The 229,339-nt window shown below is 72.2% G+C and carries 195 protein-coding genes, 6 pseudogenes and 2 riboswitches (2 of these 203 running past the window's edge); of the genes and pseudogenes, 100 read left to right on the forward strand and 101 right to left on the reverse strand.

Features of this window, described 5'->3' with window-relative positions:
* Positions 1-46, forward strand: partial view of a hypothetical protein gene (locus tag EKH77_RS08015; RefSeq protein WP_126913720.1) — the 3' end only. It extends 143 nt beyond the left edge of the window; 46 of the gene's 189 nt are visible here — the last part of the coding sequence; its start codon lies off the left edge, out of view; its stop codon occupies positions 44-46.
* A gap of 49 nt (positions 47-95) precedes the next feature.
* On the opposite strand, the gene EKH77_RS08020 is transcribed toward EKH77_RS08015, so the two are convergent.
* Positions 96-683 (reverse strand): dienelactone hydrolase family protein, encoded by a 588-nt coding sequence (locus EKH77_RS08020; RefSeq protein WP_126913721.1) that lies wholly within the window; start codon positions 681-683, stop codon positions 96-98.
* 81 nt (positions 684-764) lie between these two features.
* On the opposite strand from EKH77_RS08020, the gene EKH77_RS08025 reads away from it, so the two are divergent.
* The gene (locus tag EKH77_RS08025) at positions 765-1,868 is read left to right on the forward strand and encodes a mechanosensitive ion channel family protein (RefSeq protein WP_126913722.1); all 1,104 of its coding nucleotides are present in this window, start codon (positions 765-767) and stop codon (positions 1,866-1,868) included.
* 34 nt (positions 1,869-1,902) lie between these two features.
* On the opposite strand, the gene EKH77_RS08030 is transcribed toward EKH77_RS08025, so the two are convergent.
* From EKH77_RS08030 to EKH77_RS08045, 4 genes are all read right to left on the reverse strand, one after another.
* On the reverse strand, positions 1,903-3,495 hold the full coding sequence (locus EKH77_RS08030; protein ID WP_126913723.1) for a Na+/H+ antiporter: 1,593 nt from the start codon (positions 3,493-3,495) through the stop codon (positions 1,903-1,905).
* Positions 3,496-3,602: 107 nt separating this feature from the next.
* Positions 3,603-4,544, reverse strand: a complete 942-nt coding sequence (locus EKH77_RS08035; RefSeq protein WP_126913724.1) for an RluA family pseudouridine synthase — start codon at positions 4,542-4,544, stop codon at positions 3,603-3,605.
* 68 nt (positions 4,545-4,612) lie between these two features.
* Complete coding sequence (lspA, locus tag EKH77_RS08040) at positions 4,613-5,179, reverse strand: signal peptidase II (protein ID WP_126913725.1); 567 nt, start codon at positions 5,177-5,179, stop codon at positions 4,613-4,615.
* Positions 5,180-5,243: 64 nt separating this feature from the next.
* Positions 5,244-6,758, reverse strand: a complete 1,515-nt coding sequence (locus EKH77_RS08045; protein ID WP_126913726.1) for a TraR/DksA family transcriptional regulator — start codon at positions 6,756-6,758, stop codon at positions 5,244-5,246.
* 443 nt (positions 6,759-7,201) lie between these two features.
* On the opposite strand from EKH77_RS08045, the gene ileS reads away from it, so the two are divergent.
* The gene (gene ileS, locus EKH77_RS08050; RefSeq protein WP_126913727.1) at positions 7,202-10,339 is read left to right on the forward strand and encodes an isoleucine--tRNA ligase; all 3,138 of its coding nucleotides are present in this window, start codon (positions 7,202-7,204) and stop codon (positions 10,337-10,339) included.
* A 218-nt stretch (positions 10,340-10,557) separates the two neighbouring features.
* Here ileS and EKH77_RS08055 read toward each other — a convergent pair whose 3' ends face one another.
* The 16 genes from EKH77_RS08055 to rsmH all read right to left on the reverse strand — a co-directional run bounded on the left by EKH77_RS08055 (position 10,558) and on the right by rsmH (position 28,685).
* Positions 10,558-11,790: a DivIVA domain-containing protein gene (locus EKH77_RS08055; protein ID WP_126913728.1), complete on the reverse strand. Its 1,233-nt coding sequence runs from the start codon at positions 11,788-11,790 to the stop codon at positions 10,558-10,560.
* 61 nt (positions 11,791-11,851) lie between these two features.
* Positions 11,852-12,136: a YggT family protein gene (locus tag EKH77_RS08060; RefSeq protein WP_086567466.1), complete on the reverse strand. Its 285-nt coding sequence runs from the start codon at positions 12,134-12,136 to the stop codon at positions 11,852-11,854.
* Positions 12,137-12,207: 71 nt separating this feature from the next.
* Complete coding sequence (locus EKH77_RS08065) at positions 12,208-12,822, reverse strand: cell division protein SepF (RefSeq protein WP_126913729.1); 615 nt, start codon at positions 12,820-12,822, stop codon at positions 12,208-12,210.
* A 121-nt stretch (positions 12,823-12,943) separates the two neighbouring features.
* Positions 12,944-13,669, reverse strand: coding sequence for a YggS family pyridoxal phosphate-dependent enzyme (locus EKH77_RS08070; RefSeq protein ID WP_126913730.1), 726 nt, complete (start codon positions 13,667-13,669; stop codon positions 12,944-12,946).
* Entirely contained in the window at positions 13,666-14,430 is a 765-nt protein-coding gene (gene pgeF, locus EKH77_RS08075; protein ID WP_417923192.1) for a peptidoglycan editing factor PgeF, read from the reverse strand. The genes EKH77_RS08070 and pgeF overlap by 4 nt, the downstream gene beginning before the upstream one ends.
* 119 nt (positions 14,431-14,549) lie before the next feature.
* A complete protein-coding gene (gene ftsZ / locus EKH77_RS08080; RefSeq protein WP_126913732.1) occupies positions 14,550-15,791 on the reverse strand; it encodes a cell division protein FtsZ in 1,242 nt (413 codons plus the stop codon).
* A 240-nt stretch (positions 15,792-16,031) separates the two neighbouring features.
* Positions 16,032-16,928, reverse strand: a complete 897-nt coding sequence (locus EKH77_RS08085; protein ID WP_126913733.1) for a cell division protein FtsQ/DivIB — start codon at positions 16,926-16,928, stop codon at positions 16,032-16,034.
* A 29-nt stretch (positions 16,929-16,957) separates the two neighbouring features.
* Positions 16,958-18,052 (reverse strand): undecaprenyldiphospho-muramoylpentapeptide beta-N-acetylglucosaminyltransferase, encoded by a 1,095-nt coding sequence (gene murG / locus EKH77_RS08090; protein ID WP_126913734.1) that lies wholly within the window; start codon positions 18,050-18,052, stop codon positions 16,958-16,960.
* 6 nt (positions 18,053-18,058) lie between these two features.
* On the reverse strand, positions 18,059-19,444 hold the full coding sequence (gene ftsW, locus EKH77_RS08095; protein ID WP_206279827.1) for a putative lipid II flippase FtsW: 1,386 nt from the start codon (positions 19,442-19,444) through the stop codon (positions 18,059-18,061).
* Between the two features lie 112 nt (positions 19,445-19,556).
* Positions 19,557-20,999, reverse strand: coding sequence for a UDP-N-acetylmuramoyl-L-alanine--D-glutamate ligase (gene murD / locus EKH77_RS08100; protein WP_126913735.1), 1,443 nt, complete (start codon positions 20,997-20,999; stop codon positions 19,557-19,559).
* A complete protein-coding gene (mraY, locus tag EKH77_RS08105; protein WP_126913736.1) occupies positions 20,981-22,045 on the reverse strand; it encodes a phospho-N-acetylmuramoyl-pentapeptide-transferase in 1,065 nt (354 codons plus the stop codon). Before mraY ends, murD begins: the two co-directional genes overlap by 19 nt.
* Complete coding sequence (locus EKH77_RS08110) at positions 22,045-23,466, reverse strand: UDP-N-acetylmuramoyl-tripeptide--D-alanyl-D-alanine ligase (protein ID WP_126913737.1); 1,422 nt, start codon at positions 23,464-23,466, stop codon at positions 22,045-22,047. The genes mraY and EKH77_RS08110 overlap by 1 nt, the downstream gene beginning before the upstream one ends.
* 65 nt (positions 23,467-23,531) lie before the next feature.
* On the reverse strand, positions 23,532-25,226 hold the full coding sequence (locus EKH77_RS08115) for a UDP-N-acetylmuramoyl-L-alanyl-D-glutamate--2,6-diaminopimelate ligase (RefSeq protein WP_126913738.1): 1,695 nt from the start codon (positions 25,224-25,226) through the stop codon (positions 23,532-23,534).
* 15 nt (positions 25,227-25,241) lie between these two features.
* A complete protein-coding gene (locus EKH77_RS08120) occupies positions 25,242-27,140 on the reverse strand; it encodes a peptidoglycan D,D-transpeptidase FtsI family protein (protein WP_126913739.1) in 1,899 nt (632 codons plus the stop codon).
* A 7-nt stretch (positions 27,141-27,147) separates the two neighbouring features.
* Positions 27,148-27,729, reverse strand: a complete 582-nt coding sequence (locus EKH77_RS08125) for an FtsB family cell division protein (protein ID WP_126913740.1) — start codon at positions 27,727-27,729, stop codon at positions 27,148-27,150.
* On the reverse strand, positions 27,726-28,685 hold the full coding sequence (rsmH, locus tag EKH77_RS08130) for a 16S rRNA (cytosine(1402)-N(4))-methyltransferase RsmH (RefSeq protein ID WP_126913741.1): 960 nt from the start codon (positions 28,683-28,685) through the stop codon (positions 27,726-27,728). The genes EKH77_RS08125 and rsmH overlap by 4 nt, the downstream gene beginning before the upstream one ends.
* 409 nt (positions 28,686-29,094) lie before the next feature.
* On the opposite strand from rsmH, the gene EKH77_RS08135 reads away from it, so the two are divergent.
* The 4 genes from EKH77_RS08135 (at position 29,095) to EKH77_RS08150 (ending at position 34,860) form a co-directional block, all read left to right on the forward strand.
* Complete coding sequence (locus EKH77_RS08135) at positions 29,095-29,658, forward strand: beta-class carbonic anhydrase (RefSeq protein ID WP_126913742.1); 564 nt, start codon at positions 29,095-29,097, stop codon at positions 29,656-29,658.
* Positions 29,659-29,861: 203 nt separating this feature from the next.
* A complete protein-coding gene (locus EKH77_RS08140) occupies positions 29,862-30,908 on the forward strand; it encodes an AAA family ATPase (RefSeq protein ID WP_126913743.1) in 1,047 nt (348 codons plus the stop codon).
* On the forward strand, positions 30,908-32,452 hold the full coding sequence (locus tag EKH77_RS08145) for a DUF58 domain-containing protein (RefSeq protein WP_126913744.1): 1,545 nt from the start codon (positions 30,908-30,910) through the stop codon (positions 32,450-32,452). The genes EKH77_RS08140 and EKH77_RS08145 overlap by 1 nt, the downstream gene beginning before the upstream one ends.
* Positions 32,449-34,860, forward strand: a complete 2,412-nt coding sequence (locus EKH77_RS08150) for a transglutaminase TgpA family protein (protein ID WP_126913745.1) — start codon at positions 32,449-32,451, stop codon at positions 34,858-34,860. Before EKH77_RS08145 ends, EKH77_RS08150 begins: the two co-directional genes overlap by 4 nt.
* A gap of 53 nt (positions 34,861-34,913) precedes the next feature.
* Here EKH77_RS08150 and EKH77_RS08155 read toward each other — a convergent pair whose 3' ends face one another.
* Both EKH77_RS08155 and EKH77_RS08160 read right to left on the reverse strand, forming a co-directional pair.
* Positions 34,914-35,324: a DUF3040 domain-containing protein gene (locus tag EKH77_RS08155; RefSeq protein ID WP_126913746.1), complete on the reverse strand. Its 411-nt coding sequence runs from the start codon at positions 35,322-35,324 to the stop codon at positions 34,914-34,916.
* Positions 35,325-35,594: 270 nt separating this feature from the next.
* Positions 35,595-36,350, reverse strand: coding sequence for a methyltransferase (locus tag EKH77_RS08160; protein WP_126913747.1), 756 nt, complete (start codon positions 36,348-36,350; stop codon positions 35,595-35,597).
* Positions 36,351-36,578: 228 nt separating this feature from the next.
* Here EKH77_RS08160 and EKH77_RS08165 point away from each other — a divergent pair, with 228 nt between their 5' ends.
* The 5 genes and pseudogenes from EKH77_RS08165 (at position 36,579) to EKH77_RS08185 (ending at position 42,694) form a co-directional block, all read left to right on the forward strand.
* Positions 36,579-37,340 (forward strand): ATP-binding cassette domain-containing protein, encoded by a 762-nt coding sequence (locus tag EKH77_RS08165; protein ID WP_126913748.1) that lies wholly within the window; start codon positions 36,579-36,581, stop codon positions 37,338-37,340.
* Positions 37,312-39,476, forward strand: a pseudogene (locus tag EKH77_RS08170) (YhgE/Pip family protein). Before EKH77_RS08165 ends, EKH77_RS08170 begins: the two are co-directional and overlap by 29 nt.
* Before the next feature lie 35 nt (positions 39,477-39,511).
* Complete coding sequence (locus EKH77_RS08175) at positions 39,512-40,126, forward strand: TetR/AcrR family transcriptional regulator (protein ID WP_126913749.1); 615 nt, start codon at positions 39,512-39,514, stop codon at positions 40,124-40,126.
* A 285-nt stretch (positions 40,127-40,411) separates the two neighbouring features.
* Positions 40,412-41,011, forward strand: a complete 600-nt coding sequence (locus EKH77_RS08180) for a DUF4126 domain-containing protein (RefSeq protein ID WP_126913750.1) — start codon at positions 40,412-40,414, stop codon at positions 41,009-41,011.
* Positions 41,012-41,185: 174 nt separating this feature from the next.
* Positions 41,186-42,694 (forward strand): phytoene desaturase family protein, encoded by a 1,509-nt coding sequence (locus EKH77_RS08185; protein WP_126913751.1) that lies wholly within the window; start codon positions 41,186-41,188, stop codon positions 42,692-42,694.
* Positions 42,695-42,776: 82 nt separating this feature from the next.
* On the opposite strand, the gene EKH77_RS08190 is transcribed toward EKH77_RS08185, so the two are convergent.
* The 5 genes from EKH77_RS08190 to EKH77_RS08210 all read right to left on the reverse strand — a co-directional run bounded on the left by EKH77_RS08190 (position 42,777) and on the right by EKH77_RS08210 (position 47,345).
* A complete protein-coding gene (locus tag EKH77_RS08190) occupies positions 42,777-43,769 on the reverse strand; it encodes a hypothetical protein (RefSeq protein ID WP_126913752.1) in 993 nt (330 codons plus the stop codon).
* A 40-nt stretch (positions 43,770-43,809) separates the two neighbouring features.
* On the reverse strand, positions 43,810-44,727 hold the full coding sequence (metF, locus tag EKH77_RS08195) for a methylenetetrahydrofolate reductase [NAD(P)H] (RefSeq protein WP_126913753.1): 918 nt from the start codon (positions 44,725-44,727) through the stop codon (positions 43,810-43,812).
* A 138-nt stretch (positions 44,728-44,865) separates the two neighbouring features.
* A complete protein-coding gene (thiE, locus tag EKH77_RS08200) occupies positions 44,866-45,519 on the reverse strand; it encodes a thiamine phosphate synthase (protein WP_126913754.1) in 654 nt (217 codons plus the stop codon).
* 123 nt (positions 45,520-45,642) lie between these two features.
* Positions 45,643-46,008: an Rv2175c family DNA-binding protein gene (locus EKH77_RS08205; protein ID WP_126913755.1), complete on the reverse strand. Its 366-nt coding sequence runs from the start codon at positions 46,006-46,008 to the stop codon at positions 45,643-45,645.
* Positions 46,009-46,118: 110 nt separating this feature from the next.
* Positions 46,119-47,345 carry an NAD(P)/FAD-dependent oxidoreductase gene (locus EKH77_RS08210; protein ID WP_240667265.1) on the reverse strand — a complete coding sequence of 409 codons (1,227 nt, stop codon included), beginning with the start codon at positions 47,343-47,345 and terminating at the stop codon, positions 46,119-46,121.
* A 153-nt stretch (positions 47,346-47,498) separates the two neighbouring features.
* A riboswitch (TPP riboswitch) is annotated at positions 47,499-47,611 on the forward strand.
* Positions 47,612-47,716: 105 nt separating this feature from the next.
* Between EKH77_RS08210 and thiO the strand changes: the two genes are divergently transcribed.
* From thiO to EKH77_RS08235, 5 genes are all read left to right on the forward strand, one after another.
* Entirely contained in the window at positions 47,717-48,865 is a 1,149-nt protein-coding gene (gene thiO, locus EKH77_RS08215; protein ID WP_240667266.1) for a glycine oxidase ThiO, read from the forward strand.
* The gene (thiS, locus tag EKH77_RS08220) at positions 48,862-49,071 is read left to right on the forward strand and encodes a sulfur carrier protein ThiS (protein ID WP_126913758.1); all 210 of its coding nucleotides are present in this window, start codon (positions 48,862-48,864) and stop codon (positions 49,069-49,071) included. Before thiO ends, thiS begins: the two co-directional genes overlap by 4 nt.
* A gap of 9 nt (positions 49,072-49,080) precedes the next feature.
* A complete protein-coding gene (locus EKH77_RS08225) occupies positions 49,081-49,878 on the forward strand; it encodes a thiazole synthase (RefSeq protein ID WP_126913759.1) in 798 nt (265 codons plus the stop codon).
* 184 nt (positions 49,879-50,062) lie between these two features.
* Positions 50,063-52,024 carry a Stk1 family PASTA domain-containing Ser/Thr kinase gene (gene pknB, locus EKH77_RS08230; protein ID WP_126913760.1) on the forward strand — a complete coding sequence of 654 codons (1,962 nt, stop codon included), beginning with the start codon at positions 50,063-50,065 and terminating at the stop codon, positions 52,022-52,024.
* Positions 52,025-52,029: 5 nt separating this feature from the next.
* Complete coding sequence (locus EKH77_RS08235; protein WP_126913761.1) at positions 52,030-52,920, forward strand: deoxyribonuclease IV; 891 nt, start codon at positions 52,030-52,032, stop codon at positions 52,918-52,920.
* 8 nt (positions 52,921-52,928) lie between these two features.
* Here EKH77_RS08235 and EKH77_RS08240 read toward each other — a convergent pair whose 3' ends face one another.
* Positions 52,929-53,561 (reverse strand): sulfite oxidase-like oxidoreductase, encoded by a 633-nt coding sequence (locus tag EKH77_RS08240; protein WP_126913762.1) that lies wholly within the window; start codon positions 53,559-53,561, stop codon positions 52,929-52,931.
* Positions 53,562-53,736: 175 nt separating this feature from the next.
* Here EKH77_RS08240 and bfr point away from each other — a divergent pair, with 175 nt between their 5' ends.
* On the forward strand, positions 53,737-54,225 hold the full coding sequence (gene bfr, locus EKH77_RS08245) for a bacterioferritin (RefSeq protein WP_126913763.1): 489 nt from the start codon (positions 53,737-53,739) through the stop codon (positions 54,223-54,225).
* On the opposite strand, the gene EKH77_RS08250 is transcribed toward bfr, so the two are convergent.
* Both EKH77_RS08250 and EKH77_RS08255 read right to left on the reverse strand, forming a co-directional pair.
* Entirely contained in the window at positions 54,222-54,482 is a 261-nt protein-coding gene (locus EKH77_RS08250; RefSeq protein ID WP_126913764.1) for a (2Fe-2S)-binding protein, read from the reverse strand. The genes bfr and EKH77_RS08250 overlap by 4 nt on opposite strands.
* 153 nt (positions 54,483-54,635) lie before the next feature.
* Positions 54,636-55,985, reverse strand: coding sequence for a class II 3-deoxy-7-phosphoheptulonate synthase (locus EKH77_RS08255; protein ID WP_126913765.1), 1,350 nt, complete (start codon positions 55,983-55,985; stop codon positions 54,636-54,638).
* A gap of 288 nt (positions 55,986-56,273) precedes the next feature.
* On the opposite strand from EKH77_RS08255, the gene EKH77_RS08260 reads away from it, so the two are divergent.
* Positions 56,274-58,175 carry an anthranilate synthase family protein gene (locus EKH77_RS08260; RefSeq protein ID WP_126913766.1) on the forward strand — a complete coding sequence of 634 codons (1,902 nt, stop codon included), beginning with the start codon at positions 56,274-56,276 and terminating at the stop codon, positions 58,173-58,175.
* A 130-nt stretch (positions 58,176-58,305) separates the two neighbouring features.
* Here EKH77_RS08260 and EKH77_RS08265 read toward each other — a convergent pair whose 3' ends face one another.
* The 4 genes and pseudogenes from EKH77_RS08265 to EKH77_RS08280 all read right to left on the reverse strand — a co-directional run bounded on the left by EKH77_RS08265 (position 58,306) and on the right by EKH77_RS08280 (position 62,094).
* The gene (locus tag EKH77_RS08265) at positions 58,306-59,340 is read right to left on the reverse strand and encodes a 6-phosphofructokinase (RefSeq protein WP_126913767.1); all 1,035 of its coding nucleotides are present in this window, start codon (positions 59,338-59,340) and stop codon (positions 58,306-58,308) included.
* Between the two features lie 56 nt (positions 59,341-59,396).
* Positions 59,397-60,067 (reverse strand): annotated as a pseudogene (locus tag EKH77_RS08270) (response regulator).
* The gene (macS, locus tag EKH77_RS08275) at positions 60,064-61,293 is read right to left on the reverse strand and encodes a MacS family sensor histidine kinase (RefSeq protein ID WP_240667267.1); all 1,230 of its coding nucleotides are present in this window, start codon (positions 61,291-61,293) and stop codon (positions 60,064-60,066) included. The pseudogene EKH77_RS08270 and the gene macS overlap by 4 nt, the downstream one beginning before the upstream one ends.
* Before the next feature lie 27 nt (positions 61,294-61,320).
* Positions 61,321-62,094: a lysophospholipid acyltransferase family protein gene (locus EKH77_RS08280; RefSeq protein WP_126917951.1), complete on the reverse strand. Its 774-nt coding sequence runs from the start codon at positions 62,092-62,094 to the stop codon at positions 61,321-61,323.
* A 139-nt stretch (positions 62,095-62,233) separates the two neighbouring features.
* Here EKH77_RS08280 and EKH77_RS08285 point away from each other — a divergent pair, with 139 nt between their 5' ends.
* Together EKH77_RS08285 and EKH77_RS33705 are read left to right on the forward strand one after the other, a co-directional pair.
* Complete coding sequence (locus tag EKH77_RS08285; RefSeq protein ID WP_126913768.1) at positions 62,234-63,004, forward strand: alpha/beta hydrolase; 771 nt, start codon at positions 62,234-62,236, stop codon at positions 63,002-63,004.
* 315 nt (positions 63,005-63,319) lie between these two features.
* Positions 63,320-63,580, forward strand: coding sequence for a hypothetical protein (locus tag EKH77_RS33705; protein WP_240667268.1), 261 nt, complete (start codon positions 63,320-63,322; stop codon positions 63,578-63,580).
* Positions 63,581-63,711: 131 nt separating this feature from the next.
* Here the strand turns inward: EKH77_RS33705 and EKH77_RS08295 are convergent, their stop codons facing one another.
* The 6 genes from EKH77_RS08295 to EKH77_RS08320 all read right to left on the reverse strand — a co-directional run bounded on the left by EKH77_RS08295 (position 63,712) and on the right by EKH77_RS08320 (position 68,610).
* Complete coding sequence (locus EKH77_RS08295; RefSeq protein ID WP_126917952.1) at positions 63,712-64,458, reverse strand: endonuclease/exonuclease/phosphatase family protein; 747 nt, start codon at positions 64,456-64,458, stop codon at positions 63,712-63,714.
* Between the two features lie 33 nt (positions 64,459-64,491).
* Positions 64,492-65,433: an ROK family glucokinase gene (locus EKH77_RS08300; protein ID WP_126913769.1), complete on the reverse strand. Its 942-nt coding sequence runs from the start codon at positions 65,431-65,433 to the stop codon at positions 64,492-64,494.
* A gap of 57 nt (positions 65,434-65,490) precedes the next feature.
* Positions 65,491-65,970 (reverse strand): DUF5304 domain-containing protein, encoded by a 480-nt coding sequence (locus EKH77_RS08305; RefSeq protein ID WP_126913770.1) that lies wholly within the window; start codon positions 65,968-65,970, stop codon positions 65,491-65,493.
* A 71-nt stretch (positions 65,971-66,041) separates the two neighbouring features.
* Positions 66,042-67,274 (reverse strand): ArsA family ATPase, encoded by a 1,233-nt coding sequence (locus tag EKH77_RS08310; protein WP_126913771.1) that lies wholly within the window; start codon positions 67,272-67,274, stop codon positions 66,042-66,044.
* Between the two features lie 40 nt (positions 67,275-67,314).
* Complete coding sequence (locus EKH77_RS08315) at positions 67,315-67,764, reverse strand: SRPBCC family protein (protein ID WP_126913772.1); 450 nt, start codon at positions 67,762-67,764, stop codon at positions 67,315-67,317.
* A gap of 84 nt (positions 67,765-67,848) precedes the next feature.
* The gene (locus tag EKH77_RS08320) at positions 67,849-68,610 is read right to left on the reverse strand and encodes a metallophosphoesterase family protein (RefSeq protein ID WP_126913773.1); all 762 of its coding nucleotides are present in this window, start codon (positions 68,608-68,610) and stop codon (positions 67,849-67,851) included.
* Between the two features lie 278 nt (positions 68,611-68,888).
* On the opposite strand from EKH77_RS08320, the gene EKH77_RS08325 reads away from it, so the two are divergent.
* Positions 68,889-70,685 carry an AMP-dependent synthetase/ligase gene (locus EKH77_RS08325; protein WP_126913774.1) on the forward strand — a complete coding sequence of 599 codons (1,797 nt, stop codon included), beginning with the start codon at positions 68,889-68,891 and terminating at the stop codon, positions 70,683-70,685.
* Between the two features lie 59 nt (positions 70,686-70,744).
* Here EKH77_RS08325 and EKH77_RS08330 read toward each other — a convergent pair whose 3' ends face one another.
* Positions 70,745-71,887, reverse strand: coding sequence for a glycosyltransferase family 4 protein (locus tag EKH77_RS08330; RefSeq protein ID WP_126913775.1), 1,143 nt, complete (start codon positions 71,885-71,887; stop codon positions 70,745-70,747).
* A gap of 123 nt (positions 71,888-72,010) precedes the next feature.
* On the opposite strand from EKH77_RS08330, the gene EKH77_RS08335 reads away from it, so the two are divergent.
* On the forward strand, positions 72,011-73,252 hold the full coding sequence (locus tag EKH77_RS08335; RefSeq protein ID WP_126913776.1) for a glycosyltransferase family 87 protein: 1,242 nt from the start codon (positions 72,011-72,013) through the stop codon (positions 73,250-73,252).
* A gap of 94 nt (positions 73,253-73,346) precedes the next feature.
* Here the strand turns inward: EKH77_RS08335 and EKH77_RS08340 are convergent, their stop codons facing one another.
* The 5 genes from EKH77_RS08340 to EKH77_RS08360 form a co-directional block, all read right to left on the reverse strand.
* Positions 73,347-74,525: a hypothetical protein gene (locus EKH77_RS08340; RefSeq protein WP_430980978.1), complete on the reverse strand. Its 1,179-nt coding sequence runs from the start codon at positions 74,523-74,525 to the stop codon at positions 73,347-73,349.
* 34 nt (positions 74,526-74,559) lie between these two features.
* Positions 74,560-75,639 (reverse strand): C40 family peptidase, encoded by a 1,080-nt coding sequence (locus EKH77_RS08345; RefSeq protein WP_126913777.1) that lies wholly within the window; start codon positions 75,637-75,639, stop codon positions 74,560-74,562.
* A 241-nt stretch (positions 75,640-75,880) separates the two neighbouring features.
* Complete coding sequence (locus EKH77_RS08350; RefSeq protein WP_126913778.1) at positions 75,881-76,957, reverse strand: C40 family peptidase; 1,077 nt, start codon at positions 76,955-76,957, stop codon at positions 75,881-75,883.
* Between the two features lie 218 nt (positions 76,958-77,175).
* Entirely contained in the window at positions 77,176-78,549 is a 1,374-nt protein-coding gene (locus tag EKH77_RS08355; protein ID WP_397612733.1) for an NYN domain-containing protein, read from the reverse strand.
* Positions 78,550-78,568: 19 nt separating this feature from the next.
* Positions 78,569-78,811 carry a hypothetical protein gene (locus EKH77_RS08360; protein ID WP_126913779.1) on the reverse strand — a complete coding sequence of 81 codons (243 nt, stop codon included), beginning with the start codon at positions 78,809-78,811 and terminating at the stop codon, positions 78,569-78,571.
* 146 nt (positions 78,812-78,957) lie between these two features.
* Here EKH77_RS08360 and EKH77_RS08365 point away from each other — a divergent pair, with 146 nt between their 5' ends.
* On the forward strand, positions 78,958-79,677 hold the full coding sequence (locus EKH77_RS08365; RefSeq protein WP_126913780.1) for a rhomboid family intramembrane serine protease: 720 nt from the start codon (positions 78,958-78,960) through the stop codon (positions 79,675-79,677).
* The gene (locus tag EKH77_RS08370) at positions 79,674-79,955 is read left to right on the forward strand and encodes an Lrp/AsnC ligand binding domain-containing protein (protein ID WP_126913781.1); all 282 of its coding nucleotides are present in this window, start codon (positions 79,674-79,676) and stop codon (positions 79,953-79,955) included. The genes EKH77_RS08365 and EKH77_RS08370 overlap by 4 nt, the downstream gene beginning before the upstream one ends.
* Positions 79,956-80,013: 58 nt before the next feature.
* Here the strand turns inward: EKH77_RS08370 and EKH77_RS08375 are convergent, their stop codons facing one another.
* From EKH77_RS08375 to ctaE, 6 genes are all read right to left on the reverse strand, one after another.
* Entirely contained in the window at positions 80,014-81,372 is a 1,359-nt protein-coding gene (locus EKH77_RS08375) for an aminotransferase class V-fold PLP-dependent enzyme (RefSeq protein ID WP_126913782.1), read from the reverse strand.
* A 120-nt stretch (positions 81,373-81,492) separates the two neighbouring features.
* Positions 81,493-81,607, reverse strand: a riboswitch (SAM riboswitch).
* Between the two features lie 77 nt (positions 81,608-81,684).
* Positions 81,685-82,746, reverse strand: a complete 1,062-nt coding sequence (gene trpD / locus EKH77_RS08380) for an anthranilate phosphoribosyltransferase (RefSeq protein ID WP_126913783.1) — start codon at positions 82,744-82,746, stop codon at positions 81,685-81,687.
* 149 nt (positions 82,747-82,895) lie between these two features.
* Positions 82,896-84,524 (reverse strand): cytochrome bc1 complex cytochrome b subunit, encoded by a 1,629-nt coding sequence (gene qcrB, locus EKH77_RS08385; protein ID WP_126913784.1) that lies wholly within the window; start codon positions 84,522-84,524, stop codon positions 82,896-82,898.
* Complete coding sequence (qcrA, locus tag EKH77_RS08390; RefSeq protein WP_126913785.1) at positions 84,521-85,573, reverse strand: cytochrome bc1 complex Rieske iron-sulfur subunit; 1,053 nt, start codon at positions 85,571-85,573, stop codon at positions 84,521-84,523. The genes qcrB and qcrA overlap by 4 nt, the downstream gene beginning before the upstream one ends.
* Entirely contained in the window at positions 85,570-86,379 is an 810-nt protein-coding gene (gene qcrC / locus EKH77_RS08395) for a cytochrome bc1 complex diheme cytochrome c subunit (protein WP_126913786.1), read from the reverse strand. Before qcrC ends, qcrA begins: the two co-directional genes overlap by 4 nt.
* A gap of 67 nt (positions 86,380-86,446) precedes the next feature.
* The gene (ctaE, locus tag EKH77_RS08400) at positions 86,447-87,067 is read right to left on the reverse strand and encodes an aa3-type cytochrome oxidase subunit III (protein ID WP_126913787.1); all 621 of its coding nucleotides are present in this window, start codon (positions 87,065-87,067) and stop codon (positions 86,447-86,449) included.
* A gap of 216 nt (positions 87,068-87,283) precedes the next feature.
* On the opposite strand from ctaE, the gene EKH77_RS08405 reads away from it, so the two are divergent.
* The gene (locus EKH77_RS08405; RefSeq protein ID WP_126913788.1) at positions 87,284-87,685 is read left to right on the forward strand and encodes a hypothetical protein; all 402 of its coding nucleotides are present in this window, start codon (positions 87,284-87,286) and stop codon (positions 87,683-87,685) included.
* 19 nt (positions 87,686-87,704) lie between these two features.
* Here the strand turns inward: EKH77_RS08405 and EKH77_RS08410 are convergent, their stop codons facing one another.
* The 4 genes from EKH77_RS08410 to ctaC form a co-directional block, all read right to left on the reverse strand.
* A complete protein-coding gene (locus EKH77_RS08410) occupies positions 87,705-88,955 on the reverse strand; it encodes a L,D-transpeptidase (RefSeq protein WP_126913789.1) in 1,251 nt (416 codons plus the stop codon).
* A gap of 136 nt (positions 88,956-89,091) precedes the next feature.
* Positions 89,092-89,490 carry a cytochrome c oxidase subunit 4 gene (locus EKH77_RS08415; protein ID WP_126913790.1) on the reverse strand — a complete coding sequence of 133 codons (399 nt, stop codon included), beginning with the start codon at positions 89,488-89,490 and terminating at the stop codon, positions 89,092-89,094.
* A complete protein-coding gene (ctaD, locus tag EKH77_RS08420) occupies positions 89,487-91,214 on the reverse strand; it encodes an aa3-type cytochrome oxidase subunit I (protein WP_126913791.1) in 1,728 nt (575 codons plus the stop codon). The genes EKH77_RS08415 and ctaD overlap by 4 nt, the downstream gene beginning before the upstream one ends.
* Complete coding sequence (ctaC, locus tag EKH77_RS08425) at positions 91,211-92,182, reverse strand: aa3-type cytochrome oxidase subunit II (protein WP_126913792.1); 972 nt, start codon at positions 92,180-92,182, stop codon at positions 91,211-91,213. Before ctaC ends, ctaD begins: the two co-directional genes overlap by 4 nt.
* 362 nt (positions 92,183-92,544) lie before the next feature.
* Between ctaC and EKH77_RS08430 the strand changes: the two genes are divergently transcribed.
* Positions 92,545-93,930, forward strand: a complete 1,386-nt coding sequence (locus EKH77_RS08430; RefSeq protein ID WP_126913793.1) for a cysteine desulfurase/sulfurtransferase TusA family protein — start codon at positions 92,545-92,547, stop codon at positions 93,928-93,930.
* Positions 93,931-94,056: 126 nt separating this feature from the next.
* On the opposite strand, the gene EKH77_RS08435 is transcribed toward EKH77_RS08430, so the two are convergent.
* On the reverse strand, positions 94,057-95,031 hold the full coding sequence (locus EKH77_RS08435; protein ID WP_126913794.1) for a carbohydrate kinase family protein: 975 nt from the start codon (positions 95,029-95,031) through the stop codon (positions 94,057-94,059).
* A 181-nt stretch (positions 95,032-95,212) separates the two neighbouring features.
* Between EKH77_RS08435 and EKH77_RS08440 the strand changes: the two genes are divergently transcribed.
* Positions 95,213-95,440, forward strand: coding sequence for a hypothetical protein (locus EKH77_RS08440; RefSeq protein WP_126913795.1), 228 nt, complete (start codon positions 95,213-95,215; stop codon positions 95,438-95,440).
* Positions 95,441-95,569: 129 nt separating this feature from the next.
* Positions 95,570-97,108: a hypothetical protein gene (locus EKH77_RS08445; protein WP_126913796.1), complete on the forward strand. Its 1,539-nt coding sequence runs from the start codon at positions 95,570-95,572 to the stop codon at positions 97,106-97,108.
* 63 nt (positions 97,109-97,171) lie between these two features.
* Here the strand turns inward: EKH77_RS08445 and erpA are convergent, their stop codons facing one another.
* Entirely contained in the window at positions 97,172-97,528 is a 357-nt protein-coding gene (erpA, locus tag EKH77_RS08450; protein ID WP_121798529.1) for an iron-sulfur cluster insertion protein ErpA, read from the reverse strand.
* Positions 97,529-97,807: 279 nt separating this feature from the next.
* On the opposite strand from erpA, the gene nadA reads away from it, so the two are divergent.
* Entirely contained in the window at positions 97,808-98,986 is a 1,179-nt protein-coding gene (nadA, locus tag EKH77_RS08455) for a quinolinate synthase NadA (protein ID WP_126913797.1), read from the forward strand.
* 70 nt (positions 98,987-99,056) lie between these two features.
* On the opposite strand, the gene EKH77_RS08460 is transcribed toward nadA, so the two are convergent.
* Positions 99,057-100,259 carry a bifunctional adenosylcobinamide kinase/adenosylcobinamide-phosphate guanylyltransferase gene (locus EKH77_RS08460; RefSeq protein WP_164737764.1) on the reverse strand — a complete coding sequence of 401 codons (1,203 nt, stop codon included), beginning with the start codon at positions 100,257-100,259 and terminating at the stop codon, positions 99,057-99,059.
* Between the two features lie 109 nt (positions 100,260-100,368).
* Between EKH77_RS08460 and EKH77_RS08465 the strand changes: the two genes are divergently transcribed.
* Positions 100,369-100,584, forward strand: coding sequence for a hypothetical protein (locus EKH77_RS08465; protein WP_126913798.1), 216 nt, complete (start codon positions 100,369-100,371; stop codon positions 100,582-100,584).
* Between the two features lie 38 nt (positions 100,585-100,622).
* On the opposite strand, the gene EKH77_RS08470 is transcribed toward EKH77_RS08465, so the two are convergent.
* Together EKH77_RS08470 and EKH77_RS08475 are read right to left on the reverse strand one after the other, a co-directional pair.
* Entirely contained in the window at positions 100,623-101,345 is a 723-nt protein-coding gene (locus EKH77_RS08470; protein WP_240667269.1) for a methyltransferase domain-containing protein, read from the reverse strand.
* Positions 101,346-101,404: 59 nt separating this feature from the next.
* Positions 101,405-101,998 (reverse strand): DUF3043 domain-containing protein, encoded by a 594-nt coding sequence (locus EKH77_RS08475; RefSeq protein WP_240667270.1) that lies wholly within the window; start codon positions 101,996-101,998, stop codon positions 101,405-101,407.
* A 277-nt stretch (positions 101,999-102,275) separates the two neighbouring features.
* Between EKH77_RS08475 and EKH77_RS08480 the strand changes: the two genes are divergently transcribed.
* The 7 genes from EKH77_RS08480 (at position 102,276) to EKH77_RS33335 (ending at position 109,314) form a co-directional block, all read left to right on the forward strand.
* A complete protein-coding gene (locus EKH77_RS08480) occupies positions 102,276-103,070 on the forward strand; it encodes a PspA/IM30 family protein (RefSeq protein ID WP_126913799.1) in 795 nt (264 codons plus the stop codon).
* Positions 103,071-103,124: 54 nt separating this feature from the next.
* A complete protein-coding gene (gene pspAA, locus EKH77_RS08485; protein ID WP_126913800.1) occupies positions 103,125-103,403 on the forward strand; it encodes a PspA-associated protein PspAA in 279 nt (92 codons plus the stop codon).
* A gap of 147 nt (positions 103,404-103,550) precedes the next feature.
* Positions 103,551-104,861 (forward strand): sensor histidine kinase, encoded by a 1,311-nt coding sequence (locus EKH77_RS08490; protein WP_126913801.1) that lies wholly within the window; start codon positions 103,551-103,553, stop codon positions 104,859-104,861.
* Positions 104,858-105,544 (forward strand): response regulator, encoded by a 687-nt coding sequence (locus EKH77_RS08495; protein WP_126913802.1) that lies wholly within the window; start codon positions 104,858-104,860, stop codon positions 105,542-105,544. Before EKH77_RS08490 ends, EKH77_RS08495 begins: the two co-directional genes overlap by 4 nt.
* 113 nt (positions 105,545-105,657) lie before the next feature.
* Entirely contained in the window at positions 105,658-106,704 is a 1,047-nt protein-coding gene (gene cobT, locus EKH77_RS08500) for a nicotinate-nucleotide--dimethylbenzimidazole phosphoribosyltransferase (RefSeq protein ID WP_126913803.1), read from the forward strand.
* A gap of 79 nt (positions 106,705-106,783) precedes the next feature.
* The gene (locus EKH77_RS08505) at positions 106,784-108,559 is read left to right on the forward strand and encodes a phosphatidylglycerol lysyltransferase domain-containing protein (RefSeq protein ID WP_126913804.1); all 1,776 of its coding nucleotides are present in this window, start codon (positions 106,784-106,786) and stop codon (positions 108,557-108,559) included.
* On the forward strand, positions 108,556-109,314 hold the full coding sequence (locus EKH77_RS33335; RefSeq protein WP_240667271.1) for a hypothetical protein: 759 nt from the start codon (positions 108,556-108,558) through the stop codon (positions 109,312-109,314). The genes EKH77_RS08505 and EKH77_RS33335 overlap by 4 nt, the downstream gene beginning before the upstream one ends.
* On the opposite strand, the gene EKH77_RS08515 is transcribed toward EKH77_RS33335, so the two are convergent.
* Positions 109,274-110,011, reverse strand: coding sequence for a hypothetical protein (locus EKH77_RS08515; RefSeq protein ID WP_126913805.1), 738 nt, complete (start codon positions 110,009-110,011; stop codon positions 109,274-109,276). The genes EKH77_RS33335 and EKH77_RS08515 overlap by 41 nt on opposite strands.
* Before the next feature lie 94 nt (positions 110,012-110,105).
* On the opposite strand from EKH77_RS08515, the gene EKH77_RS08520 reads away from it, so the two are divergent.
* The 6 genes from EKH77_RS08520 to EKH77_RS08545 all read left to right on the forward strand — a co-directional run bounded on the left by EKH77_RS08520 (position 110,106) and on the right by EKH77_RS08545 (position 118,013).
* Entirely contained in the window at positions 110,106-110,909 is an 804-nt protein-coding gene (locus EKH77_RS08520) for an adenosylcobinamide-GDP ribazoletransferase (protein WP_126913806.1), read from the forward strand.
* 133 nt (positions 110,910-111,042) lie between these two features.
* The gene (locus EKH77_RS08525; protein WP_126913807.1) at positions 111,043-112,575 is read left to right on the forward strand and encodes a leucyl aminopeptidase; all 1,533 of its coding nucleotides are present in this window, start codon (positions 111,043-111,045) and stop codon (positions 112,573-112,575) included.
* A 322-nt stretch (positions 112,576-112,897) separates the two neighbouring features.
* The gene (lpdA, locus tag EKH77_RS08530) at positions 112,898-114,286 is read left to right on the forward strand and encodes a dihydrolipoyl dehydrogenase (RefSeq protein ID WP_126913808.1); all 1,389 of its coding nucleotides are present in this window, start codon (positions 112,898-112,900) and stop codon (positions 114,284-114,286) included.
* 49 nt (positions 114,287-114,335) lie between these two features.
* Positions 114,336-116,105: a 2-oxoglutarate dehydrogenase, E2 component, dihydrolipoamide succinyltransferase gene (gene sucB / locus EKH77_RS08535; RefSeq protein WP_126913809.1), complete on the forward strand. Its 1,770-nt coding sequence runs from the start codon at positions 114,336-114,338 to the stop codon at positions 116,103-116,105.
* A 137-nt stretch (positions 116,106-116,242) separates the two neighbouring features.
* A complete protein-coding gene (locus EKH77_RS08540) occupies positions 116,243-116,866 on the forward strand; it encodes a GntR family transcriptional regulator (RefSeq protein ID WP_126913810.1) in 624 nt (207 codons plus the stop codon).
* 199 nt (positions 116,867-117,065) lie between these two features.
* Entirely contained in the window at positions 117,066-118,013 is a 948-nt protein-coding gene (locus tag EKH77_RS08545; RefSeq protein ID WP_126913811.1) for a helix-turn-helix transcriptional regulator, read from the forward strand.
* A gap of 333 nt (positions 118,014-118,346) precedes the next feature.
* On the opposite strand, the gene EKH77_RS08550 is transcribed toward EKH77_RS08545, so the two are convergent.
* Positions 118,347-119,276 (reverse strand): SDR family oxidoreductase, encoded by a 930-nt coding sequence (locus tag EKH77_RS08550; protein WP_240667272.1) that lies wholly within the window; start codon positions 119,274-119,276, stop codon positions 118,347-118,349.
* A gap of 193 nt (positions 119,277-119,469) precedes the next feature.
* Between EKH77_RS08550 and EKH77_RS08555 the strand changes: the two genes are divergently transcribed.
* From EKH77_RS08555 to EKH77_RS08565, 3 genes are all read left to right on the forward strand, one after another.
* Entirely contained in the window at positions 119,470-119,988 is a 519-nt protein-coding gene (locus tag EKH77_RS08555) for a DUF4240 domain-containing protein (protein ID WP_164737765.1), read from the forward strand.
* Positions 119,989-119,990: 2 nt separating this feature from the next.
* Positions 119,991-120,884 carry a TIGR01777 family oxidoreductase gene (locus EKH77_RS08560; RefSeq protein WP_126913814.1) on the forward strand — a complete coding sequence of 298 codons (894 nt, stop codon included), beginning with the start codon at positions 119,991-119,993 and terminating at the stop codon, positions 120,882-120,884.
* Positions 120,885-121,060: 176 nt separating this feature from the next.
* Positions 121,061-122,383, forward strand: coding sequence for an NAD(P)/FAD-dependent oxidoreductase (locus EKH77_RS08565; protein WP_126913815.1), 1,323 nt, complete (start codon positions 121,061-121,063; stop codon positions 122,381-122,383).
* A gap of 279 nt (positions 122,384-122,662) precedes the next feature.
* On the opposite strand, the gene EKH77_RS08570 is transcribed toward EKH77_RS08565, so the two are convergent.
* Positions 122,663-124,117, reverse strand: a complete 1,455-nt coding sequence (locus EKH77_RS08570) for a regulator (protein WP_126913816.1) — start codon at positions 124,115-124,117, stop codon at positions 122,663-122,665.
* A gap of 324 nt (positions 124,118-124,441) precedes the next feature.
* Here EKH77_RS08570 and lipB point away from each other — a divergent pair, with 324 nt between their 5' ends.
* The 4 genes from lipB (at position 124,442) to EKH77_RS08590 (ending at position 127,534) form a co-directional block, all read left to right on the forward strand.
* Positions 124,442-125,242: a lipoyl(octanoyl) transferase LipB gene (gene lipB / locus EKH77_RS08575; RefSeq protein ID WP_126913817.1), complete on the forward strand. Its 801-nt coding sequence runs from the start codon at positions 124,442-124,444 to the stop codon at positions 125,240-125,242.
* 127 nt (positions 125,243-125,369) lie between these two features.
* Positions 125,370-126,335 carry a lipoyl synthase gene (gene lipA, locus EKH77_RS08580; RefSeq protein WP_126913818.1) on the forward strand — a complete coding sequence of 322 codons (966 nt, stop codon included), beginning with the start codon at positions 125,370-125,372 and terminating at the stop codon, positions 126,333-126,335.
* A gap of 241 nt (positions 126,336-126,576) precedes the next feature.
* Positions 126,577-126,837: an SCO2195 family GlnR-regulated protein gene (locus EKH77_RS08585; RefSeq protein WP_240667273.1), complete on the forward strand. Its 261-nt coding sequence runs from the start codon at positions 126,577-126,579 to the stop codon at positions 126,835-126,837.
* Between the two features lie 10 nt (positions 126,838-126,847).
* Positions 126,848-127,534 carry a DUF4191 domain-containing protein gene (locus EKH77_RS08590; RefSeq protein ID WP_126913819.1) on the forward strand — a complete coding sequence of 229 codons (687 nt, stop codon included), beginning with the start codon at positions 126,848-126,850 and terminating at the stop codon, positions 127,532-127,534.
* A gap of 78 nt (positions 127,535-127,612) precedes the next feature.
* On the opposite strand, the gene EKH77_RS08595 is transcribed toward EKH77_RS08590, so the two are convergent.
* Positions 127,613-128,080, reverse strand: coding sequence for an RDD family protein (locus EKH77_RS08595; protein WP_126913820.1), 468 nt, complete (start codon positions 128,078-128,080; stop codon positions 127,613-127,615).
* A gap of 242 nt (positions 128,081-128,322) precedes the next feature.
* On the opposite strand from EKH77_RS08595, the gene glnA (EKH77_RS08600) reads away from it, so the two are divergent.
* The 3 genes from glnA (EKH77_RS08600) (at position 128,323) to EKH77_RS08610 (ending at position 131,095) form a co-directional block, all read left to right on the forward strand.
* Positions 128,323-129,732 (forward strand): type I glutamate--ammonia ligase, encoded by a 1,410-nt coding sequence (gene glnA / locus EKH77_RS08600; protein WP_126913821.1) that lies wholly within the window; start codon positions 128,323-128,325, stop codon positions 129,730-129,732.
* Between the two features lie 170 nt (positions 129,733-129,902).
* On the forward strand, positions 129,903-130,694 hold the full coding sequence (locus EKH77_RS08605; protein ID WP_126913822.1) for an SDR family oxidoreductase: 792 nt from the start codon (positions 129,903-129,905) through the stop codon (positions 130,692-130,694).
* Between the two features lie 26 nt (positions 130,695-130,720).
* Positions 130,721-131,095, forward strand: coding sequence for an arsenate reductase family protein (locus tag EKH77_RS08610; protein WP_126913823.1), 375 nt, complete (start codon positions 130,721-130,723; stop codon positions 131,093-131,095).
* Positions 131,096-131,126: 31 nt separating this feature from the next.
* Here the strand turns inward: EKH77_RS08610 and EKH77_RS08615 are convergent, their stop codons facing one another.
* Positions 131,127-131,885: an ArsR/SmtB family transcription factor gene (locus EKH77_RS08615; RefSeq protein WP_206279828.1), complete on the reverse strand. Its 759-nt coding sequence runs from the start codon at positions 131,883-131,885 to the stop codon at positions 131,127-131,129.
* Between the two features lie 64 nt (positions 131,886-131,949).
* On the opposite strand from EKH77_RS08615, the gene EKH77_RS08620 reads away from it, so the two are divergent.
* From EKH77_RS08620 to EKH77_RS08665, 10 genes are all read left to right on the forward strand, one after another.
* Positions 131,950-133,392 (forward strand): DHA2 family efflux MFS transporter permease subunit, encoded by a 1,443-nt coding sequence (locus tag EKH77_RS08620; protein WP_240667274.1) that lies wholly within the window; start codon positions 131,950-131,952, stop codon positions 133,390-133,392.
* 94 nt (positions 133,393-133,486) lie between these two features.
* Positions 133,487-134,461 carry a sphingomyelin phosphodiesterase gene (gene sph, locus EKH77_RS08625; RefSeq protein ID WP_126913825.1) on the forward strand — a complete coding sequence of 325 codons (975 nt, stop codon included), beginning with the start codon at positions 133,487-133,489 and terminating at the stop codon, positions 134,459-134,461.
* A 319-nt stretch (positions 134,462-134,780) separates the two neighbouring features.
* Entirely contained in the window at positions 134,781-135,386 is a 606-nt protein-coding gene (locus tag EKH77_RS08630) for a winged helix-turn-helix domain-containing protein (protein WP_126913826.1), read from the forward strand.
* A gap of 142 nt (positions 135,387-135,528) precedes the next feature.
* The gene (locus tag EKH77_RS08635) at positions 135,529-136,788 is read left to right on the forward strand and encodes a sensor histidine kinase (protein WP_126913827.1); all 1,260 of its coding nucleotides are present in this window, start codon (positions 135,529-135,531) and stop codon (positions 136,786-136,788) included.
* A gap of 35 nt (positions 136,789-136,823) precedes the next feature.
* A complete protein-coding gene (locus EKH77_RS08640; RefSeq protein ID WP_126913828.1) occupies positions 136,824-137,297 on the forward strand; it encodes a cupin domain-containing protein in 474 nt (157 codons plus the stop codon).
* Positions 137,288-137,935 carry a response regulator transcription factor gene (locus EKH77_RS08645; protein WP_126913829.1) on the forward strand — a complete coding sequence of 216 codons (648 nt, stop codon included), beginning with the start codon at positions 137,288-137,290 and terminating at the stop codon, positions 137,933-137,935. Before EKH77_RS08640 ends, EKH77_RS08645 begins: the two co-directional genes overlap by 10 nt.
* Positions 137,936-137,939: 4 nt before the next feature.
* Positions 137,940-138,560, forward strand: coding sequence for a rhomboid-like protein (locus EKH77_RS08650; RefSeq protein WP_240667275.1), 621 nt, complete (start codon positions 137,940-137,942; stop codon positions 138,558-138,560).
* 51 nt (positions 138,561-138,611) lie between these two features.
* Positions 138,612-139,418, forward strand: a complete 807-nt coding sequence (locus EKH77_RS08655; RefSeq protein ID WP_126913830.1) for a tyrosine-protein phosphatase — start codon at positions 138,612-138,614, stop codon at positions 139,416-139,418.
* 146 nt (positions 139,419-139,564) lie between these two features.
* The gene (locus tag EKH77_RS08660; protein WP_126917961.1) at positions 139,565-141,493 is read left to right on the forward strand and encodes a hypothetical protein; all 1,929 of its coding nucleotides are present in this window, start codon (positions 139,565-139,567) and stop codon (positions 141,491-141,493) included.
* 55 nt (positions 141,494-141,548) lie between these two features.
* Positions 141,549-142,265, forward strand: a complete 717-nt coding sequence (locus tag EKH77_RS08665) for a TetR/AcrR family transcriptional regulator (protein WP_126913831.1) — start codon at positions 141,549-141,551, stop codon at positions 142,263-142,265.
* On the opposite strand, the pseudogene pulA reads toward EKH77_RS08665, so the two are convergent.
* From pulA to EKH77_RS08700, 7 genes and pseudogenes are all read right to left on the reverse strand, one after another.
* Positions 142,252-144,726 (reverse strand): annotated as a pseudogene (gene pulA / locus EKH77_RS08670) (pullulanase-type alpha-1,6-glucosidase); the annotation flags it as partial. The gene EKH77_RS08665 and the pseudogene pulA sit on opposite strands and share 14 nt — an antisense overlap.
* Before the next feature lie 227 nt (positions 144,727-144,953).
* Positions 144,954-145,949 (reverse strand): phosphatase PAP2 family protein, encoded by a 996-nt coding sequence (locus tag EKH77_RS08675; RefSeq protein WP_126913833.1) that lies wholly within the window; start codon positions 145,947-145,949, stop codon positions 144,954-144,956.
* Between the two features lie 117 nt (positions 145,950-146,066).
* Entirely contained in the window at positions 146,067-147,092 is a 1,026-nt protein-coding gene (locus EKH77_RS08680; RefSeq protein WP_240667276.1) for a LacI family DNA-binding transcriptional regulator, read from the reverse strand.
* Positions 147,093-147,117: 25 nt separating this feature from the next.
* Positions 147,118-148,788: a glycoside hydrolase family 13 protein gene (locus EKH77_RS08685; RefSeq protein WP_126913835.1), complete on the reverse strand. Its 1,671-nt coding sequence runs from the start codon at positions 148,786-148,788 to the stop codon at positions 147,118-147,120.
* Between the two features lie 85 nt (positions 148,789-148,873).
* Positions 148,874-149,749, reverse strand: a complete 876-nt coding sequence (locus EKH77_RS08690) for a sugar ABC transporter permease (protein ID WP_126913836.1) — start codon at positions 149,747-149,749, stop codon at positions 148,874-148,876.
* The gene (locus tag EKH77_RS08695; RefSeq protein WP_126913837.1) at positions 149,746-150,690 is read right to left on the reverse strand and encodes a carbohydrate ABC transporter permease; all 945 of its coding nucleotides are present in this window, start codon (positions 150,688-150,690) and stop codon (positions 149,746-149,748) included. Before EKH77_RS08695 ends, EKH77_RS08690 begins: the two co-directional genes overlap by 4 nt.
* Before the next feature lie 8 nt (positions 150,691-150,698).
* Positions 150,699-152,000 (reverse strand): extracellular solute-binding protein, encoded by a 1,302-nt coding sequence (locus tag EKH77_RS08700; protein ID WP_126913838.1) that lies wholly within the window; start codon positions 151,998-152,000, stop codon positions 150,699-150,701.
* A 345-nt stretch (positions 152,001-152,345) separates the two neighbouring features.
* Here EKH77_RS08700 and EKH77_RS08705 point away from each other — a divergent pair.
* From EKH77_RS08705 to EKH77_RS08715, 3 genes and pseudogenes are all read left to right on the forward strand, one after another.
* A pseudogene (locus tag EKH77_RS08705) lies at positions 152,346-153,713 on the forward strand (alpha-amylase); the annotation flags it as partial.
* A 279-nt stretch (positions 153,714-153,992) separates the two neighbouring features.
* On the forward strand, positions 153,993-154,499 hold the full coding sequence (locus tag EKH77_RS08710; RefSeq protein WP_126913839.1) for a DUF6624 domain-containing protein: 507 nt from the start codon (positions 153,993-153,995) through the stop codon (positions 154,497-154,499).
* Between the two features lie 79 nt (positions 154,500-154,578).
* Positions 154,579-154,770, forward strand: a complete 192-nt coding sequence (locus EKH77_RS08715) for a hypothetical protein (protein WP_126913840.1) — start codon at positions 154,579-154,581, stop codon at positions 154,768-154,770.
* Positions 154,771-154,813: 43 nt separating this feature from the next.
* Here EKH77_RS08715 and EKH77_RS08720 read toward each other — a convergent pair whose 3' ends face one another.
* Complete coding sequence (locus EKH77_RS08720; RefSeq protein ID WP_126913841.1) at positions 154,814-157,915, reverse strand: bifunctional [glutamine synthetase] adenylyltransferase/[glutamine synthetase]-adenylyl-L-tyrosine phosphorylase; 3,102 nt, start codon at positions 157,913-157,915, stop codon at positions 154,814-154,816.
* 76 nt (positions 157,916-157,991) lie between these two features.
* Positions 157,992-159,353, reverse strand: coding sequence for a type I glutamate--ammonia ligase (glnA, locus tag EKH77_RS08725; protein WP_126913842.1), 1,362 nt, complete (start codon positions 159,351-159,353; stop codon positions 157,992-157,994).
* A 220-nt stretch (positions 159,354-159,573) separates the two neighbouring features.
* On the opposite strand from glnA (EKH77_RS08725), the gene EKH77_RS08730 reads away from it, so the two are divergent.
* The gene (locus EKH77_RS08730; protein WP_126913843.1) at positions 159,574-160,155 is read left to right on the forward strand and encodes a Uma2 family endonuclease; all 582 of its coding nucleotides are present in this window, start codon (positions 159,574-159,576) and stop codon (positions 160,153-160,155) included.
* A gap of 23 nt (positions 160,156-160,178) precedes the next feature.
* Here the strand turns inward: EKH77_RS08730 and EKH77_RS08735 are convergent, their stop codons facing one another.
* Both EKH77_RS08735 and EKH77_RS08740 read right to left on the reverse strand, forming a co-directional pair.
* Entirely contained in the window at positions 160,179-161,084 is a 906-nt protein-coding gene (locus EKH77_RS08735; protein ID WP_206279829.1) for an alpha/beta fold hydrolase, read from the reverse strand.
* Between the two features lie 69 nt (positions 161,085-161,153).
* A complete protein-coding gene (locus EKH77_RS08740; RefSeq protein ID WP_126913844.1) occupies positions 161,154-162,644 on the reverse strand; it encodes an APC family permease in 1,491 nt (496 codons plus the stop codon).
* A 170-nt stretch (positions 162,645-162,814) separates the two neighbouring features.
* On the opposite strand from EKH77_RS08740, the gene EKH77_RS08745 reads away from it, so the two are divergent.
* Together EKH77_RS08745 and EKH77_RS08750 are read left to right on the forward strand one after the other, a co-directional pair.
* The gene (locus EKH77_RS08745; protein WP_126913845.1) at positions 162,815-163,312 is read left to right on the forward strand and encodes a hypothetical protein; all 498 of its coding nucleotides are present in this window, start codon (positions 162,815-162,817) and stop codon (positions 163,310-163,312) included.
* 87 nt (positions 163,313-163,399) lie between these two features.
* Positions 163,400-165,010, forward strand: a complete 1,611-nt coding sequence (locus tag EKH77_RS08750) for a multicopper oxidase family protein (protein WP_126913846.1) — start codon at positions 163,400-163,402, stop codon at positions 165,008-165,010.
* 48 nt (positions 165,011-165,058) lie between these two features.
* Here EKH77_RS08750 and EKH77_RS33710 read toward each other — a convergent pair whose 3' ends face one another.
* A complete protein-coding gene (locus EKH77_RS33710; protein ID WP_240667278.1) occupies positions 165,059-165,799 on the reverse strand; it encodes a DUF4234 domain-containing protein in 741 nt (246 codons plus the stop codon).
* A 182-nt stretch (positions 165,800-165,981) separates the two neighbouring features.
* Here EKH77_RS33710 and EKH77_RS08765 point away from each other — a divergent pair, with 182 nt between their 5' ends.
* Complete coding sequence (locus tag EKH77_RS08765) at positions 165,982-167,733, forward strand: NAD+ synthase (RefSeq protein ID WP_126913849.1); 1,752 nt, start codon at positions 165,982-165,984, stop codon at positions 167,731-167,733.
* Positions 167,734-167,803: 70 nt separating this feature from the next.
* Here the strand turns inward: EKH77_RS08765 and EKH77_RS08770 are convergent, their stop codons facing one another.
* From EKH77_RS08770 to EKH77_RS08780, 3 genes are all read right to left on the reverse strand, one after another.
* Entirely contained in the window at positions 167,804-167,995 is a 192-nt protein-coding gene (locus EKH77_RS08770) for a hypothetical protein (RefSeq protein ID WP_126913850.1), read from the reverse strand.
* Positions 167,995-168,423, reverse strand: a complete 429-nt coding sequence (locus EKH77_RS08775) for an ATP-binding protein (RefSeq protein ID WP_126913851.1) — start codon at positions 168,421-168,423, stop codon at positions 167,995-167,997. Before EKH77_RS08775 ends, EKH77_RS08770 begins: the two co-directional genes overlap by 1 nt.
* Before the next feature lie 93 nt (positions 168,424-168,516).
* On the reverse strand, positions 168,517-169,731 hold the full coding sequence (locus EKH77_RS08780; RefSeq protein ID WP_206279830.1) for a helix-turn-helix domain-containing protein: 1,215 nt from the start codon (positions 169,729-169,731) through the stop codon (positions 168,517-168,519).
* 89 nt (positions 169,732-169,820) lie between these two features.
* On the opposite strand from EKH77_RS08780, the gene EKH77_RS08785 reads away from it, so the two are divergent.
* Positions 169,821-170,303, forward strand: coding sequence for an NUDIX domain-containing protein (locus EKH77_RS08785; RefSeq protein WP_240667280.1), 483 nt, complete (start codon positions 169,821-169,823; stop codon positions 170,301-170,303).
* A gap of 21 nt (positions 170,304-170,324) precedes the next feature.
* Here EKH77_RS08785 and EKH77_RS08790 read toward each other — a convergent pair whose 3' ends face one another.
* The 5 genes from EKH77_RS08790 to EKH77_RS08810 form a co-directional block, all read right to left on the reverse strand.
* Positions 170,325-170,537 (reverse strand): DUF2277 domain-containing protein, encoded by a 213-nt coding sequence (locus EKH77_RS08790; RefSeq protein ID WP_126913853.1) that lies wholly within the window; start codon positions 170,535-170,537, stop codon positions 170,325-170,327.
* Positions 170,485-171,714 carry an MFS transporter gene (locus EKH77_RS08795; RefSeq protein WP_126913854.1) on the reverse strand — a complete coding sequence of 410 codons (1,230 nt, stop codon included), beginning with the start codon at positions 171,712-171,714 and terminating at the stop codon, positions 170,485-170,487. The genes EKH77_RS08790 and EKH77_RS08795 overlap by 53 nt, the downstream gene beginning before the upstream one ends.
* Before the next feature lie 114 nt (positions 171,715-171,828).
* On the reverse strand, positions 171,829-172,863 hold the full coding sequence (locus tag EKH77_RS08800; RefSeq protein WP_126913855.1) for an endonuclease/exonuclease/phosphatase family protein: 1,035 nt from the start codon (positions 172,861-172,863) through the stop codon (positions 171,829-171,831).
* Positions 172,864-173,075: 212 nt separating this feature from the next.
* Positions 173,076-173,741, reverse strand: a complete 666-nt coding sequence (locus EKH77_RS08805; protein ID WP_240667281.1) for a TetR/AcrR family transcriptional regulator C-terminal ligand-binding domain-containing protein — start codon at positions 173,739-173,741, stop codon at positions 173,076-173,078.
* Positions 173,742-173,782: 41 nt separating this feature from the next.
* Positions 173,783-175,423: an MFS transporter gene (locus EKH77_RS08810; RefSeq protein ID WP_126913856.1), complete on the reverse strand. Its 1,641-nt coding sequence runs from the start codon at positions 175,421-175,423 to the stop codon at positions 173,783-173,785.
* Between the two features lie 219 nt (positions 175,424-175,642).
* On the opposite strand from EKH77_RS08810, the gene panB reads away from it, so the two are divergent.
* The 3 genes and pseudogenes from panB (at position 175,643) to EKH77_RS08825 (ending at position 178,516) form a co-directional block, all read left to right on the forward strand.
* On the forward strand, positions 175,643-176,512 hold the full coding sequence (gene panB, locus EKH77_RS08815; protein WP_126913857.1) for a 3-methyl-2-oxobutanoate hydroxymethyltransferase: 870 nt from the start codon (positions 175,643-175,645) through the stop codon (positions 176,510-176,512).
* 232 nt (positions 176,513-176,744) lie between these two features.
* Positions 176,745-177,695: pseudogene (locus EKH77_RS08820) on the forward strand (ATP-binding cassette domain-containing protein); the annotation flags it as partial.
* Positions 177,692-178,516 carry an ABC transporter permease gene (locus tag EKH77_RS08825; RefSeq protein WP_126913859.1) on the forward strand — a complete coding sequence of 275 codons (825 nt, stop codon included), beginning with the start codon at positions 177,692-177,694 and terminating at the stop codon, positions 178,514-178,516. The pseudogene EKH77_RS08820 and the gene EKH77_RS08825, both read left to right, overlap by 4 nt.
* A 20-nt stretch (positions 178,517-178,536) precedes the next feature.
* Here the strand turns inward: EKH77_RS08825 and EKH77_RS08830 are convergent.
* A pseudogene (locus EKH77_RS08830) lies at positions 178,537-182,003 on the reverse strand (AfsR/SARP family transcriptional regulator).
* 154 nt (positions 182,004-182,157) lie between these two features.
* Between EKH77_RS08830 and EKH77_RS08835 the strand changes: the two are divergent.
* Positions 182,158-182,967 carry a site-2 protease family protein gene (locus EKH77_RS08835; RefSeq protein ID WP_126913860.1) on the forward strand — a complete coding sequence of 270 codons (810 nt, stop codon included), beginning with the start codon at positions 182,158-182,160 and terminating at the stop codon, positions 182,965-182,967.
* A gap of 22 nt (positions 182,968-182,989) precedes the next feature.
* On the opposite strand, the gene EKH77_RS08840 is transcribed toward EKH77_RS08835, so the two are convergent.
* Together EKH77_RS08840 and npdG are read right to left on the reverse strand one after the other, a co-directional pair.
* Complete coding sequence (locus EKH77_RS08840) at positions 182,990-183,181, reverse strand: hypothetical protein (RefSeq protein ID WP_126913861.1); 192 nt, start codon at positions 183,179-183,181, stop codon at positions 182,990-182,992.
* 122 nt (positions 183,182-183,303) lie between these two features.
* The gene (gene npdG, locus EKH77_RS08845; RefSeq protein ID WP_126913862.1) at positions 183,304-184,008 is read right to left on the reverse strand and encodes an NADPH-dependent F420 reductase; all 705 of its coding nucleotides are present in this window, start codon (positions 184,006-184,008) and stop codon (positions 183,304-183,306) included.
* A 99-nt stretch (positions 184,009-184,107) separates the two neighbouring features.
* On the opposite strand from npdG, the gene EKH77_RS08850 reads away from it, so the two are divergent.
* The gene (locus tag EKH77_RS08850) at positions 184,108-184,734 is read left to right on the forward strand and encodes a hypothetical protein (RefSeq protein WP_126913863.1); all 627 of its coding nucleotides are present in this window, start codon (positions 184,108-184,110) and stop codon (positions 184,732-184,734) included.
* 93 nt (positions 184,735-184,827) lie between these two features.
* Positions 184,828-186,189: an MFS transporter gene (locus tag EKH77_RS08855; protein WP_397612699.1), complete on the forward strand. Its 1,362-nt coding sequence runs from the start codon at positions 184,828-184,830 to the stop codon at positions 186,187-186,189.
* Between the two features lie 163 nt (positions 186,190-186,352).
* Here EKH77_RS08855 and EKH77_RS08860 read toward each other — a convergent pair whose 3' ends face one another.
* Positions 186,353-186,562: a hypothetical protein gene (locus EKH77_RS08860; protein WP_126913864.1), complete on the reverse strand. Its 210-nt coding sequence runs from the start codon at positions 186,560-186,562 to the stop codon at positions 186,353-186,355.
* 45 nt (positions 186,563-186,607) lie between these two features.
* Here EKH77_RS08860 and map point away from each other — a divergent pair, with 45 nt between their 5' ends.
* Together map and EKH77_RS08870 are read left to right on the forward strand one after the other, a co-directional pair.
* Positions 186,608-187,465, forward strand: a complete 858-nt coding sequence (gene map / locus EKH77_RS08865) for a type I methionyl aminopeptidase (protein ID WP_126913865.1) — start codon at positions 186,608-186,610, stop codon at positions 187,463-187,465.
* Between the two features lie 155 nt (positions 187,466-187,620).
* Positions 187,621-188,283: a heme oxygenase (biliverdin-producing) gene (locus EKH77_RS08870; protein WP_240667282.1), complete on the forward strand. Its 663-nt coding sequence runs from the start codon at positions 187,621-187,623 to the stop codon at positions 188,281-188,283.
* Positions 188,284-188,418: 135 nt separating this feature from the next.
* On the opposite strand, the gene EKH77_RS08875 is transcribed toward EKH77_RS08870, so the two are convergent.
* Both EKH77_RS08875 and EKH77_RS08880 read right to left on the reverse strand, forming a co-directional pair.
* Entirely contained in the window at positions 188,419-189,984 is a 1,566-nt protein-coding gene (locus tag EKH77_RS08875) for an HtaA domain-containing protein (RefSeq protein ID WP_126913867.1), read from the reverse strand.
* Between the two features lie 55 nt (positions 189,985-190,039).
* Positions 190,040-191,512 carry an HtaA domain-containing protein gene (locus tag EKH77_RS08880; RefSeq protein ID WP_126913868.1) on the reverse strand — a complete coding sequence of 491 codons (1,473 nt, stop codon included), beginning with the start codon at positions 191,510-191,512 and terminating at the stop codon, positions 190,040-190,042.
* 136 nt (positions 191,513-191,648) lie between these two features.
* Here EKH77_RS08880 and EKH77_RS08885 point away from each other — a divergent pair, with 136 nt between their 5' ends.
* The 7 genes from EKH77_RS08885 (at position 191,649) to EKH77_RS08915 (ending at position 199,599) form a co-directional block, all read left to right on the forward strand.
* On the forward strand, positions 191,649-192,665 hold the full coding sequence (locus EKH77_RS08885) for a heme/hemin ABC transporter substrate-binding protein (RefSeq protein WP_430980979.1): 1,017 nt from the start codon (positions 191,649-191,651) through the stop codon (positions 192,663-192,665).
* 1 nt (position 192,666) lies between these two features.
* The gene (locus EKH77_RS08890; protein ID WP_126913869.1) at positions 192,667-193,743 is read left to right on the forward strand and encodes a FecCD family ABC transporter permease; all 1,077 of its coding nucleotides are present in this window, start codon (positions 192,667-192,669) and stop codon (positions 193,741-193,743) included.
* A gap of 121 nt (positions 193,744-193,864) precedes the next feature.
* The gene (locus tag EKH77_RS08895) at positions 193,865-194,737 is read left to right on the forward strand and encodes a heme ABC transporter ATP-binding protein (RefSeq protein WP_126913870.1); all 873 of its coding nucleotides are present in this window, start codon (positions 193,865-193,867) and stop codon (positions 194,735-194,737) included.
* 138 nt (positions 194,738-194,875) lie between these two features.
* Positions 194,876-196,009, forward strand: a complete 1,134-nt coding sequence (efeO, locus tag EKH77_RS08900) for an iron uptake system protein EfeO (protein ID WP_126913871.1) — start codon at positions 194,876-194,878, stop codon at positions 196,007-196,009.
* A 15-nt stretch (positions 196,010-196,024) separates the two neighbouring features.
* Complete coding sequence (gene efeB, locus EKH77_RS08905; protein WP_240667283.1) at positions 196,025-197,578, forward strand: iron uptake transporter deferrochelatase/peroxidase subunit; 1,554 nt, start codon at positions 196,025-196,027, stop codon at positions 197,576-197,578.
* A gap of 31 nt (positions 197,579-197,609) precedes the next feature.
* Positions 197,610-198,608, forward strand: a complete 999-nt coding sequence (efeU, locus tag EKH77_RS08910) for an iron uptake transporter permease EfeU (protein ID WP_126913872.1) — start codon at positions 197,610-197,612, stop codon at positions 198,606-198,608.
* Positions 198,592-199,599: a hypothetical protein gene (locus tag EKH77_RS08915; RefSeq protein ID WP_206279832.1), complete on the forward strand. Its 1,008-nt coding sequence runs from the start codon at positions 198,592-198,594 to the stop codon at positions 199,597-199,599. Before efeU ends, EKH77_RS08915 begins: the two co-directional genes overlap by 17 nt.
* On the opposite strand, the gene EKH77_RS08920 is transcribed toward EKH77_RS08915, so the two are convergent.
* On the reverse strand, positions 199,575-200,312 hold the full coding sequence (locus EKH77_RS08920; protein WP_126913873.1) for a bifunctional DNA primase/polymerase: 738 nt from the start codon (positions 200,310-200,312) through the stop codon (positions 199,575-199,577). The genes EKH77_RS08915 and EKH77_RS08920 overlap by 25 nt on opposite strands.
* Positions 200,313-200,556: 244 nt before the next feature.
* Between EKH77_RS08920 and EKH77_RS08925 the strand changes: the two genes are divergently transcribed.
* Complete coding sequence (locus EKH77_RS08925) at positions 200,557-200,742, forward strand: DUF6243 family protein (RefSeq protein ID WP_126913874.1); 186 nt, start codon at positions 200,557-200,559, stop codon at positions 200,740-200,742.
* A 31-nt stretch (positions 200,743-200,773) separates the two neighbouring features.
* Positions 200,774-201,676, forward strand: a complete 903-nt coding sequence (ddaH, locus tag EKH77_RS08930) for a dimethylargininase (protein WP_430980980.1) — start codon at positions 200,774-200,776, stop codon at positions 201,674-201,676.
* Between the two features lie 4 nt (positions 201,677-201,680).
* On the opposite strand, the gene EKH77_RS08935 is transcribed toward ddaH, so the two are convergent.
* The 3 genes from EKH77_RS08935 to EKH77_RS08945 form a co-directional block, all read right to left on the reverse strand.
* Positions 201,681-202,244, reverse strand: a complete 564-nt coding sequence (locus tag EKH77_RS08935; RefSeq protein ID WP_126913876.1) for a Uma2 family endonuclease — start codon at positions 202,242-202,244, stop codon at positions 201,681-201,683.
* A 110-nt stretch (positions 202,245-202,354) separates the two neighbouring features.
* Positions 202,355-203,392: a small ribosomal subunit Rsm22 family protein gene (locus EKH77_RS08940; RefSeq protein ID WP_126913877.1), complete on the reverse strand. Its 1,038-nt coding sequence runs from the start codon at positions 203,390-203,392 to the stop codon at positions 202,355-202,357.
* Positions 203,393-203,402: 10 nt separating this feature from the next.
* Positions 203,403-204,704, reverse strand: a complete 1,302-nt coding sequence (locus EKH77_RS08945) for a multidrug effflux MFS transporter (RefSeq protein WP_126913878.1) — start codon at positions 204,702-204,704, stop codon at positions 203,403-203,405.
* 136 nt (positions 204,705-204,840) lie between these two features.
* Between EKH77_RS08945 and EKH77_RS08950 the strand changes: the two genes are divergently transcribed.
* Both EKH77_RS08950 and EKH77_RS08955 read left to right on the forward strand, forming a co-directional pair.
* Positions 204,841-205,713 carry a PhzF family phenazine biosynthesis protein gene (locus tag EKH77_RS08950; protein ID WP_126913879.1) on the forward strand — a complete coding sequence of 291 codons (873 nt, stop codon included), beginning with the start codon at positions 204,841-204,843 and terminating at the stop codon, positions 205,711-205,713.
* A 170-nt stretch (positions 205,714-205,883) separates the two neighbouring features.
* Positions 205,884-206,459: a hypothetical protein gene (locus EKH77_RS08955; RefSeq protein WP_126913880.1), complete on the forward strand. Its 576-nt coding sequence runs from the start codon at positions 205,884-205,886 to the stop codon at positions 206,457-206,459.
* A 130-nt stretch (positions 206,460-206,589) separates the two neighbouring features.
* On the opposite strand, the gene EKH77_RS08960 is transcribed toward EKH77_RS08955, so the two are convergent.
* The gene (locus tag EKH77_RS08960; protein ID WP_126913881.1) at positions 206,590-206,991 is read right to left on the reverse strand and encodes an SCO4402 family protein; all 402 of its coding nucleotides are present in this window, start codon (positions 206,989-206,991) and stop codon (positions 206,590-206,592) included.
* Entirely contained in the window at positions 206,967-210,569 is a 3,603-nt protein-coding gene (locus EKH77_RS08965; protein WP_430981027.1) for a colicin E3/pyocin S6 family cytotoxin, read from the reverse strand. Before EKH77_RS08965 ends, EKH77_RS08960 begins: the two co-directional genes overlap by 25 nt.
* A gap of 367 nt (positions 210,570-210,936) precedes the next feature.
* Here EKH77_RS08965 and EKH77_RS08970 point away from each other — a divergent pair, with 367 nt between their 5' ends.
* The 9 genes from EKH77_RS08970 to EKH77_RS09010 all read left to right on the forward strand — a co-directional run bounded on the left by EKH77_RS08970 (position 210,937) and on the right by EKH77_RS09010 (position 225,438).
* Positions 210,937-211,431, forward strand: a complete 495-nt coding sequence (locus EKH77_RS08970) for a hypothetical protein (protein WP_126913883.1) — start codon at positions 210,937-210,939, stop codon at positions 211,429-211,431.
* A gap of 176 nt (positions 211,432-211,607) precedes the next feature.
* Positions 211,608-213,122 (forward strand): S1 family peptidase, encoded by a 1,515-nt coding sequence (locus EKH77_RS08975; protein ID WP_164737767.1) that lies wholly within the window; start codon positions 211,608-211,610, stop codon positions 213,120-213,122.
* A gap of 74 nt (positions 213,123-213,196) precedes the next feature.
* Positions 213,197-214,705 (forward strand): FG-GAP-like repeat-containing protein, encoded by a 1,509-nt coding sequence (locus tag EKH77_RS08980; protein WP_126913885.1) that lies wholly within the window; start codon positions 213,197-213,199, stop codon positions 214,703-214,705.
* 391 nt (positions 214,706-215,096) lie between these two features.
* Complete coding sequence (locus EKH77_RS08985) at positions 215,097-217,001, forward strand: FG-GAP-like repeat-containing protein (RefSeq protein WP_126913886.1); 1,905 nt, start codon at positions 215,097-215,099, stop codon at positions 216,999-217,001.
* 293 nt (positions 217,002-217,294) lie between these two features.
* Positions 217,295-219,301 carry an FG-GAP-like repeat-containing protein gene (locus EKH77_RS08990; RefSeq protein ID WP_240667715.1) on the forward strand — a complete coding sequence of 669 codons (2,007 nt, stop codon included), beginning with the start codon at positions 217,295-217,297 and terminating at the stop codon, positions 219,299-219,301.
* A 251-nt stretch (positions 219,302-219,552) separates the two neighbouring features.
* The gene (locus tag EKH77_RS08995; RefSeq protein WP_189451877.1) at positions 219,553-220,041 is read left to right on the forward strand and encodes a hypothetical protein; all 489 of its coding nucleotides are present in this window, start codon (positions 219,553-219,555) and stop codon (positions 220,039-220,041) included.
* A gap of 105 nt (positions 220,042-220,146) precedes the next feature.
* Positions 220,147-221,754, forward strand: a complete 1,608-nt coding sequence (locus EKH77_RS09000; protein WP_126913888.1) for a S1 family peptidase — start codon at positions 220,147-220,149, stop codon at positions 221,752-221,754.
* A gap of 53 nt (positions 221,755-221,807) precedes the next feature.
* Positions 221,808-223,367 carry an FG-GAP-like repeat-containing protein gene (locus tag EKH77_RS09005; protein WP_240667284.1) on the forward strand — a complete coding sequence of 520 codons (1,560 nt, stop codon included), beginning with the start codon at positions 221,808-221,810 and terminating at the stop codon, positions 223,365-223,367.
* A gap of 85 nt (positions 223,368-223,452) precedes the next feature.
* Entirely contained in the window at positions 223,453-225,438 is a 1,986-nt protein-coding gene (locus EKH77_RS09010; protein ID WP_164737769.1) for an FG-GAP-like repeat-containing protein, read from the forward strand.
* 57 nt (positions 225,439-225,495) lie between these two features.
* Here EKH77_RS09010 and EKH77_RS09015 read toward each other — a convergent pair whose 3' ends face one another.
* Positions 225,496-227,535 (reverse strand): PIG-L family deacetylase, encoded by a 2,040-nt coding sequence (locus tag EKH77_RS09015; RefSeq protein WP_126913891.1) that lies wholly within the window; start codon positions 227,533-227,535, stop codon positions 225,496-225,498.
* 11 nt (positions 227,536-227,546) lie between these two features.
* On the reverse strand, positions 227,547-229,339 hold the 3' portion of the coding sequence (locus EKH77_RS09020; protein WP_126913892.1) for a stealth conserved region 3 domain-containing protein. Its footprint extends 1,084 nt past the window's final position; only the last 1,793 of its 2,877 coding nucleotides appear in the window; the start codon falls outside the window, past its right edge — the gene reads right to left on this strand; the stop codon is at positions 227,547-227,549.

Raw genomic sequence — 229,339 nt, forward strand, 5'->3', positions numbered from 1 at the left:
CGCCGTGGACACCATCAAGGCCCAGGCCGGGATCGGCCTCGTCTGAGCCGTACCGCGAACGGCCCCCACCCACGGCGGGGGCCATTCGCGGGCGACTACGCCGCGACCTCCTCCAGGAACGCCAGGGCGACCGCCCACGTCCGCTCCGCCGCCTCCGCGTCGTAGTCGTCCAGCTCCGGGTCCGTGAAGAGGTGGCCGGCGCCGGCGTAGCGGTGGACCTCCACGTCCGCGCCCGCGCGGCCCATGCGCAGGTACCACGCGTTCAGCCAGTCGTGCGGCTCGAACGGATCCGGGTCCGCGACGTGGAGCTGGACCGGCAGGTCGTTCACGGAGGCGTCCTCCGGGAGGTCCGACGTGCCGTGGAGGAGCAGCAGGCCGCGGGCCTTCTCGTCGGCCATGGCCAGGTTCTGGGCGATGGAGCCGCCGAGCGAGAAACCCGCGTAGACCAGGCCGCGGTCCGACAACGGCGCCACCGCCGTCACCGCGCGCCGCAGGAGTTCCTCGCGGCCGATCTCGTCCTTGATGGCCATGCCGTCCTCGACGGTCTCCGCCGTGCGCCCCTCGTACAGGTCGGGCACGTGCACCTCGTGCCCGGCGGCCCGCAGACGGTCGGCGGCGGCGTGGACGGCCGGCCGCAGGCCGTATGCGGAATGGAATAGAACAATCGTGGTAGGGGACGTCACTGGAGGTCACTTCCTTACGGCATGAAACACGTGCCCCCATCGTGCCAGCCAGTTACGTTCGAAGGAGCGGAGGTGCTGCCCATGGAGCACATACTGCGTCCCCTCGCGGTTCTCGGCGGGGCCGTCCTGATCACCTTCATCGCGGGGTGGGCGGCCGACCAGGCCGTGCGCCGCGTGGGGGCGCTGCATCCCGAGACGCCGTTGTGGGGGCTGCTGGAGCGGTGCCGGATGCCGGTGCGGCTGGTGCTGTGCACCGCGCTGCTGCGCGCCGGCTATCCCTCGGCGGAGTTGCCGAAGGGGTCCCGGGGCGCGGTCGGACAGGCACTGACGCTGATCTTGATCGCGGCGTGCGCCTGGCTGGCGGTGCGGGTGGCGACGGCCGTCGTGGAGTCCGGCTACGCGCGCTACGCCGCGGGCGCGCAGGACCCCGCCCGGGTGCGCCGGGTGCGGACGCAGGTGACGCTGATCCAGCGGGTCGTCACGGCGGCCGTGTCCGTCGTGGCGGTGGCGTCGATGCTGCTGACGTTCCCCGCGATGCGGGCGGCGGGGGCGTCCCTGCTGGCCTCGGCCGGCGTGATCGGCATCGTCGCGGGCGTAGCCGCCCAGTCGACGCTGGGCAATATCTTCGCCGGGCTCCAGATCGCCTTCGGCGACATGGTGCGCATCGGGGACGCGGTCGTGGTCGACGGGCAGTGGGGCACCGTCGAGGAGATCACCCTCACCTATCTGGTGGTGACCACCTGGGACGAGCGGCGTATCACCATGCCGGTGTCGTACTTCACCAGCAGGCCGTTCGAGAACTGGTCGCGGAGCAATCCCCGGATGACCGGCACCGTCTTCCTCCATCTGGACCACACGGCCCCCATCGACCTGATCCGCGAGCGGCTGCACGAGGTGCTCAAGGAGTGCCCGGAGTGGGACGGGCGCGGCTGGAGCCTGGTCGTCACCGACACCACGCCCTCCACCATCCAGGTGCGGGCGCTGGTCACGGCCAAGGACCCCGACGACATCTGGACGCTGCGCTGCGTGGTCCGCGAGGCCCTGGTCGCCTGGCTGCGCCGGGAGCACCCGTACGCGCTGCCGCGGATCAACACCGCTCCCGCGCCGGGGCTGGAGGAGGCGCCGGATCGTCGGCAGGCCCCGCCCACCTCGGGGGACATCGGGCCGGGGCCGGGGACGACGTAGCCGGGGCCGGGGACGACGTAGAAGACCGGCGGGCTCACGCCCCGCGCAGGCTGCGCATGTCGAGCTGCCGCAGCACCCGGTCCACCACCTCCGGGTCCATCCACGGCTCGCTGCGCGCGTCGAGGACCGCGTGCCGGGCGGCCGAGAGCAGCTCGGCGTGGATGGTCTGGATGGTGCGCAGCCGCTGGACGCGCTGGGTGTGGGCCTCGCGCCGTTCGTCGTCGACCATCTCGGGGCTGATGCGGGCGCCGATGTCGTAGGCGCGCCGGTGGAGCATCTCGACCAGGTCCTCGGGGAGCTCCTCCTGACGTTCGATCTCCAGCAGCCGGTGCTTGGCGGCCTTGGCGGCGCGGATGGCCAGCTGGCGCTCCAGCTCGTGGGTCCAGTCGGAGTCGGCGCGCACGCCGAGCAGCCTGACGAGCCGGGGCAGGGTCAGGCCCTGGACGACGAGGGTGGAGATGATGACGGCGAAGGCGATGAAGAGGATCTCGCCGCGGGCGGGGAAGGGCGACTTGTCGTCCGTGGTCAGCGGGATGGCCAGGGCGAGCGCCACGGAGGCCACGCCCCGCATCCCGGACCACCACATGATGATGGTCTCCCGCCAGCTGGTGAGGATCTCCTCGTCGATGTCGCGGCCCTTGTGGAGCCGCTTGGCCAGCCAGGCGGCGGGCAGCAGCCACGCCAGGCGGACGCCCACCACGACGGCGATGACGACGCCGCCGATGCCGAGCATCTCGCCCCAGCGGCCGGACGCGGTGCTGAGGGCGTTGTGCAGTTCGAGGCCGACGAGGCCGAAGGCGACGCCGGTGACGAGGGTGTCGACGATCTCCCAGAAGGTGTGCCCGGCCAGCCGCCCCAGGACGTCGTCGGCGTCGCTCGCGAACTCGGCGAGGAACAGCGCGGTGGTCAGCACCGCGAGCACCCCGGAGCCCTTGAACTCCTCGGCGAGGACGTAGGAGACGAACGGCACCAGCAGGGTGAGCCCGATCTGGAGCGTGGGGTCGCCGAGGACGTCCATCAGCCGCTTGGCGATCCAGCCGAGGGCCAGGCCGACGCCCACGGCCACGACGGCGGAGAACACCAGCTCACCGGCCGCCCTCGGCAGCGAGAAGCTGCCGCTGACGGCGGCCGCGACGGCCACGTGGTAGAGCACGATGGCGGTGACGTCGTTGAAGAGCCCCTCGCCCTCCAGGATGGAGACGAGGCGGCGGGGCAGCCCCAGGGAGCCCGCGACGGCGGTGGCGGCCACGGGGTCGGGCGGGGCGACGAGCGCGCCCAGCGCCACGGCGGCGGCCAGCGAGATCCCGGGCACGATCGCGTTGGCGACGGCCGCGACGGCGGCGGTGGTGACGAAGACCAGCGCGACGGCGAGCAGGAAGATCGGCCGCCGGTTGGCGGCGAACTGCCGCCAGGAGGTGCGCTGGGCGGAGGCGTAGAGCAGGGGCGGCAGGACCAGCGGGAGGATGAACTCCGGCGCGATGTTCACGTTCGGCACGAACGGCAGCAGCGCCAGGACGATCCCGCCGAGCGTCATCAGCACCGGCGACGGCAGCCCGAGCCGGTCGCCCAGCGGCACGGTGACCAGCGCTCCCAGCAGCAGGACGAACAGCAGGGCGAGCTGGTCCACGGATTCCCTCCGGGCGGGTCGGTGCGGGTGTGACTGCCGGGGCCGTTACCCCAGCCTGCCTCACCCGCCCCGGGCCCGCCCTCCGGGCTGTTCCCTGATCCCGGCGGCTACGCGCTCTCGGCGCGCACCGTCTCCAGGGCGTACCGCAGATCCTCCGGGTACTCGCTCTCGAACTCGACCCAGCGGCCGTCCGAGGGGTGCTCGAAGCCGAGGCGCACGGCGTGCAGCCACTGGCGGGTGAGCTTCAGCCGCTTGGCGAGGGTGGGGTCGGCGCCGTAGGTCATGTCGCCGACGCAGGGGTGCCGGTGGGCGGACATGTGGACGCGGATCTGGTGGGTGCGGCCCGTCTCCAGCTTGATGTCGAGCAGGCTGGCGGCCCGGAACGCCTCGATGAGGTCGTAGTGGGTCACGGACGCCTTGCCGTCGGCGATGACGGCCCACTTGTAGTCGTGGTTGGGGTGGCGGCCGATGGGGGCGTCGATGGTGCCGCTCATCGGGTCCGGGTGGCCCTGGACCAGCGCGTGGTAGCGCTTGTCGGTGATCCGCTCGCGGAACTGGTGCTTGAGGTGGGAGTAGGCGCGCTCGGACTTGGCGACGACCATCAGGCCCGAGGTGCCGACGTCCAGGCGGTGGACGATGCCCTGGCGCTCGGCGGCGCCCGAGGTGGAGATGCGGTAGCCCGCGGCGGCGAGGCCGCCGATCACGGTGGGGCCCGTCCAGCCGGGGCTGGGGTGCGCGGCCACGCCCACCGGCTTGACGATCACGACAATGTCGTCGTCGTCATGGATGATCTCCATGCCCTCGACGGGCTCGGCGACGATCCGCACCGGCGCGGGCGGCGCGGGCATCTCGACCTCGAGCCAGGCGCCGCCGGTCACCCGGTCGGACTTCCCGGCCGCGGCCCCGTCGAGCTGGACCTTGCCCGCGGCCGCGAGCTCGGCGGCCTTGGTGCGGGAGAAACCGAACATGCGGACGATCGCGGCGTCGACGCGCTCGCCCTCAAGGCCGTCGGGAACGGGGAGGGCGCGGATCTCGGGAATGGTGCTCACCCGTCGAGTATGACGGACGGACGCGGCAACCCCGCCCCGGGCCTCGGCCCGGGGCCCCCGGCCCGGGCTCAGTCCTCGTGGACGGTGCCGTCCGGGTCCAGGCCCCGGAAGGAGAGGATCACGATCAGGAAGCCGCCGCAGACGATCGCGGAGTCGGCGAGGTTGAAGACCGCGAAGTGGGCGGGCGCGATGAAGTCCACCACGCCGCCCTGGAAGCCGCCGGGCGAGCGGAACAGCCGGTCGGTGAGGTTGCCGAAGGCGCCGCCCAGCAGCAGGCCGAGCGCGATCGCCCACGGCATGCTGTGGAGCTTGCGGGCGATCCGGGCGATCGCCACGATCACGGCGGCGGCGATGACCGTGAAGACGATCGTCATCGCCTCGCCGATGCCGAAGGCCGCGCCCCGGTTGCGGATCACCTCGAACTGGAGCCAGCTGCCGAACACCCGGATGGGGTCGTGGTGCTCCAGCTGGGCGACCACGAGGAGCTTGCTGCCCAGGTCGAGGAGGTACGCGAAGGCGGCCACGGCCAGCAGCGTCCCGATGCGCCGCGGGCCCTTGGGCGCGCTCCCTTCACCGGCCGTCGCCGTCGCCCCGGTGGGCTCGGTGGGCCGTCCGGCCTGTTCCGCCTCAGTCACGTGAGTCCCTGGATGTCGTCCCTGCTGGCTGAGGACGAGGGTACGGCACGTGGTGCGGGGCCGGTCAGCGACGTTCCTGCCGCTGCTTGCACTCCACGCACAGCGTGGCCCGGGGAAACGCCTGCATACGGGCCTTGCCGATCGCTTTGCCGCAGTTGTCGCAGAGGCCGTACGTACCGGCGTCCAGGCGCTCCAGCGCCCGCTCGGTCTGCGTCAGCATCTCCCGGGCGTTGGCGGCGAGGGCCAGTTCGTGCTCCCGGGTGATGTTCTTGGTCCCGGTGTCCGCCTGGTCGTCGCCGGCGCCGTCGCCCGAGTCGCGCATCAGGCCGCTGATCGCGGCCCGGGCGGCCTCGATCTCCGCGCGCAGCCGCATCACCTCGCCCATCAGCTCGGTACGGGCCTCGGCCACCTCCGCCGGCGACCAGGGCTCCTCCCCCGGCCGCACGGCGAGCTCGCCGGGTGCGGCGGTGCCCGTGCCCGTGCCCGTGCGGGCTCCCGGCACCTTCTTCGCGGCCTGCCCCATGGTCTTCTTCGCAGCCACCGTCCTGGCTCCCGTCTCCTCAGCGGACACCGCCGTCGCCGCCGGTGCGAGCTCATCGGCGGCGGCCGCGCCCTGCCGGGCCCGGCCGCCTTTCTTCGCTGGTGCGGTGACCCCGGCGGCTCCGCCCTTCCGGGCCGCCGCGGCCGTGGCCACCGTGGCAGTCTTCCCCGCCGCGACGCTTTCTCCCGCACGTCCCGGCTTTTTGGCCGGGGCGCCCCCCTTGGCGGCCCCGCCGCCGGGCCCGGCGGCCTTACGGGGCGGGGTGGCCCGCTCGGGGGCGGCCGCCGCCGGCGTGGCTTTCGCGCCGGGGGTGCGTGTCTTGGCGGGGGCCACCTTGGCGGCGGAGGCGCGCCCCTTCGCCGGAGCGGCCGCCCTCTTCCCGGCCTTCTTGGCCGGGGCGGCCTCACTGCCGGAAGGCGCCTCGGCCGCCGGTGCGGCTTTCGCACCGGAGGTGCGCGCCTTGGCGGCCTTCGCGGCCTTCGCGGCCTTCTTGGCCGGGGCGGTCCCGCCTGCGGGGGTGGCCTCACGGGCCGAGGCACCACTCTTGGCAGCGGCCGCCTTCACCGCGGAGGCGCGTCCCTTCGCTGAGGACGCTGCCTTCTTGGCCGGGGCGGCCTTCCCCTCCCCGGTGGGGGCTGCCTTCTTGGCCGAGGTCGCCTTCTTGCTGGGCGCGGATGCCCCAGGGGCGGCCTCGGCCGGTGCCGCCTTCGTGGCGGGGGCCGCCTTCGAAGCCCGCGCGGTCTTTTTCGCGGGGGCGGCCTTCGCGACCGCCCCCGCCGGTGCCGCCTTCGCGGCCCTCCTCGCGGCAGCGGTCTTCGCAGGCGCCGCAGCGCCCTCGGCCGACGCGGCCTTCGCCGTTTTCGCCGTCTTCTTCGCGGGCGCGGCCTTCCGCGCCTTGGCGGCCTTCCCCTCCGCGGGCGCGGCGTTCGCCTTCCGGCCCGACGACGCGGCCGGCTTCCCGGCCCGCTTCGCGGCCGGCGCCGTCTCTCCCGCAAGCGCAGGCGCAGCCGACTTCGTCGACGTCGACTTCTCCGCCATGGCCGCGATCCCTTCACATTTTATGATCTTGGGCGCAAATCGTGCGGGAACGATAAATCGCCCGGGCCCCCTCGGCAACGGGGCTCGCCGGTCTCCGCCCCCGTGCCCCGCCTCCGGCCCCGTAATCGGTCGGCCGTCGCGCCGTCCGCCCCGTACACTGGGCGCAGCGAAAGGCGTGGAAGGGACCAGTAGCGCCGCACGCAGCCATCAGCGATCCGGGGACGGTGCGAGCCCGGGGGTGTGCGCGGGGTGAAGATCAGCCCGGAGCCGCCGGAAGAACGCCCCCGGATCGACGAGGGCCAGTAGAACCGGCGTCGCGACCCTAATGAGGGGGCCGGAGGCGCGCGAAGCGTCTGCGGCCAAGGAGGGTGGTACCGCGGGAGCGCGCTGCGCGTCTCGTCCCTCCGACGGACAGTGCGACGACGTTCCGCCGGAGGAAGCCGATGACGCAGTACCGCCAGGTACCCGCACAGGTCGATCTGCCCGCCCTCGAGCACGCGGTGCTCGACTTCTGGCGCGAGCACAAGACCTTCGCCCGCACCCTCGAGCAGTCCGAGGGCCGCCCCGAGTGGGTGTTCTACGAGGGCCCGCCCACCGCCAACGGCATGCCGGGCGCCCACCACATCGAAGCCCGCGTCTTCAAGGACGTCTTCCCCCGCTTCCGCACCATGCAGGGCTACCACGTGGCCCGCAAGGCCGGCTGGGACTGCCACGGCCTGCCGGTCGAGCTCGCCGTCGAGAAGGAGCTCGGCTTCTCCGGCAAGCAGGACATCGAGGCGTACGGCATCGCCGAGTTCAACGCCAAGTGCCGCGAGTCCGTGACCCGTCACACCGACGCCTTCGCCGACCTCACCACCCGCATGGGCTACTGGGTCGACCTGGACGACGCCTACCGCACCATGGACCCGGACTACGTCCAGTCCGTCTGGTGGTCGCTGAAGGAGATCTTCGACAAGGGCCTGCTGGTCCAGGACCACCGCGTCGCCCCCTGGTGCCCCCGCTGCGGCACCGGCCTGTCCGACCACGAGCTCGCGCAGGGCTACGAGACGGTCGTCGACCCCTCCGTCTTCGTCCGCTTCCCGCTGACCTCCGGCCCGCTCGCCGGCGAGGCCTCGCTGCTGGTGTGGACGACCACCCCGTGGACGCTGGTCTCCAACACCGCGGCCGCCGCGCACCCCGACGTCACCTACGTCGTGGCCACCGACGGCACCGAGAAGCTGGTCGTCGCCGAGCCGCTGCTGGAGAAGGCCCTCGGCGAGGGCTGGACGGCCACCGGCCAGTCCTTCACCGGCCGTGAGATGGAGCGCTGGGCCTACCGTCGCCCGTTCGACCTGGTCGAGTTCCCCGAGGCCGCCCACTTCGTCGTCAACGCCGAGTACGTCACCACCGAGGACGGCACCGGTCTGGTCCACCAGGCCCCTGCCTTCGGTGAGGACGACCTCAAGACCTGCCGCGCCTACGGCCTCCCGGTCGTCAACCCGGTCCGCCCCGACGGCACGTTCGAGGAGAGCCTCGGCCTCGTCGGCGGCGAGTTCTTCAAGAAGGCCGACGAGAAGCTCGTCGCCGACCTCACCGAGCGCGGCCTGCTCTTCCGGCACGTCGCCTACGAGCACAGCTACCCCCACTGCTGGCGCTGCCACACCGCACTCCTCTACTACGCGCAGCCGTCCTGGTACATCCGCACCACCGCCGTCAAGGACCGGCTTCTCCAGGAGAACGAGAAGACCAACTGGTTCCCCGACTCGGTCAAGCACGGCCGCTTCGGCGACTGGCTGAACAACAACATCGACTGGGCGCTCTCCCGCAACCGCTACTGGGGCACCCCGCTGCCCATCTGGCGCTGCGAGGAGAACCACCTCACCTGCGTCGGCTCGCTGGCCGAGCTCTCCGAGCTGACCGGCACCGACCAGAGCGGCCTCGACCCGCACCGTCCGTACATCGACGACGTGACCTTCGGCTGCACGGCCGAGGGGTGCTCGCACACCGCCGTCCGCGTGCCGGAGGTCATCGACGCCTGGTACGACTCGGGCTCCATGCCGTTCGCCCAGTGGGGCTACCCCTACAAGAACAAGGAGCTCTTCGAGCAGCGCTACCCGGCGCAGTTCATCTCCGAGGCCATCGACCAGACGCGTGGCTGGTTCTACACGCTGATGGCGGTCGGCACGCTCGTCTTCGACAAGTCGTCGTACGAGAACGTGGTCTGCCTGGGCCACATCCTCGCCGAGGACGGCCGGAAGATGTCCAAGCACCTGGGCAACATCCTCCAGCCCATCCCGCTGATGGACCAGCACGGCGCCGACGCCGTCCGCTGGTTCATGGCGGCCGGCGGCTCCCCGTGGGCCGCGCGTCGCGTGGGCCACGGCACGATCCAGGAGGTGGTGCGCAAGACGCTCCTCACCTACTGGAACACCGTCGCCTTCCAGGCCCTGTACGCCCGGACGTCCGGCTGGGCGCCCAGCGCGTCGGACCCGGCGGCGGCCGACCGCCCGCTGATCGACCGTTGGCTGCTCGGCGAGCTCAACACGCTCGTCGACCAGGTCACCCAGGCCCTGGAGGCCTACGACACCCAGCGCGCCGGCAAGCTGCTCTCCGCCTTCGTCGACGACCTCTCCAACTGGTACGTCCGCCGCTCCCGCCGCCGCTTCTGGCAGGGCGACGCGGCCGCGCTGCGCACGCTGCACGAGGTCATCGAGACCGTCACGCGGCTGATGGCCCCTCTCACTCCGTTCATCACCGAGCGGGTGTGGCAGGACCTGGTCGTCCCGGTCGACCCGCAGGCCCCGGAGTCGGTGCACCTCGCCACGTGGCCCGTCGCGGACGCCTCCCTCATGGACCCGGCGCTGTCGCAGCAGATGCTGCTGGTCCGCCGCCTGGTCGAGCTGGGTCGTGCCACGCGCGCCGAGTCCGGTGTCAAGACGCGCCAGCCGCTGTCCCGCGCGCTGGTCGCGGCGGCCGGTTTCGAGACGCTGGGCGAGGAGCTGCGCGCCCAGATCGCCGAGGAGCTGAACGTCTCCTCGCTCGCCTCCCTCTCGGAGGTCGGCGGTTCGCTCGTCGACACCACGGCCAAGGCGAACTTCCGCGCGCTGGGCAAGCGTTTCGGCAAGGGCGTCCAGGCGGTGGCGAAGGCGGTCGCGGCCGCCGACGCGGCGGCGCTGTCGCTGGCCCTGCGCGAGGGGACGGCCTCGGTCGTCGTCGACGGTGAGACCGTCGCCCTCGCTCCGGACGAGGTCATCATCACCGAGACCCCCCGCGAGGGCTGGTCCGTGGCCTCCGACTCGGGCGCGACCGTCGCGCTCGACCTGGAGATCACGCCCGAGCTGCGACGCGCGGGCCTGGCCCGCGACGCGATCCGGCTGATCCAGGAGGCGCGCAAGAACAGCGGCCTGGACGTGGCGGACCGCATCGCGCTGCGGTGGGTCTCCACGGACGAGGAGGTCGTCACGGCGCTGGGCGAGCACGCCGGTCTCATCGCGGACGAGGTCCTCGCCACGGACTTCTCGTCCGGCGACGCGGATGGCTCTTACGGTGAGCCCTTCACCGACGAGGGGCTCGGACTGACGTTCCGCCTCCGTAAGGCGTAAGCAGACGGGTGAACAGAACCCCCCGGCGCTACCGCGCCGGGGGTTCTGTTCACCCGCCCGCCCGATTGCCCGGACCGTCATGAGTACGGACGGGCTGACCGTGCCGGGCAATCGGGCGGGCGGGTGGGCGAAACCCGCGCCGAAGGCGCGGAAAAACGGGCCGGGGCCCCTGGAATTCCAGGGGCCCCGGCCCGTATAAGCCGCTCGCAGAGCAACCGTCAGTTGTCGTCCTCATCGATGAGGAACCCACGCATCGGCGAAGGCGCCTGCATCGGCTGCTGCCCCTGCGGCCGCACCGGAGCCATCGGCTGCGTCATGGCCGGCGACATCTGCTGCTGACCGCCGTACGACGGGGCACCCGCGGAGGGAGCGCCCATCGACTGGTTGCCGCCCATGCTGTGACCGCCCATGCCCGCGCCGGCCGAGGCCATCGACCCGCTCATCGAGGGGGCCGGCGGCAGCGACGCGGCGGCCGGGGTGCGCGGCGGGGCCAGCGAGTCGTCCGCCTGGTTCTCCAGCTGACGCAGCTGGCTCTCCAGGTAGGACTTCAGGCGCGTGCGGTACTCGCGCTCGAAGCCGCGCAGGTCCTCGACCTTGCGCTCCAGCGTGGCGCGGGCGGACTCCAGGGAGCCCATCGCGACACGGTGCTTCTCCTGCGCGTCCCGCTCCAGGGCGTCCGCCTTGGCACGGGCGTCCCGCTCCAGACCCTCGGCGCGGCTGCGCGCCTCGCCGACGATCTTGTTGGCCTCGGAACGGGCCTCCGCGATCGCCTGGTCGGCCGTCTGCTGCGCGAGCGAGAGAACACGGGCCGCGCTGTCGCCACCCGGACCCTGGCCCGGCTGCGGCAGCTGCGGTGCGCCCATGGGGGCGTTCTGCGCCATGGGGTTCTGGCCCATCGGACCGTTCTGGCCCATGGGGTTCTGCCCCATCGGTCCGTTCTGTCCCATGGGTCCGCCCATCGGGCCACCCATCGGGCCGTTCTGGCCCATCGGTCCATTCTGACCCATGGGGCCGTTCTGCCCCATCGGACCGTTCTGTCCCATCGGGCCGTTCTGTCCCATCGGGCCGGGACCGTGCGGACCCTGGGGACCGTGGCCGTGACCGCCCGGACCGGCCGGCAGCTGCGGGGCACCGCCCGGAAGCTGCGGCGGGCCGCCCATCTGCTGCTGGTTCGGCGGTACCGGCTGCGGGCCCGATATGGCGGCGGGCACCGGAGCGCCGGGTCGCTGGTCCTGGGGCTCGGGCTTGCGCATGTTCTGCTGCTGGTTCTGCGCGGCGGCACGCGTCGCGGCGGCCAGCTTGGCGCGCAGGTCCTCGTTCTCCCGGAGCAGGCGGGTCAGTTCCGCCTCCACCTCGTCGAGAAAGGCGTCGACCTCGTCCTCGTCATAGCCTTCTCGGAGGCGGACGGTCGTGAACTGCTTGTTCCGCACGTCCTCGGGGCTCAGCGGCATCTCTTCTTCACCTCAACGTAGTCGTCGGCAATCGGCAAGACCGTATCGTTCACAGCCGCGTTCACAGCCGGCTCACGACGGTGATCAGGATGTAGACGATGATCATCAGTACGAAGAAGGACAGGTCGAGCGCTACGCCCCCGAGACGCAGCGGCGGGATGACCCGCCGCAGAAGCTTGAGTGGCGGATCGGTGACAGTGTAGGTGGCCTCCAGGAGGACCACCATCGCCTTACCGGGTTGCCACGAGCGGGCGAACTGGAAGACGTAGTCCATCACCAGCCGGAAGATCAGCACGATCAGGAAGCAGTACAGCGCGATGTAGATCACCTGCTGTGCGATGCCCATCTCGCGCTTCCCTCTCCCCTTGCTCGTACTCGACCTGACCGGTCGTTGTCCGGATTGCCCGGTGTTGCGTCTCAGCTCTGGTTGAAGAACCCACCCTCTGCGATGCGGGCCTTGTCCTCCGCCGTGACATCGACGTTAGCAGGCGACAGCAGGAACACCTTCTGTGTCACCCGCTCGATGCTGCCGTGGAGTCCGAAGACCAGACCGGCCGCGAAGTCGACAAGTCGCTTCGCGTCGGTGTCGTCCATCTCGGTGAGATTCATGATCACCGGAGTGCCCTCGCGGAAGTGTTCCCCGATGGTACGGGCCTCGTTGTAGGTCCGGGGGTGCAATGTCGTGATGCGGTAGGGCTCCCGCTCGGACACAACCTTGGGCATGATCACCGGTGCGTTCTTCTCCAGAGAGTGGCGTTCGGGTGTGATGGACGACACGGGGGCGATTCGGGCGGGTCGTCCCGGTTCCGCTACGAGCGGAGCCGGTTCACGCTGTGCGGGCGGCTGGGCGACTCGAACCGGTTCGTCCGATTGCGTCTGTTGTGCCGTGTGCGCCTGGTGTTGCTGCTGCCGGCGCCGGTCCGGCTCCGGCTCGGGTTCGAACTCGTCATCGGGGTCGAACCCCGGGCCGTCGTACCCATCGTCCTCCACGAGGCCGAGGTAGACCGCCATCTTGCGCATCGCGCCGGCCATTCTCCGCATCCTCCGCTCTGTGGTGGATCGGCTCCGTCAACGGCGCCCGGATCCACGTGGTCCGCCCGCCTTTTGGCGGGAATGACCATATTTTCTGCTGTGGTCCGACTTCCTGGCGACGTTACCCGAGCCGGGGTCGGACTCCGAGTACCGCTGAGCCGACACGTACATGTGTCGCACCGGCCGCAACGGCGTCCTCGAGATCCGCGCTCATCCCTGCTGACACCATGTTCGCAGTCGGATGAGCCGCGCGCAGGTGCGTTGAGATTTCCATCAGCCGCTCGAAGGCGGCCCGCGGTCTGCCCGCGAAGGGGCCGGAGAGCGGAGCGACCGTCATCAAACCCGCCGGTCGCAGCCCTTCCGCCGCGGCGATCTCGTCGGCCAGGGCCGCCACGCCGTCGGGCGCGACACCTCCCCGCGCCCCGCGCTCCCCCGACTCCGCGTCGAGCGCCACCTGGATCAGGCAGTCGAGCTCGGTCTCCCGCCCGGTCCGGGCGGCCGCCTGGGACAGGGAGGTGACCAGTCGGTCCCGGTCAATGGAGTGCACCAGACCGGCGTAATTCACCACCGACCGGACCTTGTTTGTCTGCAACTGTCCGACGAAGTGCCAGGTAAGGGGCAGATCCGAGCACTCCGCCGCCTTGGGGGCGGCGTCCTGGTCGCGGTTCTCCCCTACATGACGGACCCCCAGCTCCGCGAGGAGACGGACGTCGCTCGCGGGGTAGGTCTTGGTGACCACGATGAGGGTCACCTCCTCGCGCGGCCGGCCCGCCGAGGCACAGGCGGTGGAGATACGTTCCTCCACCCGAGCGAGACTGTGGGCCAACTGGTCCTTGCGGTCCGTCACGACTGCTCCTCCAGCCATACGTAGGAGGCCAGCCGACCCGTGGTCCGCTCGCGCCGGTAGGAGAAGTGGTCGGCGGACTCCATCGTGCAGATGTCCGATCTGCCCACGGAGGTGACGCCCATTCGGCCGAGCTGGGCGGCGACCCCGTTCGCCACGTCCACCGCGGGGGTGCCCCGCCGGGTGGTGGCCCAGGACTCCGGCGCCGCCTCGGCGACCTCGGCGCGCATCGCCTCGGGCACCTCGTAGCAGCCGCCGCAGACCGAGGGTCCGATGTGGCCGACGATCCGGTCCGGCTCGGCGCCGAGCCGGAGCATCTCCGTCACCACCGCCGGGACCACTCCGGCGACGAGCCCGGGGCGCCCGGCGTGGGCGGCGCCCGTGATCCCGGCGACCGGGTCGGCGAGGAGCACCGGGACGCAGTCGGCGGTGAGCACCGCGAGGGCCAGGCCCCGACGGGTGGTCACCACCGCGTCCACCGCCGGGGTTTCCCCCTTTTGCCACGGTCCGTCCACGACGGCGACGTCCTTGCCGTGCACCTGGTTCATCCAGACGACGCCGGCCGGGTCGAGGCCGAGGGCCTCGGCGGCCCGCGCCCGGTTGGTCCGCACGGCGGCCGGGTCGTCACCGACCGCTCCGCCGAGGTTGAGCTCCGCATACGGAGCGGCGCTCACCCCGCCCCACCTGTCGGTGGAGGCGAAGTGCGCGCCGCTCGCGTGTGCCACGTGTTCTACGGGGGGCACTGTGTGCTGTTGCCCTATCACTCGCTGCCGTTCAGTGGTTCTTCGGTGTCACTTCGGGCTGGTCCGGATTCAGGGCCGGTCGCCGGTGGACCGGTTCGCCCGAGGCGGTGCCGCCTCGGGCGAGCTCCCGTGAAGTGCGGTCACTTCAGGAAGTCGGGGACGTCCAGTTCCTCGGCCGTCGAGTCCTGGTACGGCCGGGCCGGCGGCACCTGCGGGGAGCTGACCGGCGGCGGGGGGACCTCGGCGACCGGCGACGGCTCGGCCGGCGCGGGCTCCTCGGTGCGCGGGGTCACGCTGCCGAGGCCGCCGAAGGACGGGCGGGACGGCTCGGGCGCGGTGGCCGGCCGGCCGGCGCCGACCGGGCTCTCCTCGCGGCCGGAGCCGTAGGAGGACGAGCCGCCGAGCACCTTGTCGCGGCTGCCCTTGGCCGGCGGCTGACCGCCGTCGAAGCCGGCCGCGATGACGGTGACCCGGACCTCGTCGCCCAGGGCGTCGTCGATGACGGCACCGAAGATGATGTTGGCCTCGGGGTGGGCGGCCTCGCTGACCAGCTGGGCCGCCTCGTTGATCTCGAAGAGACCGAGGTCGGAACCACCGGAGATGGAGAGCAGCACACCGCGGGCGCCGTCGATGGACGCCTCCAGCAGCGGCGAGGAGATCGCCATCTCGGCGGCGGCCACGGCGCGGTCGTCGCCGCGGGCCGAGCCGATGCCCATGAGGGCCGAGCCCGCCTCGGACATCACCGACTTGACGTCGGCGAAGTCCAGGTTGATCAGGCCGGGGGTGGTGATCAGGTCGGTGATGCCCTGGACACCGGAGAGCAGGACCTGGTCGGCCGACTTGAACGCGTCGAGCACGCTCACCTGGCGGTCCGAGATGGACAGCAGCCGGTCGTTGGGGATGACGATGAGCGTGTCCACCTCGTCGCGGAGGCTGGCGATGCCGTCCTCGGCCTGGTTCGCCCGGCGCCGGCCCTCGAAGGTGAACGGTCGGGTGACCACACCGATCGTCAGGGCGCCCAGCGAGCGGGCGATGTTGGCCACGACGGGCGCGCCGCCGGTGCCGGTGCCGCCGCCCTCGCCGGCGGTGACGAAGACCATGTCGGCCCCCTTGAGGACCTCCTCGATCTCCTCGCGGTGGTCCTCGGCCGCCTTGCGGCCGACATCGGGGTTCGCGCCGGCACCGAGGCCACGCGTGAGTTCCCGGCCGACGTCGAGCTTGACGTCGGCGTCGCTCATCAGCAGGGCCTGTGCATCGGTGTTGATCGCGATGAACTCGACGCCCTTGAGACCGACCTCGATCATCCGGTTGATGGCGTTCACGCCACCGCCGCCGATACCGACGACCTTGATGACTGCGAGGTAGTTCTGCGGTGCTGCCACGTCGAAGGCCTCTCGCCTCGAGTTACGTATGCCTGGGGGCGGTTCTCAATGCCGACCCGAACCCTAACGTTGAAGTTTAGGGTTACCGGTGCCACTGTTCCCTGGGTTCTCCGAAACAGGACACTAAGTCGACAAGCGGCGCGGCTTCAACGAACACGCCGAACCTCCCGTTTTTCTTTTCACCCTATGTGATCACCCATAGCCGTAGCCAACCAGGGTGCTGGCCAGCCGGGATCGACGTCAACTCCCGGACACCGCGGGCGCCGCCGGGGCGCTCACATCGAAGTGTTTCGCGCCCCCCGCCGCCTTGAGGAGCGCAACGAGCGTACGGGCCTTCGCCTCGCCCCGCTCACCACTGCCCCAGGCGATCGTCCGATCATCCGTCAGCTCGACGGTGATGGAGTCGTAGGAGCGCACCCGGATGGCGCGGGTGTCCCGGCGCACCTCGGCGGGCAGGTCGGCGGCGACGCGGGCGGCCTCGCGCTCCAGCCGTTCGACGCCGAACCGGCGGTTGCCGGGCGAGCCGGAGTCCTCCACCACGAGCCGGGGCACCCCGGCCACGGCTTGATCGACTGTGGCGAACCGCACTCCGCTGCCGTCGATTTCAATAAACTTCCCGCCCTTTTCGAGCAGGACCTTGGGGCGGCGTTCGGTCACTTTCAGACCGATCGTGTGCGGCCAGGAACGTACGACGTCCACCGACTCGATCCGCTTCAGCCGGGTCAGCAGCCGTTCCTCGATGGCGTCGGCGTCCACGGAGGCCAGGGGGTCGCCCAGCGGCACCCGGGCCGCCTCGCTCACCTGTGCGGCCGTCAGCACCGTGGTGCCGCTGACCTCCACGCGGGTGACGCGCAGCCAGCCGGAGCCGTAGAGCACCCAGATGGCGGCGGCGCCGGACAGCAGGCTGACGACCGCCCAGAGGAGCGGTCCGCGCGCGCCGGGGCGGAGGCGGGCCCGGGGGCCGCCCGGGCCGCCCCGGCGGGGCGCGCGGCCCCGCCGGGGCGTGCCGGAGGACGGGGACCGGGACGGCTTGGGCCGCCTGGTCTGTCCGGCGGACCCGGAAGACCTCGCGGTCCCGGAGGACTTGGACTTGCCGTTCTTGGCCGCCCCACGCCGGGCGGTCGTCGGTCCGGCCACGCTCCCCAGCCTCCTGCTCCTACGGGCCGTCAGCCCGCTCTGTGTGCGGCGATCGCCTCGTACACCATGCCGACCAGCAGCTCGTCGGCGTCGCGCCGGCCGAACTCGGCGGCGGCCCGGGACATGTCGTACAGCCGGTGCGGATCGGACAGCACCGGAAGGACGTTGGACGTCACCCACTCGGGGGTGAGCTCGGCGTCGTCGACCAGCAGGCCGCCGCCCGCCTTGACGAGCGGCTGGGCGTTGAGCCGCTGCTCGCCGTTGCCGATGGGCAGCGGGACGTAGGCCGCCGGGAGGCCGACGGCGGACAGCTCCGCGACGGTCATCGCGCCCGCGCGGCAGAGCATCATGTCGGCCGCGGCGTACGCGAGGTCCATCCGGTCTACATACGATACCGGGACATAGGGCGGCATTCCGGGCATGTTGTCGACGCGCGGCAGTTCGTTCTTCGGACCGACCGCGTGGAGCACCTGGATGCCCGCGCGCTGGAGGAACGGCACGACGGTCTGGACGACCTCGTTCAGCCGGCGGGCGCCCTGCGAGCCGCCGGAGACCAGCAGCGTGGGCAGGTTGGGGTCGAGCCCGAAGGCGGCCCGGGCCTCGGGGCGGACGGCCGCCCGGTCCAGGGTCGCGATGGTGCGGCGCAGCGGGATGCCCACGTAGCGGGCGTTGCGCAGCTTGCTGTCCGGGGTGGACACCGCGACGCCGGCGGCGTAGCGCGAGCCGATCTTGTTGGCCAGGCCGGGGCGGGCGTTGGCCTCGTGGACGATGATCGGCACACCGCGCCGCTTGGCGGCCAGGTAGCCGGGCAGCGCCACGTAGCCGCCGAAGCCGACCACGCAGTCGGCCTTGGTGCGCTCCAGGATCTGCTCGGCGGCCTTGATGGTGCCGCGCAGCCGCCCGGGGACGGTGATCAGCTCCGGGGTGGGCTTGCGGGGCAGCGGTACGGCGGGGATCAGCCCCAGCTCGTAGCCCCGCTCGGGCACCAGGCGGGTCTCCAGGCCCCGCTCCGTGCCGAGCGCTGTGATCCCCACGGTCGGGTCCTGCCTGCGCAGGGCGTCCGCGAGGGCGAGCGCGGGCTCGATGTGTCCGGCGGTTCCTCCGCCGGCGAGTACGACATGCACCGAAATTCACCGCTCTCCGGACGGTCGCTTCTTGACGCGCCGTCTCATCGTCTTCCATCTCACCCCAGGCTGCCGCATGGCCAGCGCCGCCCGCGCACCGGGTTCGTCGCGTGCGAAGGCGATGAGCAGTCCGATGGCGAACATGGTCGGCAGCAGGGCCGACCCCCCGTAGGAGAACAGCGGGAGCGGGACACCGGCGATCGGCAGCAGACCGAGCACCGCACCGATGTTGACCACGGCCTGGGCCGTGATCCAGGTGGTCACACCTCCCGCGGCGTACCTCACGAAGGGGTCCTCCGTGCGTCCGGCCACGCGGATACCCGCATAGCCTAGAGCCGCGAACAGGGCGAGTACCGACAGCGTCCCCGCCAGACCCAGCTCCTCGCCGGTGATCGCGAAGATGAAGTCGGTGTGGGGCTCGGGTAGTTCACCCCATTTTTCCACACTCGCCCCGAGTCCGGCACCGAACCAGCCGCCGTTGGCCAGCGCGTAGATGCCGTGGACGGCCTGCCAGCACTGGTCGTGGTCGCCCGGGTCCGTGGCCCCGATGCACTCCAGCCGGGACATCCGGTTCGCACTGGTCTTGATGAAGAGTACGGCGAGGGCGGCGGTGATACCGAACACCCCGGAGAAGAGCCGGGTGGGGGCGCCCGCCACCCACAGCAGGCCGAGCAGCACGGCGGTGAGGACCACGGTGGTGCCCATGTCGCCGCCGAGCATGATCAGGCCCAGCAGCAGGAAGGTGACCGGGACCAGCGGCACCAGCAGGTGCTTCCACTGGGTGAGGAGCTTCTTGGAGTGCTTGCGGGCCAGCAGGTCGGCGCCCCACAGCACGAGCGCGAGCTTGGCGAACTCGCTGGGCTGCATCTGGAAAGGACCGCCGAGCGCGATCCAGTTGGTGTTGCCGTTGATGGTCTCGCCGATGCCGGGCACCTGGACGAGGCAGAGCAGGAAGACCGAGACGGCCAGCAGCGGGTAGGCCAGGGCGCGCAGCAGCCGGACCGGGGTACGGGCGGCCGCGAGCAGCAGGACGGTGCCGATGGCGGCGGCCAGCAGCTGCTTGCGGAAGAAGTAGCTGGGGGCGAGGCCGTTCTGGAGGGCCTTGATCTGGGAGGCGGAGTAGACCATCACCAGACCGAGCACGATGATCAGCAGGGATCCGCCGAGCACCAGGTAGTACGCGGTCAGCGGCCGGTCCCAGGCGCGCCTGGCGCGGGCGTGGAGGCCCCGCAGGCCGCCGCCCCGGCCGCCGGGGGGCCGCCGGGGCGCGGGAGCGCGCCCGGACCCGCCACGGGCCGGCGGGCGGGGCGCCCGTACGGACCGGGAGCCCGCCGCGGGCCCGCGCAGGGCCCGCCACACGCCGGCCGGCGTCAGCATGTCGTCCGCGTGCATCCGGGTCGCCCCTTCGCTGGTCTCCCGCGGCGTCCGGCCGTGTCGCCGGGGCCGGATCGCCGCGCTCGTCGGTTCCTGGCGGGCGCGGCGCCCGGCCGCGGGGACCGGCGGGCTACGCGTCCGTGCCGCGGCCGGCGGTCAGGGCCCGCACCGCCTCGGCGAAGGCCTCGCCGCGCTCGTTGTAGTTGGTGAACATGTCCATCGACGCACAGGCCGGGGCCATGAGGACGGTGTCCCCCGGGCCGGCGAGCCGCGCCGCCTCGCGAACCGCCTCGGCCATCGCCCCAGTGTCGGTCCGGTCGAGGTCCACCACCGGCACATCCGGGGCGTGTCGCGCCAGGGCTTCCCTGATCAGCGCCCGGTCGGCCCCGATCAGGACGGCTCCTCGCAGCCGCTTCGCGGCGGAGGCGACCAGGTCGTCGAAGGTGGCGCCCTTGGCGAGGCCGCCGGCGATCCACACGATCGACTCGTACGCCGCGAGGGACGCCTGGGCGGCGTGGGTGTTGGTGGCCTTGGAGTCGTCCACGTAGGCGACGCCGTCGACGTCGGCGACGTGGGCGATGCGGTGGGCGTCGGGCCGGAAGGCGCGCAGGCCGTCGCGGACGGCCCGGGCGTCGACGCCGAAGGCGCGGGCCAGGGCGGCGGCGGCCAGGGCGTTGGCGATGTTGTGCGGCGCCGGCGGGTGGACGTCGGAGACCTCGGCGAGCTCCTGGGCCTGCTGCTGGCGGTTCTCCACGAAGGCGCGGTCGACGAGCAGGCCCTCGACGACGCCGAGCATGGAGGGGCCGGGGGCGCCGAGGGTGAAGCCGATGGCGCGGCAGCCCTCCTCGACGTCGGCCTGCTCCACCAGGCGCTCGGTGCGCGGGTCCTCGACGTTGTAGACGCAGGCGATCGTGTTGCCCTCGTAGATCCGGCCCTTGTCGGCGGCGTAGGCGCGCATGGAGCCGTGCCAGTCGAGGTGGTCGGGGGCGAGGTTGAGCACGGCCGCGGAGTGGGCGCGCAGCGAGGGCGCCCAGTGCAGCTGGTAGCTGGAGAGCTCGACGGCGAGCACGTCGTGGGGCTCGTCGCCGAGCACCACGTCGATGATCGGGGTGCCGATGTTGCCCACGGCGGCCGTGCGGAGCCCGGCGGCCTTCAGGATGGAGGCCAGCATCTGCACGGTGGTGGTCTTGCCGTTGGTGCCGGTGATCGCCAGCCAGGGCGCGGCGTCGGGGCCGCGCAGCCGCCAGGCGATCTCGACGTCGCCGACGACGTCCACGCCCGCCTCGGCGGCGGCCGCGAAGAGCGGGCTGTCGGGCCGCCAGCCGGGTGAGGTGACGACGAGGTCGGTGCCCTCGGGCAGGGTGGCCGCGTCGCCCAGGCGGACGGTGATCCCGGCGGTCTCCAGGGAGGCGGCGCGCTCGCGCAGGGCCTCGCTGTCGCCGCCGTCGACGACGGTCACGCTCGCGCCGAGGCCGGCCAGGGCGCGGGCGGCGCTGACGCCGCTCACACCGAGGCCGGCGACGGTGACGCGCTTGCCGCTGAACTCCGCGGTACTCACTTGATGGCCAACCATCCGGCGTAGAAGATTCCGAGTCCGACGGCCACGCACAGGCCCTGGATGATCCAGAAGCGGACCACCACAAGGACCTCGCTCCACCCCTTGAGCTCGAAGTGGTGCTGGAGCGGGGCCATCCGGAAGACGCGCTTCCCGGTGAGGCGGAACGAGCCGACCTGGATCACCACGGACATGGTGATGAGGACGAACAGACCGCCGAGGAGGGCGAGCAGCAGCTCCGTGCGGGAGCAGATCGCCAGGCCCGCGAGGGCGCCGCCGAGGGCGAGCGAGCCGGTGTCGCCCATGAAGATCTTGGCGGGCGAGGTGTTCCACCACAGGAAGCCGAAGCAGGAGCCCATCAGGGCCGAGGCGACCACGGCGAGGTCGAGCGGGTCGCGCACCTCGTAACAGGCGGCGCCGGCGGTGAGCGAGTTGCCGCACCACTGGCCGTGCTGCCAGGTGCCGATGAAGACGTAGGCGCCGAAGACCATCACGGAGGCGCCGGTGGCCAGGCCGTCGAGTCCGTCGGTGAGGTTCACGCCGTTCGACATCGCGAGGATCATGAACAGTGCCCAGATCACGAAGATCACGGGGCCGACGGACCAGCCGAAGTCCTGGGTGAAGGACAGCCGCGTGGACGCCGGGGTCTGGCCCCGGGTGTCGGCGAACTGCAGCGCGAGGACGGCGAAGGCGATGCCGACGATCAGCTGGCCGGCCATCTTCGCCTTGGCGCGCAGACCGAGGCTGCGCTGCTTGACGATCTTGATGTAGTCGTCGAGGAAGCCGACCAGGCCCATGCCGGCGGTCAGGAAGAGCACCAGCAGGCCCGAGGTCGTCGGCGAGTGACTGGTGATCACCTTGGTGACGGCATACGCGATCAGCGTGGCCAGGATGAAGGCGATGCCACCCATGGTGGGCGTGCCCTTCTTCCCGGCGTGGCCGCGCGGGCCGTCGTCGCGGATGAACTGGCCGTAGCCCTTGCGGGCGAGGAACTTGATCAGCAGCGGGGTGCCGATGAGGGTCAGGAACAGACCGATGACACCCGCGAAGAGGATCTGGTTCATCAGCCGGCGACCTCGCCGTCGACCGCGAGCAGCGCCTCGGCCACCCGCTCCAGCCCCGCCGACCGGGACGCCTTCAACAGCACGACGTCTCCCGGGCGCAGCTCACTGCGCAACAGGTCGACGGCCGCCTGCGCGTCGGACACGTGCACCGACTCCTCACCCCACGAACCCTCGTTATAGGCGCCCATCTGCAACCAGGCCGCTTCCCTGCCCCCGACTGCCACGAGCTTGCCGACATTGAGCCGGACGACCAGCCGTCCGACCGCGTCGTGCTCGGCGAGTGACTCCTCGCCCAGCTCGGCCATCCGACCGAGTACTGCCCACGTCCGTCCACCCCTAGCCCGGGCGGCTTCGCCCATCGCGGCCAGCGCGCGCAGCGCCGCTCGCATGGATTCGGGGTTCGCGTTGTAGGCGTCGTTGACGATCGTCACGCCGTCCGCGCGCTCGGTGACCTCCATGCGCCAGCGGGAGAGCTGACCGGCCCCGGAGAGCGCGGCGGCGACCTCCGCTACGGGCATGCCCAGCTCATGGGCGACGGCGGCCGCGGCGAGCGCGTTCGACACGTGGTGCTCACCGTACAGCCGCATGGTCACGTCGGCGCACCCGGTGGGTGTGTGAAGCGTGAAGGAGGGCCGGCCGAAGTCGTCGAGCCGGACGTTCTCGGCGCGCACGTCCGCGTCCGGGGCCTCGCCGAAGAGGACCACCCGGGCCTTGGTGCGGGCGTTCATGGCGCGGACGAGGGGGTCGTCGGCGTTGAGCACGGCGACGCCGCCCTCCGCGGCGGCGGGCAGCACCTCGACCAGCTCGCCCTTGGCCTCGGCGATCGCCTCGCGGCCGCCGAACTCGCCGATGTGGGCGGTGCCGACGTTGAGGACGAGGCCGACGCGCGGCGGGGTGAGCCCGGCGAGGTAGCGGATGTGGCCGATGCCGCGGGCGCCCATCTCCAGCACGAGGTGACGGGTGTCCTCGCCGGCCATCAGGGCCGTGACCGGCAGGCCGATCTCGTTGTTGAAGTTGCCGGGCGTCCAGACGGTGGGGCCGAGGCGCTCCAGCAGCTGGGCGATCAGGTCCTTGGTGCTGGTCTTGCCGGCCGAGCCGGTGAGGGCGACGACGGTGGTGCCGAGCCGCTCCACGACGGCGCGGGCGAGGGTGCCCAGCGCCTCGACGACGTCGGGGACGACGATCGCGGGTACGCCGACGGGCCGGGCGGCCAGTACGGCGGCCGCGCCGGAGGCGATGGCGCGCTCGGCGTAGTCGTGGCCGTCGACGCGGTCGCCGGGCAGCGCGGCGAAGAGGCTGCCGGGCCGCACCTCACGGGAGTCGATCACGACCGGGCCGGTGGCGATGAGCCCCGGGTCCGGTATGTCGTGCTGCTGTCCGCCGACGATCGCGGCGACCTCGGCGAGGGACAGTGCGATCACCGGAGGTCACCTCCTGCCGTTCGGAGGAGCTGCCGGGGGGAGGGTTGTGCGCGCATGGCGGTTGGTCATCCCTGGTCGTTCCGGTGCGTGGTGGCCGCGTCACGGTGCTCGATGGCCTCGCGCAGCACCTGGCGGTCGTCGAAGGGGCGTACCACTCCGGCGATGTCCTGGCCCTGTTCGTGGCCCTTGCCCAGGACCAGGACGGTGTCGCCGGGCTCGGCGCGGGCGACGGCGGCGGCGATGGCGGCGGCGCGGTCCTCCATCAGGAGGACGGTGCCGCGCTCGGCGGCGGGCACCTCGGCGGCGCCCGCGAGCATGGTGGCGAGGATCGCGAGGGGATCCTCGGAGCGGGGGTTGTCGGAGGTCAGTACGGCCGTGTCGGCGAGGCGGGCCAGCGCGCGGCCCATGGGGGCGCGCTTGGTGGTGTCGCGGTCGCCGCCGCAGCCGAGGACGGCGTGGACCCGGCCGCTGCCGACCGCGCGCAGGGCGCGGAGAACCGATTCGACGGCGTCCGTCTTGTGGGCGTAGTCGACGACGGCCAGGTAGGGCTGGCCGGCGTCCACGCGCTCCAGCCGGCCGGGGACGCCGGGGACGGCCGCGACGCTGTCGGCGGCCGCCTGCGGCTCGGCGCCCGCGGCGACGAGCGCGACGATCGCGGCCAGGGCGTTGGCGACGTTGAACGGGCCGGCGAGCGGCGCCCGGGCCGTCACGGAGACGCCCTCGGGGCCGAGCACGGTGAACGTGGAGTCGAACGGGCCGATCTCGACGTCGGCGGCGCGCCAGTCGGCGTCCGCGCGGCCCTCGGCGGAGAAGGTGATCACCGGGACCTCGGACTCGCCCGCGGCGAGGCGGCGGCCGTACTCGTCGTCGGCGTTGACCACGCCGAGGCGGCTGCGCTCCTTGGTGAACAGCTCCGCCTTGGCGGCGAAGTAGTCCTCCATGCCCGAGTGGAACTCCATGTGCTCGGGGCTGAGGTTGTTGAAGACGGCGACGTCGAAGACGCAGCCGTCGACGCGGCCCAGGCGCAGGGCGTGGCTGGAGACCTCCATGGCGACCGAGCGGACGTCGCGCTCGCGCATCACCGCGAACAGCGCCTGGAGGTCGGTGGCCTCGGGGGTGGTGCGCTCCGACTTGACCCGCTCGTCGCCGATCCGGGACTCCACGGTGCCGATCAGGCCGGTGGGGCCGCCCATGGCGCGCAGGCCGCCCTCGATCAGGTAGGCGGTGGTGGTCTTGCCGGAGGTGCCGGTGATGCCGACGGTCAGCAGCTCGCGGGCGGGCTCGCCGTAGATCGTGGCGGCCAGGGCGCCCATCCGCTCGCGCGGGGCGGCGACGGTCAGCACGGGCAGGCCGGTGGCGCCAGCGCGCTCGGCGCCCGCCGGGTCGGTCAGCACGGCGGCGGCACCGAGGCCCGCGGCCTGCGCGGCGAAGTCCGCGCCGTGGAAGCGGGCGCCGGGCAGGGCGGCGTAGACGTCGCCCGGGCGGACGGCGCGCGAGTCGTGGGTGATCCCGGTGACCGCGACGTCCGCCGCGCCCTCGGGGGCGGCGATGCCCAGCTGAGCGGCCAGCTCCGCGAGGGGCACGGGACGGACCCGGGTGGGGCGGGGCGCTCCCGGGGACACGGCGGGCGCGTCCTGGGAGGTCGTGTGGGACTGATCAGCGTGGGGCACGGCGGTGAGCGTACCGGGCGTACCCGCCTCGTCGCGAAGCGAGGGGCGTCGCCGACCATGGTTCCCCGGGTCGGGAGTGATCGTCGTCACGGCCGGCCCGGCTCGCTAGTAGCTCACCGGCAGCCGCGGCGGCCGGGTGCCGGACGGGGGCACCTGGAGGGTCTTCAGCGAGAACTCCATGACCTGCTTGAAGACCGGTCCGCAGACCTGGCCGCCGAAGTAGCTGCCCTTGGTGGGGTTCTGGATGGCGCAGTAGACGGTGATCCGGGGCTGGTCGGCGGGGGCGAAGCCGGCGAAGGAGGCGGTGTAGCCGTGGTAGCGGCCGGTGGTGGGGTCCACCCGGTTGGACGTGCCGGTCTTGCCCGCGACCCGGTAGCCGGGGATCTTGGCCTTGGTGCCGGTGCCCTCCTGGTCGTCGATGACCGACTCCAGCATCTCCGACAGCTGCCGGGCGGTCTTCTCGCTGATCACGCGGGTGCGCGGGGCGGTGTCGGCGGGGGTGAAGCGGCCGTCGGGCCCCTTGGTGCCGCGCACCAGGGAGGGCTGTACGCGCTCGCCGCCGGCCGCGATGGTGGAGTAGACGGAGGCGGCCTGGACGGCGTTGAGGGAGAGGCCCTGGCCGAAGGGGATGGTGTAGGCCCGCGAGGACTTCCACTCCCCCGGCCGGGCCAGCAGGCCGGGCGTCTCCCCGGGGAAGCCGAGGCCCGTGGGGCGGCCGATGCCGAACTTGCGGAGGTAGGTGTAGAGGACCTCGTTGGCCTCCTCGCGGGTCTTGCCCAGCTGCTCGCTGGCGAGGATCGTGCCGATGTTGCTGGACTTGGCGAGCACCCCGTTGAGGGTCAGGTGCCAGGTGGGGTGGTCCACGTCGTCGGCGAAGGCGCGGTCGGCGCGCGGCAGCCGGTTGGGGACCTCCACATGGGTGTCGGGCGTGGCGACGCCCTCCTCCAGCACGGCGGCCATCGTCATGATCTTGCTGACGCTGCCGGGTTCGTAGGCGTCCTGGAGGGCGGCGTTGCCCAGCGCGGAGCGGTCGGCGTGCTCCAGGTCGTTGGGGTTGTAGCCGGGGGCGTTGGCCATGGCCAGGATCTGGCCGGTGCGGGTGTCCTGGACGACGACGTAGCCCCGGTCCGCGCCGGACTCGCGCACCTGTTTGGCGACGGCGTTCTGGGCGGCCCACTGGATGTCGCGGTCGATGGTCAGCTCCACGTCGGAGCCGGGCACGGCGGCCTGTTCCTTCAGGTCGCCGGTGGGCACCTGCCGGCCGCCGGACTGGGCGTAGACGCGCTTGCCGTTCTTGCCGGCGAGGGTCGTATCCAGCAGGGCCTCCAGGCCGCCGCTGCCCCGGCCGTCGCCGTTGACGAAGCCGAGCAGGCCGGCGGCCAGGTCGCCGTTGGGGTAGACGCGCTTGCTGTGCGACTCGCGGTTCACCCCGGCCAGGACGTTGGCGCCCTCCTTGCGGCGGGCCTTCTCCGCCTGCGCCTTCTTCAGCTCCGAGATCTTCTTCCAGACCTGCGGGGTCTGCCGGCGGGCCAGCACCACGTACTTGGACTTGGGGTTGGCGGTGAGCTTCTGCTCCAGCACGTCCGCGTCCTCGCCGAGGACGGGGGCCAGCAGCTTCGCGGCCCGCGCGGCCGCGCCCTCGGTCCTGATCCGGTCGGGGGTGAGCAGGTCGGGGGCGGCGGTGATGTCGTAGGCGTCGACGGTGGTGGCCAGGTCCACGCCGGTGCGGTCGGTGATGGCGCCGCGCTCGGCGGCCAGCATCACCGGGATGTAGCGGTTGACGTTGGCGCGGGCCGCGTAGGCGCTGGCGTCGACGGCCTGCACCTGGAGCAGCCGGACCGTGAAGACCAGCAGGACGAGCGTGAGGCCCACGCCGATCGCCCGCAGCCGGGGCCGGGGGTTGCCCAGCCGCAGGGAGCGGTCACCGGGGCGGGGGCGCGCCGGCCGGGCGACGGGGCGCGCGGGCCCGGGAACCGGGCGGCGGGGCTGCCTGGGCGCCGTCACGACTCACCTACCTGACCTGTTGGGGGTTCCCGCCCACCGGGGCCGGGGGGAGGGCCGGTTGGGGACGGGCCGGCACCGGGGCCTGCGCGGCCGGGGACGACGGCGCGTCCCCGCCGCGGAGCACGACGGGCGGCGGCCCGGGCGGGGCCGGGGCGACGAGGGGGTCGGGGGCCAGCGGGGGCAGGCCCCGGGGCTCGGGGGGCGCGAAGGCCGCCGGGTCGGCGGGGTTGGCGGTGGTCGCCGGGGCGGGGGCGCCCTTGACCGTGCCGTCGGGCAGCAGGAAGGCGGGGCTGCCGCCGGGGATCATGCCCAGCTCCCGGGCGCGGCGCTCCAGCGCGTCCGGGGCGGCGAGCTGGTCGACCTCCTGCTGGAGCGCCTGCTGCTCGTCGGTCAGCTCGGTGGTGGTGCGCTGGAGCCGGCTGAGCTCGAAGGAGCCCTGGTTCAGGGAGGAGTTCAGCAGCAGCAGCGAGATGAGGCCGGAACCGAGGAGCACCACGACCAGCAGGACGAACGGCGTGCGCTTCGCCCCGGCGGGTCCGGCGGGCAGCAGCCGCACCAGGCGGCCGCCCCGGCGTCCGGCCGGGCTCACCGGATGTCCTCGCGGATGCGCTCGGCGCCGCGCAGCCGGGCGGGGGCGGCCCGCCGGTTCTCGGCGATCTCCTCCTCCGTGGGCAGCTCCGCGCCGCGCGTCAGCAGCTTCAGGCGCGGCTGGTACTGCTCGGGCACCACCGGCAGGCCGGGCGGCGCGGTGCTCGTGGCGCCGGCGGCGAAGACGCCCTTGACGATGCGGTCCTCCAGCGACTGGTAGGACAGCACCGCGATCCGGCCACCGACGGCCAGGGACGCGACGGCGGCCGGGATGGCCGCCTCCACGCTGGCCAGCTCGGCGTTGACCTCGATGCGCAGCGCCTGGAAGGTGCGCTTGGCGGGGTTGCCGCCGGTGCGCTTGGCGGCCTGCGGAAGGGCGTCGCGGATCAGCTCGACGAGGCGGGCGCTGTTGCTGAAGGGCTCCTTCGCCCGCTCGCGGACGATGGCCGAGACGATGCGTTTGGCCTGCTTCTCCTCGCCGTACTGGCGCAGGATGCGCACCAGCTCGCCCGGCGGGTAGGTGTTGAGGACCTCGGCGGCGCTCATGCCCGTCGTCTGGTCCATGCGCATGTCCAGCGGGGCGTCCTGCGCGTAGGCGAAGCCGCGGTCGGCCTCGTCGAGCTGCATGGAGGAGACGCCGAGGTCGAAGAGGACGCCCTGGACCTTGGGGATGCCCAGGCGCTCCAGCACCTCGGGCAGCTCGTGGTAGACCGCGCGCACCAGCGTGGCGCGGTCGCCGTAGGGGGCGAGCCGCTCGCCGGCGAGCGCGAGCGCCGTGGGGTCGCGGTCGAGGGCGACGAGCCGGGCGTCGGGGAAGGTCTTGAGCAACGCCTCGCTGTGCCCGCCGGCGCCGAGGGTGCAGTCGACCACGACGGCTCCGGGCGCGGTCAGCGCGGGGGCGAGCATGTCCAGGCAGCGCTGGAGCATGACGGGGACGTGTCGCGCGTTGCTGCTCATGCGCCCTTCTGAGATACGGGGAGGCGCGGCGCGGCGTACCGCCGGGTCCCCGCCCGCTCGAAGGGGAACGGACGTTCCGGCGCCGGGGAAGTGACGCCGGGCGACCGGGAGCGGGAGGAGGCCGAGGGGTACGTACGCACCGTGCCACGTGGTGGTTCTTCGGTTCCGGGGAGCGTTCCGGGGAGCGTCACGCCTCCCACTTCGCGCCACTTTAGTCCACTCGCCCCCGCGGTCAATCAACCGGCCGGTGCGTGCGCGTCCCACCGCCCGCCCGGCGGGATCCCCGGCGGGACGAGGGGGTCCGGCGGGGCACCGGGGCGGGCCCGGTGAGCGTCCGGTTACCGGGCGCTGCCCTGGTCAGGGACGGTCGCGCGTGCGCCGGAGCCGGTCACCGGCTACGTTCATCCCTATGCCGATATCCGCGTCACCGTCGCACACGCCCGGCTCCGGCCAGGGCCGTACGGGCACCTCGGAGCCCACTGTCACCGACCGGCTGGTACAGGCCAACGCCCGGTACGCGGCCGCGTTCGCCGACCCGGGCATGGACGCCCGGCCCGTGCTGAAGGTCGCCGTGGTCGCGTGCATGGACGCCCGTCTCGACCTGCACGCAGCCCTGGGCCTGGAGCTGGGCGACTGCCACACCATCCGCAACGCGGGTGGCGTCGTCACCGACGACATCATCCGTTCCCTCACCATCAGCCAGCGCGCCCTGGGCACCCGCTCGGTCGTGCTGATCCACCACACCGGCTGCGGTCTGCTGGACCTCACCGAGGACTTCCGGCACGACATCGAGGCCGAGGTCGGCCAGCGGCCGGCGTGGGCCGTGGAGGCGTTCAAGGACCTCGACCAGGACGTCCGCCAGTCCATGCAGCGGGTGCGGACCTCCCCGTTCCTGCCCCACCGCGACGACGTGCGGGGCTTCGTCTTCGATGTGACGACCGGCCTGCTGCGCGAGATCGACCCGCGCCCCTGACCGCAAGCCCTGTGGACGACCGGTGCGGCGCGCGCCGCACCAGTTGTCCACAGGCGGTGACGCCACGCCGTGCGGGCGGCCAGAATGCGTAGGGACGCCCGGCCGCCACGCGGCCCCGGGTGCCGCAGCGGGGTGGGCCGGGCCACGCGCCGCCGGAGTTTCCGGCGGGCCTTCCGGCCCTGTGAAGGGCCGAGGAGGGCCGGGTGACGACGTATGACGAGCGAGCCAGCCACGGGGGTCCGCCCGCTCCGGCGGAGCCGGGCGGAGCGGCGGGGCCGGCCGCCGCGCTGACCGCCACCGCGGAGCGGGTGCGCCGCTCGGTGGAGAGCGTGATCGAGGGCAAGCCGGAGGTCGTGCGGCTGGCGCTGACCGTGCTGCTCGCCGAGGGGCACCTGCTGATCGAGGACGTGCCGGGCGTGGGCAAGACGATGCTCGCCAAGGCGCTGGCCCGGTCCGTCGACTGCTCGGTGCGGCGCATCCAGTTCACCCCGGACCTGCTGCCCTCCGACATCACCGGCGTGAGCGTCTACGACCAGCAGCGCCGCGACTTCGAGTTCAAGCCCGGCGCGATCTTCGCGCAGATCGTCATCGGCGACGAGATCAACCGCGCCTCGCCCAAGACCCAGTCGGCGCTGCTGGAGTCGATGGAGGAGCGCCAGGTCACCATCGACGGGCACACCTATGAGCTGCCCAGCCCCTTCATGGTCGTGGCCACGCAGAACCCGGTCGAGATGGAGGGCACGTACCCGCTGCCCGAGGCCCAGCGCGACCGCTTCATGGCCCGGGTGTCCATCGGCTACCCGGGGCCGGAGGCCGAGCTGCGGATGCTGGCCTCGCACGGCGCGCTCTCCCCGCTGGACGATCTCCAGCCCGTCGCCCACGCCCACGAGATCGGCAAGCTGATCGAGGCGGTGCGCGCGGTGCACGTCGCCGAGCCCGTGCTGCGCTACGCGGTGGACGTGGTCGGCGCCACCCGGCAGCACCCCGAGCTCAGACTCGGCGCGTCGCCGCGCGCGACGCTGCATCTGCTGCGGGCGGCGAAGGCCGCGGCGGCGCTGGCCGGGCGGGAGTTCGCCCTGCCCGACGACGTCCGGGCGCTGGCGGTGCCGGTGCTCGCCCACCGGCTGCTGCCCACGGCGCAGGCCCAGCTCGGCCGGCGCACCGCCGAGCAGATCGTCGTGGACATCCTGCGGCGCACCCCGCTGCCCGACCTGTTCGGCCGGCAGCCGCCGGGCGCGCGGGGGCTGTGATGCCCGCCCCGGGCGGCCCGCCCGGCAGCGGGGAGGCACACGACGGGGAGGACCGCGGCGGGCTGTGGGCGGCGTTCGGCGGGCTGACCACGAGGGGCCGCTCCTTCCTGGCGGCGGGCGTCGCCGCGACGGCCTGCGCCTATGTGCTGGGCCAGGAGGATCTGCTGCGGGTGGGGCTGCTGCTGGCCGTGCTGCCCGTGGTGTGCGTGGTGGTGCTCCACCTCACCCGGCACCGGGTCACCGGCAGCCGGCGGCTCACGCCCGCGCGCGTGCCCGCCTCCGCCGAGGCCCGGGTGAGCCTGCGCGTCGACAACGTCTCGCGGCTCCCCACCGGCCTGCTGATGCTCCAGGACCGGGTGCCCTATGTCCTGGGCCCGCGCCCGCGCTTCGTCCTGGACCGGATGGAGCCGGGCGGGCGGCGCGAGGTCTCCTACCGGGTCCGCGCCGATCTGCGCGGCCGCTACCCCCTGGGCCCGCTCCAGCTGCGGCTGACGGACCCGTTCGGGATGTGCGAGCTGACCCGGGGCTTCAGCGCCTACGACACCCTGACCGTCGTGCCGCGCGTCGACCGGCTGCCCCCGGTGCGGCTCGGCGGCGAGGCGGCGGGCCACGGCGACGGCCGCTACCGCGTCCTCGCCCTGGCCGGGGAGGACGATGTCATTCCGCGCGGCTACCGGCACGGCGACGATCTCCGCCGGGTCCACTGGCGCTCCACCGCCCGCTACGGCGAGCTGATGGTCCGCCGCGAGGAGCGGCCCCGGCGCGCCCACTGCACGGTGCTGCTGGATACCCGGGCCGTCGCCTACGAGGGCGCGGGGCCCGGCTCGCCGTTCGAGTGGGCCGTCTCGGGGGCGGCCTCGGTGGCGTCGCACCTGATGGAGCGCGGTTTCACCGTCCGGCTGCTGACCGACACGGGCAGCGCGCTGCCGGGCCACGACGCGGCCTCCGGCGGTTACGCGAGCTCCTCACCGGACCCGTCCGGCGCCGCCGGCCTGATGCTGGACGCCCTCGCCGTCATCGACCACTCCGAGGGCACCGGCCTGTCCCCCGCCCACGACGCGCTGCTCGGTACCGGCGGCGAGGGCCTGCTGGTGGCGTTCCTCGGCGACCTGGACGAGTCACAGGCGGCCCTGGCCGCCCGGATGCGCCCCCGTGGCGGCACCGCGGTCGCCTTCGTCCTGCCCACGGCCACCTGGTCGGGCGCCCCCGAGGGCGACCCGGCCCACCACGAGGCCGACGAACGCCTGCGCGTCCTGCGCGACGCGGGCTGGACGGCCCTGCCCGTCGCCCCCGGCACGGCACTGCCCGACCTGTGGCGGCTGGCGGGGGCACCGGGCCCTGCGGGCGGCCCGTACGGCGCGGGCCCGTACGGCGTGCCGGGCGCCGCCCTGGCCGATGGGTACGGCGCGGGCGGGTACGACACGGCGACGGCCCCGGGGGCGGCGGCCGACGGCACGGCGGCCGACCCGGCGCGGGCGGCCGCGGCAGGCGGCGGGGCGACGGGCAGCGGTGCCCCCGGCGGCGGGGCGGGGGGCCGGGCGTGAGCGGGCGGTCGCGGCTGGCGGTGTGCGGGGTGCTGGCCACTCTGGGGGCGGCCTGCGCGATGCTGCCGCTGGTCGAGCGGACCGTCTGGATCCTCCAGGCCGCGCTGCTGCTGTGCGTCCAGACGGCGGTCGGCGTGGCGGCCCGCCGCGTGCCGCTGGCCCGGTGGCTGACGGTCGCGGCGCAGGCCCTCGTCGTCCTGCTGCTGCTCACGCTCGTCTTCGCCCGCGGACGGGCCGTCGGCGGGATACTGCCGGGCCCCGACACCTTCCAGGAGTTCGGCCGGCTGCTGCAGGACGGCGTGGACGACGTCGGGCGGTACGCCATCCCGGCGCCCGCGACGACGTCCATCCGGCTGCTGCTGATCGGCGGCGTACTGCTGGTCGGGCTGGTGGTGGACGCCCTGGCGGTCACCTTCCGCGGCGCCGCCCCGGCGGGCCTGCCCCTGCTGGCGCTCTACTCGGTCGGCGCCGGGCTGTCCAAGGGCAGCGCGGACTGGCTGTGGTTCCTCATGGCGGCCGCGGGCTATCTGCTGCTGCTCCTGGCCGAGGGCCGGGACCGGCTCGCGCGCTGGGGCAGGGTGTTCGGCGGCGGGGCCGCCGGCGCCCCGCCCGGCGTCGCCGCGAGCCTCGCGGCGGGCGGCGGCCCGGCCCTGGCCCCGGTGCGCACCGGGCGGCGCATCGGGGCGCTCGCGCTGGGGCTCGCCCTGGCGCTCCCGGTCGCGCTGCCCTCGATCGGCGGCGGGCTGCTGGCCGCGCGCGGCGAGGGCCCCGGCTCCGACGGCGGCACCATCTCCGCCGTCAACCCGCTGGTGTCGCTCCAGAACAGCCTCAACCAGCCGGAGAACCGGGAGCTGCTGCGCTACCGCACCTCCGCGCCGTCCGTCCAGGATCTGTACCTGCGCATCGTCGCCCTCGACCGGTTCGACGGCGCGTCATGGCGGGCCTCCGAGCGGCGCATCACCGATGTGCCCGACCCGCTGCCCACCCCCGCCGGCCTGACCACCGGGGTCCGTACGGCCCGCGTCGGGGTCTCCGTCGCGGCCTCCGACGGCTACGGCCAGAACTATCTGCCCCTGCCCTATCCGGCCGAGCGGGTACGGGTCCCGGGCCAGTGGCGGTACGAGCCGGAGGGCCGGGCGCTGGTCGGCGACCACGGCCAGACCACGCGGGGCGTGCGCTATCAGGTGGCGGGGCTGCTCGTGGAGCCGACGGCCGCTCAGCTCGCGGCCGCGCCCGCGCCCCCGGAGCAACTGCTGCGCGAGTACACGCGGGTGCCGTCCGTGATGCCCAAGGTCGTGGCGGACACGGCCCGGAGGGTGACCGCGGGGGCGGCCGACTCCTACCAGCAGGCGGTGAAGCTGCAGGATTGGTTCGCCGCGAGCGGGGGTTTCCGCTATGACACGGAGGTGCGTTCGGGCAGCGGCCCCGACGCCATAGCGCGCTTCCTGGAGGAGAAGCAGGGCTTCTGCGTCCACTTCTCCTTCGCCATGGCGGCCATGGCGAGGACGCTGGGCATCCCCGCGCGCGTGGCGGTCGGCTTCACCCCGGGCACCCCGCAGCCGGACGGCACGGTGTCGGTCGGCACCAAGGACGCCCACGCCTGGCCCGAGCTGTACTTCGAGGGCGCCGGGTGGACGCGGTTCGAGCCCACGCCGAGCCGGGGCACCCCGCCCGAGTACACGGTCGCGCAGGCTCCTTCCGCCCCCGACCCGGGCGTCCCGGCCCCCGAGCCCGGCCGGAGCAGGGCGCCGCAGCCGGCGCCCTCGGCGGACGGCGGCTGCCCGCCCGAGCTGAAGAAGGTCGACGGCTGCGGCGGCGTCGTGCGGCTGGAGGTGGGCAACGCCTCCGGCGGTACGTCGCCGCTCACCCTGGCCGTCGTGATCGTGGCCGCGCTGGCCGCCCTCCTGCTGCCCGCGCTGCCCCACCTGTGGCGGAGACGGGCCCGTGCCCGGCGGCTCGACGGCCGCGCCGGGCCGCGCCCGCTGGCCGCCTGGCGCGAGCTGACCGACTCCGCGTGGGACTACGGCATCCCGCCGGACGACTCCCTGACCCCCAGGATGGCGGCGGCCCGCATCGTCCGGGACGCGCGGCTGGCCGGACCGCACGCGGAGGCCGTGGGGCGGCTGGCGACGGCGGTCGAGCACATGCTGTACGCGCCGTCGCCGCCCGCCGACGGGACGACCGGCGCCGGCGCCGACGTCGAGGCCGCCCGGGCGGGCCTGCGGGCCTCGGCGGGGCGCCGGGCGCGAGTGCGGGCCGTGGTGGCGCCCCGGTCGGCGGTGCGGGTGGTGTGGGCGTGCGCCGGGTTCTGGGCGGGTGTCCGGTCGGCGGCAAGGGCGCGCCTGCGGCGCCTGGTTTCCCGGGCCCGTAAGACGGCCCGTAAGGCCCCAGGAACCTCCGGCCCGTAAAACGTGTGGGGCCAGGACGTCCGTCCTGGCCCCACACGGAAAGACAACGCGGGCTAGTGCCCCTGCTCGTCCCGTCGCCGCTGCCACCGCTGCTCGATGCGGTCCATCATGCCGCGCCGACGGCCGACCGGCCGCCGTGCCATGCCCGGACCACCGGGACCGCCGGGACCGCCGACGCGCCGGACGCCGGGCCTCGGCGCCTTGCGCCACCCCGTCACCGCGAGCACGGCGCAGCCCAGCATGACGAGGAAGCCCGCCACGCTGATCCAGATCTGCTGAGTGACCATTCCGGCCATGAGGAGCGCGATGCCCACCAGAAAACCCGCGACCGCCTGGTAGACCCGTCGCCGGGTGTACGTGCGCAGGCCGCTGCCCTCGAGCGCTGTGGCGAACTTGGGATCTTCGGCGTACAGCGCTCGCTCCATCTGCTCGAGCATGCGCTGCTCGTGCTCCGAGAGCGGCACGGAGTCCTCCTACTCGTCGGTCGCGGGGGGCGACCGGGTGCGACCCTTTCAGGATAGGCAGGGAATCGCCCCCGTGAAACCCGCCCCTCTGCGCCAATTCGGCCACCGGCCCCGGTGTGGCGATCGATGCCGTCGGGACGTACATTCCCTGCCTGCCGATCGGCCATGCCGGACGGTGTCCCCCGATCATACGGGGCGAACGAGCTGATCGGGTGGGGTCCGCCCGAGGTGGGGACGAGGCAGGGGACGAGGCGGGGACGGGGGGTGGAGTCAGTCCCGCTCGGCCAGGACGTGCAGCTGCGTGGCGATGGAGTGGAAGGCCGGCAGTTCGGCCGCGGCGGCCTCCAGCCGCAGCAGCGCGTCCAGCGCGCCGGGCTCGTGGTCGACGAGCACACCGGGCACCAAGTCGGCGAAGACGCGCACGCCGTGCACCGCGGAGACCTCCAGGCCCGCGTCGCCGACGAGGCCGGAGAGCTGCTCGGCGGAGAAGCGGCGGGTGAGCGGGTCGCCGGCGCCCCAATGGCCGGAGGGGTCGGCGAGGGCCTGGTGGGCCTCGGTGAAGTGCCCGGCGAGGGCGCGGGCGAGCACGGCGCCGCCGAGGCCGGCGGCGAGCAGGCTGAGGGTGCCGCCGGGGCGGAGGGCCGCGACGACGTTGCGGACGCTGTCGGCGGGGTCGTCGACGTACTCCAGCACGCCGTGGCAGAGCACGACGTCGAATGCGTCGCGGTCGACGACGTCGAACAGGCCGTGGGCGTCGCCCTGGACGCCGCGCACCCGCTCGGCGACCCCGGCCTCGGCGGCCCTGCGCTCCAGTGCGAACAGCGCGTTGGGGCTGGGGTCGACGACGGTGACGTGGTGACCGAGCCGGGCGAGGGGCACCGCGAACTTGCCGGAGCCGCCACCGGTGTCGAGGACGTCCAGGGCCTCCCGGCCGGCGGCCTTGACCCGGCGGTCGAGGGCGTCCTTGAGGACCTCCCAGACCACGGCGGTACGGAGGGACGCCCGGGGGCGCAGCGGGTCTGACACGGCGGGTGACTCCTCGGCGGGCGACTACGGGTGACTGACGTCGGGCGGCACCAGCCTAATGGGCCGGACCGCGCCACCCCGCACCTCTCGCCACGCGCCCTCCCGCATCGGTGCGAACCGGCCATGACCTGCGCGAACTCCCGTGTTCCGGAACGGGGTTGACGGAGGAAGGGAGCGATCCGCATAATTTTGCACTGACCGGTCAGTCCAAGGTTGCTGGGAGGTCCTGTGGACGGCACCCCGCACGGAGCCGCGATCGCGGCGGCGGGCCTCGGTGTCCGGGGGCCGCGCGGCTGGGCGTTCCGCGCGGTGGACATCGACGCGCCGCCCGGTTCGCTCGTGGCCGTCGAGGGCCCCTCCGGCTCAGGCCGCACCTGTCTCCTGCTCACTCTCACCGGTCGTATGCGGCCATCCGCCGGGCACGCCGAGATCGCGGGCCTGGCCCTGCCCCGGCGGATGGCGGCAGTCCGGCGCGTGAGCGCGCTCGCGCACGTCCCCGGCGTCGCCGAGCTCGACCCCTCCCTGACCGTCGGCGAGCACCTGCGGGAACGCGCGCTGCTCCAGCGGAGGTTCGGCGCCTCGCCCGGCGCGCTGTTCCGTCCCGAAGCGGAGAAGGCGGCGCGGGAGGCGGCCCGTACCGAGGCCGCGCTCGCGGCCGCCGGGCTGGAGGTGTCCGCGCTGCCCAAGGGCGCCGGCACGGCCGTACGGGACCTGGGGCGGCTGGAGGCGTTGCGGCTGTCGCTGGCCCTCGCGCTCGTCGGCTCGCCCCGGCTCGTCGCGGTGGACGACACCGACCTCAAGCTCACGGCCGCCGAACGCGAGCAGGCGTGGGCGCTGCTGCGCTCGCTCGCCGGGGCCGGTACGACCGTGCTCGCGGTGTGCGCGGAGGCGCCGCCGCCGGGCGACGCGCTGATCGTCAGCACCGCCCGGACCCTGTCCCAGGCCCCGAAGGGAGCGGCGGATGCGCTCGCCGAAATTGGCCGTCCTTGAGCTGAAACGATTCGGAAGGGGCCGGCTGCCGCGCGCCGCGCTCGTCGCCCTCCTCCTGCTGCCCCTGCTCTACGGCGCGTTGTACCTGTGGTCGTTCTGGGATCCCTACGGGCGGCTCGACAAGGTGCCGGTGGCGCTGGTCAACGCCGACCGGGGCACGACGGTGGACGGCGAGCGGCTGGCGGCGGGCGACTCGATCGTCAAGGGGCTGCGCGGCTCCAAGTCCTTCCAGTGGCACGAGACGAGCGCCGCCGAGGCCCGCAAGGGGGTCGAGAAGGGGACGTACTACCTGTCGTTGACCATCCCGGCCGATTTCAGCAAGCTGCTCGCCTCCAGTTCCGGCTCCGGTTCCGGCGGCTCCCCCGTGACCGGCGCGCTCCAGGTCCGGACGAACGACGCGAACAACTACATCGTCGGCCAGATCTCCCGCTCGGTCTTCTCCGAGGTCCGCGCGGCCGCCTCCCGCAGGACGTCACGGTCCTTCTACGACAAGATCTTCGTCTCCTTCTCCGGCCTCCATGGCAAGACCGAGGAGGCGGCGGGCGGCGCCGACCGGCTCGGCGAGGGCATCGGCGAGGCCCGCAAGGGCGCCGGGGACCTCAAGGACGGCCTGACCCGCGCCCGCCACGGCAGCGGCGAGCTCGAGCAGGGCGTGGACCGGCTGCACGACGGCGCCGGCACCCTGGACTCCGCCGCAAGGCAACTGGCGGGCGGCGCCGAACGGGTGGCGGACGGCACCCGGCAGCTGGCCGACAAGGTGAACGGCGTCGCCGGCAAGGAGGGCGCGTTCGTCAAGGAGCACGCGGGCGAGATAGGGGAGGCCGCCCGGGGCGTCGCCCGCGAGGCGCGCACCGTCCGCGAGCACCTGGCCGACCTGCCCTCCCCCGCCGTGACGGGACCCCTCGCCAGGGCCGCGAGGCGCGGCGCGGACGACCTGTCCGCCGCGTACGACAAGCTGTGCGCGACCGGCACCACCACCGGGACCGGCGCCACCACGACGGGCGACTACTGCCCGGCCCTGAAGAAGGCCGTGTTCGCCGCGCGGCAATCGGCCGAGGGCGCGGAAAAGCTCGACGCCCTCGTGCGGAACGAGAACGGCGAACTCGACCGGCTCCCCGGACGGCTGGACGCCCTGAGCGCCGCCGCCGAACGGCTCGCCAACGAGGCCCCGCACCTGGCGCGGGACATCGACGGCGCCGTGCGGAAGGTCAACGCCCTCAACGACGGCGCCCAGCAGGTGGCCGAGGGCGCCGGCCGCCTCGGCGCGGGCACCGGAAAGCTGCGCGACGGGCTCGGCACCGCCAGGACGGGCGCCGCCGACCTCGACGACGGCATCGGCAGGCTGCGCGAGGGCGCGGACACCCTCCAGGGCGGCATGGTCAAGCTGTCCGACGGCTCCGCCAAGCTGGCGGGCGGCCTCCACGACGGCGCGGCGAAGATCCCCGACTACGGCAAGAAGGACCGCGACGCCCGCACCGAGGTGATGGCGGACCCGGTCGCCCTGGCCGCCAAGGCGCTCCACAAGGCCCCGACTACGGCACCGGATTCGCCCCCTACTTCATCCCGCTCTCGCTCTGGGTGGGCGCGATGGTCGCCTACATGCTGATCCAGCCCCTCAACCGGCGGGCGCTGGCCGCCGGGGCCTCCGCCTGGCGGATCGCCGTGGCGGGCTGGCTGCCCGTCGTCGCCATCGGCGTCCTCCAGGCGGCCGCGCTGCTGGCCGTCCTCCACTGGGGGCTGGGCCTGCGACCGGTGCGGGCGGCGGGCACGGCGGGCTTCCTCGTCCTCGTCGTCGCGTGCTTCGCGGCCGTCGTCCAGTGGCTGAACGCCCGCTTCGGGCCCGCCGGGCGCATCCTCGTCCTCGCCCTGCTGATGCTCCAGCTGACCTCGGCGGGCGGCACCTACCCGGTGCAGACCAGCCCCGGCTTCTTCAACGCGATCCATCCCTTCCTGCCGATGAGTTACGTCGTGCAGGGGCTGCGCCACCTCATCACCGGCGGCGGGCTCGCCCCCGTCTGGCAGGCGTGCGGCGTCCTGGCGGCCTTCACGGCCGCCGCCCTGGCCCTGACGGCCGTCTCGGCGCGGGGCAAACAGGTCTGGTCCGTGGACCGGCTGCACCCGGAGCTGAGCCTGTGAGCGCGGACACGGCCGGTACGGGGAGAATCACCGTCATGGACAGCAGCGGTACACGGCGGCAGAACACCCGGCGCAAGCTCTTCGAAGCAGCGGTCACCCTCATCGCCGAACAGGGTTTCTCCTCCACCACCGTGGACGAGATCGCCGAGCGCGCCGGAGTCGCCAAGGGCACGGTCTACTACAACTTCGCCAGCAAGACCGTGCTCTTCGAGGAGCTGCTGCGGCACGGCATCGAGCTGCTGACCGACTCCCTCCAGGCCGCCGCCGACGAGACGGCCGAGCGTGGCGGCAGCCGGGTCGACGCCCTGGACGCGATGATCCGGGCCGGCCTGGACTTCATCACCCGCTACCCCTCGCTCACCCAGCTCTACGTGGCCGAGCTGTGGCGCACCAACCGGGCCTGGCAGTCGACGCTGATGCAGGTGCGGCAGAAGGCGATCGCCGTCATCGAGGCCGTCCTGACCGAAGCGGTCGCGACGGGCGAGCTGAGCACGGAGCTGGACATCCCGCTGACGGCGTCGGCGCTGTTCGGCATGGTGCTGGTGGCGGCGCTGGACTGGCAGTCGTTCCAGCCGGAACGGTCGATCGACGAGGTGCACTCGGCGCTGTCGCGACTGCTGCAGGGGCGGGTGAGCGGCGCGGGCCGCTAGCGCGCGGACGTGCGCCGGTCCGGTGCGGCCCGATCCCCCTCGGTCCGCACCGGGCCGGCGTTCCCCCGTGGTTCCCCCACGTTCCCCCCGTACCCTCCCCCGTCCGCGTCAGGGTCCGCCGTCCGCCGTTCCGCCGCCCCGTATCGGCGGTGCCGGCTCCGGCGGTCCCTTCCGCGACCACCACTCTTCCTCCCGGACGGGGTGCGCCCCATCCGCGCGCGTACTCATCTCCGTCCCTGAGTACGCGTACTCAGGGACCTCGGGACGGCGGTTACGATCATCCGCGTGTCGGTGCTTCCCTTGGTGTTCACAAGCGGCTGGGCCAGCGGTGTCAACGCCTACGCCGTGGTCCTGCTGCTCGGCCTGCTCGGCGCGACGGGGGTGAGCGACGACGTGCCCGGGGCGCTCCAGCGCCCCGACGTCCTCATCGCGGCGGGCGTGCTCTTCCTCTGCGAGGCCGTCGCCGACAAGATCCCGTACGTGGACACGGTCTGGGACGCGGTCCACACCGTCATCAGGCCCATCGCCGGAGGCGTGGTGGGCGCGCTGCTCGCCGGCCAGAACGGCTCCCTCCCCGAGCTCGCGGCGGGCGCGGTGGGCGGCTCGGCCGCGCTGCTGAGCCACCTGGTGAAGACGGGCACGCGCATGGCGGTCAACACGTCACCGGAGCCGGCGAGCAACATCGTGCTGAGCGTGGTGGAGGACCTCGGGGTCGCGGCGCTGATCGTGTTCGCGATCTTCCATCCGGTGGCGGCGGCGGTCATCGCGGCGGCGCTGTTGGCGGCGGGCATCGGCCTGGTCGTCTTCCTCTGGAAGCGGGTACGGGCGTTCCTGCGACGCCGCCGCGAACGGCGTCTCTCGCCCCAGCCCCGCCCCTTCCCGTAACCGGGGCTCCGCCCCGGACCCCGGTCCTCAAACGCCGGACGGGCTGAATTCAGCCCGTCCGGGCGGCAAATCCAGCCCCGCCGGCGTTTGAGGCGCGGGGGCTGGGGCGGAGCCCCGGGAAACGGTGAAAGGGCGGGACCGGGGCAGCCTCACCGCCCCGATAAGGTCGAAACCATGGCACAGATTGTGGTGATCGGCGCCGGCATGGGCGCGATGGCGGCCGCTGCGCGGCTGGCCGTCGCGGGCCACCGGGTGACGGTGTACGAGCGAACAGACACATACGGCGGAGGCGTCGGACGCCTCACCCGCGCCGGCTTCGCGTTCGACACCGGCCCCGCCCTCCTCCACCTCCCCGCCGTCTACCGCGACCTGTTCGTCAAGACCGGCAAGGAGTCGCTGGAGCAGAGCCTCGGGCTCGTCCAGGTCGATCCGGCGAGCCGCCATCTCTTCCCCGACGGCACGGACTTCACGCTGCCCAACGCCTCCCGGGCCGGTGTCGTCGCCGCGCTCGACGCGGCGGTGGGGGCGGGCGCGGGTGAGCGGTGGAGCGAGCTGGTCAACCGGGCGCGCGAGGTGTGGGACGCGACGCGGCGGCCGCTGCTGGAGGAGCCGCTGCGCGCGGAGCGCGCCGAGGCGCTGGGCCGCGATCCTTATCCGGCGCTGCCTCACCGCAAGGGGCTGTTCCGCCGCCCGGTGCCGGTGACGCTCGCGTCCGTCGCCGAGCGGGAGCTGACGGACCCGCGGCTGATCGCCCTGCTGGAGAGCCACGCCCTCGCCTACGGGCTCGACCCGCGCGAGGCGCCCGGGAGCGCGACGGTCCTGCCGTACCTGGAGCAGACCTTCGGCAGCTGGTACGTGACCGGCGGCCTGCGCGGCCTCGCGGACGCGCTGTACGAGCGGTGCCTGGCGCGGCGCGTGGAGTTCCGCTTCGGCTCGGACGTCGTCGGCGTCGTGGAGAAGGACGGGCGCGCGGCCGGGGTGCGGCTGGCCGACGGGAGCGTGGCCGAGGCGGACATGGTGGTGGCCGGGGTCTCCCCCGCCCGGCTGGCGGCCATCGCCCCGGGAGCGGCGGAGACCGCACAAGCGGCGCCCGTGCCCCCGGGCAGGTTCAGCGTGTTCCTGGCGCTCTCCGGCGCCCGCCCCGAGGGCACCGCGCACCGTACGGTCGTCCACGGCGGTGACCGCGCGGCCGAGCTGGAGGCGGTCTTCGGCGCCGGCGCCGCGAGCGCCTACCGCCCGACCGTGACCGTTCTCCGGCCCGACGACCCGGCCACCGTCCCCGGCGACGGGCACGAGGCCGTGACCCTGACCGCCACCGTCGCACCGCACGGCGAGCGCGCCGACTGGCGCGACGAGCGGGCCGTCGCCGCCTTCGCCGAGCGCGTGGTCGAGTCCGCGAAGGCGGCGGTCCCGGATCTGGCGGAGCGGGTGCTGTGGCGCGAGGTCCGCACCCCCGCCGACACGGAGGCGGCGACCGGGGCCGAGGGCGGCGGGGTGCCCGCGCCCGTCCTGGCCGGGGCGCGGGGGGCGTTCCTGCGGCCGGGCAATCTCACCCGGCTGCCCGGGTGCTATCTGGTGGGCGGCTTCGCCCACCCCGGCGGCGGGCTGGCGCACGCCGGGATGTCGGGGGCGATGGTCGCGGGCCTGGTCGTCTCCGGGGCCGACTGGCGCGGCTCCCAGTAGCAGCGCCCCGAAGGGGCGCGGGGAACTGCGCGACCAGCCACGACGCACCCGCGGATGACTCGCCGGACCTCCAGCGGAGCGCTCAGTAGCGGTAACGCTGGTCGTCGTACCCCTGGCCGTACGGCGGGTTCTGCTCGTGCGGGGCGTGCGGGGCCGGGGCGCCCGGGGCGGCGTCGGTGTCGCGCTGCTGCGGCACCCAGACCCCGCCGGGCGGGGTGTCCGTGTCGTACTGCTGGGGGGCGTACGCGCCCGCCGAGTAGGCGCCGACACCGTACTGCTGCTGGTGGGGGTAGGACTGCTGCTGACCGTAGGCGTCGTACGTCTCGTAGGACGGCGGACGGTTGCCGATGTACGGGTCGGAGTAGGACGCGTACTGGCCCTGGCCCTGGCCCTGCCCGTAGTCGAAGCCGCCGCCGTACTGGCCGCCCTGGGCGGGCTGGCCGCCGTACTGGCCGAAGTCGGCCGCGGCCGGAGCCTCGTGGCCCATGAGGTGGGGCTGTTCGGCGGTCGGCTGCGGGGGGACGCCCGGCATCGGGTCCGGCATTCCCGGCGCGCCCGGCCCGCCGGCGGTGATCGTCGTCAGGGCGTCGGGGCCGGAGGCGGGCAGCGTCATGTCGGAGGCGACCGGCGGCGGACCGGCGGGGGCCGATGCCGATGCCGGTGCCGGTGCCGGGACGCGCTCGCCGCCGCCCTTGCGGCGACGGGCGGCGCGGCCTGCCGCGCGGCCGCCGGCCGCCCGGGACTTCGCCGGGGCGGAACCGGCCGGTCCGCCCCGCCCCGCACCGGCACCGTCCGGCCCGTCGCCGCCCTCGGCGGCGTCGCCCCGGCGCAGGGCCCAGCCCCGGGAGAAGCCGCGCCGGAAGGAGAGCGTCACAAAGGTCTGCCCCACCCCGAAGGCGAGGGCGCCGATGACGATGACGACCACGGACGGCACGATCACGCCCGCGACCACGCCGAGGAAGCCGGTGAAGGCGAGCAGCCGCCAGCGCAACCGCGCCTTGTACTGCAGCAGCACCTCGGCGAGCAGCCAGAGCGCGACGACGCCGAACGCGATGTAGAGGACCGTCCAGCCCATCCAACGCCCCTCTCGTACGGCCGCCGTCGCCGGCCGGCCGTCAGGACCGCTGGTGCAGTCCCAGGTTCTGGTAGATCTCCAACGTGGCCGTGGAGTGGTTCAGGGTAATGAAATGCAACCCGGGAATCTCCTCGGCCATCAACCGAGCACACAGGTCCGTCGCGTACTCGATCCCGATTGAGCGTACAGCGGCCGTGTCGTCCTTGACCGCGAGGATCCGTTCAGCGAGCTCCGAGGGGAACGCCGCGTTGCTGAGCTGTGCGAACCGTTCGATCTGCCGCACGTTCGTGACGGGCATGATTTCGGGAATGATCGGGGTGTCGCAGCCGGCCGCCGCGACCCGGTCGCGCAGCCGCAGATAGTCCTCCGGGTGGAAGAACATCTGGGTGATGGCGAAGTCGGCGCCCGCCCGGCACTTGTCCACGAAGTGCCGGATGTCCGACTCCCATTCCGTGGAGCGCGGGTGCATCTCGGGGAAGGCGGCGACGCCCACGCAGAAGTCGCCGGACTCCTTGATGAGGCTGACGAGCTCGGCGGCGTACCGGACGCCCTCGGGGTGACGCACCCACTCGCCCATGGGGTCGCCGGGCGGATCGCCGCGCAGCGCGAGCATGTTGCGGATGCCCACGTCGGCGTACTGCCCGATGACGTTGCGCAGTTCGGCGACCGAGTGGTTGACGGCCGTGAGGTGGGCGACGGGGGTGAGGGTGGTGTCGGTGGCGATGCGTTCGGTGGCGCGGACCGTGCCCTCACGGGAGGAGCCGCCGGCGCCGTAGGTCACGGAGACGAACGTGGGGGCGACGGCTTCGATCCGCCGGATGGCGTCCCACAGGGTCCGCTCGCCCTTCTCCGTCCTGGGGGCCGCGAACTCGAACGAGTACGAGCGCTCTCCGGAGGCGAGCAGCTCACGGACGGTGCGCGCGTGGTCCGTCCTGGTGGAGGCAGTGCCAAGGGCCATACCGGCAAGTTAACCAGCGGCGCGCCGGGCACCCCAACCAAGAATGGTGTTATGCCCGTTTGATCCGGCGGATGTCCATGATCCGTCCCACTCCTTGGACAGCGATGGTCTGGGCGGAGACGGTCTGGGCGGAGACGGTCACACGTCGTGGGCGCGGACGCGCTTGGCGAGCTGGGCGGCGGCCTCACCGGGGTCGTCCGCCTCGGTGATCGCGCGGACCACGACCACGCGGCGCGCGCCCGCCTCCAGCACCTGCTCCAGGTTGCCCGCGTCGATGCCGCCGATGGCGAACCAGGGCCGGGCGGGCGCGAGGGAGGCCGCGTAGCGGACGAGGCCGAGGCCGGGGGCGTGGCGGCCGGGCTTGGTGGGGGTGGGCCAGCAGGGGCCGGTGCAGAAGTAGTCCACTCCGGGCTCGGCGACGGCGGCGGCCACCTCGGCCTCGGCGTGCGTCGAGCGGCCGATCAGCACCTCGTCGCCGAGGATCGCCCGGGCGGCGGGCACGGGCAGATCGCCCTGGCCCAGGTGGAGGACGTCGGAGGCGGCGGCGTGGGCGACGTCGGCGCGGTCGTTGACCGCGAAGAGCTTGCCGTGGCGGCGGGCGGCCTCGGCGAACACGGCGAGATGCTCCAGCTCCTCCCCGGCCTCCATGCCCTTGTCGCGGAGCTGGACGACGTCCACTCCGGAGGAGAGGACCGCGTCGAGGAACTCCGGCAGGTCGCCCTGGCGCTTGCGCGCGTCGGTGCACAGGTACAGCCGGGCCTCGGCGAGCCGCTCGCGCGCGGTGACGGGCATGGGTGTTTCTCCCCCGGGTGGGCGGCGTGCGGGCGCGGGGGCAGGACCTCGCGCCCGCACACCGGACGGTGGTTCTCAGGCGTTGCGGATGGTGCTGGTGGTGCGGATGGTGCTACGTACGGGTCAGACGGCGAGCGCCTGGGCGCGACGCTTCACCTCCGTGCCACGATTCTCGCGCAGCGCGTCGGCGGGGGTGCCGGGCAGGGTCTCGTCGGGGGTGAACAGCCACTCGAGCATTTCCTCGTCGCTGAAGCCGTCGTCCCGGAGCAGCGTCAGGGTGCCGGCGAGGCCCTTGACGACCTTGTCCTCGCCGATGAAGGCGGCGGGCACCATGAGCACACGGTTCTCGCCACGGCGTACGGCGATCAGCTGGCCCTCCTTGACCAGCTGCCGGACACGCGTCACCTCGATGCCCAGCATCTCCGCGATGTCGGGGAGGTTGAGCCAGGCGGGTACAAGCGCATCGATCTTCACGTCAATCTCGGTCACGGGACTAGCCTGCCATCCGGGACTGACAGCCGGTAGCCGGGTTGACCCGAGCCGGGCCCCGGCCACCCCACCGGCCCCTCGAACCACCCCCCGAACCAGCCTCAGCCCCCTCAGACCACGGCGGCCTTCAGCGGAACGGACGCGTCCGCCGCCCTGGTCCGGTCGAGGACCGCGCCCTTCTCGATGAGCTTGCGCCCCTGGGCCAGATCGCGCGGCCGCCCCACGGCCAGCAGGGCCACCAGCACGCCCGAGCGCAGCCAGCACACCGTCCAGGCCGCACTGGCCGGATCGCCGCGCCAGACCAGCTCGTCGGCGGCCGCGTGGTGCCCCGCGTACTGCACGAACCGGCCGAACTGCTCGGACCAGAAGTACGGCACCGGGTCGTAGACCGAGCCCTCCTCGGGGCCGTGGACGATGTTCTCGGCGACGGTCCGGGGGCCCTGGAGGGCGTTGTCCCAGTGGTGGACGAGCAGCCGCTCGCCGTAGCGGGCCGAGGGGAAGGAGGCGCAGTCGCCGACCGCGTAGACGTCCGGCAGGGAGGTGCGCAGGCGGTCGTCGGTGACGACGGAGCGGTCCGCCGCCAGCTCGACGCCCGAGCCCGCGAGCCAGCCCGTGGCGGGGCGCGCCCCGATGCCGACGACGACCGCGTCGGCGGGCAGCCGGGTGCCGTCGTCGAGGACGACCGCGCCGGGCTCGACGGCCGTGACCCGGGCGCCGGTCAGCAGCCGGGCGCCGCTGTGGGCGTACCAGTCGACCATGTGGGCGGCGACCTCGGCGGGCATGGCGCCCGCGAGCGGCCGGTCGGCGGCCTCGACGACCGTCACCCGGCAGCCCGCCTCGCGGGCGGCGGTGGCGAACTCGGCGCCGATCCAGCCCGCCCCGACGGCGACGATGTCCTGCTGGCGGGTGAGGACGGGGCGCAGCCGCTCGGCGTCGTCGACGGTGCGCAGGACGTGGACGCCGGGCAGGTCCCCGGCGCCGGGCAGGCCGATGGGCTCGGCGCCGGTGGCGACGACCAGGACGTCGTAGCCGAGGGGTCCCTCGTCGGTGTCCAGGACGTGCTCGGCGGCGCGCAGGCCGGTGGCCGTGAGGCCGAGCCGCAGGTCGATGCCGAGCGAGCCGAAGTCCACGGCGAAGGCGGAGCCCTCGGCCTTGCCGAGCAGCACGGACTTGGACAGGGGCGGCCGGTCGTAGGGCTGGTGGGGCTCGGCGCCCAGGAGGGTGATCTCCCCCTGCCAGCCCTGTTCGCGCAGGGCGATGGCGGTCTGCACCCCGGCCATGCCCGCGCCGACGATCACGACGCGCCGGTCACTGCTGGTGTTCGTCTCCTCGCTCACACGATCAACTGTAGGCCCGACGCCCCGGTAGGCCGGAGCACCGCGTGAGGAGACCTCTGACACAACGTCACGACGCGGCGGGGCCATATGACCCGCCGGCCGGGCCCGGCCGCCCTTCCGGGCGGTCCTCGGGCCGTACTAGGGTGGCAAGCTGCAAGCACTCGCGGGAGCCCGGGCGGACCGGGCTGAGAGGGAGGCTGGACGGCCTCCGACCGTACGAACCTGATCCGGGTCATGCCGGCGAAGGGAGGGGCTGGACGCCCATGCACGCGCATCGAACCCCTGGGGATCGAACACCGGCACATCGAACCAGGGCGCGCCCCGCGCGCCCGCACCATCTCGGCCCCGGCCCTCGGACACCCGACGTCCTGGTGGTCGGCGGCGGGCTGATCGGCCTGGTCACGGCCTGGCGCGCGGCTCAGCGGGGGCTGCGCGTGGCCGTGGCCGACCCCGCGCCCGGCGGGGGCGCGGCCCGGGTGGCCGCCGGGATGCTGGCCGCCGTCACCGAGCTCCACTACGGCGAGGAGACCCTGCTCGCCCTCAACCTGGCCTCCGCCCGGCGCTACCCCGCCTTCACGGCCGAGCTGGAGGAGGCCAGCGGCCAGGACACCGGCTACCGCGCCTGCGGGACGCTCGCGGTCGCCCTGGACGCCGACGACCGGGCCCATCTGCGGGAGCTCCACGCCCTCCAGCAGCGCTGCGGCCTGGAATCCCAGTGGCTGACCGGGCGCGAGTGCCGCCGGCTGGAGCCGATGCTCGCGCCGGGCGTGCGCGGCGGGCTCCACGCCCTCGGCGACCACCAGACCGACCCCCGGCGGCTCGCCCGGGCGCTGCTCGTGGCCTGCGAGCGCGAGGGCGTCGCCTTCCACCGCTCGGAGGCGGTACGGCTGCTGCTGACCGGCGACCGGGCCACGGGAGCGCTCCTCGCCGACGGCACCCGGCTCGCCGCCGACCGGACCGTCCTGGCCGCCGGGAGCCTCAGCGGCCGGCTGGCGGGCCTGCCCGAGGACGTCGTACCGCCGGTCCGCCCGGTCAAGGGCCAGGTCCTGCGGCTGCGCGTGCCCGAGGCGTACACGGCGGCGGGTGGACCGTTCCTCTCCCGCACCGTGCGGGCCGTGGTGCGCGGCGGGCACGTCTACCTCGTCCCGCGCGAGAACGGCGAACTGGTCGTCGGGGCGACGACCGAGGAGCTGGGCTGGGACACGACCGTGACGGCCGGGGGCGTCTACGAGCTGCTGCGCGACGCCCACGAGCTGGTGCCCGGCATCACCGAGCTGCCGCTCGTGGAGACCCTCGCCGGGCTGCGCCCCGGCTCTCCCGACAACGCCCCGCTGCTGGGCCCCACCGCCCTGCCGGGCCTGTACGCGGCCACCGGCCACCACCGCAACGGCGTGCTCCTCACCCCCGTCACCGGGGACGTGATGGCCGAGGTGCTGACCACCGGCCGGCTGCCCGAGGAGGCCCACCCGTTCTCCCCACGACGCTTCACCACCCCCGTACTCCAGGAGCAGCCCGCATGACCACGCACATCATCAGCGTCAACGGCGAGCGGCGCGCCGTCCCGGCGGGGACGACGCTCGACGGGCTCGTGGCGACGCTCACCACGGCGCGCGGCGGGGTCGCCGCCGCCGTCAACGAGGCCGTGGTCCCCCGGGGCCAGTGGCCGGCGACCGCCCTCGACGAGGGCGACCGCGTCGAGGTGCTCACCGCGGTGCAGGGAGGCTGATCAGTACAGATGGCGGACGATCTGCTCACCATCGCGGACACCCCGTTCACCTCCCGGCTGATCATGGGCACCGGTGGTGCCCCCAGCCTGGACGTCCTGGAACGCGCCCTCATCGCCTCCGGCACGGAGCTGACGACGGTCGCCATGCGGCGGCTGGACGCGACGGTACGGGGGTCCGTGCTCTCCGTCCTGGAGAAGCACGGCATCCGGGTGCTGCCGAACACGGCGGGCTGCTTCACGGCGGGCGAGGCGGTCCTCACCGCCCGGCTGGCCCGGGAGGCGCTCGGCACGGACTGGGTCAAGCTGGAGGTGATCGCCGACGAGCGCACCCTGCTGCCCGACCCGATCGAGCTCCTGGACGCGGCGGAGATCCTCGTCGACGACGGCTTCACGGTGCTGCCGTACACCAACGACGACCCTGTCCTGGCCCGGAAGCTGGAGGACGTCGGCTGCGCGGCGATCATGCCGCTGGGCGCGCCCATCGGCTCGGGCCTGGGCATCCGCAACCCCCACAACTTCCAGCTGATCACCGAGCGCGCCACCGTCCCGGTGATCCTCGACGCGGGCGCGGGCACCGCGTCGGACGCGGCGCTGGCCATGGAGCTGGGGTGCGCGGCGGTGATGCTGGCGTCGGCGGTGACGCGGGCGCAGGAGCCGGTGCTCATGGCGGAGGCGATGCGGCACGCGGTGGAAGCGGGGCGGTTGGCCCATCGCGCCGGGCGCATTCCCCGCCGCCACTTCGCGGAGGCGTCGTCCTCGATGGACGGCCTTGCGGCCCTCGACCCGGAGAGACCGGCGTTCGCCTGACGCCGGGGCTGCGCCCCGGCGGGGGTGGTCGCTGCCGGTGGGCCGGTTTGTGCCCACCCGTTCCGCCCTGCGGAACGCCTGCCCACAAACCAGCGGCGCGCCCTGTCACTGTTCGGCTTCAGAACAGCCGCCCGAGCCGCAGGCCATACAGGGTGCCGCGCCGCGCCTCGTAGACTCGTGTGCCGTGGATACGACCCTGCCGGACCCCCTTGTCGACCAGCTGCTCGACGGCCGCTACCGCGTCGAGGCGCGAGTCGCCGTGGGCGGCATGGCCACCGTCTACCGCGCCCTGGACACCCGGCTCGACCGGGTGCTCGCCCTGAAGGTGATGCACCCCTCGCTCGCCGCGGACGCCGCCTTCGTGGAACGTTTCATCCGCGAGGCCAAATCCGTGGCCCGGCTCGACCACCCCAACGTGGTGAGCGTCTTCGACCAGGGCACGGACGGCGCGTACGTCTACCTGGCGATGGAGTACGTGGCGGGCTGCACCCTCCGCGACATCCTGCGCGAGCGCGGCGCCCTCGGCCCGCGTGCCGCGCTCGACATCGCCGAGCCCGTGCTGGCCGCCCTGGGCGCGGCCCACCTCGCGGGCCTGGTGCACCGGGACATGAAGCCGGAGAACGTGCTCATCGGCGACGACGGCCGCGTCAAGGTCGCCGACTTCGGGCTCGTCCGGGCGGTGGACAACAACACCACGAGCAGCACCGGTGCCGTCCTCGGCACGGTGTCCTACCTCGCGCCCGAGCAGATCGAGCACGGCACGGCCGATCCCCGCGCGGACGTCTACGCCTGTGGCGTCGTCCTGTACGAGATGCTGACCGGCGCCAAGCCGCACAGCGGCGGCACCCCCGCGCAGGTCCTCTACCAGCACCTCCACGAGGACGTGCCGGCCCCGTCGGCCGCCGTCCCCGGGCTCGCGCCGGAGCTGGACGCCCTGGTGGCCTCGGCCACGGCCCGGGACCCGCGGCTGCGCCCGGCCGACGCGGCCGGCCTGCTGGGGCAGCTCCGCCAGGCGCGCGCGGCCCTGTCCGACGAGCAGCTGGACCTGGTCCCGCCGAGGGCGGCGACCCCCGCCCCGGCCGGTTCCGAGGACCGTACGAGCGTGATCCCCCGCCCGGCCGCGCCGCTGCCCGCGCAGGAGGACGCCCTCAACCGCACCACCCGGCTGGAGCTCCCGGCGACGCCGCCGCCCCCACCACCGGCCCCCGAACACGCGCACGCGCCCGCTCCCGGCCCGCGCCGGGGCCCCCTGGCGGGGCTGTCCCGCCGCTGGGTCCTCGCGGTCGCGGCCGCGCTGCTGGCCGTACTGGCGGGCACCGGCGTCTGGTACATCAACTCCGGCCAGTTCACCTCCGTCCCGGCGGTCCTGGACATGACGCAGGACAAGGCGACGGCCGAGCTGGACAAGGCCGGGCTCGGCGTGAAGGCGCAGCAGGCGTTCAGCGACACCGTCGAGCGCGGCCACGTCATCGCCACCGACCCCAAGCCGGGCGAGCGCATCCGCAACACCGGCAAGGTCACCATCACCGTCTCGCGCGGCCCGCAGAAGGCCGAGGTGCCCAATGTCGCCGGGCTGCCCTTCGACGAGGCGAAGAAGAAGATCGAGGGCCAGGGCCTGACGGTCGGGGACGTCACCCGGCAGTTCAGCGACGAGACCCCCAAGGACGCGGTCCTGTCCACCGACCCGAAGCCGGGCACCGAGCTGCGGCCCGACTCGGCCGTGGCCGTCGTCGTCAGCAAGGGCAAGCAGATCCCCGTGCCGAACGTGACGGGCATGCCGCAGGCGGACGCCACCGCCACGCTGCGGGACGCCGGTTTCGACGTCAAGGTCGCGGATGCCCAGGTGTACTCCGACAAGCCGCAGGGCGCGGTGGCCCAGCAGTCCCCGGGCCAGGGCGAGAAGGCCGGCCAGGGCGACACCGTCACCCTCACGATCTCCAAGGGCAAGGAGATGGTCACGGTCCCGGACGTCACCGGGAAGAGCGAGGCGGCGGCCAAGCAGATCCTGACCGCCGCGGGCTTCCAGGTGAAGGTCGACCGGCCGTTCTTCTTCCCGCAGGACTCCGTCGACAGCCAGTCCGTGCGGGGCGGCTCACAGGCGGCCAAGGGCGACACCATCGTCATCAAGCTGAAGAGCGGTTTCTGAGCGTCATGAGCGATACCCACGACCTCCTGCCCGGGCCGGCGCGCAATCCCGTCGGCGGCCATGTGCCCGTCGCCGGCGGGCTCGCCAAGGTCGGCCTGGCCTACGCGCGGGAGCTGGCCGCCGAGGCCGTCCAGGTCTTCGTCGCCAACCCGCGCGGCTGGGCGACGCCGCCCGGCGACCCCCGGCAGGACGAGGAGTTCCGGGCGGCCTGCGCCGCCGAGGGCGTGCCGGCCTACGTCCACGCCCCCTATCTGATCAATTTCGGCTCGCACACCGAGGCCACCGTCGAGAAGTCCGTGGACTCGCTGCGGCACTCACTGCGCCGGGGCCGGGAGATCGGCGCGCTCGGCGTCGTCGTCCACACCGGCTCGGCGACCGGCGGGCGGGCTCGCGCGCAGGCGCTGGCGCAGGTCCACGAGCGGCTGCTGCCGCTGCTGGAGGAGCTCACCCACGACGACGATCCCCGGCTGCTGCTGGAGCCCACGGCCGGGCAGGGCTCCTCGCTCTGCTCCCTGGTCGAGGACCTCGGCCCGTACTTCGAGGCGCTGGAGCACCACCCGAAGCTGGGCGTCTGCCTCGACACCTGCCATCTCTTCGCGGCCGGGCACGACCTCGCGGAGCCCGGCGGGATGAAGCGGACGCTCGACGAGCTGGTCGCCGTGACCGGCCCGGGGCGGCTGGGACTGATTCACGCCAACGACTCCAAGGACGTCGTCGGCGCCCACAAGGACCGCCACGAGAACATCGGTTCCGGCCACATCGGCGCCGAGCCCTTCGCCGAGCTGTTCCGGCACCCGGAGACGGCGGGCGTGCCGCTGACGATCGAGACGCCCGGAGGCAAGGAGGGCCACGCCGCCGACGTCGCCCTCCTGAAGGCACTGCGCGAGCCGGTCTGAGCGGAGCCCTAAAGTTCCGGGCCCTCGCCCGGCAGCTCCTGGTAGGAGTAGCGCTGCTCACGCCAGGGGTCGCCGACGTTGTGGTAGCCCCGCTCCTCCCAGAAGCCCCGCCGGTCCGCGGTCATGTACTCCACGCCGCGCACCCACTTGGGGCCCTTCCAGGCGTAGAGGTGCGGGACGACCAGCCGGACGGGGAAGCCGTGCTCGGCGGTGAGGAGTTCGCCGTCCTTGTGGGTGGCGAAAATGCTCTGTTCCGAGGCGAAGTCGGACAGCCGCAGATTCGAGCTGAAGCCGTACTCGGCCCACACCATCACATGCGTGACCTCGGGCGCGGGCGGCGCCAGTTCGAGGATCGTCCGGGTCGAGACCCCGCCCCACTCGGCTCCGAGCATGCTGTACTTCGTGACGCAGTGGAGGTCCGCCACCACCGTCGTGTACGGCAGCGCGGAGAACTCGTCATGCGTCCAGCAGCGCTTGTCCCCGTCGGCGGTCGAGCCGAAGACACGGAACTCCCAGCGGTCCGGCTTGAACTTCGGTACCGGGCCGTAGTGCGTCACCGGCCATCCGCGCTGGAGCCGCTGCCCGGGAGGCAGCTGAAGATGTTCCCCTTTGCGGCTTTCGGTATTTTTCGAGAGCCCCATGGCTCAATGGTGTCAGACCCGTGGGGGTGCTGATGACCGGGGGACGCCCCACGGCGGGCCCCGTCACTCCATATCCGGGCAACTCCCACTAAGTGTGCACTTACTGGACGGCTCCCCCGGGCGGTGCGAGGATGCGCGCAAACTGCTGGACACCTGCTGGGAAGGAGCCTCTGCGATGCAGGGAGACCCCGAGGTCATCGAGTTCCTCAATGAACAGCTGACGGCCGAGCTGACCGCCATCAACCAGTACTTCCTGCACGCCAAACTCCAGGAACACCACGGCTGGACCAAGATCGCCTCACATACCCGCGCCGAGTCCTTCGACGAGATGCGGCACGCGGAGACCCTGACCGACCGGATCATCTTCCTGGAGGCGCTGCCCAACTATCAGCGGCTCTTCCACGTCCGGATCGGCCAGACGATCACCGAGATGTTCCAGGCCGACCGCCAGGTCGAGGTCGAGGCCATCGACCGGCTGCGGCGCGGGGTGGAGGTCATGCGGGCCAAGGGCGACATCACCTCGGCCAACATCTTCGAGTCGATCCTCGCGGACGAGGAGGATCACATCGATTATCTCGACACCCAGCTGGAACTGATCGAGAAACTCGGTGAGCCGCTGTACATCGCCCAGTTCATCGAGCAGGAGAACGGCGGCAGCGACTAGGCGGCGACAGGCGCCACGGCCTCGGGGGCCGACACGAGCGCCGCCTCGGCGCCCAGCACGTCGACGTCCCCCTGGTCGGCCAGCTCCCGGCGCGGGCACGCGCCCCGGCCGAGGAGGGCCTGGATGCGGCGCACACAGCTGCCGCAGTCGGTGCCGGCCTTGCAGGCGGAGGCTATCTTGCGGGGCGTGCACGCCCCCTTGTCCGCGTGCTCGCGCACCTGCTGCTCCGTGATGCCGAAGCACGAGCAGACGTACACGCGGTCACCGCCTTGCCGGGGAACGAGAAGGGCCCATTACCTTATTGATCAATAAGGTAACCCTTACCTTACCCGTCCGGGTGGCCGAAAGACAACGCCGTGGGGCGCGGATCACGCAGATCCGCGCCCCACGGCGTCTCGCTATGGATCCTCTTACTGGTCGCGGTACATCTCGGCGACGAGGAACGCCAGGTCCAGGGACTGGCTGCGGTTGAGGCGGGGGTCGCACGCCGTCTCGTAGCGCTGGTGGAGGTCGTCGACGAAGATCTCGTCGCCGCCGCCCACGCACTCGGTGACGTCGTCACCGGTGAGCTCGACGTGGATGCCGCCCGGGTGGGTGCCGAGGCCCTTGTGGACCTCGAAGAAGCCCTTGACCTCGTCCAGCACGTCGTCGAAGCGGCGGGTCTTGTGGCCCGAGGCCGCCTCGAAGGTGTTGCCGTGCATCGGGTCGCAGATCCAGGCCACCTGGGCGCCGGAGGCCGTGACCTTCTCCACCAGGGTGGGGAGCTTCTCGCGGACCTTGTCCGCGCCCATCCGGGTGATGAACGTCAGCCGGCCCGGCTCGCGCTCGGGGTCGAGCCGCTCGATGAGGGTGAGCGCCTCCTCGGGCGTCGACGTCGGCCCGAGCTTCACCCCGATCGGGTTGCGGATCTTCGAGGCGAACTCGATGTGCGCCCCGTCCAGCTGCCGGGTGCGCTCACCGATCCAGACCATGTGGCCCGAGACGTCGTACAGCTGCCCGGTCCGCGAGTCCACACGGGTCAGCGCGGACTCGTAGTCCAGCACCAGCGCCTCGTGCGACGCGTAGAACTCGACGGTCTTGAACTCCTCCGGGTCCACCCCGCAGGCGTTCATGAAGTTCAGCGCGCGATCGATCTCCCGGGCCAGCTGCTCGTAGCGCTGGCCGGAGGGCGAGGACTTCACGAAGTCCTGGTTCCAGGCGTGGACCTGGCGCAGGTCGGCGTAGCCACCGGTGGTGAAGGCGCGCACCAGGTTCAGCGTGGAGGCCGAGGCCTGGTACATCCGCTTCAGCCGCTGCGGGTCCGGCGTACGGGCCTCGGCGGTGAAGGCGAAGCCGTTGACCGAGTCGCCCCGGTAGGTCGGCAGGGTCACGCCGTCGCGGGTCTCGGTCGGCTTCGAGCGCGGCTTGCTGTACTGGCCGGCGATGCGGCCGACCTTCACGACCGGCACCGAACCGGCGTACGTCAGCACCGCGCCCATCTGCAGGAGCGTCTTGAGCTTGTTGCGGATCTGGTCGGCGCCGACGGCGTCGAAGGCCTCGGCGCAGTCGCCGCCCTGCAGCAGGAACGCCTCTCCACGGGCGACGGCTCCCAGACGCTGGCGCAGCTGGTCGCACTCGCCCGCGAAGACGAGAGGCGGATAGGACTCGAGCTCGGCGATCACATCGCGCAGAGCCTCTTGGTCCGGCCAGTCAGGCTGCTGCGCCGCGGGCAGGGAGCGCCAGGTGTTGCCACCGGCGTGGATTTCAGCGTTCACGGTCACGCCCTCAACATTACGGGGTCGCGACGGCGACCCAAGGGCCGGACCGGACTCTGAGACACGGACTGAGACGGATTCACCGAAAACCGACGACATCCCCGCCGGTCGTCGGGTACTGTGCCGCCCATGTACGTGCTCTCCAACCAGCTCTGGTGGTGGACCGCTCCTTCGGCGGCCCACTGACGCGCGTACCCACCAGCGCTCTCGCGAAGGCCGCCCAGAGGGGCGGCCTTCGGCGTCTGAAGGCGCCGCGGACGGGCCGTTCCTCCCCCACCAGGAAGGAACCCGCCCATGTCCCGCGCCGCGTCCCGTACCGCCGCCCTCCTCGCCCGGCTCACCGCCGCAGGCCACCCGCCCTTCGCCCTGCTCCACCGCCGCGCCCCCGGGCACCCCGAGGGCGTCGTCGAACTGCTCACCGGCCCGGTCTCCGAGGTCGAGCACCTGACCGGCATCCCCCTCCCGGCGGGACCGCCCGCCGGCGGCGCGCCCGTGCACGACGCGCTGGCGCTCGTCCCCTTCCGCCAGATCCGCGAGCGCGGCTTCGACGTCCGCGACGACGGCACCCCGCTGCTGGTCCTGCGGCCGGAGGAGACCCACGAGCTGCCGCTGGACGAGGTCCTCGGCGCGCTCCCCACGCACGAGGTGCGGGTGGAGGGCGGGGCCTTCGACGTGGCCGACGAGGAGTACGCCGAGATCGTCCGGCGCGTGGTCGAGGACGAGATCGGCACGGGCGAGGGCGCCAATTTCGTCATCCGCCGCACCTTCGAGGGCGAGATCCACGGCTTCCAGGCCGCCGACGCGCTGGCCCTCTTCCGCCGGCTGCTCATCCGCGAGCGCGGCGCGTACTGGACGTACGTCGTGCACACCGGAGAGCGCACGCTGGTGGGCGCCAGCCCCGAGGTGCACGTGCGGATGGCGGGCGGCACGGTCGTGATGAATCCCATCAGCGGCACCTATCGCTATCCCGCCGGGGGCCCGTCCGCCGACGACCTGCTCGGCTTCCTCCACGACCGCAAGGAGGTGGAGGAGCTCTCGATGGTCGTCGACGAGGAGCTGAAGATGATGTGCACCGTCGGCGACATGGGCGGCGTCGTCGTCGGCCCCCGGCTGCGGGAGATGGCCCACCTCGCCCACACCGAGTACGAGCTGCGCGGCCGCTCCTCGCTGGACGTGCGCGACGTGCTGCGCGAGACGATGTTCGCCGCGACCGTCACCGGCTCGCCCGTGCAGAACGCCTGTCGCGTCATCGAGCGCCACGAGCCCCACGGCCGCGGCTACTACGCGGGCGCCCTCGCCCTCATCGGCCGGGACGCGGGCGGCGCCCAGACGCTGGACTCGCCCATCCTCATCCGCACCGCCGACATCGACCGGCACGGCCGGCTCCGCGTCGGCGTCGGCGCGACGCTGGTGCGCCGCTCCGACCCTCACGGCGAGGTCGCCGAGACCCACGCCAAGGCGGCGGGCGTCCTGACGGCCCTGGGCGTGCGCCGAGGACCGGTACGCCCGGCGACGGCCCCGGACGTCCGGCTCGCCGACGACCCCCGCGTACGGAGCGCGCTGGACGCGCGCCGAGCCGACCTGGCGCCTTTCTGGCTGCGCATGCACCGGGCCGACTCCGCTCCCGCGCTGAGCGGGCACGCTCTGGTCGTCGACGGCGAGGACACCTTCACGGCGATGCTCGCCCACCTTCTGCGCACCTCGGGACTGACGGTGTCGGTGCGGCGCTACGACGAGCCCGGGCTGCGGGACGCGGCGCTGGCCCACGAGGGCCCGGTGGTGCTGGGACCCGGGCCGGGCAACCCCTCGGACGCGGCCGACCCGAAGATGCGGATGCTGCGCGGGCTGGCGGGGGAACTGCTGCGGGGGCACCGGCACGGGCTGCTGGGCGTGTGCCTGGGGCACGAGCTGATCGCGGCGGAGCTGGGGCTGGAGATCGTCCGGAAGGACGTGCCGTTCCAGGGGGCGCAGGAGCGGATCGACTTCTTCGGGCGGGAGGAGACGGTGGGGTTCTACAACACGTTCACGGCACGGGGTGACGCCGAGGGCGTCGAGGTGTGCGGGGACCCCGCGACGGGGGATGTCCACGCGCTGCGGGGGCCCGGCTTCGCGGGTGTCCAATTCCACCCGGAGTCCGTCCTGACCCTGAACGGGTCGGCGATCGTCGCCGAGCTGCTGACCGCCGTCCTCGTGTAGCCCGCCGCTACCGCGGCGGGTTTCGCCCACCCGCCCGCCCGATTACCCGGAAACGTCATGACGTGAGTGGGTATCGGGCGGGCGGGTGGGGGAGGACCGCGCCGAAGGCGCGGAAACCCCCCACGGCGGGTCAGCCGAAGAACGTCTTGGCCTCCTCGTAGAGAGGCAACGGCACGGTCTTGAGCCGTGCCGTAGCCTCGCCCAACGGCACCCGCACGATGTCCGCCCCCCGAAGCGCGACCATCACCCCGAAGTCCCCGTCCCGCACGGCGGCGATCGCATGCAACCCGAACCGCGTCGCCAGCCACCGATCGAACGCACTGGGCGTGCCGCCCCGCTGCACATGCCCCAGCACGGTCGTCCGTGCCTCCTTCCCCGTGCGGGACTCGATCTCCTTCGCCAGCCACTCCCCCACCCCGGAGAGCCGGACGTGGCCGAAGGAGTCCAGGGGCGTGGCGGCGTTCTTGAGCACCAGGTCGCCGTCCTGCGGCATGGCGCCCTCCGCGACGACGACGATCGGCGCGTAGCTGGCCCGGAAGCGGGAGGCGACCCAGCCGCAGACCTCGTCGACGTCGAAGCGCACCTCGGGGACGAGGATGACGTTGGCGCCGCCCGCCAGGCCGGAGTGGAGGGCGATCCAGCCCGCGTGCCGGCCCATGACCTCGACCACGAGGACCCGCATATGGGACTCGGCGGTGGTGTGGAGGCGGTCGATGGCCTCGGTGGCGATGTTGACGGCGGTGTCGAAGCCGAAGGTGTAGTCCGTGGCGGAGAGGTCGTTGTCGATGGTCTTGGGCACGCCGACGCAGCGGACGCCGTACTCGGTACTGAGCCGCGCCGCGACGCCGAGGGTGTCCTCGCCGCCGATGGCGATCAGGGCGTCCACCCCGTGCTCGGCGAGGTTCTCCGTGATGCGGCGGACGCCGTCGGGCTCCTTGAAGGGGTTGGTCCGGGAGGATCCGAGGATCGTGCCGCCGCGCGGCAGGATGCCGCGGACCGCCGGGATGCCGAGCGGGACGGCGGAGCCGTGGAGCGGGCCGCGCCAGCCGTCCTTGAAGCCGATGAAGTCGTGACCGTGGTCCTGGACGCCCTTGCGGACGATCGCGCGGATGACCGCGTTGAGGCCGGGGCAGTCGCCGCCGCCGGTGAGCACTCCGATCCGCATGACACACCTTCCGTTCGCCGGGGGCCTCGAAGGGCCGCCCGGCCGGGAACGCGCGGTCAGGCGTCGTCGAGACCTCGCTCTATCGCGTAGCGGACGAGCTCCACGCGGTTGTGCAGCTGGAGCTTGCCCAAGGTGTTCTGCACATGGTTCTGCACCGTCCGGTGGGAAATAACCAGCCGTTCGGCGATCTGCTTGTAGGACAGTCCCTTGGCGACGAGGCGGAGGACCTCGGTCTCGCGGTCGGTGAGCCGGGGCGCGCCGGGCTCGTCGGGGGCGGCGGGGCGGGGTCGGCGGCGAGCCTGCGGTACTCGCCGAGGACCAGCCCGGCCAGGCCCGGGGTGAAGACGGGGTCGCCGACGGCCGTGCGGCGGACGGCGTCCAGCAGCTCTTCCGTACTGGCGGACTTCAGGAGGTAGCCGGTGGCGCCGGACTTGACGGCCTCCAGGACGTCGGCGTGCTCGCCGCTCGCGGAGAGCACCAGGACGCGCAGCTCGGGCCGGTCGGCGATGAGCTGCTTGCAGACGGCCGCGCCGGGCAGGCCGGGCAGGTTGAGGTCGAGGACCAGGACGTCGGGGAGGGCGGCCTGGGCCCGGCGCACGGCCTGGGGGCCGTCGCCGGCGGTGGCCACCACGTCGTACCCGGCGGCGGCCAGGTCGCGGGCGACGGCGTCGCGCCACATGGGGTGGTCGTCGACCACCATGACCTTCACGGTCTGTTCGCCACTCATTTCCCGGCCTCGCTCCCCCGTGGGACTCTCAATTCGACTTCTGTGCCCTGACCGGGCACGGACAGCAGCTCGGCGCTGCCGCCCAGGTCCCGCAGTCTGCCGCGGATCGACAGGGCGACGCCCATGCGCCCCTCCCGTTCGGCCGCCGCCAGCCGGCCCTCGGCGATGCCGGGCCCGTCGTCCCGCACGGTGACGATCACGGCGTCCGGCTCGTCCTCCAGCAGGATCCAGGCCCGCGCGCCGTCCCCGGCGTGCTCACGGACATTGTCCAGGGCGGCGCCGACGGCGGCCGCCAGCTCCGCCGCCGCGGCCGCCTCCAGAAGGACGGGCGTGCCGGGCCCGGCGTAGGAGACGGCGGCTCCCGCGTGCGGTGCGAGCAGCGCGCCCAGGTCGCAGGGCCCCTCCGGGAGGCGTGGCGGGGTGCCCGTGGACCGTACGAGCTCGGCGTCCTCGGCGAGCTGCCGTGGTGTGCCCCGCGGGGGCACCAGGCCGCCCGCGACCAGGGTGCGCAGGGCGATCTCCTGCTCGCCGGCCAGCCGGCCCAGCTCGGCCGCCTCGCCGCCGAGGGCGGCGCCACGGCGCTGCACCATGGCGAGGACCTGGAGGACGCTGTCGTGGATGTCGCGGGCGAGGCGCTCGCGCTCCCGGGTGGCCGCCTCGATCTGGAGGGCACGGGCGAGGGTGCGCTCACTGGCGCGGGCGACCTCGACGATGTAGCCGATGGCGATGCTGGAGACCCAGACCAGGAGCACGTTGTGGACGGTGTCCCGGGCCGGGTGGCCGCGCTCGACGAGATTGGCGGCGGCGACCAGCGTGGAGCCGACGGCCGCCCAGCGCCAGCCGCCCTTGATGGCCAGGCCCAGTACCGCGCCGCCCGTCCAGATGGACGGGAGGGTGGCCGCGCCTCCGTCGACGCGCTGGGCGGAGTCGACGACGGCGCTGAGCAGGACTCCGCCGAGCGCGATGCTCAGGTCGGCGATCAGGAAGGACCTGGTGCAGCGTTCGGGGGCCGAGACCTTGTTCCAGGTCAGCAGCATCCACAGGGTGAGTACGCCCATGTAGAGCGCCGCGCCGAGCGGGTGGGCGTACTCGTGGTAGTTGACGCAGAACAGGGCCAGCGCGTAGCCCAGCGTCAGGACGCGGTAGCCGGTGAGGGCGCGCCACAGCGGCAGCTCCACCGACATCCGCACGGCACGCGGGCGCCCGGTGCCGGTGCGCTGTGTCATGTGACGTGACCCCCGAGGCCCGGGCGGCTACGCCTCGGGCTTGTCCTCCGTCTTCTCCGTCTTCTCCGCCGAGTCGGCCTTGTCGAGGCCGGCGGCCTTGGCCGCCTTCTCCTCCTCGGCCTTCTGCTTCGCCTCCTCCGCGATCTGCCGCTTGGCGGCGGTCGCGTAGATGTCGACGTACTCCTGGCCGGAGAGCTTCATGATCTCGTACATGACCTCGTCGGTCACCGAGCGGAGGATGAAGCGGTCGCCGTCCATGCCGTGGTAACGGCTGAAGTCCAGCGGCTTTCCGATCCGGATGCCCGGCCGGATCATCTTCGGCAGGACCTTCCCGGGCGGCTGCACCTTCTCCGTGTCGATCATGGCGACCGGGATCACGGGCGCGCCGGTGGCCAGCGCCACCCGGGCGAGCCCACCGGGCTTGCCGCGGTAGAGACGGCCGTCCGGGGAACGGGTGCCCTCCGGGTAGATGCCGAAGAGCTCACCGCGCTCCAGCACCTCGATACCGCTCTTGATCGCGGCCTCACCGGCACCACGGGCACCGGAGCGGTCGACCGGGAGCTGGCCGACGCCCTTGAAGAACGCCGCCGTCAGCTTCCCCTTGACCCCGGGGGAGGTGAAGTATTCCTGCTTGGCGATGAACGTGACCTTGCGGTCCAGAACCGCGGGAAGGAAGAAGGAGTCCGAGAACGACAGGTGGTTGCTCGCGAGGATCGCGGGCCCCTCGGCCGGGATGTTCTCCAAGCCCTCCACCCACGGCCGGAAGGCAAGCTTCAGCGACCCGCCGATGGACAGCTTCATTGCGCCGTAGAACAACCGAGAACCTCCTGTGTGTGACGAGGAGACCTTAACCTGCCTACCCGCCGTGCGGCGCTCCGCGTAGGCTGAGGGCCAGACCCTCTCGTTGTCCGTTGTCTCGTTCCCTTGATCGGAGATCCCGGTGCCGCTCCTCCCCGGAGCCGAGCCGTTCCGCCATGACGGCGGAGAGGTCGGCGTCCTTGTGTGTCACGGCTTCACCGGTTCCCCGCAGTCCGTAAGGCCCTGGGCCAATTATCTCGCGGAGCGGGGCCTGACGGTCTCGCTTCCCCTGCTGCCCGGGCACGGCACCCGCTGGCAGGACATGGCGATCACCGGCTGGCAGGACTGGTACGCGGAGGTCGACCGTGAGCTGTGGAGGCTGCGGGAGCGGTGCTCCCGGGTCTTCGTCTGCGGGCTGTCCATGGGCGGCGCCCTGACGCTGCGCCTCGCGGCCCGCCACGGGGCGGCGGTCTCCGGCGTCGTCCTGGTCAACCCCGCCAACAAGGTGCACGGCCTGGCCGCCCGGACCCTGCCGGTGATGCGGCACCTCGTGCGGACGACCAAGGGCATCGCCAGCGACATAGCCAAGCCGGGCATCGAGGAGACCGGTTACGACCGGGTGCCGCTCCACGCGGCGCACTCCTTCCGCGGCTTCCTGCGGAAGCTCGACACCGAACTGCCGCAGGTGACGCAGCCCTTGCTGCTGATGCGCAGCCCCCAGGACCATGTGGTGCCGCCGGCCGACTCGGCGCGCATCCTGTCCCGGGTCTCCTCCCTGGACGTCACCGAGCGGCTGCTGGAGAAGAGCTACCACGTGGCCACCCTGGACCACGACGCGGAGACGATCTTCGAGGAGACCCACGCGTTCATCAGCCGGCTCGTCGGCTCCCCCGCGGCGGCGTCCCATGGCTGAGCCCGACGCGAACCGCGACCGCGACGACAGCCGCGACCCCCTGGACGAGGACCGCGCCTGGGCCGAGCTCGTCGCCGCCTACGGCGAGCAGCCCGACCCGGAGAAGGGCCGCTGGCCCGCGACCGGCGACCTGGACGAGGCGAAGGACGCCGCGCCGGAGCCGCCCCGGCCCGGGCCGGCCCCGAGGAGAAGCCCCCGCCGGCCGCGCCCGAGCGGCCGGGCGGCTCGGTCGTCTTCGCCCCGGGTATCGGCCCCCGCGACTGGACCACGCCGGAGCCGGAGCCCGGGCCCACCGACACCGGCGCCGGCGCCCCGGTGGCGGACGAGGGCCACTTCGTCCCGCCGGAGCCCCCGCCCCTGCCCACGGGCGACGTCACCTCGCGCTTCGCCTGGCTCGCGGTCCTCGGCGGCCCCTTGCTGCTGCTCATCATGGTGCTGCTGCGCCAGGAGCTGACCTGGTGGGTGACGACGCTGGGCGTCGGCGGCTTCCTGGGCGGCTTCGCCACGCTCGTCCTGCGCATGAAGGACGGCGACGAGGACGATGACGACGACCCGGGCCGCGGAGCGGTGGTCTGACACGGGGGTCCAACTCGGCCCGTCCGGCGTTTGAGGACCGGGGGCCCGGGGGCGGAGCCCCTGGAAGAAACTGGGGGCACCTCCCAGCGGTAGCTGGGGGAGAAAGGGCGGGACCGGGGCCCCTCTCCCGCCTAACCGACCGGCACTCGCAAAGCCGCCAGCACCGGCAGATGATCCGTCGCGGCGCGCAGATCGCTCTCGGCGACACCGCGCAACCCCATCGGCACCCCGCACCCCAGCACCTCGACGCCCCCGGTCGCGAAGACCGCGTCGATCCGCTGGAGCGGGTCCCCGAGCCGCGTCGTGTGCTCGCGCCCCCACGGTTCGACGGCCCATCCGTCCTGGAGTTCCCCCGCCAGCAGGCCGAACGTCCGCCCGTCGGGCCGGTCGTTGAGGTCGCCCGCCACGACGGCGTGCGACACCCCCAGCCCCGCCACCCGCTCCAGCAACAGCCGCCCCTGCGCGTACCGCTCGTCCGCGTCGATGCTCAAGTGGCAGCTGACGACGCCCAGCCGGGCCCGGCCGAAACGCAGGACGGCCGTGGCCAGCCCCCGTTGGTGGAGCCCTCGGCGCCGGGGCAGCAGCACGTCCTCCGCGTGCTCCACATGGGCGCGCAGCGAGGTGAGGATCATCGGCCCCGAGGCGGTGCCGCCACCGGTGACGTACACCAGCTCCGACTCCCGGGCGAGGCGGGCGGCCGCCTTGCGCCAGCGGAAGAAGCGCGGCGCCTCCTGAACGCAGACGACGTCGGGCGCACAGGCCCGGATGATCCGGGACAGCGCCGCGACGTCGTCACGCATGGAGCGGATGTTGTAGGAGAGCACGCGGACCACGGACGCGTCCGCTTCGGTCGAGGATTCCGGCAGGTCCGCGAGCATCGCCCCTCCGCTCAAGGAACTCTCCTCCAGGGTTCAGCCCTGACGGGCCAGGTCGGCCGCTCCCACCAGGCCGGCCTTGCCGCCCAACTGCGCGGCGAGGACCTGCGCGTGGGGGCGCCACTGTCCGCCGACGAGCCAGCGGCGGAAGGACTTGCGGATCGGGTCGAGGACGAGGTCGCCCTCGTCGGAGACGCCGCCGCCGACGATGAACGCCGAGGGGTCGAAGAGCGAGGCCAGGTCGGCCAGGCCCGCGCCGGCCCAGCGGGCGAGCTCGCGGAAGGAGTCGATGGCGACCGGGTCGCCCTGGCGGGCGGCGTCGCTGATGTGCTTGCCCTCGATGCCCTCGACGGTGCCGTCGCCGAGGCCCAGCAGGATCTCCGCGTTCTCCGGGGTGGCCTGGGCGCGCTGCTTGGCGTAGCGGACGAGCGCGCGGCCCGACGCGTACTGCTCCCAGCAGCCCTGGCTGCCGCAGCCGCAGAGCAGGCCGTCCGGCACCACACGGATGTGGCCGAACTCGGCGGCCACGCCGAAGCGGCCGCGGCGGAGCTTGTTGCCGATGATGATGCCGCCGCCGAGGCCGGTGCCGAGGGTGATGCAGATGACGTCGTCGTGGCCCTGGCCGGCGCCGAAGCGGTACTCGCCCCAGGCGGCGGCGTTGGCGTCGTTCTCGACGACGACGGGGAGGCCGACGCGCTGCTCGACCTTGTCCTTGAGCGCCTCGTGCCGCCAGTTGATGTTCGGGGCGAAGAGGACCGTGGCCCGCTTGTCGTCCACATAGCCGGCGGCGCCGATGCCGACGGCCTCGACCTCGAAGCCCTCGCTGACCGTGCGGACCGCGTCGGCGATCGCGTCGATCACGCCCTCGGGGGTGTCCGGGGTCGGCACTTTGCACGTCGCGAGGATCGAGCCCTCTTCGTCGACCACGCCGGCCGCGATCTTCGTGCCGCCGATGTCGACGCCGATGGTGAGTCCCATGTGTACCTCGGTTTTTCGCTCGAACCCCGCCAGGAGTAACCGTACCGGAGGGCGGGATCAGTCGAGGTCGATGCGCTCGCTCCCCCCGTTCTTCGCCTCGCCCTCGCGCGGCTCGCCCGACTCCGCGCGCGGCGCGGGGGGCTCGTGCGCCGGTTCGTCGCGGGTCCAGCGCGCCTCCTGTCCCGTCACGGCGGCGCGGTAGGCGGCCAGCAGTTCGGAGCCGGCGGCGGCCAGGTGGTCGAAGACCTGGGGGTTGCGCTCGATGACGGGCAGGGCGGCCGCCTTGGCCGTCTCGACGATCTCGCGCACGGCTCCCTGCGCGGCCGCGCCCGCGAGCGGCAGCCGGTCGGTGACCTTGCCGGCCACGGCCTCGACGAGTCTGCGCAGTTCCTCGGCGGCGCTGCCGGGCTGCTCGCCCGGTCCGCCGGTCGCGCGGCGGCGGGTGTTCTCGGCGGCGAGGTCCTCGGCGCAGGCCCGCTCCCAGGCGTCGGGGTCGGGCGCCTGGCCGGGGCCGGGGCGCTCGGTGGCTTCGCTCATGACGGACTCCCGCTGGCTGGATTTTCCTTCGACGTTACCCGACCGACGCCCGGCCGTTCAGGGCGTCCCGCTCAGGACGTCCGGGGCCACAGGCCGGGGTCGGGGACGAAGCGCACGCACAGCTCGCCGTCGTGCAGCCCGGCCCCCGCGACGCCGCAGCGGCGCAGCGCGGAGGGCAGGGTGAGGACGCGGCGGAACGGTCCGGCGGAGACGACGAGTTCGTCGCCCCGGCGGACGAGGCCGAGGCCCTCGCGGGTGGCGCCGGGCAGCGGGATCCGCCAGATCAGCATGCCGTCGGCGGCGAGGCGGTCCTCGACGGTCCAGGGTTCGGCGGGCGGCCGGTCCGTGGTGGGCAGGGTGGCGCGGGCGGCGAGGAGCTCCAGGTCCGCAAGGCCCTGGGGGGCGCGGCCGAGGTGGGGCAGTTCGCGCACGGTGACGCCGTCGGCGAGGAACTCGTCGCACAGCGTCTTGTGGGCGCCGCGGCGCTCGGCGGCGAGCGCGGCCAGCCAGGGGTCGGTGGAGTCCTCGGGCAGCAGCCGGTTCGCCACGAGCGAATCGATCCGGCAGCCCTGGAGGGCGAGCCCGGCGCGGGCGGCGCGGAGGGCGGCGAGGGCCTGCGGGCCTGGTTCGGCGACGAGCCGTACGGTCGTGCCGGGCGCGTCCAGGACGTCGCGGAGGGCGGTCAGCTCCCGCTGGAAGCGTTCGGCGGTCTCGTAGAGCCGCTGGGCGGGCATGGGCACGCCGGCGAGCTGGGCGAGCATGGGGCGCAGCGCGCGGGCGGCCTGGCGCTCGGGGGGCAGGAGGCGGCGCAGATAGCGGCCGAGCTGCTCGGGGAGGCCCAGCAGGGCCACGGTCTCCAGCAGGGGCGGCATGTCGACGACGAGGAGGTCCCAGCGGTCCGGCTCGGTGTGGGCGGCCCGGAGGGCGGCGAGCAGGGCCAGGGGTTCGGCGCCGGGGAGTTCGGTGAGCTCCTCGGGGTCGAGGGGGGTGGCGCCCAGGAGGTCGAAGACGGAGGTGCCGCGCTCCTGGAGTTCGCCGGCGAGGGCGCGGAAGTGGGCGGCCGGGGCCACGCGGGCGGCCCACAGGCCGGGGGCGGCGGACACGGGCGGTGCCCACGGTCCGCCCCGGCCGTCGTCGGCGCCCTCGGTGGGGAGGGTGGTGCCGAGGACGGCGTCCGGGGCGGGGCCGCGGTCGCTGGTGAGCAGGAGTGTCCGGCGTCCCGCGCGGGCGGCGGCCAGCGCGGTGGCCGCCGCGACGGTGGTGCGGCCCGCGCCGCCGGGACCGGTGACGAGGACCGTGCGCAAGGAGAGCCTTCCGGGCGGAGTATGCGTGGGGGTCAGGGCGTCAGGACGCGGCGCCGCTCTCGACGCGGGTCTTCAGGCCGTCGAGGGCGCGGTCGATGATGACCTTCTCCGCCTTGCGCTTGATCATGCCGAGCATCGGGATCTTCACGTCGACGGTGAGGGTGTAGGTCACCTTGGTGTGCTTGCCGCCCGCCTCGGGCTCCAGGCTGTACGAGCCGTCGAGCTGGCGCAGCATCTGGGACTTGTCCAGGGACCACTCGACGACGCCGGGCGAGGGCCAGCTGTAGTTGAGGGTGTGGTCGTCCTTGATGGCGCCGGCGTCCAGGACCAGGCGCACCTTGCTGGCGCGGCCCTGCTCGTCCGTCTCGAGCACCTCGGCCTGCTTGACCTCGCCCGTCCACTCCGAGTAGCGGCCGAAGTCGGCGATGACCGCCATGACCTCTGCCGGCGTCGCCTCGATCGTGATGCTCGAGCTGGTGTGTTCGGCCATCTGTGTGGCTCCTCCGTACCGGTGCGCGCCCTGGTGAATGGTCAGCTGAAAGGTCTGCCGGTGAAGGCTACCTCCCGCCGCGAGTCACCACTCCAGCACCCAGGGTGTCGCGGTGGAGGCGAAGTGGCCGACGTTGACGCATTCGGTCGCCCCGATGCGCATTCTGCGCGCCAGCGGCTGGTGGACATGGCCGAAGAGCGCGTATCGGGGGCGGGTGGCGCGGATGGTCTCCAGCAGGGCCGCGCTGCCGCGTTCGAAGCGGCGGGCGACGGTGTCGTAGCAGAGCTCGGGCACGTCGGGCGGGATGTGGGAGCAGAGCACGTCGACCTCGCCGAGGGCGGCGAGCTTGGCGGCGTAGACCTCGTCGTCGATCTCGTAGGGGGTGCGCATGGGGGAACGGAGGCCGCCGCCGACGAAGCCGAAGACGAGGCCGCCGATCTCGACGCGCTCGCCGTCGAGGACGGTGGTGCCGGGGCGGGCGAATTCCGGCCAGAGAGTGGGGATGTCCACGTTGCCGTAGGTGGCGTAGGTGGGGGTGGGGAAGGCGGCGAAGAGCTCGGCGTACTGCTTGCGCACCGCTTCCTCGACGGCCCGCTCGCGGTCGATGCCCTCCCACAGCGACCGGGAGAGGGCGCGGGCCTCCTCGAAGCGGCGGGCGGTGCGCAGCTCGACGACCCGGTCGGCGGCCTCGACGCCGAACAGTTCGGGGAAGATGCCGCGCGAGTGGTCGGCGTAGTCGAGGAAGAGGACCAGGTCGCCGAGACAGACGAGGGCGTCGGCGCCGTCTCCGGCGCGCGCCAGCCCCTCGGCGTTGCCGTGCACGTCGCTGACCACATGGACTCGCATACGGATCACCCTAGGTGTTGCGGCCGGGCCTCCGGAAGGGTCCCGACCTGCGGTTACTTCCCGGTCACCTGGCCTAGGGGCTAGGGTGCGGGGAGCGGTCCCGTGGCATGTGACGCATGGAACATCTGGGCACGACCCTCTATTCGAAATCCGTACTGGTGGGTAACGTCCGGGCAGTCCACGCTGTCCAGCACCCCCCTGCCTGATCAATGGACCGCAGCCGACGCAGCGCCCCTCGAAGACGCGGCGGCGCCGGCGCCCGACGAGGAGCAGCAGTCTTGCGCGAGTTCAGCCTTCCGGCCCTGTACGAGGTCCCCGCCGACGGCAACCTGACGGATCTCATCCGCCGGAACGCCGCACTCCACCCCGAGGTGGCCGTCATAGGGCGCAAGGTCGACGACCGCTGGGAGGACGTCACCGCCGAGGGCTTCCTGGCCGAGGTGCGAGCCGCCGCCAAGGGACTGATGGCCGCGGGGATCGAGCCGGGCGACCGGGTCGGCCTGCTGTCGCGCACCCGCTACGAGTGGACGCTGCTGGACTTCGCCATCTGGAGCGCGGGCGCGGTGACCGTGCCGGTCTACGAGACGAGCTCCCCCGAGCAGATCCAGTGGATCCTCGGCGACTCCGGCGCCGTCGCCTGCCTGGTGGAGACGCCGGCGCACGAGGCGGCGGTCGAGTCCGTGCGCGACCGGCTGCCGGACCTCGCCAACATCTGGCAGATCGAGCGCGGCGCCCTGGACCGGCTGCGGGCGGCGGGCGAGGCGCTGACGGACGAGGCGGTGGACGAGCGCAGCGCGCTGGCCACCGCGGACTCGCCCGCGACCATCGTCTACACCTCCGGCACCACGGGCCGCCCCAAGGGCTGTGTCCTCACCCACCGCAGCTTCTTCGCGGAGTGCGGCAACGTCGTCGAGCGGCTCAAGCCGCTGTTCAACACGGGCGAGTCGTCCGTGCTGCTGTTCCTGCCCGCCGCCCACGTCTTCGGCCGCCTGGTCGAGGTCGCCTCGGTGATGGCCCCGATCCGGCTGGGTCTCGTCAGCGACATCCGCAACCTCACCGACGACCTCCAGGGCTTCCGCCCCACGCTGGTGCTCGGCGTGCCGCGCGTCTTCGAGAAGGTCTACAACGGCGCCCGGGCCAAGGCGCAGGCCGACGGCAAGGGCAAGGTCTTCGACAAGGCCGCCGAGACGGCCATCGCCTACAGCCGGGCGCTGGACACCGCGGCGGGCCCCTCCTTCGGCCTGCGGCTCAAGCACAAGATCTTCGACAAGCTGGTCTACAGCAAGCTGCGCGCGGTCCTCGGCGGCCGCGCCACCCACGCGATCTCCGGCGGCGCCCCGCTGGGCGAGCGGCTGGGCCACTTCTACCGGGGCATCGGCTTCACGGTCCTGGAGGGCTACGGCCTGACGGAGACGTGCGCCGCCACCGCCTTCAACCCCTGGGACAAGCCGAGGATCGGCACGGTCGGCCAGCCCCTGCCGGGCTCGGTGGTGCGGATCGCCGACGACGGCGAGGTGCTGCTCCACGGCGAGCACCTGTTCACCGGCTACTGGAACAACGAGGCGGCCACGGCCGAGGCGCTCTCCGACGGCTGGTTCCACACCGGCGACCTCGGCACCCTCGACGAGGACGGCTTCCTGCGTATCACCGGCCGCAAGAAGGAGATCATCGTCACCGCCGGCGGCAAGAACGTCGCCCCCGCCGTGATCGAGGACCGCGTCCGGGCGCACGCGCTGATCGCCGAGTGCATGGTCGTCGGCGACGGCCGCCCGTTCGTGGGCGCGCTGGTCACCCTGGACGAGGACTTCCTGCCGCGCTGGCTGGAGCAGCACGGCAAGCCCGCCGGGCTCACGGCGGCCGAGCTGGCCGACGACCCGGAGCTGCTCGCGGATGTGCAGAAGGCGGTGGACGACGGCAACGCGGCGGTCTCCAAGGCCGAGTCGGTACGCAAGTTCCGCGTCCTGCCCGCGCAGTTCACGGAGGCCTCCGGCCATGTGACGCCGTCGCTGAAGCTCAAGCGGAACGTTGTCGCGAAGGACTTCGCGGACGAGATCGAGGCGATCTACCACGGCTGACCGGCCGTCAACGGGTAAGGGGCTCGCGCAATGGCGCAAGCCCCTTACCCGTTTGTCCGTCAGAGAAGCTCCTTGAGCCGCTCGGCGAGCAGATCCCAACGCCAGCGCTCCTCCACCCACGCCCGGCCGCGTTCGCCCATGCGGCGGCGCAGCTCCGGGTCGTTCAGCAGGGTGACGATCCGGTCGGCCGCCTCCTCGGCGGAGCCGCCGCGCACGACGTAGCCCGTCTCCCCCTCCAGCACCGCGTCCGGGGCGCCGCCCGAGTCGCCGCCGACCACCGGCAGGCCCGTCGCGGACGCCTCCAGGTAGACGATGCCGAGCCCCTCGACGTCCAGGCCGCCCCGGCGCGTACGGCAGGGCATCGCGAAGACGTCGCCGGCGCCGTAGTGGGCGGGCAGCTCCTCCCAGGGGACGGGCCCGGTGAAGCGGACCGCGTGGGCGACACCGGTCTTGGCGGCGAGCGCGCGCAGGTCGTCGGAGTAGGGGCCGCCGCCGACTATCAGCAGCACCGCGTCGGGCACGGCCGCGAGGATCCGGGGCATGGCCTCGATCAGGGTGTCCTGGCCCTTGCGGGGGACGAGCCGGGAGACGCACACCACGACCGGCCGGTCCGCGAGCCCGAGCCGCGCCCGGGTCTCGGCGCCGCCGGATGCCGGGTGGAAGGTCTTCTCGTCCACGCCGGGCGGCAGTTGCGCCATGCGGGCCGCCGCCTCGTCCGTCAGCGCGGAGGCGATCCGGGACCGCGTGTACTCCCCCAGATAGGTGATCGTGTCGACGCCTTCGCCGATTCTGCGCAGCAGTTGCCGCGAGCCCGGCAACTGGGCCCACGCCGCCTCGTGCCCATGGGTGGTGGCCACCAGCCGGCGGGCCCCGGCCCGCCGCAGCGCGGGCGCCATCAGCCCCAGCGGCGCGGCCGCCCCGAACCACACCGACGTACAGCCGTGCTCCCGCAGCAGCTCGGCCGCGCGCCGGGTCACCCGGGGCGTGGGCAGCAGCATGGTCGTCCGGTCGCGGACCACCGGGAAGGGCTGCTCGGCGTCGAAGCGGGCGGTGGCCTCGCGGCCCTCCTCGCTCCGCTTCCAGGTGGAGGCGTAGACGACGATGCTCGCCGGGTCCAGACGCAGCGCCATGTTGTGGAGGAAGGCCTGGATGCCGCCGGGGCGGGGCGGGAAGTCGTTCGTGACGATCAGGGTCTTGTCCATCGCCGCCGACAGTACCGGGTTCGAACAGGCGTCAACCGCGCCGCGTCGCCGCGCGCGCGGGCCCCCTCGACCGGCATGATTCCTCTCAGTTACCACATGCCTACGGCGGGATGAGGTGAAGTGATGGTGGCGGGCACTGGTCTGCGGCTCTCGATCGGGGTGTGGACCGTCACCCGGGCCGTTCTGATGATGTGCGTGTTCCGGGTGTGGGACATGCCCGGCTCGGACGTGTCCGTCGACATCGAGGTGATCTACCAGGGCTGGTACGGCGTGCTGCGCGGCGGCATCTTCCCGTACGACGACGTGACCTGGCAGTACCCGCCGGCCGCCGCGCTGGCCGTGCTCGCCCCCGGACTGCTGCCGTTCCTCAACTACGCGCCGGCGTTCTTCGTCCTCTGCCTCGCGGCCGACGCGGCCGTCATGGGGATGCTGCTGTACGCGGCGCGCGACGGCCGGCGCGGCCCGCTGGGCGTCTGGGTGTGGGTGACGGGCGTCCCGCTGCTCGGGCCGATCGTCTACGCCCGCTACGACGTGATGGTCACCGCCGTCGCCGTCGCCGCCCTGCTGACGGTGGGCCGCCGCACCCGGCTGGCGGGGGCTCTGACGGGCTTCGGCGCGCTGCTCAAGATCTGGCCGGTCCTGCTGGTCATCGGCACCCCGCGCGGCCGTGCCACCCGGTCCGTCTGGAGCGCGGCGCTGGTGACGGCGGGGGTGCTGGGCATGTTCTTCACGGCCGCGATGCCGGGTGCGCTGGCGTTCCTGACCTTCCAGCGCGACCGGGGCACCGAGGTGGAGTCCCTGGGCTCGCTGGTCTTCCACCTGGCCCGGCACATCGGCTGGCACGGCAAGGCACGCCTCAACTACGGCTCGGTGGAATTCCTCGGCCGGCACGTCCACGCGGTGAGCGCGCTGGCGCTGGGGCTGAGCGTGCTGGCGTTCGGCTGGCTGCTGCTGTGGCGGCTGCGGGCCCGCCGCTTCACGCCGACGACGCCGTACGACGCGGCGTTCGCGGCGGTGCTGCTCTTCACCACGACGAGCCGGGTGATCAGCCCGCAGTACATGATCTGGCTGATCGGCCTGGCGGCGGTGTGCGTCACGATGGGGACGCCCCGGCAGCGGCTGCCGATCCTGCTGGTGCTGATGGCCGCGCCGCTGACGCAGCTGGAGTTTCCCATCTGGTTCTCGCATGTGGTCGCGAGCGACAAGTTGGGGGTGGCGACGCTTACGTTGCGCAACGGGTTGCTGGTCGCGGCGACGGTGGTGGCGTGTTCGCGCCTGTGGCGCGAGACGGTGACCGAGGGCCACCTGCCTGAGGGGGAGCCGGATCCGCCGGCCGAGCGGGAATCGGCGCTGGTGCCGGGCTAATGAGCCGGGCACCAATCAGCCCGTCCGGCGTTTGAGGACCGGGGGGCCGGGGGCGGAGCCCCCGGGAAACGGGGAGGGGCGGGATTGGGGACCGTCAAAAGGCCCCGGCCACGTACGACCTCCACCTCGCCGTGAAGTCCTCGGGACCGATCCCGAGCACCCCACGGAACCCGTCCCTCCCCTCCCGGTAGAACGCCCTGAGCGCCCCCTCCCCCCACCCCTCCGCGATCATGCGGCAGGCCAGCCAGCCCCCCTCGTAGGCGCGCGCCAAGCGCCCCGCCTCGCCGGTGAAGGCGAAGTCGCCGTCCGTGGGAAGCCCCGACGGCAGGTCGCCCGCGTCGACGGACGCGGCGAGCTCCGGCGCGGCCTGCCGGGCCGTGCGGTCCGTGCCCCGGTACGCGGCCCAGTCCGCGAAGCCCTCGGAGAGCCACTTCGGCGTGGCCGCCGTCGTCACCCCCCGCGTCGCGACGTGCGTCGTCTCGTGCGTGAGCACGATCCGCCGACCGAAGTCGGCGAGCTCCCCGTACGCCTCGGGATTGACGACGACCCGGTCACCCGTGGCCACGGCCGCCATGCCCCGGTAGTTCGCGGCGGGCGTCTCCAGAAGGGCGCCCATCCGTTCCAGCGAAGCGGGCACCTCGACCACGACGTGTCGTGCCCAGCGCCCGCCCCACGCCGCCTCCACCGCCGGTACCGCCGCGTCCGCGAGGCCGGCCACCGCGCGCAGCAGGCCCTCGTCCTGGCCCACGCCCAGGACGAGGCTGCGCCCGCCCCGCACGGCCGTGACCCGGCCCTGCTCCCACAGCTGCCCCGCCGGGTGCCGGGCCTCCTGCCCGGCCACGTACCAGCGGCCGTCCTGCCGCGTCAGCGTCAGCCGGAGCGGGGCGGTGACGGGGGCCGCGTCGTGGCCGGCGAGCCGGTAGCGCAGCTCGGCCTCGGCGACGGCGCCGCGCGCGAGCCGGACCAGCCGGTACTCCCAGGAGGCCAGCGGCACGGCGGCGAGGTTGGCGAAGACCAGGCGGCGCTCGGCGCGGTAGCCGTCGGCGGCGGGGTCGATGACGGCCAGGTAGGCGGCCTCGTCCCGCTGCCGCACCGCCGCCGCCCACCGGTCGAGCAGCCGCCGCACGGACGCCTCGTCCGGCTCGGGATCCGCCGCGGACCCGCCGCGCCCGCAGCCGGCCAGCGCGACGGACAGCCCGAGCAGCCCGGCGGCGCCCAGCCCGCACACCGCCCGCCGCCCCAGCCCCCTGCTGCCACCGTCACCGTCCGTCACCCCCGCATCGTACGCACCGTGCGGGCGGCCGCCGTCAGGGACGGGTGACGGACGAGATGGGCATCATGTCGGCCCGGTCGTAGCGCACCCGCGCCCCCGGGTAGGGGGCGTGGACGACCTGGCCGTTGCCCACGTACATCCCCACGTGGCTGGCGTCGTCGCGGTAGATCACCAGGTCGCCGGGGCGGGCCTCGGAGAGCGAGACGTGCCGCCCGGCGTTGCGCTGCGCCTGCGAGGTGCGCGGCAGGCCCACCCCGGCCCGGCCGTACGCCCACTGCATCAGCCCGGAGCAGTCGAAGGCGCCGGGCCCGGTGGCGCCCCAGGCGTAGGGCGAGCCGACGGCCTGCCGGACGGCCATGGCCGCGGCGAGGCCCCGGCCGGAGCCGACGGCCGCGGAGACGTCGCCGAGGGAGGGCAGAGCGGCCGCGGCGGTCCGCAGCGGGCCGCCCGAGCGCTCCTCGGAGCGCGAGGCGCGGGCGTACTCCTCGCGGGCGGCGTCCGGCAGGGAGTTGAGCAGCCGGCGGGCGGAGGCGAGCTTGTCCTCGACCTCCTGTTTGTGCCGCTCGACCGCCCGGCGGCTGTCCTCCAGCTCGGCGAGGGTGCGGGCGGCCTCCTGGCGCTCCTGGCGCAGGGTGCGCTGGGCGGCCAGCAGGGCACGCAGCTGCCCGGCCTGACGGCCCGTGACGCGGTCGAGCGTGGCGGCCTTGTCGAGGTAGCCATCGGGGTCCGAGGAGAGGATGAGCTCGATGGCGGGGTCCACGGCGCCGTGGCGGTACTGGGCGGTGGCGATCAGCCCGAGGGCGTCGCGCATCCGGTTGACCTTCTCCTGGCCGCGCGCCACACGGTCGGCGACCTGTTCCACGCGCTCCCGCAGGGCGTCGGCACGCTCCCCCGCCGCGTTGAACTTCTCCGTGGCCTGCTCGGCCTGCTCGTAGAGCTGGTCGAGCCGCGCCTTCACCGTCCCGGGGGTCTTGGAGTCGTCGGCGGGGTCACCGGGGCGGGCGAGCGCGGGGGCCGCCGAGAAGGCGGCCGCGGCGGTGGCCATGGCGGCGGACAGGACGGTGACCCGGACACTCTGGGTGAGACCGGACTGCGAACGGCGATGGGACGCCACGGGGTGCCGCACTCCCTTCCACTGTGTGCGGACCCTGCCGCCCGGTCGACGGGCGGACGACGGCCGGGCACCGCGCGCCAGACAGTAGCGGCGCGCTCACCCCGGGTTCAAAGACCTCGCGGGCGGCAAAAACGGCGCCCCGCCGACAGACGCAGGTCATCGGCGGGGCGCGGTGTCACTTGCCGTAGTCGCGATTCGCCCGAAAGGGCGGCATGGCGCGGCGGAAGTGATGAACGTCGGATCAGCCGACGCGCACACCGAACTGGAAGGGCATGTTGCCCATCGCCTCGTAGCGCACGTAGGCGCCGGTGCGGGGCGCGTGGAAGACCTGGCCGTTGCCCGCGTAGAGGCCGACGTGGTGCTGGTCGCCGTAGAAGATGACCAGGTCGCCGGGCTTGAGCTGGCTCTGGTCGTAGATCCGGGTGCCGGCGTTGGCCTGGTCCTGGGAGATGCGCGGGAGGGAGACGCCGGCCTGGCCGTAGGCCCACTGGGTGAGGCCGGAGCAGTCCCAGGTGGACATACCGGTCGCGCCGTACTCGTAGGGCTTGCCCTCCTGGCTCTGCGCGTAGGCCAGGGCGGCGGCGGCGTGGCCGGAGCCCGCGGGGATGTTGGGGCGGGTCTCCGAGCGGTTGGCGCGGCCGCTGTCGCCCCCGCTCTTGCCGCTGTCGCCACCGGACTTGGCGCCACCGCTCTTCTGGTCCCCGCCGGTGATCTCCGCACGCTCCTTCTCGGAGAACTGGTTGAGCACCTTCTGGGCGTCGGCCAGCTTCCCCTGGACCTCGTCCTTGTGCTGCTCCACGGCCTTGCGGGTGGACTCCAGGTCCGCGAGCTTGGAGGAGGCCGCCGCGCGCTCCTGCTTGAGGACGCGCTGCTTGGCGGCCATCAGCCGGAGCGTGTCGGCCTGCTTGGCGCTCAGCTGGCTGAGCCGGGAGGCCCGGTCCAGGTAGGTGTCGGGGTCCGAGGTGAGGAGCAGCTGGAGCGTGGGGTCGATCGAGCCGGTGCGGTACTGCGAGGTGGCTATCAGGCCGAGGGCGCCGCGCATCCGGTTGAACTCGTCCTGGCCGCGCGCGACCTTGTCCTGGAGCTCACTGACCTGCTTCTCCAGCTTGTCGTGCTGCTCCTTGGCCCCGTTGTACTTCTCGGTGGCCTGCTCGGCCTCTTCGTAGAGCTTGTCGACCTGGTCCTTGGCCTCGGACTTCGACAGCTTGGTGTCGGCGTGCGCGGCCTGCGCGGACAGGGCGACGGCCATGGCCGCGGTCGCGGTCAGCACGGTGGCCCGAGTGCGGCTCGGCTTCTTGGGACGACGGTGGGACGCCACGGAGACGAGCTCCTTCTACTCTGGGCCGCCCGCCGCGCGAATTCCTGGGGCGCGGCGGGACCTTCACCGCACACCCCGAACGAGTGATTCCGCGAATGAAGGTTCGAGGCATGACCCTAGTGACCACCGTCGCCACCGTTCAAATTTTCTTGCGAAAAATCTTTGTCAGCGGTACATCCTTTACCAACCTGACACAGTCGGTAATGACCACTTGACGGTCAGGTGCGGGCAAGTCGCTTGAGCAGCAAGGCCGATGCCACCGGCCGCGCCCCCGCCTTGGCCACCCCGTCCGCCACCTCGCGGTCCGTGGAGACCACCACGACCGGCCGGCCCGGCGGCTCGGCCCGCACGAGCTGACGGATCAGCTCGTCCGCCGTCACACCCGGCTTGCTGAACAGCACCCGCACCCCGCGCGGCGGCGCCAGCAGCACCGGGGCGGCCAGCTCCGCGCCGTCGAAGACGCACGTGACCTCGGCGCCGCTCTGCGCGGCCAGCATCGCGAGCCCGCCCAGCAGCCGCAGCCGCTGCTTGTCCAGCGGCATCGTCGGATAGCCGGTCTTGGTGACGTTGTAGCCGTCGACGAGCAGATGCGTCTGAGGCAGCGCCAGCAACTGGTCCAGCAGCGCCGGATCCGTCTCCGACAGCGCCCGCGTCGCGATGTCCCGGGGCGTCATCGTGCCCGGCCGCACCGCGTCCACCGTGTCCGCCGGCGGCACCGAGACCGGCGGCAGCGCCAGCTCGCGGCGCAGCCCCTGCGCCGCGTCCAGCACGGTGTCCAGCAGCAGCCGCAGCCGGACGTCCTCCACGCTGCGACCCTCGCGCGTCGCCCGGCGGCTCGCCTCCAGGGCCGCCTCGGCCTCCGCGAGCCGGGCCTTGGCCCGGCGCGCCTCGCCCTGCGCCGCCGCCTTCTCGGCGGCGGCCTCGGCGCGCAACGCCTCCAGCTCGCCCTGGGCCTTGCGCAGCGCCGCCTCGCCGCGCCGCACATCGCTCTGCGCGCTGCGCAGCTTGCGGTGCAACGACTCGGCGTCCCGCCGGACGGCCTCCAGCTCGGCCCGGACCCGGTCGGCCTCGGCCTTCGCCTCCGCCCGCGCCGCCGCCAGCTCCTCGCGCAGCCGCGTCAGCTCGTGCCGGGCCTCCTCGTCGGCCCGCTCGGCGCTCGCCCGGGCCGCCTCCTCGCCCGCCGCCGTGACCAGCTTGACCCAGCCGGCCGGCCGCAGCACGAACGCCATGGCGGCCACGTCCTCCGGATCGGCGGCCGCCGGCGGCGAACCGGCCTCCAGGGCCTCCGCCAGCTCGGAACCGGTCTCCCGCAGCCGCGCGGAGATCCGCTGCCGGAAGGCCGAGTCGCTCTCCACGGCCGCGGCCATGGCGTTCCCCGCGAACTTGGCCCGGCGGGAGGGGGTGAACCGGGCATACTGCCGCAACTGGGCGGGCAGTTCCGCGACCGTCAGCCCGCCGAACGCCTCCGCGACGAGCCCGATGACCCGCCGCCGGATGCCTTCGGGCAGCGGACGGTCGAGCACCTCGCTGACGCCGTCGTCGGCCCCGCCGGCGTCACCGGCCGCCTCCACGCCGTCCGTGTGCTCCACCACCGCTTATCGCTCCCGTTCGTCAGGCATCGGCGCCCGGCCGGGCCACCAGCTCGATCTGGTCGACGGCGTTGCACCAGCGGCAACGCACGGACTCGATCGTCTCACTGACGATCTCGCGCTCCTCCACCGCGGGCTCCCCCGCCAGGTCGAGGTGCACGAACTCCACGGCTTTGGTCGTCCGCGTGACGTCGAAACGCGTGAGGTTGCCGCACAGGGTGCAGCGCCACCGGTTCCCGGCTGTCGGCTGGGGAACAACGCCCATCGTGTCGTCCGTCCTCGTCTGTGGTCCGCGGGGTGCTCCCCGTAACCCTACGGCCTGCCGGTTGCCGGGCGCGGGGCGTGCGGCCCGCACGGACGGCCCGGCGAGGCGCTCTGCACGGGTTGCGCCCGGTACGCCATGATCTGGCCATGATCGAAACGGCAGGGCGCCCGGGCCACCCGGACACCCCGTGGGTGACCTGGACGATCCTGGCCGTCTGCGGCGCGGTCTTCCTGATCGGCCCCGTCTCCGGCCTGAATCCGGTCTACGGCACCGGACCCGGACTGCCGGCCGCCCAGACCGACTACTTCGCGCACTGGGGGGTCGTGCCGCAGGAGCTCCTCCACGGCTCCCCCTGGGCTCTGCGCACCCCGCTCACCGCGCTCTTCGTGCACGGGAACTGGCTGCATCTGCTGGGGAACATGCTCTTCCTCTACGTCTTCGGCGCCATGACCGAGGCCCACCTGGGCCGTGCCGCGTTCCTCTGCTGCTACCTCCTCACCGGCTATCTCGCCCTCTTCGGCTACGCGGCCGTGCACGCCCACTCCGAACGCACGCTCGTGGGCGCGTCGGGAGCCATCTCCGGGGTGCTCGGCGCGTTCCTCTATCTCTTCCCCAGGGCGCGGGTCACCAGCCTCTTCCCGTTCCTGTTCTTCCTGCCGCTGCGCTTCCCCGCGTGGGCCGTACTGCTGTTCTGGTTCGCGCTCCAGTGGCTGGCGACGGGGACGGACGCGGGGCGCCCCGGGGTCGCCTATCTGGCCCACGTCGTGGGATTCGCACTCGGATTCGGCTACGCCTGGGGGCTTCGCACACCTGCGGCTAGAGTGAAGGGCGCAGCCAGGTCCACCGAAGGAGACAAACCGACGTGATCACTTCGATCGTGCTCATCAAGACCGACGTGGACCGGATTCCCGAGATCGCCGAGAACATCGCCGCCATCGAGGGCGTGAGCGAGGTCTACTCGGTCACCGGCGGGGCCGACCTGATCGCGATGGTCCGCGTGGCCCGGCACGACGACCTCGCGGACCTCATCCCGGGCCGCATCAGCAAGGTCCCGGGCGTGGCCTCGACGGAGACCCACATCGCGTTCCGCACGTACTCCCAGCACGACCTGGAAGCGGCCTTCGCGATCGGCCTCGACAACTAACCGGGCCCCGAAGGGGCGCGGGGCTGTGACACTATGCGGCTCCGCCGCGTGGGCGCGCTCAGCCCAAGCCGACCCGCGGCCGAACCGCAACGCACCGCCCACCCTCGGTGCGGTAGCTCCACCGAGCCCCCTCGGTGACGAGCTCCCGTACAGCCCGTACGAACCGCTCGACGTGCTCATCGGGCGTCCCCGCCCCAAAGCTCACCCGAATGGCATTCAGCGACCGCCCGTCGGACGGCCCGCACTCGCCGGGCGCCCCCCGATCGCCGTCCAGCAGGACGCGGACGAGCGGATGCGCGCAGAAAAGCCCATCCCGCACCCCGATCCCATACTCCGCTGAGAGCGCCGCCGCGAAGTGCGAGCTGTTCCAGCCGTCCACGACGAACGAGAGCACCCCCACACGCGGGGCGTCCGCGCCGAACAGCGACAGCACCCGCACCCCCGGGACGTCCGCCAACCCGGCCCGCACCCGCGCGATCAGCTCCCGTTCACGCTCGACCAGCCGGTCGAAGCCGGTCTCCTGGAGCGCCTTGCAGGCGGCGGCGATGGCGTAGGCCCCGATGACGTTGGGCGAACCGGCCTCGTGCCGGGCCACGGTGTCGTGCCACTCGACCTCGACGCCGCCCTCGGCGTCGCGGGCCACCCTGCGGCTGGCGCCGCCACCCGCCAGATACGGCTCGGCCTCCCGCAGCCAGTCGGCCCGCCCCGCGAGGACGCCGGCGCCGAACGGCGCGTACAGCTTGTGCCCGGAGAAGGCGACCCAGTCGACGTCCCACCCGGCGACGTCCACGGGGTGGTGCGGCGCCAACTGGGCGGCGTCCAGCACGATGCGCGCGCCGTGCGCGTGCGCGGCCGCCGCCAGCTCCCGTACCGGCCACAGCTCGCCGGTCACATTGGACGCGCCGGTCACGCAGACCAGCGCCGGGCCATACGGCTCCCGGTCGGCGAGCGCCCGCTCCAGCGTCTCGACGGCCTCCGCCGGTGAACGCGGGGCGTCGAGGTAGGTGACCTCGGCGTCCCGCCACGGCAGCAGGGCCGCGTGGTGCTCGGTCTCGAAGACGAACACCCGGCATCCGGCGGGCAGTACGGACGCCAGCAGGTTCAGCGAGTCCGTGGTGGAGCGGGTGAAGACCACCTGGTCGCCCTCGCGGCAGCCGAGGAAGCCGGCGACGGTGGCCCGGCATCCTTCGAACAGGTCGGTCGACAGCTGCGACAGGTACCCGGCGCCCCGGTGGACGCTGCCGTAGTAGGGCGCGTAGGCGGCGACGTCGTCCCACACCCGCCGCAACGCCGGTGCGCTGGCGGCGTAGTCGAGCGCGGCGTAGGTCACCTCGCCCCCGGTGACGAGCGGTACGCGGACGTCGTGACCGAGGACGGGCAGCGGCTCGACGGTAGTGACAACAGGGCATGCGGACATGGCGAATTCTCCCGGCAGGGGTGATGGATGAAGGCGTACCGGAGAAGGGGCCGGAACGGCCCTAGAGCATTCGCTGCAACACGGAAGGGTCTCCCTCGACAACCAGGATCCCTGGCGAGGGATCCGCGCTTGCCGCAGACGTCTGCCTGCGGCCTGGTCATCACCCGGGGCACCCCGCCACGGAAGGAGGGTTGCCGGACAGCAAGCCGGGGCCGAAACGCTGTCACTCGTGACCTGCGCAGCATCATGCCACAGGATCTTGAATGCGCAAGGGCGCGGTCCGCGATGCGGACCGCGCCCTTGAGGGGAGACTCAGCGGTTGCTGGCCTCCACCCACTTCTCCAGCACCCGCCGGGCCGCGCCCGAGTCGATGGACTCGGCCGCCCGCGCCATCCCGGCGCGGATCCGCTCCGTGAGGGGCTCGTCCGTCGGCGTCAGGGCGGCCAGCGCGGCGGCGGAGTTGAGCAGCACCGCGTCCCGGACCGGGCCGGTCTCCCCGGCGAGCAGCCGGCGGGCCACATCCGCGTTGTACGAGGCGTCGGCGCCCCGCAGCGCCTCGATGGGCACCAGGTCGACGCCGACGTCCCGGGGGTCGAAGGACTCCTCCCGCACCTGGCCGTCCCCCACGATCCACACCCGCGAGGTGGCCGTCGTGGTGAGCTCGTCGAGCCCGTCGTCGCCGCGGAAGACCAGCGCGGAGGAGCCGCGTTCGGCCAGCACCCCGGCCAGGATCGGCGCCATCCGGGCGTCCGCGACGCCGGTCGCCTGGGCCTTGACCCGCGCGGGGTTGGTCAGCGGGCCCAGGACGTTGAAGGTCGTGCGGATGCCCAGCTCACGGCGGGCGGGGGCCACATACCGCAGGGCGGGGTGGAACTTCACCGCGAAACAGAAGGTGATGCCGGCCTCCTCGGCCACCTCCACCACCCGGCGCGGGGTCAGCTCCAGATTGACCCCGAGCTTCTCCAGGACGTCCGAGGCGCCGCTCGCGGAGGACGCGGCGCGGTTGCCGTGCTTGACGACCTTCGCCCCGGCGCCCGCGACGACGATCGAGGACATGGTGGAGATGTTGACGGTCTTGGCGCCGTCGCCGCCGGTGCCCACGATGTCGACGCTCGGGCCGGGCACCTCGATGAGATTGGCGTGCCGGTACATCGCCCGGACCAGGCCGGAGATCTCGGCGACCGTCTCGCCCTTGGCCCGCAGGGCGACGGCGAAGCCCGCGATCTGGGCGTCGGTGGCCTCCCCGCGCATGATCCGGTCCATGGCCCAGGCCGTGTCGTCGGCGCCGAGGTCCACTCCGCCGAGCAGGGCGTCCAGGAGGCCCGGCCAGGTGTGGGCCACCGAGCGCTCGCCGCCTGTCGGGGTCACGTTCATGGTCCACACTCCTGGTGGTCGGTCCCTGGTGGGGGCCGCCCTGGGCCCCCGTTACGCGGTCCAGCCTATCCACGTCCGGGAACGGCGAAGAGCCCCGTCCAGTACTGGACGGGGCTCCTGCCGTGGCGATCAGCGATCAGCTGTGGGGATCAGTGGTGGCCGTGGCCGCTCGTGATCTCCTGGTACTCCTCCGCGGTGGCCTTGGGGATGTGGGTCCCCTCGCCGTAGAAGCCCTTCGAGAGCTTCACGCGGAGCTTCTGGCCGGCGCCGATCTTGCGCGCCACGCCGTTCTCGTCGACCTCCGGCTCCAGCTCGAGCGGCCTGGGCTGCTCGTGCGCCGTGAGGGTGTGCATCTGCTCCTGCGAGATCGGCTCGTGGATCTCCACGAACTCACCGTGCGGCAGGCGCTTGATGATGCCCGACTCGCGGCCGTGCAGCACCTTCTCCTTGTCGCGGCGCTGGAGACCCATGCAGATCCGGCGCGTGGCGATGAAGGCGAGGACCGGGCCGACGAAGAAGCCGATCCGGACGAACCAGGTGATGGCGTTGATCGACAGGTGGAAGTGGGTGGCCCACAGGTCGTTTCCACCACCGACCAGCAGCACCAGGTACCAGGTCAGCCAGGCGACACCGAACGCGGTGCGCGTCGGGGCGTTGCGCGGGCGGTCCAGCAGGTGGTGCTCACGCTTGTCGCCGGTGACCCAGGACTCGATGAACGGGTAGACGGCGATGGCGGCCAGCACCAGCGGGAAGATCATCAGCGGGATGAACACGCCCAGGACGAGCGTGTGGCCCCACAGGTTGATCTCCCAGCCCGGCATCACACGGATGAGGCCCTCGGAGAAGCCCATGTACCAGTCGGGCTGGGCGCCGGTGGACACCTGGTCCGGGCGGTACGGGCCCATGGCCCAGATCGGGTTGATCGACGCGAGGCCGGCGATGGCCGCGATCACACCGAAGACCAGGAAGAAGAAGCCTCCGGCCTTGGCCATGTAGACCGGCAGCAGCGGCATGCCGACCACGTTGTTGTTCGTCCGGCCGGGGCCGGGGAACTGGGTGTGCTTGTGGTAGAAGACCAGGATCAGGTGCGCCACCAGCAGGCCGAGCATGACGCCCGGCAGCAGCAGGACGTGGATCGAGAAGAACCGCGGCACGAAGTCCGAGCCGGGGAACTCGCCCCCGAACAGGAACATCGAGACGTAGGTGCCGACGATCGGGATGGAGAGGATCGCTCCCTCCATGAACCGGACACCGGTGCCCGAGAGCAGGTCGTCCGGCAGCGAGTAACCGGTGAAACCGGTGAACATGCCGAGGACCAGCAGCAGGAAGCCGAAGACCCAGTTGACCTCACGCGGCTTGCGGAACGCGCCGGTGAAGAAGACGCGCATCATGTGCACGAGCATGGCCGCGACGAAGATGAGCGCCGCCCAGTGGTGGATCTGCCGGATGAGCAGACCACCGCGGACGTCGAAGCTGATGTCCATGGTCGACTTGAACGCCTCGGACATCCGCATGCCCTGCATGGGGACGTACGAGCCGTGGTAGACGACCTCGTTCATGCTGGGGTGGAAGAACAGCGTCAGATACACACCCGTGAGGATGATGATCATGAAGCTGTAGAGGCAGACCTCACCCAGCATGAAGGACCAGTGGTCCGGGAAGATCTTCCGCATGTTGACCTTGGCCAGGCTGTAGATGCCCAGTCGGCCGTCGGCCCAGTCGGCGACCCGCTCGCCCGCGGGTGCCTTGCGGCGGTTGTCAGTGGTGGCAGTACTCATCCGCGCTCCCAGTACGCAGGACCGACGGGCTCGGAGAAGTCGCCCATGGCCTCAAGGTAGCCCTTGTCATTGACCTTGATCCGCAGCTGCGGAAGGGCGTGGCCGGCCGGGCCGAAGATCACTCGACCGCCGTCGGAGAGGTCGAAGGTCGACTGGTGGCACGGGCACAGCACGTGGTGCGTCTGCTGCTCGTAGAGGCTGATCGGGCAGCCGACGTGGGTGCAGATCTTGGAGTACGCGACGATGCCGTCGGCGGACCAGTCCAGGGACTTCTTGTCCTTGATGTTCTCCGGGCGGAGCCGGACGATCATCAGGGCGGCCTTGGCGATCTGCTTCTGGAAGTCGTGGTCCTCCTCCGACATGCCCTCGGGCATGGCGAAGGTGAGGGAGCCGACCTGGACGTCCTCCGGGCGCAGCGGCTGCAGCGTGTTCTGGTTGATGAGCATCTTGCCCTCGGACCAGGCGGTCTTGCGCAGCTTGGTGCCGGGCAGCGGACCGAGGTCGCGGAGCAGCATCACACCGGAGAGCGGCACCAGGGCCAGCGCGCCGAACATGGTGTTGCGCAGCAGCTTGCGGCGGCCGAAGGTCGACTCCTCGGCGCCCGCCTTGAAGTCGGCCAGCACCTTGGCCTTGACCTCCGGGGAGGCCTCGATCGGGTGCCGCTCGTCGGCGTGCTCGACGTCGGACATCAGGGTGCGGGCCCAGTGGACCGCGCCCGCGCCGATGCAGAACAGCGCCACGCCGAGGGTCAGGCCCAGCGCGAAGTTCAGGGCGCTGATGTGACCGATCGGGAAGACGTAGATGCTCTTGTCGACCGGGAGGGACACATAGGCGGCGATGAAGCCGACCGTGGCCAGCATGGACAGCAGGAACAGGAACGCGACCACGCGCTCGGAGCGCTGGGCGGCCCGCTCGTCGATGTCCTGCTTGCGGTGCTCGTGCGGCGGCAGCCCCGGGTCGGCGAACGGGTCGTCGGCGGTGGCTACGGCACCGTGCGCGTCGCCCTGCGCGGCGGGCAGGGTCTCTTCAGGAATGTCTTGGCTACTCATGACTTCTTGGCCTTAGCGGTGTGGGCCGCGACCCAGATGGCGACGGCGATCAGGGCGCCGAGACCGAAGATCCACGCGAACAGACCCTCGCTGACCGGGCCGAGCCCGCCCAGCTCGAGACCGCCCGGGCTCTTGGTCTTGTCGCTGTTGACCGTGTCGAGGTACGCGATGATGTCCTTCTTGTTCTTCTCCGACATGGTGGTGTCGGGGAAGGAAGGCATGTTCTGCGGGCCCGTCTGCATGGCCTCGTAGATGTGCTTCGGGTTGACGCCCTCGAGCGACGGGGCGTACTTGCCGTTGGAGAGCGCGCCGCCCTTGCCGGTGAAGTTGTGGCACTGGGCGCAGTTCGTGCGGAAGAGCTCGCCGCCCTTCGCGATGTCGGCGCCCTCCGGGCTGTACTGGCTCTTGGTCGGCTGGGCCGGGCCCGCGCCGAGGGAGGCGATGTACGCGGCCAGCTGGTCGATCTCGGCCTGGGAGTAGATCGCCTTCTTGCGGGGCGCCTGGGCGCCCTGCTGCTGGAGCGGCATACGGCCGGTGGCGACCTGGAAGTCGACGGCGGCGGCGCCCACGCCGACCAGGCTCGGCCCGTCGGTGGTGCCCTGACCGCCGGTGCCGTGGCAGCTTGCGCAGCCCACGGAGTAGAGCTTCTTGCCCTCCTCGATGGCGAGGGACTGGGCGCTGTCATCGGCCTTGGCCGTGTCGGCCGGCGCGAACGCGGCGTACAGCCCCCCAGTTACCGCCAGCGCGAAGAGTAGGACGACGACCGCCGCCAGCGGATGGCGTCGTCGTGCGGAGAGCTTTTTCACGGATTACCCCGGTGTCAGGATCTTCTGCGTCGATCTGGACTGTTGGTCCGGTGCGGGACAGGACCGATTACTTGATCAAGTAGATCGTGGCGAAGAGGCCGATCCACACCACGTCGACGAAGTGCCAGTAGTAGGACACGACGATGGCCGCCGTCGCCTGGTGGTGGGTGAACCTCTTGGCCGCGTACGTCCTGCCCAGGACCAGCAGGAAGGCGATGAGACCGCCCGTCACGTGCAGGCCGTGGAAGCCGGTCGTCAGGTAGAAGACCGAGCCGTACGGGTCCGAGGAGAGGGAGAGGCCCTCTTCCTTGACCAGGGCGGTGTACTCGTAGACCTGGCCGCCGATGAAGATGGCACCCATCACGAAGGTGATCACGAACCACATGCGCAGCTTCTTCACGTCACCGCGCTCGGCGGCGAAGACGCCGAGCTGGCAGGTGAGGGAGGAGAGCACCAGGATCGTGGTGTTGGTGGCCGAGAACGGAAGGTTCAGCGCGGACGCCATTTCCTTCCAGTGGTCGGGGCCGGTCACCGATCGCAGGGTGAAGTACATCGCGAAGAGGGCCGCGAAGAACATCAGCTCGGAACTCAGCCAGATGATGGTTCCGACGCTGGTGAGGTTCGGTCGATTGACCGACGGGTGCGCGTGCCCGGTATCTGTTGCTGTTGCTGTCGCCACGACCGACATTATGTCGGTCGCTTATCTCGCGCTCACCCCGGGGGGTGCCGTTCGGTGTGTCAAGACCGTATGGCCAGCTCGTATGGCCCATTGGGCCGGTCCCCCAAAGGGAGGAAGCGGCACTTCGGGCGCCTCGCGGGAGCCGTCGACCCCTCCTGCTCGGCGGTCTTCGCGGAGTAGCATCCGCGCACAACAGCCCTGCCTGCCCACGAGCATGGAGGAACGATGCGGACGACCGCCACGGTGCTGGTCTACAGCGACGACGCGAGCAAGCGGGAGCAGGTGCGGCTGGCCGCGGGGCGGCGGCCGGCCGCCGACGTGCCGGAGGTGCGCTATCTGGAGTGCGCGACCCTGCCCGCGGTCCTGCGGACCCTGAAGGAGCACCGGGTGGACGTGTGCGTCCTGGACGGCGAGACGGCGCCCGCGGGCGGCATGGGGGTGTGCAGGCAGCTGAAGGACGAGGTGTTCCGCTGCCCGCCGGTGCTGCTGCTCATCGGCCGTCCGCAGGACGCCTGGCTGGCCACCTGGAGCAGGGCCGACGCGGCTGTCACCCATCCGGTGGATCCGGTGGCCCTGGCGGGGGCGCTGGCGGGGCTGCTGAGGCAGCGGCAGTCGGTGGACGCCTGACGGGCGCGGGCGCGCGGGGCTAGATGCGGGGGCGCAGCCGGGCCGTGTCGGCCGGGCCGGTGCCCTCGCGTTTCCCGGCGGTCAGGGCGCTGCCCTCGCGCCACTGCTTCCAGGGCATGTTCCAGTCGCCGAAGCCGTTGTCGAAGGGCGTCATGGTGGCCCCGGCGCTGCCCACGACCTTGACGATGTCGCCGACGCGCACGTTGTCGAAGAACCACTTGGCGTTGGCGGTGCTCATGCCCGTGCAGCCGTGGCTGACGTTGTCCGCCCCCTGCGAGCCCTCGGACCAGGGGGCGGCGTGGACGTATTCGCCGCTCCACGTGACCCGGGTGGCCCAGTAGACGGGCAGGTCGTAGGCGTCCGAACTGCCCTCGGAGATGCCGATGCTGGTGCCGCGCATCCGTACGAAGGCTTCCTGGCCCAGGACGACCTTGACCCCGTTGCGGGTGGCGTAGCCGGGCTTGCCGGTGGTCACGGGGATGGAGCGGAGCTCCTGGCCGTTCTTGAGGACCGTCATGTAGTGGGCGCTGGCGTCGGTGACGGCCTCCACCCGGTCGCCGGTGGTGAGCCGTACGCCCTTGACGGGGCCGCCGTAGAGGCCGCTGCCGACCTTGATGCCCTCCAGGGTGGCGCGCACGTCGATGGTGGCGTGGGCGGGCCAGTACTCCTGCGGGCGGTAGTGGAGGGTCTTGTTGTCCACCCAGTACCAGGAGCCCTGGACGGCGGGTTCGGACTCCACCTTGAGGGTGCGTTCGACGACGGCGCGGGCGGCCGGGTCCTGGACGGGCTCGCTGAGCTCGGCGGTGATGGGCTGCCCGACGCCGTAGGTGCCGTTCTGCGGGCCGAACGCGACCCGGAGCACCCTGTTGGCCCGGCTGGTCTCGAAATCCATCGTCCGGCGGCCCTGGGCCCCGTCCTCGTCCTCCGTGCTGACGCGCACGGTGTAGCGCACCCCGGCGGACAGGGCGCCGGTGCTGCGCCAGCGGGAGCCGTCGGCGTCCAGGTCGCCCTTGACGCGCCGGCCGGAGGCGTCCGTGACGGTCACGTCCGTGATGCGGTCGCCGCCCTCGGCGGTCACCTCGACGGGCCTGCCGGGATCCGCCTTCTGGCCGTCCCCGGCGCCGCCGGCCAGGCCGACGTCCGTGGCGTCGTAGGGCTCGTCGGCCAGCGGGTTCGACGAGCCGCCGCACGCGGTGACCACCACCAGGGCCACGGAGGACAGCAGCAGGGTCCAGAAGGGCACCGTGCCGTGTCGGGGTGACTGACTCATGGTCACACCGTAGGAAGGATCGACGCGCGCGGCTTCCGGTGCGAGTGCACACGGGTGAACGGCGCACACGGGTGAACGACGCGACGGGCCCCGCGCACCGTGAGGTGCGCGGGGCCCGTCGTGTACTGCGCGGGAACTACTGGTTCTGGTTCTCGCCTCGGTAGAACTCGAACACCCAGCCGAAGAGGCCGATCAGGATGATCGGGGCCGAGAAGTACATGAGCCACCAGCCGAAGCAGATGCTCATGAAGGCGAGGGCGCCACCGACCGCCAGGGAGAGCGGCTGCCAGCTGTGCGGGGCGAAGAAGCCCAGCTCGCCGGCGTCGTCGGCGACGTCCGCCTCCTTGTTGTCCTGGGCACCCGCGTCCACCCGGCGCGCGGTGAACGCCAGGTAGTAGCCGACCATGATGCACAGGCCGAAGGACATGAAGAGCGCGGTCGTGCCGACCGTCTCCTTCGACCACACGCCATAGACGATCGCCATGGCGAGGATGAAGACGGAGAGCCAGATGAACATCTTGCCCTGGATCTTCACTTGCCGGCCTCCTTGCCACCCGCGAGGGCCTTCTCGCCCGCGAGGTTCTCTTCGAGCTCCAGGGCCGCGATCTCCGGGTGGTGGAGGTCGAACGCGGGGGATTCGGAGCGGATGCGCGGCAGCGTGAGGAAGTTGTGCCGCGGCGGCGGGCAGGAGGTCGCCCACTCCAGCGAGCGGCCGTAGCCCCACGGGTCGTCGACCTCGACCTTCTTGCCGTACTTGGCGGTCTTCCAGACGTTGTAGAAGAACGGCAGGATCGACAGGCCCAGCAGGAAGGAGCTGATGGTCGAGATGGTGTTCAGCGTGGTGAAGCCGTCGGAGGCGAGGTAGTCCGCGTAACGACGCGGCATGCCCTCGGCACCCAGCCAGTGCTGCACCAGGAACGTGCCGTGGAAGCCCACGAACAGCGTCCAGAAGGTGATCTTGCCCAGGCGCTCGTCCAGCATCTTGCCGGTGAACTTCGGCCACCAGAAGTGGAAGCCGGAGAACATCGCGAAGACCACGGTGCCGAAGATGACGTAGTGGAAGTGCGCGACGACGAAGTACGAGTCCGAGACGTGGAAGTCCATCGGCGGCGAGGCCAGGATGACACCGGTCAGACCACCGAAGGTGAAGGTGATCAGGAAGCCGACGGCCCACAGCATCGGGGTCTCGAAGGACAGCGAGCCCTTCCACATGGTGCCGATCCAGTTGAAGAACTTCACACCGGTCGGAACCGCGATGAGGAACGTCATGAAGGAGAAGAACGGCAGGAGTACGCCACCGGTGACATACATGTGGTGCGCCCACACGGTCACGGAAAGACCGGCGATGGAAATCGTCGCCGCGATGAGGCCCCAGTAACCGAACATCGGCTTCCGGGAGAACACCGGAATGACCTCGGAAATGATGCCGAAGAACGGCAGCGCGATGATGTACACCTCGGGGTGTCCGAAGAACCAGAAGAGGTGCTGCCAGAGCAGTGCTCCACCGTTTTCCGCACTGAATACCTGGGCCCCGAATTTACGGTCCGCCTCCAGGGCGAACAGCGCGGCGGCCAGCACCGGGAAGGCGAGCAGGACCAGCACACCGGTCAGCAGCACGTTCCAGGTGAAGATCGGCATGCGGAACATCGTCATGCCGGGCGCGCGCATGCAGATGATCGTGGTGATGAAGTTGACCGAACCGAGGATCGTGCCGAAGCCCGAGAAGGCCAGACCCATGATCCACATGTCGGCGCCGACACCCGGCGAACGGACCGCGTCCGACAGCGGGGAGTAGGCGAACCAGCCGAAGTCGGCCGCACCCTGCGGGGTGAGGAAGCCGGCCACCGCGATCAGCGAGCCGAACAGGTACAGCCAGTAGGCGAACATGTTCAGCCGCGGGAACGCCACGTCGGGCGCGCCGATCTGCAGCGGCATGATCCAGTTCGCGAATCCGGCGAACAGCGGCGTCGCGAACATCAGCAGCATGATCGTGCCGTGCATCGTGAACGCCTGGTTGAACTGCTCGTTCGACATGATCTGCGTGCCCGGACGGGCCAGCTCGGCGCGCATGAGGAGCGCCATCAGGCCGCCGATGCAGAAGAACGCGAACGACGTGACCAGATACATCGTGCCGATGGTCTTGTGGTCAGTGGTGGTGAGCCACTTGATCACCTGACTGCCGGGCTGCTTCTGGCGTACGGGCGGTGCTGCCGTGGCTGTTGCGGCGGCGGCACCCTGGGGTTCGTTGAGGATGCTCACTTGTTCTTGGTCTCCGCGTTCTTCGCGTGATCCGTCTGCGCGATGCCCGCCGGCTGGTAACCGGTCTGGCCCTTGGCCGCCAGCTCCTTCAGGTGCGCCTTGTACCGCTCGGGAGAGACGACCTTGACGTTGAAGAGCATCCGGGAGTGGTCCTGGCCGCAGAGCTCGGCACACTTGCCCAGGAAGGTGCCCTCCTTGTTGGGGGTCACCGTGAAGCTGTTGGTGTGGCCCGGAATGACGTCCTGCTTCATCAGGAACGGCACCACCCAGAAGGAGTGGATGACGTCCCGCGAAGTGAGGACGAACTCGACCGTCTCACCCTTGGGCAGCCACAGGGTCGGACCCGGGTTGCCGGTCTGCGGGTTGCGGTCGCCGGGGACGCCGACCTCGTAGACACCCTCCGCTCCCTGCGGCGCCTTCTTCAGGAACCGGTCGGGAATGGCGTTGAGCTCCTTGTTCTCACGGAGCGGCTGCGCCGGGGTGGCCGTGTTGCCGTCGACGTTCTCGATGTAGTTGAACGCCCAGCTCCACTGGAAGCCGACCACGTTCACGACGTGCTGCGGCTTGTCAGGGTTCGTCAGGAGCTTGTTCTCATCACGCGCGGTGAAGTAGAAGAGCACCGAAACGATGATGATGGGGACCACGGTGTACAGCGCCTCGATGGGCATGTTGTACCGGGTCTGCGTGGGGATCTCCACCTTCGACTTGCTGCGCCGGTGGAAGATGACGCTCCAGATAATCAGGCCCCACACCAGGACACCGACCGCGAGAGCCGCGGCCCAGGAGCCCTGCCAGAGGGAGAGGATCCGCGGCGCCTCTTCCGTGACGGGCGTTGGCATGCCGAGGCGGGGGAAGTCCTTCGATGTGCAACCGGTGGCGGTCGCCAGGACAGCGCCCGCGGCCAGCGCCTGCAGCAGCTTCCGCCGCACCGGGCGCCGCGACGAGCGGTCGGAGCCGTTGGGACTCACGTAGCGCCTTCCCGAGAGTCTCGCCCGTGCGGCCGGCTGCGGCCGTCTCGCTGGTCGGTCGCCGGCCCGCTGCGGGCAGGGGTTTGGATGTTTATGCGGACCAAACCCTACTGGACGCTATTTGGGGTCGCGCGGGGAGGGTGCCCAACGCGCCGATCCGGTCCCCGAAGGGGTGGAATCCAGGGCTCCGGAGGCCATCTGGAGGACCGTCAGGAGAGGGCGTCCGCGCAGCCCAGAGCCCTGCGGGCGGCTCCGGCGAGGGGTGGGTGGACGGCACTCCCGGTGGCCCCGGCGACGGCCCTCGCGACGGGCAGCCGAGGACGCCCCCGCGGGTGGCCCGTCCCCGGAGTTAGCGTTCATCTGTGCCCTACTTCGACGCCGCTTCCGCCGCTCCCCTCCACCCGGTCGCCCGCCAGGCGCTGCTCGCCGCCCTCGACGAGGGCTGGGCCGACCCCGCCCGCCTCTACCGCGAAGGCCGCCGCGCCCGGCTGCTGCTGGACGCCGCGCGCGAGGCCTCGGCCGAGGCCGTCGGCTGCCGGCCCGACGAGCTCGCATTCACTCCTTCGGGTACCCGCGCCCTCCACGACGGCATCGCCGGCGCGCTCGCCGGACGCCGCCGGGCCGGCCGCCATCTGGTGGTGTCGGCCGTGGAGCACTCCGCCGTCCTCCATTCGGGCGACGCGCTGGAGGCGGAGGGCGGCAGCGTCACCCGCGTTCCCGTGGACCGATCCGGCCGCGTCGACCCCGCCGGCTACGCGGCGGCCCTGCGCCCCGACACCGCGCTCGCGGCCCTCCAGTCCGCCAACCACGAGGTGGGCACCGAGCAGCCCGTCGCCGAGGTCGCCGGGGCGTGCCGGGAGGCGGGGGTGCCGCTGCTGGTGGACGCCGCGCAGTCGCTCGGCTGGGGCCCGGTGGCCCCCGGCTGGTCGCTGCTGACCGCCAGCGCCCACAAGTGGGGCGGGCCGGCCGGGGTGGGCCTGCTGGCCGTGCGCAAGGGCGTACGGTTCGCGGCACGCGGACCGGTGGACGAACGGGAGTCCGGCCGCGCCCCGGGCTTCCCCGACCTCCCGGCGGTCGTCGCCGCCGCGGCCTCGCTGCGGGCCGTGCGCGCGGAGGCGGCGGAGGAGGCCGCGCGGCTGCGGGCCCTGGTCGACCGGATCCGCGCCCGGGTGCCCGAGCTCGTCCCGGACGTGGAGATCGTCGGCGACCCGGTGCGGCGGCTGCCGCACCTGGTGACGTTCTCCTGCCTCTACGTGGACGGGGAAACGTTGCTGCACGCGCTGGACCGGGAGGGTTTCTCGGTCTCGTCGGGGTCGTCATGCACCTCCAGCACGCTGGAGCCGAGCCATGTGCTGCGGGCGATGGGGGTGCTGTCGGAGGGGAACGTGCGGGTGTCTCTGCCTCGGGGGGCTTCTTCGGAGGACGTGGAGGCGTTCCTCGGCGTCCTGCCGGGGGTGGTCGCTTCGGTGCGCGAGCGTCTTGGTGCGCCGTCCGATGCCGCGCCCTCGGCGGGCGGTACGGCCGAGGAGCTCGTCCTCGACTCGCTCGGGAAGCGGTGTCCGATTCCGGTGATCGAGCTGGCGAAGGTCATCGGGGATGTGCCCGTCGGTGGCGTCGTCACCGTGCTGTCGGACGACGAGGCCGCGCGGCTCGACATCCCCGCGTGGTGCGAGATGCGGGGGCAGGAGTACGTCGGGGAGCGGGCCGCTGAGCGCGGGGTCGCGTATCGGGTGCGGCGCCGCGCCTGACGCCGCCGCTACCGCGGCGGTGTTTCGCCCACCCGCCCGCCCGATTGCCCGGCATCGACGTTTCCGGGTGAACGGGCGGGCGGGTGGGCGAAACGGGGGTGTGGGGGGCGGAGCCCCCCACAGGGGTCAGGCCAGGTGGGCCTGGACTTCGGCCGCCGCCTCGTGGCCGTACGCCTTCGCGAACCGCTCCATGAAGTGGCCGCGCCGCAGCTCGTACTCCTGCGTGCCCAGCGTCTCGATGACGAGCGTCGCGAGCATGCAGCCCAGCTGGGCCGCGCGCTCCAGCGACAGCTCCCAGGTGACGCCCGCGAGGAAGCCCGCGCGGAAGGCGTCGCCCACGCCGGTCGGGTCGACCTTGGCCTCCTCCTGGGCGGGGGCGACCTCGATCACCGGCTCGCCGAGGCGCTCGATGCGCACGCCCTGGGCGCCCAGCGTGGTGACGCGGGTGCCGACCTTGGCCAGGATCTCCTCGCCCGTCCAGCCCGTCTTGGACTCGATGAGCGCCTTCTCGTACTCGTTGGTGAAGAGGTATGCCGCGCCGTCGATCAGCACCCGGATGTCGTCGCCGTCGAGGCGGGCGAGCTGCTGGGAGGGGTCGGCCGCGAAGGGGATGGCGCGGGCGCGGCACTCCTCGGTGTGGCGCAGCATCGCCTCGGGGTCGTCCGCGCCGATCAGGACCAGGTCCAGGCCGCCGACGCGGTCGGCGACGGGCTGGAGCTCGATCTGCCGGGCCTCGCTCATCGCGCCGGTGTAGAAGGACGCGATCTGGTTGTGGTCGGTGTCCGTGGTGCACACGAAGCGGGCGGTGTGGAGGACCTCGGAGATGTGCACGGAGGCGGTGTCGACGCCGTGGCGGTCGAGCCAGGCGCGGTAGTCCGCGAAGTCGGCGCCGGCGGCGCCCACCAGGACCGGCTTGAGACCGAGCAGACCCATGCCGAAGCAGATGTTCGGGCCCACGCCACCGCGCCGGACGTCGAGCTCGTCGACGAGGAAGGAGAGGGAGACCGTGTGCAGCTGGTCCGCCACGAGCTGATCGGCGAAACGGCCGGGGAAGGTCATCAGGTGGTCGGTGGCGATGGAGCCGGTGACAGCGATACGCACGACGGGTCTGCTCCCTGGGGGGCGGTAACTGTGGATGACATGAACGACGGCTCTCAAGCAGAGCCACACCACGCTACCGGGTTCCGGCCGGATGACCAGGTCCGCTTCCCGCCACTCGGTACGTAAATCTACCTAATAGTAGGTCTTTCATCGCGGGCTCTCCCATGCGTACGGTGCGGATATGCCGAAGACTGTGAAGGACGTCACTCCGCACGTCTCCGCACCCGACCCGGAGTCCCTGGCCGGACTGCGCGAGGACTGCGCACGGATGGCACGCGACTGGACCGTTCCCCCCGCCTCCCGGGAGACGCGGCGGGTGGGGAGGACGCCGATCTCGCTCATCCACGGGGTCTCTGTGCCCGCCCGCTCCGCCCGGCTGCTGGACGGAATGTCCGAGTACGGCGACTGAGACGGCCACCGGGGCCCTCCCGGCGAACCACTCGGTGGAACCGCTCGCTCCTGCGCTCCGTCCAAGCGCCGTCCCCCTCCCGGGGGAGGTGGCTGTACATCACTTTGAGCGGAGCGAAGGAGCGATGTGGTGAGCACCGAGGGCGGCGGTCCGGGCGGCGGCCCCGAGAATCGGCGGCGCAGGCACTCGCCGCTGGCGGTGGCGTCGGTGGCGGCGGCCGTGCTGCTGGCGGGTGGCGGAGGCGCGTACTGGGCGGCGACGGCGACGGGCGGTGCCGGCGGCACCCCACCCCGGGCGGCCGACACCGGGGGCACTCCCCCGCCGCTCGCGCTGGACGGCTACGGCCGGACGAGCGGCTCCGGCGGCCCGTCGCAGGGCATCGCGCCCGGCGAGCCGGACCCCCACGGGATGCGCTACCGGGCGGAGGGAAAGCTGCCGGACGGGCCGCGGACCGGCGCCGTGCGCGTCGCCGACCGCGAGGTGACCGCCGAGCAGGTGGCGGCGCTCGCCAAGGCCCTCGGGGTCCCGGGCACGCCCCGGCTGGTCCAGGACACCTGGACGGTCGGCGGCTCCCCCGACGCGGCGGGCCCCACGCTCCAGGTCGGCCGGAAGGGCCCGGGCGACTGGGCGTACTCGCGCTACGGCGTGCCGGGCGGGGCGCACTGCGAGCACCCGCCGGGCGCCGGCCCGAAGAAGGGCACGGACTCCCCGGGCTGCCCGTCCTTCCGGGACGGCGTCCCGTCCCTCCCCCCGGACCCGGCCGCCTCGCAGCCCGTGTCCGAGGACAAGGCGAAGAGCGTGGCGGCGCCCGTGCTCAAGGCCCTGGGCCTGGAGGGCGCGCGGACGGACGCCGGCAAGACGTACGGGGCCGTGCGGATCGTCACCGCCGACCCGGTGGTGGACTCCCTGCCCACCTACGGCTGGCAGACCAGCCTGCGGGTCGGGTCGGACGCGCAACTGGTCGGCGGCAGCGGACGGTTGCTGGTCCCGGCGAAGGGCGCGAGCTATCCGCTGCTGAGCGCGGACCGGGCGCTGGCCGAGCTCAACAAGGTCCCGGCGCCGGGCACTCCGGCCGTCGGCGGCTGCGCGACGCCGGTGCCGTACAAGGACGACGCGACGGCGCCCTGCGAGGGGAAGCCGGGCGGGAAGCCGGACGGGCCCGCGACGGTCACCGTGCGCGGCGCGGTGCCGGGGCTGTCCGCGCAGTCCGTGGGCGGGCGGCCGGCGCTGGTGCCCTCGTGGCTGTTCACGGCGGATCTGCCGGGCGGCGGCAAGGGCGACACGGTCACGATCGCCCAGCCGGCCGTGGACCCGAGGTTCATCGCCCGGCAGAGCGCTCCCCCGCCGGGCTCGCCGGGCACGACGCCGGGGTCCGGGCCGGCGAAGTCCGGGGTGATGCGCGTGGAGTCGTACACCGCGACGGACGGCGGCCGGAAGCTGGTCCTGCACTTCTGGGGCGGGGTGTGCAGCGACTACGCGGCGTCGAAGGAGGAGTCCGGGGCGGCGGTGACGGTGAAGGTCACGGGCGCGGAGAAGGAGCCGGGCCGGTACTGCGTGATGATGCTCAAGCACTTCGACACGACGGTGTCGCTGGACCGGCCGCTGGACGACCGCAAGGTCGTGGACCTGGGGTCCGGCGAGACCGTGCGGGAGCAGCAGCGGAAGTAGCGCGGCGCCGGGTACGGCGAAGGGCGGCACCCCGACTCGGGGGTGCCGCCCTTCGCGTCAGGCTTAGCTGAAGGAGTCGCCGCAGGCGCAGGAGCCGGTGGCGTTGGGGTTGTCGATCGTGAAGCCCTGCTTCTCGATGGTGTCGACGAAGTCGATGGAGGCGCCGCCCAGGTACGGGGCGCTCATGCGGTCGGTGACGACCTTCACGCCGTCGAAGTCCTTGACGACGTCACCGTCGAGCGAGCGCTCGTCGAAGAAGAGCTGGTAACGGAGACCGGAGCAGCCGCCCGGCTGAACGGCGACGCGCAGGGCGAGGTCGTCGCGGCCCTCCTGCTCCAGCAGGGTCTTGACCTTCGCGGCAGCGGCGTCGGACAGGAGAATGCCGTCGCTCACCGTGGTCTTCTCGTCCTGAACGGACATCTGCTTCACTCCCGGGTCGTTCGGTACGGGTGCGGACTGCTTGCTCTCGCCAGCAACCGCCGAGGTCCCGGATTCATTCCGGGCGTGGACTGTGATGTCCGCCTTTCATGCTCGCACACCGGTCGGCCGAACGGGAATGCGTCACATCGACGCGATGGCCATCGTCAAAGTGACGTGAAGCGGTTATGATAGATAGCGTCATATTGACGACAAGGCTCGGCGGGAAGGTCCGTACGCGCCATTCGCAGAGCCGTCCGCAGAACAGAAAGGGTGCGTGTCGTGACCACCGCCCAGCCCTTGGATGTCCAGCCCACCCCCCTCGCCCTCCTGCTGCTCGGACGCGAGTCCGACCCGCGGAGCGAGCGCGGCGTGGAGTGCCCCGGCGATCTGCCGGCGCCGTCCGACCCGGACCTGGTGGAGCGCGCCCGCGCGGCCAAGGCGAAGCTCGGGGACAAGGTCTTCGTCCTCGGCCACCACTACCAGCGCGACGAGGTCATCGAGTTCGCGGACGTCACCGGCGACTCCTTCAAGCTCGCGCGCGACGCGGCCGCCCGGCCCGACGCCGAGTACATCGTCTTCTGCGGTGTCCACTTCATGGCCGAGTCCGCGGACATCCTGACGTCCGACGCCCAGCAGGTCGTCCTGCCGGACCTGGCCGCCGGCTGCTCGATGGCCGACATGGCCACCGCCGAGCAGGTCGCCGAGTGCTGGGACGTGCTGACGGAGGCCGGCATCGCGGACGTGACCGTCCCGGTCTCGTACATGAACTCCTCCGCCGACATCAAGGCCTTCACCGGCGAGCACGGCGGCCTCATCTGCACCTCCTCCAACGCCCAGCGCGCCCTGACCTGGGCCTTCGAGCAGGGTGAGAAGGTCCTCTTCCTGCCCGACCAGCACCTGGGCCGCAACACCGCCGTCCGCGACATGGGGATGTCGCTGGAGGACTGCGTCGTCTACAACCCGCACCGCCCGAACGGCGGCCTGACCGCCGAGGAGCTGCGCGCCGCGAAGATGATCCTGTGGCGCGGGCACTGCTCGGTGCACGGCCGCTTCTCCCTGGACTCGGTCGACGACGTGCGCGAGCGCATCCCGGGTGTGAACGTCCTGGTGCACCCCGAGTGCAAGCACGAGGTCGTGGCCGCCGCCGACTACGTGGGCTCGACGGAGTACATCATCAAGACGCTGGAGGCCGCCCCGGCGGGCTCCAAGTGGGCCATCGGCACCGAGCTGAACCTCGTCCGCCGCCTGGCGAACCGTTTCGCCAGTGAGGGCAAGGAGATCGTCTTCCTCGACAAGACGGTCTGCTTCTGCTCGACCATGAACCGGATCGACCTGCCGCACCTGGTGTGGGCCCTGGAGTCCCTCGCCGAGGGCAAGGTCGTCAACCGCATCCAGGTCGACCCCGAGGTCGCGCGCTACTCGAAGCTGGCGCTGGAGCGGATGCTCGCGCTGCCGTAACCGGCCCGGGCTCCAACTCCGACGAACGGCCCCGCACCCTCCCGGTGCGGGGCCGCCGTGCTGTCGCCTGTCACCGCAGGGGCAGCGCCTGCCCCGCCACCACCAGCAGTACGTGCTCGCACTCGTCGCCGACCGCCGCGTTGAGCCGGCCGAGCTCGTCGCGGAAGCGCCGCCCCGACGCCGTCGCGGGCACCACGCCCGAGCCCACCTCGTTGCTGACGAGCACCACCGTCCGCCGGGTCGCCCGTATCGCGGCGACCAGCGCCGCCGTCCGCCCGGCCAGGGCCTCCTCGCCGCCGTTCGCCCACGTGGCGTCGTCCCACGCGCCGACGGAGTCCATGGCGTCGGTCAGCCACAGCGCCAGGCAGTCGATCAGCATCGGGGGGCCGTCGGCGGCCAGCAGCGGCACGAGGTCGCAGGTCTCGACCGTGCGCCAGGAGCCCGGCCGGCGCTCGCGGTGGTGGGCGACGCGCGCCGCCCAGTCCTGGTCGCCCTCGCGCGTGCCGCTCGTGGCCACGTAGAGGACCTCGGGGAAGGACTCCAGCCGCCGCTCGGCCTCCACGGACTTCCCCGACCGGGCGCCGCCCACGACGAGCGTCCGCCGGGGCAGGTCCGGTACTGCGTGGTAGTCGCCGACGACGAGCGTGGTGCCGTCCGGCACCGTGCGCGCCCCCGCCGCCGCCAGCCGGCGGTGGAGCTCCCGGCCGGGCGGCACGTCGTGGTCCAGGTGGACGCCGATGACGTCGGTCGTCGATCCCGCCGCCCCCGTCTCCCGCAGCCGGGCCAGCGCGTCGGGCCGCCCGAGCACGTCGAGCAGCACCATCCCGTACGGGCCGGGCCGCGTGGCCTGCGACAGCCCGGCCGGCGCGGCGCCCGGCGGCAGGTAGAGCAGCCGTTCGCCGTCCGGCGCCGTCACCTCGTACCCCGTGCCCGGCGCGTCCAGCGCCATCGCCCGGACCCGGTGCCCGCTGATCACCGACAGCTCGCGCCCGTCCGGCACCCGCACCGGCGCGGGCAGCCCGGCCGGGAACTCCACGGCGGGCCCGTCGTGCGGGTGGGAGAGCAGCACCTGCCGCACCCCGGCGATCGACCGCCCGGCGCGGGCGGCGGCGAAGGCGGGCCCGGGGGTGAGGTCGAGCAGCAGCGCGCCGTCGACGAGCAGGGACGTCGCCGCCCGCGCCTCGTCGCCCACGGCACAGGCGCAGGCGGCACAGGGACAGTCGGGGCGCGGCAGGCCCTCGGGGGCCCCGGTGCCGAGGAGAGTCAGTTCCACCCCCTGATCGTCTCGCGTCGGCGGGCCCGGCGCGATCCATCACTACTGGGCGTCACCGGTGACCGTTAGGCTGCGACCACAGAGGTTCCCGATCGCCCAGGAGGCGGACATGGCGTGGACGTGGCGGTTCGAGAAGGCCGACGGGACGGAGACGGAGCCGCCGGTGGAGCCGGAGGAGTTCACGACGCAGGGGGACGCGGAGTCCTGGGTCGGCGAGGAGTGGCGCGCCCTGCTGGACGGCGGCGTGGACCAGGTCCGCCTCTTCGAGGACGACACGGAGATCTACGCGGCGCCGATGAGTCTCCACGCGGCGGCGGAGAGCTGACGGTTCTCGGGGATCCGGGGGCGAAGCCCCCGGAAACCTCAGCCGCCCCGCACCCCGCACAGGTGCAGCAGCGCCGCCACCGCCCGGTACGGGTCCGTGCGGCCCGCGCGTTCCTCCGCGGCCAGTAGCTGGTCGAGGTCCGCGGGGGCCGTCGCCGCCAGGTCGGAGAAGACCCGCACCCCGTACCAGGCCCGCAGCGGCGCGCCGATCCCGGCCAGTGTCGCCGTCAGCGTCTCCCGGCGGTCCGCGCGGACCTCGAGGCCGAGGCGGTCGGTGTACGCGGGCGAGTCGAACGCCCGCAGCGCGGTGGCGAAGTCACCGGACAGGCCCGGCCGCATCGCCAGCGCGTCCGCGTTGCGGACGAGCAGGGAGAGCAGCCCGCCCGGGGCGAGCACCCGGGCCAGCGCCGCGAGCAGCGGGTCCGGCTCCGGTACGTACATCAGGACGCCGTGGCAGAGCACGACGTCGAAGGCGCCCGGCAGGAAGTGCGCGCCCGTGTCCCGCCCGTCGCCCTCTATCAGCCGCACCCGTTCCCGGATGCCCTCGGGCTCGCCCGCCAGCGCCGCGCGGACCCCGGCGATCATCTCGGGGTCCGACTCCAGGCCGGTGACCTCGTGGCCGGCACGGGCCAGGCGCAGCGCCTGGGTGCCCTGGCCGAGGCCGACGTCGAGGACGCGCAGCCGACGGCCGACCGGGAACCGGCCGGCTATCTGCTCGTCGATCTGGCGGGCGACCAGTTCCTGACGAACGGTGTTCCGCAACCCCCCGGGCCCGCTCGGCCACCCTTCGGTGCCGCCCCCGAAGCCCGACGCGAAGGCGCTCAGCGCTTCTCCCCGCGCTTGACCTTCGGCTTGGGCAGGCGCAGCCGGCGCATCTGCAGGGTGCGCATGAGGCCGTAGGGGACGGCTCCGCGCAGGTTCTCGTCGGGGAAGCGCTGCTTGAGGGCACGCTTGAGGGTGATGCCGGTGATCGCGGAGTTGATGACGATCAGGACGATCACCACCAGCCACGCGAGCAGCACATACGCCTGGAAGGCGCCGCGGTTGATCATGCTCAGCACGAGGATGAGCACGGCCAGCGGCAGGAAGAACTCGGCGACCGAGTAGCGCGCGTCGACGAAGTCGCGGACGTAGGAGCGCACCGGGCCCTTGTCACGGGCGGGCAGGTAGCGCTCGTCGCCGCTGGCCAGGGCCTCGCGCTGCTTGGCCATGTCCGCGCGGCGCGCCTCGCGGGCGCGCTTGGTGGCCTCCTTGCGGTTGGCCGGGGTGGCGGCCAGGGTGCGGCGCTGGGAGTTGGCCTCACTGCGCTTGGGAGTGGGGCGACCCTTGGGCGCCTGCGGGTCACGGGGCTTCTTGGGCTGGTCCGCGGTCACCTCGGGGGTCGCGGCCTGCGCTTTCGAACGGCTTCGGAACACGGGACCCAAGGGTACGGGCTTCCGGGGCCCGATCGCGGTCCGGGCGGGCACGATCCGGCAACGACCGGCGTGCGCCCCGGCTCGCGCGCCTCCCCTCCCCCGGGTTTTCCACTCCTCCTTGCGCGTGAGGCGGCGGCTTCCTGATCGTCCTGGAGGAGGAGCGCATCCGGGCCCGGACGGTGCGGTAATGGAAGTGGGGCCCGTACTGTGGGTTCTGAAAGATGTGCCGGAGCCTAAGCCCGAGCCAAGGTCGGTCAGAAGGGGGCGCGCGAGGCCCATGAGCGGTGTCATGAAGCGGATGGGGATGATCTTCCGCGCGAAGGCCAACAAGGCCCTGGACCGGGCCGAGGATCCGCGCGAGACCCTCGATTACTCGTACCAGAAGCAGCTCGAGCTGCTGCAGAAGGTGCGGCGCGGGGTGGCCGACGTGGCCACGTCCCGCAAGCGTCTGGAGCTCCAGCTCAATCAGCTCCAGAACCAGTCCGGAAAGCTGGAGGAGCAGGGCCGCAAGGCCCTGGCGCTCGGCCGGGAGGATCTGGCGCGTGAGGCGCTGACCCGTCGTGCCGCGCTGCAGCAGCAGGTCAGCGATCTGGAGACGCAGCACCAGACGCTCCAGGGCGAGGAGGAGAAGCTCACGCTCGCCTCCCAGCGCCTCCAGGCCAAGGTGGACGCCTTCCGGACGAAGAAGGAGACCATCAAGGCGACGTACACGGCCGCCCAGGCGCAGACGCGGATCGGCGAGGCGTTCTCCGGCATCTCCGAGGAGATGGGCGACGTCGGCATGGCCATCCAGCGGGCCGAGGACAAGACCGCGCAGATGCAGGCCCGCGCGGGCGCCATCGACGAGCTGCTGGCCTCCGGCGCGCTCGACGACCCGACGGGCATGGCCAAGGACGACATCACCGCCGAGCTGGACCGGCTCTCGGGCGGTTCCGACGTGGAGATCGAGCTTCAGCGGATGAAGGCCGAGCTGGCCGGCGGCACGGCCGCCAAGCCGGCCATCGAGGGCGGGGCGCCGGGGCAGGAGCGGCAGGCCCAGCCCCAGGACCGGCCGCGCTTCGACAAGAGCTGAGCGACAAGAGCCGATCCGCCCCCAACGGGAGCCGACCGAGCAAGGGAGACCGTCATGATCGTACGGATCATGGGGGAAGGCCAGGTGAAACTGGCCGACAGCCACTTCGCCGAGCTCAACAGCCTGGACGACGAGCTGCTCGCGGAGATGGAGAGCGGCGACGAGGAGGGCTTCCGGCGCACGCTGGGAGCGCTGCTCGACGCCGTGCGCCGGCTGGGCACTCCGCTGCCCGACGACGCGCTGGAGCCCTCCGAGCTGATCCTGCCCGCGCCCGACGCCTCGCTCGACGAGGTCCGGGACATGCTCAGCGACGACGGCCTGATCCCGGGCTGAGTCCGCCGACGCCCCCGCCGGGCGGCGCGCCTCCACGGCACTCCGGCATGCCTCCGCGCCCTCGTTCCCTCCGGGGACGGGGGCGCGGCCGGTCTCCGCACCCTTTCCGTATCCTCATCCTCCGCGACGGCCCCCGATGGGATCGCGATGAACTCCCTCGCCGCCACGGGCCTGGCCCGTCCGCGCCGCTGGCTGAGCGGCCACCCGCTCGCCGCCGACACCCTCCTCGCCGGCCTCGTCTTATGCCTCGTCGTCGTGGGCGCGTTCCTGGCGCCGCGCGCCGAGCGGCATCCGCCGGGCGCCGTCTTCCTGCTGCTGTCCGCCGCCGCCTGCGGCGCGCTGGCGGTACGCCGCCGGGCGCCCCGTACGGTCCTCGCGGTGACGTGCGCGCTGACGGTCGTGGCCGTCGTGCTCACCCGGGGCGACGGGCCCCCGCGCACCCAGATCGCCATGAGCGCCGCGGTCGCGCTCTACACGGTGGCCGTCCGCAGCGAGCGGCCCTCCGCGCTGCGGACCGTCGTCACGACCGTCACCGCGCTCACCGGCGTGGTGATGCTCCTGGGCGCCCCGCCTTGGTACGCGCAGGAGAATTTCGGCCTCATGGCCTGGACCGGGCTGGCCGGCGCGGCGGGGGACGCCGTCCGCAGCCGCCGGGCCTTCGTCGCGGCCATCGAGGAGCGGGCCGTACGGGCGGAGCGCACCCGTGAGGAGGAGGCCCGCCGCCGGGTGGCCGAGGAGCGGCTGCGCATCGCCCGCGAGCTCCACGACGTCGTCGCCCATCACATCGCGCTCGTCAACGTCCAGGCGGGCGTGGCCTCGCACATCATGGACAGCCGCCCCGAGCAGGCCAAGGAGGCCCTCGCGCACGTCCGGGAGGCCGGCCGCTCGGCGCTCGCCGAGCTCCGGGCGACCGTCGGCCTGCTGCGGCAGTACGGCGACCCGGCGGCCCCCACCGAGCCGGCGCCGGGCCTCGGCGACCTCGGCCGGCTCGTCGAGGGCTTCGCCCGGGTGGGCCTGTCCGTCGACGTGGCCGCCGTTCCGGCACCGCCCGGCGCGTCCGGCGGCGCCGTGGGCGCGGAGGCGGCCGCGGCCGCCGTGGGGGCGCTGCCCGGGGCCGTCGATCTGACGGCCTATCGGGTGCTCCAGGAGGCGCTGACCAATGTCCACAAGCACGCGGGCCCCGGCGCGCGGGCCGAGGTCACGCTGCGCCGCGGCCGTTACGCCCTGGAACTGACCGTGGTGGACGACGGCGGGAAGCGCCCCGAGGCCGCGGCGCCCCCGGCGGGCGGGGCGGCGGAGGCGGGCGGGCACGGGCTGCTGGGCATGCGGGAGCGGGCCGTCGCGCTCGGCGGGAGCTGCGCGGCGGGCCCGCGCGGACCGGGGACGCCGGGCTTCCGGGTGTGCGCGGTGCTGCCCCTGCCGGGCCCCGGCGAGCCCGCCCCTAGGGTGAGCGCATGAGCGATCCGATCACCGTTCTCCTGGCCGACGACCAGGCGCTGCTGCGCAGCGCGTTCCGGGTGCTCGTGGACTCCGAGCCGGGCATGCGGGTGGTGGGCGAGGCGGCGGACGGCGCCCGGGCGGTGGAGCTCGCCCGCGCCCACACGCCCGACGTGGTCCTGATGGACATCCGGATGCCGGGCACGGACGGGCTGGCCGCGACCCGGGAGATCTGCTCCGATCCGGCGCTGGCGGCCGTGCGGGTGGTGATGCTGACGACGTTCGAGGTCGACGAGTACGTGGTGGAGTCGCTGCGCGCGGGCGCGTCCGGGTTCCTCGGCAAGGGCGCGGAGCCCGACGAGCTGCTCGCGGCGATCAGGATCGCTGCGGCGGGCGAGGCCCTGCTGTCCCCCACGGCGACGAAGGGGCTGATCGCGACGTTCCTGGCGCAGGGCGTGGGCCCCGCCGGGCCCCCGGCGGAGCACGCCGAGCGGCTGGCGGCGCTGACCGGGCGCGAGCGGGAGGTGCTGACGCACGTGGCCGGAGGGCTGTCCAACGAGGAGATCGGGGGACGGCTGTCGGTCAGCCCCCTGACGGTCAAGACCCACGTCAACCGGGCGATGGCCAAGCTCGGCGCGCGCGACCGGGCGCAGCTCGTGGTCGTCGCGTACGAGTCGGGGCTGGTGCGGCCGGTGGCGGGCTGACCTGCGGCGGGGCCGGCGCCGGCGGGCCCGGCCGGGCACCGGCCAGCGACGCCTGGAATAGGGCAAGTTGGACGGCACTGGCCAACTTGCACAGGAACGGTAGTGTGTCGCGGATGAGCGGTCTGAATCTGGATGACTTCGCCACGCTGATCGAGCGCCCCGACTCCGCCGCCCGGCGCGACGCGGAGGCGCGGCGGGCGCGCCTGGGCCCCGGGCCCGGCGCGCTGGGGCGGCTGGACGAGCTGGGCGAGTGGCTGGCCGCCGCCCAGGGCACGGTGCCGGTGAAGCCGGTGGAGCGGCCCAAGGCGCTGCTGTTCGCGGGCGACCACGGCATCGCGTCCCTGGGCGTTTCGGGCGGGCCGAAGGGCGGGGCGGCCGAGCTCGTCCGGGCGACCCTCGACGGCACGAGCACCGTCGCGATCCTGGCCCGCCGCTTCGGCGTGGGCCTGCGCGTGATCGACATGGCGGTGGACTGCGACCCGGCGGAGCTGCCCGAGGAGGTCACCCGGCACCGGGTGCGGCGCGGCTCGGGCCGGATCGACACCGAGGACGCGCTGAGTGCCGAGGAGGCCGAACGGGCGTTCCGCACGGGCATGGCGCTCGCCGACGAGGAGGCCGACTCCGGCACCGACCTCGTCGTCCTGGGCGATCTGAGCGTGGGCGGCACGACGGCGGCGGGCACCCTGATCGGGGCGCTGTGCGGCACGGACGCGTCCGTGGTCACCGGCCGGGGCGGCTTCGGCATCGACGACCTGGCCTGGATGCGCAAGTGCGCCGCGATCCGGGACGCGCTGCGCCGGGCCCGCCCGGTGCTGGGCGATCAGCTGGCGCTGCTGGCCGCGACGGGCGGCGCGGACCTGGCCGCGATGACCGGGTTCCTGCTGCAGAGCGCGGTGCGCCGGACGCCGGTGATCCTCGACGGGGTGGTCTCGGCCGCGTGCGCGCTGGTGGGCCAGCGGGTGGCCTTCCGGGCGCCGGACTGGTGGCTGGCGGGTCAGGGCAGCGGCGACCCGGCGCAGACGAAGGCGCTGGAACGGATGGCACTCAACCCTCTCCTCGACCAGGGCGTCACAGTGGGCGAGGGGACAGGGGCGCTGCTCGCCCTGCCATTGGTGCAGGCGGCCGCGGCCCTGGCGGCGGAGCTTCCCGAGCGCTCCTGACGCCGGCCGTGACAGGCCGGCGGATCACGGTGAGCGCACGGAATTCCTCCGCAGACGGTGCCCCATATGCTCACTTTTCATGGGAGAAGTCCGCTTGACTCCGGATGAGGGCGTCCACAGCGACCGCGGCGCGGCCCGGCGGCGGCGAGCCGCCGGCTTCGCCGTCTGGTACCTGCGTGCCGTTACGTTCGTCAACCTGCTCGGCGCGGTCTGGGTGTCCTTCGGCGCCGACATCCGCAGGCACAACGTCGACGAGTTCTTCACGCCCTACCTGCTGACGGCAGGCTTCTCCCCGGCGGTGGTGTCGCTGTTCATGGCGATCACCATGCGCCGGCGCAAGCGGGCGGCGTGGATCCTCAACCTGGTGCTGGCCGGGCTGCTCCTGCTGGTGCTGGCGTTCGCGATGTTCTTCCCCGAGTTCCGCCGGCACCCGCTGAACTGGTTCTCCCTGATCGTCACCGCCCTGTTCACCCTCGCCCTGCTGGTGGGCCGCCGGGAGTTCTACGCCAAGGGCGACCGCTCCAACCCCAAGCTCGCGAGCGCCGTCGCGGCGGTCGGACTGCTGGTCACCTCGCTGCTGGCGGCCGGGCTGGTGACGATCACCAACGAGTCCACGGACGAGCAGCGCTCCACCTTCCTGGACCGCTGGCACTACGGCGTGATGCGGCTGATCTCCATCGCCGCCGACGACTCCCGCTACGCGGGCATCGCCACGCCCGGCTGGGTCGACGTCACCATCAACGTGATGAGCACGATCCTGCTGATCGTGGTGGTCTGGGCGGCCTTCCGCTCCCGCCGCGCCACCGACCCGCTCACCGCCGAGGACGAGTCCCGGCTGCGCGAGCTCCTCGGCCGCTGGGGCGACCGCGACTCGCTGGGCTACTTCGCGCTGCGCCGCGAGAAGAGCGCCGTGTGGTCCCCCTCCGGCAAGGCCGCCGTCACCTACCGCGTCGTCGGCGGGGTCTCGCTGGCCTCCGGCGACCCCATCGGCGACCCCGAGGCCTGGCCCGGCGCCATCGAGCCCTGGCTGGCCGAGGCCCGCGAGCACGGCTGGATCCCCGCCGTGATGGGCGCCAGCGAGGAGGGCGGCACGATCTACGCCCGGCACGGCCTGGACGCCCTCGAACTCGGCGACGAGGCGATCGTCGACACCGCCGAGTTCACCCTGGAGGGCCGGGCCATGCGCACCGTCCGCCAGGCGTACAACCGCGTCAAGCGCGCCGGATACACCGTCACCATCCGCCGCCACGAGGACATCCCCGAGGAGGAGATGGCCACGCTGCTGCGCCGCGCCGACGACTGGCGCGACGGCGCGACCGAACGCGGCTTCTCCATGGCGCTGGGCCGCCTGGGCGACCCGGACGACGGGCGCTGCGTGATGCTGGAGTGCCATGACGGCGAGGGCGAGCTGCGCGCGGTGCTGAGCTTCGTGCCCTGGGGCCCCAAGGGCCTCTCGCTCGACCTGATGCGCCGTGACCGGGACTCCGAGAACGGCCTGATGGAGTTCATGGTCATCGAGCTGCTCCAGCGGGCGAGGGAGCTCGGCGTCACCCAGGTGTCGCTGAACTTCGCCATGTTCCGGTCCGTCTTCGAACGGGGCTCCCGGCTCGGCGCCGGCCCGGTGCTGCGGATGTGGCGCTCGCTGCTGAGCTTCTTCTCCCGCTGGTGGCAGATCGAGTCGCTCTACCGAGCAAATGCGAAGTACCGGCCCATCTGGGAGCCTCGTTTCATGCTGTTCGAGAAGAGCAGTGACCTGCTGCGGATCGGTGTGGCCGCCGCCCGGGCCGAGGGCTTCCTGGAGGCGCCCGGCCTGCCCAAGTGGCTCAACCGCAAACACCTGGAGAGCCGGCGATGACCCGCGCGGCGCTGCTCCGCGCCGCGCGCACCGAATGGGGCCCGCTGTACGCGGCCGTACGGGGGACGTTCGCCCGTGAGCGGCTCGCGGCCGTGCCCATGACGCTCACGGCCGTCGCCCTCACGGCGGTCTTCCAGGTGATCCAGAACCAGCCCTGGGGCTACGAGCCCGTCCAGCGGCTCGGCTCCGTCCAGGCCCAGCTGCCCTGGTGGATCGCGCTGCTGCGCACTCCCCTGTCGCTTTTCGTGCCCGCGCTGGACCTCCCGGTGTGGGGGGCGCTGGCCCAGATCCTGATCGTCTTCGGCCTGGCCGAGGCGTGCCTGGGCAAGTGGCGCACCCTGGTCGTGGCCTACACCGCCACCCTCGCCGGGACGATGTACGCCCGGCTGGGCGTCGACCTCGGCCCCGGCTCCCCGCTGGGGCTGCCGCCGGAGGCCGCCAAGGTCATCGACACCGGCCCCTCGGCGGCCGTCGTGGGCCTCGCGATCTATGTCTCCTGGCGCTACCGGGCCTGGTTCACCTGCGGCCTGGTGGTGGCGGCCATGGCGGGCGAGGTGATCGTCAAGCCCAACCTCGCGGGCAAGGAGCACATCGCCGCCATGACGGTGGTCCTGGCGATGTGCGCCGTGGACGAGCTGCGCCGCCGCCGCAAGCCCCGCCGGGACGCCCACCGCGAGCGCGACCGGCGGCCCGACGCCCACGCCGCTAACGCGCTCAGCGATCCGGCGCGCCCGCCAGGAGGTCGTGAATCCTGATGCGCACGGCCGCCCAGCGCGCGTCGTGCCGGTAGGCGCGCACCCGGGCCCGGCGGCGGGCCCGGGGCCGCCGCCGGTAGAAGCGCCGGGCCCACGGCGAGCCCGGCCGGGCCAGCCGCACCGCGCCCACGATCGCCACCAGCGGCACCACCGCCCCGATGAGGGCCAGCCGGGGCTTGCCCTTGGCCAGGGAGACCAGCGCCAGCAGAAAGTTCGCCAGCGTGTTGGTCACCACGATGGTGCGGTTCTGCAGCTCGTCCGGCGTCAGCTCGTTCACCCCGAACGGGGAGAAACCCGCGAGCACCAGCGCCACCAGCGCCGCCGTCAGCACCACGATCTCCACGCTCTTGCGGCCCTGCTCGGTCCAGTACACGTCGTCCAGGTGGAGGATCAGCGCGAACTCGTCCAGCACCAGCCCCGCGCCCATACCGAAGAGCACCGCCGCGAGCGCCGCCCCGAAACCGTGCCGGCCCTCGGCGACCGCCGCGAACCCGCCGACCACCATCAGCACCACGCCGGGCACCACGTGATGGACGTGCAGCCCGCCCGGCCGGATGTTGCGGAACGGGCCCTTGCCCGCCCGGATCAGCCGGGTGATGACCCGGGTGACCAGGAACGTCAGCACGAACGCCCCGAGCGCCAACAACAGCGGCAGCTTGCCCGGCTCGACGATGTTGCGTGCCAGCCAGTGACCCATCGGACTCTCCGCTCGCTCCCGCACCCGCCTTGACCAGCATTTTCGCCCGCCTTCAGCAAAATACTGCCGTCGGGTGCGGGATACCCTGCCCGCGATGACCGACACGACCTCCGCCCGGGCCACCGCCGGGGACGCCCTGCGCTTCGCCTTCGGCACCCTCACCGCCCTCCCCGTGCGCCTCACCCGCTGGGACCGCGCGGCCGCGCGCGGCGGCATGCTGGCGGCACCCCTGGCCGGGCTGGCCGTCGGCGGCTGCGCCGCCGCCACGGGCCTGGCCCTCCTGTGGCTGGGCGGCGGCCCGCTGCTCGCCGCCGTCGCCGCCGTCGCCGTCCCGGCGGCGCTCACCCGCGGCCTCCACCTCGACGGGCTCGCGGACGTCGCCGACGGGCTGGGCAGCGGCAAACCCGCCCCCGACGCCCTGCGGATCATGAAGCAGTCGGACATCGGCCCGTTCGGCGTCATCACCCTGCTGCTGGCCCTCCTCGGCCAGATCGCCGCCCTCGCCCGCGCCTACGAGAGCGACCCGGCACGCGGCACCCTCGCCGCGCTCACGGCGGCCCTCGCGGCCCGCTGCGCCCTCACCCTCGCCTCCCGCGCGGGCGTACCGGCCGCCCGCCCGGAGGGCCTGGGCGCCGCCGTGGCCGGCGCCGTCCCCCGGACGGCCGCCTGCGCGACCGCCGTAGCCGTCACCGCCGCCGCTGCCGGGGCGGGCGCGCTCCTCGGCCCGTACGACGCGGCGCGCTGCGCCCTGGCCGTCCTCCTCGCCCTGGCCTCGGCCGAGGCCCTGCTGCGGCACTGCCGGCGACGGTTCGGCGGGGTCACCGGCGACGTGTTCGGGGCGCTCGCCGAGACGGCCGCGACGGCGGCCCTGCTCGTCATGGCCCTGGGCCCGGCGTGACCGCCGGGGATACGCTCTCGCGTGCCGGGCGGCCCGGGGCCGGACGGTCCGTGCACGGCACATACGATCACTGGGTGCGGCCGGCCCACCACTATCGGCCGAGAATTCAACGGAAGTAGGGACACCCACCACCGTGACTGCTCTGACTCTCAGCACTTCCAGTGCGGCGACGCTGCGCGCGGACGCCGTTGTCGTCGGTGTGGCGAAGGGCCCGAAGGGCCCCGTCGTCGCGCCCGGCGCCGAAGCCGTGGACCAGGCGTTCGACGGCAAGCTGGCCGCCGTCCTGGAGACCCTCGGCGCCTCCGGCGGCGAGGGTGAGGCCACCAAGCTGCCCGCCCCGTCCGGCCTGAAGGCCCCGGTCGTGCTGGCGGTCGGTCTCGGCGAACTGCCCGGCGAGGACGAGGGCTTCGCCGAGGAGGCGCTGCGCCGCGCGGCCGGCACCGCCGCCCGCGCGCTGGCCGGCGTCAAGAAGGCCGCCTTCGCCCTGCCCGTCGAGGACGCCGAGTCCGTCGCCGCCATCGGCGAGGGCGCGATCATGGGCGCCTACTCCTTCACGTCGTACCGGGGCACGGACGGCAAGAAGGAGGCCGCCAAGAACGACAAGAGCGCGCCGCTGGCCGAGGCCGCGATCCTGGGCGCCAAGCCCCGCGACAAGGCCTTCAAGGCCGCCGTCGAACGGGCCGCCGCCGTGGCCGCCGAGGTCAACCGCGCCCGCGACCTGATCAACATCCCGTCCAACGACCTCTTCCCCAAGAGCTTCGCGGCCGAGGCCCAGACCGCCGCCAAGGAGCACGGCCTCAAGGTCGAGGTGCTGGACGAGAAGGCGCTGCTCAAGGGCGGCTACGGTGGCATCATGGGCGTCGGCCAGGGCTCGGCCAACCCGCCCCGCCTCGTGCGCATCGCCTACACCCACCCGAAGGCGGAGAAGACCCTCGCCCTGGTCGGCAAGGGCATCACCTACGACTCGGGCGGCATCTCCCTGAAGCCGGCCGGCCACAACGAGACCATGAAGTGCGACATGAGCGGCGCCGCCGCCGTGTTCGCCGCGGTCGTGGCCGTCGCCAAGCTCGGCCTCGCGGTCAACGTGACGGGCTGGCTGGCCCTCGCGGAGAACATGCCGTCCGGCACCGCCACCCGTCCGGGCGATGTGCTGAAGATGTACAGCGGCAAGACCGTCGAGGTGCTGAACACCGACGCCGAGGGCCGCCTGGTGCTGGCCGACGCCCTGACCCGCGCCTCCGAGGAGAACCCGGACGCGATCGTGGACGTCGCCACCCTCACCGGCGCCATGGTCCTCGCCCTGGGCGACCGGACCTTCGGTGTCATGGCCAACGACGACGCCTTCCGCGCCGCGATCCACGAGATCGCCGAGGAGGTCGGCGAGCAGGCGTGGCCGATGCCGCTCCCCGCCGAGCTGCGCAAGTCCATGGACTCCTCGATCGCCGACATGGCCAACATGGGCGAGCGCATGGGCGGCGGCCTGGTGGCCGGCCTGTTCCTGAAGGAGTTCGTGGGCGAGGGCATCACCTGGGCGCACCTGGACATCGCGGGCCCGGCGTTCCACGAGAAGGCCCCCTACGGCTACACCCCGAAGGGCGGCACCGGCTCGGCCGTCCGCACCCTGGTCCGGCTGGCGGAGCGCACCGCCGACGGCGACCTCGGCTGAGGCCCCCTCGGGGGCCGAGGCGACGCGGCCCCGGGAATGTCCCGGGGCCGCGTCGTGTTTTCCCCCGGCGCTCGCGTTTTCTCCCGGCGAGTGTTCGCTCGGGGCGAAAACTCACATTTCTACGCACTGGTAACCCCCGAAGGTGACGCATCAGTCGTCACTCAGGCCCGGCCCGGCGTCCCGCCCTCCGTCAACAAGTGCGAAGATGTTGTCCCGGCAGGACAGGGCCCACCCATCACAGGGCCGAAGCAAAGCGGCCGTACGACAGCCGCCGCCCGGTCACCGACGACCGGACGGCGCACCCATGCATGGAGGACGTGACGTGGCGAACGACGCCAGCACCGTTTTCGACCTAGTGATCCTCGGAGGCGGCAGCGGTGGTTACGCCGCCGCCCTGCGTGGAGCCCAGCTGGGTCTCGACGTCGCCCTGATCGAGAAGGACAAGCTGGGCGGCACCTGCCTCCACCGCGGCTGCATCCCCACCAAGGCTCTGCTGCACGCCGGTGAGATCGCCGACCAGGCTCGCGAGGCCGAGCAGTTCGGTGTCAAGGCCTCCCTGGAGGGCATCGACATCGCGGGCGTCCACAAGTACAAGGACGACGTGATCTCGGGCCTGTACAAGGGTCTGCAGGGCCTGGTCGCCTCCCGCAAGGTCACCTACATCACCGGTGAGGGCCGCCTGTCCTCCCCCACGTCCGTCGACGTCAACGGCCAGCGCATCACCGGCCGCCACGTCCTGCTGGCCACCGGCTCCACGCCGAAGTCGCTGCCGGGCCTGACCATCGACGGCGACCGCGTCATCTCCTCGGACCACGCGCTGGTCCTGGACCGCGTCCCGAAGTCCGCGATCGTGCTGGGCGGCGGCGTCATCGGCGTCGAGTTCGCCTCCGCGTGGAAGTCCTTCGGCGCCGACGTCACCATCGTCGAGGCCCTGCCGCACCTCGTCCCGGTCGAGGACGAGAACAGCTCCAAGCTGCTGGAGCGCGCCTTCCGCAAGCGCGGCATCAACTTCGCGCTCGGCTCCCGCTTCTCCGGCGTCGAGTACACCGCCGACGGTGTGAAGGTCTCCCTGGAGAACGGCAAGACCTTCGAGGCCGAGCTGCTGCTCGTCGCCGTCGGTCGTGGCCCGGTCTCCCAGGGCCTGGGCTACGAGGAGGCCGGGGTCGCGATGGACCGCGGCTACGTCCTCGTCGACGAGTACATGCGCACCAACGTGCCGACCATCTCGGCCGTCGGTGACCTCGTCCCGACCCTCCAGCTCGCGCACGTCGGCTTCGCCGAGGGCATCCTGGTAGCGGAGCGTCTGGCCGGGCAGAACCCCGTGCCGGTCGACTACGACGGCGTGCCGCGCGTCACGTACTGCCACCCCGAGGTCGCTTCCGTCGGTATCACCGAGGCGAAGGCCAAGGAGCTGTACGGCGCCGACAAGGTCGTCACCCTGAAGTACAACCTCGCCGGCAACGGCAAGAGCAAGATCCTGAAGACCGCGGGCGAGATCAAGCTCGTCCAGGTGCGGGACGGTGCCGTGGTCGGCGTCCACATGGTCGGCGACCGCATGGGTGAGCAGGTGGGCGAAGCCCAGCTGATCTACAACTGGGAGGCGCTGCCCGCCGAGGTCGCCCAGCTCATCCACGCGCACCCGACGCAGAACGAGGCCATGGGCGAGGCCCACCTGGCTCTCGCCGGCAAGCCGCTGCACTCGCACGACTGAGTCCCGAGCGCACCACCATCCGCACTACTCGTAAGGAGCAACCGCAATCATGGCGGTTTCCGTAACCCTGCCGGCGCTCGGCGAGAGCGTGACCGAGGGCACCGTCACCCGTTGGCTCAAGGCCGAGGGTGAGCGCGTGGAGGCCGACGAGCCGCTGCTCGAGGTCTCCACCGACAAGGTCGACACCGAGATCCCGGCCCCCGCTTCCGGCATCCTCGCCTCCATCAAGGTGGCCGAGGACGAGACGGTCGAGGTCGGTTCCGAGCTGGCCGTCATCGACGACGGCACCGGCGCCCCCGCCGCTGCCCCGGCTCCGGCCGCCGCCGAGGCTCCGGCCCCGGCCGCCGAGCCCGCCCCGGCCCCCGTGGCCGAGGCCCCCGCCGCGCCGGCTCCGGCCGCCGAGGCCCCCGCCGCCGCTCCGGCCGCCGCTGCCGCCGGTACCGACGTCGTCCTGCCCGCGCTGGGCGAGTCGGTCACCGAGGGCACCGTCACCCGCTGGCTGAAGGAGGTCGGCGAGGAGGTCTCCGAGGACGAGCCGCTGCTCGAGGTCTCGACCGACAAGGTCGACACCGAGATCCCGGCCCCCACCTCGGGTGTCCTGCTCGAGATCCTCGTCGCCGAGGACGAGACCGCCGAGGTCGGCGCCAAGCTCGCCGTCATCGGCGCCGCCGGTGCCGCCGCCGCTGCCGCTCCGGCCGCTCCGGCCGCCGCCCCGGCCGCCGCTCCGGCTCCCGCCGCCGCTCCGGCCCCGGCTGCCCCGGCTGCCCCGGCCGCCGCCCCGGCTGCTCCGGCTGCCGCTCCGGCTCCGGTTGCCGCTGCTCCGGCTCCGGCCCCCGCGCCGGTCGCCCCGGCCGCTCCGGCTGCCGCTCCCGTCGCCGCCCCGGCGACGGACGGCGCCTACGTCACCCCGCTGGTCCGCAAGCTCGCCGCCGAGTCCGGCGTCGACCTGCGCTCCGTCGCGGGCACCGGCGTCGGTGGCCGCATCCGCAAGCAGGACGTCATCGCCGCCGCCAAGGCCGCGCCGGCCCCGGCCACTGTGACTGCCGCGGGCCCTGCCGCTGCCGCCTCGAAGGCCGCCCCGGCCCTCGAGGTCTCGCCGCTGCGCGGTCAGACGGTCAAGATGCCGCGCATGCGCAAGGTCATCGCCGACAACATGATGAAGGCGCTGCACGGCCAGGCTCAGCTGAGCTCCGTGATCGAGGTGGACATCACCAAGATCATGCGGATGCGCGAGAAGGCCAAGGCCGGCTTCGCCGCCCGCGAGGGCGTCAAGCTCTCCCCGATGCCGTTCTTCGTCAAGGCCGCCGTCCAGGCGCTGAAGGCCCACCCGGTCATCAACGCCCGGATCAACGAGGACGAGAGCACCATCACCTACTTCGACTCCGAGAACGTCGGCATCGCCGTCGACTCGGAGAAGGGCCTGATGACCCCGGTCATCAAGGGTGCCGGTGACCTCAACATCGCGGGTATCGCGAAGAAGACGGCCGAGCTGGCCGGCAAGGTCCGCTCCAGCAAGATCAGCCCGGACGACCTGGCCGGCGCGACCTTCACGATCAGCAACACCGGCTCGCGCGGCGCGCTGTTCGACACGGTCATCGTGCCGCCGAACCAGGTCGCGATCCTCGGCATCGGTGCCACGGTCAAGCGCCCCGTGGTCATCGAGACCGAGGAGGGCACCACCATCGGCGTCCGCGACATGACGTACGTGACGCTCTCCTACGACCACCGTCTGGTGGACGGCGCCGACGCCGCCCGCTACCTGACCGCGGTCAAGCAGATCCTGGAGGCCGCCGAGTTCGAGACCGAGATCGGTCTCTGATCCCGGTAGCCCCCACGGCTGCATGTGCCAAGGGCGCGGCCCCGGCTTCGTATCCGTACGAGCCGGGGCCGCGCCCTTCGGCATGAGCGGCCATGCCCGGATAATGGGCCCAGATCCACCGCGCCGAGGAGCCACCCATGTCACCCCCCGTCGTCCATTCGCTGCGCGAACAGATCCGCGAGCACATCCTCGAAGGGATCGTCAGCGGCCGCTGGCAGCCGGGCGAGCGGATCGTGGAGCGGCGGATCGCCGCCGAACTGCTCGTCAGCCAGACGCCCGTGCGCGAGGCGCTGCGGGAGCTGGAGTCGCTGCGGCTGATCGAATCCGCCCCCAACAAGGGCGTCCGGGTGCGCGACCTCACCGCCGCCGACCTCAAGGAGAGCTACCCCGTCCGGGCGGGCCTGGAGGCCGTCGCCGCCGAACTGGCGGCGGACGCCCTCGCCGGGGACGTCTCCGCGCTGGAGCACGAGGTGGCCGCCCTGCGGACGGCCGACCTCGCGCACGACAGCGAGGCCCAGGCGCGGCACACCGTGGCCTTCCACCGCGAGATCGTGCGGGCCTCCGGGAACTCCGTGCTGCTCCACACCTGGGAGTCCCTGGGCATCGAGGTGTGGACGACCCTGTCGATCCGCTGGCTGAGCCCGGAGCCGCGGGCCCACGCGGAGGACCACGCCGCGATCGTCCGGGCCTTCCAGGAGCGTGATCCGGGCATCGGGGAGCTGCTGAAGCGGCATGTGCTGAGCTGCGCGCCGCAGATCTGATCTTCTTCTCTGATCTTCTTTCGCACAAGGATTGATCGATCATCGATCAAAGGCGTATCGTCTCCCGCTGGAGCCGCACCGCGCCGCCCTGTCCTGTGTCGCGGTACGGCTCAGGGGTGACGACAGGACCTCGCGCGCTCAATCCGCTGCCCTGGCTGGCACGCGGGTTCCTGTCGTCGCGCCCCGGCATGATGGGCGCATGCGCGCGGCCCGTCTGATCAAGCTTGTCCTGCTCCTTCAGTCCCGCCCGTCGATGACCGGCGGTGAGCTGGCACGTGAGCTGGAGGTCTCCGAGCGCACCGTCGCCCGGGACGTCACCGCGCTCTCCGAGGCCGGGGTGCCCGTGTACGCGGACCGCGGCCGCGCCGGGGGCTACCGCCTCATCGGCGGCTACCGCACCCGGCTCACCGGCCTGGGCCGGGCCGAGGCCGAGGCCCTCTTCCTCTCCGGCGTGCCGGCCGCCCTGCGCGACATGGGGCTGGCGGACGCCGCGTCGGCCGCGCGCCTGAAGGTCGCCGCCGCGCTCGTCCCCGCGCTCAGCGACGCGCCTGTGAGCGCGGCCCAGCGCTTTCATTTGGATGCCCCCGCCTGGTGGCGCTCCGGCGAACCGCCCGAGCTGCTGCCCGCCGTCGCGGACGCCGTCTGGGACGACCGCCGGATGACGGCCCGCTACGGGCGGCGGGACGGGGAGGAGGTGGAGCGGGAGCTGGAGCCTTATGGGTTGGTCCTCAAGGCGGGGGTCTGGTATTTGGCGGCTCGCGTTGAGGATGACTTCCGGGTCTACCGGGTGGACCGCTTCACGGCCGTGGCGGTCGGGGAGGCCCGCTTTGAGCGGTCCGAGTCCTTCGACCTGCCGGCTTTCTGGGAGGAGCGGGCGGCGGAGTTCGCCCGCTCGATCCTGCGCGACCGGGTGGAGGTGCGGCTGACGGGGGAGGGTGCGCGGTTGCTGCCGCATGTGACGGACCGGAGGGCGGCGGAGGAGGCGCTGGCGGCGGGCGCCGCCACCGTGACGCTTTCGGTGGAGTCCTTGGAAGTGGCGTACGCGCAGTTGCTGGCGCTGGGGCCGGAGGTGGAGGTGCTGGGGCCTCCTCAGCTGCGGGCTCGCTTCGCGGAGGCGGCGGCGCGGATGGCGGCGCTGTACGGGTAGGTGGGTGGGTCGGGGGCGGGGTGGGGCGGACGGGCCCTTACGGGGCTGACCTCTTCGCGGTGCCTGGTATCACGGTGCTGGTTGCCCCGTATTTGGCCCTAGCGGCGAAGAGCTCCTTACGCCCCTACCAGGGCCCATCCACCCCACCCCGCCCCCTCACGTCACCCCAGCCGGGCCGGCCCCGTACCCGGGCAATCCGTGCCGGGCAATCGGGCGGGTGGGTGGGGTAGAACCCGCGCCGAAGGCGCGGGCAACCCCCACTGGGGGAACCCGGAAAGCCGCCGGAACCCCGCGCGGGGGCGCCGACGGGGGCACCCCGAAGCCAACGGCGCCCTACCGGTAATCCTCCGCGGACGCGGCCACTCCCCCGAAGACCACATCCCGAAAGTACGCGCCACAATCCGGCCGCGACCCGTCCACGTCAGTGAACCCGTACACCTTCGCCAGCTCCCCACTGGAAAGAGACCGCCCGTTCCAACGGGCACGATCCGGGTCACACGCCACCGCGGCAAGCGCCCGCCCGACGAACACCGGCGACTCCGCGATCGCGAAATGCGGCTCCTTCCCGATCGCGTCCCGCCACGTCCCCTCCGTGACGCCGAAGTGATCGAGCATCTCCTCCGACCGCAAGAACCCCGGCGTCAGGCACACCGCCGTCCCGCCGTACTCCTTCAGTTCCTGGGCGAGCCCGAAGGCCATCCGGATCGGGCCGTACTTGGCGAGGTCGAAGAAGAGATTGCCCCGGTAGGCCCGGTTGGACTCCTCCGTGCCGTCGGTGATCTCCACGAGCAGTCCCCCGGGCCGCCGGATCAGCAGCGGGACGGCGAAGTGGCTGGTGATGGCGTGGGCGTCGAGCGAGAGCCGGAGCATCCGCAGCCCGTCCGCCAGCTTGACCTCCCATACCTTCTTGTCGAACTCGAGCAGGTGGTCCCCGCCCCAGACGTCGTTGACGAGGACGTCGAGGCGCCCGTGCTCCCTGTCGATGCGCTCGACCAGCGCCCGTACCCGCTCCGGCTCCAGGTGGTCGACCGGCACGGCGATGCCCGTGCCGCCGGCCGCCGTGACGAGTTCGGCCGTCTCCTCGATGGTCTCGGGCCGGCCCACCTCGCTGCGCCGGTCGCGGGTGGTGCGCCCGGTCGCGTAGACGACGGCCCCCGCGCGCCCCAGCTCCACGGCCATGGCCCGCCCCGCGCCCCGGGTGGCCCCGGCGACCAGCGCCACCTTGCCGTCAAGGGGACGAACAACGTTCTCCGCTGCGGTCACGACAACATGTCCTCTCACTCGTTCCGTGCGACGGACATGACGTTCGCACCGATACCGGACACCTTGTGTCGGGTATCCGATGGACAAACCGCATCGCGGCATCACCCTCCCCGGTACTCGCCGATAACAACACGGCCGCATCCGAGCCCCTCCGGGTGCGTGGCCCCCCGGCAGGACCGATGCTGGAGCCGTGATGGACGAGACCGAGTTCTGGGAGCTGATGGACAGCACTCGTCAGGCCGCCGACGGGGACGCCGAGGAACAGGCCGACCTCCTGGTCGAGCGGCTGACGCAGCTCGATCCGGACGCCGTGCTGGACTTCGCCCGGCACTTCGAGGCGCGCTACAACCGCGCCTACCTCTGGGACCTGTGGGGGGCCGCCGCCGTCCTCCTCGACGGGGCGAGCGACGACGTGTTCGACTACTTCCGGTGCTGGCTGATCGGCCAGGGCAGGGAGGTCTTCGAGGGCGCGGTGCACGATCCGGACAGCCTGGCCGAGCTCCTGGACGACTTCGACGACGAGGTCGACGGGGACGGCGAGGGCCTCGGCTACGCTGCGGACGAGGCGTACGAGCAGCTGACCGGCGCGGAGACGCCGGACCTGGGCCTGCCGCCCCAGCCCCCCGAACCGGTGGGCGCCCCCTTCGACCTGGAGGACGAAGCCGTGCTGGCCGAACGCTTCCCCGCCCTCTGGGACCGCTTCCGGGAGTGACGATGCGCGTCGCGATCACCGGGTCGACCGGCCTCATCGGCTCGGCGCTGACCCGTTCGCTGGAGCAGGACGGCCATGAGGTGGTGCGGCTCGTGCGCCGCGCGCCCCGGGGACCCGGGGAGGCCGAGTGGGACCCCGGCCGGCAATTCGTCGACCCCGCGAAACTGTCCGGCTGCGAGGCCGTCGTCCACCTGGCGGGCGCCGGAGTGGCGGCGCACCGCTGGACCGCCGCGTACAAGAAGGAGATCCGCGACAGCAGGGTGCACGGCACGGGAGCGCTCGCCGAGGCGCTGGCCTCCCTCGCCACCCCGCCCCGCGTGTTCCTCTCGGGCAGCGCGATCGGCTTCTACGGCGACACGGGCGACCGCCCGGTGAACGAGGACAGCCCGCCCGGCAGCGGTTTCCTCGCCGAGGTCTGCCGGGACTGGGAGGCCGCCGCCGGCACGGCGACGGAAGCGGGCGTACGGACGGTCCTGCTGCGCACCGGGATCGTCCTCTCCCGGCACGGCGGGGCGGCGGCGAAGCTGTTCCCGCTGTTCCGGGCGGGCCTCGGCGGCCGGCTCGGCGACGGCCGCCAGTACTGGAGCTTCATCGCCCTGCGGGACCACGTCGCGGCCCTGCGGCACCTCCTGGACGCGGACGTCTCCGGCCCGGTGAACCTCACGGCGCCCCATCCGGCCACCAACCGGGAGGTGACCGAGGCGGTGGGGCGCGCGCTGAAGCGTCCGGCACTGCTGCCCGCGCCCGCTCCGGCGCTCAGGCTGGCCCTGGGCGAGATGGCCACGGAAGTGCTGGCCAGCTGCCGTGCCCTGCCCGACCGGCTGCTGGACTCCGGTTTCCGCTTCGCCTGCCCGGACGTCGAGAGCGCCGTACGCGCGGCGCTGACCGACAGCTGACGCATCCGCTCCAAGCTTCAAGAACCCCATCCGTGCGACCGCCGTGCGACCGTGCTCGCCCCGTGCGCGACTGTTATTGACCGGAATTCTCTCTACGGTCGAGGCGAACTCGCGCATTGCCGCCGCCCGTTGGGGGCATCAGGCCCCCAGCGAGCGGACCGACCCCGGGAGGGCACGTGCTCGACAGCGCACGCCACACCGCACACCACGCTGACGTCGTCATCGTGGGAGCCGGCCTGGCCGGCCTCTCCGCGGCTCAACAGCTCACCGCCGCGGGGGTGACGGTCACCGTCCTGGAGACGGCCCACCGCACCGGCGGCCGCATGACGACCGACAAGGCCGACGGGTTCCTGCTGGACCGCTCCGGCCAGCTGCTCAACACCTCCTTCCCGGAGCTGATCCGCACCCCAGGCCTGGAGGCGCTCAAGCTGCGCCCCTTCACCCCCGGGGTGCTGGTCCACGCCGACGGACGCAACCACCGCACCGGCGAACTCCGCGGCGCCAAGCGCGCCTTCACCACCGCCCGCGCCTTCGCGGCGGCCCGCGCGTCGCGGAGCGCCGGCCTCGATCAAGCGCGGCTCGGCGCGGCACTGGCCCGCCTGGCCGCGCTGCCCATCGACCGGATGCTGGCCCGGCCGGACCGTCCCACGTCGGCGACCCTCACCTCCCGGGGCCTGCCGACCCGCACGGTGGAGGGCTTCCTGCGCCCCCTCCTGACGTCCCTGCTCTCCGACCCGGACCTCACCACGTCCAGCCGCTGCGCCGACCTGGTGCTGCGCGGCTACGCGCGCGGCCGGCTCTGCCTGCCCGCCGGGGGCTCCGGCGTCATCCCCGAGCTGATGGCCGCCCAGCTCCCGCCCGGCACGGTCCGCACGGGGGTGGAGGCCGTCTCCGTCGGCACGACGTCCGTGGGCACGGCCGGGCACGGCACGTTCACCTGCCGCTCCGTCATCGTGGCGACGGGCGCGAGGGCGGCGGCCGAACTGATCCCCGGCCTCCGGCTCCCCGATTTCCACCCGGTGACGGTCCTCCACCACACGGCCGACGAACCGCCCCTGCGCGACGCCTCACTGATCCTCACCGGGACGTGCCGGGGGCCGGTGGCCCACACCACGGTCGCCAGCGAGGTGGACCCGGACCGCGCGCCCCTGGGCCGCACGCTGATCTCCTCGACGGTCCTGGGCCCGTCGGCGGCGACACCGACACCCGAGCTGGACCGCCTGGCACGCGCCCAGCTGGCCCGCGTCTACGGCACCTCCACATCGTCCTGGCACCTCCTCGCCGCCCACCACGACCCGGACGCGGTCCCGGCCATGCCGGCCCCCCACGACGTCCGCCGCCAGGTCCGGCTGCTCTCGGGGCTCTACGTCTGCGGCGACCACCGCGACACCAGCACGGTCCAGGGCGCCCTCTTCTCCGGGCGCCGCGCCGCCCAGGCGGTCCTCCGCGACCTGGGCATCCGCCCGGGCCACGGCACGCCAGCCCTACGGGCGGCGTAGCCCACCCACCCGCCCGATTACCCGGAACGAACAGGCCGGCCGCCCCGGGCTGAGGTGACGTGAGGGGGCGGGGTGGGGCGGACGGGCCCTGGTAGGGGCGTGAAGAGCTCTTCGCCGCTGGAGCGATTGCAGGGCACCCTCACCGCAATAGCAGGCACCGCGAAGAGCTCAGCCCCGTAAGGGCCCGTCCGCCCCACCCCGCCCCCGACCCACCCCGCCCCCGACCCACGGACGGACAGACGGGCAGACGGGCAGACGGGCAGACGGGCAGACGGAACGTCAGACCAGCCCGGCCACCTTCTCCCGATACCCCCGCACCGGCGCCGCATCCCGATAAGGCTCCAGCCGCCGCTCGAAGTCCCGCACATACTCCAGCGCCCGCACCGACCGCATCTCCGCCGCCGCCTGCGCCGCCTCCACCCCCAGCGCGCACGCCTGTTCCAGCTCGCCCAGCCCCAGCCGCGCCGACGCCAGCACCACCCGGCAGAACAGCCGCGACCGCGCGTACGCGGGCGACCGCAACTGCAACGACCGCTCCGCATGCTGCGCGGCCGCCCGGTACTGCTGCAGATCACGGTGACAGTGCGCGAATTCGTCCGCCAACTGCGCCTCGTCGAAGAACCGCACCCAGTACGGCACGTCGTCGCCCGCCCGCGAGCCCTCCAGGGCCCGTTCCGCCCGTGCCAGCGAGGCCGAGCACGCCCGTACCTCGCCGAGCACCCCGTGCCCCCGCGCCTCCACCGCGTGCAGCAGCGACTGCACGACGGGCGGCGCCCCGGACCCGACACCCTGCTGAGCGACCCGCGCCAGCTGCACGGCCTCGCGCCCGTGTCCGAGATAGACGGCCTGCCGGCTCATGGTCACGAGCACATAGCTCCCGTACGCCCGGTCCCCAGCCGCCTGGGCGAGCCGCAGCGCCTGAACGTAGTACCGCTGAGCAAGCCCATGAGCAGCGATGTCGTAGGAGGTCCACCCGGCCAGCCGAGTCAGATCGGCAGCGGCGGCGAACAGCCGCCGACCGGTGGTCTCCCCATAAGTGCCCCGCAGCATGGGCTCGGTCTCGTGCTCGAGGTACCGCACCAACGCCTGCCGGGCGTGCCCGCCCCCGTAGGCGTGGTCGATCGTGCGGAAGAGCTCGCCCACCGACCGCAGGGCCGCGATGTCGCCCATCGAGACCCGGCCACCGGGAGCGCGCTCCGCCGCCCGCTGGCGCGGCAGCTGCCCGCCGCGCGCCTGCAGCGGCAGGCGCGCGCCCTCACCGGAGGGCGCGGGGCTCATGCCGCGCGCCACCCGTTCGTCCGCGCGCCCGATCAGCCAGTCGCGGCTCGGCACCACGAGCCCGGCCGGGGTGAACGCGATCTTCCGTAGTTCGGTGTGGCTCCCGGAGTCCTTGCGCCAGAGGCCGCTGACGATGTCGATGGCCTCCTCCGGCGAGGCGGCGAACTCCAGCCCGGCGTACACGGGCGCGCACGCGTCCAGCCCGAGGTCCTGGGCGGACAGCCGCCGCCCGAGCCGCCGGGTGAACACCTCGGCGATCAGCGCGGGCGTGGTCCCGCGCGGCTGCTGCCCGCGCAGCCACCGCGTGACGGACGTTTTGTCGTAGCGCAGGTCGAGGCCGTGTTCGAGCCCCAGCTGATCTACGCGGCGGGCCAGGCCCGCATTGGAAAAGCCGGCCTCCGCGATGAGCGCGGCGAGTTGACGGTTGGGGATGCGCTGTGGGGGTCGTTCCGTCATCAGCCTGCCGGTCTCCCTGATCTTTTGTTCCTGGAACGGCGTGAACTTAGCGGTCTTCCTCGCCCCGAAAGCCGCCTTCGCCCCGCATTCATCCGATCGTGTGAGGACAGGCCGAATACCGGAAAGAGGCGACCAAGGCCCCCGGAGAAGATCGTCCGGACCCCGGCCGACTGATCGTCCGGACCCCGGCCGACTGCGGGCTCCGCCGGGCGCGGTCGTACAGTGGGCACGGGCGTGCGAGGCGCGACGGCACGCGGCGGGCCGCCCTCAAGACCACCAGACCGGGCCGGAACGGGTTCGGAACCGGTTCGAGGAGGAGCTGCCGTGAGTGAGCTGCGCTTTGTCCACCTGGGCTTCGGTGCGGACGCGGTCGAATACCAGCAGGCCTGGCAGAAACAGCGCGAGGTCCACGCGGCCCGCTTCGCGGACGAGATCCCCGACACCTGTCTGCTGCTGGAGCACCCGGCGGTCTACACGGCCGGACGGCGCACGGAGGACAGCGAGCGCCCCCTGGACGGCACCCCGGTCGTCGACGTCGACCGCGGCGGCAAGATCACCTGGCATGGCCCCGGCCAGCTCGTGGGCTACCCGATCCTCAAGCTGCCCCGCCCGGTGGACGTCATCGCGCACGTCCGCCGCCTGGAGGAGGCCCTGATCCGCGCCTGCGCCAAGCTCGGCCTGGAGACGACCCGGATCGAGGGCCGCAGCGGCGTCTGGGTACTGGGCGACCCCGTGGAGCAGCGCCCGGCCATCGGCGGTCTGAACCTGGACTTCGACCCCCGGCTGACGGACGAGGAGTTCGACCCCCGCCTCAACGGCCCGGAGTACGCCCCGTCCAACGCGGGCCAGCGCCGCGAGGACCGCAAGCTGGCGGCGATCGGCATCCGGATCGCCAAGGGCGTCACGATGCACGGCTTCGCGATCAACTGTGATCCCGACAACACCTGGTTCGACCGGATCGTCCCGTGCGGCATCCGGGACGCGGGAGTGACGTCCCTGTCGAACGAGCTGGGGCGCCGGGTACCGGTGGCCGAGGTGGTGCCGCTGGTGGAGAAGCACCTGCGGGAGGTCCTGGCGGAGGAGGCCCCGAGCCCCCGGGCCATGGAACCGGCCGCGGCGGGCTGACCCGAGCCCCCTCCGTGGGAATGCGCACAGGGATCCATCGGTTACCCAGGGCGCAGAATGAAGAGCACAGGAAATAACGGGCGTACCCTGGTGTCCGCCGAGGAATCGAAGTCATAGGGAGCCGGACGTGTCCGCTGTCGCACCCGACGGACGCAAGATGCTGCGCTTGGAGGTCCGGAACGCCCAGACCCCCATCGAGCGGAAGCCCGAGTGGATCAAGACCCGCGCGAAGATGGGCCCGGAGTACAAGGAACTCCATGGCCTGGTGAAGCGCGAGGGCCTGCACACGGTGTGCCAGGAGGCCGGCTGCCCCAACATCTACGAGTGCTGGGAGGACCGCGAGGCCACGTTCCTCATCGGCGGCGACCAGTGCACCCGGCGCTGTGACTTCTGCCAGATCGACACCGGCAAGCCGCAGGCGCTCGACCGCGACGAGCCCCGTCGCGTGGGCGAGTCCGTGGTCGCGATGGACCTGAACTACGCCACGATCACCGGCGTCGCCCGCGACGACCTCGAGGACGGCGGCGCCTGGCTGTACGCCGAGACCGTGCGCCAGATCCACGCGCAGACCGCGGGCCGCGAGGCGGGCCACACCAAGGTCGAGCTGCTCGCCCCGGACTTCAACGCGGTGCCGGAGCTGCTCCAGCAGGTCTTCGAGTCCCGCCCCGAGGTCTTCGCCCACAACGTGGAGACCGTCCCGCGCATCTTCAAGCGCATCCGCCCGGGCTTCCGCTACGAGCGTTCGCTCAAGGTCATCACCGACGCGCGCGACTACGGCCTGGTGACGAAGTCCAACCTGATCCTCGGCATGGGCGAGACCCGCGAGGAGATCAGCGAGGCCCTCCAGGACCTCCACGACGCGGGCTGCGATCTGATCACGATCACCCAGTACCTGCGCCCGTCGGTGCGCCACCACCCGGTGGAGCGCTGGGTGAAGCCGCAGGAGTTCGTGGAGCTCAAGGAGGAGGCCGAGGAGATCGGCTTCGCGGGTGTCATGTCGGGCCCGCTCGTCCGCTCCTCGTACCGCGCGGGTCGCCTCCACCAGCAGGCGATCGAGAAGCGCGAGGCGGCCGCCTCGACCCAGGCGGTCTGACCCGGGCGGCCCGGCCCGCCCGGCCCGCCGGCCGACCCGTTCGGCCCCTGCAGCGGACCCTGACGCGGCCCGTACCGTTCCTTGCGAAAGCAAGCGAACGGTACGGGCCGCGTCAACGTTTCATAGGTGTTTGACCAAGAGGTCATGCGTTGGTAACACCATTCGGTGACGATGGAACCACGCACAGCAGTACGACACCCTCCACGCCACCGAATCCTTCCGCTTCCGAGGGGACATCGACATGCAGGCCGCGCCCGGTAACGCAGTCTTCGCGACCGCCACACGCGCCTCCTCCGCCCTGCCGTCCACGCTCTCCGTACGGCCCCCGTCCGTCACCGGGGCCCTGCGCGCGCTGGAACGGCTGCTGATGCGCGGTGGCCAGCGCACCGCGCGGCGCAACGCGTGGACCGCCGTGCTGGAGGACCGCCGCCGCGCCAAGGACCGGCGGGAGGCCCAGCACGTGCTGGAGGCCGTGGCGGCCCCCGGCCCGCGGGCGACGTAAACTGCGCCGTATGGCGAGGAAGGAAACATCCGAGAACCCCGGGCGACTGAAGCAGATCGCCCAGACCTACAAGATGACCAAGAAGGTCGACTCGAAGGTCGGTCTTGTCGTCGCGGCTGTGGGCATTGTCACCTTCGGTGTACTCCTTGCCATCGGCTTCTGGCTCGACCACCCGGTCTACCTGGGCATCCTCGGCTTCCTGCTGGCCTTCCTCGCGATGGCGATCGTCTTCGGACGCCGCGCCGAGCGCGCTGCCTTCGGGCAGATGGAGGGCCAGCCGGGAGCCGCCGCAGCGGTCCTGGAGAACATCCGTCGCGGCGGCTGGACGACGACGCCCGCGGTCGCGATGAACCGCAGCCAGGACGTCGTCCACCGGGCCGTCGGCAAGGCGGGCATCGTGCTGGTCGGCGAGGGCAACCCGAACCGGGTGAAGGCCCTGCTGGCCGCCGAGAAGAAGCGCATGTCGCGCATCGTCGGGGACGTGCCGGTACACGACATCGTCGTGGGTGAGGGCGAGGGCCAGGTGTCGCTGAAGAAGCTGCACACCACCCTGCTCAAGCTGCCGCGCGTGCTGCCGGGCGCGAAGGTGACGGCCGTCAACGACCGTCTCCGCGCGCTGGGCGACCTGATGAGCAACATGCCGATCCCGAAGGGCCCGATCCCGGGCAAGGGCATGCGGATGCCGAAGGGCCGCTGACCGCACAGATACGACCTCATACGAACGGGGGCGGCCGGAACCGAAAGGTTCCGGCCGCCCCCGTTCACATGTACGAGATCAGATCCGGACCTGAACGGCCCGGGCGAGCCGGTCGTGCAGACCGCGCGTGTCGCGGTCCCAGATGACGGCGGGGATGACGAGCAGGAGCAGCACGCTGCGCAGCAGCACGCGCGGCAGGGGCAGCCGCGTGCCGTCCTCGGAGATGACGCGCAGCCCGAGGAGGCGCTTGCCGGGGGTGCAACCGACCGTGCCGACGGTGAGCAGGCTGAGCACGAGGAAGATCAGCAGGGCCCAGTTGCCGGCGCGCTGCTGGTTCCCCTGGGCGAGGAACGCGTAGGCGATGAGCATGCACAGCGCCCAGTCGATGACGAGGGCGCCGAACCGCCGCCCGATCGGGGCGACGGAGCCGGGCCCGCTCGCCGGCAGGCCGAGGCGCTCACCCCGGTGGCCGAATTCGATGCCCATGTCCTCCGCGGCCGCGCGGGGCCCGGAGAGCCATGATCCGATTGCTTGCCTATTGTCCACCCGTCCACGGTACTGGGCCCGCATACGTTTCCCGGGTCCCGGGTCCCGCTCCCGGACCCCTCGGAGCGGCCCGCTACCCGGCGTACCCCACAAGACCGCCACCAGACCGGTTAACCTCGGCGAAACAGATGGGTCATCCTTGAGAAATCCCGTCTCTCTAGGGTCGGCGGCAGCGCGTCCATGCGGTACACGCGCCACCGAAGCAATCCCCGACCGCGAGCGGCCGGGCTAGGAGGACTTGGATGTTCCAGAACGCCGACGAGGCCAAGAAGTTCATCTCGGATGAGGACGTCAAGTTCGTCGACGTCCGCTTCTGCGACCTGCCGGGCGTGATGCAGCACTTCACGATCCCGGCCTCGGTGTTCGACCCCGACGAGGAGCTGGCCTTCGACGGCTCCTCGATCCGCGGCTTCCAGGCCATCCACGAGTCCGACATGGCGCTGCGCGCGGACCTCTCCACGGCCCGTATGGACCCGTTCCGCCGTGACAAGACGCTGAACATCAACTTCTTCATCCACGACCCGATCACGGGTGAGCAGTACAGCCGCGACCCGCGCAACATCGCCAAGAAGGCCGAGGCCTACCTCGCCTCCACCGGCATCGCGGACACCGCGTACTTCGGCCCCGAGGCCGAGTTCTACGTCTTCGACAGCGTCCGCTTCGAGACCAGCGCGAACCAGTCCTTCTACCACATCGACTCCGAGGCGGGCGCCTGGAACACCGGTGCGCTGGAGGACAACCGCGGCTACAAGGTCCGCTACAAGGGCGGCTACTTCCCGGCCCCGCCGGTCGACCACTTCGCCGACCTGCGCGCCGAGATCTCCCTGGAGCTGGACAAGGCCGGCCTGCAGGTCGAGCGCCAGCACCACGAGGTCGGCACCGCCGGCCAGGCGGAGATCAACTACAAGTTCAACACGCTGCTCGCCGCCGCCGACGACCTGATGCTCTTCAAGTACATCGTGAAGAACGTCGCCTGGCGCAACGGCAAGACCGCGACCTTCATGCCCAAGCCGATCTTCGGTGACAACGGCTCCGGCATGCACGTCCACCAGTCCCTGTGGCAGGGCGGCGAGCCCCTCTTCTACGACGAGCAGGGCTACGCGGGCCTCTCGGACACCGCCCGCTACTACATCGGCGGCATCCTCAAGCACGCCCCGTCGCTGCTGGCCTTCACCAACCCCACGGTGAACTCCTACCACCGCCTGGTCCCCGGCTTCGAGGCCCCGGTCAACCTGGTCTACTCGCAGCGCAACCGCTCCGCCGCGATGCGCATCCCGATCACGGGCTCCAACCCGAAGGCCAAGCGCGTCGAGTTCCGCGCCCCGGACCCGTCCTCGAACCCCTACCTCGCCTTCTCGGCCCTCCTCCTGGCCGGCCTCGACGGCGTCAAGAACAAGATCGAGCCGGCCGAGCCGATCGACAAGGACCTCTACGAGCTCGCCCCCGACGAGCACGCGAACGTCCCCCAGGTCCCGACCTCCCTCCCGGCCGTCCTCGAGGCCCTGGAGCAGGACAACGAGTACCTCCAGGCCGGTGGCGTCTTCACCTCCGACCTGATCGAGACCTGGATCGACTACAAGCGCACCAACGAGATCGCCCCGATCCAGCTGCGCCCGCACCCGCACGAGTTCGAGATGTACTTCGACATCTAAGAACCGCCGCGACACAGCACAGGCCGTCGGCCGCGTCTTCCCGGAAGGGAAGGCGCGGCCGACGGCCTTTTTTCGCTCGCCTGTCACATCCCTTGTCACATTCCTTCCTCGCCGCGCGTCATGTCGGTGAAGACCACGGAAGAACCGCTCGAGCGAACGAGGAAGTAGCCATGACGACGTCCACCATCCTGGTCACCGGCGGTACAGGCACGCTCGGGCGGCTGGTCGTGCCGTTGTTGCGGGAGGCCGGTCGTGAGGTGCGGGTGCTCAGTCGGCAGGGGCGCGAGTCCGGGGGCGGGGTCACGTATGTCACCGGCGATCTGCTCAAGGACGAGGGGGTCGAGGCGGCCGTCGAGGGGGCCGGGATCGTGCTGCACCTGGCGGGTGGCGCCAAGGGGGACGACGTGGCGACCCGGAATCTGGTGCGGGCCGCGCGTGCGGCCGGGGTGAGGCACCTGGTGTACATCTCCGTCATCGGGGCGGACACGGTGCCGCTGAGCTACTTCAGGGCCAAGCTGGAGGCCGAGCGGGCGGTGGCGGAGTCCGGGCTGCCGTGGACGACGTTGCGGGCCGCCCAGTTCCACGACCTGGCCCTGAAGGTGGTGACGACGATGGGCAAGCTGCCGGTGGTCCCGGCGCCCGGCGGGGTGCGCTGGCAGCCGGTCGACGCGCGGGAGGTGGCCGCCCGGCTCGTGGAGCTGGCGCTCGGCGAGCCCGCCGGGGCGGTGCCCGACCTCGCCGGGCCGGAGGTCTACGAGCTGGCCGAGCTGAGCCGCGGCTATCTGCGGGCCGCGGGCAAGCGCCGGCCGATGCTGCCGGTCCGGGTGCCGGGCAGGCTCGGCCGCGCGTACCGGGCCGGGGAGAACCTGACCCTCGACGGGGCCGTCAGGGGCCGGCGGACGTGGGAGGGGTTCCTGGCCGAGCGGGTGGGGCGGGGCGTGGAGCGGGTGGGCGGCCGGTAGGGGCCGGTGGCTCTAATCTCGGCGGTATGGAGATCTGGATCAATCCCGCCTGTTCGAAGTGCCGTAGCGCGCTGTCGCTGCTCGACGCCGAAGGAGCCGGTTATTCCGTCCGGCGTTATCTCGAGGACGTGCCCACCGTCGAGGAGATCCGCGCTGTGCTGAAGCGGCTGGGGCTGGAGCCCTGGGACATCACGCGGACCCAGGAGGCCGAGGCCAAGGAGCTCGGCGTCAAGGACTGGCCCCGGGACGCGGCGGCGCGCGACCGGTGGACGGAGGCGCTGGCCGCGCATCCGAAGCTGATCCAGCGGCCGATCATCACCGCCGACGACGGCACGGCCGTGGTGGGACGTACCGAGGACGCCGTCCGGGAGGCGCTGAGCCGGTCCTCGGGCCGGTCCTAGCGCGGCTGGGCCCTCACGCGCGGCCAGGTCCTCACGCGGCCAGGTCGACCACCCCGAACGCGTCCGCGAGCCCCCGCGTCCCCGCCTCCGTGAGGTGGACGACGCGCGGGCTCGCCCCGTGCCGGAGCCAGCCGAGGGCGAAGAGCCGGGTCGTGAGCGCGGCGCCCAGCGCGCCGGCGAGGTGGTGCTGGTGCTCGCTCCAGTCGACGCAGTAGCGGATGGCCGGGCGGCGCCGGGGCAGGCCCGCGACGTCCACGCCGAAGGCGGTCAGGGCGGTGCGGCCGGGGTCGGTGAGCCGGTAGGCGGCGTCGTGGCCGTAGGCGGCGGGGCGGTCGCGGACGGCGGTGTCCGGGTGGTGGGTGCCGTCGTGGCCGGTGAGCAGGCCGCGGTCGAGGAGGGCGCGCATCAGGGTGACGCCGAGGTGGCCGGCCAGGTGGTCGTAGCAGGTGCGGGCGCGGTGGAGGGCGTTGGCGACGCCGCTCTCGCGCAGCGAGCGCACCGGCAGGGGCGGGGCGATGAGCGCGAGGGCCTCCAGCGCGCCGGCGACGTCGGGGCCGGTGAGGCGGTAGTAGCGGTGCCGGCCCTCGTGGACGGCCGTGATCAGGCCGCCGGACGTGAGCCGGGCGAGGTGGGCGCTGACGGTGGGGGCGCTCACGCCCGCCTCGGTGGCGAGGGCGCCCGCCGACAGGGCACGGCCGTCGCACAGCGCCTTGAGGATCCGGGCGCGGGACGGGTCCGCGATCAGGGCGGCGGCACGGGCGACATCGGGCTGGTGGTTGATCACGGTCACGCGGCCAATCTACGACGGCCACACTTCGATGAGGGACGAAGGGTTCGGGCTCGAGACTCGTCCGGTGAGAGCTTCCTTCCGTACTTCCCTTCCCCTCGTCTCCCTCAGCCTCGGCTACTTCCTGGTGATGCTGGACGTCACCGTCGTCACCGTGGCCGTGCCCGACATCGGCGCCTCGCTCCACGCCGGGCCGGCCGCCCTCCAGTGGTGCGTCGACGGCTACAGCACCGTCTTCGCGGGGCTGCTGCTCCTCGGCGGCGGGCTGGGCGACCGGTTCGGGCACCGGCGGGTGTTCCTGTGGGGGCTGGGCGTCTTCACCGCCGCGTCGGTCGCGTGCGGGCTGGCCACCACGGCGGGCGCCCTGGTGGCGGGGCGGCTGGCGCAGGGCGCGGGGGCGGCGTTCCTGGTGCCTGCCTCGCTGGCGCTGCTGCGGGCCGCCCATCCGGACCGGGCCGCGCGGGCCCGGGCGGTCACGGTGTGGGGGGCCGTCGCCTCGATCGCCTTCGGCGCGGGTCCCGTGGTGGGCGGGCTGCTGGTGGCGGGGCTGGACTGGCGGGCGGTGTTCTGGCTGAACCTGCCGGTTGGCGGGCTCACCATCCTCCTGACCATGCGTCACATTCCTGCCTACCGGGGTCTCCAGGGCCCCGAAGCCGGGCGGATGGACCCCCTCGGCCAGGTGCTGGGCGTCGTCGGCCTCGTCGCCCTGGCCGGGGCCCTCAACGAAGCCGGGACGGCCGGCTGGACCGCTCCCCCGGTGCTGGCGGCGGCCGTGACGGGCGTGCTGGCACTGGCCGCGTTCGCCGTCGTGGAGCACCGGCTGGAGCACCGGCTGGAGAACGGGAAAACGACCTCGGCCCGGCGGCCGCTGCTGCCGCCGTCCCTGTTCCGGCGGAAGGCGTTCTCCGCCACCGCCGCCATCGGCTTCCTGATCAGCTTCGGCTACTACGGCATGCTGTTCCTCTCCACCCTCTACTTCCGCCAGGAGCGCGGTTACGACGCCCTCGAGACCGGCCTGGCCCTGCTGCCCTCGGTCTGCATGGGCCTGATCGCGGCGCCCCTGCTGGGCCGGGTGACCGCGCGCACGGGCCCGTACGTGCCCATGGCCGCCGGGCTGTTCCTGGGCGCGGCGGGCTTCCTGGGCTGGCTCGTCGTCTCGCCGGGCGTGCCGTACCCCGCCCTGCTGTTCGCGCTCGCCGCCACGGGACTGGGCCAGACGACGACGGCGCTCGCCGCCACCGCCGCCGTCATCGACGCGGCTCCGGCGGACGGTACGGGCGTGGCGTCCGCGGTCTTCAACGTCGCCCGGCAGGTGGGCAGCGCGGCCGGGGTGGCCCTGTTCGGCACGGTGGCCACGGCGGCGGGCGGGTTCACCGCCGGTCTGCGGCTGTCGGCGGTGCTCGCGGCGGCCGCGTTCCTGACGGGCGGGGTGCTCGCCGCGGCTCTTCTGCTGGGGGTACGGAGGAGGAGGGACGCGGCGGCGACGGGTCTTGTCCCGCGCGTCGGCTGACGGAAACCTGCCCGCCATCGGGTGCTAACGGCAACTGATCTGATGTGCCGGGCCATTGCCGCCCAGAGGATCAACGACTGTCGAGGGAGTCGCAGTGCCGTTCACGAAGACCGCCGGATCCATCGCCCTGTCCGCCGCCGCCCTGCTCACCACCGTCCTGGCCCAACCCGCTCACGCGGCGACCGCCACGCCCCAGCTGAGAGTGCTCACCTACAACACGTTCCTCATGAGCACGAAGCTCTACCCCAACTGGGGCCAGGAGCACCGCGCCAAGGAGATAGCCGCCGCCGGTTTCTTCCAGGGCAACGACGTCGTGGTCCTCCAGGAGGCCTTCGACAACGCCGCCTCGGACGACCTGAAGGCCCGGGCAGCCGCGGGCTACCCGTACCAGACGCCCGTCGTCGGCCGGAGCAAGGACGGCTGGGACGCCACCGGCGGCTCCTACTCCACCACCACCCCGGAGGACGGCGGGGTGACCGTGCTCAGCAAGTGGCCGATCGTCCGCAAGGAGCAGGTGATCTACAAGGACGCGTGCGGTGCGGACTGGTGGTCCAACAAGGGCTTCGCCTACGTCGTCCTGAACGTGAACGGCACGAAGGTGCACCTGGTGGGGACGCACGCGCAGTCGACGGACAGCGGCTGCAAGGCGGGCGAGGCGGAGGCCGACCGCGCCAAGCAGTTCAAGCAGATCGACGCGTTCCTCGACGCGAAGAACATCCCGGCGGACGAGCAGGTGATGGTCGCGGGCGATCTGAACGTGGACTCGCGGAGCGAGGAGTACGGCTCGATGCTCGCCGACGCCGATCTGGTCCCGGCGGACGGCGGCCGTACCGGGCACCCGTACTCCTTCGACACCAAGGAGAACTCGATCGCGGCCTACCGCTACCCCACCGACCCCCGCGAGGACCTCGACTACGTCCTCCACCGCAAGGGTCACGTGCGACCGCAGGGCTGGACGAACTCCGTGATCAAGGAGAGCTCCGCGCCTTGGACGGTCTCCAGCTGGGGCAAGGAGTACACCTACACCAACCTCAGTGATCACTACCCGGTGGTCGCCTCGGCGAGCTGACCGCAGCGACGGACACCGAAGATCGTCAACGTTCCGTAGGTAACACCATTCAGGGCTCCTGTCCCGCCGCCGGCCATGCTTCAATAGGGGGCATGGCCAGCTACCAGAACTCCGCGACGGGTCGCATCGACCTCGAGCCGTTCTGGCCTTCCCGTCAGCACCACGATTTCGACCGAGTGTGTTGTCGCGCGATTCCCGCGCAGGCCCACTCCTCCCGCTGACCCGCGTCGAAGTCAGCCGCCGGCACCGTTTCCGGCCAAGCGGCCCGCGCCACGCACGTCCTCTCGACGGCTTCTCGCGCGAAAGAGCTGAGCTCTCCATGACGAACCTCCGCACCCTCACCGCGTCCCCGCAGATCCCCGCCCAGGCCGGCCGTACCGACCGCCGCCACCGGCTGCGGGCCGTGGCCCCGGACGAGGTGCCGCCCGTCGCCGAGCTGCTGCACGCCGGGGCGACCTGGCTGCCGGCGCCCCAGCACACGCTGCCCACCCTGCCGGGCCGGCCGCCGATGATCGGCTACCTGGTCCTCGTACCGGCCGAGCACGCCGAGGCCGGACAGGCGGCACTGGCGGGACAGGCGGGACAGACCACCCCCGGGTCCGCTCCCGACACCGCCCCCGCCACCGAGGGCGACGCGCTGGTGAGCATCGACCCCGAGCAGCGGACGGCGAGCGTCGCGGGCCGCCCGCTGGACCTGACCTACCTCGAGTTCGAGCTGCTGGCCCACTTCGTCGCCCACCCCCACCGGGTGCACACCCGCGACCAGTTGGTGACCACCGTGTGGGGCTACGGGCACGTGGGCGACGGCCGGACCGTCGACGTCCATGTCGCCCGGCTGCGCCGCAAGATGGGCGCCGAGTACCGCTCGTCGATCGTCACCGTCCGCCGCGTCGGCTACAAGTACGCGCCCCCGGCGGGCCTCTGACCTCCTCCTCCCCGGGGGTGGTGCCAGGTACACCCCCGGCCGTCGCCCAGCCCCCGTGACCGGGCGCGGCCGGACCCCGCAGACTTGTTCCCGCGGGCCGGATCCACGGCCCGTGGGAACGACCCGTGGGGGAGAACGAACGATGAAGGTCCGGGAAGGGCTGCTGGCCGGGGCGCGCGGATTCTGGCTGGCGGTGTCCGGGGCGGTGACGGCGACCGTGCTGTTCGCGTTCACAGCGATATCGGTCGTCCTGATCGTGCTGGGCGTGGGGCTGTTCACGACCCCGCTCATGCTGAAGGCCGTCCGGGCCCACGCCAACCAGTGCCGGGCCCAGGCCCTGGACTGGTCCGGGGTGCGCATCCCGGTGCCCTACGGGCCGCCGCCCGCGGTCAGGGGCGGGTTCGTCGGCCGGGTCGAGCTGTGCCTGGCCCTGCTCAAGGACCGCACCACCTGGCGGGACGCGCAGTGGCTGCTGGTCGAGATGACGGGCGGCGTGCTCACCGCGATCCTCCCGGCCGTGCTGCTGGTGTACGCGGTGTGGGGGCCGGTGCTGGCGTTCGGCGTGTGGAAGCCGATCGTGAACGCCGGGGGCAACGAGTGGTTCGCGTTCATCCACATCACCGGCCAGACGACGGCGAACATGGCGGCCGGCCTCGGCCTCGCCCTCGGCGTCCTGGGGCTCTTCGTCAACCCGCGTCTGCTGCGCTTCCACTTCGGGCTGGCCTCGGCCTTCCTGCGGCCCACCCGGGAGACCGAGCTGGCCCGGCGCGTCGACCGGCTCACCGAGACCCGGTACGAGGCCGTGGACAGCTCCGCCGCCGAACTGCGCCGCATCGAGCGCGACCTCCACGACGGGGCGCAGGCCCGGCTCGTCGCCATGGGTATGAACCTGGGCACCGTCGAGGCGCTGATCGAGCGCGACCCCGCCGAGGCCAAGCGGCTGCTGGCGGCCGCCCGCGCCGGCACGGCGGAGACCCTCACGGAGCTGCGCGACCTCGTCCGGGGCATCCACCCGCCCGTGCTGGCCGAGCGGGGGCTCGCGGACGCCGTGCGCGCCCTGGCGCTGCGGCTGCCGCTCGCCGTCGAGGTGGACGTGGAGCTGGCGGGCCGGGCCGCCGAACCGGTCGAGTCGGCCGCGTACTTCGCGATCAGCGAGGTCCTCACCAACGCGGCCAAGCACTCGGGCGCCGACCGGATCTGGCTGGACGTCCGGCACGTGGAGGGCACCCTGCGGATCGCGGTGACCGACAACGGGCGCGGTGGCGCCGACGCGGCGGGCGGCACGGGGCTGCGCGGCATCGAACGCCGCCTGGGCGCCTTCGACGGGGTGCTGGCCGTCAGCAGCCCGCGCGGCGGCCCGACGATGGTCACGATGGAGATTCCCTGCGCGCTCACCCGGTGAGACCGCCGGGCGGAGGCCGGTGAGAGAGTGAGCCCATGACCGAAGCCTCCGAAAGCTTCACCGAACGGTCCGAGCTCGTCACGCTCCTGGGCCTGGAACCCCACGTCGAGGGCGGCTGGTTCCGCGAGACCTGGCGGTCCCCCGGTACGACCGTGCCCGAGGGCTACCCGGGCCCGCGTCACCACGCGACCGGCATCTACTTCCTGCTCCACCCGGGTGAACGTTCCCGCTGGCACCGGGTCCGCTCGGACGAGCTGTGGCTCTGGCACCGGGGCGGCCCGCTGCGGCTGCGTCTGGGCGGTGACGGCCCGGAGCCCGACGAGGCGGGTGCCGAGGAGTTCGTCCTCGGCGCCGCCGTCGAGCGGGGCGAGCTGCCGCAGGGGCTGGTCCCCGGCGGGGTGTGGCAGGCGGCCGAGCCGGCGGGCACCGAGCCGACCCTGGTGACCTGCGTGGTCTCCCCCGGCTTCCACTACGAGGACTTCACGCTCGCGGAGGACCCGTGCGCGTAGTGCTCGCCGAGGACCTGTTCCTGCTGCGGGACGGTCTGGTCCGGCTGCTGGAGGCATACGGCTTCAAGATAGCGGCGGCGGTGGCCAGCGGCCCGGAGCTGACACGGGCGCTGGCCGAGGAGCGGCCGGACGTGGCGGTGGTGGACGTGCGGCTGCCGCCGTCCTTCACCGACGAGGGCCTCCAGTGCGCTCTGGCCGCCCGTCGCGCCACCCCGGGGCTGCCGGTTCTGGTGCTGTCGCAGCACGTGGAGCAGTTGTACGCGCGGGAGTTGCTCGCGGACGGCAGTGGTGGCGTCGGCTATCTGCTGAAGGACCGGGTCTTCGACGCGGAGCAGTTCGTCGACGCCGTACGGCGCGTGGCGGCGGGCGGCACCGCGATGGATCCGCAGGTCATCTCCCAGTTGCTGACGCGGCGTGAGAAGGACCGGCCGATGGCGAGGCTCACGCCGCGCGAGCGCGAGGTGATGGAGCTGATGGCGCAGGGCCGGTCCAACACGGCGATCGCCGAGCGGCTGACGGTGACCGAGCGGGCGATCACCAAGCACACGTCCAACATCTTCGTGAAGCTCGGGCTTCCGGTGTCCGACGACGACAACCGCCGGGTGCTGGCGGTGCTGGCCTATCTCGACCGGGGGTGAGGAAGTGTCCCGGATCCCTCGTGGGCTGCCCTGGCTGGCGCCCGCCTATGTCGGGGGCGTGCAGTTGGGCGCGTACGCCGTGCGGAGCCTGCTCACGCCGGAGGCGCGGGAGCGCCTGCTGCGCCGGTGCTCCACCAACGTCGACAACCTCGACGCGGGCCGCTGGGACACCCTGGCCGGCAGCGCCTTCCTCGTCGAGGCCCCCATGGAGCTGCCGTACGCGCTGCTCCTGCTGGCCGTGCTGGGGTACACGGAGTACGCCTACGGAGCGTGGTGGGCGGCGGGGGCGTTCGCCTTCGGGCACGTGGGCGCCTCGCTCCTCGTCTACGCGGGGCTGCGCGGCCTGCGCGCCGGGCCCCGGACGCGGTCCGCGACGGACGTGGGCGTCAGCTACGGCCTCAACGCCGTGGCGGGCGCCCTGGCCGCCGCCCTGCCGCGCGGCCCGGCCCGGACGGCCGCGTGCGCGGCGCTGCTCACGCTCGGTGTCCGCCCCTGCCTTCAGGGGCGGGGCCGGACGACCTTCACGGACGTGGGCCATCTGCTGGCGCTGACGCTGGGCCTGGGGCTGGGCCCGGCGCTGGGCGGGGGCCGCCGTCGCGGACTCGGCCGGCGTTCCTCACAATAAGAGGGCAGAAAATGCGATAAGCCGCAAAACGCGGATGAGGGAGACCGGCCCATGCCCCAGCAGTTCGATGCCTCGACGATCACGAACCTCCGCGACCTCGGCGGCATCGCGCTCGTCGGCAACTCCGCCGTCCGCCCCGGGCTGCTGCTCCGCTCCGGAGGACTCGACCGCCTCGATGTGGTGGCCGACCCCGCCGTCGCCGCCCTCGGCATCCACACGGTCGTGGACCTGCGCAGCGAGAACGAGCGCCGCGAGCGGCCCGACCGGCTGCCCGAGGGCGCCCGTCTGATCGTCGCGGACGTCTTCGCCGGGCCGGGCGCCACCCACCCGGGCGGCGGCGAGCAGGTGCCCGGCAAGCTGGAGGACGTCCTGGGCAGCCCGGCCGCCGCCGAGGAGCACCTGGGCGGCGGCAAGGCCGAAAAGGTGATGAGCGACGTCTACCGCTCCTTCGTCTCCTCCGAGTCCGCCTGCCAGGCCTTCCGGCTGCTGCTGACCACGCTCGCCGAGCCGGACTGCGGGCCGCTGCTCTTCCACTGCACGGCGGGCAAGGACCGCACGGGCTGGGCGGCGACGCTGATACTGCTGCTGCTCGGGGCGGACGAGGCGGCGGCCGAGCGGGAGTACCTGGCGGTGGAACCGGCGGTCCGGGCGGCGTTCAAACCGGTCAGCGACCGTTTCACGGCCGCCGGCGGCGACCCGGCCATCGTCGACGCCATCCTCGGCGTGCGGCCCGGCTATCTGGCGGTGGCGCTGGAGGAGATGCACCGGACGTACGGCGGCGTGACGGGGTACGTGCGCGACGGGCTCGGCATCCCGGACTCGGCGGTCGACCGGATCCGGGCCCGCTGCGTCGCGTGACGCGCCCGACCGATAACCATGACGCGCCCGACCGATAACACGGCCGAACCACCCGAAGGGCCCGCTCGGATGAGCCGCCCACTCGGGTGACGGGTGAAGTGACCATCGCATCATTCACTCGTTCTACCTACGTGCAGCAGCAAGCAATGGCCTCCCGGCCCCCCGCCCCGCCCACTGTCGACGTCGAGCAGGCCGAGGCCGCGCTCATCGAGCACTATCCGCGGCTGGTACGGCTCGCCTACCTGGTGCTGCCGCCGTCGCTGGGCCGGAACCGGCGCGTGCTGACCGCCCACGCCCTCGTCCAGCGGGCCCTGCCCCGGGGCAGGGCGGGCGCGCGGGACGAGGAGACCGTCCTGCCGGGGCCCCGGGGCACCCGGAGGTCGCCGGAGGACCCGGGATACGCCTACGTCCGCCAGCGGGTGCTGGACTCCGCGCTGGCCGCCGCGCGCCCGCGCGGCCGGTTCCGGCTGCCGCGCCCCGGGCAGTTGCCGCCGCTGCTGCCGCAGGTGTGGGGGCTGCGGCTGTTCCCGCGCTCGGGCGGCGCCGACGAGCTCGTCCTCGACCAGGCGCTCGCCGCGCTCTCCGCGCCCGGCCGCGCCGCCTATGTGCTGCGCGCGCTGGAATTGCCCGACGAGGACGACGTGGTACGGATGCTGGCCGCCGCCGGGGTACTGGAGCCGGGCGCGGCCCTGGCCGAGGCCGACGGGGTGCGGATCCCGCCCGGCAGCCGGGACGCCTCGCTGCTGGAGTCGGTGGAGTTCGACCCGTGCTCCCTCCAGGCCCGGCCCACCGACCTGATGCGCCGCCGCCAGCACACCAGGGCCGCCCTGGCCGCCGCCGCGGCCGTCGTGGTGTGCGGGACGCTGATCGCCCTGCCCGACGGCGGCTGGGGCCCCGACGGCGCGGCCGCGCCCCCGTACGCGCAGAACACGGCCGCCGGCCAGGCCCTCGACCCGGCCCGGCTGGTCACCGCCGCCCCCACCGCGTGGAAGAGCGCCGACCGCCCCGGCTTCGCCTCCTGGCCCGCGCGCGGCGGCCGCACCGGCGACAAGGAACTGCTGCGCCGGGCACTGGCCGTCTGGGCCCGGCCGGGCCCCTCCGTGCAGATCACCGCGACACCCGGCACCGCCACCGGGCCCGCCGCCGGCCCCCCGCAACTGCTGTACGCCGGCGAGGTCGACGCGGCGACGGTCGTCCTCCTCTACGACGGGCTGCGCGTCGTGCGCTACGCCGAGTCCAAGGACGGCGACACCGGCGCGGCCGCCCTGGACTTCGCCCGCGCCGACGCGGCCGACACCGCCGGCGCCGCCGCGCTCGTCGTCGGCCGCACCGACGGCAACGTCCGCTACCTGACCGCGCCCTGGATCGCCGACGCCGCCGTACGGGACCTCCTCGCCCCCGGCGCCGCCGACGAGCCGCTGCGCCGCGGCGCCGACGGCGTCACCGACTCCGTGCCCAGCCCCGCCGGCGCGGGCGACTGCCACACCTGGACGGCCCTCCGCCTCGGCGAGCACCTGGTCACCGACCTCGGCGAACTGCTCCCCACCCGGCTCACCGCGGGCTCCCCCGCCGCCCCGCACGACGCGACCGGCGCCAAGGACCGCGCGGCCTGGGCCCACACGGCCTGCCGGCTGACGACCGTGCGGGGGCAGGGCGTGCGCTCGGTGAACTCCTGGCAGTTCGCCACCCAGACGCTCCCCGGGGCCGCCGGGAGCGCGGAGTGGTTCTGCACCCGGGCCGAGACCTGGCGCGGCGCGGGCAGCCGCGTACTGGCCCAGTTCCTGGCCCCCGGCGGCCGGGCGGGCGCGCCCGCCTCGGTCGTCGGCCGCGCCGAGTCCACGCTCACCTGCGGGGCCCGCGAACCGCACGTCCTGGCGGGCGCCCTGTGGAAGTCCCCGGGCGGCACCTGGTACGCGCTGGCGGCGGGCGGTGGCGACGTCGCCTCCGTCACGGCGACGGGCGGGGCGCACGGCAGCGACCGGGGCCCTCTCCTGGCCGCGCCCACCCACCAGGGCGCCCAGGTCGAGCTGACGGCCCGTCTGGAGGACGGCGGCAAACTGGAGCAGCTGCGCTGAGCCGTCCGGCCCGGGCCGAACGGCCCCCGGTACGGGGCGGTTTAGGATGACCGCCATGACGACCGGGGTACGCCGCAGGATGGGTGTCGAGCAGCGCCGTGAGCAACTGATCGCGGTCGCCCTCGACCTGTTCGGGCACCGCCCGCCCGACACCGTCTCCGTCGACGACATCGCCACCGCGGCCGGGATCTCCCGGCCGCTCGTCTATCACTACTTCCCCTGCAAGCAGAGCCTCTACGAGGCCGCGCTGCGCCACGCCGCCGACGAGCTGACCGCACGGCTCGCCGAGCCGTGCGAGGGCCCGTCCGGCGGCCGGCTGGCGCGGGTGATGCGCCGCTTCTTCGACTTCGTGGAGACCTACGGGCCGGCCTTCGCCGCGCTGCTGCGCGGCGGCCCGGCGATGGCGGGCACCGGCCCGTCCTGCGCGATGATCGACGGGGTGCGGCAGGCCGCGTACGGCCACCTGCTGACGCACCTGGGCGTACGGGAGCCGTCCGCCCGGCTGGAGCTGCTGCTGCGGTCGTGGATCTCGCTGGCGGAGAGCACCGCGCTGCTGTGGCTGGACGGCCGCCGCGTCCCGCGCGCGGAGCTGGAGCGGCAACTGGTGCACGCCTTCGCGGCGCTCACCGCGGTGAGCGCCGCGTACGACGAGGAGACGGCGGCGGTGCTGGTCCGGGTCCTCGGGGACGAGCCGGTGGACGAGCCCTTCGTCCGGCTCACGGCCGGGATCGGAGCACCCGCCCTGCTCCCTACCGGTATTACCGTGCCCTGAAGACCGCGACCGTACGGCCGGGCACGGTGAAGGTGCCCGTTCCGGTGGCGTAGGACGCGGACTTCACGACGGGGTCCGAGCCGTGCGCCTGCACCGGGTGGAGGCGGTAACCGGTGCCCGCGAGGGCCGGGACCGTCTGGGCGCGCTCCTGCGGGGTGGCGTTGAGGACGACGACCAGATCGCCGAGGCGCATGGTGATGACGCCCGGTGTCTCGTCCCTGCCGGAGAGCGGGAAGGACAGCGCGGCCTGCACGGCCTCGGCGGTCGGCTGGCTGAAGGCCCTCTCGGTGGTGCGGACGCGCAGCAGGTCGCGGTAGGCGGCCGAGGCGGCGGCAATGGGTCCGCAGCCGGGCCGCAGGGCCGGGTCTGCCAGCAGCGGGCGGGCGTACGGCCACTTGGCGGCGTTGTCGGCGGCGGGCGGCAGGCCCCGGCCGAAGCCGTTGCCCTCGGCGCAGTTCCAGTGGATCGCGTTGAACCAGTCGCCGCTGTCGTAGGAGTTGCGGTCCAGGGACTTGGAGCGCAGCAGGTCCGTACCGGCCTGGGAGAGAGCCGGACCCTGGGAGAGGGTGGCGGCGGCCAGGGCGAGGACCTGCGTTCTGGCCCGGTCGTCAGGGGTGGTGGCCTGCGGCAGCTTGTAGGCGAGGGCGTCGTAGAGGGTCTCGTTGTCGTGGGCGTCGGCGTAGGACAGGGCGTCGCCAGGCGCGGCGGCGTATCCGGCGGGCTGGCCGTTGTAGTCGACGTCGGCGCCGCGCACGGACCGGCCGGTGGTGTCGGTGAAGCGGTACGCGGCGAGGTTGCCGGTCAGGCCGACCTTGATCAGGTCCTGGGCGTGCAGCAGCCGGGCCCGCTGTTCGGCGGGCGATCCATTGGCGGGCGAGGCGTTGGGGTCGGTGAAGAGCCCGGAGGCGAAGCCCTGGACGCGGGGGTCGTCGTCGAAGGGGCCGCCGCCGCGGATCGCGTCGCGGGAGCGGTCGGAGAAGGTGGCGATGCCGGTGCCGGCCATGTTCTTCTGCGTGGCCTGGACGAAACGGGCGTCGTTCGCGACCTCGCCGAAGTTCCAGCCCTCCCCGTAGAGGATCACGGACTTGCCGTCGACGCCGTCCCTGGCGGGCGTCAGCGTGTCGAGGGCGGCGCGCACGGCGAGGATGTTGGCCTTGGGGTGGTGTCCCATCAGGTCGAAGCGGAAGCCGTCGACCTTGTACTCCTTCGCCCAGGTGACGACCGAGTCGACGACGAGCTTGCCCATCATGGCGTGCTCGGGCGCGGTGTTGGCGCAGCACGTGGAGGTGGCGACGGAGCCGTCGTCGAGGAGCCGGTGGTAGTAGCCGGGCACGATCCGGTCGAGGACGGACCGCTCGTCCTGGCCGGAGGCGGCGGTGTGGTTGTAGACGACGTCCATGACCGTGCGCAGCCCGGCGCCCGCCAGCCCCTGCACCATCCGCCGGAACTCGACCGTACGCCGGGGCCCGTCGGGGTCGGAGGCGTAGGAGCCCTCGGGGACGGTGTAGTGCAGCGGGTCGTAGCCCCAGTTGTAGGCGTCGCGGGCGGCGGTGCGGGCGACGCACTTCTGCTGCTCTTCGGACTCGGCGGGGAAGGCGGCCAGGTCGCAGGGCGGGGTCGCCTGGTCGGCGCGCCGCTCGGGAATGGTCGCGAAGTCGAAGACGGGCAGCAGGTGGACGTAGGAGGTCCCGGCGTCGGCGAGGGACTTGAGGTGGCGCATGCCGGGCGAGGCGGGCTCGGTGAAGGCGAGGTAATCGCCGCGCGGGGAGAAGTCCCGGACGTGGAGTTCCTGTATGCGGGCGTCCCGGAAGGGGACGGGCTTGGGCTTGCGCAGGTTTGCCCAGCCTGGCGGGGCGAAGGCGGGGGCCGACAGGTCGGTGACGAGGCTGCGGGTGGAGTCGGCGGTGAGGGCGGTGGAGTACGGGTCGGTGACGTGGTTGACGACGGTCTTACCGATGGTCGGGGCGTGGACGGTGACGGCGTAGCGGTAGGGCTTGCCGGCCCAGGAACGGGGCCCGGTGGCGCTCCAGACGCCGCTGGCGGCGTCGCGGCGCATGGGGAGCGTACGGCCGTCGAGCTCGAGCGCCACGGTTTTGGCGGTGGGCGCCCAGACGGAGAGGGTGGGGCGACCGTCGCGGAAGACGGGGCCCAGGTGGGCCTTGGTGGCGGCGGGGGCGTAGAGGTCGTCCAGGACGCCGGGGATCTGGACGCCGGTGCGGACGCCGTCGTCCGTCTCGGCGGTGAGGGGGCCGCGGAGCGCGGTGCGCACCTGTTCCGGGGTGGCCTCGACGTGGAAGGCGTCGTAGGCGGCGGTGGGCCCACCTCGCTGGAGGGTGAGCGTGAACGTTCCGCGTTCATGGACGAGGCGGTGGGGGCGGGCGGGGTCGCCGAGGTTCTTGGGCCAGGCGACGGTTTGCCTGTCGAGCCACTGGACTTTCGCGTCGGGTTTTTGCGGGGCGGGCGGCTCGGCGTGGGCCGGGGCCGACCCCAGGAGGGGTAACAGGGCCGTGAGGACGACGGCCAGGGGTCTCATGGAGGGGTGCTCCTTCGGTTCGGAGGTACGAAAAGAGCCCCCGGGGGACCCGGGGACTCTGAGCAGTACATCTTGTGCCAGCGCTTCGCCCCCCTCCCCCAGGGCCTGAATGGCGAATTGCGCTGGGCTGGTGGGCAAGCGGGCGGCTCGATCCCCTAGCGCACCCGTTCCGTCGTGCGGGTGCGGCGGCCGCCCGGTGCCACCGGTTCCGGACGGGAGGGGGCCCGGCGGCGTTGCCTCGGTGCCCGGCCGGCGGCGTTGCCCGCGCCCGGACCGCCCGGTCCAGCGTCCCGCCGGTCGTCCTTGATCGCCACATGGCGGGGCAGCCGGTGCGGCAGCGCCCCGAACCACACCCGGGACAGGGTGAGGCCGAGCGCCAGGCAGAGCAGGCCGCCCACCGCGTCCAGCCAGAAGTGGTTGGCGGTCGACACGATCACCACCAGCGTCGCCACCGGGTAGAGCACGCCCAGCACCCGTACCCACACCGGCCGCGCCAGCGACGCGATGATGACGCCGCACCAGGTCGACCAGCCGATGTGCATCGAGGGCATCGCCGCGTACTGGTTGGAGACGTCCGCGAGGTTGCCCGAGGCCATCGAGCCCCAGGTGTGGTGGACGACGACCGTGTCGACGAAGCCGAGGTCCTCCATCAGCCGTGGCGGGGCGAGCGGATACAGGTAGTAGCCGAGCAGGGCCACACCCGTGGTGGCGAACAACGTCAGCCGGGCCGCCGCGTATCGCCCGGGGTGCCAGCGGTAGAGCCAGACCAGCACGCCGATGGTGAGCACGAAGTGGAGCGTCGCGTAGTAGTAGTTCATGCCCACGATCAGCCACGTCACCGAATTCACGGCCCGGTTGACCGTGTGCTCCACGGCGATGTGGAGGCTCTGCTCGGCCTGCCAGATCCAGTCGGCGTTGCGCAGCGCGGCGGCTCTCTGCTCCGGCACGGCGTTGCGGACGAGCGAGTACGTCCAGTAACTCACCGCGATCAGCAGTACCTCGAACCACAGGCGTGGGCGCCGTGGCGCACGGGGCCGCCGCAGCCGGAAGCGGTTCGCCCGCGGCCGGTCCGCGCCCGTCGCGCCACCCGCCTCGGTGGGTGGCGCGGCGGCCGTGCGGCCTTCCAGGGTCTTTGCTGTCGCTTCACCCATAGGGAAAGAGTCTGCCAGATAGCGCTCGGCGGCAGATCGGCACCCGGTCCGGTTCACGCCACCTACGCCCCGGTTCGTCCTCCTTCGGGCGGCCCGTGCCGGGCGGCTGTACGAGGGTTACGTACGCGCTCCCGGCGCCGAGGCCGTGGAACCCCTGACGACCAGTTCGGGCAGGAAGACGAACTCGCCGTACGGCGCGGGCGTCCCGCCGACCTCCTCCAGCAACGCGCGCACCGCGGCCTGACCCATCGACTGGACCGGCTGCCGGATCGTGGTCAGCGGCGGATCGGTGAACGCGATGAGCGGGGAGTCGTCGAAGCCCACCACCGAGATGTCGCGCGGGACTTCGAGACCGCGCTGCCGCGCCGCCCGGACCACCCCCAGCGCCATCATGTCGCTGGCGCACACCACCGCCGTGCACCCCCGGTCGATCAACGCGGCGGCCGCCGCCTGACCACCCTCAAGAGTGAACAGCGAATGCTGGATCAGCTCCTCGGCCTCTTCCCGGCCCATGGCGAGCCGCTCCCGCATGCTGTCCAGGAAGCCCTCGATCTTCCGCTGCACGGGAACGTATCTGCGGGGCCCGAGGGCCAGTCCTATCCGGCGGTGGCCCAGTGCGGCCAAATGGGTGACGGCCAGCTGTACGGCGGCCCGGTCGTCGGGGGAGACGAAAGGCGCCCGGACCTCCGCCGAGAAGCCGTTGATCAGCACGAACGGCACGCCCTGGGCCCGCAGCCGGGCGTAGCGCTGCATGTCCGCCGACGTGTCCGCGTGGAGCCCGGAGACATAGATGATCCCGGCGACGCCCCGGTCGACGAGCATCTCCGTGAGCTCGTCCTCCGTGGAGCCGCCCGGCGTCTGGGTCGCCAGTACCGGCGTATAGCCCTGGCGGGTCAGCGCCTGCCCTATGACCTGGGCGAACGCCGGAAAGATGGGATTGTCCAGCTCCGGGGTGATCAGTCCCACCAGGCCCGCGCTGCGCTGCCGCAGCCGCACCGGACGCTCGTAGCCGAGCACGTCGAGCGCGGCCAGCACTCCCTCGCGGGTGGAGGCGGCGACCCCCGGCTTTCCGTTGAGGACGCGGCTGACGGTTGCTTCGCTGACACCCGCCTGGGCTGCGATGTCGGAGAGCCGGGCGGTCACAGGAGGTGACTGTACCGGTCGCATGTCAGACTGCCCACCACACGCATGAATCCGAGGGGATCCGCACCGTACCGCCCGTACAGCGACCTTCCGGGATGGAAATGGCCAGGGCGGTGCTCGCCAGTACCGGGCGGCCCGGCACCGGGAGCGTCACCTCGTCGCCGCGCGTGTTGAGCGTGCACACGAAGCCCGGCCGGGAGAACGTCAGCACCCCCTCGGGGGCGTCCAGCCAGGTCATCTCCCCGTCGCCCAGCCCCGGCAGCTCCCGTCGCACGGCCAGCGCCGAGCGGTAGAGCTCCAGCGTCGAGCGGGGGTCCCCCGACTGCGCCTCCACCGACAGCTCCGCCCACGCGGCGGGCTGCGGCAGCCAGCTGCCGCCGGGCCCGAAGCCGTACGGCGCCTCCTCGCCCGACCACGGCAGCGGCACCCGGCAGCCGTCGCGCAGCCCGTCCTGGCCGTCGCCCCGGAAGAACGCCGGGTCCTGGCGCACCTCGTCGGGCAGCTCCACGACCTCCGGCAGCCCCAGCTCCTCGCCCTGGTAGACGTAGGCCGAGCCCGGCAGCGCCAGCATCAGCAGCGCCGCCGCCCGCGCCCGCCGCAGCCCCAGGCCGGTGTCGCCGGAGCCGTAGCGCGTGGGGTGCCGCACGACGTCGTGGTTGGACAGCACCCAGGTGGTGGGCGCCCCCACCGAACGCGTCGCCTCCAGCGACGCGTCGATCACCGTCCGCATCTGACCCGCGTCCCAGTCGCAGGTCAGGAACTGGAAGTTGAACGCCTGGTGGAGCTCGTCCGGCCGGACGTACAGCGCGAGCCGCTCGGACGTCGGCGCCCACGCCTCCGCCACACCGATCCGCTCGCCCGGGTAGGAGTCCAGCAGCCGCCGCCAGTCCCGGTGGATCTCGTGCACCCCGTCCTGGTCGAAGAACGGCAGCACCTGCGCGCCGATCAGCTTGGCCTGCTCGGTGCGGCCGATGTCCGGCAGCCCCGGCGCCTTGACCATGCCGTGCGCCACGTCGATGCGGAAGCCGTCCACGCCCAGGTCCAGCCAGAACCGCAGCACGGACGCGAACTCCTCGCGGACCTCCGGGTTCTCCCAGTTGAGGTCCGGCTGCTCGGACGCGAACAGGTGGAGGTACCACTCGCCAGGGGTACCGTCCGGACCGGTCGTCCGGGTCCAGGCCGGGCCGCCGAAGACGGACTCCCAGTCGTTCGGCGGGAGTTCCCCGGCCGCGCCCCGGCCCGGCCGGAAGTGGTAGCGCTCGCGGGCCGTCCCCCCCGGGCGGTCCGCGAGCGCCTCCTCGAACCAGGCGTGCCGGTCCGACGTGTGGTTGGGCACGATGTCGACGATCACCCGCAGGCCCAGCCGGTGCGCCTCCCGCACCAGGTCGTCCGCGTCCGACAGCTGCCCGAACAGCGGGTCCACGGCCCGGTAGTCCGCGACGTCGTAGCCCCCGTCCGCCTGCGGCGAGGCGTAGAACGGCGTCAGCCACAGCGCGTCCACGCCCAGCCCCGCCAGGTACGGCAGCCGCTCGCGGATCCCGCGCAGGTCGCCGATGCCGTCGCCGTCGCTGTCGGCGAACGAGCGCACGTACACCTGGTAGATGACGGCGCTGCGCCACCAGCCGTCCGCCGCCCGCGCGGTGTCGGCGTCGGCATGGGCGTCCGGGCGGACGGAGGGCGCGAGGTCCTGGGTCATGTACGTCCTATCGGTTCGTAGGGTCGCTGTCGGTACGGGGTGCGTCGTCGCGTGGGCTCACCTGGTGGCCGGCGGGCCGAGGGCGTCAGCCCTTGGTGCCGCCCGAGGTGAGCCCGGCGACCAGGTGCCGCTGGGCGAGGAAGAAGACCACGCCGGCGGGGACGGTGATGAGCACGGCCGCCGCCGTCATCAGCCCCCACTCGGCCTTCTGCTGGCCCACGAAGGTCTGCAGGCCCACGGCGAGCGTGTAGTGCTCCTCGCTGCTCATGAACTGGGAGGCGAAGGCGACCTCGCCCCAGGCCGTGATGAAGGAGTAGAACGCGGTGACGGCCAGCCCCGGCCGGGCCAGCGGCACGATCAGCCGCCAGAACGTGCCGAAGGGCGTCAGCCCGTCCACCCGGCCCGCCTCGTCGATCTCGGCGGGGATCGTGTCGAAGTAGCCCTTGAGCATCCACGCGCAGAACGGCACCGAGATCGAGCAGTAGGTGACGATCAGGCCGGCGTAGGAGTCGAGGAGCTCCAGCTGCCCGAGGAGGTTGTAGAGCGGGACGATCAGCACCGCCATCGGGAACATCTGCACGACGAGGAACGTCCACATCAGCGGCCGGTGGCCGGGGAAGCGCATCCGCGAGACCGCGTACCCCGCGCTCGCCGCGACGAGCACGCCCAGGACGGTCGCCCCGAGGGCGACGACCACGGAGTTGCCGAACCACGTCAGGAACTTCGTCTCGCCCAGCACATGGGTGTAGTTGTCGAGGCTGAAGCCCACGAGGCGGGTGGGCTCCTGCCAGCCGTCGCGGCCGCGCAGCGAGACGAAGACGACGAACAGGACGGGGAACAGCGCCACGGCCGAGGCGACGATCAGCGCGGTGTGCAGCCCGGCGGAGGCCGCCCGGGAGCGCTCGCCGCGGGGACGGACGCGCTGGGTGGTGCTTGTGGTGCTGCTTGTGGTGCTCGTCATCGCGAGGCCTCCTGTCGGGCGAGCGTCCGGCGGTAGAAGACGGCGAAGACCAGGAGGAGGGAGAGGATGAGGATCCCGTAGGTCGCCGAGCCCGCGTAGTCGCGGATGCCCTGGAAGGCGAGCCGGTAGGAGTACGTCACCAGGATCTCGCTGTCCGAGCTCGCCCCCGCGCCGATCAGCAGGTAGATCACCTGGAACATGTTGAACGTCCAGATGACGCCGAGCAGGATCACCGTCCCGCTCACCTCCCGCAGCCCCGGCAGCGTCACATGCCGGAACCGCTGCCACGGGGTGGCGCCGTCCATCTCGGCCGCCTCGTGGAGCTCGGCGGGGATCGACTGGAGGCCGCCCAGGATGGCCACCATCATGAACGGCACGCCCAGCCAGACGTTGACGGCGACCGCCGACACCTTCTGCAGGAAGCTGTCGCCGAGCCAGTCGACCGGGTCCAGGCCCAGCGTGGTCATGAAGGAGTTGAGGATGCCGTACTTCTCGTTGAACATCAGCCGCCAGGAGAACGTGGCGACGAACGCCGGCACCGCCCACGGCAGCACCAGCAGCACCCGGTACAGCGTCCGGAACCGCATCTGCCGGTTGAGCAGCAGCGCCAGCCCCAGGCCGATGGTGTAGTGGAGCACCACGCAGGACGCCGTCCACACGACCGTCCAGCCCAGCCGCGAGTAGAAGTGGCCCTCCTGGCCGGAGAGCACCTTCCAGTAGTTGTCGAGGCCGACGAACCGGTAGCTCGACGGGATGTGGTTGACGCCGATCGTCCGGCCGATGTTGGCCTCGTTGGCGTCGGTGAAGGACAGGTAGATGCCCCGTCCCAGCGGATACCCGACGAGGACCGCCAGGACGATGACGACGGGCAGCACCATCGCCCACGCGTACCAGTGCGTGCCGAAGGAGCGCTTGACCCGGGTGACGACTGTGGCAGCCATGGGGGTCTCTACTCCTCGACCCCGTAGTCCTTGAGGAGCGCGGACTGCCAGGCCTTGGCCGTGGCCGTCAGGCCCGCCTTGGGCTCCTCCTTGAGCGTAAGGATCTTGGTGTAGTGCTGGAGCCACTCGGTGAAGAGGTCGCCGCCCTGCGGGATCGGCGGGCGCGGATGGGCCTTGCTCAGCGCCTCGTAGTAGGACTTGCGCACCGGGTCGGCCAGCACGGCCTGGGTGTAGGCCGACTTGCGGGTCGGCAGCACGCCGACGGTGGTGGAGACGCTCTCCTGCTGGGCGGCCTCGGTCATGAACCGGGTGAAGAGGTAGGAGGCGTCGAAGTTCTTGGACCCGGCGTAGACGACGAGGTTGTGGCCGCCGACCGGGGCGCCCGCCGTACCGGTGGAGCCGGCCGGGATCGGGGCGATGCCCAGGTTGTCCCGGGACTTGTAGGCGTCGCCGCCGAAGATCTCCTTGGTCGCCCAGGGGCCGTCGATCAGCATCGACAGCTTGCCGTTCTTGAAGTCCGTCTTGAGGGCGTTGTAGCCGTCGGTGCCGGCGGGCTTCGGGGCGGCGCCGGACTTCACCAGGTCGACGGCGGTCTCGATGCCCTTGAGGGACGCGGCGTTCGCGATGGTGATCTTCTTCTTGGCGGCGTCGACCATGTCGCTGTTCTCGCCGTAGAGGAAGGGCAGCGAGTAGTAGCTGTCGGGGCTGAGGCCGATGCCCTCGGCGCCCGTCTTCTCCTTGACCTTCGCGGCCGCCTCCTTCACCTCCTGCCAGTTCGCCGGGGCCTTCTCGACGCCGGCCTTCTGGAAGAGCTCCTTGTTGTAGAGGAGCCCGAGGGTGTCGGTGACCTGGGGGACGCCGTAGGTCTTGCCTTGGTAAGCCGCGTTCTTCAGCGGGCCTTCGAGGAAGTCGCCGGTGTTGCCCAGAGCGGGCGTGCCGGTGAGGTCCTTGAGGTAGCCGAGCTGGGCGAAGCCCGGGGTCCAGCCCACGTCGGAGCGGAGCACGTCCGGGGCGCCCTTGCCGGTGGAGGCCGCCGTCTTGAACTTCTGCTGCGCCTGGTCGAAGGGGACGTTGACGTAATCGACCTTGATCTTCGGGTACTTGGCCTCGAAGTCCTTGACGAGCTTCTTGAAGGCCGGCGCCTCGTTGGTCGCGTCGGAGGTGTCCCACCAGGTGATGGTGCCGCTCACGGCGCCCGGGTCGTTCGCCGCCTTGGAGCCGTCACCGCCGTTGTCGCCGCCACTGCCGCACGCGGTCATGGTCAGGGCCAGCGCACCGACAACGGCGGCGACCGATATGCCTCTTCGCATATGGATGCTCCTCTTCCGGGAGGCCGCCTGAGGGGAGGGCGGCCCGAGCTGAGGAGGAAGCTAACAGGCTGCAATCTCTTGCGAAAGACCTTGCAAGAAGGGAATCCCAAGATTTCGCGGTTGTAACCATCCCGTGTCCAGAGGGTTGACCGGTTGCGGCCGGGGCTCGTACGGTCTCGACCGGCAAGCGGTTGCACTCGTGCGGGCACCTTTGCTGCAAGAACCTTCATGAACCTTCGCGGCCTTACGGGCAAGGCGGCTTGCCGCGCGGGGTCGTCGTACGCCGCACTGCCGCCCCCACCCCCCACGCCAGGAGACGCCGTGCCTCCCACCCGCATGCCCGGAATTGCCCGAAGAATCCTTACCGTCGTGGCTACCCTGCTGGCGGGAACGACCGTCGGCGCCCCACCGGCGGCGGCGAGCGCCCCGGGCGAGAAGGACGTCACGGCTGTCCTCTTCGAGTGGGATTACCCGTCGGTGGGCCGCGAGTGCGCCGCCGCCCTCGGCCCCGCCGGCTACGGATACGTCCAGGTCTCCCCGCCCCAGGAGCACGTCCAGGGCCCCCAGTGGTGGACGTCCTACCAGCCCGTCGGCTACCGGATCGCCGGCCGGCTCGGCGACCGCGCCGCCTTCACGGCGATGACGCGCGCGTGCCACGCGGCGGGCGTGAAGGTCGTCGTCGACGCCGTCGTCAACCACATGGCGGCGGGCGCGGGCGTGGGCACGGGCGGCACGTCGTATACCAAGTACGGCTACCCCGGTCTCTACAACGACACCGACTTCCACACCTGTCGCAAGCCCATCAGCGATTACACCAGCCGCGCGGACGTCCAGAACTGTGAGCTCGTCGGCCTCGCCGACCTCGACACCGGCAGCGACCACGTCCGCACCGCCATCGCCGGCTACCTCGAGGACCTGCTCTCCCTCGGCGCCGACGGCTTCCGCGTCGACGCCGCCAAGCACATCGCCGCCGCCGACCTCGCCGCGATCAAGGCGAAGCTGAGCCGGCCGGACGTCTACTGGAAGCAGGAGACGATCCACGGCGCCGGCGAGGCCGTCCAGCCCGAGGAGTACACCAGTACTGGTGACGTCCAGGAGTTCCGCTACGCCCGCGACCTCAAGCGCGTCTTCCAGCGCGAACGGCTGGCCTACCTGAAGAACTACGGCGAGGGCTGGGCCTATCTGCCGAGCGACAGGGCGTCGGTCTTCGTCGACAACCACGACACCGAGCGCAACGGCGACACCCTCTCCTACAAGGACGGCGCGAACTACACGTTGGCTCAGGTCTTCATGCTCGCCTGGCCGTACGGCTCGCCGGACGTCCACTCCGGCTACGAGTTCACCGACCGCGACGCGGGGCCGCCTCGCGGGGGCGCGGTGGGAGCGTGCTGGCAGGACGGCTGGAAGTGCCAGCACGCCTGGCCGGAGATCCGCAACATGGCGGCGTTCCGCAACGCGGTGCGGGGCACGCCGGTGACGGGGTGGTGGGACAACGGCTACCAGGCGATCGCCTTCGGGCGGGGCGACAAGGGGTACGTGGTGGTCAACCACGAGGGGTTCGCGGTGAGCCGCGCCTTCCAGACGTCGCTGCCGGGCGGGGACTACTGCGACGTCCAGAGCGGGCGTCGCGTCACGGTGGGCGCGGACGGCCGCTTCACGGCGACGGTCGCACCGAACACGGCGCTGGCGCTGCATGTGGGGGCGCGTGGTTGCGGCTGACTCCCCGGCCCCGATGAGTACGGCCGGGGCCGCATCAGCCCTCTTCCGGCAGCATGTCGGGGCGCCCTGGTGGGCTCTTCCCGCGCGTTTCGGCAAGTGGAAGACCGGTGCGTGAGCAACACGGGGCCGTAGGCCAACGCTTCGGAGGTAGATCCATTATCCCCGTCCGGGAAGGTACCTGTCACCGTTCTCCGGAATGATCTTTACGCCTGATTTGCACCTTTAGGCTTGCGGGCAACAGGCACAACCACTGATCTGATCTGGGAGTTGAAAGTGGCGCACGACGTTGCCGCGCTGACCGTGGAGCTCGCGGAAATGGCCACGGCCGATCACCAGTCCGCAGTCCGCGCGAACAGCGACGACCCCGCCGAGCAACTGGCATGGCGGCGCCTGACCGCCCGGCACGGCGACCGACTGGGCGAGATCATGGACGAGTACGGCTGGCCGACGGCAGAACTGGTCGGCGAGGAAGCCTCACGCGCAGCATGGCTGATCGCCCAGCACGCCGACCGGCAGCTCGACGTTCAGCGGCGCGCCCTCCGCCTGATGCGGCAGGCGGTGTCGGCGGGCTCGGCCAGCCCCCGCGAACTGGCCTTCCTGCGCGACCGCACGCTGGTCAACGAGGGTCGCAAGCAGGTCTACGGCACTCAGATCGCCGGCGTGAAGGACGGGGCACCGATTCCGTGGCCCTGTGAAGAGCCCGAGCGCATGAACGAACTCCGGGCAGAAGTAGGCATCGAGCCCTTCGACGAGTACGTCGCCAAATTCTCCATATCCTGACGCCCTGTTCCCAGCAGCGTGCTTGCGGATCACTGCCCGGCTCACCAGCCGCAGGCATTGATCCGCCGGACAGACCCTCGTGGACGGCGGAGACGTGCGCCCCGGCGACGAGTGCCGCAAGAAGCGCGCACCCTTCAAGCCGAAGGACTCGGGTCTTCGGTTCGGCTTCGAAGGAGCCCGCGGCTGGGCGGCCGCGCACGTCGAGCGGAACCCGTCGCACACCGCCTTCCGTGAGGCCATGGACCGGTACTGGCGGGCCACCAGGAAGTAGCGGCCACCGGCCCGCAGGTGAACCACGCGTCCGGTGGCAACGCCTACCCCCCGTAGAACAGGTCCTCCACCACCGCACGCGCCCGGCGCGTCGTCCGCCGGTAGTCGTCCAGCATCTCCCCGCCGTGCCCCGCCGGGTACCCCAGGTACCGGCCCACCGCGGCCAGTTCACGGGCCTCGCCCGGGAACGTGTCGCCGGGGCGGCCGCGCACCAGCATCACCGCGTTGCGGACGCTCGTCGCGAGCACCCACGCCTCGTCGAGGATGCGGGCCTCCTCGGCGGTGAGCAGCCGGGCGGCGCACGCGGCGGCGAGGGCGTCGCGGGTGCGGGTGGTGCGCAGGCCGGGCTCGGAGTGGCCGTGCCGCATCTGGAGCAGCTGGACGGTCCATTCGACGTCCGACAGGCCGCCGCGCCCCAGCTTGGTGTGGGTGGTGGGGTCGGCGCCGCGCGGGAGCCGTTCGGACTCCATGCGGGCCTTGAGGCGGCGGATCTCGCGGACGGCGTCCTCGCCGAGGCCCTCGGGTGGGTAGCGCAACGGGTCGATCAACTCGATGAACCGCCGGCCCAGGTCGGCGTCGCCCGCGACGGGCTCGGCGCGCAGCAGGGCCTGGCTCTCCCACACCAGCGACCAGCGGCGGTAGTAGGCGGCGTAGGAGGCGAGGGTGCGGACGATCGGCCCGGACTTGCCCTCGGGGCGCAGGTCGGCGTCGACAAGCAGCGGCGGGTCGGTGGTGGGGAGCTGGAGCAGCCGGCGCATCTCGCCGGCGACGGCGAAGGCGGCCTTGGCGGCGTCCTCGTCGGAGACGCCCTCGCGCGGCTCGTGGACGAACAGGACGTCCGCGTCGGAGCCGTAGCCCTGCTCGTGGCCGCCGAAGCGGCCCATGCCGATGACCGCGAACCGGGTGGGGAGGGTGTCGCCCCACTCGCCCCGGACGGCCGCGCGCAGGGCGCCGGCGACGGCGGCGGCGTTGAGGTCGGAGACGGCGTCGCCGACGATGCCGGCGCGGGCGGCGTGGTCGTTCCCGGCGGTCTCGGCGGCGCCACGCGAGCCGGTGCCGTGCTGGCCGGAGGCGTGGGCGCGGGCGGCGGCGTCGACGCGCCCGTAGGCGCCGATGATGTCGGCGGCCGCGGTGCGGAACAGTTCGCGGCGGCGGACGCCGCGCACCGCGACGATGGCCGCCTCGGCGTCCTCGGCGCGGTTCACGGCGGCGAGGACCTCCTGTTCCAGGGCTTCGCGGCCGCGTGGGCGCAGGCCGCCGGAGTCGCCGAGGAGGGCGACGGCCTCGGGGGCGCGCAGCAGCAGGTCGGGGGCGAGCCGGCCGGCGGACAGGACGCGGGCGAGGTTCTCGGCGGCGGCGCCCTCGTCGCGCAGCAGCCGCAGGTACCAGGGGGTTCTGCCGAGGGCGTCGGAGACCTTGTGGAAGTTGAGCAGCCCGGCGTCGGGGTCGGCGGAGTCGGCGAACCAGCCCAGGAGCACGGGCAGCAGGGTCCGCTGGATGGCGGCCTTGCGGGTGACGCCGGAGGCGAGGGCCTCGAGGTGGCGGAGGGCGGCGGCGGGGTCGGCGTAGCCGAGGGCGGCCAGGCGCTGGCCGGCGGCCTTGGGGCTGAGCCGGATCTCGCCGGGTTCGAGCTGGGCGACGGCGTCGAGGAGTGGCCGGTAGAAGAGTTTCTCGTGGAGCCGGCGGACCTCGCGGGCGTGGAGCTTCCACTGTCTGCCGAATTCGGCGACCGGTTCCTTGCCGGGGGCCCACTCGTACGTACGGGCCAGGGAGCGGCCCAGGCGGCGGAGGTCGTCCTCGCGGTCGGGCACGAGGTGGGTGCGGCGCAGCCGGTGGAGCTGGATGCGGTGTTCCATGGTGCGCAGGAAGCGGTAGGCGTCGCCCATGAGTCTGGCGTCGGCGCGGCCCACGTAGCCGCCGGTGGCGAGGGCGGCGAGCGCGTCGAGGGTGGATCCGGAGCGCAGGGTGGCGTCGCTGCGTCCGTGTACCAACTGGAGGAGCTGGACGGCGAATTCGACGTCCCGCAGGCCGCCGGGGCCGAGTTTGATCTCGCGGTCGACCTGGGCGGCGGGGATGGAGTCGACGACGCGGCGGCGCATCTCCTGGACGTCGGTGACGAAGTTGTCGCGCTCGGCGGCCTGCCAGACGAGGGGGGAGAGGGTGTCGACGTAGTCCTGGCCGAGGACGAGGTCGCCGGCGACGGGCCGGGCCTTGAGGAGGGCCTGGAACTCCCAGGTCTTGGCCCAGCGCTGGTAGTAGGCGAGGTGGCTGGACAGGGTGCGCACCAGGGGGCCGTTGCGGCCCTCGGGACGGAGGTTGGCGTCGACGGTCCAGATGGTGCCCTCGGCGGTGACGTCGGAGCAGATCCGCATCATCCGGGAGGCGAGGCGGGTGGCGGAGCGCAGGGCGTCGGCCTCGGCGGTGCCGTCGCGGGCCTCGGCGACGAAGATGACGTCGACGTCGGAGACGTAGTTGAGCTCGCGCCCGCCGCACTTGCCCATGCCGATGACGGCGAGCCGGCAGGCGGCGGCGTCGGCCGGCTGTTCCTCGGTGGCGATCGCGAGGGCGGCGCGGAGGGTGGCGGTGGCCAGGTCGGCGAGTTCGGCGGCGGCCTCGGCGACGTCGGTGCTGCCGCTGACGTCGCGGGCCGCTATGCCGAGGAGGGCGCGCCGGTAGGCGGCGCGGAGGGCGTCGGCGGGTGACAGCCCGGCCTCGCGGCCGCGGCGGGCGCCGTCGGCGAGGGCCCATTCGAACTCGGGGACGGCGGGGTGGAGGTCGGTGGCCTCGAAGCTGTCGAGGGCGTGCCAGTCGCCGGGGTGCCGGGCGAGGTGGTCGCCGAGCGCCTCGGACGTGCCGAGGACGCCCAGCAGCCGGTCGCGCAGCGGCTTGGCGGCGGCGAGGGTGTCGAGGAGGGCCTGCCGGTCGGCGTCGTCCCGGGCGGCGAGGGATTCGGCGAGCCGGACGAGCCCGCGCAGCGCGAGGTCGGGGTCGGCCGTGGCGCCGAGGGCGTCGAGCAGCACCGGGCCGGTGCCCAGGGGCCCCAGCGCGGGGGTCCCCAGGAGCCGCTCGGCGTCGGCCACGGCGGTGAACCCGCAGCGCAGCAGCCGGCTGTAGGTACTGCTCCGCCGCCCGTCGGGCACGGTCATCGCTGGCCCTCTCGCTGGTGGTCCTTGAGGGTGGGTCTTGAGGTGATCCTTGAAGTGGTTCTCGATCCGGCCGGGGTCAGAGCACCGGCAGCATCTTGCGCAGCTCGAACGCGGTCACTTCCGACCGGTACTCCTCCCATTCCTGCTTCTTGTTGCGCAGGAAGAAGTCGAAGACGTGCTCGCCCAGGGTCTCGGCGACCAGTTCGCTGCGTTCCATCAGCTCGATGGCCTCGCCGAGGTTCTGCGGCAGCGGCTCGATCCCCATGGCCCGGCGCTCGGCGTCGGACAGCGCCCACACGTCGTCATCGGCGCCCGCGGGGAGTTCGTACCCCTCCTCGATGCCCTTGAGACCCGCCGCGAGGAGGACGGCGTAGGTCAGGTAGGGGTTGGCGCCGGAGTCGATGGAGCGGACCTCGACCCGGGTGGAGCCGGTCTTGCCGGGCTTGTACATGGGCACGCGGATGAGCGCGGAGCGGTTGTTGTGGCCCCAGCAGATGTACGAGGGGGCCTCGCCGCCGGCGCCGGCGGTGCGCTGGGAGCCGCCCCAGATCCGCTTGTAGGAGTTCACCCACTGGTTGGTGACGGCGGAGATCTCGCCCGCGTGCCGGAGCAGTCCGGCGATGAAGGACTTGCCGACCTTGGACAGCTGGTACTCGGCGCCCGACTCGTGGAAGGCGTTGCGGTCGCCCTCGAAGAGGGAGAGGTGGGTGTGCATGCCGGAGCCCGGGAAGTCCGAGAACGGCTTGGGCATGAACGTCGCGTGGACGCCCTGCTCCAGCGCCACCTGCTTCATCACGATGCGGAAGGTCATGATGTTGTCGGCGGTGGAGAGCGCGTCGGCGTAGCGCAGGTCGATCTCCTGCTGGCCGGGGGCGCCCTCGTGGTGGCTGAACTCGACCGAGATGCCCATGGATTCGAGCATCGTGATGGCCTGGCGGCGGAAGTCCATGCCGACGCCGGTGGGGGTGTGGTCGAAGTAGCCGGAGGAGTCGGCGGGCACGGGGCGGGTGCCGTCGACGGGCTTGTCCTTGAGCAGGAAGAACTCGATCTCGGGGTGGGTGTAGAAGGTGAACCCGAGGTCGGAGGTCTTGGCCAGGATGCGCTTGAGGACGTAGCGCGGGTCGGCGTACGACGGGGAGCCGTCCGGCATCAGGATGTCGCAGAACATCCGGGCGGTGCCGGGGGCCTCGGCGCGCCACGGCAGGATCTGGAACGTGCCCGGATCCGGCTTGGCGATCATGTCCGATTCATACACCCGCGCGAAGCCCTCGATCGCCGAGCCGTCGAAGCCGATGCCTTCATCGAAGGCCTGCTCGAGCTCGGCGGGGGCCACGGCCACGGACTTCAGATAGCCGAGGACATCGGTGAACCACAGCCGGACGAACCGGATGTCGCGCTCTTCGAGCGTGCGGAGCACGAACTCCTGCTGCTTATCCATGGCAACCTATCCTTGCAGGTCAGACGGCTCGTTTCACCGGGTGCGGCACGGGCTGGACCTTGAGTATCACGTCCCCGGGTTACCTGTGGGTTTCCGGACGACGCCGCTTCCCCTTCGGCTTCCCGAGTGCATCGTACTTATGCCCATATGAAAAGTGCTGCTGATCGCATACCGGCACGTAGTCCGCTATCGTCCGAGACGGAGCGAGGGAGGACGCCTGATGACCGCGATTTCCGACCGGCCGCAGATGCTGCCCGAGGAGTTCGAGGAGTTCGCGCGCCTGGCCGCGCGCGCCGTGGAAGGCGTGCGCCTGGAGTTCATCAACGGGAAGCTGGGGGTCAAGCCCGTGCCGGACGGCGACCACGGCCGCATCATCCAGTGGCTGTTGCGTATCTGCATCCAGGCCCGTCCGGAGCTGTTCCTGCACGAGCAGGGGCTGAAGCTCCCCGCCTACCGCAAGGGGAATGCCCGCCCGGACGGCACTCTCGCGCCCAGCGACGCCTTCGTCGGCCAGGGTGAGTGGGCCTCCGTCGAGGGCGTGCTCATGGTCGTGGAGGTCACCTCCTACGACTCGGACACCGACCGGCGCGACCGGGCAGAGAAGCCCCGCGCCTATGCCGAGGCCGGGATCCCGGTGTATCTGCTGATCGACCGGGACACCTGCGAGGCCGTCGTGTACAGCGACCCCGACGGCGTCCGCTACGAGCAGACCCGGACCGTCCCCTTCGGCAAGCCGCTGGCCCTCCCCGACCCGGTCGGCATCGAGCTGGACACCGAGCCCCTCAAGGACTGGGTGCGCTGAGCCGAACGGGCCCGTAGGCCCCCTCAGGCCCGTATGAACGGGGTCGCCAGCACGGCTGCCGCGATGGCCTGGGGGCGGTCGTACATCAGCAGGTGGCCGGCCGGGGCCACGGCCTCGAAGCGGGCGTCGAGGCGGTCGGCGAGGGCGCGCTGGCGTTCCAGCCAGCGGCGTTCCTCGGCGGAGCCGGTGCCCGGGGAGGCGGCGAGGACGGTGACGGGGACGGGCGGCAGCCCGTGGTGGGCGCGGAGGTCCTCGAGTTCGGCGGCGACGTCGCGGTAGCGGGCGTTCTCCATGACGATGGCGCGCGCCACGCGCGCGGTGCCGTACGTCCGGCGCACCACGTCCTCGGGGGCGGGGTCGTGGCGGGTGACGGAGGCGGCGCGGACGGCGAGGCGGCGCAGGGCCGGTCCGAGGGCGCGCGGCAGTCCGGCGGCGGCGAGGGCCCGGCCGCGCACCCGGGCGGCGGCGGTGCGCAGTTCGCGGGCGGGCACGGGCCGGGCGTCCGGCACCACGCTGGCGTCGACGAGGACGAGCCCGGCCGTGCGCTCCGGGTACATCCGGGCGTAGGCCTCGGCGTGGAAGCCGGCCAGGGAGTGGCCGACGACCGTGGCCGGGCCCGGCAGCCCGAGCGCGTCGAGGACGCCCGCCATCCGGGCGGCCTCGGCGGCGACGGTGGGGGGTTCCAGCGGCGCCGCGCTGAAGCCGAGCCCGGGGCGGTCGAAGCGGACGACCGTGCGGTGCGGGGTGAGCAGGGGGACGACCGGCTCCCAGTCGAACCAGCCCATGCCGAGCCCGGCGCTGAGGACGCACACGGGCCCCGTCCCTTCACGCAGCACGTGCAGGGTCACGCCGCCGACCCGCAGCATCCGGCCCGGCGGCCGTCCCGGTGGCCGTTCCGTGCCGTGCGTGTCGCCGCCCGTAGCGCTCATCGAGTCCCCCTCGGTCCGTCCCCGCGGGCCGGCGGTCGTCGGCGGCCCGCTTCGGAGAGCACGGACAAGCTACTCGACGGGGGTGGCCTCCTGTCGCCCGGCCGTCACCCAGTGCGGCTTGCGGAGGGCGAGGAAGGCCAGCGGCACGAGGAAGCCGAGCGTCAGCAGCCCGCCGCCGACGATGAGCAGATAGCGCCACAGCGGCTGGCCGCCGAACTGCTCCGGCGGCACGAAGCCGATGAACATGGCCCCCACGGAGGCGGCGAAGCCCACGCCCGCGACGAGGCCCAGCGCCGGGACCTTGAAGCCGCGCGGCTGGTCGGGGCGGGTGCGGCGCAGCCGGAGGGCGGCGGCGAACATCAGCAGGTAGACGACGAGGTAGATCTGCGTCGTGACCACCGAGAAGATCCAGTACGCGCTGGAGACGTCGGGGATGAAGGCGTAGAGCAGGGCGATCAGCGTGGTCAGGGCGCCCTGGGCGACCATGATGTTGCGCGGGACGCCGTTCTTGTTGAGCTTCTGCAGGGCGGGCGGCAGATAGCCCTCCTGACGGGCGACCATCAGCAGGCCCTGCGAGGGCCCGGCCAGCCAGGTGAGCATGCCGCCGAGCGCCGCGGCGACGAGCAGGACGCCGACGACCTTGGTCAGCCAGCCCACGTGGAAGTGGTCGAAGAAGCCCTGGAAGGCCTGCATCACACCGGCCGTCAGGCTCAGGTCCTTGCCCGGCATCACCCAGCTGATGGCCAGCGCGGGCAGGATGAAGATCAGCAGAACGAGTCCGGTGGCGGCGAAGACCGAGCGCGGGTACTCCTTGCCGGGCTCGCGCAGCGAGGCGACGTGCACGGCGTTCATCTCCATGCCCGCGTACGACAGGAAGTTGCCGACGATCAGCACGAGGCTGGCGAGCCCGGTCCACGGCGGCAGGACGTGGCCGCCGTCCATGGGCGCGGCCGACGGGTTGCCCTGGGCGAGGAAGACCATGCCGAGGAGGACGAGCACGACGCCCGGGATCAGCGTGCCGACGACCAGCCCCACGCTGGAGAGCCCGGCCACGGCCTTCGTGCCGCGCGCGGAGATCAGTACCCCGGCCCAGTACACGACGACGATGACGAGCGCGACGTAGAGGCCGTTGTTCGCGAGGGACGGGTCGATGACGTACGCGAAGGTGCTCGCCACGTAGGCCAGCAGGCTGGGGTAGTACGCGATGGTCATCGCGAACTGGCACCAGACCGCGAGGAATCCGAGCCGCTTGCCCAGGCCCTCGGTCACCCACCGGTGGATGCCGCCGGTCCAGCCGGAGGCCAGCTCGGCCGAGACCAGGGCGGTCGGCAGCAGGAAGACGACGGCGGGGAGGAGGTAGAGGAAGACGGCGGCGAGGCCGTAGAGGGCCATGGAGGGGGCCGGGCGGAGGTTGGCCACGGAGGCCGTGGTCATCATCGCGAGCGTCGCCCACGAGATGAACTGCGTACGGGTGGCGCCGGATCCGGTGGCTTCCGCGGCTCCGGTGGCGGGGGCAGCCGTTTGGGGACGTTCGTCCCGGACCTGTTCCGTGATGGTCATGTTGGGGAGAGCGTCCTTCGGGCCGTGCATCAAGCGGTTTCGTCCCATAATCGGGCCTTCAAGCTGTCGTTCGCACATCGCGCCCTCGGCTCGCTCCGCCGCCCGCCTGGAGGGCGGATACCCCGGAGGGGTAGGGTGCGCGGAGGTCAACGGGCTTGTGGAGGCGGGCGATGCACGGACGGCGGAGGGTCGCCGCGTGGTGCGGCCGGCTGCTGCTGTTCGCCGCGCTGCTGCTCGGCATCGTGACGATGCACACACTCGGGCACCCGCGTGACCACGGACCGGCGGTCGAGGCGGGGACGCACGCGATGGCGCCCGGCGGGCACGCGATGGCGCCGGTCGACCAGGCCATGCCGGGTGCGCACGGGACCGCGCCCGCCCCGAAAGCCGCCCCGGAGAGCCGCGCTTCCGTTCCGGCAGCGTCCACCCCCCACGGCGGCGGTCACGGCGGCATGGATCCGCTGTCGGTGTGCCTCGCCGTGCTCGGCACGGGGTCGGCCACGGCCTTCCTGCTCTCCCTCGCCCTGGCCACCTTCCTCCGCTTCTTCCGCGACCGGCCCGGTACGGGCCCGGTGGCCGCCCGCGCGTGGTTCTCGCGCGCGCTGTGGCCGGTCCCGCCCCCGCCACGACAGAAGACCCTCGCCCGGTTGTCGGTGCTGCGCGTATAGGGGCGCGCGTTCCGCTGCCCGCCTCGTCGGCGGCAGCGCACGCGCTCGTCATCACGCACACCACCGACACCACAGAGGTGCACTCCCATGCGCAAAACCACCCGCCGCGCCGTGCTCGGCGCGGGGATCGCCGCTGCCGGAAGCGGACTGCTGGCCGCCTGCTCGAAGGGCACCGGCGACGGCCCCTCCCCCTCCGCCACCCCCGGCGGATTCGTCTCCCCCGACGGCCGCGAGGTGGCGGCCGCCGAGGCCCGGCGCGGCACGGGGCCGGTCCGTCAGGTGCGGCTCACCGCGACGCCCGCGCGGCTGGACCTGGGGGGCGGCCGTACGGTCGCGAGCTGGGCCTACGGCGACACGCTGCCCGGCCGGGAGGTCCGCGTCACGGCCGGTGACACCCTCGCGCTCACCCTCGCCAACCACCTGCCCGTCCCCACGTCCGTGCACTGGCACGGGCTGGCGCTGCGCAACGACATGGACGGCGTCCCGGGGCTGACGCAGCGCCCGATCGCGGCGGGGGCGTCGCACGACTACCGCTTCGCGGTCACCCACCCGGGCACGTACTGGCTGCACCCGCACTCCGGCACCCAGCAGGACCGGGGGCTGTACGCGCCGCTGATCGTGGAGGACCCGAAGGAGCCGCTGAAGTACGACAAGGAGTGGGTCGTCGTGCTCGACGACTGGGTCGACGGGGTCGACGGCAGCACTCCGGACGCGGTGCTCGCGGAGCTCGCCAAGGGCATGGAGATGGGCGGCATGGACCACGGCGGGGGCAGCAATGGCTCAGGCGGTATGAGCCACGGCGGGGGCCACGACATGTCGCACATGTCGATGACGTCCGCCGAACGGGCCTCGTCCCCCTCCCCCACCGGCCCGCCCCGGATGCTGATGGGTGCCACCAGTGACGTCCTCGGCGGTGACGCCGGCGATGTCGCCTACCCGTACTACCTGGTCAACGGGCGGACGCCGGAGAATCCGGAGACCTTCACCGCGAAGCCCGGCGACCGGGTCCGGATCCGGTTGATCAACGCGGGCGGTGACACCGCCTTCCGCGTCGCCCTCGGTGATCACCGGATGACCGTCACCCATACGGATGGTTTCCCCGTCGAGCACATACAGACGGACGCGCTCCTGCTCGGTATGGGAGAGCGCTACGACGTCCTGGTGGAGGTGAAGGACGGCGTCTTCCCGCTGACCGCGCTGGCCGAGGGCAAGAAGCGCACCGCGCTGGCCCTGCTGCGGACGGGCGGCGGTTCGGCGCCCGGGGCGGACGTACGCCCCCGGGAGCTGGAGAGCGCCCCGCTGACGGCGGACCGGCTGAAGGCCGACGGCGGGGTCGCGCTCAAGGAGCGCCGGCCGGACCGCACGATCACGCTGAAGCTGACGGGTTCGATGGCGAAGTACGACTGGGCGATCAACGGGCGGACGTACTCGCCCTCGTACCGCCAGCCGGTGGCGGCGGGCGAGCGGGTGCGGATCGCCTTCGTCAACGCCACCACGATGTGGCACCCCATGCATCTGCACGGGCACACGTTCGCGCTGCCGGGCGGCGGGGCACGCAAGGACACGGCCATCGTGCTGCCGGGCAAGCGGCTGGAGGTCGACTTCGACGCGGACAACCCGGGACTGTGGATGATCCACTGCCACAACGTCTACCACGCGGAGTCGGGGATGATGACGGTCCTCGGCTACCGCGCGTAGGGCAGGAAAAAGGGGAGGGCCCGCACCGGGCCCTCCCCTCGGTCGGACTCAGACCGCGAGCGGTACCTGGATGCCGGGCGCGGTCCCCTGGTAGTGGTCGACGATCTTGTTGAGCTCGCCCTGGTAGTACAGCGGCCACAGACCGAAGAGGAAGATGAGCAGCAGGCCGAGACCACCGCTGCAGCTGGGCTGGAGACCAGCCGCGCGCTGGGCGTCGGCGATGCGCTTGCCGGTGTTGTAGATGGACACGAACGGCGGAACGATCAGGATGCCGCCGAACATGATGGTGAGCAGGCTGCCACCCGGGCTGATCTTGCGGCGGCTGTCGAACTCCGCCATCTCCTTGTGGATCTTGTAGTACCAGACCAGGAGATAGATCCCGAAGGTGATGATCGGCAGGCCCAGCCAGACGCCGAAGACGTTGCGGCGCTTCATCGCCAGGCCGAAGTGGGCCGAGCCCTGCGGCTGCCCGTAGGGGGCCGGGGGCTGGGCAGCGGGCGGGTAGCCGTAGCCGGAGGACTGCTGACCGTAGGGCTGCGGCTGACCGCCGTAGGGCTGCGGCTGACTGCCGTAAGGCTGCGGCTGGCCGCCATAGGGCGGCTGCTCGCCGTAGGGCGACTGACCGCCGTACGCCTGCTGGCCGCCGTAGGGCGGCTGCTGCGCGCCATAAGGCTGCTGCTGCTCCCCATAAGGCTGCTGACCGCCGTACTGCGGCGGCTGCTGGCCGCCATAGGGCTGCTGTTGCGGGTAACCACCCTGATAAGGGCCGGGCGGCGGCTGCGTGCTCAACGGGTCTCCTAGGGATTAATGCTGACAAAACATCATCCAACCCACGGCAGGACACCCCATGGGCAGATCGCGCAGCTTGTCACAAGATCACATTCCGTGGCCAGATCGGTACGCTTCTCTCCCGAGTCGCCGTGGCCGCCCTCACACCACATCGCGTCAGTCAGACGATTACACTGAGGCGCGTGGCTCAACTTCGTCTCGCCCTGAACCAGATCGACTCCCGCGTCGGCGACATCGCCGGGAACGCCGAGCGGATCGTCCACTGGACCCGGCGCTCCGCCGAGCAGGGCGCCCACCTGGTGGCGTTTCCCGAGATGGCGCTGACGGGGTACCCCGTCGAGGACCTCGCCCTGCGCTCCTCCTTCGTCACGGCCAGCCGTGACGCGCTGCGCGCGCTGGCCGCCCGCCTCCAGGCCGAGGGCCTGGGCGAGCTGCCCGTGATCGTCGGCTACCTGGACCGCAGCGAGGAGGCCCGCCCGCGCCTGGGCCGCCCCGCCGGAGCCCCGCGCAACGCCGGTGCCGTGCTGCACCGGGGCGAGGCCGTGCTGACCTACGCCAAGCACCACCTGCCGAACTACGGCGTCTTCGACGAGTTCCGCTACTTCGTGCCCGGCGAGACGATGCCGGTGCTGCGCGTCCACGGCGTGGACGTGGCGCTGGCCATCTGCGAGGACCTCTGGCAGGAGGGCGGCCGCGTGCCCGCCGCGCGCTCCGCCGGGGCCGGGCTGCTGCTCTCCATCAACGCCTCCCCCTACGAGCGCGAGAAGGACGACACCCGCCTGGAGCTGGTGCGCAAGCGCGCCCAGGAGGCCGGCTGCGTCACCGCCTACCTCGCGACGACCGGCGGCCAGGACGAGCTGGTCTTCGACGGCGACTCGATCGTCGTCGGCCGCGACGGCGAGGTCATCGCCCGCGCCCCGCAGTTCGAGGAGACCTGCCTCGTCCTCGACCTGGACCTGCCGGCCGCCCCGGCGACCGTCCCCTCCGGCGTCGTCGACGACGGCCTGCGCGTCGAGCACGTGACGATCTCCGCCGACCCGCTCCCCGCCTACGAGCCGGAGTTCACCGGCGGTCTCGCCCCCCACCTGGGCGACGACGAGGAGGTCTACACGGCGCTGGTCGCGGGCCTGCGGGCGTACGCGGAGAAGAACGGCTTCCGGAGCGTCCTCATCGGCCTGTCCGGCGGCATCGACTCGGCGCTGGTCGCCGCGATCGCCTGCGACGCGGTCGGCGCGGACAACGTGTACGGCGTGGCCATGCCCTCCCGCTACTCCTCCGAGCACTCGATCGCCGACGCCGAGGAGCTCGCCCGCCGGACGGGCCTCCACTTCCGGACCGTGCCGATCGCCCCGATGTTCGACGCGTACATGGGCTCGCTCGGCCTGACCGGCCTCGCCGAGGAGAACCTCCAGTCCCGGCTGCGCGGCACGATGCTGATGGCGATCTCCAACCAGGAGGGCCACATCGTCCTGGCCCCGGGCAACAAGTCCGAGCTGGCCTGCGGCTACTCCACGCTCTACGGCGACTCGGTCGGCGCGTACGGCCCGATCAAGGACGTCTACAAGACGGGCATCTTCCGCCTCGCCAACTGGCGCAACCAGGCGGCCGCCGAGCGCGGCGAGACCCCGCCGATCCCGGAGAACTCCATCACCAAGCCCCCGAGCGCCGAGCTGCGCCCCGGCCAGGTGGACACGGACTCGCTCCCGGACTACGACGTCCTCGACCGCATCCTGGAGCTCTACGTCGACCGCGACCGGGGCCGCGCCGACATCGTCGCGGCGGGCTTCGACCCCGAGCTCGTCACCCGGATCCTGCGCCTGGTCGACACGGCGGAGTACAAGCGCCGCCAGTACCCGCCGGGCACGAAGATCTCCCCGAAGGGCTTCGGCAAGGACCGCCGCCTCCCCATCACCAACGGCTGGCGCGAGGCCTGATCGAACCCGCAGGACCTGATCAACCCCCGGACGGGCCGGCCGCGTGGCCGGCCCGTCCGGGGATCTGCCATCAACGGCCGTCCCCATACGACCAGCCGCGCCGCACCGTCACCGAGTCCTCACGGCCGACTCTCACCGGCTCGCCTTCCTTGAACACAACGATGACGTCGTGACCGCGTCGGCGGATCTCTGACACTTCCCGCCGGTCCCGGCCGTGGTCCATGAGGTCGCCATGCCGCAGCATGTAGGCCAGCAGACGCATCAGAGCCACCTCCCGCCCGGCACCGTGACCACGGCCCAGACGGACTTCCCGACACCTCGCCGGGTTCTCACGCCCCAGCGGTCCGAGAGCGCCTCGATCAGCGCCAGTCCACGCCCGCCCGCTTCGCTCTGAGGACGCGCCTCGGGGTGGCGTTCGTCGGCGTCGTCCACGGCGAGCCTCACACCGCCTGTACTCCGGCAGAACGAGGTGTCGAAGTGACCGCCCGGCACCCGGGCGTGCCTGACCGCGTTCGTGACCAGCTCCGAAAGGATCAGCACCGCCGAGTCTTCGATCCCCGTCAGCTCCCACTCCACCAGAGCCACACGCAGCTCATCACGGGCCAGGCCGACAGAACGCGGACGTATCGCCCAGCGTCGTACGCGCCGTGTCTCGATACCGCAGCTGCTCAGCGCAGCAGCACTGCTCATGGGCTCGACCGTCCTTCAGGAGCACGAGTGAGTGACGCCCGCGACGGTAGGGCCCCACACCACCGAGGACCCGGAAAAAATTTCCGGGTCCTCCTACCTCACCGCTCCGATTCTGACCGCGAGCTCGTGGACGTCCCGTTGACGGGTCTGCTTGGCCAGGCGCCGGGCGAGGTCGCGCGCGAACTCATGAGCGCGAATCTGCTCGGGCGCCTTCTTGAAGGCGCGCTTCAGATGGTCCACGGATTCCTCCGGCCGACGCGCCTCACCGTACGTTCGCGCCATGTCCAGGAGCAGCCGCGCTTGTCGTTCGACGGGAAGGCCGCTCCCGAGCCGACACATATCCGGCCGCGAAACCATCGCCAGCGCCGTGGCGATGTCCTCGGTCTCCAGTGCGGTGGCCAGCTGGTGAATCCGGACATTGGCCGGACCGAATGCGGTCCACATCTCGTTCCGGTTGCCGCCCAGCCGATCGGCGGCGGCCTGTGCTTTGTCCAGCATCTCGTCCGTCAGGCCGTCGTCCCGCATGCGGGCGGCCGCTACCGCGCCGTTGAGGAACAGAGTGCCGTAGAGGGACAGGGCGACGGGCGACGACTTCCACCAGCCCTCGACGAGGTCCTGGGCCGCGTTCAGCGTGACTCCGGCCGCTTCCTGAGCAAGACCGGCGCCCAGCTGCACGTGCGCGACGCCGCGGCGCAGCGCCAGTGTCACACCGGGGTCCCCGAGCTCACTCGCCACCATGTCCCCCTGGTCGATGGCGGTCCACGCGAGGTTCGTCTCACCGAGCTTCCGCAGGTACACCGCGGCCACGTGCAGGGCCAGGGCGAACTGCCTCAGCGCCGCCGCGTTCCGCGGGCCCCGGGCGTTGCTGTGCACCGCGAGGCGCGCGTCGGCGAGCAGGCCGGGCAGCACTTCGCCGAGCCGGGCGTACCGCGACGCCTGATAGAGCTCCCATGCGCGATCGACCTCGGCCATGACCCGTGCGAGGTGGGGCACCTCCCGCCGGTCGAACAGGTCACCGGACAGTCGGCGGGACTGCATGAGAGCAGCCCGGATCGCGGGAACGCTGCCCTTGTGATCATCCTGATCGTCGAGCAGGGTGGGAGAGCCCTGAAGATCTTCCAAGTGGACGCGCAACGCGTCGGCAAGGTCCGTCAGTATCCTGACGCTGTTCACCGGGATGCGGTCGGACTCCACCCGGTAGACCCAGTCTTCCGTCCGGTTGACCAGCTCACCGAGCTCCCGCTGGGACAGCATCCGCCGTTCTCGGTAGAGGCTCACGCGCCGGCCGAACGTGAGGTGGTCGGTCATGCCACGCATCGTCGCCCTCCCCTGGCTACGTCGCGTCGGGTGTCACACACCGCGCTGATCAACGAGGACGGGTTCCGTACGCTCGCCCCATGACCGAGATCGAGACCGATCACGAACTGCGTATGGCCCGCCCTCGGATGGCGGCAGGTGCGCTGTTCTTCAACGATCGAGGGCACGTGCTGTTGGTGCGCCCCTCGTACAAGCCCAAGTGGGAGATCCCCGGGGGCTACATCGAGGCAGGTGAGTCACCTCTGGCCGCCTGCCGGCGGGAGGTCCGGGAGGAGCTGGGCATCTCCCCGGTCATCGGCTCACTCCTTGTCGTGGACTGGGCCCCGAGCGAGGCCGAGGGGGACAAGGTCCTTTACGTCTTCGACGGCGGGGAGCTCCGGCCGGGCGAGGTGGGCGCGATCAAGCTCGCGTCCGACGAGCTGCTGGCCTCGGAGTTCCATCCGGCGGACGCGCTCGACGAGCTGCTGATCCCCCGGCTGGCGCGCCGGGTGAAGCAGGCGATCACCGCCAGAGGGCAGGCACACCCGCGGTACCTGGAGCGCGGAGAGCTGCCCCGGATGTGACGACCGCCCGGGGCCGGGCGGTCACTTCGCCCCCCGCACGACCAGCCCGGCCAGCAGCCGTTCCGTCGCTTCCGCCACCGCGTCCACGGCCTCGTCGAAGACTGCCCGGTTGTGGGCGGCGGGGGCCCGGAAGCCGGAGATCTTGCGGACGTACTGGAGGGCGGCGGCGCGGACGTCGGCCTCAGTGGGCTCGGGTGTGGCCGGCGGTCTGAGCGTCTTGATGCTGCGGCACATGCTCCAAGTGTGCCCCCGCGACCACGCGCGAGCCCTCGCCCCGGTCCAGGGAGCCCGCGAGGACCGCGATCGCCAGGCCCACCACGGCCAGGGCCGCGCCCACGAGCGTCGGCGAGGTCCAGCCCCAGCCCGCCGCGATGGCGACGCCGCCGAGCCACGCGCCGCCCGCGTTGGCGAGGTTGAAGGCCGAGTGGTTGGAGGCGGCGGCCAGGGTGGGGGCGGCCTTGGCCTTGTTCATGATGAGCATCTGCAGGGGTGTGCTGGTCAGGGAACCGGCGGCGCCGAGCAGGACGACCGTCACCGGCGCGGCCCACTTCACGTGCACGGTGAAGTCGAAGACGACGAGGACCGCCGCGAGGCCGGCCAGGGCTCCGTAGAGCGTGGGGCGCGGGGCGCGGTCGGTGAGGGGGCCGGCCGCGAGGACGCCCAGGGTCATGCCGGTGCCGAAGAGTGCCAGCACGAACGTGACCGAGGTTTCGGAGAAGCCGGTGACCTCCACCGCCATCGCGGACAGGTAGCTGTAGACGGCGAAGACGCCCGCGAAGCCGAAGACCGTGGTCAGCAGGCCCAGCAGCACCTGACGGCCGCCCAGGGCGCGCAGCTCCTTGCCCAGTCCCCCGCCCTGCTCGGGCGGCAGCTCGGGGATCAGCCGGGCGAGGGCGGCCATCGCCACGAGGCCGATCGCGGCCACGACGAGGAACGTCGCGCGCCATCCCAGGTGCTGCCCGAGGAGGGTGGCGGCCGGGACGCCGACGATGTTCGCGACCGTCAGGCCGAGGAACATCATGGAGACGGCCCGGGCCTGCCGTCCCTCGCCGACGAGACGAGCGGCGACCACGGAGCCCACGCCGAAGAACGCGCCGTGCGGCAGTCCGGCCAGGACGCGGCCCGCGACGAGCAGCCCGAAGTTGGGGGCCAGGGCCGAGGCGAGGTTGCCGACCGTGAAGACCGCCATGAGCAGGATCAGCATCCGCTTGCGCGGGATCCGCGCGCCGAGGGCGGTGAGCAGGGGGGCGCCGAAGACGACGCCGAGGGCGTAGGCGGAGACCAGGTAGCCGGCGGTGGGGACGGAGGTGCCGAGGTCGTCCGCGACGTTGGGCAGCAGGCCCATCATCACGAACTCGGTCGTTCCGATGCCGAAGGCGGAGACGGCGAGCGCCAGCAGCGCCAGGGGCATGAGAGGCCTTTCGGAGGGCGGAAGGGGGCGAAGGGTGTAGAGCAGCCTTCCAGCCTACGGGGTACGACCACGGGCCCTTACCCAGGAGGGTAAGGGCCCGCGTGCGTCCGTGCCTCAGACCTTGACGCGGGCCGCCACCGGCAGGTGGTCGCTGGGCGTCGCGGGCAGGGTCCACGCGGAGACCGGGTCCATGCCGCGCACCATGATCTGGTCGATGCGGGCCATCGGGAAGCTCGCGGGCCAGCTGAAGCCGAAGCCGTCGCCGGCCGCGCCCTGGGCCGAGCGGAGCTGGGAGGTGACGGGGGCGAGGGAGCGGTCGTTCATGGTGCCGTTGAGGTCGCCGAGGAGGACGACCTTCTTCACCGGCTCGTGGGCGATGGCCTGGCCGAGCGCCTGGGCGCTGTTGTCGCGCTGCCCGGCGGTGAAGCCGGCGTTGAACTTGACCCGCACCGAGGGCAGGTGGGCGACGTAGACGGCCACCGGGCCCTGCGGCGTCTGGACGGTGGCGCGCAGCGCGCGGGTCCAGCCCATCTTGATGTCGACCGGCCCGGCGTCCGTCAGCGGGTACTTGCTCCACACGCCGACCGTGCCCTGCACGGAGTGGTACTTGTACGTGCCCGCCATCGCCTTCTCGTAGCGCGAGGCGTCGCTGAGCTCCTCCAGGGCCACGACGTCGGCGCCGGAGGCGGCGACGGCCCGGGCGGTGCGGGCGGGGTCGGGGTTCTGGGCGTTGACGTTGTGGGTGGCGACGGTGAAGTTGCCGCCCTTGCCGGACTTGTCGGTCAGCAACCCGCCGAAGAGGTTGACCCAGGCGACGGCGGGCAGCAGCAGGGCGATCAGGGCGGTGGCCGAGCGGCGCCACAGCGCCAGGGCCAGCAGCACCGGGACGAACAGGCCCAGCCACGGCAGGAACGTCTCGGTGAGGCTGCCGAGGTTGCCGACCTTGTTCGGCAGGTCTGCGTGGATCAGCATCAGCAGGCCCAGCAGGCCAGCGAGAACGGCGAGCACGACGCCGCGCCGCCAGATGCCGGGGCCCTGCCACTGGCGGCGCCAGCGGTCCAGCCGGCTCTGGAGCGCCGGGGCCCCGGAATCGGTCCGCGCGGGGCCCGCTCCCTCAAGGCCCGTCTCCTCCATGTGCGCCTGCGGCATCGGCTGTCCTCACTGCTCCATCGCTGCTCGCCCCCGGTACCGGACGATAGGTGATCATGGCACGCGGGGCTGACCGGAACGCTCCTGGCCGGGGCGTCGGGTGGGAGGACGACCGTCCGGTCCCACCGGGTTCCGCGATGCGGGCCCGGCGCGGGATGCTGTGACAGAACGGGCACATGAGGACGTCCCAGGCCACCCGGAACCCCCCGGAATCAGGACTTCCGGCCCGGAACGGCGGGGCCGGACGACCCGGGCGAGTCACCTGGGCCGTCCGCCGGGCTGGCGCGCACACCCTCCAGGACCGCGTCGACGATCTGCTCGGCCAGCCCCTCCGGCAGCTCCTGCCAGTCGTGGAGGATCGCGCGGGAGAGCATGGGGCTGACGAAGAGGTCGGTGAGGAGGTCGACGTCGAGGTCGGCCCGGATCTCCCCCGCCGCCATGCCGCGCCGCAGCACCTCGTGGAAGGCGCGGCGCCGGGCCGCGACGACCGTGTCGTGGTACTCCTGCCAGAGCCGGGGGTGGGCGCGGACCTGCGCGACGGCCGTCCGCAGCACGGCCGAGGAGCGTTTGGCCAGGCCGCGCCGGCGCAGGAACTCCAGCAGGGCGACGAGGTCGTCGCGGGCCGGGCCCCCGGCGAGCTCGGGGGCGCTGTCGTCGAGGGAGCGCAGCACGTCGAGCATCAGCGCCTCCTTGCCCGCCCAGCGCCGGTAGACGGTGGCCTTGCCGACGCCCGCCTCGCGGGCTATCCGCTCCATGGACAGCTCGGCGACCGTCACGCCGTCCTCGAGGAGCCGCAGCACGGTCTCGATGACGGCCCGGTCGACGGCCGCGCTGCGCGGCCGCCCGCGCCGCTCCGCCGGGACGGGCACGCCACTCACTGGCCCCCCGCTCACCGGCCCGCCGCTCACGGACGCGCCGCTCACTGGCCCGCCCCCGCGCCCTCTTCCGCCTCTTCGGTCTTCTCCGCCGCGCCCGGCGGTGCCGCGCCCCCTCCGGGGCGGCCGGGCCGGCCGGCGGGCAGGAAGAGCGCGGCGACGAGCGCGCCCAGCAGGGCGACGGCGCTCGCGCCGAGGACGGTGACGTGCATGGCGTGGACGAACGCGTCGCGGGCCGGGCCGACGAGCTCGTGCCCGGCCGGGCCGAGCCGCCGGGCGGCGGTCAGCGTGGCCTCGATGGACTCGCCCGCCGCGTGCCGGGCGTCCGCGCTCAGGCCGGGTACGGCGTCGAGCCGGTCGCGGATGCCCGAGCGGTAGACGGCGGAGAGGAGCGAGCCGAGGACGGCCACCCCGAGCGCGGCGCCGAGCTGCCGGAACGTGTTGTTCACGGCGGAGCCGGAACCGGCCTTCTCCCGGGGCAGCGACTGCATGATCGAGACGGTGGCGGGCGGGCTGATGTGGGCCATCGCGGTGCCCTGGCAGAAGAAGAGCACCTCCATCAGCCAGACCGGCCCGTCCCGGTCCAGCAGGACGTAGCCCGCCATGGTGATCGCTACCGTCACCATGCCGCCGGTGCACACCGCCCGGGCCCCGAAGCGGGCGACGGCCAGCCGGGCGCGCGGTGCGAAGACCATCTGGGCGGCGGCCAGCGGCAGCATCAGCAGCCCGCTGTGCAGCGGGCTGTAGCCGCGGGCGCTCTGCAGGTAGAACACCATGAGGAACGTGACGCCCATCAAGGCGAAGAAGACCAGCGCCAGCGAGGTCACCGCGGCGGAGAAGGCCGGATTGCGGAAGTAGCGCACGTCGAGGGCGGGGTGCTCGCTGCGCCGCTCGTGCAGCACGAACAGGGTCAGTACGAGCAGCCCGGCGGCCGCCGTGCCGTAGACCTCGGGCACGGTGAAGTCGGCGAGCCGGCCGCCCGTGATGATGCCGTAGACCAGCAGGACGAGCCCGACGACCGACAGCAGCACGCCGAGCGGGTCGAGCCGGCCCGGGCGAGGGTCCTTGGAGTCGGGGACGAGGATCGTCATCGCGACGAGGGCGACCGCCACGATCGGGATGTTGATCAGGAAGACCGAGCCCCACCAGAAGCGGCTCAGCAGCAGGCCGCCGGCGATCGGCCCCATGGCGATGGCCAGCCCGACCGCGCCCGCCCAGATGCCGATGGCCTTGGGCTGCTCCTCGCGCTCGAAGACGTTCATGATGATCGCGAGGGTGGCGGGCATCACGAACGCGCCACCGAAGCCCATCACCGCCCGGTAGGCGATCAGCTCGCCGGGCGAGCCCGCCATGGAGGCGAGGGCGGAGCCGAGGCCGAACACCACCATGCCGAAGAGCAGGACCTTCTTGCGGCCCAGCCGGTCGCCCAGCAGGCCGGCCGTGAACAGTATCCCGGCGAAGACGAGCGTGTAGGCGTTGATGGCCCACTCCAGCTCGCTCTGGGTGGCGCCAAGGCCGGTGGGGGCGGGCGCGGCGATCGTCTTCATCGCCACGTTGAGGACGGAGTTGCCCAGGACGACCATGAGCAGGCTGAGCAGCAGCACGGCGAGGATCGCCCAGCGTCTGCGGTGGACGGCCTCGGGGACCCGGCGGGAGGGGGGCGGCGCGGCCCCGGGGGTTGCCATGCGCTCACCCTACGGTTATTTCGAGACGGACCCGTTCCGTATTGAGCAGTCTTTACGCCGCTGTCTTTACGCTCGTGAGCGGGGTGGAACACACCGCATGTGTCGTACAAGAAGTTTCCCGGGGGGTCACTACCGTCCCCGGGAGGCGCGTGTCAGCATGGAGGTGATCCGGGGACGCCGTCAGGGCGCCTCGAGACGACGAACACAGGAGCCACGGCAATGACGCATGCCTTGAAGACCCCCGACAGCAGCCAGAAGAGCAATAAGGCGCTGTACGGCGGTACGAGTTCCCGGCGCATCACCGTCCGTGACATCGCCGCCGCCAAGGAGCGCGGCGAGAAGTGGCCCATGCTCACCGCCTACGACGCGATGACCGCCTCCGTCTTCGACGAGGCCGGCATACCCGTCATGCTCGTCGGCGACTCCATGGGCAACTGTCACCTCGGCTACGAGTCCACGGTGCCCGTCACCATGGACGAGATGACCCTGCTGTCGGCGGCCGTCGTACGCGGCACCAAGCGCGCCCTCATCGTCGGCGACCTGCCCTTCGGCTCGTTCCAGGAGGGCCCGGTCCAGGCGCTGCGCAGCGCCACCCGGCTGGTGAAGGAGGCCGGGGTCGGCGCGGTCAAGCTGGAGGGCGGCGAGCGCTCGGCCCACCAGATCGAGCTGCTGGTCCAGGCCGGCATCCCGGTGATGGCCCACATCGGCCTCACCCCGCAGTCCGTCAACGCCTATGGCGGCTACCCGGTCCAGGGCCGCGGCGAGGAGGCGGCCCAGCAGCTGCTGCGCGACGCCAAGGCCGTCCAGGACGCGGGCGCCTTCGCGGTCGTCCTGGAGCTCGTCCCGGCGGAGCTCGCCGCCGAGGTCACCCGCATCCTCCACATCCCCACGGTCGGCATCGGCGCGGGCGTGGAGTGCGACGCGCAGGTCCTGGTGTGGACGGACATGGCCGGCATGACGCCCGGCCGCCTGCCGCGCTTCGTCAAGCAGTACGCGAAGCTCCGCGAGGCGCTCGGCGACGCGGCGAAGGCGTTCGCCGAGGACGTCGTCGGCGGGGCGTACCCGGCGGAGGAGCACTCCTTCCACTAAGGAGCCACTAAGGAGATGCCCCGCCAGGTCCACTAGGAGGTACAGGCGGCCTGTCGGCGATCTGTCGGTGGGCCGCCGACGTCGTCCACAGGCTGTCGGCCCGATGTCAGTGCCCCCTGGCACCTTGGTGGGCATGACGCGAAACGACATCCCCCGCCGCGGCGGCAACGCGGTGGAAGTGCGGGGCCTGGTCAAGCACTTCGGTGCCACCAAGGCTCTCGACGGGGTCGATCTGGACGTACGCGAGGGCACCGTCCTCGGTGTCCTCGGCCCCAACGGCGCCGGCAAGACCACGCTCGTCAGATGCCTGTCCACGCTGCTCCGGCCGGACGCCGGCAGCGCCCGGGTCGCCGGGTACGACGTGCTGACCCAGCCCCGGCAGCTGCGCCGGGTCATCGGGCTGACCGGCCAGTACGCCTCGGTCGACGAGAAGCTCTCCGGCGTGGAGAACCTCTACATGATCGGGCGGCTGCTCGATCTCTCCCGCAAGGACGCCCGCCGCCGGGCCGGGGAGATGCTGGAGCGCTTCTCGCTGACGGAGGCCGCCAAGCGCCCCGCCATGCAGTACTCGGGCGGTATGCGCCGCCGGCTCGACCTGGCCGCCTCCATGATCGGGCAGCCGTCGGTCCTCTATCTGGACGAGCCCACCACCGGTCTCGACCCGCGCACGCGGAACGAGGTGTGGACCGAGGTCCAGCGGATGGTGGCCGAGGGCGCGACCGTCCTGCTCACCACCCAGTACATGGAGGAGGCCGAGCAGCTCGCCGACGAGCTGACGGTCGTCGACCGGGGCCGAGTGATCGCGGGCGGCCGGGTCGACGAGCTCAAGGCCAAGGTCGGCGGCCGCACCCTGCAGATACGCCCGGCCGACCGCGCCGAGCTGGCGCGGATGGCCGAGGCGGTGGAGCTGGCCGGCCTGGCGGGGATCGCCGGCGCGACCGCCGACGAGGCGGAGGGCGTGGTCAACGTCCCGATCGTCAGCGACGAGCAGCTGACCGCCGTGGTCGGGCTGCTGGGCGAGCGCGGCTTCGCCATCTCGGGGATCAGCACCCATCTGCCCAGCCTGGACGAGGTGTTCCTGGCGGTGACGGGCAAGAAGGCGTCCACCGGGGCCGAGCCCACGGACGCCACCGGCGGCGACGACACCATCCGCACCGACGCACCCCAGGAGGTCGCGGCATGAGCGCGGCGACGATCGACGCGCCCGTGGCGGCGCCCACCCACGACGGCCGGATCGGCCCGCGCGCCAACCTGCGGCACATCAGCGCGCTCGCGCGCCGCAACATGCTGCAGATCAAGGCGGACCCGGAGTCGATGTTCGACGCCGTCCTGATGCCGGTCATCTTCATCCTGCTGTTCACCTATGTCTTCGGCGGCAACATCGCCGGCAAGGGCCACGAGCAGGAGTACGTGAACTACCTGGTGCCGGGCCTGATGGCGATGATGGGCATGAACATCGCCATGGCGGTCGGCACGGGCGTCAACGACGACTTCAAGAAGGGGGTGATGGACCGCTTCCGCACGATGCCGATAGCCCGGTCCTCCGTCCTCATCGCGAAGATCGTCGTCGAGGCCGGCCGGATGCTCGTCGCGACCTCGATCCTGCTGGCGATGGGCTTCGCCCTCGGCCTGACCGTCCACACCTCGGTGCTCCACCTGCTGGCGGCCGTGGCGCTCGCCATGGCCTTCGGCGCCTCACTGATGTGGATCTTCATCCTGCTGGGTCTGACCATGAAGACGGCCCAGGCCGTCCAGGGGGTCGCCATGCTCGTGCTCATGCCCCTGCAGTTCGGCAGCTCCATCTTCGCCCCCACGACGAAGATGCCCGGCTGGCTGGAGGGCTTCACCAAGTACAACCCGCTCTCCAACCTCGCCGACGCCGCCCGCAACCTGATCAACGGCGGTCCGGTGGCCCACTCGGTGTGGATGACGCTGGCCTGGGCGGCGGCGATCACGCTGGTGACCGCGCCGCTGGCGGTGTCGAAGTTCCGCCGCAAGACCTGACGGCACGTCGACGGGTCGCGTCAGACGAGGGCGGCCGCCTCCGTGGGGGAGAGACGGGCGCCCTCGGCGTACGCGTGCTCGTACGCCTCGGGGCCGAGCTCCGCGCGGGCCCGCTCCGCGGTGCGTTCCCGGATCTCCCGCTCGTGCGCGATGACGAAGTGGCCGGCCGGCCGCTGCGTCACGGCGGCGCCCAGGAGCCGGGCCGCCAGCAGCGCGCGCTCCCGGCCGCCGGTCTCCGCGTGGGCGAAGGCGGCGGTCAGCAGGTGCACCGAGGGCAGGTGCGCGGCGACCAGGTTGACCAGCGGATCGCCGTCCATCTTCGCCAGCCCCTCGCGCACCTTGGGCAGCGCCTCCTCCGGCCGGCCTTCCAGGGTGTCCAGCCAGGCGGTCAGGCCCAGGATCATGCCCTCGAAGAGGGCCAGGTGACGGTGCCCGAACTCGCCGACCATGTGGTCGAAGTGCCGCCGCGCCTCGCCGGCGCGGCCCGTGCGGGCGAGCAGGATGCCGAGCTGGATGTGGACGAAGGCGGCCGCGTCGGGATGGTCCTTCTCCAGCGCCTCCAGCGCCTCGCGGTACCGCCGCTCCCCTCCGCCGGGTCGATGGCGCCGGCCTCCAGGAGCACGTCGGTCAGCCGGGAGCTCAGGTGCGGCACTTCCCCTCCGGAGCCGACGGCGCGCACCCGCTCGATCGCGGCACGGTAGTCCTCGGCGGCGCGGTGGAAGCGGCCCTCCCGCTGGTGGGCCTCCGCCCGGCTGGACAGCGCCTCGGCGATCCCCCAGTCGTCACCGAGCCGGGAGAAGATCTCCAGGCTCTCGTCGGCGTCCCGGGTGCCCTGAAGGGCCCGTTCGGGCTGCTCGTTGAGCAGCTTGGCCCGCAGCTGGAGGGTGTTGGCGAGCTCCCACGTGTACCCGAGCTCACGGCAGCTCTCCACGGCCCGGTCCGCGACCGCGCACAGATTGTCGACCGAGCCGGTCAGCAACAGCGCGAAGAACCACATCATCCCGGGCACCCGGCAGTTCTGCGGCTGCCCCTCGCCGTACGCGGTGATGATGCCCCGCAGCCGCCGCTGCGTCTCCGGTGTGGCCATCACCCGCATGTCCGACTCGTTGTTGGCCAGCGACAGCAGCCTTACCCCGCGCCGCGCCTCCAGCAGGACCTCCCCCACCATCGGCGGAGGCTCGGCGGTGCAGGACTCGAACAGCGGCTGAGCGAGCGGGACGGGCTCGGCGAACGGGTCCGGGCCCAGCCCGGCCGCCACGTCGGCCCAGTGCCGGGCGTCGGCCCGGTGGTCGCGCAACTGCCAGAACCAGCCCAGGGACAGCACCAGGCACAGCGTCTCCTGCTCGTCGCCCATGGCGACGGCGTGGCGCAGGGCGGTGCGCAGGTTGTCGTGCTCCAGCTCCAGCCGGTCCAGCCAGGCGCGCTGCCCCGGGCCGCGCAGCGCCGGGTCGGCGGTACGGGCGAGTTCCCGGAAGGCCACCAGGTGCCGGTGCTGGGCGTCCGCCCGTTCACCGGCCTCCTCCAGCCGCTCGGCGGAGTACTCCCCGACGGTCTCCAGCAACCGGTAGCGCATCTCGCCGTCCGCCGTGGGAACGGCCACCACCAGCGATTTGTCGACCAGCGAGCCGAGCAGCGCCGCCACGTCCGGGGCCGTGACGGCGGTGCCGTCCGCGCATACCTCCTCGGCCTGGTCCAGGCCGCAGCCGCCGGAGAACACGGACAGCCGGCGCAGCACCGCGCGCTCGGGGTCGTCCAGCAGGTCCCACGACCAGTCGACGACCGCGCGCAGGGTCTGCTGGCGGGGCAGGACGGTACGGCTGCCCGAGGTCAGCAGCCGGAAGCGGTCGTCAAGCCGGTCGGCGAGCATGCGCGGCGTGAGCATGCGCAACCGGGCGGCGGCCAGTTCGATGGCGAGCGGCAGGCCGTCCAGGCGGCGGCAGATCTCGGCGCAGGCCTCGGGGTCGTCCTCCACCCGGAAGCCGGGCCGGGCGGCCGCGCCCCGGTCGGCGAGCAGCCGCAGCGCGACCGGGTCGGGCAGCGGCTCCACGGGACGCACCAGCTCGCCGGGGACGGCGAGCGGTTCGCGGCTCGTGGCGAGCACGGTGACGCCGGGGCACTGGGCGAGGAGCGTCTCGGCGAGCCGGGCGGCGGCGTCGATCACGTGCTCGCAGTTGTCGAGGACGAGCAGCATCCGGCGCCGCTCGCAGTGCTCGGCGACGCGTGCCAGCGGGTCGAGGGCGGTGGCGTCGGTGGCCGCCCGCAGCCCCTCGGCGGTGGTGCCGCGCACGACGGTCTCGCGGGCGCCGAGGGCGGTGAGGACCGCCTCGGGCACGGTGGCCGGGTCGTCGACGGGCGCGAGCTCGGCGAGCCACACGCCGTCGGGCCACGGCCCGGCCGCGGTCTCGGCGGCCTCCTGCGACAGCCGGGTCTTCCCGGCGCCACCGGGGCCGAGGAGGGTGACCAGGCGGTGCCGCGTCAGATCCTCCCGGATGCGGTCGATGTCGTCCTCGCGACCGACGAAGGAGGTGAGGCGGGCGCGGAGGTTGCCACGATGCGCTTTGTCCGGCACCGCCGGGCTCGCCGCCCCTTCCCGGACCCGGGCCTCCGGGGGGCCGGGGGCGTGCCCCCGGGAAACGGGAAGGGGCGGGACCGGGGCACCCTCCCCGCCGCCACGGCGATCGGCCACGACGCTCGTGACCGGCGGTGCCGAACCGGCCTCGGCCGACCCCGAAGGCTCCGACCCCGAAAGCAGCTCCGCGTGGAGCGCACGCAGCTCGGGCCCCGGTTCCGTCCCTAGGCGATCGGCCAGGTGCCGGCGCACGGCCTCGTACGCGGCGAGCGCCTCCGCCGGCCGCCCCGCCGCGCGCAGCGCGCGCAGGCGGAGGGCGTGGAGGGGCTCGTCGAGCGGGTACTCGGCGCACAGCTCGGCCAGGGCGGGCAGGGCCCCGGCCGCGTCGCCCAGGGCCACCGTCGCGGCCAGCCGGGCACGGCGGGCGGCGAGGCGGCGGGCCTCGGGCCGGGCGGCGGCCGGGCCGGCGGCGCCGGGCAGGTCGGCGAGGGCCGGGCCGCGCCAGAGGGCGAGGGCGTCGTCGAGGAGGACCGCCGCCTTCGCGGGGTCGCCGTCGGCGAGCGCCCGTTCCCCCTCGTCGGCGAGGCGCTCGAAGCGGTGGAGGTCGACGTCGTCGGGCTCGGCGCACAGCCGGTAGCCGCCGGGTGCGGAGGCCACCGCCTCCCGGCCGACGACCCGGCGCAGCCGTCCGACGAGCGCCTGGAGGGCGCCCGTCGCGTCGGCGGGTGGCTCGCCGTCCCAGACGGCGTCGACCAGCGCGGGCACGCTCTGGATCCGGCCGGGGCGGAGGGCCAGCGCTGCCAGGAGCGCGCGCAGCCGGGAGCCGCCGAGGGCCAGGGGCCGGCCGTCGTCGGAGTGGGCCGAGGTGGTGCCAAGGATGCCGTAACGCACCGGCCCATTGTCCCGTGTCCGGTACATGATCGAGCCGTCGGCCACTACGCGTGGCCCGGGCCCACCGAGTACGGTCACCCGGTACGTTCGTACGCCCGGACAATTCCCGGGTTCAGACGGGTTCAGTTCCCGGGTTCAGACGGGTTCGGACGGGTTCACACGAGTTCAGGAGAGCACAGGCATGGCAACGCAAGCGACCCGTGGCGAAGGGCGAGTGAGCCCTGTCTTCCTCGCCCTCGTCGCCATCATGGCGGTCTCCATATGGGCGGTGTGGACGGACTACTCGGCGTCGCCGGGCTTCGCGGTCTTCCTCTTCGTCGTCTCGGCCTGGATCGTCTCGCTGTGCCTCCACGAGTACGCGCACGCCCGCACGGCCCTCCACGGCGGTGACATCACGATCGGGGCGAAGGGCTATCTCACCCTCAACCCGCTCAAGTACACCCACGCGCTGCTGAGCATCGTGCTGCCGGTGGTCTTCGTGATCATGGGTGGGATCGGTCTGCCGGGCGGTGCCGTCTTCATCGAGCGCCACCGCATCCGGGGCCGCTGGAAGCACAGCCTGATCTCCGCCGCCGGCCCGCTGACGAACCTCGTCTTCGCGGTCGTGGTCACCGCCCCGTTCTGGCTGCACGCGCTGGACGGCGTCCCGGACAACTTCCGCTACGCCCTGGCGTTCCTGGCCCTGCTGGAGGTCACCGCCACGATCCTGAACCTGCTGCCGGTGCCGGGCCTGGACGGCTACGGGATCATCGAGCCGTGGCTGTCGCCGAAGGTGCGCCGGCAGGTGGAGCCGTTCGCGCCGTTCGGGCTGCTCGCGGTCTTCGGCTTCCTGTGGATCCCCGAGGTCAACCACGCGTTCTTCGACATGGTCGACGCGGTCCTGCGGACGCTGGGCATCACGGAGTGGGACACCTACTGGGGCCAGGAGCTGTTCCGCTTCTGGCAGGGGACGCCGGAGATCCCGCCGCTGAACGCGCTCGACCTGGGCTGATCAGCGGCTTGCGCCGGGCGCGTCAGCGCCCGGCGGCGGCCGCGGCGGCCTTGTCGTTCTTCGCCTTGCGCACGTAGTACCAGGCGATGTTGGACGAGACGCCCAGCAGCAGGATCCACACGACGCCGAGCCAGCTGCCCCGCGCGAACGAGACGACGGCCGCGGCGACGGCGAGGACGCAGACGGCGAGGGCGTAGAGGGCGAGGCGGGGCATGGGGGCGGCTCCTACTCCGGGTCCGGGGCGCATGTGCGTACGATCCCGGTCATTGTCCCCCATGCCCGCCGGCCGCCGGACGCCGGTGACACCGGACGCCGGACGCCCGGTGACACCGGCTGTCAGACGTCGGTGACGCGCAGGCCCGCGTGCGCCTTGTAGCGGCGGTTGGCGGAGATCAGGTTGGCGACGAGCGACTCGACCTGGTGGGCGTTGCGCAGCCGGCCCGCGTAGACGCCGCGCATCCCGGGGATGCGGCCGGCGAGGGCCTGCACGACGTCGGTGTCGGCCCGCTTCTCACCCAGCACCATCACATCGGTGTCGATCTCCGCGACCTCGGGGTCGGAGAGCAGCACGGCGGACAGGTGGTGGAAGGCGGCGGTCACCCGCGACTCCGGCAGCAGCGCGGCGGCCTGCTGGGCGGCGCTGCCCTCCTCCGGCTTGAGCGCGTAGGCGCCCTGCTTGTCGAAGCCGAGCGGGTTCACACAGTCGACGACGAGCTTGCCGGCGAGCTCCTCGCGCAGCGCCTCGAGGGTCTTGGCGTGGCCGTCCCACGGCACCGCGACGATCACGATGTCGCTGCGCCGCGCGCACTCGGCGTTGTCGAGCCCCTCGATCCCCAGGCCCAGCTCCTCCGCCGCCGCCCGGGCGCGCTCGGCCGCGCGGGAGCCGATGATCACCTGCTGGCCGGCCTTGGCCAGCCGGTAGGCGAGACCGCGCCCCTGGTCACCGGTGCCGCCGAGGACACCGACCACCAGGCCGGACACATCGGGAAGGTCCCAAGGGTCCTTCGCGGGCACCTTCTTGGCGTCTTCAGAAGTAGTCATGACAGCGATACTGTCACGCCCGCCTCCCGCCGCGGCCGAACGGGTGAGCCATTTGCCAACTCCGCTTTTCGGTGAGGCGGTTGGGGCAGGATGCGGCGCATGGACGCCGTACGGGTCGCGCTGCTGCGCGAGGCACTGGCCGGGACCGAGTGGCTGCGCGACACCCGCCGCTTCGCGGGGACGCTGCGCGGCTCGGTCGGGGCGCACGGCGGCGGACTGCTGCTGGTGGGGACGGCCCACTACGAGCCCTGGCACCTGGCCGCGCACCTGGACGACGAGGCCGCCTGGTCCGGTCTGCCGGAGCTGTCCCCCACCCTCGTCCGGCACCGGCCGCCGCCCGGCGCGCCGGCACACCTGTCGGTGGGCCTGGGCAGGCTGGAGGCGGCGGGGCGCGGGGAGACGCTGCTGGTGGTGGCGGAGGGGAGCGCCGGCGAGGGGCTGCTGGAACGGGTGCACGACGCCCGGCGCGGCGGGGCGACGGTACTGGCCCTGGACGGGACGGCCGACAGCGGTCCGGAGCCCGTGGCACACCGGGACCTGTGCTCGCTCGCCCATGACGCGCTGACCGTGCCGGACTCGGCGGGCCTGGACCTCGACACGGTGCAGCACCTGGTCAGCGCGGCCGCCGGGGAGAACGGGCCGCTCCCGGGCGCGCGGGGGCGGCGCTTCCGCGACCGGCTGTCGCGGCTGGTGGACCAGCTGTCGGCGCCGCCGCACCGGTGGTGAGCGGGGCGCGCGCGGGCGGCGGGCCCCGCGTCCCCGGCGGCGGGCGGTAAAACGGTTTGCTCCGGGCGCGCGCGGTCCGGACCATGGTGCCCCGTGACCGAGCACCATCCCCCTCCCTCCTCAGACCCCTCCGATACGTCATCCGACGCCTCCCCCGGCCGGATACGCGCGCTTCTGCCCGACCTCACCCCCTGGCACTCCTCCCGGGACTTCCGCCGCATGTGGCTGGCGGGCCTCGTCACGGTCTTCGGCAGCTTCCTGACCTTCATCGCGCTGCCGCTCCAGCTCAAGGAGCTCACCGGCTCGGCCCTCGCGGTGGGCGCGGTCGGCGCGGTCGAGCTCGTGCCCCTGATCGTCTTCGGCCTCTACGGCGGCGCGCTCGCCGACGCCATGGACCGCCGCAAGCTGATCCTGTGGACGGAGGCGGGGCTCGCCGTCCTGAGCGCGATGCTGCTCCTCAACACGCTGTTGCCGCATCCCATGATCTGGCCGCTGTACGTGGTGGCCGCGCTGGTCAGCGCGCTCACGGGACTTCAGCGGCCGGCGCTCCAGGCGATCGTCCCCCGGATCGTGGCGCACGAGCAGTTGCCCGCCGCGATCGCGCTGAACTCGATGCGCTGGCAGCTCGGGGCCATCGTCGGCCCCTCCCTGGCGGGCATCGTCATCGCCTTCGCCGGGCTGCCGCTGGCCTACGGGCTGGACGTGGCCACCTTCGTCGTCTCCCTGGTGCTGACCGCCGGGCTCTCCCCCTCCCCCGCCTCGCACGACGCCGAGAAGCCGTCGCTGCGCGGCATCGTGGAGGGCGCGCGCTACGCGTGGGGCCGCAAGGAGCTGCTCGGCACGTACGCGGTGGACCTGGCGGCGATGTTCTTCGCGATGCCCACCGCGATCTTCCCGTTCCTGGCGGACGAGCTCCACGCCCCCTGGGCGCTGGGCCTGATGTACGCGGCGGGCGCGGTCGGCTCCCTGACCGTCAGCCTGACCAGCGGCTGGGTCTCCCGCGTCCACCGGCACGGCCGGATGGTCGTCCTCGCGGCGGCGGGCTGGGGCGCGGCCATGGCGGTGGCGGGGTGGCTGGACAACATCTGGACGGTGCTGTTCTTCCTGGCCGTCGCGGGCGGCTGCGACACGGTGAGCGGTCTGTTCCGCTCGGCGATCTGGGACCAGACCATCCCGGACGAGCTGCGCGGCCGCCTCGCGGGCATCGAGCTGCTGTCCTACTCGGTCGGCCCGCAGCTCGGCCAGGTCCGCGCGGGCGGCATGGCGACGCTGACGGGCGTCCGCACGTCCGTCTGGGCGGGCGGCCTGGCGTGCGTGGCGGCGGTGGGCCTGCTGGCGGTGTCCCTGCCGAAGCTGATGGCCTACGACCAGAGGACGGATCCGCACGCGGAGGCGATGCGGCGGCGCAAGGCGGCGGAGGCGGCCGGCCCGGGCGCGGTGGCGGAGGCGGCCTGAGGCCGTCCGGCACCGCCGGACTCCCCGGCGGGGGTTGCCCGCCGTCGCGGCGGGAGGGCGCCCCGGTCCCGCCCTTCCACCGTTTCCCGGGGGCAAGCCCCCAGGCCCCCGGAGGGGCGAGGGGCTTCGCCCCCGCCCGGGAGGCGGGAACGTGGGCGAGGGGCTACCCCTCGTCCTTCCAGCGCGGATCCTCCCGCCACTCCTCGTCCCGCTGGCGCGCCGTCTCCATCGCGTGGGACGCCTCCTCGCGCGAGCCGTACGGGCCCATGCGGTCCGCCGCCCGGCACTCCGGGCCCTCCTCGACCGTGCCGTGCTTGAGGCAGTAGTACCACTCGCCCGGTTTCCCGGCCGCGCGCCGCTTGAACAGTGCCATCAGCTCTCCTCCAGCGTGTGTTCCATCGCAACTACACTCGCAGACATGTCTGGCCAGTCGCTTCTTGTCCCGGGGAGACTCTCCCCCACCCGCCCCGTTCCCGCCTCGATCCCGCGCCCCGAGTACGTGGGGAAGCCGGCGCCGACCCCGTACGACGGCCCCGAGGTCCAGGACGCCGAGACGATCGAGAAGATGCGGATCGCGGGCGGCATCGCCGCGCGGGCGATGGAGGAGGCGGCCAAGCACATCGCCCCCGGCGTCACCACCGACGAGCTGGACCGCGTCGCGCACGAGTACATGTGCGACCACGGCGCCTACCCGTCCACGCTCGGCTACCGCGCCTTCCCCAAGTCGCTGTGCGCCTCGATCAACGAGGTCATCTGCCACGGCATCCCCGACTCGACCGTGCTGCGCGACGGCGACATCGTCAATCTCGACGTGACGGCCTACATCGGCGGTGTGCACGGCGACAACAACGCCACCTACCTCTGCGGCGACGTGGACGAGGAGTCGCGCCTCCTCGTCGAGCGCACGCGCGAGGCGCTCAACCGGGCGATCAAGGCCGTCAAGCCGGGCCGCCGGATCAACATCATCGGCCGTGTCATCGAGTCGTACGCCAAGCGCTTCGGCTACGGCGTCGTGCGCGACTTCACCGGGCACGGCATCAACTCGTCCTTCCACTCCGGCCTGATCGTCCCCCACTACGACAGCCCCCACCACGACACGCTCATCCAGCCGGGCATGACCTTCACGATCGAGCCGATGCTGACGCTGGGCACGCACGAGTACGACATGTGGGAGGACGGCTGGACGGTCGTCACCAAGGACCGGAAGCGGACGGCCCAGTTCGAGCACACGCTCGTTGTGACGGAATCGGGTGCGGAGATCCTGACCTTGCCGTAACGTGGCAGCGGGATTTTACCGACAGCATGTCGGGAAGCAATTGACTTAGGTAAGCCTAAGTAGGGAGGATGGGCGGTGGCAGCGCGCGCTCCGGCGCACCCGTTACCGCCTGTTTTCTCCCTGCTTCTTCCGCCCTCGGTCACCGGAGGTCCACCTTGGACGCCCCCGCCACGACTCCGTTCTCCACGCTCATCCGTACCGCCTCGCACGAGCAGCACACGGAAGCGGAGAACTCGTCGTTCATGAGCGACATGCTGGGCGGCCGCCTCGGGGTGGCCGCCTACCGCCGCTACACGGAGCAGCTCTGGTTCGTGTACCAGGCCCTGGAGTCCGCCTCCGGCGTCCTCGCCGACGATCCCGTGGTCGGTCCGTTCATACGGCCCGAGCTGACGCGCTCCGCCGAGCTGGAGCGCGATCTGGCCCACCTCGGCGGCCCCGGCTGGCGCACGGGCATCACGCCCCTGCCCGCGACGGCGGCGTACGCGGCCCGGATCGAGGAGTGCGTCCGCGACTGGCCCGCCGGCTATGTCGCCCACCACTACACGCGCTACCTGGGCGACCTGTCCGGCGGCCAGATCATCCGCGGCACGGCCGAGAAGACGTGGGGCTTCGCCCGCAAGGGCGACGGCGTCCGCTTCTACGTCTTCGAGGGCATCCCCAACCCGGCCGCCTTCAAGCGCGAGTACCGCGAGCTGCTCGACGCCCTGCCGCTGGACGACCTGGAGAAGCAGCGCGTCATCGACGAGTGCAAGCGCGCGTTCGCACTCAACACGGCGGTCTTCAGGGAATTGGGCGAGGAATTCCCGCTGAGCGCGTAGAGCCGCGTTGTGGGCAGGCGTTCCGCAGGGCGGAACGGGTGGGCACAACCCCACCACCGGCCCGCACAGGCAAACGAAACCCGCGCCCCCGGTGACCGTAACCGGGGGCGCGAGCCGTTTCAGCGCGAAGGGGCGTCAGCCCTTCGCAAGCGCCGACCGCCGCCGCGTCGCGTAAACCGCCGCCCCACCCGCCAGCGCGAGCGCCCCCGCCCCGCCGAGCAGCGCCCCGGTGGGCACACCGGCACCCGTCGCCGCGAGCGAAGCCTCCTCGCCGGTGACACCACCACCGCCGCCGGTGGGCGTACCAGCCGCGACAGAGGCCGCCGCCTTACCACCGGCAGCCGGAAGCGCGGCGTCCTTGCCGACCGTGACGGCAAGGCTCACCGGGTCAAGCGCGGTCCCCTCCTTGTACATGGCGCGGCCCTCGTACGAGAAGACGCCCGCGCCCTCGGCGGTCAGCGTCGCCGGTACGGCGGACAGGGTGACCACCCCGTCCCGCGCCTTGAGGGCGTTCGCGTCGAGCTTCAGCTTGGCGAGCGTGACCGTGCCCTTGGCGGCCACGTCCGCGCTGAGCGTGGCGTCGCCGGAACCGGACGCCTTGACCTTGAAGTTGCTGAACCGCAGGTCCAGCTGTCCCTCGTGGCCCGTGAAGCGGACCTCTCCCTTGAAGGCGACGTCGAGCGTGTTCGCGGCCGCGTCGTACGTGCCGACGGCCTTGGTGAAGCGGTAGCCGTCGGCGAGCTTCACGGCGTCGCCGAAGACCTCGGCCTTGCCCTGGGCGAACCCGCCGGTGACGTAGTCGCGGAAGGACTTCTTCAGACCCCAGTCGAGCCTGCCGTCGTTGACGGCGCCGCCGCCCTTCTTCTCCCCGCCGCCTTCCGCCGGCTTGGCATCCGGCTTCTGCGCGTCAGGCTGCTTCGCGTCCGGCTTCTGCGCGTCAGGCTGCTTCGCGTCCGGCTTCTGCGCGTCAGGCTTCTTCGCGTCAGGCTTCTTCGCGTCGGCATCCGGCTTCTTCGCGTCAGCGTCAGGCTTCGGGTCCGGCTGGGGCTGCGGCCGGGCAGCCGTCACCGCCGTCGTCGTGAACGTCGCCTTGTCGAGCTCGGCGCCCTGCTTGTACATGGAACGGCCCTGGTACGAGAAGACCTTCGCGCCCTCGGCCGTCAGCGTCGCGGGTATCGCGTCGAACGTGACCTTGCCGCCCGCACCCATGGTGCGCTTCGCCGCCGCCAGGTCCAGCGCGGCGATCGGCACGTCGTCCTGGGTCGCGCCGTCCTTCGTGACGTCGGCGGTGATGCGGCCGGTCTTGCCGCCCGCGTCGCCCGCGAGCTTCAGGCCGGCGAAGGTGATGTCCAGTTCGCCGTCGTGGCCGGTGAAGCGCACGCCGCCCTTGAAGGTGCTGCTGACCGCGTGCGTGGACATGTCGTACGTGCCCGCGCCGTCGGCGAAGGCGAAGGAACCGTCCCCGGCGCGCTGCGCGCCGTCGGTGACCTTGATGGCGCCGTTGGCGAAGCCGCCCTCGACGTAGTCGCGGAAGGACTTCTTCAGGCCCCAGCCCAGCGTGCCGTCCTTCAGCGTCATCGGCGGCGGCCCGTCCACCGCGTGGGCGGCCGGGGCGGTCAGGGCGGTGGCGCCCAGGGCCGCGGCGGCCGTGGCGACGGCGGCCGCGAGGGCGAGGGGGCGTCGGCGTGCGGCGACGGTCATGGTCTGTTGTCTCCTCGGTCGGGGGTGCTGATGGGTTCGGGGGAGGGGAGAAGTTCTACTGAGTCGCGCGGCTCGTCGCCCGGCGCCGGCGGGTCACCAGGAAGGTGGCGACCGCCGCCGCCACGACCACGGCGGCGGCCGCCGCGACGGGCACCACGGGGAAGGAAGCGGAGCCGGACGCCGACGAGGAAGCGGCGGACTTCGTACGCGGCTCGGCCGGGGACGGGGACGGAGCGGCACTCGCCCCGCTGCCGAGGTCCGGCAGCGGCGGCAGCGCGGCCTTGGCGTCCAGCGGCACGGCCAGGGAGACCGGATCCATGCCCGTGCCCTCCTGGTACATCCCGCCGAAGGCCTTCGCCCCCTCGGCCGTGAGCTTCGCCGGGGCCTCGGCGACGGCGGCGAGCCCGTCCTTCTCCTCGATCCGGGAGGCGTCGAAGGTGACGAGCGGTACGCCCTTGGCGACCGCACGGCCGCCACCGGTCACGTCCGCCGACAGCGTGCCCCGGCCGTCCTTCACCGCGACCCTGACCCCGCCGAGGGTGAGGTCGAGGTGCCTGCCGGTGAATCGGAGGGTGCCGGCGAACGCGGCGTCCAGAGAACCCGCGTCGTACGCGCCCTTGCCGTGCGGGAAGCGGAAGAGCGCGCCGCCGTCCTGGGCGCCGTCGGCGAGCTTCCAGGAGCCCTGGGCGATGGACCCCGTGACGTACTCGCGGAACGTGCGCCGCACGCCCCAGTCGACGACCGCCTCCGTGAACCCGCCCTTGGACGTCCGCTCTTCCTCCGGTGCCGTGGACGGGCTCGCGCTCGCGCTCGGTGACGCCGCCCGGTCGGCGGACGCCAGGACGTCGGCGGAGAGGGTGACGGGGTCGAGGGCCGTGCCCTGGGTGTAGTAGCCGGCGAAGGCCTTGGCGCCCTGCTCGGTGAGGGTGGCCGGGACGTCGGCGAGGCCGACGTGGGTGCCGCCGCCGCGCAGGTCGACGCCGGAGACGTCGAGGGCGGCGAGCGGCACCTGGGTGGCGGTCGTGACCTCGCCCGTGCCCTTGGCCTTGCTCGTCATGTCGGCGTAGAGGGTTCCGGCGCCGCCCGCGACGCGGACGGTGGGGCGGCTGATGGTCAGGTCCAGCTCGTGGGAACCGTCCGGCTTGCGGTGCCCGGTGAAGTGCACGCCGCCGGAGAAGGCCGCCTCGAAGGCGCCGCTTCCGGGTGCGTGGGAGCCCTTGGCGGAGTGGAAGCGGAACCGGCTGCCGCCGATCGTCGCCGCCCCGCCTTGGAGCTCCCAACCGCCTTGCGCGATGGGCCCGGTGACATAGCTCTGGAAGGAGGACTTGATCCCCCAGTCGAGCCGGCCACCGGACACCTCCCGGGGCGCCTCGCGCGTTCCGGACGCGTCGCGCCCGGCGCGCCCGTCCGCCGCGCGGGCGGCCGGGACGAGCGCGGTCGCGGCCACCGGCAGTGCCGTCAGCAGGGCCGTCAGCAGTGCCACTAGGAGCGCGACGACGGGCGCGCGGGCAGGTCTGGACGGCAGCATCGAGGAACCCCTCTCGAGCAATGGCTAATAAGGTAAGGCTAACCTAAGCTACAGCTCGGCGGGTGGACAGCCCATCCGGAGGAATCCGCACCGGAAAGGCGGGAACGTGTTTCAACGGCACTCGGCAGGAGCCCTGTTGCGCGTCCCACGCCTCGTCGGCAGGCTCGTCGGCGCCCTCGCGGGCCTGCTCGCCCTGGCCGTCGTCCTCACCGGCTGCGGCACGGCGGGCGGGGATTCCGGAAAGCCGTCGGGGGCATCGGGAGCGCCCTCGACCGCCGACCGCGTCGAACCGCTCACGCCGGCGCCGACGCCCCGACTGCCCGTCAGCGTGCGCTCCGCCGACGGCCGGGACGTCACCATCGGCGGCGCCGACCGGATCGTTCCGCTGTCCGGCTCGCTCTCCGAGATCGTCTTCAGCCTCGGCCTCGGCGACCGGGTCGTGGCCCGGGACATCACCGCCACCTTCGAACAGGCCCGCCGACTGCCCGTCGTGACGCGCGCGCACGACGTCTCGGCGGAGAGCGTGCTCTCGCTGCGGCCCACGCTCGTCCTCGCCGAGACCACCACCGGCCCGGCCGAGGCCATCGGCCAGATCCGCGCGGCGGGCGTCCCCCTCGTCGTCCTCGACCCGGCGAAGAAGCTCGGCGACGTCGGCACCCGGATCGACAAGGTGGCGGCCGCGCTCGGCGTCCCCGCCGCGGGCGCGGAACTCCGCGAGCGCGCGGAGAGCCGTATCGAGGCGGTGAGGCAAGGCGTTCCCCACGGGAAGAAGCCGCGCGTCGCCTTCCTCTACCTGCGCGGCTCGGCGTCCGTCTACCTCCTCGGCGGCGCGGGCTCGGGGGCCGACTCGCTCATCGAGGCGGCGGGCGGCGTCGACGCGGGCGTGGACTCGGGCCTGAAGAAGGACTTCACGCCCATCACCAGCGAAGCCCTCGCCAAGGCCGCGCCCGATGTGATCCTCGTGATGAGCAAGGGCCTGGACTCGGTCGGCGGCGTGGACGGGCTGCTCAGGATCCCGGGCGTCGGCCAGACCCCGGCCGGGCTCGACCGCCGGATCGCCTCCGTCGACGACGGCGTCCTGCTGAACTTCGGCCCGCGCACCGACGCCGTCCTCAAGTCCCTCGTCGAGCAGATCCACAAGGGCGGGGCGTGACATGACCGCTACCACCGCCGCCACGGCCAAGGAAACCGTGCCGCGCGTTCGTACTGCCACCCCCGTACTGCTGGGCGGGGCGATGGCCGTCGCCCTCGCCGTCCTCTGCGTCCTCTCCGCTGGACTCGGCGCCTACGACATCCCCGTCGGCGACGTGCTGGGCTCGATCCTGCACCGCGCCGGGCTCGGGGGCGCGGCCCTCGACCGCGTGGGCGAGAGCGTGCTGTGGAACGTCCGGCTGCCGCGCGTGGCGCTGGCGCTGCTGGTCGGGGCGTCGCTGGGGTGCGCGGGGGCGCTGACGCAGGGCGTGTTCGGCAATCCGCTCGCCGAGCCCGGAGTCATCGGGATCTCGTCGGGCGCGGCCGTGGGCGCGGTCGCCTCCATCTCGCTGGGCCTGAGCCTCTTCGGCACGTGGACGGTGACGGTCTGCGCGTTCGTGGGCGGGCTGGTGACGGTGGTGCTGGTGTACGCGCTGTCGCGGTCGGGTGGGCGTACGGAGGTGGTGACGCTCATCCTCACCGGCATCGCGGTGAACGCGTTCGCGGGCGCGCTCATCGGGCTGTGCGTCTTCGTCGCGGACAACGCGCAGATCACGCAGATCACCTTCTGGCAGCTCGGCTCCCTCGCCCAGGCGACCTGGCCCAAGGTGCTCGCCGTCCTGCCGTGCGCTCTGGCGGGGCTGGCGATCGCGCCCTGGTACGCCCGGAAGCTGGACCTGCTGGCGCTGGGCGAACGCCCGGCGCGGCACCTGGGCGTGGACGTCGAACGGCTGCGGATGGTGCTGGTGCTGGTGGTCGCGCTGCTGACGGCGGCGGCGGTGGCCGTCGCGGGCATCATCACGTTCGTCGGGCTGCTGGTGCCGCATCTGCTGCGCATGGCGGCGGGCCCGGGGCACCGCTTCCTCGTGCCGGGCAGCGCGCTGGGCGGCGCGCTCGTCCTGGTCGCGGCGGACCTCGCGGCCCGCACGGCCGCCCAGCCGGCGGAGCTGCCCCTGGGCGTCCTGACAGCGCTGTTCGGCAGCCCGTTCTTCTTCTGGCTGCTACGGAAGTCCCGACGGAGTCAGGGGGGTTGGGCGTGAGCGTCCGCGCACGAGATCGACGTCAGCCCCTGGGGGTGTCCGGCCGGGGGTCCGGGGGTTGCCCCCCGGGAAAGCACAGCTGGCTGCTACGGAAGTCCCGACGGAGTCAGGGGGGCTGGGCGTGACGCACGCACTCTTCCGGACGCCACTCTTCCGGACGTTCCGCCGCCGCGCCCGGCGGCTCCCCTCCCCCGCCCCCCTCGGCACCGTACGGGCCGAGGTCCGTGCCCTGCGGGTGCGGCTCGGCGGCCGTACCGTGCTGGCCGAGGTCGATCTGCGCGTCGCCGCCGGCGAAGTCGTCGCCCTCGTCGGCCCGAACGGCGCCGGCAAGTCCACGCTGCTCGCCGCGCTCGCCCAGGACCTGCCCGCCGAGTCCGGCGAGGTGCGGATCGACGGCCGTCCGTCGGACGAATGGAGCGCCGGCGAACTCGCCCTGCGCAGGGCCGTGCTGCCGCAGTCGGCTCAGCTCTCGTTCCCGTTCGCCGTCGAGGAGGTCGTCCGGATGGGCCGGGCCCCCTGGGCCGGTACGCCCGCCGAGGACGAGGACGATTCGGCCGTCCGGGAGGCGATGGCCGCCGCCGAGGTGGCCGGATTCGCCTCCCGGCCGTTCGCCGAGCTGTCAGGCGGCGAACGGGCCCGGGTAGCGCTGGCCCGGGTGCTCGCGCAGCGCACCCCGCTGCTGCTGCTCGACGAGCCGACGGCCGCGCTGGACCTGCGCCACCAGGAGCTGGTGCTGCGGGTGTGCCGGGAGCGCGCGGCCGCCGGGGCCGCGGTGGTCGTCGTCCTCCACGACCTCGGGCTCGCGGGCGCCCACGCGGACCGCGTGGCCGTGCTCCACGAGGGCCGGATCGCGGCGGACGGCCCGCCCGGCCGGGTCTACGCGCCCGAATTGCTGAGCCGTGTCTATTCGCAGCCGGTCGAAGTAATTGATCATCCACGCACGGGAGAACCTTTGGTGTTGCCGAGGCGGGATGGCCGAGATTTTGCCTCGTGAGAGCAGAATCACGCACCCAGTGGGGAACAGGGTAGGCAAGCCTCAGATAAGTTAGGGCGGCCTTATTCGGCCATGCGCTTTCGGCCATGACCGAGCCATGGCCGATATCCGCCCTCTCCGAGCAAGCCTGGAGCCCACATGCGAGTCCTCCGCTCCTCCACCGTCACCGCCATCGCGGCGGTCGCGGCCCTGACCGCCGTGTCCGGCTGTGCCGAGAAGTCCGACGGGAAGAGCTCGGACGGCGCCGTCAATGTGGCGGCCTCCGACGACAAGTGCGAGGTCTCCAAGACCACGTTCCCGGCCGGGCACGTCAAGATCAATGTGGAGAACAAGGGCTCCAAGGTCACCGAGGTTTATGTCTACGCCCCCGATGACCGGATTGTCACCGAGCGCGAGAACATAGGCCCGGGCACCAAGGCGGAGATCACGGCGACGATAAAGGCGGGTTCGTACGAAATCGCCTGCAAGCCCGGCATGAAGGGCGACGGCATCCGCCAGAAGATCACCGTCACCGGTGGCGGTGCGGAGAAGAAGAGCGACCCGGCGCTGGACAAGGCGGTCGCCGAGTACCGCAAGTACGTGCAGCAGCAGGCCGACGAGACCATCCCGGCCGCGCAGAAGTTCGTGGACGCCGTCAAGAAGGGCGACCTGGACGAGGCGAAGAAGAACTACGCCTCCTCCCGCACCGGCTGGGAGCGCACCGAGCCGGTCGCCGAGTCCTTCGGCGACATCGACCCGAAGGTCGACGTCCGCGAGGACGGCCTGGAGAAGGACCAGAAGTGGACCGGCTGGCACAAGCTGGAGAAGTCGCTCTGGGACGCCAAGGCCATCACGGACGAGGACAAGACCCTCGCCGACCAGCTGATGAAGGACCTCGAGGACTGGCGCAAGCGCGTCGGCACCGCCGAGATCACGCCGACCAGCATGGCCAACGGCGCCAAGGAGCTCCTCGACGAGGTCTACCGGAACAAGATCACCGGTGAGGAGGAGCGCTACAGCCACACCGACCTGGTCGACTTCGAGGCCAACGTCGACGGCGCCGAGAAGGCGTACGAGCTGCTGAAGCCGGTCGCCGCCAAGAACGACGCGGACCTCGTCAAGACGCTGGACGCGCAGTTCGCCGCCGTGAAGAAGGCGCTCGGCGACTACCGCGACGGTGACGGCTTCAAGTCGTACGACACCGTGGGCAAGGACGACCGCAAGAAGCTCTCGGACGCCGTGAACGCGCTGTCCGAGCCGCTGTCGAAGCTCGCCGCCGCGGTCGCGAAGTAAGGCGGGGGAACGACGATGACGGAATCCTCGAAGCGGAAGCCTTCGGAGACGGCGGAGGCCGCGAAGACGGCGGAGGCCACCCCGAACACCGAGGCCACCGCGACCGCGGAGCCTGCCGGCACCACCTCGGACGCCACGAGCGCCGAGGCCACCACGACCGCCGCGAAGGACGGCCGCGTCGCCGGCGAGGCGACCGGCAGGACTGCCGACGAGGCGGCCGCGAGCGCCACGACCTCCGACGCCACCGCGACCACCGGTGGCGTCACCGCCCCGGCTGCGGCCGACAAGGCGGCGACCGGCAAGGCTGAGGCCACCCCCGGAGCCGCCCCCCGCCCGGCTCCCTCGCGCCGCGCCCTGCTCGGCTGGGGCGGCGCGGGCCTCGCGCTCGGCGCCGCCGCGGCCGGCGGCACGGCCGCCGCGCTGCGCGTCGGCGACGACGCCTCCCCCAGCGCGTCCACCGGTGACGCGGTGCCGTTCCACGGCGCCCACCAGGCCGGTATCTCCACGCCCGTCCAGGACCGGCTGCACTTCGCCTCCTTCGACGTGACGACGACCGACCGCGCCGCGCTGATCAAGCTGCTCCAGGAGTGGACGGCCGCCGCCGCGGCGATGACCGCCGGGCACGAGGTCGGCGCGGGCGCGATCAGCGCCAACGAGGAGCTGCCGCCGGACGACACCGGCGAAGCCCTCGGCCTCAAGCCGTCCCGGCTCACCCTGACCTTCGGCGTCGGCCCCGGCCTGTTCGAGAAGGACGGCAAGGACCGCTTCGGGCTGAAGGCCCGCCGGCCCCAGGCCCTGATCGACCTGCCGGTCTTCCCCAAGGACAACCTCGACCCCGCGCGCAGCGGCGGCGACCTGTGCGTCCAGGCCTGCGCCGACGACCCCCAGGTCGCGGTGCACGCGATCCGCAACCTCGCCCGGATCGCGATGGGCCGGGCGTCGATCCGCTGGTCGCAGCTGGGCTTCGGCAAGACGTCCTCGACCACGCCCGACGCCCAGACGCCCCGCAACATGATGGGCTTCAAGGACGGCACCCGGAACATCGCGGGCGACGACACCGCCCGTCTCGACAAGCACGTGTGGGTGGGCGAGAAGGACGGCCCCGGCTGGATGGTCGGCGGCTCCTACCTCGTCGCGCGCCGCATCCGGATGCACATCGAGACCTGGGACCGGACCTCGCTGGCCGAGCAGGAGGACGTCTTCGGCCGCGACAAGTCCGAGGGCGCGCCCGTGGGCAAGCAGCGCGAGCACGACGAGCCGCTGCTGAAGGCGATGAAGCCCGACGCGCACGTGCGTCTCGCGCACCCGGACTCCAACAACGGTGTGACGATCCTGCGCCGCGGCTACTCCTTCACGGACGGCACGGACGGCCTGGGCCGGCTCGACGCGGGGCTGTTCTTCATCGCGTACCAGCGCGACGTCCGGGACGGCTTCGTGCCGCTGCAGACGAACCTCGCGCGCAACGACGCGCTGAACGAGTACATCCAGCACGTGGGCTCGGCGGTCTTCGCCGTCCCGCCGGGCGTCCGGGACAAGGGCGACTGGTGGGGCAAGGCCCTCTTCGCCTGACCGCTGGTCCCTTTCTGAGAGGAGATGCCGGGTGTTCGGCAACTACCTGATCGGCCTGCGCGAGGGCCTGGAGGCCAGCCTGGTCGTCTGCATCCTCGTCGCCTACCTGGTCAAGACCGGCCGCAGGGACGCCCTGCGACCGGTGTGGACCGGCATCGCGGCGGCGGTGCTGCTGAGCATGGGCTTCGGCGCCGTGCTCCAGTTCGGCTCGCAGACGATGACGTTCAAGGCCCAGGAGGCGCTCGGCGGCACCCTGTCGGTCATCGCCGTCGGCCTGGTGACCTGGATGGTCTTCTGGATGCGGCGCACCGCGCGGCACCTGAAGAAGGAGCTGCACGGCAAACTGGACGCGGCGCTCGCGATGGGCACGGGCGCGCTGGTCGTCACGGCGTTCCTGGCCGTCGGCCGGGAGGGCCTGGAGACGGCGCTGTTCATCTGGACGGCCGTGCAGGCGACGAACGACGGCGTGCGGCCGCTGGTCGGCGCGCTGCTGGGGCTGCTGACGGCCGTGGTGCTGGGCTGGCTGTTCTACCGTGGCGCGCTGAAGATCAACCTGGCGAAGTTCTTCACGTGGACCGGCGGGATGCTGATCGTGGTCGCGGCGGGCGTCCTCGCCTACGGCTTCCACGACCTCCAGGAGGCCGACGTCCTGCCGGGCCTGGGGGACAAGGCCTTCGACATCAGCGAGCAGATCCCGGTCGACAGCTGGTACGGCACGCTGCTGAAGGGCGTCTTCAACTTCCAGCCGGACCCGACGTGGCTTCAGGTGGGGGTGTGGGCGCTGTATGTGGTGCCGACCCTGCTGGTGTTCTTCGCTCCGGGGCGGACGGGTAGGGTTGCGCCGTCCCGAGCAGCCACGGAGGAGTCGAAGCGCGATGAGGTTCCCGCATCGGGTGTTCCCGCGTCGGGTGTTCCCACGTCGGGCGGCGATTCTGACGGTGGTGCCGGTGCTGCTGACGGCGACGGCGACCGGGTGCGTGACGGTGCACGGGGAACGGGCGGTCATCCCGGCGGTGAGCGGGAAGGCTGAGGCCGAGAAGGTCCTCCGCCGTTTCACCGACGGCTACAACGACGCGTACCGCAAGCTCGACCCGGCCCTCGTGGACCGGGTCGAGACCGGTGCGCCGGCCGAGATAGCCCGGGCCGACCTGGCCGCGCAGCGCGCGCTGACGCCGGGCGGCAACCCGGGCTATCCGCCGCTCGTCCTCGACGACGCGCGGTTCACGATCCCGAAGATGGCGGGCTGGCCGAAGTTCTTCGTCGCCGACACCCACAGCAACCGTGACCAGCACCGCTGGCTGCTGGTCTTCACCCGCGCCGACGCGGGCCGGCCGTGGAAGGCCGCGTACCTCTCGCTGCTGAACCAGGGGAGCGTCCCGCAGTTCGCGCTGGACAAGGACGGCTACGCGCAGGCGGTGCCGGCCGCGGCGGAGACGAACGAGGCCCCCCTGGCCGTTCGGCCGGAGGCGCTCAGCACGGCGTACACGGACTATCTGCGCTCGGGCGCGGGCAATGTCTTCGCCCCCGGCACCTCCACCACGCAGATCCGGGCGGAGCGCGCGAAGCTCGCCCGGACGCCCACGTTCTGGGCCGAGTACATCGACACGCCGGAGAAGGCTCCGGGCTTCCCGGCCCCGGCCCTGCGCACCAAGGACGGCGGCGCGCTCGCCTTCTTCACGGCACACCACCGCGAGCGCCGCACGGCGGTCGCGGGCGTCCGCCCGGAGATCACCGACCCCCGCACGAAGGCGCTCCTGAAGGGCGACCTCAAGCAGGCGGTGACCTACACGCGCGTCTCGGAGTCGGCGGTCACCATCCCCGGCAAGGGCCCGGTCGTCTTCCTCAACAGAATCGAGTCCTTGACGGAGGCGCGGGGGAGTAACCGGTTTGTGGGCAATCGTTCCGCAGGGCTGGGGGCACCTCCCAGCGGTAGCTGGGGGAGGGTGGGCACAAACCGACCACCGGCCTCAGCGCCGCAAGCGCACCTCAGCGCACCTCAACGCCCGATCGGCCAGGGATGAGCCGGCTCGTGATCATCCTGCCGCTCCCCCGCATACGCGGCACACGCATCGGTCAAGGCCTCAAGCAAAGAAAGCGGATCCGGCAGCGGCCGGTCCGAACCGAACCCGGACACCCACCCCACCCGCTCCTCCCCCGGCAGCACGGACGGCGGCAACAGCACATAGCTGCCCCGGCAGTGCCACCGCAGCCCCGGGTGCTCGTCCATCGTCTCGGGATGGCAGTCCAGCTCGCAGGGCCACCACTCGTCCTCGTCGTCGGGGGTGCCGCGGGTGGCGGTGAAGAAGAGCATGCGGTCGGGGGCGACGGTGGCGACGGGCCCGACTTCCACTCCGGCGGCCGTCAGCCGGTCCAGCGCCTGCCGGCCCGCCTCGGCGGGGACGTCGAGGACGTCGTGGGCGATGCCGGTGGCGGTGACGAAGTTGGCCTCCGGCTGGCCGCGCAGCCATTTGGTGACCTTGTCGGCGTCGGTCGAGGCGAGGGTCTGCCAGGCGAACGAGACGGGGTGCCGGCCGGGGGTGGGACACCCGATGCGTTCACAGGAACAGCCGTAGCCCGAAGGGTGCGCGGCGGGCGCCAGGGGGAACCCGGCGGCGGCCGCGGCCAGGAGCAGTTCCTCGCGGGCGGCTCCGATCGCCGCCCCCGTGCCCGTATCGCCGCCCGCTCCGCTCCTGGGGCGGCGCAGCCATTGGGAGAATCTGCTCTTGCGTTCCATCTATCCCCTCACTTCGACCGCGGTCTTCGGTCAATGCTGCCACCATCCTGCTCCTGGTGTGACCGCCGGACCCATCCGGGGGGTGTGAGACCGGCCGCGTCGGGGCCGGTTGAGGGAGGAGTCACCTCGCGTCAAGGCTCTCCCCCACCCCATTGACAAGACGAACCGTCTCGTCCAAAGTAGAGCACATAGCGAGACGCACCGTCTCGCGAGAACGGGATTCAGTAACGAGAGGGAGAACACCATGACTCGAGGCGGCGCACGCGGCATGCTCGGCGTAGGCGGCACCCGCAGCAACCTCTCCCGCGCCTCTCTGCGGGGCGGCGGCAGGGGCGGCCGGGGGGCGGGCGGCAGCACGGACCCGAACGCACAGAAACGCGAGCTGCTGCGCGCTCTCAAGGCGCAGCGGAGCGGTGACACCAGTAGGTGAACGGGCGGCTTGTAAACCACCCGTACGGTTCATGCGCGAAGCCCTCACAGCGTGGACCATTTGGGCACGCACGATCCACGTGCGTGCCCAACACCACCGTGAGGAGCGCGACTTGCGTACATCCCCGCGTGCATCCACCCCGCGCCGCTATCTGATGTGCCCGCCCACGTACTACCGGGTCACATATTCGATCAACCCCTGGATGGACCCGGGCAAGCCGGTCGACCTGCAGCTCGCCCTCGCGCAGTGGGAGGAGCTCCGCGACCGCTACCGCGCCCTCGGCCACACCGTCGACGAACTCGCCCCGCGCCCCGGTCTGCCCGACATGGTCTTCGCCGCCAACGGCGCCACAGTCGTCGACGGTCGCGTCCTCGGCGCCCGCTTCGCCCACCCCGAGCGCTGGGCCGAGGCGGCGGCGCACCGGGAGTGGTTCCGCGCCCACGGCTACGAGGCCGTGCGCGAGCCGGAGCACATCAACGAGGGCGAGGGCGACTTCGCCGTCACGGCCACCTGGCTCCTCGCGGGACGCGGCTTCCGCAGCAGCCCTCTCTCGCACCCCGAGGCCCAGGAGTTCTTCGGCCGCCCGGTGATCGGCCTCGACCTGGTGGAGCCGCGCTACTACCACCTGGACACGGCCCTGTGCGTCCTCGACGACGCCGCCGACGAGGTCATGTACTACCCCGGCGCCTTCTCCGCCGGCAGCCGGGCGGTCCTGGAGCGCCTCTTCCCCGACGCGCTGATCGCGACCGAGGAGGACGCCGCGGCCCTGGGCCTCAACGCGGTGAGCGACGGGAGGCACGTCCTGCTCCCCCAGGCGGCGGTCGGCCTCTTCGAACCCCTACGAGCGAGAGGCTACGAACCGATCGGCATGGACCTCGGCGAACTCCTCAAGGGCGGCGGCAGCGTGAAGTGCTGCACGCAGGAGCTGCGGTAGAGCCTTACGGGGCGTACGTACGGAACTCGGAGGTGTCGACCGTCCACTCGCCGACGGCGATCTTGTCGCCGAAGACGTAGTCGTGGCGCGTGCGGTAGCAGGGCCGTCCATCGGGACCGGAGCCGGGGTCGGACATCACGGCCCCGGTCCCCTTGCGGGGGTCGACCAGGAGGTACAGAGGGATGCCCATGGCCGGGTACTCCTCCATCTTCTCCGTGTAGTCGTTGCTGTGATTGGTCGGTGAGACGACCTCGGCGGCCAGGGAGAGGTCACGCGGGTTGAACGGCTCGTTCTCCTCGCCGAACACCTCGTCCGACACGACGATCAGGTCCGGGCGCCGGAGCTTGCCCATCGACGGATCCTCGATGTCACCACCCGGGAAGGGCACAAGCCCATCGGGCAACTGCCGGTCCAGCTGGCGGCTGAGGCGCATCACGTTGAAGTCGTGGAACCTGGACGGCGGCATCATCATGTAGATCCCATCGCCGGTGATCTCGAAGCCTTTGATGGGATCAGGAGCGTGCCTCATCAGCTCCTCGGCGATGGCGCGCATCCGGGCGTAGTCCATGACATGGCTCCTGCTGATGGCGGGCTGCTGCGTACGCCTTCATCGTCCCACGCGCCTACGACAACGGCCGGGCCCCGCCGCTGCGCGCGGGGCCCGGCCGTCGGCCCGTCCTAATCCTCTTCAGCGGGCGGCGGCCACTCCCCGCCCCACTCCGCGTCGCGCGCCGCGCGGTAGAGCGACCCGTGCCGCTTGGTGACGGTCTCCCGTCCCAGCCCGTCCCCGGGCGTGCACAGCTCCAGCAGCACCTGGCCCTTGCGGATCTGCGGCTTCCGCACGATCCGCGAGGGCGCCGGGGGAATCTCCATGTCCCGTACCGCCGCCACGTACGAGAACTTCTCGTCCTCGTAGGGCAGCGATCCCCCCTTCACCTGCCGGTGCAGCGACGACCGGCTCACGCGGGCCGAGAAGTGGCACCAGTCCGTTCCCCGCTCGATGGGGCAGGCCTCGCTGTGCGGGCAAGGAGCGGCCACCCGGAAACCAGCCGCGATCAGCCGGTCCCGCGCCTCGATGATCCGCAGATACCCCTCGGGCGTGCCCGGCTCGACGATCACGACGGCCCGCGCCGCGCGCGCGGCGGCGTCGGTGACCGCGTGCCGGTCGGCCTCGGTGAGCTCGCCCAGCACGTACGAGACCGTGACCAGGTCCGTGCCCTCGGGCAGGTCGAGGCCGGCGTCGATGGCCCGGCGCTGCCAGCGCGCACCGCTCAGCGCCGGCTCGGACCGCACCGTTCCGGCCAGCTCGGCGCCGAGGGCGAGCGCGGGCTCGGCCCAGTCCAGGACGGTGGTCGTCCGTGCGTCGCCCGGCCAGGCGGCGGCGACCGCCCAGGTCGCGGCGCCCGTGCCGCCGCCGACGTCGACGTGGGTGGCGGGGTGGAAGTCCGGCAGCCGGTCGCGGAAGGCCTCCAGCGCGGACCGCACGGCCTCGAAGGTCGCGGGCATGCGGTACGCGGCATAGGCGGCCACGTCGGAGCGGTCGCGCAGGACGGGGGTGTGGGTGGGGGTGCGCCCCCGGTAGTTGGCGATCAGCCGCTCGACGGCCTGGGCGGCCTGCTTGGGCGGCAGGCCGTCGAGGAGTCCGGCGAGGGCGGTGCGCAGGGTCTCGCCGGTGACCGGCGCCTCGCCGGTCGGCGCGTGTGCGGGGGCGTGCATTTGGCGAAGTCTATGCGGTGAGCTCATCCGATCGCCGTTGCCAGGGCCTGCACAGCCCCACGAAGCAGACCACCGCGGCGAGCGCGCAGCCGAGCTGCACGAGCGCCATCGGCACCGCCGTGTGCTCGCCCGCGATGCCGACGAGCGGCGAGGCGATCGCGCCCAGCAGGAACGTGGACGTGCCCAGCAGCGCGGACGCCGACCCGGCGGCGTCCCGGGAGCGCATCAGGGCCTGGGCGTTGGTGTTGGGCATGGCCAGGCCCATGGCCGACATCAGGACGAAGAGCCCGGCGGAGACCGGGACGAGCCCCACCTCGCCCAGCACGCCGGAGGTCATCAGCAGCAGGGCCCCGGCCGCGAGCGTGATCACGGCGAGGCCGACGGCCAGCGTCTTGTCGAGGCTGACACGTCCCACGAGCACCTTGCCGTTGATCTGGCCGACCAGGACGAGCCCGATGGAGTTGAGGCCGAAGAGCAGGCTGAAGGTCTGCGGGGAGGCGCCGTAGATGTCCTGGACGACGAAGGGCGAGGCGGAGATGTAGGCGAAGAGCGCGGCGAAGGCGAAGCCGCCCGCCAGCATGTAACCGGTGAAGACCCGGTCGGCGAGGAGCCCGCGCATCGTGCGCAGCGCCTGGCCGAGGCCGCCGTCCTGGCGGCGGGCGGGCGGCAGGGTCTCGTCCAGCCGCCGCCAGACGACGAGCGTGAGGAGGACGCCGATAGCGGTGAGGACGACGAAAACACCCCGCCAGTCGGTCAGCCGCAGAATCTGCCCGCCGATGAGCGGGGCGACGACGGGGGCGACGCCGGAGATCAGCATGAGGGTGGAGAAGAAGCGGGCCATGGCCACGCCGTCGTACAGGTCGCGGACGACGGCCCGGGCGATGACGATCCCGGCCGCCCCGGCGAGCCCCTGCGCCAGCCGGCAGCCGATCAGCAGCTCCGTCGTGGGCGCGACGGCGCAGGCGGCGGTGGCGAGGACGTAGACGACCATGCCCACGAGCAGCGGCCGCCTGCGCCCCCAGCGGTCGCTCATCGGCCCGACGATCAGCTGGCCGAGCGCCATGCCCATGAGGCAGGCGGTGAGGGTGAGCTGGATGGTGGCGGCCGGGGAACCCAGGGCGGAGGTGACTTCGGGCAGCGCCGGGAGGTACATGTCCATGGAGAGGGGCGGCAGGGCGGTGAGCCCGCCGAGCACGAGCGTCATGACCAGCCCGGCACGGCGCATCCGCGCCTCCGGCTCGTCGCCGCGTATGTGACCGGCCGTGCCCTCTGTGCTCTCGTCAACGGCCTGGGAACGGCCGGAGTCCGTCATTGTCTCTCCATGGAAGTCCGAATACTTGTAGTTTCAAATTACTTCCATGATGTCACGGCCACAACCGCCAATCGCCCCTTACGGGGGTGATGTGCGATACGGAATAGGGAGCCGGCGGCAAAAAGTTGACCTGCCCATGAAGACACAGACGAACTCCCCCGCTACCGGTGACGTCCTCCGTTACACGGCCTTCTCCTCGGACCCTTCCGGCGGCAACCCCGCCGGTGTCGTCCTGGACGCCTCGGCCCTGGACGACTCGGCACGGCTGGCGATCGCGGCGGAGCTGGGCTACAGCGAGACGGCGTTCCTGACGGCACCGCCGGAGGGGCTGGGCGAGCCGGGCCGGGCGTTCACACTGCGCTTCTTCAGCCCGCTGGCGGAGGTGTCGTTCTGCGGCCACGCGACGGTGGCGACGGCGGTCGCGCTGGCGGAACGGCGAGGTCCGGGCGAGTTCCTCTTCGCGACGCCGGTGGGGACGGTGCCGGTGGAGGTGGACGCGCAACTCCGGGCCACCCTGACGAGCGTGGACCCGCACATGGAAGACGTACCGGCGGAGACCCTGACCGAAGCCCTGGCAGCCCTGGACTGGCGGGCGACGGACCTGGACCCGACCTTCCCAATCCGCATCGCGTACGCGGGAGCGCGTCACCTCATCCTGGCGGCGGCCACCAGGCAGCGACTTTCACACCTGGACTACGACTTCGACCGCCTGGCGACGCTGATGCGCGCCCATGACCTGACGACGGTCCAGCTGGTGTGGCGGGAGAGCGGGACGGTCTTCCACGTACGGGACCCGTTCCCGGTGGGCGGTGTCGTGGAGGACCCGGCGACGGGCGCGGCGGCGGCCGCGCTGGGCGCGTACCTGCGGGAGCACGGCCTGGTGGGCGCGGCGGCCCGGCTCACCCTCCACCAGGGCGCGGACATGGGACGGCCGGGACTGCTGGGGGTGGAGCTGCGGGAGGGCGACCGGAGGGTGCGGGTGAGCGGTACAGCGACGCGAATCGCCTGAGTACCGGCTTCACGGTTCCGGGGGCGCCATCGGCCGACGCGCGCCCCCAACCGAGCCCGCCCCACGCCTGAATGGCCGATTCCGGGTGTACGGTCCGGATGCGCGGGGGCGGTGGACGAAGCGCCCGGAACGAGACGGCAGACGGCACCGGATCCGAGGGGGACGGCGAAGTGAACCCGGACGGAGACCCACCTCGACCACCGGCGCACACCCCCTTCTGGCCTCGCGTCTGGACGTACTGGGTGACGGGCGGCCTCGCCGTGGTCCTGGCGGCGGTGATCCCGGTCCTGCTCCAGAAGGGCCCCTTCGCCCCGAACAAGCCAACCCCCACGGCCTCCCCCACCACCCCGGCACCGCCGCGCCCGGAACTCAACACCACGCCCCCACGCACCACCCCACCCACAGCCCCCACCCAGCCCCCCGTCACCGCCAGGATCACGAGCATCGTCCCCCTGGGCGCGGTCACCCCGACGGTGACGAAGGTCCAGGTGACGATGACCTGGACAGGCCTCAAGGGCCGCTCGGGCTACATCAAGTGGCACACGTACAACGACACCACCAAGCTCTCCATGAGCGAGGACAGCACCATCAGCACCCCGGCCCTCAACTGGGACAGCACGGACTGGAAGCCCACCTTCATAGTCCCGACCCCGCCGGTCCACTGGCAGCTCCAGGTGACGGCTTTCAGCCCGGAGGGAGCGCAATTGGCGACGAGCCACTCGAACTTCACGTTCGGCGCGGCGTAGGGCACGGCAAAGGCAGTTGGGCAAACTCGATCTCACCGAAGGGCGGTGGCGATTCTCACGTCAACACAAAATACTGCCTCAGTGAATTGAACAGGCCCCGCCGAATGAATTCGACAGGGCCCACATCCAATCAGGCCGTCAGGACCCGAAGAGCATTCTTAGCAGCATCCAGGACATCCCCCCACAAGGGGGAGCCCAAGAAAGCACTGTCAGGACTCTCACTTCCCACAGCGGCAAGAACCTCGTTGATGCTAACAGCGAGATCTGCCATCGCCCTCGCTTCCTCATCGGACGCCAGCGTGAAGCCGACAGCCGAGTTCGGATCGTCCAGAACTGCAGCATCATCCAGAACGTTCACGTTGAGAGTGAAGTCATCATAGTACCCAGGGCTTGGATACTGTCGATCAATCCAGACACGTTGCTGGTATTCACGATCCGAAAGAGCTCGGACCGCAGAGATGACTTCCGCCCTCATATCCGGAAGTTGAACCGACTTATGCTCGGCGTTCACGGCTGATTCCACGACCTCCACTTGCGCCATTCTTCAAGCGGGATGTGGGCATTCCAAGCATCTTCCTTGATCGATCCATTGATGGGCTTTCCATCCCTTCCGATGACCTTACCGCCATAGTTGATGACAACATGGTCGACCTGCTGATACTCTTGAGAGTTACTGGCTTCACCCTTGTCGATGCGGACCCCGTTACCCTTCCCATCATTCCAGCGGACGCCCACACCCTTCCTGTTCCGCGCTTCGAATTTCTTCAGAGAGTCCGGGACCTTTTCACGGGCGTCCGGCGCCAGCCACTCATCGGAGCTTCCCCCGGAGCTTGACTTCGCCTCAGCCTCGCGCCATGCAGTGCGCAGACCATTATCGATACGACCGATTCCGTCGCTTACCCCTTCAGCACCTCGGTAAATCGCCGTGCCCCCGACGGCCATCACCGGTACTCCGAGGGCCACGCAGCCAACCCCGACGGTTACCGCGCCGGCAACGACGCAAGTAGCGCCCCCTTCAAGGGTAATAGCCGAGCCTCCACCTATGAGGAAGATGCTCAGCGCGGTTTCGCCCGCCCCAGCCCATACATCAGGGTTCGTGAAAATCGCTTCAGCGTAGTTACCCACCTTTTTGGCGGAGCCAACGACGGCGTCGGTACCCTTCCTCAGCCAGCCTGGCATCCAGTCATCGTTCTTGCCACGCTGGACTTCCTCATCCGGACCGTAATCCTTCTCCCAGGCTTCCACAGCCGCACGCCATGCCGCGTCCTCTTGCTGCTGCTTGTAGGCAGCAACATCGAAGGCCTCGTTCGCAGCCTTGTACGCTGCATCCGCGTCCTTCCCCGCCGTTTCGGCGGAAGAACGCGCCCGGCCGGCAGAAGTCCAGGCATCATCCGCAGAGGCCCGAGCCCAGTTGGCCGAGCTTTGGGCACGTGCGGCGGAGTCAATGGCCTCGGACGCCGCCTGGATCGCATCAGCCTCCGCCTGGCGAGCGGTCCTCGCCGATTCCCTGGCCTGAGCAGCTGAGGCTTCGGCCTCATTGGCCGACTTACTGGCATCGGCAGCGTACTTCTTCGCCAGGTCCGCCGAATCGGCGGCCTTCTTCGCCCAGTCCTTGGCCTCGTCTGCCGCCTTCTTGGCGATAGCGGCCACACGGTATGCCAGAGCCGCGTTCTTCTGCGCCTCGGCTGCGACAGCGTCAGCCCCTGAAATCAAGTGCTGCACATCTGCGATGTGCGTGGCGGCGAGCTGGTCCTTCCGCTTGGCCATGAACTGGCCCACGGCAATGAACTGATGCAGCCGCTGCGGAGGACCCTCGAGAGCAATCTGAGCCGCAGCCCTCAGCTCAGGGCCGCCACTGCCAACCAGCTGAGTCGCTTGAACCCGCTCATCAGCCGTGCGAGCGTTGTACTGCCCGTCCGTAAGGAACTCCGCCAACTTCTGCGGCGTGTTCTCCTTCAGCGCCGCAGTCCCGGCATCCTTCACCCCACGGCTACCGGAGCTCGCGATCTGGGTGACACGGACTCGATAGTCATTGGCCGCAGCTTCGTGCGCACCAGTCTCCAGAAAGGCATGGACCTGCTGCGCGTCACCCGCCAGGGCCTTGATGGCAGCGGTACGGACCGAAGACGACTGAGGCTCGTCAGCCAGACGCTCGACCCGAGCCCGTTCATCCCGCTCCGCGGCCTTCTTCCAGCCACTGCGCACGTAATCGACGACGGCCTGATCGGGACCTGCGAGAGCCATCTCAGCAGCGGCGCCACTCCAAGGAGCACCGGCCTTCATCGCGAGCACAGCGAGTTTCCGGCCGCTTTCCACGACCTGCTTGACGTCGGCATCGGGCTTGGCGGCCTCGGCGGCAAGGCGAGAAGCCTCCGCCGCTCGATCCTTGGCCTCTTTCTCAGACGCTGCCAGCTTGGCCCTGCTGGCATCGTCTGCTGCTCGGAGATCCTTGGCCTTTTCGATACCCGCTGCAGTGCGCGTCCTGAGCTCCTCTTCCTCACTCTTACGAGTCAGGGCAAAGACCTTCTTGGCCGTGGCAACAGCCTTCGAGGCAGCGTCAGCCGCTCCCTTGGCAGCGTCCGCGTGGTCCTTCGATTCCTTGGCCGCCTTCGCTGCCTCACCCGCGTGCGCAGCCGCGTCATCCGCGAACTTCGCTGCCTTCTCAGCGTGGTCGGCTGCATCATTGGCCGCGTCGCGTGCCTCATATGCCGCAGCAGCTGATTCGTTCGCGAGCGCTTCGGCAGCATCCGCAGCGCGGGATGCCTCGCGCGCATGACGGCGTGCTGAAGCAGCGGCAGCAGCAGCTTCGTCCGAGTGCATACCTGCCGCATCGGCAAGATCGCTGGCTTGGCCGGCCGCGCTGGCCGCAGCGTCGGCGTTCGCACCCGCTGACGCAGCAGCGTGCGCAGCACCCATCGCCGCATTCGCTGCGTCACCAGCCATTTCAGCGGCCTGGGCAGCCAGCCGGGCTCCCTTGGCCGCATTTCGCGCTTCCTCCGCAGCCCTACGGGCAGAAGCCGCCTCGCCCGCGTCCGCAGCAGCAGCCGCAGCAGCGCCGCGCGCACGCGAGGCCGCCTCGGCTGCGCCAGCGGCGGCTGCCGCTGCCTGCGATGCCGCTGCGGCAGCAATACGCGCGGACTGATTCGCCGCCCGCGCGGCGCTGATAGCCTCCTGAGCGGCTGAAGCCGCGTCACGCGCCGAACGAGCCGCTCGGTCGGCGGCGTTCGCGGCTCGCTTGGAGTCCTTACGGGCTTCTTCGGTCTCCTTCGCCGCCTTCAAAGCGGCTTCCTTGGCCAGCTTGGACGCCTCGACCGCACGCGCCGATGCCTCCTGAGCGGCTTCTGTCTGCCGCTTGGCCTGCGCACCTGCGGCCTTTGCCTGAGCGGCCAACTCCGCTACAGACGCACGCTCCCGGTCCCGTGCAGCAGCTACATACTGGCCTACCTCGAGGAATTCACGCACATCCTCAGGCGTGCCGTCCATCGCCACCTTGGCAGCCGCCTGGGTAGCGGGACCTCCCCCTCCCAGGACCTGCGTCAATGCGACTCGGTCATCCGCCTCGCGAGCGGTGTACTGGCCGTCATTGAGGAACTGCCGAACCTTCTCGGGACCGCCGTCGAGCGCTGCCTTGCCCGCGATCTGCACGCCACGGCCACCCGCACCGATAATCTGCGTGACACGAACCTGCAAGTCCTGCTCAAGCGGCTTCTGCCAGCCGTCCTTGAAGAAGGTGCGCAGGTCCTGCTGGCTGCCGCTCAGCGCCTTCAGCGCTGCCTCGCGGACTCCGCGACCGCTGACACCCACCAACTGCGTCAGGGCAACCTGCTGGTCGTGCAGCTCGACGATGTCCTTCTCACTGCCGAGGAACCGGCGCACATCCTCATCGGTGCCCATGAGCGCGACTTCCGCCGCCGCCTTTACACCAGGACCGCCAGATTTCCACAGCTCAACTATTCGCCCACGATCCGTCGTCGCAATACGACTCGTGGTGTCTTCTCCATCCGCAAATGCGGGCGCTGCTCCGATCAGGCCCGCGACGAGCGTAAGGGGAAGAAGTCCAAGGCTGACGGCTCGCGCGCCAGTCGACCACTTCCGGTTACTCCTCGTCAAGTAGAGGTTTTCTCTCACTACTTGAATCTCTCCGACTCTTGCAGTCTGCCGTACTTCGGCAAGGTGAGCATAGCCAGCCTGACGACCGCTCAGGACACGATCGGCCAGAGGAACCGGCCGTCACAGGAGGCTTGTTGAGCGCAAAACAACTGACGCCCCGCACACATATTGTCACGTACGCGTCAATCCATTACCTACGGTAGGCCGCTGAAACTCAAGGGAAGCAGTCCCGACGGAGCGTCAAGTGCAGGCAAAGTTTGCGGGGATGATAGGTTCCCCACCTGGTTTTATCTCACCCTTAGGCGCGGGCCCTTCCGTCGCCCTACATGCTCGAAAGGCAACCCTGGTGATATCTCGCACGCGCAAAATGGCGCTGGCCGGCTTTATCGGCACCGCTTCGGTTATCGCCGGCGGCTACACCTTCGCCGTCGCCGCCCCCGCGCCCGCGCCGACGGACGAGGCCGCCCCGCCCACCGCAGTCGAGACCTTCTCCTACCCGAATGCGGACAAGATCCTCAAGGAGAAGGGCATCGTGCTCCGCAAGGGCGACGGCCACATTCTCCTCGCGGACTGCAAGACGTCCACGGACATTGTGGTGGGAACCCGCCAGAATGCTGAGGGACGTTACTGCTTCAAGGTCACCGGCAATGGCAAGTCCGGATATCTCGCCCTTGAGATCCCCGAGACCTTCAACATCAAGACGGCGGACTACGCCGTACGCGCCAAGGTGACCGCAGAGGGCACGACGGACACCGTCGATGTCCCGAAGAACGGCTTCAAGGGCGTCGGCGAGGGCAAGCCGGCCACGGAAGGCGGCCCGGGCGCTCCGACCGTCCTCGTCGAGCTGCGCGTCACCGGCTGATCGACCGCCCGGTCCTGAAGCACCGGGTGACGGTGCTCCACACGCCTCGCCGATCTCTGAACTCTTAAGGAAGAAGCACAATGTCCGTCAGCCGCAGGCGCGCGACAGGGGCCATTGGCCTTCTCGCATCCACCGTAACGGCCGGTCTGCTGACCGCCGCTCCCGCCCACGCTGTTGTGGGAGCGACGGCCAAGGACGGCTCGTACACGTTCACCGCCAAGCTCGACATCGGTGGCGAGCGCAGCTGCTCCGGCGCCCTGGTCGAGTCGCAGTGGCTGGTCACTGCGGCGAGCTGCTTTGCCGACAACCCCGAGCAAGGCTTCAAGGTCGCCGCTGGTGCGCCGAAGCTGAAGACGACCGCCACCATCGGGCGCGCGGACCTGACCCGTGACGCCGGCACGGTCTCCAACGTCGTCGAGCTCGTCCCTCATGCCGACCGTGACCTGGTCATGGCCAAGCTCGAGAAGCCGGTCACCAGCATCGCCCCGGTCAACCTCGGCTTCAACGCCCTCGTGGAGGGCGAGGACGTCTTCGTCAGTGGCTACGGCCGTACCAAGGACGAGTGGGTGCCGGACCGCCTGCACTACGGGCAGTTCACCGTGGGCACCGCCAAGGCCAGCTCGGTCAACCTCACCGGAAAGTCCGACAACGCCGTCATCTGCGAAGGCGACACCGGCGCCCCGGCCTTCCGTGAGGTCGGCGGCCGATACGAACTCGTCGGCGTCAACAGCCGTTCTTGGATGGGTGGCTGTCTCGGTCACGAGGCCGAGACCCGCAAGGGCGCCCTCGACACCCGTACCGACGACATCGCCGGCTGGATCCAGTCCGTTTCCTCGCGTGACCTGCTCAAGCGCTCGAACTGGAAGTACGCGAAGCACATCGCCTCCGGCTACTTCACCGGTGACCCGGCCAGCAACAGCAAGCGTCGCATGGACCTCTTCGTGGCCTGGGAGGACGGCGAGGCATCCCTCTTCAAGGGTGCCGACCACGACGACCCGAAGTACCCCTTCTCCGCCGAGTACAAGCTCGAGAGCAAGGGTAGCTACTGGAAGAACGCCGAAGCCGTCACCGCTGGCCGGTACTCCGACAGCGGCACCGACGGCCTGACCGTCCGCTGGAACAACGGCAAGCTCTCGACGTACACCCACGTCGACGAGAAGGGCTTCCACGAGGAGAAGACCCTCGCCGAGCCCGGCTCCTGGTGGTCCCACGCCCGCCTGATCACCTCCGGCCGCTTCTCCGCCAACGCCCTCCGCGACGACCTCATCGTGCTGTGGGAGGACGGCTCCACGTCGATGTACACCGACACCGGTGCCAACGGCGTGAAGAAGGAAACCCAGCTCACGCTGAAGAACGACGGCTTCAAGAACGCCGTCCAGATCAACGCAGGCGAGTTCACCGGCGGCAAGACCGCCGACCTCATGATCCGCTGGAACGACGGCCAGACCCAGGTCTTCCCCACCGGCGACACCAAGGGCGACCACGGCCGCATCCAGATCACCCCCGTCGGCTACCACTGGACGCACGCCGCCCAGATCACCGTCGGCAACTTCACCAAGCCCGGCGGCCCCCTCAACGACATCCTCGTCCGCTGGGACACCACCGACCTCAGCTACTACCCGAACGTGACCCCCAACGCCATCCCGTCCAAGGACCGGGGCCCCGTTGGCGAGGTCCAGCTCGTCGGCTGAGCCACACAAGCAACTTGTTCACCGGACCGGGACTGACCGCCCGGTCCGGGTACTGATATACCTCGGGGAAATTCATGTCTGTCAAGCGTTCGCGCACCGCGTGGACAAGAGGGCTCGTCGCGACCGGCGCAGCAGCCGCTGCCGTCCTGACCTCGGCACCGGCCCAGGCCGTGGAGGGGGCGACCGCCAAGGACTCGTTCCAGTTCACCGCCAAGCTCGACATCGGCGGCGAGCGCAGCTGCACCGCCGCGCTCGTCGACGAGCAGTGGCTGATCACCGCGACCAGCTGCTTCGCTGACAACCCCGCCCAGGACGCCAAGGTCCCGGCGGGCGCGCCGAAGCTGAAGACCACCGCCACCATCGGCCGTACCGACCTCACCCGGGACACCGGCACCGTGGTCGACGTCGTGCAGCTCGTGCCGCGCGACGACCGTGACGTGGTGCTGGCCAAGCTGGCCAAGCCGGTGGCCGGCGTCACCCCGGCGGCGATCGCCGGCAGCGCCCCGATCCAGGGCGAGGAACTGCGCGTCGCCGGTTACGGCCGTACGAAGACCGAGTGGGTGCCCGACGCCCTCCACTACGCCTCCTTCACCGTCGGTTCCGTCAAGGGCGCCTCGCTCGGCCTCACCGGCAAGTCGGCCGACGCCGTCATCTGCCAGGGCGACACGGGCGGCCCCGCGTTCCGCGATGTCGGCGGTCGTCAGGAGCTCGTCGGCGTCAACAGCCGTTCCTGGCAGGGTGGCTGCTTCGGCACCGACCCGGCCGAGACCCGTAAGGACGCGGTCGACGCCCGCGTCGACGACCTCGGCGATTGGATCATCACCACCACGAGCCGACTGCCGCTCGACCAGACGGTCGTGGCCGCCGGGGACTACAACGGCGACGGCGTGGCGGACCTGTACACCGTCAACGCGTCCCGCGAGCTGTCGGTGTGGGTGGCCCAGAAGGGTGGGCGTTTCGCCGCTCCCCACCTGCTCACCGGCGGCTGGGACTTCGCCGAGACGGCGAGCGCCGACCTCAACGGCGACGGGATCATGGACCTCGTCGCCCGCGACGCGAAGAACAACCTGTTCCGCTGGTCGGGCAGCAAGGGTGGTGGCTTCAGCCGCGCCATCACGATCACGAACAACGACTACGTCTACACCCAGTTGAATGCTGGCGACTTCAACGCCGACGGCAAGGGTGACCTGATCGCCATGGACAAGGACAAGGTCCTCTGGCTGTGGACGGGCAAGGGTGACGGCACCTTCAACTCCCGGAAGCAGCTGACCGGAGGCTGGGAGTTCACCCAGACGGTGAACGCCGACTTCAACGGCGACGGCGTCTCCGACCTCATCGCCCGCGGCGCCAACAAGGACCTGCTCCTGTGGACCGGCAGCAAGAACGGCACGTTCAGCCGCCCCACCACGCTGTCGTCCGGCAACTGGAACTTCGTCCAGACCACGGCCGGCGACTTCACCGGCGACGGCAAGGCCGACCTCATCGCCAAGGACGAGAAGACCGGAGCCCCCTACATCTGGCTGTGGGCGGGCAACGGCAACGGGACCTTCCCCAGGCCCGTCAAGCTCACTGAAGGCTCGTAAGCCCGGCCATCAACGGAAGGGGACGTCGGCGATTCCGCGCCGACGTCCCCTTCCGGCTGCCCGCACGAATGTCTTTTTCCCCTCTCCGCAGAAGGAGACAGCACGCATGGCACGCCCTCGTACATCCCAGACCCGCGCCCGGCGGTCCCGCCTGAGATCCTTCGCAACGGGCATATCCGCACCGACGGCCGCCGTCGCCCTCGTCTGCGCCGGCCTGGCGTCGGCGCTGGGCCCCACCAGCGCGGAAGCCGCCCCCCGTACTGGCCCCGCTTCCGCTCCCTCGGCGACACCCGCGGCACCCACTACATCGGCGAAACCCACCGCACCGCCGGCAGCCGCGGCACCGGCGGCGCCGACCGCCCCCGCATGGACCAGGACCTGGGGCACGGCCATGAACATCGCCGCGCCCGCAGAGTGGCCCGCGCCGCCCGGCAAGGACAAATCCGATCGGTACGGCTCCCTGGTACGCGGTCGGCAGACCCTGCGCATGGTTGTGCACACCAGCATCGCCGGTGCCGCCGCCCGCATCCATCTGGTGAACACCTTCAACAAGGAGCCGGTGACGATCGGGCACGCCACCATCGCCCGCCGGGCCAAGGACGGCGTGGCCGCCGACGCTCCCGTCACCTTGACCTTCGGCAACGGCAGCCAGAGCACCGTGCTCGCCCCTGACGGGAGCGTCGACAGCGACCCGGCCCCGTTCGCCGTCAAGGCCGACGAAGACCTCCTGGTCAGCATCTACCTGCCGCAGAATGTCGCCACGGCCCCGTTCCACAGGCACACACTGACCACTTCCTATACGTCCGCGCCCGGCGACGCCACGGACCGCACCGCCGACACCGGTGACGGAAACCTCCGGCCCGACTTCCCCTACTGGGCCTTCCTCGGCGGCGTCGACGTCGTGGCGCCGAACAGCGGAGGGACCACCGTCGCCTTCGGTGATTCGCAGACGTCCGGGGGCCACACCACGCCCAACGCCAACCGGCGCTGGCCCGACGCGTACGGGCGGGCCCTTCAGGCCCAGGACAAGCCCATGGGCGTCGTCAACGCGGGCATATCGGGGAACCTTCTGCTGGCCGATCACCCTGATTACGGTCAGAGCGCGCTCAATCGTTTCGACCGCGACGTCCTCGCGCAACCCGGCGTGAAGTCCGTGATCCTTTACGAAGGCATCAACGACATCGCCAGAGGCACCTCCAGCGCGGACCTCATTGGCGGAATCAAGCAGCTCGCCACCCGCGCCCATGCCGCGGGCATCACCTTCACCGCGGCCACGATTCCGCCTTTCCGGGGGTACGACTCCTACGACGCCAACAAGGATCGAGCGCGGCAACAGGTCAACGAGTACATCCGGACGACCCGCGACATCGACTCGTACGTGGACTTCGACGGGGTGACGCGCGACCCGCTCGACCCGACCCGGCTGTACGCCGCCTACTACAACCGGGGCGACGACCGTCTGCACTTCGGTGACAACGGCACCCAGGTCCTCTCCGACGCCGTCGTCCCCGCCCCTGTCCCCGCTCGCGTGACCGCACGATTCGATCAGACGACTGTCGCGGACTTCACCGGTGACGGCATCCCCGATGTGATCGCCCGCGACAAGAACGAGAAGAACTCGCCCCTCTACCTCTACACCGGCAACAGCGACGTCGACCGGAAGAGCGTCGGCGACGGTACCTTCGAACTGAAGAAGAAGCTGACCGACGGCTGGGATTTCACCCAGACCACCGCCGGTGACTTCACCGGCGACGGTAAGCCCGACATCGTCGCCAAGGGCGAGGACAACGTCCTCTACCTCTGGGCCGGCGATGGCAACGGGGGTTTCAGCAGGAAGAAGCAACTGCGCGCCGGTTGGAACTACACGCAGACCGCCGCAGGTGACTTCAGCGGAGACGGCACCGCCGACCTCATCGCACGCGACGCGGATGGCAACCTCCGTTTCTGGGCGGGCGACGGGCACGGTGGCATCGACGCCGGCACCCATCAAACGCGCGGCTGGGTCTTCACGCAGACCATCGCCGGCGACTTCAACGGCGACGGCAAGCCCGACATCGTCGCCAAGGGCGAGGACGGTGCCCTCTACCTCTGGGCCGGCAACGGCAATCACGACTTCAATCGGAAGGTCAAGCTGCTCGACGACTGGCGCTACTCCGAGACCGCGGCCATCCCGTTCCGGGCAGGCGGCACCGCCCACCTGATCGGCAGGAGCGAGGTGACAGGCGTACTCCATGAGTGGCTCAACATGGGGAACGCCACGTTCAGTGCTCCGCTTCGCCTCATGGGAAGTTGGTGAGCCGATTCCCTCTCCACACGGGCATCTGGTCATGGAGAGGCAGTCCGCGCTGATTATGATCTAGCGGGATTTGTCGAGCGCGCAGGTTCCCTCCATCCGAGGCCATGCACCCGCGACAGCGATATTGACTGCGGGCCGTGGCCGACCTCGACGGGTCGGCCACGGCCCGCAGTTGTCGGTCATCACCGGGCGACCCGCCCACCCAGGAGGAGAGAGCACCGATGGCAGGCCACCGCCGTGGGCGGCGCAGGGCACGGGCCCGACGGTCGCGCTGGAGACTTCCTTTGACCGTCGTGACAGCGGTCACCGTAGTCGTGGGGCTGGTCTGGACACTCGTACCGTCGTCCGGAACCCCCACCCCAGAAGCCGAAGCCGTCGAGAAGAAGCCCGCCCCGCCCACCTGGACGCGGACGTGGAACACCGCCATGGCCACGGCCTATCCGTCCGACCGAACGAATGTGACCGGCCGTCAGACGCTGCGCATGGTCGTGCACGCCGGTGTCGCCGGGGTGTCCTCCCGAATCCACCTGGTGAACACCTTCAGCAAGGAACCCGTGACCATCGGGCGCGCCACCATCGCCCGCCAGGCGCACGGTGCCGCCACGGCGGCAGCCCCGATGGCCCTGACCTTCGGCGGCCGTCCGGGCACCGTCATCGCGCCCGGCGGGAGCGTCTACAGTGACGCGGCCGCGTTCCCCGTCAACGCCGACGAGAATCTGCTGGTCAGCATTTATCTCCCCAACCCCGTTCGTACGGCGCCCTATCACAAATGGGCGCTGACGACGTCGTACACATCCGCGGCCGGGGACACGGGTGACCGCACCATGGATACGGCGGACAGCGGCTTCACCGCCAAATTCCCCTACTGGGCCTTTCTCGACGGCGTCGACGTCATGGCGAGCAGCGCCGGCACCGTCGTTCTCCTCGGCGATTCCCAGACCGACGGCGCCCACACCACCGCCGACGGCAATCGCCGCTGGCCCGACGCGTACGCGCGCGCACTCCGGGCGACGGACCGGGACAAGCCGATGACCGTCGTCAACGCCGGTATCTCCGGGAACCGGGTGCTCGCCGACGGCGACCAGGCGGAGGCCGGTCCGAGTGCGCTCAACCGGTTCGATCGTGACGTCCTGGCCGTGCCCAACGTCAAGTCCGTCCTCCTCTACGAAGGCATCAACGACATCGGCCTCGCCGGCTCGTCCGCCCCGGAGGTCATATCCGGGATCCGGCAGCTCGCCGCGCGCGCCCACTCGGCGGGGCTCACCTTCACCGTGGCCACGATTCCCCCGTTCAAGGGGTTCGAGAGATACACCCCGGCGAAGGACAAGGTGCGACAGGAGGTCAATGACTACATCCGCACCACCTCGGACATCGACGCGCACGTGGACTTCGACCAGGCCACGCGCGATCCGCTGAATCCCGCCCGGCTCTTCGCCGGCTATTACGGCCGTGGCGACGACCGTCTGCATTTCAGCGACAACGGCAGTCAGGCGCTCTCGGACGCCATCGCCTCCAGCCACTCCCCCGCCCCGCCCACCGCGCCCACATCCAACGCTCCCACGCAGACCGTCGTCGCCGACTTCACCGGGGACGGCATTCCCGACCTCATCGCCCGCGAGGCCAATGGTGAGTTGCGACTCCGGCCCGGCAACAAGGACGTCGACGACAGCAGCCGTGGCGACGGGACCTTCGGCGGCCCCAAGACGGTCGCGCGCGACTGGAACTACACCCAGGTCGTGGCCGGCGACTTCAACGGTGACGGCCATGACGACCTCATCGCGAAGGACGGCGCCGGAAGCCTGCAGCTCATCAGTGGCAGTGGCAACGGAACCTTCGGCAAGCCCAAGAAGGTCCTCGACGGCTGGGCCGTCGCCCAGACCGTCGCCGCCGACTTCAACGGCGACGGAATTCCCGATCTCCTCGGCCGTGGCACCGACGGCGGCCTGTACTTCTGGCCCGGCAACCGGAAAACCGTCTTCGGGCCCGTTCGGCCCGTTCTCAAAAAGTGGAATTTCACCCGCACCACGGCGGGTGACTTCACGGGTGACGGCAAGGCCGATCTCATTGCCGAGGACGGCGCCGGAAACCTCCAGCTCTTCACGGGCAACGGTAACGGAACCTTCTCCGGCCCCGAAAAGGTTCTCGGCGGCTGGACGTCCACCGAGCTCTCGGCGGTCGCCCTGCGCAAGGGCGGCATCGCCCATCTCCTCGGCCGAAGCAAGGAAACGGGCGCGCTCCACACCTGGTTCAACCTGGGGAACGCCCAGTTCAGCCGCCCGCTGCGGCACCCCGACAGCTGACACCGCGCAAGGGCCGGTCGCCCCTCCCGCCGACCCAAAAAGCGGAATCTGTGATTTCACATCGGGGAATGCAACTCCACTTCAAGCCGCGCCGATCCAGGTGATATCAATAGGTCGCCCGGTCCGGCGGAGAGCGGAACCAACCATCCCGGTTTCCTTGCCGGACAGGCATGTGTGCGGTAACCGCGCACGCGTATTTTTGCCGAACACCAGACGATTTCTTAGCGCATTCATTACGAAGGCAAGGAACAATGAAGGTTATTTCCCGCGTGCTGGCCACCGCCGTCATCGCCAGCAGTGTCGCGATCACCGGCGCCAACGCCGCGATGGCCGCCGACACCCCGCCGCCCATCGTCGAGGACTTCGAGTACCCGCAGGCGGACAAGATCTTCCAGGAGCGCGGCATCAAGCTGAAGAGCGGTGACGGGCACATCATGCTCGCCACCTGCGACAGCTCCCCGGGCCTGATCGAGGTCTACTCGCGCGGCATGCAGGAGCGCGACAAGGTCGGCCAGGGCAAGTTCTGCTTCAAGGTCAACGGCCCCTCCGGCTACCTGAGCCTGGAGCTGCCGACCGTCTACGGCGCCAAGGGCAACGACTACGCGGTCAAGGTCAACATGGTGACCTCCAACGAGTCGAAGTCCTTCGACCTCGACAAGAACAAGTGGACGCCGGTCGGCGAGAGCGCCGACCCGCAGGGCCGTGAGTTCACGCTGCTCGAGATCGTCGCGAAGAAGTAAGCAACGCGCCGCCTTCTTCGCCTCGGTGGCGCGCTGGCCGGCATCAGCGCGCCACCGGCTGTTCCTCAAAGACCTCATGGCCTCAAGGTTCGTAAGGAAAGCAACATGTCTGGCAAGGGTCCGCGCGTCGCGTGGATAGCAGGGCTTATCGCCGGTTCCGTCGCGACCGGTGCCTTCACGGCCGTTCCCGCGCACGCCGTCGTCGGTGACGCGGCCAAGGACGGACAGTACGCCTCCACAGCGAAACTCGACATCGGCGGGAAGCGTTCCTGCACCGGCACGCTGGTGGAGAGCCAGTGGGTGCTCACCGCCGCGAGCTGCTTCGCGGACGACCCCGCGCAGGGCTTCCGCATCACCGCCGGCGCTCCCAAGCAGCGGACCACCGTGACCGTCGGCCGCACCGACCTCACGGCGACGGGGGGCGCCACCGTCGACGCCGTCGAGCTCGTGCCCCGTGGCGACCGCGACCTGGTCATGGTGAAGCTCGCCAAGCCCGTCACCGGCATCGCCCCGGCCTCCCTGGGCACCGCCGCGCCCCGGCAGGGCGAGGACCTGCGGGTCGCCGGGTTCGGCCGCACGAAGGACGAGTGGGCACCCACCCGCCTCAACACCGCCGCCTTCGGCGCCGGCTCCGTCGCCGCCACCACCGTCGACCTCGCCGCCAAGGCCCCCTCCGACGCCGCCCTCTGCAAGGGCGACATGGGCGGCCCGGTCCTCCGCGAGGCCACCGGCACCACCGAGCTCGTCGCCGTCGCCACCGCCTCCTGGCAGAACGGCTGCTGGGGCACCGACGGCACCCAGACCCGCACCGGCGCCGTCGCCACCCGCGTCGACGACCTGTCCGACTGGGTCCAGCAGACGTACGCCCGCACGCTGCTGGGGCGGCGCGGCTGGGGCGACGCCGTGCACCTGGCCTCGGGCTACTTCACCGGCGAGCCCACCGGCAAGCGCCGCATGGACCTGTTCGTCGCGTGGAAGGACGGCTCCGCCAGCCTCTTCCAGGGCGCCGACTACAACGACCCGAAGTACCCCTTCACCCGTGAGATCCAGCTCGAGGGCGCGGGCAGCTACTGGAAGAACGCCGTCGCGGTCACGGCCGGCCGGTACACCGACAGCGGCACCGACGGCCTGACCGTCCGCTGGAACAACGGCAAGCTTTCGACGTACACCCACGTCGACGAGAAGGGCTTCCACGAGGAGAAGACCCTCGCCGAGCCCGGCTCCTGGTGGTCCCACGCCCGCCTGATCACCTCCGGCCGCTTCTCCGCCAACGCCCTCCGCGATGACCTCATCGTGCTGTGGGAGGACGGCTCCACGTCGATGTACACCGACACCGGTGCCAACGGCGTGAAGAAGGAAACCCAGCTCACGCTGAAGAACGACGGCTTCAAGAACGCCGTCCAGATCAACGCCGGCGAGTTCACCGGCGGCAAGACCGCCGACCTGATGATCCGCTGGAACGACGGCCAGACCCAGGTCTTCCCCACCGGCGACACCAAGGGCGACCACGGCCGCGTCCAGATCACGCCCGTCGGCTACCACTGGACGCACGCCGCCCAGATCACCGTCGGCAACTTCACCAAGCCCGGCGGCCCCCTCAACGACATCCTCGTCCGCTGGGACACCACCGACCTCAGCTACTACCCCGGCGTCGAGCCCGGCGCCATCCCCTCCACCAGGGGCCCGTTCGGCGAGGTCCAGCTCGTCGGCTGATGACCTCACGTCCCGTCATCCGTACCCCGCACAGGGTAGTTTCAGGAGCACAGTTGTCTCAGATAACCGGGAAGCGTTCACGCACCGCGTGGACGACCGCCGCCCTCGCCACCGCCGTCGCCGCCGGCGCCCTGACCGTCGCCGCCCCGGCGAGCGCCGTCGTCGGTGACGCCGCCAAGGACGGGCAGTACGCGTTCACCGCGAAGCTCGACATCGGCGGCGGGAAGCGCGCCTGCACGGGTGCGCTGGTCGACCCGATCTGGGTGCTCACCGCCGCGTCCTGCTTCGCCGACGCGAGCGGCAACGTCACCCCCGGCGTGCCCGCGCTGAAGGCGACGGTCACCGTCGGCCGTACCGACCTCGGGAGCACGGGCGGCACCGTGACCGAGGCCGCCGAGGTCGTCCCGCGCACCGACCGTGACCTGGTCGCGGTCCGGCTCGCCAAGCCGGTCGCCGGCGTCACGCCCGTCCAGGTGTCGACCGCCCAGCCGCGGCAGGGCGAGGACCTGCGCGTCACCGGCTACGGCCGCACCAAGGACGAGTGGTCCCCCACCCGCCTGAACACCGCCGTCTTCGGCGCCGACGCCGTGGACGCCAAGACCGTCGGCCTCGCCCCCAAGGCCCCCGCCGACGCCTCGCTCTGCCAGGGCGACATGGGCGGCCCGGTCTTCCGCGAGACGAACGGCGCGGTCGAGCTCGCCGGCGTCGCCACCGGCTCCTGGAAGAAGGGCTGCTGGGGCGGCGACGACACCGAGACCCGCACCGGCGCCGTCGCCACCCGCGTCGACGACGTCAACAGCTGGGTCCAGCAGCTGCGCCTGTTCAACAAGCTCGACCAGTTCACCGGCGTCATGACCTCCGGCGACTTCAACGGCGACGGCCGCGCGGACGTCGCGGCCGTGCTCAGGGACGGCTCGCTGGTGGCCTACTACGCGGGCCCCGACGGCACCCTCGAGTACGGCCGCGACCTCTGGTACGACAAGTCCTGGGACGGCAAGCAGCAGATCATCGCCGGTGACTTCAACGGCGACGGCATCACCGACATCGCCGCCGTCGCCCCCGACGGCAACCTCCACCTCTACGCGGGGAAGCCCGACGGCAAGCTCGCCTCCGCCAAGAAGATGTGGACCGACACCTCCTGGGGCAAGATGACCGCCATCGCCCGCTACCGGGGTGACGGCTGGCAGCGCGACGGCCTCATCGCCCAGTGGGACGACGGCTCGCTGTTCGCCTACCCGTCCGGGGCCGACGGCGTGCTGACCGGCAAGAAGACCGAGATGTGGCGCGACAAGTCCTGGACCAAGAACTTCATCGTCACCGGTGACTTCAACGGCGACGGCCACGACGACATCGTCGCGGGCTCCAAGGACGGCGGCCTCGCCCTCTATGCCGGCAACGGCAAGGGCTCGTTCGACGGCGCCCGTTCCATGTGGCGCGACAAGTCCTGGGGCACCATGCAGAACGTGCTCGCCGGCGACTTCGACGGCGACGGCAAGCCGGACCTGCTCGCCCGCTGGGCCCGCACGATCGTCGGCCCCGGCAAGGTCTACCTCTACGCGGGTGACGGCAAGGGCGCGCTGGCGGACGCGCGCTCGGCGTGGCCGCGTTCGTAAAATGTCCTGAATAGGCGTTGAGATGGAGGGCATCGGCACCGAGTGCCGATGCCCTCCATCTGTTGGCGGTAAGGAGTCAGGACGGATGAGACACCCCATGTCGTCGAGCGGCAGGTACGCGGGAGCGGCCGCGGCGGCCCTCCTCGTCTGCGGAACGCTCGTGGCACACCCCGCGGCAGCCGCACCGCCCCCGGCCTGGACCCGGACGTGGGGCACCGCGCTGACCACCGCCGCACCCGCCGACGAGTCCGGCGTGGCCGGCCGGCAGACCCTGCGCATGGTGGTGCACACGAGCGTCGGGGGCGGTACGGCGAGGATCCAGCTGAGCAACACGTTCAGCCAGGAGCCGGTGACGATCGGGCACGCCACCCTCGCCCGCCAGTCGAGCGGCTCGTCCGCCGCCGACAGGCCGGTGACGCTCACGTTCGGGGGCAGCCGGGAGGTGGTGCTGGCACCCGGACAGAGCGTGTACAGCGACGCGGCGTCCTTCCCGGTGAGGGCTGACGAGGACCTCCTCGTCAGCGTCCACCTGCCGAACCCGGTGAAGGCGGCGCCGTACCACCCCGATGCCTGGACCACCTCATACATATCAGCGCCAGGGGACACAACAGACCACACCGACGAGCCGACGGGCGCGAACTTCCGCTCGGAATACACGCACTGGGCGTTCCTCAGCGGCCTCGACGTGACGGCCGACAGCGGCGTGGGAACGGTCGTCGCGATCGGCGACTCCCAGACGGACGTGGCGGCGACGACACGGTCCTCGAACCGCCGCTGGACGGACGCCTACGCCCGCGCCCTCCGCGCCCAGGGCCGCCCGATGGGCGTGGCGAACGCAGGCATTTCGGCGAACCGGATTCTCACGCGGGGCACCCGCACCGCCTACGGCGAGAGCGCCCTCGAACGCTTCGACCGGGACGTCCTCTCCGTGCCGAACGTGAAGTCCGTCATCTTCTACGAGGGCATCAACGACATCGTCAACGGCGCGAAGGCGACCGACCTCATCGCCGGCATCCGCCGGCTCGCCGACCGCTCCCGCGCGGCGGGCCTCCCTTTCACAGCGGCCACGATCCCGCCCTTCAAGGGCAACTGGAACTTCACCGCGGAAAAGGAAGCGGAGCGCCAACAGGTCAACGCGTACCTCCGCACCACCCGTGACATCGACGCGTACGTCGATTTCGACGCGGCCACCCGCGACCCGCTCGACCTGGCCCGCCTCTTCACGGCCTACCGCGCCGACGAGGACAAGCTCCACTTCACCGACAACGGCACCCAGGTCCTCGCCGACACCCTCTCGGGCCCGGTCCCGCCGGTCCCTTTCACCCCGAACTTCTCGCAGATGGCAGCGGCCGACTTCACGGGGGACGGCACAGCCGACTTCGTCGCCCGCGACAGGAACGCCAACCTCTACATGTGGAAGGGCCTGGGCGACGGCACCTTCACCCGCCCCGACCTGGCCCACCCGATGACCGACGACTGGCACTTCACGGAGACGAAGGCGGCGGACTTCACAGGCGACGGCAAGGCCGACCTGATCGCCAAGGGCACGGACGGCAACCTGTACTTGTGGCCGGGCCGAGGAAACGGCACCTTCGAGCCCCGCCGGGTGATCCGCACCGACTGGAACTACACCCAGACCGCAGCCGCTGACTTCAACGGCGACGGCGTAGCCGACCTCATCGCCCGAGACGCCAAGGGCAACCTCTACCGCTGGACGGGCCAACGAGGCGGCACCCTGAGCGAACCCACATTGATGTCGGGCGACTGGAACTACACCCAGACCACGGCAGGCGACTTCACCGCCGACGGCAAACCGGACCTGCTGGCGAAGGACCCCACCGGCAACCTCCACCTCTGGAAGGGCGACGGCGACGGCACCTTCACCCGCCCCGACCTTTCCAGGCCCCTGACAGGCGGCTGGCACTACTCGGAAACGACAGCCGGCACCTTCTACGGCGGCGGCACGTCCCACCTCCTGGCCCGCGACAACGAATCGGGCGTCCTGCGGGAGTGGGTGAACAGGGGCAACGCGGACTTCAGCAGGCCGATGCGGCTGACGGACGGGTGGTGATCCAAAGGGGTCGGCCCCCACCTCTGACGAGGTGGGGGCCGACCCCTTCGCACGTGTTTACTTCACCCGCGCGCTGTGCAGCTTTCCGTCCGGGCCGAGCCACCCCAACAAGGGCTTGTCTGCGGAACCCGCCAGCGCCGCCGTCCCCACGACCGCGCCCGGCACCGTGGACCAGCGCGGGGCCCGGTTGCCGCCGGTCCCGATCGCGGCGAGGCTGGTGGAGCCGTCGTTGTTGCGGGCCGCGATCATCGTCCCGTCGCCCGACGGCGCGGCCAGCACGCTCAGGGCGCCGAAGCCCCGGCCCGCCAGGTCGACGTTCTCGCGCTGCCAGGTGCCGCCGCCCGGGGGGAGGCGGTAGGCGACGATGTTGGTGGACTTGGCCTCGCGGAAGACCAGTTGGACCGAGCCGTCGCGCTTGGCGAGGGCGGCCGGCGGGTCGACCGCGGCGGGGAGGTTGGAGCGGTCGAGGGAGAAGGGGCCGCCGGGGGTCTGCTGTTCCCAGTGGCTGACCGTGTCGTGGCCCGCGCCGAAGAGGTGGATGCGGCCCTTGGCGTCGGTGATCGCGGTCAGGCCCTCCTGGACCTCCGCCTCCGGCAGGTCGGTCCACGGGGACCAGGAGCCGTCGGCCTGCTGCTGGCGGGTGGCGACGCCCTTGGCCCAGTTGCGGGCGAAGAGCTGGAGGGAGCCGTCGGTGTTGCGGGCGACGACGGGGGCGCCGACGCGGCGGCCGCGGGCCGGGTCCTGCTCGGGGTTGCCGAGGGAGGTCCAGGCGCCGAACGAGCCGCCCTTGGCGCTCTGTTCGGTCGTGACGATCTCCCGGCGGTTCTCCTCGGGCTTCACGCCGAGGCCGGCGATGCGCTCGGCGAAGAGCTGCCAGCGGCCGTCCTTGGTGAGGCTCGCCGTGAGCGTGGGCAGCAGCTGGCCGCCGCCGAGGAGCTTGGGGCCGTCCCAGGTGCCGCTGCCGGGGGCGGTCTCCTGCCACATGGCGGCCTGCTGGTCGAGGACGCCGAAGGCGGCCAGGCGGCCGTCGGGGCCGGGCAGCATCCAGGTGGCGTTGCCGGGGTAGCGGGGGCTGGTGCGCTGCATCCAGCCCGTGCCGTAGGAGCGGTCCTTGCCGACGTCGTAGTCGCCGCAGCCCGCGGCGAAGCCGCACGAACCGGGCTCGCCGCCGTAGACGTTGAGGACGTCGGCCTTGCGGCGCACCACGGAGACGGGCAGATTCCGCTGCCAGCGCTCGTTGTAGTAGCCGCGGTAGGCGGCGACGACGTAGTGCCGTCCGCTGCCCGGGCCCTTGTAGCGCTGGAGCGCGGCGTAGGTGAACTGGGCGACGGCCGTGTGGTCGGGGTGGTCGGAGTAGCCGCGCTGGTCGTGGTGGAGGCGGTTCGCCTCGTCGTGGACCTGCATGTCGGGGTCCAGGTCCATGGTGCGGACGAGCGTGGGCTTGAAGCGGTCGAGCACGCCGGTGAGGGCGTCGGTGACCTGGGCCTTGGTGAGCGGGCGGGCCTCGGTGACGGTGGAGCCGGTGGCGAGCCGGTTCTCGCTCTTGGCCTTGGGGTTCGACCACAGGGTGGGGACGCGGACGTCGGGCTGGCCGGGCCGGTCCTGGGTGTGCTGGGCGACGCCGAGGAAGACCAGCGTCACGGCGGGGTTGTCGGCCAGGCTGTCGGTCTCGGCCTTGAGGCCGCCCGGCAGGTCCAGGGTGCCGCGCTTCCACTCGGCGTGGGCGTTGCCCGTGGCCATGAAGGCGTACGCCTGGCGGAGGCCCTGCTGGCGGGCGCCCGCGTAGCCGGCGAAGTCCTTGCGGGGCTGGTCCTTCGAACCGGGCACCTTGTTGATGCCGTTGGCCTCGCCGCTGGTGAAGTAGACGCTGACGACGCGGTGCTGACCGCCGATCGACTGGTTGACGTCGGGGTTCATGAAGTACAGGTCGTCGTCCGGGTGGGCGACGATCTGGAGCGTGGTGACCGCGCCGTTCGAGCGGTCGGCCGCGACGTCCCCCTGGGCGGTGGAGGACGAGTGCGGCGTACCGGTCGAGCAGCCGGCCACGGCCAGGGCGAGGAGCCCGGTCAGGACCGTTCTACGGCGGAAGGCACGCATTTCCATGCTCCTCACTCACCACCGTGGACAAGGCGACGGTTGCGCTCGGAGCCCTTCTCGAACTGCGAGGCGACGGGGAAGTAGCTCGCGAGGAACACCGCGAGCGCGTCGGCCTGCTCGTCCTCGGGGACGTCGCCGTCGTGGTAGTCGTTGATGCAGAACACGTCGTGGGAACGGGTCGCCAGGATGCGGTGCAGCCGGACGTGGTGCTCGCGCAGACCGACGTTCACGAACGCGGAGCTGATGGCTCCGGGCATGCTGCGGCCGGTGAAGAGCCCGTACCAGTGGTGCAGCGACGAGGCGATCGCGAGGTCGGTGCGGGCGCGGAACTGCGCGGACGCGGTGAGCCCGATCTCCTCGGCGAAGCGCTCCTCCATCTCCTCCAGGGTGCTGCGGCGCAGCGGGTGGGGGGTGTGGAGGAAGGTGTTGGCGACGGTCTTGCCGAATTCCTTCTCGATCAGGGCGCGGTTGTTCTTGGCCGCGGCGAAGACGAGGTCGGTGTCGAGCGAGGGGTCGCCGGCCGGGATCGCGGTGGGCGACATGAAGCACTTGGCCGCGCCCGACCCGTGGAAGAAGGACTCGGGCTTCATCGGGCGGCCGAGGAAGACGTCGTCGTTGAAGTAGAGGATGTGCTCGGCGATGCCCTCGATGCGGTGGATGCGGCTCTCGATGGCGTGCGAGTTGAAGGAGGGCAGCTTGCCGGTGTCGCCGAAGGCCTCGCGGTGGCTGACGACGCGCACCCGGGGGTGGTCGGTGTCGAGCCAGTCGGGGGTCTGGTCGTCGGTGAGCAGGTAGATGTTCCGCACCCAGGGGGCGTGGAGGTCGAGCGAGCGCAGGGAGTAGCGGAGCTCGTCGCGGCTGCGGAAGCGGGCGGAGCTGCCGGCGGACTCGGCGGCGAGGATGCCGTGCTCGGCCTGCGTCCGCTCCTTGCGGGCCAGCCACTCGGGGTCGGTGCCGTCGACCCAGGTGTAGACGACGTCGATGGGGAAGTCGACCTGGTCGACGAAGGTCTTGGCGAAGGCGTCGAGGGTGCGGTAGTCGCGCTCGCCGATGCGGGTGACGGCGGCCTTGGTCAGCTCGGTGCGGGGCAGGGTGGCGCCGTAGCGGGTGTTGCCGGGGATGGTGACGGTGGTCTCGTCGTCCTCGGTGTCCTGCCAGAAGACGACGTCGCAGCCGTAGACGCCGCTGACGCGCAGCTGGCCGCCGCCGGTGAGGACGGGGCGGAAGACGCGGATGCGGCTGCAGTTGGCGGGGATGACGTCGGGGGTGAGGAAGGAGGCGAGGACGGTGCGGAGCACCGAGCCGCGGTCGTTGAGCAGGCCGGCGTAGACGGGCTCGTCGCGGTAGCGCTCGGCGAAGTCGGCGACGAAGGCGTCGCGGTCGGCTCCGTCGACGGTGATGGTGTGCCGCAGCATGGCGGTGGGGGTGAGCGCGTAGGCCAGACCGAGCGCGTCGAGGACGTCGACGGCGAGGTCGAGGTTGTCCTGCATCACCTCGAAGGGGGTGGTGTTCTCCTTGACGAGGCAGATCTGGCCGCCGGCCCGCTTGACGTCGGGGCGCGCGGCTTCGACGCGCACTTCCTGGGCCTTGTGGGCCACGTCGGAGAACGGCCGGTCGACGCCCTTGGGGACGGCCGCGCCGGCGATGCCGCCCTCGGCGTCGGCGGCGGCCTGGAGGGCGCGGCGGCGGGCCTTGGCGGCGTCGCGGTCGCCGCCGTCGCGGTCCCGGGCGAGCTCCTCCAGGAGGCGGTTCCACTCCTGGGTGACCTGGCCGCCGGTGAAGCGGGCGGAGTTCTTCAGCGCCT

It is taken from the genome of Streptomyces luteoverticillatus, assembly GCF_003970715.1.
In the GTDB taxonomy this organism is placed as follows: Bacteria; Actinomycetota; Actinomycetes; order Streptomycetales; family Streptomycetaceae; genus Streptomyces; species Streptomyces abikoensis.

Bases quoted from the DNA above. Each gene is read 5' to 3' on its own strand.
- map (WP_126913865.1), top strand. From the start codon at position 186,608: ATGTCTGGCCAGTCGCTTCTTGTCCCGGGGAGACTCTCCCCCACCCGC.
- EKH77_RS08630 (WP_126913826.1), top strand. From the start codon at position 134,781: ATGACGAACCTCCGCACCCTCACCGCGTCCCCGCAGATCCCCGCCCAG.
- EKH77_RS08920 (WP_126913873.1), bottom strand. From the start codon at position 200,312: ATGGAACGCAAGAGCAGATTCTCCCAATGGCTGCGCCGCCCCAGGAGC.
- EKH77_RS08835 (WP_126913860.1), top strand. From the start codon at position 182,158: ATGGCAACGCAAGCGACCCGTGGCGAAGGGCGAGTGAGCCCTGTCTTC.
- EKH77_RS33335 (WP_240667271.1), top strand. From the start codon at position 108,556: ATGACCCGCGCGGCGCTGCTCCGCGCCGCGCGCACCGAATGGGGCCCG.
- EKH77_RS08995 (WP_189451877.1), top strand. From the start codon at position 219,553: ATGAAGGTTATTTCCCGCGTGCTGGCCACCGCCGTCATCGCCAGCAGT.
- ileS (WP_126913727.1), top strand. From the start codon at position 7,202: ATGACGCAGTACCGCCAGGTACCCGCACAGGTCGATCTGCCCGCCCTC.
- efeB (WP_240667283.1), top strand. From the start codon at position 196,025: ATGACGGAATCCTCGAAGCGGAAGCCTTCGGAGACGGCGGAGGCCGCG.
- EKH77_RS08850 (WP_126913863.1), top strand. From the start codon at position 184,108: ATGGACGCCGTACGGGTCGCGCTGCTGCGCGAGGCACTGGCCGGGACC.
- EKH77_RS08985 (WP_126913886.1), top strand. From the start codon at position 215,097: ATGAACATCGCCGCGCCCGCAGAGTGGCCCGCGCCGCCCGGCAAGGAC.
- EKH77_RS09010 (WP_164737769.1), top strand. From the start codon at position 223,453: ATGAGACACCCCATGTCGTCGAGCGGCAGGTACGCGGGAGCGGCCGCG.
- EKH77_RS08860 (WP_126913864.1), bottom strand. From the start codon at position 186,562: ATGGCACTGTTCAAGCGGCGCGCGGCCGGGAAACCGGGCGAGTGGTAC.
- EKH77_RS08490 (WP_126913801.1), top strand. From the start codon at position 103,551: ATGAACTCCCTCGCCGCCACGGGCCTGGCCCGTCCGCGCCGCTGGCTG.
- EKH77_RS08655 (WP_126913830.1), top strand. From the start codon at position 138,612: ATGCCCCAGCAGTTCGATGCCTCGACGATCACGAACCTCCGCGACCTC.
- EKH77_RS08785 (WP_240667280.1), top strand. From the start codon at position 169,821: ATGACCGAGATCGAGACCGATCACGAACTGCGTATGGCCCGCCCTCGG.
- EKH77_RS08675 (WP_126913833.1), bottom strand. From the start codon at position 145,949: ATGGGTGAAGCGACAGCAAAGACCCTGGAAGGCCGCACGGCCGCCGCG.
- EKH77_RS08360 (WP_126913779.1), bottom strand. From the start codon at position 78,811: ATGGGCGTTGTTCCCCAGCCGACAGCCGGGAACCGGTGGCGCTGCACC.
- EKH77_RS08800 (WP_126913855.1), bottom strand. From the start codon at position 172,863: ATGCCGCAGGCGCACATGGAGGAGACGGGCCTTGAGGGAGCGGGCCCC.
- EKH77_RS08505 (WP_126913804.1), top strand. From the start codon at position 106,784: ATGGGAGAAGTCCGCTTGACTCCGGATGAGGGCGTCCACAGCGACCGC.
- EKH77_RS08440 (WP_126913795.1), top strand. From the start codon at position 95,213: ATGCCGAAGACTGTGAAGGACGTCACTCCGCACGTCTCCGCACCCGAC.
- EKH77_RS08945 (WP_126913878.1), bottom strand. From the start codon at position 204,704: ATGACGGACTCCGGCCGTTCCCAGGCCGTTGACGAGAGCACAGAGGGC.
- sucB (WP_126913809.1), top strand. From the start codon at position 114,336: ATGGCGGTTTCCGTAACCCTGCCGGCGCTCGGCGAGAGCGTGACCGAG.
- EKH77_RS08875 (WP_126913867.1), bottom strand. From the start codon at position 189,984: ATGACCGTCGCCGCACGCCGACGCCCCCTCGCCCTCGCGGCCGCCGTC.
- EKH77_RS08065 (WP_126913729.1), bottom strand. From the start codon at position 12,822: ATGGCCGGCGCGATGCGCAAGATGGCGGTCTACCTCGGCCTCGTGGAG.
- macS (WP_240667267.1), bottom strand. From the start codon at position 61,293: ATGACACAGCGCACCGGCACCGGGCGCCCGCGTGCCGTGCGGATGTCG.
- EKH77_RS08605 (WP_126913822.1), top strand. From the start codon at position 129,903: ATGACGACGTCCACCATCCTGGTCACCGGCGGTACAGGCACGCTCGGG.
- EKH77_RS08980 (WP_126913885.1), top strand. From the start codon at position 213,197: ATGTCTGTCAAGCGTTCGCGCACCGCGTGGACAAGAGGGCTCGTCGCG.
- ddaH (WP_430980980.1), top strand. From the start codon at position 200,774: ATGCGCGAAGCCCTCACAGCGTGGACCATTTGGGCACGCACGATCCAC.
- EKH77_RS09015 (WP_126913891.1), bottom strand. From the start codon at position 227,535: ATGCGTGCCTTCCGCCGTAGAACGGTCCTGACCGGGCTCCTCGCCCTG.
- EKH77_RS08880 (WP_126913868.1), bottom strand. From the start codon at position 191,512: ATGCTGCCGTCCAGACCTGCCCGCGCGCCCGTCGTCGCGCTCCTAGTG.
- EKH77_RS08280 (WP_126917951.1), bottom strand. From the start codon at position 62,094: ATGAAGCTGTCCATCGGCGGGTCGCTGAAGCTTGCCTTCCGGCCGTGG.
- EKH77_RS08610 (WP_126913823.1), top strand. From the start codon at position 130,721: ATGGAGATCTGGATCAATCCCGCCTGTTCGAAGTGCCGTAGCGCGCTG.
- EKH77_RS08745 (WP_126913845.1), top strand. From the start codon at position 162,815: ATGCACGGACGGCGGAGGGTCGCCGCGTGGTGCGGCCGGCTGCTGCTG.
- EKH77_RS08585 (WP_240667273.1), top strand. From the start codon at position 126,577: ATGCAGGCCGCGCCCGGTAACGCAGTCTTCGCGACCGCCACACGCGCC.
- rsmH (WP_126913741.1), bottom strand. From the start codon at position 28,685: ATGAGCAGCAACGCGCGACACGTCCCCGTCATGCTCCAGCGCTGCCTG.
- bfr (WP_126913763.1), top strand. From the start codon at position 53,737: ATGCAGGGAGACCCCGAGGTCATCGAGTTCCTCAATGAACAGCTGACG.
- EKH77_RS08795 (WP_126913854.1), bottom strand. From the start codon at position 171,714: ATGCCCCTGGCGCTGCTGGCGCTCGCCGTCTCCGCCTTCGGCATCGGA.
- EKH77_RS08335 (WP_126913776.1), top strand. From the start codon at position 72,011: ATGGTGGCGGGCACTGGTCTGCGGCTCTCGATCGGGGTGTGGACCGTC.
- qcrA (WP_126913785.1), bottom strand. From the start codon at position 85,573: ATGAGTAGCCAAGACATTCCTGAAGAGACCCTGCCCGCCGCGCAGGGC.
- EKH77_RS08935 (WP_126913876.1), bottom strand. From the start codon at position 202,244: ATGGACTACGCCCGGATGCGCGCCATCGCCGAGGAGCTGATGAGGCAC.
- panB (WP_126913857.1), top strand. From the start codon at position 175,643: ATGACGCATGCCTTGAAGACCCCCGACAGCAGCCAGAAGAGCAATAAG.
- EKH77_RS08780 (WP_206279830.1), bottom strand. From the start codon at position 169,731: ATGACCGACCACCTCACGTTCGGCCGGCGCGTGAGCCTCTACCGAGAA.
- EKH77_RS08825 (WP_126913859.1), top strand. From the start codon at position 177,692: ATGAGCGCGGCGACGATCGACGCGCCCGTGGCGGCGCCCACCCACGAC.
- EKH77_RS08660 (WP_126917961.1), top strand. From the start codon at position 139,565: ATGGCCTCCCGGCCCCCCGCCCCGCCCACTGTCGACGTCGAGCAGGCC.
- EKH77_RS08410 (WP_126913789.1), bottom strand. From the start codon at position 88,955: ATGAGTCAGTCACCCCGACACGGCACGGTGCCCTTCTGGACCCTGCTG.
- EKH77_RS08590 (WP_126913819.1), top strand. From the start codon at position 126,848: ATGGCGAGGAAGGAAACATCCGAGAACCCCGGGCGACTGAAGCAGATC.
- EKH77_RS08570 (WP_126913816.1), bottom strand. From the start codon at position 124,117: ATGACGGAACGACCCCCACAGCGCATCCCCAACCGTCAACTCGCCGCG.
- erpA (WP_121798529.1), bottom strand. From the start codon at position 97,528: ATGTCCGTTCAGGACGAGAAGACCACGGTGAGCGACGGCATTCTCCTG.
- EKH77_RS08175 (WP_126913749.1), top strand. From the start codon at position 39,512: ATGGACAGCAGCGGTACACGGCGGCAGAACACCCGGCGCAAGCTCTTC.
- EKH77_RS08520 (WP_126913806.1), top strand. From the start codon at position 110,106: ATGACCGACACGACCTCCGCCCGGGCCACCGCCGGGGACGCCCTGCGC.
- EKH77_RS08405 (WP_126913788.1), top strand. From the start codon at position 87,284: ATGCGGACGACCGCCACGGTGCTGGTCTACAGCGACGACGCGAGCAAG.
- EKH77_RS08640 (WP_126913828.1), top strand. From the start codon at position 136,824: ATGACCGAAGCCTCCGAAAGCTTCACCGAACGGTCCGAGCTCGTCACG.
- thiS (WP_126913758.1), top strand. From the start codon at position 48,862: ATGACCACGCACATCATCAGCGTCAACGGCGAGCGGCGCGCCGTCCCG.
- EKH77_RS08635 (WP_126913827.1), top strand. From the start codon at position 135,529: ATGAAGGTCCGGGAAGGGCTGCTGGCCGGGGCGCGCGGATTCTGGCTG.
- EKH77_RS08970 (WP_126913883.1), top strand. From the start codon at position 210,937: ATGGCGCTGGCCGGCTTTATCGGCACCGCTTCGGTTATCGCCGGCGGC.
- EKH77_RS08315 (WP_126913772.1), bottom strand. From the start codon at position 67,764: ATGGCCGAACACACCAGCTCGAGCATCACGATCGAGGCGACGCCGGCA.
- EKH77_RS08495 (WP_126913802.1), top strand. From the start codon at position 104,858: ATGAGCGATCCGATCACCGTTCTCCTGGCCGACGACCAGGCGCTGCTG.
- EKH77_RS08045 (WP_126913726.1), bottom strand. From the start codon at position 6,758: ATGGCGGAGAAGTCGACGTCGACGAAGTCGGCTGCGCCTGCGCTTGCG.
- mraY (WP_126913736.1), bottom strand. From the start codon at position 22,045: ATGAACCAGATCCTCTTCGCGGGTGTCATCGGTCTGTTCCTGACCCTC.
- EKH77_RS08320 (WP_126913773.1), bottom strand. From the start codon at position 68,610: ATGCGAGTCCATGTGGTCAGCGACGTGCACGGCAACGCCGAGGGGCTG.
- EKH77_RS08950 (WP_126913879.1), top strand. From the start codon at position 204,841: ATGAAGACACAGACGAACTCCCCCGCTACCGGTGACGTCCTCCGTTAC.
- EKH77_RS08700 (WP_126913838.1), bottom strand. From the start codon at position 152,000: ATGCGAAGAGGCATATCGGTCGCCGCCGTTGTCGGTGCGCTGGCCCTG.
- EKH77_RS08790 (WP_126913853.1), bottom strand. From the start codon at position 170,537: ATGTGCCGCAGCATCAAGACGCTCAGACCGCCGGCCACACCCGAGCCC.
- pspAA (WP_126913800.1), top strand. From the start codon at position 103,125: ATGATCGTACGGATCATGGGGGAAGGCCAGGTGAAACTGGCCGACAGC.
- EKH77_RS08940 (WP_126913877.1), bottom strand. From the start codon at position 203,392: ATGCACGCCCCCGCACACGCGCCGACCGGCGAGGCGCCGGTCACCGGC.
- EKH77_RS08810 (WP_126913856.1), bottom strand. From the start codon at position 175,423: ATGGCAACCCCCGGGGCCGCGCCGCCCCCCTCCCGCCGGGTCCCCGAG.
- EKH77_RS08060 (WP_086567466.1), bottom strand. From the start codon at position 12,136: ATGGGCATCGCACAGCAGGTGATCTACATCGCGCTGTACTGCTTCCTG.
- EKH77_RS08735 (WP_206279829.1), bottom strand. From the start codon at position 161,084: ATGAGCGCTACGGGCGGCGACACGCACGGCACGGAACGGCCACCGGGA.
- murD (WP_126913735.1), bottom strand. From the start codon at position 20,999: ATGGTTGGCCATCAAGTGAGTACCGCGGAGTTCAGCGGCAAGCGCGTC.
- EKH77_RS08555 (WP_164737765.1), top strand. From the start codon at position 119,470: ATGGACGAGACCGAGTTCTGGGAGCTGATGGACAGCACTCGTCAGGCC.
- EKH77_RS08690 (WP_126913836.1), bottom strand. From the start codon at position 149,749: ATGACGAGCACCACAAGCAGCACCACAAGCACCACCCAGCGCGTCCGT.
- EKH77_RS08365 (WP_126913780.1), top strand. From the start codon at position 78,958: ATGATCGAAACGGCAGGGCGCCCGGGCCACCCGGACACCCCGTGGGTG.
- EKH77_RS08305 (WP_126913770.1), bottom strand. From the start codon at position 65,970: ATGAGCGAAGCCACCGAGCGCCCCGGCCCCGGCCAGGCGCCCGACCCC.
- EKH77_RS08685 (WP_126913835.1), bottom strand. From the start codon at position 148,788: ATGACCCAGGACCTCGCGCCCTCCGTCCGCCCGGACGCCCATGCCGAC.
- EKH77_RS08375 (WP_126913782.1), bottom strand. From the start codon at position 81,372: ATGTCCGCATGCCCTGTTGTCACTACCGTCGAGCCGCTGCCCGTCCTC.
- EKH77_RS08545 (WP_126913811.1), top strand. From the start codon at position 117,066: ATGCGCGCGGCCCGTCTGATCAAGCTTGTCCTGCTCCTTCAGTCCCGC.
- EKH77_RS08740 (WP_126913844.1), bottom strand. From the start codon at position 162,644: ATGACCATCACGGAACAGGTCCGGGACGAACGTCCCCAAACGGCTGCC.
- EKH77_RS08560 (WP_126913814.1), top strand. From the start codon at position 119,991: ATGCGCGTCGCGATCACCGGGTCGACCGGCCTCATCGGCTCGGCGCTG.
- EKH77_RS08025 (WP_126913722.1), top strand. From the start codon at position 765: ATGGAGCACATACTGCGTCCCCTCGCGGTTCTCGGCGGGGCCGTCCTG.
- EKH77_RS08775 (WP_126913851.1), bottom strand. From the start codon at position 168,423: ATGAGCAGTGCTGCTGCGCTGAGCAGCTGCGGTATCGAGACACGGCGC.
- EKH77_RS08750 (WP_126913846.1), top strand. From the start codon at position 163,400: ATGCGCAAAACCACCCGCCGCGCCGTGCTCGGCGCGGGGATCGCCGCT.
- EKH77_RS08925 (WP_126913874.1), top strand. From the start codon at position 200,557: ATGACTCGAGGCGGCGCACGCGGCATGCTCGGCGTAGGCGGCACCCGC.
- thiE (WP_126913754.1), bottom strand. From the start codon at position 45,519: ATGCCCGTCACCGCGCGCGAGCGGCTCGCCGAGGCCCGGCTGTACCTG.
- cobT (WP_126913803.1), top strand. From the start codon at position 105,658: ATGAGCGGTCTGAATCTGGATGACTTCGCCACGCTGATCGAGCGCCCC.
- EKH77_RS08300 (WP_126913769.1), bottom strand. From the start codon at position 65,433: ATGGGACTCACCATCGGCGTCGACATCGGCGGCACGAAGATCGCGGCC.
- EKH77_RS08260 (WP_126913766.1), top strand. From the start codon at position 56,274: ATGTCCCGCGCCGCGTCCCGTACCGCCGCCCTCCTCGCCCGGCTCACC.
- EKH77_RS08145 (WP_126913744.1), top strand. From the start codon at position 30,908: ATGCCCGCCCCGGGCGGCCCGCCCGGCAGCGGGGAGGCACACGACGGG.
- EKH77_RS09000 (WP_126913888.1), top strand. From the start codon at position 220,147: ATGTCTGGCAAGGGTCCGCGCGTCGCGTGGATAGCAGGGCTTATCGCC.
- EKH77_RS08135 (WP_126913742.1), top strand. From the start codon at position 29,095: ATGCCGATATCCGCGTCACCGTCGCACACGCCCGGCTCCGGCCAGGGC.
- EKH77_RS08480 (WP_126913799.1), top strand. From the start codon at position 102,276: ATGAGCGGTGTCATGAAGCGGATGGGGATGATCTTCCGCGCGAAGGCC.
- EKH77_RS08840 (WP_126913861.1), bottom strand. From the start codon at position 183,181: ATGCCCCGCCTCGCCCTCTACGCCCTCGCCGTCTGCGTCCTCGCCGTC.
- EKH77_RS08465 (WP_126913798.1), top strand. From the start codon at position 100,369: ATGGCGTGGACGTGGCGGTTCGAGAAGGCCGACGGGACGGAGACGGAG.
- glnA (WP_126913821.1), top strand. From the start codon at position 128,323: ATGTTCCAGAACGCCGACGAGGCCAAGAAGTTCATCTCGGATGAGGAC.
- trpD (WP_126913783.1), bottom strand. From the start codon at position 82,746: ATGAACGTGACCCCGACAGGCGGCGAGCGCTCGGTGGCCCACACCTGG.
- EKH77_RS08265 (WP_126913767.1), bottom strand. From the start codon at position 59,340: ATGCGGATCGGAGTGCTCACCGGCGGCGGCGACTGCCCCGGCCTCAAC.
- glnA (WP_126913842.1), bottom strand. From the start codon at position 159,353: ATGGATAAGCAGCAGGAGTTCGTGCTCCGCACGCTCGAAGAGCGCGAC.
- EKH77_RS08720 (WP_126913841.1), bottom strand. From the start codon at position 157,915: ATGACCGTGCCCGACGGGCGGCGGAGCAGTACCTACAGCCGGCTGCTG.
- metF (WP_126913753.1), bottom strand. From the start codon at position 44,727: ATGGCCCTTGGCACTGCCTCCACCAGGACGGACCACGCGCGCACCGTC.
- EKH77_RS08225 (WP_126913759.1), top strand. From the start codon at position 49,081: ATGGCGGACGATCTGCTCACCATCGCGGACACCCCGTTCACCTCCCGG.
- EKH77_RS08330 (WP_126913775.1), bottom strand. From the start codon at position 71,887: ATGGACAAGACCCTGATCGTCACGAACGACTTCCCGCCCCGCCCCGGC.
- EKH77_RS08190 (WP_126913752.1), bottom strand. From the start codon at position 43,769: ATGGGCTGGACGGTCCTCTACATCGCGTTCGGCGTCGTCGCGCTCTGG.
- ftsW (WP_206279827.1), bottom strand. From the start codon at position 19,444: ATGCACGCGGACGACATGCTGACGCCGGCCGGCGTGTGGCGGGCCCTG.
- EKH77_RS08770 (WP_126913850.1), bottom strand. From the start codon at position 167,995: ATGCGTCTGCTGGCCTACATGCTGCGGCATGGCGACCTCATGGACCAC.
- EKH77_RS08055 (WP_126913728.1), bottom strand. From the start codon at position 11,790: ATGCCGCTGAGCCCCGAGGACGTGCGGAACAAGCAGTTCACGACCGTC.
- npdG (WP_126913862.1), bottom strand. From the start codon at position 184,008: ATGACTACTTCTGAAGACGCCAAGAAGGTGCCCGCGAAGGACCCTTGG.
- EKH77_RS08890 (WP_126913869.1), top strand. From the start codon at position 192,667: ATGACCGCTACCACCGCCGCCACGGCCAAGGAAACCGTGCCGCGCGTT.
- EKH77_RS08235 (WP_126913761.1), top strand. From the start codon at position 52,030: ATGAGCGATACCCACGACCTCCTGCCCGGGCCGGCGCGCAATCCCGTC.
- EKH77_RS08730 (WP_126913843.1), top strand. From the start codon at position 159,574: ATGACCGCGATTTCCGACCGGCCGCAGATGCTGCCCGAGGAGTTCGAG.
- EKH77_RS08240 (WP_126913762.1), bottom strand. From the start codon at position 53,561: ATGGGGCTCTCGAAAAATACCGAAAGCCGCAAAGGGGAACATCTTCAG.
- EKH77_RS08665 (WP_126913831.1), top strand. From the start codon at position 141,549: ATGACGACCGGGGTACGCCGCAGGATGGGTGTCGAGCAGCGCCGTGAG.
- EKH77_RS08515 (WP_126913805.1), bottom strand. From the start codon at position 110,011: ATGGGTCACTGGCTGGCACGCAACATCGTCGAGCCGGGCAAGCTGCCG.
- EKH77_RS08185 (WP_126913751.1), top strand. From the start codon at position 41,186: ATGGCACAGATTGTGGTGATCGGCGCCGGCATGGGCGCGATGGCGGCC.
- qcrB (WP_126913784.1), bottom strand. From the start codon at position 84,524: ATGAGTACTGCCACCACTGACAACCGCCGCAAGGCACCCGCGGGCGAG.
- ctaE (WP_126913787.1), bottom strand. From the start codon at position 87,067: ATGTCGGTCGTGGCGACAGCAACAGCAACAGATACCGGGCACGCGCAC.
- EKH77_RS08695 (WP_126913837.1), bottom strand. From the start codon at position 150,690: ATGGCTGCCACAGTCGTCACCCGGGTCAAGCGCTCCTTCGGCACGCAC.
- efeO (WP_126913871.1), top strand. From the start codon at position 194,876: ATGCGAGTCCTCCGCTCCTCCACCGTCACCGCCATCGCGGCGGTCGCG.
- EKH77_RS08295 (WP_126917952.1), bottom strand. From the start codon at position 64,458: ATGCTCGCGGACCTGCCGGAATCCTCGACCGAAGCGGACGCGTCCGTG.
- EKH77_RS08540 (WP_126913810.1), top strand. From the start codon at position 116,243: ATGTCACCCCCCGTCGTCCATTCGCTGCGCGAACAGATCCGCGAGCAC.